Consider the following 219,383-nt stretch of genomic DNA (forward strand, 5'->3'; position numbering starts at 1 on the left):
CCAAAGTTCTTCGGATTCTTTGTAAACACCTGAAAAATAGTACTTATTCTTTAATTTATTTCTATCTCCCAACTCTTCTATACCTTCGTGAACATATACTAACTTAGGTACAGATTTATTTCCGTTTTGTAAGGAAACATGATCTTCATCTGCTTCTATATATAGACACTTTACTTCTCTCTTTTCTTCTACTTCATTTAAAATATCATTTTCTATTCTTTTCAGCTTTCTTATCTTATTCATTACTGTTTGATCACTTATTTTCAAGTTATCAACTGCTTCTTTTCCGCTTTTAGCATATGAAGTTTTAGCTGCTAAATCTACTAGTTTAGCTTCTAAGGAAGAGTCCATCCTTTGATGAGGGCTTATCCCTAACTTATCATCTACAAGATGACTATAACCTTTATCTCCTTTAGATTTATAATATGTCCTTTCGTATTTAACTTCACCAAACTTAGTCATTAATGTTTTGGGATTATCATTTTGTTCAACTACCCATTCTTTTTTCCGTTTTGAACTCTCTTTTATTACTTCATCTGCTGTTTCTATGACCCATTTGCAAAGCTTAATGCCTAACTTATCAAGTTCCTCCTTTAGAATTTCTACCAACTCTGAAATATCCTTATCAGATCTTAATATAATTTCTTTTAAAAATTCTTCTAATTTACCACTGACATTTTCACTAAAATCCTGTATAATAGTATCCATAAGAGACTCCCCTTTCTTGATTTGTATTTGTTGTAGTTAACAATATTTTATCAAAAAGGGAGTCTCTTTTCTATTTTTATTTTAAAATTGTCCTATAGTAATTTTACACTATGATTGGAGGTGGAATTATGTTAGAAGGGAAGAAAGTCGCAATTATTGGCGATCGTGATGGAATTCCAGCTCCTGCAATTCAAGAATGTATCGAAACAACTGGAGCCGAAGTTGTTTTTGGCTCTACGGAGTGTTTCGTCTGAACTGCAGCGGGAGCTATGGACTTGGAGAACCAAAAGAGGATTCAAAAACTTGCTGAAGAGCATGGAGAAGAAAATTTAGTAGTAATCTTAGGTGGCGCAGAGGCAGAAGCTTCTGGTTTAGCTGCTGAGACTGTTACTAATGGAGATCCTACTTTTGCCGGTCCATTAGCAGGGGTCCAGTTAGGACTCAGGGTTTATCACATTTTAGAGCCAGAAATCAAGTCTGAAGTTGATGAAGATGTTTATGAAGAACAGATTAGCATGATGGAAATGGTTCTAGAAGTAGATGAGATTGTCGATGAAGTTAAGTTATATCGTGATAAATATTGTAATTTTGATTAGAATGGAGTCATGTAGACAATAAATTGCCCTTAAGGGCAATAGTTGCCATAATCGCAAATGTTGCCCACAGGGGCTAATTAAGAGTTTTAAATTTATATTTTTGACTAGTAAGTGCAAAAAATCACATTCACAAAGTTTGATTTTATAGAAGATAAGGTAATGATACTAATAAGAGAAAGATGGACACAAAGAGAAAGGGGTGGAGTGCTAATGCGTTTAGAGATTGGAAATTTTCCCGTTGAAGATATAGTCTTCGGCGAAGAAACTAGTTATAACGATGGTTTACTTACTATTAATAAAGAAGAAGCCCTAGAAGTTGTAAAAGAAGATGAGCATATTACAGAAGCTGATTTAGTAATTGCTCGACCAGGTGAAGAGAAACGAATTGTTCCAGTTAAAGAAGCAATCGAACCTAGATATCGCCTTAATGGAGATGCTACTTTTCCTGGAGTAACAGGTAAGGTAGAGAGTGTTGGCGAAGGTAGAACAGTAGCCTTAAAAGGATGTAGTGTATTAGCTGTTGGTAAACACTGGGGTAGTTTTGGTGATGGATTAATCGATATGAGTGGTGAAGGCGCTAAGTATACTTACTTTTCTAAGTTAGTAAATGTCTGTTTAGTAGCAGATACAGATGAAGAGTTTGAAAGAGAAGAGCAACAGAAGAAGAATCATGCTATTAGATGGGCTGCCCATAGGTTAGCTGAATATTTAGGTGAAACAGTGAAAGATTTAGAGCTTAAGGAGGAAGAAGTCCTTGAATTAGAGCCGATTACTAAACGTTCGCAAGATGTAAATGACTTACCATCAGTTGTATATGTTATGCAGCCGCAATCCCAAATGGAAGAATTAGGATATAATGATTTAGTATATGGTTGGGATGCAAATAGAATGCTGCCAACTCTTATGCATCCTAACGAAGTATTAGATGGAGCAATAATTTCGGGTAGCTTTATGCCTTGCTCTTCTAAATGGTCGACGTATGACTTTCAGAATTGCCCTACGATTAAGAGGTTATATGCAGAACACGGCAAGACAATTAATTTCTTAGGTGTAATCATGTCCAATCTAAATGTAGCAATGGATCAGAAAGAGAGAGCAGCTATGTTTGTACAGCAGATAGCAAAATCATTAGGTGCAGATGCTGCTATTTTAGCTGAAGAAGGTTATGGTAATCCAGATGCTGACTTTATTGCTTGCTTTGCTGCCTTAGAAGATGCTGGTGTAAAGACAGTAGGGATGACTAACGAATGTACCGGTCGAGATGGACAGTCACAACCGTTAGTAACCTTAGATGAACGCGCTGATGCAATTGTTTCCTGTGGAAATGTGTCAACATTAATTAAATTGCCACCAATGGAAACCGTAATTGGTGAATTAGAGGCTTTGGCCCGTGATGGTTTATCAGGTGGTTGGGCTGATGATGAAAAATTAGGTCCTTCTGTAAAAGAGGATGGTTCAATTATTATGGAGAATAATTCAATGTTCTGTGGAGATCAAGTGCTTGGCTGGTCGCCTAAGACAATGAAGGAGTTTTAATTTAAATACTTAAGGAGGTGTACTAACTTATGAAGAAAGCAATTATATATATAAATCAATTTTTTGCAGGAATTGGTGGTGAGGAAGAAGCTGACCATCAACCTGAAATTAGAGAAGGTTTAGTTGGACCAGCAATGTTATTAAATCAATTATCAGATGCAGAAGTAACAGATACAATCATTTGTGGCGATAACTTTATGGGATCAAATGAAGAGGAAGCTGTAGAGAAAATATTAGGATTTTTAGAAGATAAAGAGTTTGATATCTTCTTTGCCGGACCAGCTTTCCAGGCTGGTAGATACGGAAATGCTTGTGGTGTTATCGGTAAAGCAGTAAAAGAAGCGTTTGATGTACCGGTTATTTCTTCAATGAATGAAGAGAATCCAGGTGTCGATATGTTTAAGAAAGATATCTATATCTTCCCTGGTGGAAAGAGTGCAGCTAAGATGAAAGATGATATGGCTAAGATGGCTGAACTTGGGAATAAGATATTAAATGGAGAAGGGCCACTTACTGCTGAAGAAGAAGGTTTCTTTACTCGTGGAATTAGACATCAAGTCTGGTTAGAAGATAGTAAACCAGCAGCTGATCGAGCAATAGAGATGTTACTTAAGAAAGTGAATGGTGAAGAGTTTAAATCTGAGCTACCTATACCTAAGATTGATAGAGTACCAATTGCTGAGCCAATTAAAGACTTAAGCGAGGCTACTATAGCTCTTGCTACTTCTGGTGGTATTGTACCGGTAGATAATCCAGATAAGATTCAGTCGGCATCTGCTACTAGATGGGGCAGATATAGTGTAGAAGGCTTGGATAATCTACCTAATAGAGAAGCTGGAGAGTTTAAGACTATTCATGCCGGTTATGATCCAGCGGCAGCTGATGCTAATCCTGATCGTGTTGTACCATTAGATGCTCTTAGAGCATATGAAGAGGAAGGACGAATTGGTAAAGTACACGAGTATTTCTATACAACAGTTGGAACAGGAACTACTGAAGCAGAAGCGGCTAGAATGGGTCAAGAAATGGTAGAGTATATGAAAGATGAAGGCGTAGATGCTGTAATTTTAACATCTACTTGAGGTACTTGTACTCGTTGCGGTGCAACGATCGTAAAAGAAATTGAAAGAGCCGGTATTCCGGTTGTACAGATGGCTAACTTAATACCAGTAGCGGAGACTGTTGGTGCTAATCGTATGGTTCCGACTATCTCTATTCCGTATCCTCTTGGAGACCCAGAAAGCTCTGAAGATGAACAATGGAAACTTCGTTATCATCGAGTTGGAGTTGCTTTAGAAGCACTTGAAACTGCTATTGATGAACAGACAGTATTTGAAGTTTAAATAATTAAGAATTCTGCCTCTCTTTGTTAATACTTAGGGGGGTAGAATTCTAAAAAAGGAGAGGATATGATGGAAGTAAAAAGGAAGAGTAAGAATCAGGTCTTTTATACTGCCTTAATAGTAGTCTTTGCCATTGTTGCTTGGGGCTTATTTATGCCAAAAAACTTTGAAAGTACTGCTAATAGTATATTTGATTTTTTAGTCGGTAATTTTGGCTGGTTCTACCTATTGTCAATGTCTTCTTTTGTAATCTTTTCAGTTTGGATTGCTTTCAGTAAATATGGTAAGATAAGGTTGGGGAAAGATGGTGAGGAGCCAGAATATAGCACGATCTCTTGGTTTGCTATGCTCTTTAGTGCTGGTATGGGAGTTGGGTTAGTATTCTGGGGAGTAGCTGAGCCTTTAAATCACTTTGTAAATCCCTTAGGTTTAGAAGGAGGCACATCAGCTGCTGCTGACTTTGCAATTAAGAAATCTTTCTTTCATTGGGGGTTACACCCATGGGCTAACTATGCAGTCTTTGCGTTAGCTTTAGCATATATGCAGTTTAGAAGAGATAAACCTGCTCTTGTTAGTAGTATCTTCATTCCGTTAATAGGTGAAGAAAGAGCCGCAGGAACGATAGGGAAACTTGTTGATATTCTTGCTATATTTGCAACGGTTGCTGGAGTTGCAACTTCCTTAGGAATGGCTACCTTACAGATGACTAGTGGGTTCAATTACTTATTTGGTGTGCCCGAGACTGACTTAGTAAGAATAATTATTATTGGGATTGTTACCGTCTTATTTATGCTTTCGGCAGTAACTGGATTAGATAAAGGGATTAAGATATTATCTAATGCTAACATTACCTTGGCGGGTATTTTAATGGTATTAGGATTAATTCTTGGCCCTACAGTATTGATCATTAATAACTTAACTAATGGAGTTGGGATGTACTTAAGCTCATTAGTAAGAGATAGCTTTAAGATTTCAAGTGATCCTTGGTATGGCTGGTGGACTATCTTCTATTGGGCTTGGTGGATTGCTTGGGCTCCATTTGTTGGAACTTTTATTGCCCGAATTTCGCGAGGTAGGACGATTAAAGAGTTTATTGGTGGAGTGCTTTTAGCACCTACTCTTGCTTCATTTATCTGGTTTGCTATCTTCGGGACATTAGGTATTAATACTGGTATGGATGTAGCATCTGAAGCTATCAAATCTACTTCAACCGCTTTCTTTGTGGTACTTGAAAACTATCCGATTGGAAATATCATATCATTCATTGCTGTAATCCTATTGTCAACATTCTTCGTGACATCAGCAGATTCAGCCACATTCGTTTTAGGGATGATGTCTTCTAACGGAGACTTAAATCCAACTACTAAACGAAAAGTAACGTGGGGCTTTATTCAATCTGGACTAGCTGTAACTTTAATGTTAGCTGGTGGTTTAGAAATGTTGCAGACTGCTTCGATTGCAGCGGCTTTTCCATTTGCTTTCGTAATGTTATTTGGGATGGTGTCATTAGTTAAAGCATTGAGACAGGATGTTAGGAAAGATAGTATAGGAAAGGCTTAGATGAGATGGAAATAAAATAGAACGCAAGTAGGGGACGAGGCTTCGTCTCCTACTGAATGGGCTAGTGGTAATCATGATTACCAAAACTCTTATTTAACCGATCATAAAAGGAGGGTGCTAAATGAGCAAAAAGTATGATGTTATTATTGTTGGCGGTGGGCCGGCTGGTTTGTCGGCGGCTGTTTATGCTTCTCGTTCTAAGTTAGATACTTTGCTATTAGAACAGAATCGTAAAGTTGGAGGTCAACCAACAACTTATGAAGAGATGGAGAACTATCCTGGAGTTCTTGATACTACTGCACCAGAATTAGTAAAGAATTTTAGAGAGCATGCAGAAAAGTTTGGAACTGAAATTGAACGTGGAGAAGTAAAAGATGTTAGCCTTGATGGAAGAATTAAGAGTGTAACAACTAAAGATGGCAAGGAGTATAGGGCTAAAAGCGTAATAATTGCTACTGGTGCTGAGCCAAGGAAGTTAGGTGTCAAAGGGGAAGCAGAGTTTAAAGGTAAAGGAGTTTCTTATTGTGCAACTTGTGATGCAGATTTCTTCGTTGACTTAGAAGTTGTAGTTGTTGGTAATGGGAACTCAGCTATTGAAGAAGCGATTTATTTGACTAAGTTTGCAAGTAAAGTAACTGTGATTGTTATTCATGAAGAAGGAGTTATGGATGCTGAGAAGATTTTGCAGGAAAGAGCTTATAGTAATGATAAGATCGAATTTGTTTGGAATTCAACTTTGGAAGAAGTTAAAGGTGAAGGATTAGTAGATACAGCAGTTCTTAAGAATATCAAGACTGGTGAAACCACTGACCTATCATGTGATGGAATCTTTATCTTCATTGGTAGAGTCCCTCGAATTGATTTTGTAGAAGAAGAGTTAGAACTAAATGAAAATGGATATATAGAAGTTAATAGTGAAAGGTTAGATACTAATATTTCAGGAGTTTATGCAGCAGGGGATGTTAGAGATAAATATTTACGGCAGGTTATAACTGCTGCTAGTGATGGAGCTGCAGCAGCTATGGCAGCGGGAGGTTATATTGAAGAAGAGGACTACTGGCAAGAGAACGTATTAGAAACAGAAGAGACAGTCTTAGTAGCATTTTGGAGTCCGACGAATGAAGAGAGCTTAGAAGTAATTAATAGATTGGAGAAGATAGGCTTAGATGCTAAGTTAGTGAAGATTGACACTTATAAGAATACATTAGTTTCCGAGCGTTATGACGTGAATGAAATTCCTACAGTTCTTAAGATTGAAGATGGTGAGGTTGTAGATAGAACTGTTAATCCTAAGTTAGAAGAGATTAATGAATTTATTTAATTTATAAAATTAAATGTAATAATAATCTATTTTAATAATCTAAAGGAGGCTAAAATTATGTTAGAAGTAAATAAAGAAAACTATGAAGAAGAAGTATTAAATGCTGAAGGTGTTGTTATGGTTGACTTTTGGGGAGAAGGCTGTGAACGTTGTTTAGAACTAATGCCTGATGTAGAAGCTTTTGCTGAGGAGTATGGTGATAAGATTAAGTTTGCTAAATTAAATATTAAAGGGAACCGACGATTAGCTATGAGTCAGCAGGTTATGGGATTACCATCGATGGTATTCTATGTTGATGGAGAAAAGAAATCACATTTAAGTGGAGATGAGTTGACAGCGGAAGAGATTGAAGAAGAGATTAAAAAATATCTTTAAAAAGAAGGTTTCTAATTAAAACGGAGGTGTAAAAATTGACTTCACCAGTTATTAAAGGTACTAGCTATGTTTTAGTTCATGCGACTAATAACCTATTACATCATGGTTCTACACAGGTTATGGAACGAGATAAAGATGCTAATAGTGAATATTTAAAGGAGTTACCTGATTTTTTAAGGAGTTATGAAGATGTAGTAGCTTATGGTCCAAACCAAGCTTATATTGGTAATATTTCTGTAGAAGAGTTAGAGGAAATGGACCAACCTTGGTATGAAAATTCTATTGCTGAGGCAGAACGTCTTAGTGACTGGGGAGAGATCATGCCTGAGGATGAGTTTTATGGTATGTTAAAGATAGTTGATGCTTTTGATTTAGTAAAATTAAGTGATGAATTTGCTAATAAAGTAAAAGAAAAGTTAGCGGGACATTCATTGTTGACAAAAGACCATATAGAAAAGATTATAGGTGTAGAAAGTGAAGTTATCAAAGAGACAGTAGATGAAGATACAGCTGAAGCACTCTTTTTAGATGATGAATTAGTAGGCTGTGTTAAGCAAGCTCATGACACAGATATTAATCTATCAGCTCATGTTATGTTAGAAAATTTAGTAGTTAAAGCATCTGGTGTACTTTCATTACTTCATTTAGGAAAACAAGATGGAGTTAACTTAGAAGAAGTAGATTATGTAATTGAAGTTTCAGAAGAAGCTTGTGGTGACATTAATCAGCGTGGTGGAGGTAACTTTGCCAAAGCTATTGCGGAAATAGCTGGTTGTGAGCAGGCTACTGGTTCTGATACTCGTAGTTTCTGTGCTGGCCCGACTCATGGTTTAATTAATGCTGCTGGCTTAGTGAAGTCAGGTATCTATGACAATGTAGTAGTAGTTGCAGGTGGTTCTACAGCTAAGTTAGGTATGAATGGGAAAGATCATGTAAATAAAGAGATGCCGGTATTAGAGGATTGTTTAGGTGGTTTTGCAGTCTTGATTAGTAAAGATGACGGGGTGAATCCAGTTATTCGTACAGATGCTATTGGTAGACATAAGGTAGCAACTGGTTCATCACCACAGGCGGTAATTAGTTCTTTAGTTACTGAACCTTTAGATGATATTGGTCTGCAGATTACTGATATTGATAAATATTCAGTAGAAATGCAGAATCCAGAGATTACTAAGCCGGCAGGTGCTGGAGATGTACCGGCTTCTAATTATAAGATGATTGCAGCCTTAGGTGTTAAGCGAGGCGACTTAGAGCGTAGTGATCTTATGAATTTTGTTGAAGAACATGGTATGCCTGGATTTGCACCAACCCAGGGGCATATTCCATCTGGCGTACCTTTCATTGGTCATGCTCGTCAAATGATGAATGCTGGTGAAATCGAAAAGGCTATGATTATTGGAAAAGGTAGTCTATTTTTAGGAAGAATGACTAATTTATTTGATGGTGTTTCTTTCATTATTGAACAGAATAAAGGAGCTAGTGAAGAGACAACGGCTGTCGGTGAAGATGAGATTAAGGGTGTAGTTGCTGAGGCTATGCGTAGCTTATCGCAAGCATTATTAGCTGAAGAAGAATAAGAAATGGCACATTATTAGGAGGTGAACAGATGACTACTGAAATTGCAAAGAAAAAAGTAGCTAAAGTATTTGACCAGATTGCCGATGCTCTTGAATCAGGGGTATACGGTGAAAAGACTAAGATAGGAATTACTACTTTAGGAAGTGAACATGGTGTAGAAGAAGTAATAAAAGGGGCAGAATTAGCAGCAAAACAGTCTGCAGACATTGAAGTAGTACTAATTGGTCCTAAAGTTGATACTGACCTCTCTCTTATTGCTGAAACAGACTGTGCTGAAACAGCTCATCAAAAGATGGAAGAATTACTACAAGTAGGAGATATTGATGCCTGTGTTACTAACCATTTTAATTTTCCAATTGGCGTTTCTACTGTAGGAAAAGTTATTACTCCAGGCAAAGGGGAAGAGTTAATTATAGCTACTTCTACTGGAACTTCAGCAACTGACCGGATTAGTGCTATGATAAAAAATGCTCTTTATGGTATTATTGCTGCTAAGGCTACTGGAGTTGAAGAGCCCACAATTGGAATATTAAATGTTGATGGTGCTCGACAAGTGGAGAAGGCTTTAAAAGAGTTAGATGAAAATGGTTATAAGATTAATTTTGCGGAATCGATTCGGTCAGATGGTGGTTGTGTCATGCGCGGGAATGATCTTTTAGTAGGCGCTGCTGATGTAATGGTAACTGACACTTTAACAGGAAACTTATTAATGAAATTGTTTTCTGCTTTTAATACTGGTGGAAGTTATGAAGCATTAGGTTATGGCTATGGTCCTGGAATTGGCGAAGATTATGACCAAATTATTAATATTATTTCTCGTGCTTCTGGAGCTCCTGTAATTGCGGGGGCTATAAGATATGCTGCTGATGCAGCCCAAGGAAAGATTATTAAGGTTACTACAGAGGAATTTAAAGCAGCAAGAGATGCTGGATTGGATGAAATAATAGCTAATATTGAAAGTAGTGATGTTGAAAAAACAGATAAAGAAGTCTCTCCACCGCCTGAAAAGACAGTAACAGAAGAAATATCAGGACTTGATATTTTGACATTGGATGATGCGATGCATACTTTATGGAAAGAAGGAATATATGCTGAAACAGGAATGGGTTGTACAGGGCCTGTTATCTTAATTGCTTCCGAAGATGAAGAAGAAGCAATTAGAATATTAGAAAAAAATAAATTTATCTAATAATGAATAATCAATAGAATGTTACAATTAATTACGTAATAATTTTAATCAATTAGTTATTAACTTCCCCTATAAGAAAGCGGTATCTCATTAATGAGATACCGCTTTCTGCTTAATTAACTTTAGCTCTTTCATTTACGACCATGCGAATATGTTTCATAGTTCTTTCTACTGCTTTTTCAGTTGAATAATCAATTCTATTATTAATCATCAAAGAAAGCATGCCTTGATAAATTAGTCTAATTAACTCATTAATTTCTTCTGCTTGTTCTTTTGTAAAATATCCAGTTTTAACACATGGCTCAATTAGAATTTCACATCTTTTAGAAAAATCAGATTCCATTAACATTGGAACTAAGTCTTGGGGAGGATCTCCTAAATCATCAGGGAATAGTGAATAATAATCTTTAATTAAATTTTCTGGTTTATCCCCAATATCAGCTGTAAAGATTGCATAATAAAGTTGTGGGTCATCAAAACAATATTCACAGAAGCATTGCCATACTGCTAAAAATTTCTCTAACGGACTATCGGCTTCTGCTATATATTCTGGTATTGCTTGGACATAATCACTAATGAATTTCATAGCAGCAAAAGAGATTAACTCGTTACAATTATCAAAATAGTTATAGATAGTAGCACTATTATAACCAGTAATTTTTGCAACTTCTCTGATTGTAACTCCTTCAATACCTTTTTGTTCAATAATTTGAGCAGTAGCATCAATAAAGAGCCTTAAGGTTCGCATCTTTTTAATATCTTCTTTGTTTACCTTAACCATTTTAAGCACTCTCCTTCATGTTATTTTATATCAAACTTCTCTTTGAAGTCAAGGCTTTCAGTTAGTTTTATTTATTTTATAACTTAATACAAACTAATTGTCTAAAATACCATTTATGCTATTAAATTAACATTTTTTTAAATTTTTACGATAAAAATGCAGGAGTTTTATATAATCATGTTTAATTAATAAACACGGTTATAAAATTATCATGAATAAAGGGCTGCTTATTTTAGGAATACTTTTTAAAGGATCTTTTAATGTAAAGATTCTTAATATTTTGAACTGGTTATATGAGGAGGTGGTGGAATCTCATTACAAGTTATTAATTGGTAAAACTTTAAAAATATAAAGGAGGATTAATACATGATAAATCGCAAATTTTTAGCTCAAGATATTTTGTCGGATGAGGACTTAAATAAGATTCATGAGGCAACTATGAATTTATTAGAAAAGACAGGGATAGAGGTTTTACATGAAGAAGCACGGGAAGTTTTTGCTGAGAATGGGGCGAGAGTAGAAGATACTCGGGTCTATTTATCTCGTGACATTGTAGAAGAATTTCTTGAAAAAGCTCCTTCTTCTTTTACTTTACATGCTAGAAATCCTGAGAATAATGTGACAATTGGTGAGAATAATTCAGTAGTAGTTCCTGGCTATGGAGCACCATTCGTAACTGATATCGATAGTGGCAGAAGAGATTCTAGTTTTGAAGACTATGTTAACTTTACTAAATTAGCTTCAAATAGTGAGAATATCGATATAGTTGGTGGAGTCTTAGTAGAGCCTAATGATGTATCCGATGAGTTGCGACATGCTAAAATGCTTTATACTGGTGCAAAGTATTCAGATAAATGTTTAATGGGAAGTGCATTAGGTAAGAAGAAAGCACGAGACTGTTTTAAAATGGCAAGTATGCTTTTTGGAGAAGATGAGATTATTGATGATAAAGCGCTAGTAATTACTTTAATTAACACTACAAGTCCACTAAAGTATGACTATCGAATGTTAGATTCTTTAATGGAACATGCCAAATATAATCAGGCGGTTGTTGTTGCTGCTTTGATAATGGCTGGTTCTACAGGTCCAATGACTTTAGCTGGAACTTTAACTTTACAGAATGCAGAAGTCTTGGCTGGAGTTATCCTTACTCAGATGGTAAATCCAGGAGCACCAGTAGTCTATGGAACAGCTTCTACGGTAATGGATATGAAGACTGCTAATTTAGCAGTAGGTAGTCCTCAATATGCAAAGATTATAGGCTCTATTGCTCAGTTAGCACGTTATTATGATATCCCTTCGCGAGCTGGAGGTTCAATTACGGATTCGCTTATAGCTGATGCTCAAGCCGGTTATGAGTCTATGTTAACTTTCATGTCTTCGGTTAATCATGGTATTAACTTTATCCTTCATTCAGCAGGCTTATTAGAAAATTACATGACTATGTCATATGAGAAATTCATTATTGATGATGAGATTCTTAGTATGGTAACTGATTATCAAGCAGGTATTGAAGTGAATGAGGAGACAATAGCTAAGGAAGTAATTGAAAATGTAGGGCATGGTGGTCATTATTTAGCAGATCCTCATACTATGAGTCATATGCGTGATTTTAGAGATCCAATCCTTAGTACTAGAGAAGCTTATACTTCTGAAGAGAATCTCGTGCCAGCAGTTAAACGAGCTAATGATAAGTGGAAGAATATTTTGAATGACTTTGAAGCACCGGAATTAGATTCAGAGATTGAGGAGAAGTTACTTAATTATATGGAAGAGTTATAATTTAAGAGGTTAAGGTTGAGGTTAAGGCTAAGGAAAACAACTAACGTAGTGACCTTTCGTAAGGATATGATTAATAATATTTTTATAAAAATCAGGAGGTAATATAGATGAGTAAATTTGAAGAGATAGCTGAAGCGGTAATTAGTGGTGAGGTTGAAAAAGTAGGAGAATTAGCACAGGATTTAGTAGATGAAGGTGTAAAACCAAGTGAGATTATTAAGGAAGGTTTAGTAGCAGGGATGGATGTTGTTGGTGCTAGATTTAAAGCTAATGAAATGTTTGTACCAGAAGTATTGATTTCTGCTAAGTCTATGCATGCTGGAATGGATGTAGTAAAGCCACTTTTAGCTGAAGGAGAGTCTTCATCAGCAGGAACGGTAGTGATAGGGACGGTAGAAGGTGACTTACATGATATCGGTAAGAATTTAGTAGCTATGATGTTAGAAGGGGCTGGTTTTGAGGTAGTAGATTTAGGAGTAGATTTATCAGCAGAAGAATTTGTAGATGCTGTTAAAGAACATAATCCAGAAGTGTTAGGACTATCGGCTCTATTGACTACTACTATGCCAGCTATGCAGAATACAATTGAAGCATTAGAAGAAGCAGGTGTGAGAGACCAAGTTAAAATCATGGTAGGAGGAGCTCCGGTGACCGAAGATTTTGCAAATGAAATTGGCGCTTATGCATATGCGTCAGATGGTAGTGCATCTACTGAATTAGCTCGTGAGTTTGTAGGAGCGTAGGATTAAGGTTAAGGTTTGTAATGGTTTTAATTGATAATTGTCAATCGTCAATTGAATTTTAAACTGATAGTGACAACTAATAAAGAGGGAGTGACGATAAGATGATCGTAATTGGTGAATTAATTAATACTAGTCGTGAGGAAGTAGAACCAGCAGTTAAAGAAAGAGATGTCGAGTTTATTCAGAACTTAGCTAAAGAACAGGAGGAAGCAGGAGCTGACTTTATTGATGTTAATTGTGGGACTTTAATTAAAGAGGAGCCAGAAGCATTAGAATGGTTGGTTAATACAGTACAAGAAGTTGTTGATGTACCATTGTGTATAGATAGTCCGAATCCGGAGGCCCTGGAAAGAGGCTTAGCAGCTCATGAAGGTAAAGCCTTGGTTAATTCAATTACTGCCGAAGGAGATAGATATGATGAGATTTTACCAATGCTTAAAGAACATGATGCGGCAGTAGTTGCTTTGGCTATGGATGATAGCGGTATGCCAAATAATGCTGATGATAGAGTTAGAGTAGCATCTAAATTAATTGATGATTTAACAGCCGATGGGATTGCTTTAGATGATATTTATGTTGACCCTATTATACAGCCTATAGGAACTGATGGTGAGATGGGACTACACATTTTGAATGCTATTGAAGAGATTGCTACTAAATACGAAGGTGTTCATATTACTTGTGGTTTAAGTAATATATCCCATGGATTACCTAAGCGTCAGCTATTGAATCAGGCTTACGTAGTTTTGGCTATGAGTCGTGGTTTAGATAGTGCAATTATGGATCCGTTAGATGATAAGATTATGTCTTTAGCTATAGCATCTGATACCTTATTAGGCAATGATCAATATTGTGCTAACTATATTAAAGCAGCGAAGAGTGAGCGATTAACTATTTAGATTAGATTTGAATTCTGGGGCATTCCCCCCTTAAGCCCCAGAATTTCATTAAATTATTATATAGTAGATGGCTACCATAATAAATCTGAAAATTTTAAAAATTATAAGGAGTGATATGCTAATGGCTAAAGTGAAGAAGAAGGAGACAGATCCAATTGTATTTTGGGTTTCAGTTGCAATCTCTGCTGCATTAGTCATATGGGGAATTCTTGCTACTGAAAGTTTTGGTAAGGCAGTAGATGCAGTATTTAATTTTTTAGTAGGTAAATTTGGTTGGTCTTATTTAGCTTTCGTTTCAATAGTATTAGGGTTAACTTTGGTAGTTGGACTTAGTAAGTTTGGTGAAATTAAGTTAGGTAAACCAGATGAAGAACCAGAATTTAGCACAGGGTCTTGGTTTGCAATGTTATTTAGTGCTGGAATGGGAATAGGCTTAGTATTCTGGGGGGTTGCTGAACCAATTACACATTATGCTAGTCCACCTTTTGGTGAAGGCGAAACGGTTAAATCAGCATTATTAGCTATTCGTTATGCTTTCTTCCATTGGGGTTTGCACCCCTGGGCTTTATTCTCACTATTTGGAATGATAATTGGTTATTTTGGTTTTAGAAGAGGCTTACCACAGTTACCTAGTTGTACTCTTTATCCGTTGATAGGGGAAAAAGGAGTAAAAGGTCCGATAGGTAAGGCATTTGATATTTTAGCTATCTTTGCTACTCTTTTTGGGATAGCAACTTCTCTAGGCTTAGGGGCACAACAGATTAATAGTGGTTTAAACTTCTTATTCAATATTCCGAATAATAACTTTGTAGCTATAATTATCATTGCGGTTATAACTATAATCTTTATTATAGCTACGGTGACGGGGCTAGAAAAGGGAATTAAGTTTGTAGGTAATATGAATGTCAATTTAAGTTTAGTTTTATTAGCAGTTATGATTATTATTGGTCCAACAGTCTTTATCTTCAAATATCTCACAGAGGGTTTGGGGCTATATTTACAGAATATTTTTGAAATGAGTTTCTTTACTAGTTCAGTAGGAGATAGTCAATGGCCAGGCTGGTGGACTATCTTTTATTGGGCTTGGTGGATCTCATGGACTCCGTTTGTAGGTGGATTTATTGCGCGTATTTCGCGAGGACGTACTATCCGTGAGTTTGTTGTGGCTACATTATTTGGACCTACTATTCTAAGCTTTATTTGGATAGCAACTATGGGTGGTTCTGCTATTTGGCTAGAACGATTTGGAGCAGGTGGAATTGTAGAACCGGTACAGGCTGATATAGCTTCGGCTTTCTTCGTTACCTTAGGTAAGTTTCCACTTGGAGGAATTACAAGTATTATAGCAACTATTCTAATTGGAACTTACTTTATTACTTCAGCTAATTCGGCTACTTTTGTAATGGGGATGTTAACTTCTTATGGAGATTTAGAGCCTTCAAGAAATGTTAAGATTACTTGGGGAGTCTTTGAAGGCTTAATTGCAGCTATATTATTATTAGCCGGTGGACTTTCAGCTTTACAGACAGCAGCAATTGCTTCGGCTTTTCCATTTATGATCTTTATGTGCTTCTCTATTTGGGCTTTTCTTAAGGTGTTACAAGAAGACCATAGAGCACTAGAAAATGGAGAGTTTATAGGAACTATAGATTTTAAATTTGAATAAATGATAAAAGCTTCTGGTTAATAGCCAGGAGTTTTTTGTTAAAGTTCATTAATAGTTGATAGTGAAGCCCAGAAAAGTACTTTCGAATTAGAAGCAGAGTTTATCGTAGGCTTGCGTCCCCCCTAATACATCAAGAATAAAGATGAAGAGGATTTAATATATATATATATAATAAGTAGTTAAATACAAGTAAAAAGGGGGAACAAGGTTGAAAAGAAGAATAACATTAATAGCTTTAATGTCAGTTTTAATGTTACTATTTGGAGGTCAAGCTCTAGCTGGTGAAATTAAATCTACAGGACATCCTTTGAATGGATGTTCAAGTTGCCACCTTCCTCATGGTGCTCATGGTGATAAACTTTGGACTTTTACTCCAAACCTACAGACTCAGAAAGGAACTAAACTGATCTCTATTAATGCCCTTTGTTATAGCTGCCATGATGGAACAATTACTAGTAAAGGGAAAGACTTTTTTGATAATCTAAAGACTACTCATCCTGTTGGCGTGAAAATACCTGACTACATGACAATTCCTGATGATTTTCCTCTCGATCACAAAGAACGAATGACTTGTGGAACCTGTCATAATCCTCATAATTCAGATGCTGAAAGTTACTTAAGAGTTTCAAATAAAACAGGGAAGTTGTGTGTGTCTTGTCATGTTAATCAAGGGGAATAAGAAATTAAATATTAGATTTAAATTATTGTATTCAAGGGGACTAAAGAGTTCTCTTGAAATTTTTTATTACTTGCTTATCATCTTTTGTTAAAACTTGAAATCACAATATAAATATTGTATGATATTGTTGAAAGATTGTAATTATATAAGATTAGAAACTAATGCTCAAATCTTTTAAATTATCAAAGGAGGATAAATTATGACCTTGATTCCCCAGTATAAGGTAAGTAAAGTATGGAGAGCTTTAAGTAAGCATTGTAAGGAAAAAGGATGTTTAGAAGAATGTAGTGAGCAATGTAACTTTAGAAAAGCTAAAGAATTTTTGCATCAATTTACAGAGAATGGACGGCAGGTTCATCAAGGTTTATATGATGTTAAATTTCAAAAGGAAACGAGAGAGTTTGATCAGGAAAAAGTAGAAGGATTTTTAAATCAAATAGAAGGCTTATGTCAGAAATGCGGAGAGGAAGAACATATTGAGCAATGCTTTATTAATCGTTCGCGCCAAGCTTTACAATTGATAATCTATGGGAAGACCCGTCCTTGTAATGAATAGAAAAAATCAAATAATACTTTATTTGGAAGTTTACTCATGTTACAATTAAAGGAGATAGATTACTACTTGAATAATGAGGTGGTATTGATTACTGAATTAAGAGGAAATTTATCCGGATTAAAAGAAAGAACTATTCAAGTTTTAGAAGATTTAAAGAGTAGTATATTTTCTAGTGGAGAGTTAGCTTCTTTTTCTTTTTTACAACAAATTATTAGTCAAGCTAAAGAAATTAATCGTAAAATAGCTATTTTGGTTAATAGAAGAGGAGAAGTATTACGTATAAAAGTAGGCGAATTAACAGAAGATTTTTTTCAGAATGTAGAAAGAAGAAAAAGTGATAAACGGCTAAGCGGTCTAAGGTGTATTTATCTTACTTTTAATCAAGAATTAGATAGACGAGCGGAAATCTTCTTAAAAGAATATAGATTAGATTTAGTGCTTCATATTTATTTAAATAACTTAAAAGAGAAAAATAAAGCAAAGGCCCATTATCCATCTGTAGAAGAAGGAAGTTTGATTTTAGGTAGTAAAGTGCAGGGACCTTTTACGGTTAATCAACTAATTAATATTGATTATATTGATGAGGTACAAGCTATTGAGAATCAATTAAAGGCTGAAGAGACAGTTGAGGTTTCAGAGGCAGCAGCTGAAAGAGCATTCTTGGTTGGACTTGATGGATTTAATAATAATGTTTCGCAACAGTTAGAACCTTTAAAAGAGCTAAATAATTTAGTAAAGACTGCTGGTATAAAGGTGGTTGGTAAGGAAGTTCAATATCGACAGCAGCCTGATAGTCGTTATTATATAGGATATGGTAAAGTTCAAGAATTGAAAAGTTTAAAGTATGAGTTAGACTTTAACGTGATTATTTTCAATGATGAATTAAGCCCTAGTCAACAAAGAAATTTAGAAGAAGAGCTAGATATTAAAGTTATTGATCGAACCCAGGTGATTTTAGATATCTTTGCTCAACATGCTAATACGAAAGAAGGCAAATTACAAGTTGAATTAGCACAGTTAAATTATTTACTGCCGCGATTAATAGGTAAAGGAGAGCAATTATCTAGATTAGCTGGTGGAATTGGGACTAGGGGTCCTGGAGAGAGTAAGTTAGAGATTGATAGGCGTCGCATTAGAAAACGGATTGATAATTTAGAGGCACAGATTGATCAAGTCCAGAAGACACGAGCAGTTCAGCGGTCTCGTCGTAACCTACCTATGATTTCATTAGTAGGTTATACTAATGCCGGAAAGTCTACATTATTAAATAGTTTAACAGATGTTAATACTCTAGCTAAAGATGAACTGTTTGCTACTTTAGATGCTAATACTTGTAAATTGAAACTGCCTATAGGTAGGAAAGTTTTGATCAGTGATACTGTAGGCTTTATTCGTAAGTTGCCTCACCAGTTAGTTGCTGCTTTTAGAGCTACTTTAGAAGAAATAAAAGAGTCTGATATTTTGCTGCATGTAGTTGATGTAAGTCAAGTAGATTATGAAGAAAAGATGGAAGCAGTACTAGACGTATTATCAGAGCTAAATGTATTAGATAAGCCAATGATTACTGTTTTAAATAAGATAGACTTAGTACAGAATAAAGAAAGGCTTAACTTAATTAAACAAGAAATTGATAATAGTTTAACAATATCCGCTGTTAATGAAGGAGGAATAGATAACTTAATAGCTAGAATTTCTGATTTAATCTTAGGCACAATGGTTGAAGTAGAAATTTTATTGCCTTATTCTGATGCAGGAGCTTTAGATCTTATCTTTCAGAACGGTAAAGTAGTAGAAGAGAAGTATAAAAATGATGGAATCTTCATCAGAGCCAAGATTAGCCAAGAGGTAGCTAACTTAGTTGATGAAGATTATATAATTTCTAAGGAAAGATTAATTTAATCATCATTTGCTGCGTTTATAAAACGATGCAAACTCTTTATCTAAATCATACTTAGAAGGGTTTAATAGATATTCGGTATTCCCCAAAAAGAGGTAGCCATCCTTATCTAGAGCATTACTCAATTTCTGAGTGATTTCATCTTTAATTTCTTTAGTAAAATAGATAAAGACATTACGACAGAGGATTAAGTCCCAACCACTGCCATAAGAATCTTTTAAAAGGTTATGTTGCTTAAAGTTGATTCTGCGTTTAATTTTAGGGTCTAGAATATATTTGTCGTCTTTTTTAGAGAAATATTTATTTACAATCTTACTATCTACTTTCTTTATTGAATTCTCATTGTAAATACCTTTTTTAGCTGTTCTTAATATTTCATTATCTATATCAGTGGCTTGAATTTCAAAGTTTCTAGGCTTAACATTTAGTTCATTAAGCATAATAGCTAATGTATAAGGTTCTGAACCATCTGAACAAGCTGCACTCCAAATTTTAATTTTCTTCTTTTTATTAATTAATTTAGGGAAGACTTCTTCTTGAAGATATTTGAAATTTTTAGGGTTACGAAAGAATTCAGAAGTATTAATAGTAAAGTGGCTTAGAAAAGCTTTTTTAAATTCTCGATCTGTCTTTAACATTTCTAAACAGTGGTCATAATCTTTAATATTATGTCTATCCATTAGACTATTAATTCTTCTTTTAACTCGTTTCATTTTATAACTACTGAGGTCAATATCAATATCCTTAGAAGCTTTATCTCTAAATTGATAAAAATCAAGTGTCATATATTTGCTCCTTTCTAACAAAAGTAAAATGCTGAAATATTAAATAAAAACAGTTAATAACCGTTTTTTTGTTATATTACAATAGTTCCGTTTAGACTATAAAAATCCTGCATTAAGTTATAAATTAAGATAAAAAAGATTTTAATTTATTTAAGCAGGGAATGCGAATGTAGATATATAAATAATAAGTGTCGCGTGTAATAAATGAAGATTAATCATATTGAAGTTTAATGTGAAGATATATTAAGGAGATGATTATAATTACTTTAAAGGTCTGTTCTTTAGCCAGTGGTAGTTCTGGAAATTCAATTTATATTGCATCAAATCAAAAACAGGTTTTGGTAGATGCAGGATTAAGCGGCAAGAAAATTTCTGAAAAATTATCGGAAATAAATGTAGTTGGTGATGAGATAGATGGAATATTAGTTACTCATGAGCATCAAGACCACATTAAAGGAGTTGGAATTCTTTCTCGGCGTTTTGATGTGCCTATTTATGCGACAGAAAAGACATGGACAGCAGCTGAAGAAAAGTTGGGAAAGATTAAACGTAAGAATAAATGTATAATTGATAAGGAAGGCATAGAGATAGGTGATTTGAGAATTGGTTGTTTTAGTACACCTCATGATGCTGTGGACCCAGTAGGTTTTACCTTTTATAGTAATGGGAAGAAAGCAGCAATTGCTACTGATATTGGCTATATGAGTGAAGAGATCCTTGATAACTTAACCGGAGCAGAATTAGTAGTCTTAGAGTCTAATCATGATTTGGAAATGTTGAAGGCGGGCCCATATCCTTGGCACCTGAAGAAGCGAATTATGGGAACAGAAGGTCATCTTTCTAATGATGATGCAGCTGCTACAGTAGTTGAACTAGTTAAGAATTCAGTTAAGCGTATATTATTAGCGCATCTTAGTAAAGATAATAATGTTCCTGAATTAGCACATTTAACGACCAAGAATATGGTAGTTGATGCTGGGATGAAGTTAGGTAAGGATTTTGAATTAGGTTTTGCTTATAGGGAAGAAGTAAGTCAATTATTCCAAGTAGGCTAATTAAAATGATTAGTAGAAGGGTGGAGATATAAGGTGAGCCCCTTTTTTAGTAAAAATAAGAGATATCATGATTCAGGTTGGTTTTCTTACTTTTTAGCGGCTTTAATAGGAGCAATTATTGGTGGATTATTAGTGACTTTCTTAGCACCGGGATTATTGGCTACTGAAAATAGTCAAAATTTAAGAGCTAAACCGCCAATGGAAGAGGTAAATGAGGGACCTTTTCAGGAAGAAGGAGAATCTAATGGACAGAGTTCTGTAATTAAAGTTGTAGAAGAAGTAGGGCCAGCTATAGTTAAGATTACTACTGTTAATCGTCAATTAACTTATGACTTCTTTTATGGTAGGCAAGAAAGAAGGGTAACCGGTGAAGGTTCAGGAGTTATCTTTGATAAAAAAGGATATATATTAACTAATAATCATGTAGTAGAAGGTGCAGATAAGATTAAGGTAGTCTTAACTAAAGTAAACCAGGAACAACGAGAATTTACTGGTAAAGTAGTGGGAAGGGATCCAATTACTGATTTAGCAGTAGTTAAAATTAAAGGGGAAGACTTACCGGTAGCGGAATTAGGTAGTTCGGAATCTTTAAAAGTAGGGCAACTAGTTATTGCGATTGGTAATCCATTTGGTTTTTCTAATACAGTAACTACCGGTGTAGTTAGTGCAATAGGAAGAAAATTAGAAATTCAAAAAGGAACTGAATTAACAGATATGATTCAGACCGATGCTGCTATTAATCCTGGCAATAGTGGAGGTGCCTTGTTAGATAGTCAAGGAAGAGTAATTGGAATTAATACAGCCATTATACGAGGCGCCCAAGGATTAGGATTTGCTATTCCTATTAATACTGCCCAGGAGATTGCTCAGGAATTAATTAAGAAGGGTAAAGTAGTTAGACCGTGGTTAGGAATCTATGGAGTTGACCTTGATGCTGGATTAGCTAAAGAATATGATCTGTCTAGAGATGAAGGAATCTTTATTGCTAAGGTTGTAGATGGTAGCCCAGTAGATAAAGCTGGTCTGCGTAGAGGAGATATAATTGCAGAAATTAATGGTGAAGGTATAAAATCTATGACTAATTTGCGTAATAAGTTAAAAGAATTTAAAGTTGGCCAAGAGGTAAAGGTGTCTTATTACCGCGGCAATAAATTAAAAGCTACTAAAATAAAATTAGGTTCTAGACCAGGAGTAAATAACAGATAGTTAAGAAGAGGCTAGCTAATTAGCTAGCCTTTAATTATGCACTGCCCTTCCATTTAAAGGCGCAAGGTTAGGCCAGCACTAGTTTATCGAAAACGTCGCACTGTCCTTTCATTATAAAAGCGTAAGGTCAGGCCAGCACTTGGCCATCGAGGCCGGCGTGGATTTGATTGTATTAATATTATTGTTAGAATTAGGAGGGAATGAGGGTGAAGGTAAATATAATAGCAGTTGGTAAAATAAAGAGTGATTATATTCAAAGAGGAATTAATGAGTTTAGTAAGAGGTTGAATAGATATACTGGCTTAAATATTATTGAAGTTAGTGATGAACGAATCGGTAGTAATCTTAGTCAAGCAGAGAAAGAACAGGTTAAGAAGAAAGAAGCTGAACGGATTAAAGATAAGATTAATAATTCTTCCTATACTATAGCACTAGACCCAAATGGTAAGCATATGACTTCGCCAGGTTTGGCTAAGTCTATTGGCAACCTACAAGTTCAAGGTTATAGTGAGATCGATTTTATAATCGGAGGAGCTTTGGGTTTGCACGCAGACATTAAGAAAGAGGCTAATTACATATTATCAATTTCTCATATGACATTTACGCATGAGATGAGTAGATTAATTATCCTAGAGCAGATATATCGTGGATTTAAGATTATGCGCGGGGAAGAATACCATAAATAATGTTATTTTAGAGCTATTATTACCATTGTTAAAGAAGAATCACATTCTTAATTGATATATATCACAGAGATTTACCTAGTTATTAAGCTATAATGTAAATAACAGAGTTGAGATAAAGAAAAATAAATAGTTAAGAATTATTAAAAATAATTAGGAGGTTATAAAGATGTTTAAGAAACTTTTTGGCAATGGTAATGATGAGAAGAAGCAGGAGCAGGTGGATATGAATATGTTCTGTTATCAGTGTGAGCAGACTCCATCAAAAGGATGTACTAAGATAGGAGTTTGTGGTAAGAATGAAGATATCGCAAGTTTACAGGACACAGTGATTTTTGGATTAAAAGGAGTTGCAGCTTATGCTAATCACGCTAGAGAATTAGGCTATACTGATCCAGAAGTTGATGCTATTATTCAAAAGGGACTTTATTCTACATTAACTAATGTTAACTTTAACTTACAGGAGCATGTTGAATTAGCATTAGAAGTAGGAGAAGCAACAGTTAAAGTTATGGACTTATTAGATAAAGCACATACTGAGAACTTAGGTGTTCCTAATCCAGTAGAAGTAGAACAGAATAAGATTGAAGGGAAATGTATCGTAGTTACTGGACACAACCTACATGCACTTAAAGAGTTATTAGAGCAAACTGAGGGTAAAGGAATTAATATCTATACTCATTCTGAAATGTTACCAGCGCATGGATATCCAGAATTAAACAAGTATGATCACTTGAAAGGAAATATCGGTAAGGCATGGTATGACCAACGTAAGCTATTTGAAGATTTCCCAGGAGCTATCTTAGCAACTACTAACTGTGTTATGCCGATTAAAGGTAGTTATTCAGATAGATTCTTCTCTTACGATGTAACTGGTTTAGAAGGAGTAGAAAAGATTGAGAATGATGACTTTACACCATTAATTGAAAAAGCATTAGAGCTACCAGCAGCAGACCAAGATTCTGACGAAAAACTACTAACAGGTTTCCACCACGAAACTGTATTAGGAATTGCACCAGAGATCGTGGAAGCAGTGAAAGAAGGTAAGATTAGACGATTCTTTGTAATTGCTGGTTGTGATGCACCGACTAAAGGTAGAGACTACTATCGAGAGTTAGCTACTTCTTTACCAGAGGACTGTGTATTATTAACAACTTCTTGTGGTAAATTCAGATTTAATGATATAGATTATGGAACTGTGCCAGGTACAGATATTCCACGCTATATTGACTTAGGACAGTGTAATAACTCCGGTTCTGCAGTAAAGATTGCAGTAGCGTTAGCAGAAGCATTCGATTGTGGAGTTAATGACTTACCACTAAGTATCGTATTATCTTGGTTCGAACAGAAAGCAGTAGCTATCTTATTAGGATTATTCAGTCTAGGAGTAAAAGATATTTATGTAGGACCTAGCGCACCAAACTTCTTAACTGGCAATGTAGTTGGAGTTTTACAAGAGAACTTTAATTTACAATTGACAGGTGACCCACAAGAAGATCTTAAAGATATGCTAGGCTAATTAAGTTAATAGATACCCCTCTATTAATAAACCATCCCCTTATTAACCAAAACTCCTCTGCTATTATAGCAGGGGAGTTTTGTGTTCTTATATTAGGAAACTATACTTAATTTCAAATTGCGGATAACTTTCTAGTCAATATTCCTCTGTAGCGACTCTTAAAACAGCCTGGAGCCATGGATGGCGGGAAGGCTGTTTTTGAGAGTGAATGGAGCAGGACGCGGAATGAGCGGCAAGCGGAAGAGGTATATTGACTTTGTTTACAATACTTCAGTAATAAAGGTTGTCTTTTCTTCTCCCAAATCGATAATCTTAGGATTCTCTAATCTTCTATTAACACTATTATAATAGACTCGAACAATTGGGCGCGGCCCTTTATTTTTACGAACATTAACAACAACACCTACTTCTTTATTTGACAATCGAACTAAAGAACCTAAAGGATAGACAGCTATATTATTAGTAAAGGCTTTAACTACATTTGAATCGAAGATAACGTCTCCAGTTCCATAAAAGTACTCAATAGCCTCATGAGGTGGGTAACTGTTATGACGAGTTAAAGTGTCATAAGTTTCACAAAGTGAGATGATGCGAGCTCCTAATGGTATTTCTTCTCCTTGCAACCCTTTTGGGAAACCACTACCGTTCCATTTTTCATGATGAAGACGGATTAATCTACATATTTTTCTTGAAACTCCAGCTTCTTTAGCTAAATAATAGCCATATGTAGGGTGCTCCTTCCACAGAGCATTATCGGGTTCTTCCGGTGCTTCTGGTTTAATTAAGAAAGGCATTTCCCCTAAACCTAGGTCATGTAACAGCGCTGCGGTGCCTATTCTAAATAGGTCTTTATCACTTAAGTTCATTGCTCCGGCCACTAATAACGAAAGCGCACAAGTAATGACAGAGTGTTTAAAGAAGAACTCATTATCTAATATCTTCATGCGAATAGAGAACTTTATTACTTCTTCACTTCTTAAGATCTTATCAGTAATTGCTCGTGCCTTTTTAGATACTTCAACCATTTGGTCAGAAGTATTTGCTTCTGGGTCATCAGGAGCTAGTCGTCTTATCTCTCTTTTAATTAAGTAGTTTAGTTCCTTAATAGTGGTTGTTTCAGGCTCTGTAAGCAATGTATATTGGCTAGCAATAGCGACTTCTTCTACCCCTAATTTTCTTATAGCGTTTATTCTTTTACTAGTCAATTTAACTCCTGACCTTAGAAGAACCCTGTCGTTTTTCTTTGCAATGACTGGTTCTACTAGGATCATGCCCGGTGTTAGATTTTCAGTTTTAATCTTTTCCATAGCCTTTCCTCCTCAACTCTTGATGGTACCTTGAGTATAAAATAGCGTTATGTAGATATATTTTGATAAAAATGTATTATTTCCCTGCATAAGATCAAAAAAATAGTAAAAATGTTATTTATCATATCCTAGTTAAGAATAATAAACAGAAGCAATGCTTTTTATTCAATTTTTCATTATTTAAAGGAAAATTAAGTTTTGAATTGAATATTTGTAATAAGTGGTTAATTTTATAAGGAGGAAGGACAGTGACTCAAAATCAAGATATAATCTTTGCTCTAGATATTGGAACAAGAACGGTAGTTGGTGTCGTTTTTGAAAAAAAAGAAGATAAATTAGTAATCTTAGATTCTGAGATAGTAGAGCATAAGAGCCGGTCAATGTTAGATGGACAGATTCATAATGTGGCTGAGGTAACTACACAGGTAAGAAAAATGAGAGAAAGCTTAGAAGAAAAATTAGATATTGAATTAGAAAAAGTAGCAATTGCAGCAGCAGGAAGAGCTTTGAAGACAGTAAAGGGTCAGTATGAGATTAAGTTTGAAAATAATAGAGAAATAACTGATGATGATGTGAAGACTTTAGAATTTACTGCTGTTCAAAAGGCTCAAGAAAAATTAGTTGCTAATACTCAAGAAGAAGTTCATGGCTATCATTTTGTAGGTTATAGTGTTATCAATAATAAATTAAACGGGATGAAGATTAAAGACTTAACTGGACAACGAGGTTCCAAGATAGAGATAGAATTAGTAGCTACTTTTTTACCGCGAGTTGTAGTCGACTCATTATTAATGGTGATTAGGCAAGCGGGATTAGAAGTAGAACACTTAACTTTAGAGCCGATTGCTGCTTCTAGCCTCTTAATTCCCCAACAGATGCATAATTTTAATTTAGCTTTAGTTGATATTGGAGCTGGTACTTCAGATATTGCAGTTACTAGAGAAGGAGCAATAATTGGTTATGCGATGGTGCCGGTTGCTGGGGATGAAATAACAGAAGCTATCTGCGATACATATATGCTAGATTATCATACTGCAGAAAAAATTAAGAGGAAGTTAGTAGAAGAAGAGAGTGTTGAGGTTAAAGATATTCTAGATCAGAGAGTAGAGATATCATCACAAAAGATTTTGCATAAGATTGAAGGTAAGATAGAAGAATTAGCAGAATTGATTGCAGAAGAGATTCTAAATTTAAATGAAGAAGACCCACAAGCAGTTATCTGTTTTGGAGGTGGTAGCTTAACACCATTATTAAGAGATGAATTGGCTAAAGCATTGGGGATGCCGGTTAATCGAATTGGAATTAAGAGTACTCAAGATACAGACCAGATTGAAGGTAGAATAGATGGACTATCTATTACTCAAGGTATAACGCCTTTAGGGATTGGGATGAGCAATTATAATAACTCAAATAGAGCTAACTTCTTAGATATCAAGGTCAATGGTGACTTGATTCATCTCTTTACTTTGTCTGAACCCAAAGTTTCAGATGCTCTATTAGCAGCTGAGATAGACCTTGAAAAGTTAGAACCGACACTAGGATTAGCGTTAACAATAGAGGTTAATGATAGAGTAAAAGTTATTCCTGGTCAAGCAGGGAGTTCAGGTAAGATTATGCTTAATGATGAGGAAGTGGAGTTAGATGATTATATAAAGAATGGGGATGAGATTGAAGTCCAATTTGGTGAAGAGAGTAGACCTGGAGTAGGAGTTATTGCTGATGTAGTGCCTAAATTAGAAAGCAAAGATATAATTGCTAATGGAGAAAAGGTGAGTTTAGAACCGAAGTATTATTTAGATGGAGAACTAGTAGATTTAGACGAGTCTCTTTATGACCGAGCACAGATTACTTATCAAGAGGTTAAAACAGTTATGGATGCTATTGAACAAGTTTGGAATATTCCTCAGCAAGAATTAAAGAGTGAGATAATTAATTATAAAGTTAATGGTAGGTCGAAGAGTATAAGTTTAAATAATTACAAAATTAAATTAAATGGAGAAGAGACTAATCTTAGCTCGGAGGTTGAGTCAGGGGATGAACTATATTTTGAATTCAAACCACAGTTTGAAGTAAAACCTATAACTGTGAAAGATATTTTAGAAGAAGTTGAAATTAAGACTGGAATGGATATTCTGATGAATGGTAGAGAATTGAAGGTGCCGATAGATGACTTTAAATTACTTAAAAATGGAGTAGAGGCCGATTTAGATGCGAAAGTAGTCTCTGGAGATGAAATTATTTATCAAATAGGAGAAGTAACGATTGAAGAAGTTTTGAATCATATTAATTATACGTTATCTGAAAGAAATAAAGAAAAGATAGTATTAAAAAAGAACAAGGTAGAGTCTAGTGTGAAGGAGTTAGTAGAAGATGGAGATAGAATTGATATCTATTTAAGAAACAAATCTACAGATATGCAGGAAAATTAATACATAAGTAGAATGTATAGTAATATAATATTAGTGGTGTTACGGGGAAATGGCTATTTTAGACAAAATATACTTAGGTTTTAAAAGGGATTAAAGGAGAAGTATAGAAATATAAAAATATAGAATTACAGCAAAGTTAAGGATATGTTTGTATATTCTTATAACTACAGAAAGGGGTTATGAAATTTATGGAAGAGTTGAAAAGAAGCAGCTTACTTAAGGGAGGCATTCTGGGAATTAGCCTTCTTATGATTATATTATTCTCTTCGTCTATAGTTTTAGCTGATGATGAGGCTCCGGTCAAACACTTATTTAACCTTAAAAAGACTGAAGATGGAACATTAAATTATCCAGCAGATGTTAAAGTTGCTCCTAATGGTGAAATTTTTGTTCTTGATACTGGGAATAATCAAATAGTAGTTTATGACCAAGAAGGTAACTATTTGCGTCAGTTTGGTGATGGTGGAGATGATGAAGGTGAAGTAGAATATCCTCTCTCCTTTGCTATTAATAAGAAGAATCAGATCTACATTGCTGATACTGAGAACCATCGGGTTGAGGTTTTAGATAAGAATGGCAACTATCTCTTTGAATTTGGCATAGAAGGAGAAGAAGGAGATAAAGAAGGACAGTTTAATCGACCTATTGGGATAACGATTGGTAATGATGGTTTAGTATATGTGTCAGACCTTAAAAATCATAGAATCCAGGTCTTTAATCAAAAAGGTGAGTTCATTACGATTATCGGTGAATTTGGTCGTAGAGATGGACAGTTTAAGTATCCGGTGGGCTTAATAACTGCCCCGGAGTCTAATGATTTATATGTAGTCGATACTTTAAACTTCAGGATTCAAATCTTTGAGGAGGACGGAAAAAAAGAATGGGAGTTTGATGATACATTCGGTCGAGTAGGAAATCGAGAAGGAAGCTTTGCCCGACCAAAAGATATAGCTATTGATGAAGAAGAACGTATCTATGTTACTGATAGTTTTCTAGGGTTAGTACAGGTGCTTGATGATGATGGAGAGTTCTTATTCAAGATTGGTGGCGAAACTAAGAAGCCTTTATTTAAACAGGCGTTAGGAATTTATATTGATGACAAGACTAATCGCTTGTATGTAGCTGATCGAGGAAATAATCAGATTCAAGTCTATAAAATTACAGATTTAAAATAATTTCTTAGAAAGGAGGGGAATAAGATTATGAAGAAGTGGATAGTAATTCTTACATTGAGTATGCTTTTGGCAATAATATTAGGGGGACAAGTTTTAGCTGCTCAGCCTAAGTCTATAGGTCATCCATTAAATGGTTGTTCAAGTTGCCACGTGCCTCACGGTGCTGGTGGAGATCGTTTATGGCCTTTTGCTCCTGAGCTACAGACACAGAAAGGAACTGAGTTATCATCGATTACTGCTCTGTGTTACAGTTGTCATGATGGTACTATTACTAATAAGGGTAAACATTTCTTTGAAAAAGATGGAAGTACACACCCGATTGGAATAAAACCATCTGAGAACGTTACTATTCCTGAAGGTTTTTCTCTTGGTGCAGACGGGAAAGTAACTTGTGCAACCTGCCATAATCCGCATAGCTCTAGTACAGAAAGTTATTTGCGGGTATCTAACAAGAATGGTAAATTATGTTTATCATGTCACCAGAATAAAGGTTAGACAGAAATGGTATAGAAAAAATAGTGATTAAAAGGGATTAGTAAGGCGATATATTTTATTTTGATAAGTATAATTATTTTGAGGAATAAGTGACTATTTTAACAAAGTAGTCACTCATTCCTCTTCTTTATTTTCACAAGACTAATTTTTGTTATTAAAGATACTTATATGGAGTTAAATGAATCTTATAGATAGATTAGCAAATAATTGCAGGAAATATCGAAAAAATGACGAATTTTATAAGTAAGTGGAAGAAAGGAGGGAGGAAAAATGAATAATAGCAATTTAGCTTTGCATATTGATAATGATTTACAGATTCCAATTGATATTTCTGATTATGGGCGCAAATGGTGCTTCATAATACTTACTTTAGGTCTGTTCTTAATTTTAAATGGAACTCAAACTACTGACATTTATTTCTGGTCATTACTTATAGTACTAGTAGCTATTCATTTTTTAGCTTATCATTTTATGCAGAGTTCAGCAGAAAATTTATTTTATCATAGTTTGTGGTATTTTTCATTTGTAGTAGATTTAGCTATTGTAGGACTCTTAATTACATATTCAGGTGGTTTAGAGAGTCTGTTTGTAATTGCTTATGGGATTTTGATGGTAAGTGTTGGGGTTGTTCGTCCTAGAATGAAAGAAGTAGTGTTGAGTAGTATCTTTTCTCATTTAGGTTATGTAGCTACACTTTTCTTATATTATGGTAGTTTTAATTTTTATACAACAGATACTTTTTGGACCCAATGCTTATTGATTGCTGGGATATTCATTAATACTGTTTTGATTACTCGTGTTATTCAACAGCAGCAACACAAATTAATTGAAGCAAAAGAAGAGGTTGAGGAATTGGCATATGATTTGAAAGAAGCTAATGATGAATTAGAAAGACTTTCGTATACTGATGAAGTAACACAGGTCTATAATCATCGTTATTTTTATGAAAGATTAGAAAAAGAAGTCAATCGTTCTGAGCGTTATAATTACCCTCTTTCTTTGTTGATGCTAGATGTAGATAATTTTAAAACTTATAATGATACTTTTGGGCACCCTGCTGGTGATAAAGTGTTAAGGCAGATTGGTGAAATTTTAAATAATAATGTTCGTAAACATGATGTAGTAGCAAGATATGGTGGAGATGAATTTTCTATTATCTTAATTGATACAGGCCAAGAAAAAGCTTTAAGTATTGCTGAGCGAATTAGAGAATCAATTGCACACTACAAATTTGAAGAGGAACATCAATTGAAGAGAAATCTAACAGTTTCAATTGGAGTTGCGATTTATCCCGAAAATGCTGATTCACTTAATGAACTTGTAGATAAGGCAGATCGGGCTCTATATGAGGTTAAGAGTCAAGGTAGAAATGATGTTAAGGCCTACTATTCGTTGCTTCAAGATTTAAAAGCAGAGATAGGAAGCAAAGAATCACAAGCTATGGAAGAGATAGAGTCTTTAATTTCTATTATAAATAATCGCGATTCGTATACTTATGCTCATGCAGAACGGGTAGGAAAGTTGGCAGCTACTTTAGGAGAGACACTTGGGCTATCAGATCAAGAGATTAAGTCTTTAAAGTATGCAGCATTCTTACATGACTTAGGGAAGATTGAAGTTGATGCTGAAATATTAAATAAGTCTGGCGATTTGAATGAAGAAGAGCAAGAAGCGATTCGAGAGATTCCGGTTCATAGTAAGCAGATAATTGAACAAGTAGATTTAAGAGAAGTAATCTCAACGGTACTATATCATCGCGAGAACTATGATGGGTCAGGTTATCCATATGGACTATCTCAGAATCAAATCCCGCTGTTAGCTAGAATCTTATCATTAGTAGATAGTTTTGATGCTATGCTTTCAGCTCGTCCTTATCGAGATCCATTAACTTTGGAGGAAGCCCGAGAAGAATTGATGCAAGCTAGTGGAAAACAGTTTGATCCGGAATTAGTCGATTCGTTTTTAAATTTAGTCTTTAAGGAAGGAGACTTATCTGACTATCGAAATAAGGTAGAGTGAATAAGGAGGTGATAGCATTGTTGCGATATTGCAAACAAAGATTACAAGAGATAATTAATCATCAATTTAATATAAGTTATTTACAGTTCAAATCGCTCTTTTTAGTGCTTAATCTTATGCTTTTTGTAGCTTTATTAGGGGAAGAGCTGCAGGCGGGAATTGTAAAAGGGTTATTGATAATATTAGGGTTAAATATTATAGTTGGGATTTATTACTACTTTAGTCAAGAAGAAGAGAATCAAGTGGCACAGGTGTTAGCAGCAATTTTGGATTTATCTTTTATTTCACTTTTAGTCTATCATTCTGGAGGGTTAGAAAGTCCGTTTTTGTTAGCATATATTATATTATTAGCACGGATAGGGATTAAGCGTCAAGAACTTTGGCAAGTAATTTTAATTGGATTAACAGGGCATTTGATTTATGTTATAACCTTATATTTGCATTATAATAGATTAGAATTTTATTTTACGATGAAGTTTTGGATTGAGTGTCTATTATTTGCCGGAGTACTTTTTGGATTAGTTATAGTAGTTAGAATGATAGATAGTCAGCGAAAAAGCTTAGAAAAGAGAAGTCAAAAATTACAGGAACGTTCTATTACCGATGTAGTAACAGGGTTATATAATTTTAGATATTTTCATCGTCGATTAGAAGAAGAGCTTAATTATGCTCAAGCAGGAAGTTATTCTTTAACTCTAATTATGATTGATCTAGATAATTTTAAAGAGTATAATCGTCATGTAGGTGCTGAACAAGGCGACCAAGCTCTATACCAGGTAGGACAAATATTGAAGCAAGTCACTAGAGATAATGATGTTGTGACTAGATTGAATAGTGATGAATTTGCTGTTATTATGATAGATGCTAGTAAAGAGCTAGCTAAGGAAACTTCAATTAAGATTAAGGATGCAATTCGCGAATATTCATTTGTTGGTGAGGAGGAGTTAGCTCAAGGGGTCTTAACTGCTTCATTGGGGTTAGCTACTTATTCAGATTATATAGAAACCCCACAAGAGTTAATTAATAATGCCGATGAAGCTTTATATAAAGTTAAGTTATCTCATAAGAATGGAATCCAAGTCTATAATTCTATGTTTGCTGAGTTGAAGAGAGAGTTAGAGGGGACTGATAGTAGTTTACTTAATACTTTGCGTACTTTATTAACGGTTGTTAATGCTCGCGATCGCTATACATACGGCCACTCTGAACGGGTAATGAAGTATGCTATGGCTATCGGTGAAGAGTTAGGGATAAGTACGGAGCTATTACGAATATTAAAGTATGCAGCTTTCTTACATGATGTCGGTAAAATAGAAGTTAGTCGTGATATATTGAATAAAAAGGGCAAGCTTAATAAGAGTGAATGGGATTTGATTAAGCAGCATACTATCTTTGGTGTCAATATAGTTGAACCTTTAGATGATTTAGACGAGATTGTGCCAGCAATTATGCATCACCATGAACGATATGATGGAACCGGTTATCCTTATGGACTAGAGGGAAAAGATATTCCTTTATTAGCTCGTATTTTAACGGTTGCAGATAGTTTTGATGCGATGACTAGCAATCGACCTTATCGTTCAGCTATGGGACAAGAAGAGGCAGTCAATGAACTAAAAGCTAATAAAGGAGGGCAGTTTGATCCTAAAATAGTAGACGCGTTTACTCAAGTAGTAGGTCAGGTCTTTAAAAAGAGTGAATTTCATGCTTCGTAATTAAAAGATTCATTTAGATAAATATATAAAGGGAAAAGTGGAAATTTATTGAATATATATAATATGATAGTTACAGAAATTTATTAATTTAAAGAGGGTGATTAACTTGAAGAAGTTTAAGTTACTATTATTAATGGGACTAGTAGTCGTAGTTGGTTTGGGTCTATTTTCACAATCTGTTATGGCTGGGGTTAATGGTTCTAAACGGTGTATGAATTGTCATCGAGAAGAGACAGTAAGTTGGAAAGAATCAGCACATGCGAATAAACAGATTAAGTGTTTATCATGTCATAAGCGGAATATGTCTTTGCGGAAGTCAAAGGAGAAGCTTTGTGTTCAATGCCATACTGCAGGAGATATTAAACCAGGGGAATCAATTGGAATGCCACAAAAAGAGATGAATGCTGGTGTTGGTGGTTTTGGAGTCGAAAAAGCAATGCCGGAGGGTATGTATTCAGTGGGAGTAACCTGTATCGATTGTCATATGCCTGATGGTAAGAGGCATACCTTCAAAATTGTAATGCCTAAGCAAGCTAAGGAAGGTAAGACTGATGCTTGTATCTCATGTCATACAATCTTCCAACCAGAAATTATGCAGAACGCAGTAGATGATTGGCAGAATAATACTATCAATTTGCTTGCGAAAGTTAAAAAGCTTTTAAAGAAGAAAGAAGAATTTAAAGACCATGAGCTATATAAAAAAGCAGAAATCAATTATCGCTTCGTTAAGAAAGATGGTAGTAAAGGGGCCCATAATCCTGATTATGCGCAGAAGTTATTAAGAATCTCTGTTAGGATGTTAGAAAGTCTTAGATGATGAGACTATAGAGGAGGGAAGGAAATGTATAGATATCGGTTGGGGAAGGGACTTTTATTAATTACATTAGTTTTGGGTCTAGTCTTTATAAATACAGGAGTAACCAAAGGAATAGATAAAGCTAAAATTGGTGATGTGAGCAAATGTCTTGAATGTCATGAGGAGGAAGCTGCTGAGTGGGAGAAAGGGCCTCATGCTAAGTCATTAGACCTCTTAAAAGGAATAGACAAGGTAAAGAAGGAGTGTTTATCCTGTCACTCTACTGATTATCAGTTAAGTAATAAGAAGAATGAATTAACAGTTAGTAAAGTTAAGTATGGAGTTAATTGCTTAAGCTGTCATAATGATGATCCAGAGATAGGAAAGTCAAGAGATAAGCATCTTGCTGACTATAAAAAATTGCGTCGTTCTGAAAAAGAGACTTGTGGAGAATGTCATAGTGCCCAACTAGCTAATGGAGTAGCTAAGCCAGGGCAAGAAGTTAATCATGCGCAACAGAATTTGTATTATGGTTTTGGTGGAATTAATGTAGAGGATCGCCCAGCTGAGATGGTTAGAGCGGGAGTAACATGTAGTAGCTGTCATATGCTCCCAAAAGAGAAAGGGGCAAAGAGAGCCCATACATTTAGATCGATACTTCCGGGAGAAGGAGAACCGAATTCCTGTATTAATAGTGGGTGTCATGCTAACTTCGGTAGCACTATGTTTGCAGGCATGTTAGAAATGAGAGTAATGGAAGTTGAGGATATGTTAGCAACTGTTAAAGAAAAATTAAAAGCCAAAAGAGATTATAAGAATACAGAAGCATACAAGGTAGCTAAAACTAATTACCTGATGGTTAAAGAAGATAAAAGTCAAGGACTACATAATCTCTATTATACTCGTAGTCTCTTATGGGAAGCAGAAGATCAACTAGATAGTATTAAGGTAAAAGAAGCTAAAAAAGAGGCAAGTCAGCAAGAATAAAAGTTCAATATAATGGGATAAAATGTAGAAAGAAGAAAGTCATAAAAAATTCACAAATTATGAAGGAGATCGGTTGGGTAGTGTAGAATATACTATATGAGACTAAATTAGTTATTAAATGAAGAAAATAACTTATAATTTGTGAGGGATAATACAAAATGTGAAACAAGTAAGAATTATTAAGGTGAAAAAAAGATTAAATATTATAATATTTAATATATATTTACGGAAGCGATGATTTATGGTCTGCAAATGGTCACTTAGACTGTAGGGAGCGAGTAGTGAACCCACCCAACTTTCTTACTTGTTTTTGTTATTCTTAAATGAGATTAGATGTTGGGTATTTTATTTTATAGTTTGCACTTTGGAGGGGAAATAAGATGGCCTTTAAAAGAAAGAAGCTGTTTTTAGCAATGATAACATTGTTAATATTATCACTAACATTGTCTATAACTGTACTATCTAAAGAAGCAACTGATAATAAAGGTGTCAAGAATGCTGATGAGAAAGTTAAAAAGGAGTCTAAGAAGATTGTAGGTTCGACTAAGTGTAAGCTATGTCATATTGGGAGGTACTTTTCATGGACAAAGACCACTCACTATCGTGGCTTTAGAAGTTCTAATCTGCCTTCGGACTTTAGTGAATGTGAAAGCTGTCATGGCGGTGGCTCTAAGCATGTTGATGCGTTAGGTAATGAGGATATTTTGGTTCCTAATACTTTTAAGGAAGCTAATCAATCTTGTGGAAAAGAGTGTCACTTTAATGTGCAGAAGTTAAGAAAAGGAATTCAGATCCCGATCGTTAATCCACAGGTTTGGAAGAATAGTAATCACGGACAGGCAAAGCTAAGTTGTGTTAAGTGTCATAGTCCACATAAGAATAAAGAGGATATTAATTTACAGGATAATGATTTCTGTCTTAATTGTCATAATGATGAAGGGCCAGGGACAGTTCTTTCTAAGATTGAAGAACATGAATCAGGAGAAGACTGTTTAACCTGCCACAATCCACATGGTGAATCGCTAAAGACTAATGAATTTACTAGAGAGTATATCCATTATCCAGTTGCTAAGAATAGATGTTTCGATTGTCATAGTACTCATATGGCATCTGGGGGACAATTAACTAAAAATCGTAATAACAAGCTCTGTTATGACTGCCATAATACTAAGAAGTATGTCTATCCAGACACTATCCATGCAGAAGCGGAAGGGATAGAAGGTGAGGGATTATGTATTAATTGCCATGAGCCACATAGTTCTAATTATAAGCCACTATTGAAACGAGAAGCAACGAAGATGTGTCGCTCATGTCATTATAATAAACGGCCACATCACTTTTTGGCTATAGCACAGACGAAAGGTAAGGTAGGGTGTATTGACTGTCATAATCCACATGGTGAAGCTAATAAGGCATTCTTAAAGATGAAGCCTGATAATATCTGTGCGAACTGTCATGATAAGTAAAGAATTAATATAAATTTTAAGATGGCTATAGATAGATAAATTATAAAGATGAGGGGTTGAATTATGATAAAAGCTATTTTAAATAGAAAAATATTGACCTATGGACTTATATTTAGTTTGGTATTAGTTAGTTTTATGATAGTGTTTAATTTAAAAGTGTTAGCGGAAGAAACTGACCAAAATTTAGATGAGTATCCGACAAAACATATAGAGAACATTGTCGGCGAGCGTGATGATAGAGGCTTTTTGATGAAATTGCTTTTTGGTCCTAAAACTACAGTTAGGCTGGATAAGCCATTTGGAGTTAGTGTAGATGATAAAACAGGAAAGATATATGTTGCTGATACAAATAATGCTTTTGTAATGGAATTTGAGTCTAATGGTTCATATTCAAATAGAATTGGAGAACATGAGTTGCAAAGTCCTATAGGTGTAGACGTTAGTGACGATAGAATTTTTGTTGCAGATGCTAAAGCAGGAAAAGTTTATATCTTTAATAAAGAAGGTAAATTTATCAAAGACTTTGGAGGTTATACTACAGAAAAGGTCACTTTTAAGAGACCAACAGGATTAGCAGTTGACAATAAGAGGCAACGTCTTTATGTGGCTGACACTGGTGCTCATAATATAAAGGTTTATGATTTAGATGGAAATTATATTGAAACAATAGGTAAAAGGGGAACAGAGGAAGGTGAATTTAATTTTCCTGTTAATATAGAAGTTGATAAGCAAGGTAAATTATATGTGGTTGATACAATTAATTATCGGATTCAGATCTTTGATGCTCAAGGGCAATTTATTCGTGAGTTTGGTGAAACAGGAATTACTTTAGGGGACTTACCTCGACCAAAGGGAGTTGCTGTTGATAAACAAGGAAGAATCTATGTAACTGATGCTTATTTACATTTAGTACAGGTGTTTAGTCCTAAAGGAACTCCTTTGTTCTTCTTTGGGAGGCCAGGGAAGAGTGATGGTAGGTTTGTATTACCAGCTGCCATAGATATTGGTGAGAATGGCAAGATTTATGTTGTTGATTCAGGGAATCACCGAGTTCAAGTATTAAAATTGAAGGAAGATAGAGGTAGTAATGAATAGAAATCAAATTGTTACTCAGGATTAACCTGAGTATTATAAACAAATAAAAATTTTATTAAGAAGGGGGTGAAAATAATGAGAAAAACAAGTGTTATTGTTGTAAGTATATTGGTGGTAGCTTTATTTACAATGCCAGCGTTTGCAGATATTCAAAATTCCGAGCATGATTTTACTGCTTCTTCTACTGCTACTCGGGAAAACACTGGTGGTTATACTGATTTAAAGGATAATACAACTACTACATGTAGTCCATGTCACGTGCCACATAATGCTAGTAAGAACACACTTTTATTCCAGACAAGTTATAACGACGCAGAAACTTTAACTGCATATAATACTGGGGATACATTTAGTGCAGAGACAAAGATGTGTATGAGCTGTCATGATGGTACTATTGCTATTAATACGAGCACTAAGGATTACATGACTGCTGATGGAACTAGTGGAGGAACCAAATTAGTTGAAAACTTAGGTACTAGTTTAACAAATGATCACCCAGTTGGCTCAAGTGTTACTTTACCTAGTTCTGCTAATACTAACTTTAACTCACCAAGTCTAGTGGATGCTCAACTAGGAGGTCAAGTTACTTGTGGTTCTTGTCATGACCCACATAATACAACAAATGGTTCATTCTTAGAAACAGCTAAGGACGGTTTGTGTTTAGATTGTCATAACAAGTAAATATATTAGATATAAGGGCTTTATTAAAGCCCTTATATCTAATACAACCTTAATTATATTATAAATTATTTTTTGAAAGAATGGTATGATAAATATCAGGATATTAGTTTGAATTATAGAAAGATTATGACTTGGAGTTATAGAGTTCATTAAATGAACTAAAAAGGGAGTAAACTTAATTATGATTATAAAGAGAAAACATGCAATTATATTAATATTAATATTAATTACTATGATTAATTTTATTAATTATGTACATGCTAATGGTTTAATTAACCCTAGTGGCAGATTGAAGTGGGTAAGTGAATATAATAAGAATAATAACGCAGAAGGAACTTTAGAGTTATATGGGGATTATGAATTTTCTTTTACAGGTTCCTTAGTAACAGCTGGGTTAGGCTCATATAATTTAGATTTTAATTATCGTGATTATTTAAAATCTCTTGCACTTCAACCGACTGTTACTACATATAATCTTAGTACAAATTTATTTCCACAAAGCCCTTTTTCGGTAGTACTTGGAGTAGGGAAGAGTGATACAGAATATAAAACTGATTCAATGCCTTCTCCAATCGATACCACTTCTAAACATTCAGCATTTTCTTTTTTTACTCCATTGCCTTATGGAATGCGTTTTAGTTATAGTCTAAATAACAGTCAGCAGTACGATTATCAGAGGGAAGAGATAAATAAAGAAGATCAGTATCACAGTTTTAGATTAAGTAAAAATATAGTCTTTGATAAGATTGTTAAAGTTGATTTAAGAACTAATTATAGAAAAAGCACAGAACAAAATCATATAAAGAATACTAAAAGTAATACTGATACTATGGAATTTCATATTAACAACTCTTTATTAAATACTCCTCTTTCATTGACAGATGTGGATATTAATTATAGAGTGGATGATGAAGAAGATAAAGAAGATAGATATTATGAACTAAAAACTATTTGGAAGCCATTAGATTATTTAACAACTAGAATTACGCATTCTCAGGATTTAAGTCAAGAGAAAGTCAATGGGAAGTTAAATACGATTAGTTTAATAGAGTCTACCGATATTAATTTTTCGGTACAACCATATACCATTTTGAGTTATGATGGAGGTCTGTCATATATAAATAATGAAGATAAAAAAGAAGTTGTAGAGACCTTAAGCGGGAATTTTGGAGTTCAGTTTTCTTATTGGGATAATGCACCAATTAATTTTAATCTTAGTCATAGTATAGAGAAAAATGAAACAAGTGGAAATTTAAAAGAAGAAGATACTTCAGTTAGTCTTAATTCTAATATTAAGGTGGGCAACCTTAACGTCAATCCTAGCTATAATTATACTAATATCAATACTAGTGGAGAAGGACAAGATAGTTCTAACCAACAGCTTGATTTAGGACTTAACTATGCACGTAATTTAACTAATAAACTATATTTAACAGGTAGTACTACTTTTCGTTCTGATTTAAATAGTTTCAAATACGATCCTAATTATGATATTAGACTTCGTTACTTGCCATGGAGTAGTTTAAAATTAATAGTTGGAACGAATGGTTATCAAAAAGAAGCGACAGACAGAGATGAGGAAGCAATAAATTATAAGCGCTATCATAGTACTATTAGTTATTCTATCAATAGAATGAATTTAGATTTCACTTCAAGTTATAAAGATGATTTAGAAAATAATGAGATAAAAAAAGAGTTAAATTTGAATGGGACTTATTATTTCCGTGCAGTTGAGTTAAACTTGAATACAGTTTGGGATGAAACTATTAATAAACAAACCAATTCTTCTCAAGAAAATTTTGAAGTAACTACTGCTATTATTCGTCGGTTTTAATAGTATATTCATAGAAATTTAATTAGTTAAAAAAAAGGGGGGGGAGGAAAATGAGGAATTATTTTAAGGATTTTGGACCATTAATATTAATATTAATATTAATAATTTATGCTCCAGCTTTGAATGCATTAAGCTTGAAGGGGACTCCCCATGACCTTTCTGGTAATGGACAGATGAATCGAATGTGTGGGTCATGTCATGTGCCTAGCTCTGGTAATTCAAAAAATAAATTGTTATCTCAAAATGCAAATCAAACAGGAACTCAGAGTCAGCAGATGTTAGGTTTATCTTCAACAATTTTTTGCGCTCAATGTCATGATGGAACTATATCCCTTCGGAATATAGGCGGTGACCAAGGCTCTTTTGGAAATAATGTCAATACAATTGGGAAAAAGGGGCAAGATATTAATACTGGTGGACATCCAGTGAATATTGGTTATCCACATAGTAAGACAGGTTTTAAATCTAGTCCCATTGAAAGATTAAAGCTATATGGACCTAATAATAACCAAGTTAAATGTATTACTTGCCATGACCCACATGAAGTTGGTGGGGCTAATTCTTTGAGGATAAAAAATAATATTTGTGTAGGGTGTCATGATAAATAATAGGAGGGGGAAATGTTGTACAAAAAATTAAACTATTTTAGTGAGAAGAATAAAATTAGCTCGTGCTTCATATTAATGATTATCGTAGCAATTGTTATTATTATTAACTCTACAGTATACTCTGCTGAAAACAAGCAGAATTTTCAACAATATTGGCCTTCAAAAGAATATGCTAAAATTAAATTTGTAACGAGCATCTCTAATGCTCAACAGTTAACCCCTAAACAAAAAGAAGGATTATGGGCAAAATTTATTGGTTTTATTTTTGGAGAAGAGGATAAGCAAGTTAAATTTCAGCGTCCTTTTGGTTTAAGTAGTTTTAATGAACAGTTGTATGTAGCAGACCCTGCTGCTCAAGCAGTATATAAGATAGATTTTACTAAAGATAGAATGGAAAAATTCTTGTATGAAAGTAAAGATTCATTTTTTGCAGGAGGAAAGAAGTATTTCAAAACGCCTATTGATGTAGTAGCTAATGATAAAAAAGTATTTGTTTCTGATTCTACTCAACAGGAAGTTTTGGTCTTTTCACAAGATGGTGAATTAATTAAGAGATTAGGAGCGCAAAAGTTAAAGCGCCCAACAGGATTAGGAATTAGTAGAAGGGGAAACAGGTTATATGTAGCAGACACAGTGATGAATAAAGTCTATGTTTATAATACTAATAATTATAAACTAATCAAGAGTTTTGGGCAACGTGGTGGAAAGCCGGGAGAACTTAATTTTCCTATTGATATTTTTGTTAAAGGTAAAAGAGTTTATATTAGTGATTCAATGAATTTTAGAGTGCAGATTTTTAATTTAGATGGTGACTTTATTTCTGAATTTGGTCATTTAGGAAATGGGACAGGCGACTTTGCTCGCCCTAAGGGGTTAGCGGTCGATAGTGATGGTCATATTTATGTGGTTGATGCCTTATTTGGAGCAGTGCAAATTTTTAATCCAAAAGGACAATTATTATTAGTCTTAGGTCAAGAAGGAAATGATTTGGGGCAATTTTGGTTACCGACAGGGATTTATATTGATGGCAAAGATAAGATTTATGTAGCTGATTCATATAATCATCGAGTGCAGACCTTTAAGTATTTAGGTGAATAATCATGTACCTTTTTGTTATTTATAGCAAGTATTATATGTAGGAAGAAGGAAATTATTGATTAATGTAGAATTATGTAAAAACAAGGTTATTAAAGGGTAATATTTTCTTCAATTATTTTGATATAAAGAGATTATTATTGAATTAATAATGATTGCGACTTAAGATTTTAAGCGGGAGGAGGGATTTAGATATGAAACTTGAAAAAAGTTTTATAATCTGTTTTTTAATAGGGTTAGTTATTGTATTTACTATTCCGGTTATGGCATTAGGAGGAAGTAAAGTAGAGAATACAGTACATAATTTATCTTCTAGTGGTCAAGGGGATATAACGTCTTCCGAAAATAGAGTATGTGTATTCTGTCACACACCGCATAATTCAAATCCGGCTAAGCCATTGTGGAATCATAGCTTATCAGGTTCTACATATACAGCTTATAATAGTACCACTTTAGATACTACTAGTACTTCTATGAAATCTTTAACAGGTACGACGACTAAGCTTTGTTTAAGTTGTCATGATGGTACGATAGCGATTGGTAACTTAGCAAATATGAATATTGCTATGAGTGATAATAGTGGGACAGAAGGACCAAAACTAAATAATGATAAGCTTATTTCTAGTGCTAATTTAGGAATTAATTTAGGCAATGATCATCCGGTGCTTTTTAAGCCAGATGGTAGTGACTTAGAAATAAATACAAGCTCTACTCTTTATGATTCCGGAGGTTATTTACAGTGTACTTCTTGTCATGAGCCGCATGATAATACTTATGGCAACTTTTTAGTGAAAGATAATACCAATGGTGCTTTATGTACTACATGTCATACTAAGAATGGATGGTCGTCAGGTAACGCTCACTATGATGTTGGTATGACCTGTCAAGATTGCCATACACCACATAATGCTAATGAGCCAGTAAGATTGAAAGCAGCTTCCGAAGAAAAGTTATGTTATCAGTGTCATGATGATACCGGTAGTCGTTATGGGGAATGGACTAGTGTTCCTGATATTGGTAGTGTAATAGATAATGCTAGTGGAGGTTCTGTCCATCCAATTGAAGACGCTAATTTATCTAATAGACATGATGCTTTAGAAAATAATACTGATGGAAAAGTTAGTTCAAGTAATAAGCATTCTGAGTGTTCAGATTGCCATGATCCGCATCAGGTTACAGCTAGTAATCCTTTAAATGGTGTACCAGGTGTTGATTTAAGTGGAACTGCAGTTAGTTCCATATCAAACAGCTATGAATTATGTTATAAATGTCATCAAGGAACTAATGGGTTACAGGATAGTACCAATTCTGTAAAATATGTCTTCGATAATAGAAATTATACCCACGGTAATGGAACGAATGTTGAACGCTGCAATAAATGTCATGGTGGTAATAGTGAAGATGTAACTGGAGAAGCAGTTCACGGTTCTAATGCACCGGGATTATTAACACAATCCCAGTTTGTTGATGTAGCTAATCCAGGTCAGAATGATCTCTGTGTAAGTTGTCATGAAAATGGTGGTAATGGACCACCGCAAATTTATTTCGTTGATGCAACAGGTTCACAACATAATACTAAGTGTACAGCTTGTCATGGTGATAGTGTTAACTATGGTAGTGGGATAAATGTAGGAAGTGAAACCGGAGTACCGCATGGTTCAAATGTAAGTCCATTATTAAAGAATACACAGCCGGCTTTATGTCTTGACTCTGGGTGCCATAGCAGTACAGACCAAAGTAACAGTGTAACTACTAGATACCCTAGTGGATATGATATTCCCAATAGTGGTCACCCGTATAATATTACTAATAATGGTAGTAATAATCCACAGGATGGTTCCGGTTATGGGAGTGCTTCAAAAAGGCCAATAACTAAGACCTCGGGCTGTCAATCTTGTCATACAGAGCCTGATGTGCCTAGTGATGCACCGCACGCTAGTGATAATTATGGTATATTAATGGTGGATATTAATAGTCAAGGGGTCTGTATTGAATGTCATGAACCACCAAGTGATAATGGAGTACACAGAGAACATGCTCATGAAAGTGCAGGTGACTGTTATTACTGTCACGTTAAAGGACCACATGATGATACAGGATATGGAGACCCATATAAATTAATTAAAGTAGATGGTACATATCTTGATTCATTTAACGATGCTACTATAGGCAGTACGGGTTCAGGAACAGGTGGGAGTAGTGGTTATAGGGAGAATGATTGTTCATCTTCATGGTCTGGTTCAGGAAACTGTGGTGGAGAACATTAATACAAGTGATTTAAGGCTAGAGAATTATTTCTCTGGCCTTTTCTTGATTTTTAAGGTTAATATTAGATGTCATATAAAATTCATATAAATTAACTTTCTATTTATTATATAAATTGATATAATTATGTTAGTTATTGAAGGTTTTATTACTTAAAGTTTAATATAAGGTGGTGGGTAGATGATAAAGCAAATAACTGATAAGGTTTGGAAACTTGCCAAATCAAGAAAACTAGCTATTTGGTTAATAATTATATTAACTTTAGCCTCTACTATTGGAATATTAGTACCACAGAAAAGATTAGATTCAAAGGAATATCAAGAATGGATGCTTAATAATCCTGGATTAATAAAGATAATTAATACGTTTAAGCTAAATCATTTATTCCATTCTCGTTGGTTTATCGGTTTAGGAATTCTCTTTTTAATTAATCTTACTGCTTGTACCATTGAACAGGTAAAATTGGCTATTAGGAGATGGAAAAACTTTGAGCAGTTAAATTTTGCAATTAAGGATCTAAATAAAACGAAGGAATATCAAGTTAATAGTAAATTAAGTGATACTAAATTAAAAATGGAAAATGTATTAAATAAAAAGAGATATAAATTGAATCTTAAAAACGATGGTTTAATTGCTACTAAATATAAATGGGGGTTATGGAGTAGTGTTATCTGTCATATTGGCTTAATTATAATTATTATTGCTGCTTTAAGTAGTATGATGTTTAAAATGTATGGATATGATCCGATTGCCGAAGGACAAGTATTTACAGAAAGACATGAAGATTATTTTTATATTGAAGAGGCTCCTTTCTTTAATGAAGATCATTTAGGTTTTAAAGCAACAGTGAAAGATCAGAGAATTATATATGATGGTAATAAGTTTGACAAACTCGAAACTGATTTGGCAATTATCAAGAATGGGCGGATGATAAAAGAGCAGACTGTTCATAAGGGACATCCTTTAATTTATAAAGGAGTCTATTTTTATTATGATAAGCATGGCTATGTTCCTCTATTTACCTTATTAAATAAAGATAAAGATCCAATTTATCGTTCTTTTACTTTTTTCGATACTATAGAAGGTAAGAATGGAGAAGAATTTAATATGGAGTATCAGTTTCCTCAGACTAATCTAAAGATTAAAGCGACCTTTTATCCTGACTTTGCTATTAAAGATGGTGAATATATTACAAAAACAGAGTTAATAAAGAATCCGGTTGTTGATTTAGAAGTATACAAAAGTGAGAAAAAGATTTATGATGGTTTGTTAAAACAAGACAAGCCAATTCAATTAGGAGATAAGACGCTGACTATGGGGGAAGTAAGAGGCTGGACTGGCTTTGTGATCTCACGTGATCCAGGAAACACACCAATTTTCATTGGTTTTATAGTTGCTTTAATTGGTATGATTATGATTTATTTGGTGAACCCACGAAGATTGAAAGTAGAGTTTGAAGAAGTAGAAAATGGCACTAAAATTTATATTTATGGTAAGCAAGATAAATATAAAGCAGATTTTGAATTAAAAATTAAGGGATTAGTTAAAGAATTATACACAGACTGCCACAGACAAGCCACAGACTAAAGATTAAAGAGGAATAGATTAGATAAAAACAATTATAAAAAATAAATATAATATAAATTTCGTGTTAAAGATTTTATGATCAGTTATATATTAAAGAGTTAGTTTAAAAATAATCAAATGCTTTTATCAAATAATAATTAGAATTGAAAAGTCTTGTGTATAGTCTTGTGTCGAATGAATTTAAATAGAGGTGATTAAAATTTTAAAGCTTGAAATAATCTTATTCTGGATAGCTGTTGGTTTTTATGCCATTAGTACGTTCATGTATGTTACAGCCTTAACATTCAAAAAAGAAAAGTTCTTTCCCAAAGCTACTCTTTTAGTAAAGATAGGTTTAGTTGTTCATTCTATTGCTTTAATTGCTCGCTGGATTGAAGTAGGCCATGGTCCTTATATGACTCCTTATGAAGTCTTATCCAGTAATGCTTGGATGTCAACTGTAGCTTTTCTTTTGCTACAATATAGAAATAAAAAATTAAGGGTGCTAGGAACATTTGTAATGCCGGCTGTCTTTATCATGGTAGGTATTGCTGTAATGTCTTCAGCAGAAGCAGGAAATGTACCAAGTAGCTTTTTACTTTATTGGTTGATAGTTCATGTTTTATTTGCTAAGTTAGCATATGGTTCTAGTATGATTTCTGGGGGTTTAGCTGGATTATACTTATACAAAGAGCGAAGTGATAGATTAAATAAGAGTAATTATCTATTAGATAAGTTGCCATCGATTGAACAATTAGATGTTCTAAGCTATAAGTTTGGAGCTTTTGCATTTATTATGTTAGGAGTTATGATAGCCTCCGGTGCTGTGTGGGCTAATAAAGCTTGGGGGCGTTACTGGGGCTGGGATCCGGTAGAGACATGGGCTTTTATTTCATGGTTGATCTATGCTTTATACCTCCACTTAAGGGTTATGATAGGTTGGCGTGGTAAGAAGGCAGCTTGGTTAGCGGTATTTTCTTTTCTAATGGTAGTCTTCTCTTATTTTGGGATTACATTTATTTACCCTACAGTTCATGAAAACTTAACTGTTTAAACAAGGAAATAGCAGGAATTATGTAGAAGATATTAATGATGAAATGAAATTTTGTAATTATAGGAGAGATAATATGGTAGAAAAGATACTGTTATTAACACCGCCTTATCATACTGAAATTATAGAGATTACTGGTAAGTGGCCACCCTCAAGTCTAGCATATTTGGCAGGAGAAATTAGAAAGGCTAATTTTGAAGTAGAAATATATGACATAATGACTAAGGATATAGGATTAGAAGAAATCAAAGGCTATATAGAAGAGTATTCACCGGATGTAGTAATGATTGGCGCCTTTACTGCTACGATTAATGCAGCGATAGATACTTTAGCTAAGGTAAAGGAAGTAGATAATCAGATAGTAACTTGTTTAGGTGGAGTTCATCCTACTTTCTGTTATGATGAAGTCTTAAACGAAAATCAAGAAGCGATTGATTATATAATTAGAGGAGAAGGAGAAATTACTGCTAGAGAGCTTGTGGTAGCTTTAAGAGATGGTGCAGATACTTCAGAAGTAAATGGACTAGCCTATTATCAAGATGAAGAGATTATAATTACTCCTAAACGAGAGTTGATTGCTGATTTAGACTCATTAGATCCAGCTTGGGATCTCTTTGATTGGGAAGAGTACTATTATAAAATTACCGAATCTAGATTAGCGGTTATTAGTTCATCCCGAGGTTGTGATCATACTTGCAGTTTTTGCTCACAGCATAAATTCTGGGAGGAGAAGTATCGGGCACGAAGCCCAGAGAACTTAGTAGAAGAAATAAAATATTTACAGCAAGAGTTTGGTGTAGAAATGTGTATGTTTGGTGATGAGTATCCTACCAAGGACCGAGAAAGGTGGGAGAGGATACTCAATTTATTAATTGAAAAGGACTTAGGCATGTATTTCACTATGGAAACAAGGGTTTCTGATATAATTCGGGATAAAGATATCTTAGATAAATATCGTGAAGCTGGTTTTGTCCATATTTATGTAGGAATAGAGTCTACTAAAGAAGAATTATTAGAGCAGTTTAATAAAGAGATTACTACTGATGAATCGAAAGAGGCATTAAGATTATTAAATGACGTAGGAATTATAACGGAATGTTCATTTATCTTAGGTGATATAAAGGAGACTAAGGAGTCGATTCAACATACAGTAGAGTTAGCTTTAGAATATAATCCTGATTTAGCTCACTTTTTATTATTAACACCGTGGCCTTATGCTGATATATATGATGAAGTGGCTGATTACGTAGTAGAAGAGGACTATTCTAAATATCATTTGGTTCATCCAATTATTGAACCAAATGATATGAGCAGAGATGAACTATTAGAAGAAGTGTATAACTGTTTTAAAACTTTTTATATGCAGAAAATGAAGGATTATTTACAGATGGAAGATTCTTTTAAGAAAAAATATATGATGCGCTCGATTAAAATATTATTAGAAGACTCGTTTTTGACGGAGAAATTAGGAGTGGCTAATATGTCTAAGATGATGAAAATGATGAATTTATAGAAGAAGCAGGTTAATTAAAATTAGCTTGTTTTTTTGTTGTTAAACATATTATCTTGGAAATATAAGGAGAAATATAATTTAATTTTAAAGTAAAAAGAAACAGCCACCATAAGGCCTCTGGACGCTTAGGCCGCTGGGTTCTAGGCTGTTTCTTTTGGTTATTTAATATGACAAGTAGTACAAAGTTGACTATTTGTGTTTGGTTTAATTAAGAATGGTTCATACTGTGGATCATGAACGTTATGGCAAGAAGTACATTCTAACTTACCATTACTTAGCATATCATCAGCAATTGTACCAGTTATTCCACTGGAAGCAGATGGGTCTCTTAATTCACCGTCAGCTGTAGCTAATGCGCTATCATAAGTGAATGATACTGGATGGTCATTACTCAAATCTTGACTTAAAAATGCTTCGGTTACTCCTAAATCTTTATTATTATGACAACTATTACAACTATCATTAGTTGTGTCAGTACTCATTCTTTTATGTTCACTTGCTTGTGTATAGTCTGCTGGTTTATTTAAAACAGAGTCAACAGCGATTGTACCATCATGACAACTTAAACAGAGTAAAGATTGAGTGCTAATTGAAGTAGTAGAACTATCTAAGGTATTACTATCATAAACTGTATAGGCATTAGCTGATGGTAAAGGACGATTCCACAAGGGACCATCAGAACTACTATTATGTGGAACATGACAATAAGCACAAGGAGATTTATAATCGTTGAATTTTACTCCAGCGTGTTTATATTGATTCCAACTAGCAGTTAAATCATGTTTAGAATTCTGAATTGTACCAGCTTGAACCGTAAAATTTATTGCTAATAATAATCCTATAACTATTACTAGTGTTTTAGGTTCCATTTTAACCATATAATTTCCCTCCTTTCTATTCAAATTAAATAGTTTGACTTGTTAGTAATTAAAGAGTCATATTGTTTAGTTTAGAGGTGATTAGTGTTAAAACATTAACTATGTATATTTCTATAAAATAAATTAGTTACCTTCGATGTTATAGCAAAAGAGGAAAAAAGATTATTTGTCATGACAAGTTACACATAAATTCTGCCCTTCTTTAATTAAGAAGTTACCATATTGCGGGTCATGGACATCATGACAAGAAGTACATTCCAATTGACCATTGCTTAACATATCATTTGCAATACTTCCACCTAGTCCGCTAGGAGCAGAAGGATCTTTCAAACCACCATCAGCAGTAGCTAAAGTGCTATCATATGTAAAAGAAACTGGATGGTCATTACTTAGGTCTTGTGAAAGAAAACTACCTAATTTACGACCAATTCCTCCATAATGGCAGTTACCACAGTTTTCAGAAGTTCGCTGAGCTCGCATGTGGTCTCCATAATTTGATATTTTTTCCCATGGAGAATTAAGTAGTGTGTCAACAGCGATTGTACCATCATGACAACTTAAACAGAGCAAAGACTTAGTATTAATTGAAGCAGTAGAACTGTCTAAGGTTTCACTATCATATAAGTTATAAGCATTAGCTGATGGTAAAGGGCGATTCCAAAGTGGTCCTCCATTTTGATTACTATTGTGGGGGATATGACAATAAACACACACTTGCTCATAGTCTTCAATAACAAAAAAGGTTTCTGAATGGGATCCTTTCTTACTTAAAGCTGATAAGTCATGTCTAGAACCTACAATTGTTCCAGCTTGACTTAAAGAACTAGTAGCAAGCATAAAAACCATTATAGTTAATATTAAGTATATACTTTTTTTGATTTTCATCATTTTACCTCCTTTCCATATTATGTGTTATGATAGTGATTATATCTATAAGAATAATTATGACCTTATACCTATAACATTATTTATAAAATAAGGTTAAAAATTACACATAATAAAATAAAAATACCCAACATTCTTTCAATATTAATGAGAAAGTTGGGTGGGTTCACTACTTGCTCCCTATAATCAAAGTGACCAAATTGCAGATTATAGTTCATCGCTTCCATGATTCAATATTTATTTTATAAAATAAATCACAAATTTAAAATACTAGTACTTACTTTGTAGAACTCATATGTAATTAATTCTATATTTTAAATAAAATACCTTCTTTATTATGAACTTTTTATGACTTTTATCATAGCTAAATTAAATATTAGTGCAAATATAATACATGTTATAATATTTATACTTCTTCTAAAGATAAATATTGTCTTTAGACAAGGGTTTCAATAATTATGCTGGAAATAATAAATATAGTGAATAGTTAATATATGATAAAGATAATGTACAGATTAAAATCAAGGATTAATTTACAAATGAAAGGAGTAAGCTAATGCCATCATTCTTAGAAATCGATAAAGAATTACATTTAACCGATTTAATAGATATTGAAATCTTACAACAGATTCAGGATAGATTTGCTGAGGCTACTGATTTAGCGGCTATTATTATCGATGACCAAGGTGAACCTGTAACTAAGCCAAGTAAGTTTTCTGACCTATGTAGCTTGATTCGTTCTACAGACAAAGGGAGAAGTGCTTGTTTTAAGTATTCGTTTCCTATTGATAAGCTAAAGGAAGATAAGAAGCTTTCGGTCTATCACTGTCATATGGGATTTATAGATCTCATAGCTCCTATTGTAGTAGCCGATGAATGTTTTGGAGCAGTAAAGTGTGGACAGATTCTGCCACAACAACCAGATCAAGAAATGATTAAGAAGGTTGAGACTAAGTTAAGTAAATTAGGTATTGAAGAAGCAGAAGTTGAAAACTTAATAGAAAAGATGAAGCAGATCCCTAAACCTAAGATTAATGCTGCGGCTGATTTGCTATACCTTTTAGCTAATTACATAGTAGAGATGGGAGCTACTACTTTAATTCAAAAGCAGTTACATTTTAAGAATTATCAATTAATGCAAGAGATTAATAGTCGTATGGAAGTAGAGAAGAATTTACAGCAAGCAGAGTTAAAAGCTTTACAATCACAGATGAATCCTCATTTTTTATTTAATAGTTTAAACATTATTGCTAGACTGGCTTATTTAGAAGGTGCAGATGAGACTAAAGATATGGTGCATGCTCTTTCTGATCTTCTTCGTTATAGTCTGCGAAAAGAAGAAATAGTGACTTTAAATGAAGAACTAAGTTATATTCAGGATTATATAAAGATTCAAAAGGCTAGGTTTGCAGAAAAGATTGAATTTATAATCGATGTTGATGAGGATCTATTAAAGTATAAGATTCCTTTTATGAGTCTACAGCCTTTAGTTGAAAATGCAATTATTCATGGTTTAGAGCCTCGAGGAGAGGAAGGAGTAATTAAGATCGTAAGTGATGAAGATGAAGATAGATTAATCATTAAGATTATTGATAATGGAGTTGGAATTCCAAAAGAGAAAATTAGAGAGATCATTGAAGCACGAGAAAGAAAAGTAACAGAGACACATACCTCAGGAGTAGGGATCAATAATGTTCATCAACGTTTGCGTCATTATTATGGTTCGAAATATGGAGTAGAGATTGATAGTACGCTTGGTGAAGGTACAGAGGTTAGAATCTATTTTCCAAAGTTAGAATTTGGGAGTGATGATGATGTATAAGGCATTAGTTGTTGATGATGAACAGTTAGAACGTAGGGTGATGAAGAAGATAATTACTGATGAAGTACAGGAAGTAAGATTAGTTGGGGAAGCGGAGAATGGGAATGAAGCACTAATAGTAGCTGAGGCTGAGAGACCAGATATTATACTAATGGATATTAAGATGCCAAAAGTAGATGGGCTAGAAGCAACCAAAGAGATAGCGAAGTTATACCCTAGTATTAAGATCATAATCATAACTGCTTATAATGAGTTTGACTATGCACAGCGAGCCTTGAAATACGGAGCAGTAGACTATCTATTAAAGCCGGTTAAACCAGAAAAGATTATTGAGGTCTTAGATGAATTGATAACTAAGATTGAAGAAGAAAGGCTTTATAACCAACTGGTAAAACAAGGTCATGATAATCTTGAGGAGAGTGCCCAATTTCATCAAAAAGTCTTTGCTAAGGAAAAGAAGTTATATGAATTAGTAAAAGAGGGAGAAGTTAAAGAAATCGGTTCTTTTGTTGACCAGCTGTTAGATGAGATTCAGCAGGATGATTATGAATTAGTCAAAGTTAAAATTAGAATTATTGAGTTTTTAGTTTCGTTATCTAGAACCATAAATCAAGAAGCAGAAATAGAGATCTGTCACTTTTACTTTGAAGAACTAATAAGTGAATCAGCAGAGATTAATTCTATGAATCAATTCGCTAGTTGGGTAAAAAATAAATTAAAGATAGTAGTCGATAAAGTAACGAAGGCTTATGATGAAATAGAAGATGATATAATTAAACAAGCTACTAATTATATTAATAGAAATTATGACCAAGACCTAACTTTAGAGAGAGTAGCTAAAGCTGTTCATCTTAACCCTTCCTATTTAAGTCATACTTTCAAAGAAGAAACCGGGAGCAACTTTACTGACTATTTAACAAAAATTAGATTAAAAAAAGCCCAGGAATTGCTTAAAACTTCTAAGTCTAAAATTACAGAAATTGCCCATCAAGTAGGTTATCAAAACTCTAACTATTTTAGTCAAGTATTCAAAAAAGAGTTTGGACTAACACCAACTCAATATAGGAAAGAGAAACGTAATTTTTAAGAGGCCCTTAAAATAGGGTCTCTTTTTTAATTACATACCATTTATTCTAGCCAACATATTTCCGAAACGACTCTTAAAAACAGTTTGGAGCCATGGAGGGCGGAAAACTGTTTTTCGACAGTGAGCGGAGCACGATGCGGAGCGAATGACAAGTGGAGGATATGTGTTGGCTTATCTTTATTCCTCCGAATAGTATATAAACCAAATGAATAGATAAAGTAGTAGGAGGTGGCAAACTCTATGATTCAAGGAGTAAAGACGAAAGAATTAAAAGTTATTCCTGATGAACGTGGTAGACTAATGGAGATGTTACGGGCAGATGATGATCTATATCAAGGATTTGGGCAGGTTTATATGACGACAGCTTACCCAGGGGTAGTTAAAGGCTGGCATTATCATAGAAAACAGACTGATAACTTTGTGGTAGTCAAAGGTATGATGAAGGTAGTCTTATATGATAATCGAGAGGATTCATCAACCTATGGAGAGGTTAATGAGTTCTTTTTAGGAGAGTATAATCAGAAGTTATTACAGATTCCACCGTATGTCTTTCATGGTTTTAAGTGTATTACTGAGGAAGAAGCGATAGTAGTGAATATTCCTACTGAGAAGTATAATTATGAAGAACCTGATGAATATCGAGTTGCTCCTCACGATAATGATATCCCTTATGATTGGAGGAGAGAAGATGGATAGAGGAATGACTCTTTTAGTTACCGGGGGAGCGGGGTTTATTGGGAGTAACTTTGTAAGATATATGTTGGAGCAATATCCAGACTATCAAATTATAAATTTAGATAAGCTGACTTATGCTGGTAATTTGGAAAACTTAAGAACAATAGATGATAATCCGAATTATAAATTTATCAAAGGAGATATTATTAATAGAGAGTTAGTTGAATATATTTTTGCTGAATACGAAGTTAATTATGTGATTAATTTTGCAGCCGAGTCACATGTTGACCGTAGTATTGAAGAACCTGATATATTCATTAAGACTAATATTATGGGTACGCAGGTGCTATTAGATATAGCTAAAAAGTATTGGTTAGATAAGTCTGAAATCCAAAACGAAAGATTACGTGCAACTAAATTTATACAGATCTCAACTGATGAAGTTTATGGTTCGTTAGGAGAGGAAGGTTACTTTACAGAAGATACACCTTTAGCTCCTAATAGTCCTTATTCTTCGAGTAAGACCGGAGCTGACTTAGTAGCTAGAGCTTATTATAAGACTTTTGGTTTACCAGTTAATATTACGAGGTGTTCTAACAATTATGGCCCATACCAATTTCCCGAAAAGCTAATTCCTTTCTTCTTAACTAATGCTTTATATGATAAGGAACTACCGCTTTATGGTGATGGCAAGAATGTGCGTGACTGGTTGCATGTAAAAGATCATTGTCGTGCTATAGATTTAGTCTTGCATGAAGCCCCAAGTGGGGAAATATATAATATTGGTGGTAATAACGAGATGACTAATCTAGAGATTACAGAAATAATCTTACAAGAATTAGATAAACCGACTTCTTTAATCAAATTTGTTGAAGATAGATTAGGACATGATAGAAGGTATGCGATAGATGCCAGTAAAATTAAGAAAGAGCTAGGCTGGGAGCCAGAATATACATTCAATGGAGGAATAGCAGAGACAATAGAGTGGTATTTGAATAATCAAGAGTGGTGGCAATCGCTTAAAAATAATTAATTTGTGATATGTGTCATAGTAATTTAATGCTAAATTAACTATAATTCGTTAAAAGAGCTAGTAAGGTGGTGTTATTAATGATAGAGAATAAAACAATTAAAGAGTATTTATCAGAATTAGGATCGAAGAACCCTACACCTGGCGGAGGAAGTACTGCAGCTTTAGTAGGTGTATTTAGTGCTACTTTAGGAGAAATGGTCTGTAATACTACATTGCGGAAGCGAGAGGATAAAGAAGTAGATGTATACTTAGAAGAATTAAAGAAACTACAAAATGAATTAAATAACCTAATTGAAGCGGATATGAATGCTTATCAAAAAGTAATAGCGGCTTATAAAGGAGGAAATAAAGAAGAGATTAATAAATCCTTAGTACATGCAACTAAGGTTCCTTTAGCGATCATGAATAAGTCAATAGAGGTGCTTAAAGTTTTAAATAACTTAGTGCAATTAATTAATTATACTGCTTTAGGAGAGATAGGTGTGGCTATTATGTTAGCTGAATCAGTATTAGAATCAGCCGGATTAATAGTTGAAATTAATCTGAGTAAATTTGTTAATGACCAATTTTATGAGAAAGGAAAAAAGCAAGTCAAAGAATATTTAATGCTAGGGAAGAGAATAAAGAAAAAAGCTATAGCCAAGTTATACCAATGTCAGCAAGAAGGGGAATGATAAGTTAAAATTATATTTTTTCATAAAGATGCCTTGACAAGGTAAAAAGAATATGCTAACATTATAGTGAGATTGATAAACAATATCAATTAAATATTTTTTATAGTTTCTTGATAATTATTATCAAGATAGGTGTGAAGGAGTTATTTTTTTACATACTAATGATAATGAATTTCATTACAATGTAGAGTTTTAAAAGGAGGAATTATATTGCTAAGTAGTAAGAAAAAGCTATTAATAGTGGTTTTGGCTATGCTGATTCTAACTGCTGGTTTTACGTTAACTAGTCATGCAGCTAATTCTTGGCATAATGTCGTTAATGACATTGAAGTCAAAATTAATGAAGGTTTGAGCCATTATTCTAATGGTGATGTTAAGGCCGCTAAGGAGAGTGTAACTGATGCTTACTTTGGGCCTTTCGAAGGAGAAGAGATGGAACAGGCAGTACAAAGGAATGTAGGTAGTCAGAATGCATTCAAAGTAGAGTATATGTTTACACAGATTAAGAAATTGATGGGGAAAGGTGCTCCTAAACAGGAAGTAGAACAGATGGCCACTATGCTTATTAAGGAATTAAAAGCATACGCCACGCAATTAGATAAAGTAGCACCTCGAGAAGAGACTAGTCCTTTTAGTCAATTTATTTATTCATTCATGATCATAGTTCGAGAAGGATTTGAAGCTATCTTAATTATAGGTGCTATAATTGCTTACTTAATTAAATCTGGTAATAAGGACAAAGTTAAGGCGGTATATGGTAGTACTGGATTAGCAGTTGTTGCTAGTATTATAACTGCTGTCTTATTACAGTTTGTCTTTAAGATTAGCGGTGTCGGTCAGGAGATATTAGAAGGAGTTACCATGTTATTGGCTATGGTAGTCTTATTCTCAGTTAGTTTCTGGTTAATCAGTAAAGTAGAGGCGAAAAAGTGGGAAGAGTATATTCAAGGTAAGGTGGAAGACTCCTTAACTACTGGTAACAGTTTTGCTTTATGGTCTGCTGTTTTCTTAGCAGTTTATAGAGAGGGAGCAGAAACAGTCCTTTTCTATCAAGCATTAATAGCAGATGCAAATAAAAGCAGTTATGGAATGATTGGACTAGGCTTTTTAGTAGGTTGCGTGGCTTTAGTAGCGATCTATCTAATCGTTAGGTATGGTAGTGTTAAGTTACCGTTAAAGCCATTCTTTATTGGGACAAGTACTCTATTATATTATTTAGCTTTCGTTTTTGCTGGACAAGGGGTTAGAGAATTACAAGAAGCAGGAGTTGTTGGATTAGGCAAAATTGAAGTGATACCAACTATTAGCTGGTTAGGAATCTATCCAACTTGGCAGACATTGAGTTTACAAGTAGTTTTGGTTTTAGCAGCAGTTATAGGTATAGGTTATCAGTTCTTAGGTGACAGTGGAGATGCACAAGTTAGTGCATAACTTAAAATTAAAATAAGAGTAAAAGGATTAAAAATTAGGAGGTATTTAAAAAATGAATTTAGGAAAGAAGAAAGTATTAATTACAACGATGATGATGGTAGTTTTATTGGCAGGGTTAGCAACAAATGCTTATGCATTTAAGGAGTATCCGATAGGAGAAGAAAAGATAATTAAACAGATGAAGATTGCAGCGGTATATTTTCAGTCAGTTCCAATGGAGCCGGAATCTAAAGCAGGAATAAGTGAGAATGATTCTGATATTCATATAGAAGCAGATATTCATGCTGTAATGAATAATCCTTATGGCTTTGGTTTTGGAGCATGGATTCCAAATTTAACTGTAGATTACAAGTTAGAAAACTTAGATACCGGTGAGGTAAAGGAAGGAAGCTTTATGCCGATGGTGGCTAGTGATGGGCCTCATTATGGAGCTAATGTAAAGATGATGGGAATTGGAAACTATAAGCTTACATATATTATCCATTCTCCAGCTAAGCAGGATTTCCTACAGCACGTAGATAACGAGACAGGCATTGATAAGCGATTTTGGAAGAAGCCTATTAAAGTTAGTTGGGACTTCACTTATACAGGTAATATATAAAGGATAATACTAACAATTAATCACTCTAGGTTAAAGGAAATATTTCCTTTAACCTAGAGATTTAGGCATTTAAGATTGGAGGGAAAGATATGTTAGAAATATTAGCTCTCACTTTAAAAGATGGATTAGAATTAGTTATTTTAAGTGGGATTTTATTTGGATTTATATATAAGACCAAACAGAAGCGGTTAAATCTATTTGGTTACTGGGCTTTAGTAATCGCTTTGCCGTTTAGTGCCTTGTTATCATATTCACTAATTAATCTTACTATTGAGAAAGAGATTGAAACGTTCTTTGCTTTTAGTGGTTTTATCTTAACTTTATTAATGATAGCTTGGGTTTGGTGGCAGAGTTTCAGTTATCAAAAAAGCTCTAATCAGCAGGAAGAGAAGTTAATTAGGAAGAGTTCAGTAGTATCTAAAATCTTAGTAGCAATCTTTGTTTTATATTTAGGAATTAAGTTTGAGACTAAATTAATCTTATTTCCAAAGCGAATTACAGTCAATACTATGTTAAGTACCGGTTTTAATACAGAGTTATTATTGAAATATTGTGGTGGCATTATAGGAATCATATTGGCAGTTAGTTTTGGCTTCGTATTAATTAAAGCCCATAAGAAAATGAATTTAAAACAGAGTAGAAACCTTGTTATTATACTTTATTTAGTTAGCTTAATCCGTCTTACTATTTTAGGACTATATGGTTTAATGTTAAAAGGGTTTATTTCTGCAACGCCGGAGTTCATTTCGGCTTTAGCGCCATTTTATAATAATGTTAATAGATTCTTCTATATATTCTTAGCAATTATTACAGTAGGGCTGATTATTATTGCATTTAAAAAAGAGGATAGACCTTCAAAAGGAGGTCTAAATCCAGCCCAATTAAGAAAGATTAAAGCACAGATTCGGAATAAGAACCGTTGGATTAGAACAAGTGTAGGAGTAATGGTCTTCTTTATAGCATTATTAGCACTAAACTATGTTTATGCAAATCGAACTGTACAACTAACTCCTGCGGTGGCGATCGAGCCAAAGAATGGAGAATTTACAATAGCCAAAGAAAAGCTAGCTGATGAGAAGTTGCATCGTTATTCATATCAGACTACCCAAGGGACAGTAATCGAATTCTTTTTAATTAAGAAGGCAGAAGATGCCTATGGGGTAGTCTATGATGCCTGTGAAATCTGCGGTGTTGCCGGTTACTATCAAAAAGATGATCAGGTCATCTGTAAAAATTGTGATGTAGTTATGAATAAGTTAACGATTGGTTTTCCAGGAGGGTGCAACCCGATTCCGTTAAAGTATACGACTACTAAAAAGAAGATTAAGATTAAAGTTAGTGATCTAATAGAACGAGAGAAGTTATTTGCTAATTAAAATATCACAACAGGAGGTGTTTAGATGTTCTTAAGAATAATTAGAAGGTCTTTGACTAGAGGCTTAAAGTCAAAACTATTAGCTATTGTTGCTATAGCCTTTGGAGCTTCATTGGCTACGGCAATGTTTAGTGTTTCTTTAGATATTGGAGATAAGATAAATAATGAATTAAAATCATATGGTTCAAATATTGTAGTAGAGCCAGAATCTGAATCTTTACCAGTAAAGGTTAACGGGGTTGATTTCAATCCAATTACACAGAATAAAGATTATATTCCAGAAAAGCATATTCCTAAGATCAAAATGATCTTTTGGCGACATAATATAGTAAACCTTGCACCTTACTTAGAGGCTAATGCTCAGTTGAGTGAAGACCAAAGAGTAGCAGTAGTAGGAACTTGGTTTGATCGCAAGATACGAATTCCTACAGGAGAGAAATTTAATTTTGGGGTTAAGCACCTTAAGTCTTGGTGGGAGATACAAGGTGATTGGATTAAGAATGGAGATAATAAAGCTTTAGCATTAGTAGGAAGGGAAGTAGCTGAAGCATCCAACTTAAAGCCTGGTGATGAACTTAATTTAGATTTTAATATTAATGGGCAGACAGTTAATAAGAAGGTAAAAGTAAAAGGTATAATTGATAGTGGAGGAAAAGAAGAAAGCAAGGTCTATCTACCGCTAAACCTTTTACAAGAGATAACTGGCTTAAAAGATAAGGTAGCAAAAGTTGAGGTGAGTGCCTTAACAACACCGGTCAATGATCTAGCTAGAAGAGCCCAGGAGAATCCCGATGCTTTAAGTGATGAAGAATTTGAGAAATGGTACTGTACTGCTTACGTCAGTTCAATTACTTACCAGATAGAAGAAGTAATTCCAGGTGTAGTAGCAAAAGAGGTAAGACAGATTGCACAATCTGAGGGAGTTATTTTAAATAAGATTAAATTATTAATGTTCTTAGTAACTTTAGCAGCTTTAATTAGTTCTGGATTAGGGATTTCAAGCATTATGACTACTAAAGTTTTAGAAAGAAGACAGGAGATTGGTTTATTAAAAGCAATCGGTTCTAGTAATTTAGGTGTGATCGCATTATTTGTAACAGAAATTAGTTTACTTGGTGTGCTAGGTGGTGTACTAGGTTACGGTTTAGGGATAGGTTTTGCTAGTTTAATTGGGCAACAAGTCTTTGGAACAGCAATTTCAGTTAAGTTATTAGTAATGCCGATTATTCTAGTTTTATCTATTATTGTAGCCTTATTAGGGAGTATTTCACCACTACGAATTGCTTTAAAACTAGAACCAGCAGAAGTATTACATGGTTAAAGAGGGGAGGGCGATTATGAAGAAGTTACAGATGTTTTTAAGAATGGTAGGGAAGGCATTTAAAGAACGAAAATCAAGAGTTGCAATTGCCTTCTTTGCTATTGTAGTAGGAGTAGGTATTATTGCTTCTCTGTTTAGTGTTTATTATGATATAAGCATTAAAATGAGTGAAGAGTTAAGGGTTTACGGAGCAAACTTAGTCTTGGCTCCTGATTTACAAGCAGCAAATAAAGAGATGAATATAGAACAGTTAGATAAGATAGTTAATAAGTTTGACAAAGATAAACTAGTAGGATATAGACCAAATCTATATGGGGTAGCGAAGGCTAAGGCTAAAGGGATTTTAGATGTTAAGAAGCCAGTAGTCTTAGTTGGTACTTGGTTTGATCAAGTGGACCAGGTTAATCCTTATTGGAAAGTAGAAGGAGAGTTATTAGCAAATAAATCAGTCGATGATGAAGTAGTAATAGGTAAAGAAGCAGCAAAGAAGTTAGGATATGATGTCGGTGATACGATTACCATTTCTGTTGAAGAGACCGGAAAAGAAGAAAAACTTATAATTAGTGGAATTATTACAACCGGTAATGAGGCAGATAGTCAAATTTTTGTTAATCTATCATTAGCACAAGAATTATTAGGTAAGCCGGACAAGATTAATATTGCTTATTTTAGTGTTTTAGGACAAAACTTAAGCTCTAAAGTAAAAAAGATTAACAAAACAGTAAATGGAATTGAATTAGAAACAATTAAAAAGATTGCTAGCTCAGAAGGTAAGGTTCTAAATAAGATTAAATCATTAATGTACTTAGTAGTTATGATTATACTTTTATCGACGCTATTATGTGTTTCGACAACTATGATGACTATAGTTACTGAGCGAAAAGAAGAGATCGGGCTTAAGAAAGCACTAGGTGCAGAGAATAGTAACATAATTACTGAGTTCTTAACTGAAGCTGCGATTTTAGGAGGTATTGGTGGTTTAGTCGGTTATGGATTAGGATTCTTAGGAGCACAAGCTATTGGACAGAGTGTATTTGACTCATACATATCATTTAGAATTATGATTGTGCCAGCGTCCTTCATTCTTGCAGTCTTAGTATCTTGTATTGCTTCTATTATCCCTGTAAGAATGGTAGTTGATATAGACCCAGCGGTTGTGTTAAAGGGAGAGTAAAGTACTAGTGGCTAAAAAAATAATTCTCGAGTATAATCAATTGATTATGTAAAACTCTTAAATAATGAGGAGGTAAAAGAAAATGGGATTAATCACATTAGAAAATGTTTCTAAAATATACGGTGAAGATGTTAAGGCGTTAGACAATATTAGTTTAGATATCAAAGAAGGAGAATGGGTTTCAATCATGGGACCTTCTGGATCAGGTAAAAGTACAATGCTAAATCTAATTGGATGTATGGACACTCCGAGTAAAGGTGTCGTCAAAATAGACGGAATAGATATTTCTGAATTAGATAAAAAAGAACTAACAAAGGTTCGAAGAGAGAAGATAGGTCTAGTCTTTCAGCAATTTCATTTAGTGCCTTACTTAACGGCGGTTGAAAATGTAATGGTAGCTCAATATTATCACAGCATGGCCGAGGAAGAAGAAGCAAGAAAGGCTTTAGAAAGAGTAGGCTTAGGGCATCGTGGTAATCATTTACCTAAAGAATTATCAGGAGGAGAACAGCAAAGGGTCTGTATTGCTAGAGCATTAATTAATTATCCTAAATTGATTTTAGCCGATGAGCCGACAGGAAACTTAGATAAAGAGAATGAAAATATAGTCCTAGATCTATTTAATGAACTACATGATCAAGGACATACGATTATGATGGTAACTCATGATCCTAAAGTTGGTCAACTAGCAGAACGACAGATTAATTTAGATCATGGTAAGTTAAAAGATACGCCACAAATAAGCAAAGAAAGAGGATTAGTAAGTTAAAATTATAGATATTTCATATTAGCTCTATGCCTATTGGGTATAGAGCTTCTTTATATCTAATATAATAGATTTATGCTTTTAGGAAGTTCCAGAATATAAGGTTAGGATTTGCTCCATAATATTATTATAATTGAAAGGTGACTTTAACTTAAAGGAGGTGTCAGAAAAATGAGTATAAATGAAAATATTAAATGTACAGTCAGCAACTGCACTTACTGGGATAATAAATACTGTACAGCTAGTGCCATAGAAGTTAATGTAGATGGTGGAGGGGCCCAAGCTTCTAATGAAGAAAAGACAAACTGTCATACTTTTGAATCTCGGTCTTGATAGATTCTTTAATCCCCTGCGTGCAGGGGATTTTTTACTTACTCCTTTTAAAGGAATATCTAGCTAGTTTAATGAGATAACCTTTATATTCAGAGCTAGGGAGAGGGTCAATTGTTTCAATAGCTTTTTGACTAAATTCTTGTGCTAAAGTTAGTGATGCGTCTAAGGCGCTTGAAGCATTTACTTGCGAAATTATATTTTGTACCTGTTGGTCACTAGGCTGGTCATTAAGAATTTCATTAAATTCTGCTTGCTTGGAGGTTGATAATGACTGGAAATAATGGATAAAAGGTAACGTAATAATTCCTCGCTGTAAATCATTCTGGGTAGTCTTACCTGTAGTTTCTGGTTTGTTTTTATAATCAAGAATATCATCTTGGATTTGAAAACTAATACCTAGATAATAACCATAAGTGGTCAATCTTTCTATTTTGTCCTCATCTAACCGACCAATTATAGCTCCAATTTTACAACTAGTAGCCAATAAGGAGCCAGTCTTTTTTTTAATGCAGAGCAAATATTCATCCTTACTTAAATTAGCTTTAAATCTATTTCGCTGTTGCTGCATTTCTCCTTCTACCATCTGTACAATTGTTCTAGCTAATATAGAAGTAATATTATTAGGTAGTCCATCCAAATAGCTCAAACTTTTAGCATACAAAAAATCACCAAATAAGATCGCTACATTTACGTCCCATTTTTGGTAAATAGTCGATTGGCCGCGGCGTAACTGAGCTTTATCAAGTATATCATCATGGACTAAGGTAGCCATATGAAGAATCTCTAAAGAAGCAGCGGCTTTAGTTAGCATTTCTTGACTCTCTCTATTCTCTAATTTACCAGATAATAAGGTTAATAATGGGCGTAGTAACTTACCTTTTTGGTGAGTAAAATAATCCTTAATTTCAGCTAAAAAAGGCTCCGAAGTTTCAAGGAGCTTTTGAAGATATTCATAAACACTTTTTAGTTCTGATTTTAGTTCTTTACTTAATTGCTTCATCATAATTACTTATTATCCTTTCTGATAGGGAATGATATAGGTATATTATTTAAATAAATTTTATAATTAGCTTTTTGAGCATAATTGATTGATGTTAGCCATTTAAAATGAAGCAGACTGGAATAAAGAAAAGCATGATTAAGGTTGTTTTCTGTTTGACCGTTAGGGAGTTTGGAAACAACCCATGCTTTTCTTTATGGAAGTCGTTGCGGAATTTGTAGGCGGTATCAATTAATTATGCTAAAATCGTGAATGTTTGAATAAGATGTACTATTACTATTTATCAGAATAGGGTTTTTTATTAAAAAAATAAAGCCTAAACAAAAGATTGTTAGGCTTTATTTAACAGTAATTAATTCTTCAGAAGTATGAGTTAATTTTTGTGGTTTATCTTCAGTTACCAAATATGTATTTTCAATACCGATAGCTCCTACATCAGGAACTAATAACTTAGGTTCTAAGGCAATAGCCATACCTGGTTCTAAATCAAAATTAAGGCCATCAGCTAAAAAAGGAAACTCGTTTAGTTCTAATCCAACTCCATGACCAACAAATCTTACTTTGTTATCGCCATAACCCATAAAGTATTCAGCAACTTCTAATTCTTCAGCTATTCTCTTGCCTTCTTCATAGATTTCCTTCCAGCTATGTTGAGGGATCAAATATTCACTGAGTCTATCTAGAAAATTCACCATCTTTTCATGAGTTTCTTGTAAGTAAGCACTAGGCTCTCCTAAGACTGCTAAGCGAGTCTGATCAACATGGTATCCTTGATAATTACTAACAAAATCGACAACTATCGGTTCGCCTTCAGTAATCTTTTTATGGGATGATCCAATCCCTATACTAGCATGTAGACCAGAACCACCACATAAAGCATCAGTTTTAATAGATATTTCTGCATTATCACCAACAACGCAGACTCCCATTGGGATTTCATTATTTAAGCCGCGCATTCTTACTAAGCCACTATGCCCTTGCTTACGAAGATGATTCTCAATAATAGCTGATAATTCCAATTCGCTCATTCCAGGTTGTAAATTCTCACTAATTACTTTAGGAATCGTACTTAAATGATTAGCAGCTCTCTTCATTAATTTAACTTCGTAATCTGACTTAATCATTCTTGATTGGCGAATTAAGGTTGTAATATTAACTAAATTATTGACTTCTAAAAGGCTTTGTAATTTAGTTGCTGTTTGATAAGGTAAGATATCTAGTTCTAAACCTAATTTCTTAGGAAAATTAATACCTTCTTTAGCTAAGACATCAGGAATTTCTCGTGAACTTTTAAATTCAACTACCTTCTCAATACCGGTTTCATTTTCAGCTCGTTCAATACCACGACGAACAAACAAAATAGGATCACCTGTCTGAGGAATAAAAAGATACTCTGCTTGAATAGTACCAGCAAAGTAATAAAGGTCAGCGTTCTGAATAATTACAGCTAGATCAATTCCCTTGTCAGTTAATTTTTCTTGTAAGCCTTCTTTCCTCTTGATTAACTCTTCTTTTGGAATTGTTTCCAATTTATCTCCTCCTTTTTTTGAGTCATAAGCATAATGAAATGTTTATGTGATATTAAATAGTATACCATAATTAGCAGAATATTAAAAATAATTATTAGTTATCTTTAAGTTTAACCCTATTATGATATAATAGGTAACAAAAGGAGGTTTTGGTATGCGGGATTATGCAGAATTAAGTGATAAGTTAGTGAATTGGATTAGAAAGCAAGTAAAAGATGCTGGTTGTAAAGGGGCAGTTGTTGGCTTAAGCGGTGGAATTGACTCAGCTGTAACAGCAGTTTTATGTAAGAAAGCGTTTCCTGATACTACTTTAGGTCTAATATTACCTTGTCATAGCAATTTAGAAGACGCAGTAGATGCTAAGCTAGTAGCAGAAAAGTTTGATATTGAATATAAAGTAGTAGATTTGGATGAAACTTTTGATGTTCTATTGTCAGAGCTTAGGGATACTCAAAATTCAAAAGGAAAGAATGAATTAGCAACTGCTAACATTAAGCCTAGATTAAGAATGACAGCTCTTTATTATTACTCAGCTTCTTTAAACCGATTGGTAGTAGGTACTGATAATCGTAGTGAATTAAAGATAGGTTACTTTACTAAACATGGTGATGGAGGAGTTGACATTGCTCCATTGGGCAACTTAGTTAAAACAGAAGTCAGAGAATTAGCAGCCTATTTAGGTATCCCAGAAAAGATAATTGAGCGTCCACCAACAGCAGGATTATGGGCTGATCAGACTGATGAAAAGGAATTAGGTATTACATATGAAGAGTTAGATCATTATATTTTAACCGGTGAAGCAGATTTAAAAGTAAAAGAAAAAATTGAAGAATTAGCTAAAAAAAATGCTCATAAATTAGGATATCCCCCAGTTCCAGAATTTTAATAAATTCACCATTTGAATAATACTACTCTTTAATCGGCAATAATATAACATAGCAGTGAATTAGATATCTATTATTTAGATTAATATCGGCTAAAAATTTAGCTTTCGTGCATAATCAATTGATTATGCACGAATCTTAGATGGCAATTATAATTGAAGTGATCAAAAATATAGGGGCTTACGACTTCTTATAAATATTAGATGTATTTAGCCGATAACATTCATTTATGATTAGGGAGTGTAATTATGTTAAGAGATGATAGAAATGAGCTAACTCAACCTTTAATAGATAATCAAGTACAAAAAGGTGATTCAGAACAAGGGGAAACTGATAGTTTAAGTGTTAATGAGTTAACTTTAGTAGGATTAGGTGCTATTATTGGTGCCGGTTTCTTTTTAGCTAGTAGTATATCGATTGTTAATGCTGGACCATCAGTGATTTTAGGGTTTTTACTTGGTGGCTTTCTTATGTGGCAGGTCTTTTCTGCTTTGGCAGAGATGTCAGTAGCTAATCCTACTAGTGGTTCGTTTCGTGTGTACGCTGAAGAAGCATTAGGACCTTATTTTGGCTATTTAAGCGGCTGGATGTATTGGACAGCAGGTGTGCTAGTTATGTCTAGTGAAGTAACAGCCTCAGCTATCTTTACTCAGTGGTGGTTGCCTAAGGTTCCCCTTTGGGTTTTTGCAATTGTTTATTCAGGGTTGATTGTTGCTGTTAATACGATGGGGGTTAAGAACTTTGGCAAGATAGAATCTTTCTTTTCTATAATTAAAATTATAGCTATAATCTTATTTGTAGTTTTAGGTTTATTAATTTTAGGGGGATTCTTTACTAAACCTAGCGGCAGCGGAATTCAGAATTACTATCAACATGGAGGTTTCTTTCCTAATGGTACTTTAGGTTTGTTTAGTTCGATGTTGATGATTTTACTTTCTTTTGGAGGAGTAGTAGTTACAGGAATGGCTGCTAGTGAGACTAGGGACCCAAGTGAAAGTATTCCTCGTGCTATTAGAAGGATAGTTTTAGGGCTTTTAGGCCTTTATGTGAGTGCTTTATTAGTTTTACTAGCATTAGTGCCTTGGAGTCAAATTAGTACAGAAGCTAGTCCGTTTACTATTGTATTTGAGCTAGTTAATTTTCCTTATGCAGGTTCGATTATGAATTTTGTAATCTTAACTGCTGCCTTATCGACTATGAATGCAGCAATGTATGCTGTGATTCGGGTTTTAGCTTCTTTAGCTGAAGCAGAAGAAGCTCCTTTATTTTTAAAGACTAGGAATGAAGACGGTGTTCCTATTTATGCTTTATTAGTAAGTAGTGCTGGATTAATAATAGCAATTATTATGTCTTTTTTGCTTCCAGATAAAGTATATGAGTATATAACTAGTGCTGCCGGTTTTATTATCTTCTTTAATTGGATTATAATCTTAGCTAGTCAGATTAAATACCGCCCTCTTTTAGAAGAAAACTTTTCTGATACTCTTAAGTTTAAAATGTGGGGGTATCCCTATTCAAGCTGGGGGACTATTATTTTAGTTGCTGCAATTTTGGTCTTTTCAAGCTTTAATCCTGACCAGTTAATAGGTTTAATCGGAGGTTTAATAATTATTTCTGTCTTATCTATCTTTTATTTTATAAGAAGTTACAATTAATTTATTAGTTAGATAAGATTTGTTGTCGTTGACAAGTGAATAGGAATAGATTATAATATTATTAAGAAGCATATAAAATTATAGAAAGGGTGGATTAAACCCTTTTTTTTGTTTTGGACTGATAATAATAATCATAATCATAAATGTGCTAAACGAGATGCTTGGGATGCAATGACTACGGATCGTTCTTATCGTCCTGCTTTATCATTAGAAGAAGCACTTAAAGAACTATGTAAGAATGCTGGGACTCAATTTGATTCAAAAATTATAACTCATTTAAAGCATTCTTCTTTTCAAGCTTTAACTCAGAAAGAGGTTTAAATTGGATTTTCTCCTTAGTTTTAAGTTCATAATTTAAACCAATAATGCGATCAAAATTAAATATATCTTCTTTGTTAGTAGAGTGATTAATCTTTAAGTATTCTAATTCGTTATCCTGATCCCTAAAGATTATAACTTTTTCTAAATTATTTCTAACTATCCTACCGCCACCTTCGATCGTAATTACTAATTCGTTTTTTGGTTTTTGTTGGACCTCAACTTCATTCAATTTATAACCTAATCCTAAGATTAATAACAAAACTGCAATAAAAATAATTAAATTAACTATATTCTTTTTCAATCGATCCACCTCCTAATGAATAATTCTAGGGATAAAGGTTATTTCCTCTTTTTGAAAGTTTAATTCCAAAATCTTGCTGTCAAATATTAAACCACTTTGCAGGAATTTGCTATCTTCATCTAGAAGATAAATTTAAAGCACAAGACAAAAAATTGAAGATTAATTATTTAGTTTTTAAAGGAAGTACATATCTTCTGGTTAAAAATAATTATAACGAATATCATGGGTTAAAGAATATAAAGGAGAGGGCTAGATTATTAAAAGGAAAATTTAATTTAAACTCAATTAAGGGAAAAGGAACAGAGATAAAAATAAAAATTCCTTATGAGGTGATAAGAGGTGTCAAAAGTTAAAATAATGTTAGTTGATGACCATGAGGTGGTGAGAGTAGGTTTAGCTGCCTTGTTAGAGCGAAAGGCTGAGTTTGAAATCGTTGCTCAAGCTAGTTCTGGGCAAGAAGCTGTCAAGAAGGCTGCTCAGCATGAACCTGATGTGATATTATTAGATATTAGAATGCCCTCAGGTAGTGGGATTGATGCTTGTCGTGAAATATGTGATAAACATCCTGATACTAAGGTTGTTATGTTGAGTTCATATACTGATGATGAAGTAATCGTTAAGTCAATCATGGCTGGTGCGTGTGGATATATATTAAAAGAGATTAATAGTCAAGAATTGATCAAAGCAGTAGAAGCAGTTAATAGAGGAGAATCACTTTTAGATCCTAAAATTACACAAAAAGTTTTGGAACATATGCGTAAATCTAATAATGAAGACGAGAAAGAAGATAAATTAACTGAGAGGGAAGAAGCAATTCTTGAATTCTTAGCTGAAGGTTTGACTAATCGAGAAATTGCTAAAAAGGTACATTTAGCAGAAAAGACGGTCAGGAATTATGTTAGTAAAATTTTGAAGAAGCTAGACTTAAATAATCGTGTGGAGGCCGCAACCTATATTACCAAGAAAAAGATGAGACAACAGAATAAATACTTAGAACTTTAAGCTAAATTACTAAGACAAATGGATTTCCATTTGTCTTTTCTTGTATTCAATCTAAATAGTAATCTTTGTTTTAGGAAATAATACATAAAAAGGAGTATTGATTATGCCAAAAGTAATCATGGTCTTTATTGATGGATTTGGTTTAGGGGAAAACTCATCAACAACTAATCCTTTGGTTACCGCAGAAACTCCAGGATTTAATTATATGTTAGGAGGAAATGATTTAATAGCTGACATAGGAAGGTGTGATTCTAAGCTTGCTTCACTTATTCCAACAGATGCTTCGCTAGGGGTAGAAGGCTTGCCTCAGAGTGCTACAGGACAGACTGCTATTTTAACTGGGGTTAATGCTTCTCAAAAGCTTGAAAGACACATTAGTGGTTTTCCTACGCCTACTTTAAAGGAAATTATTAAAGAGGAAAGTGTTTTTAAAAAGATAAGTAATTTAGGCCTTAAGCCGCACTTTATTAATACTTATACACGAGAATACTTCCAAAAACAAGTTGAATCTAAACGGTATGCAGCCACTACTTTAGCAGTAATGGCAGGGGGAATAGAATTTAATTATGTTGATAAAGAGTTGTTAGCCGGGAAATCGATTTATCATGATCTTAAACAAGAAGTTTTAATTGAGCGTGGTTTTAATCTTCCTTTAATTACTTCTCATGATTCAGCTATTAGATTGTATAATGTTATTGATAAATATGATTTTATTCTATTTGAATATTTCTTGTCTGATGTTGTGGGGCATAAGCAGGATTTAAAAGAAGCGATAAAGGTTGTTGAAGATTTAGATGAATTTATCTTTACTTTAATTAAGAGAATAAATTTAGAAGAAGTTTTATTAGTGATTACTAGTGACCATGGTAATATTGAAGATTTAAGTGTTAGAACTCATACTAAAAATTTAGTGCCTACTATTTTGGTCGGGGCTTATAAAGATCAAATTAAAGATAGAATTACAAGTCTGACTGATCTAACACCAGCAATAATTAGCTTATTTCAAAGTTGATGTAAAATAAATGTTAAAAATGCTAACATATACTTGACATACGTTAAAAAAGTTGCTAAACTATAGCTAACATATAATTAATATTAGGAGGCAATTAAAGTGACATTAAGAAAAGAAGAGATTCTCAAAGAAGCAGAGGAGAATGATGTTAAGTTCGTTAGACTACAATTTACTGATGTTTTAGGAATAACTAAGAACGTGGCAATTACAGTAGAGCAGTTAGAAGATGCATTAGATGGAGAGATTATGTTTGATGGTTCATCTATTGAAGGGTTTACTCGAATTCAAGAATCAGATATGTATTTAAAGCCTGATTATGACACCTTTACAATATTTCCATGGAGACCTACAGATGATGGTGCCGTAGCTCGATTAATTTGTGATGTATATGATGCTGATGGGAAGCCATTCTCTGGTGGACCTCGAAATATCTTAAAGAAGGTGATTGCTGAGGCTGAGGAATTAGGATATGAGATGTTTGCTGGTCCTGAACCGGAGTTTTTCTTATTTGAAACTGATGAAGATGGAGAACCTACTACTAAGACTAATGATAAAGGTGGATACTTTGACCTATCTCCAGTAGATTTAGGTCAGAATACTCGTCGTGATATTTCATTAGCATTAGATGAGATGGGTTTTGAAGTAGAAGCTTCTCACCATGAGGTAGCACCAGGACAGCATGAGATTGATTTTAAGTATGCTGACGCGTTAAAAACGGCAGATAATATAGCTACATTTAAGTTTGTAACTAAGGCAATTGCTAAAGAGCATGGCTTGCATGCTACTTTTATGCCAAAGCCGATCTTTGGTGAAAATGGCTCAGGAATGCATGTGAATCAATCATTATTTAAAGATGGTGAAAATGCATTTTATGATCCAGAAGATGAGCGGGGATTAAGTGAAATAGCCTATTATTACATTGGTGGTTTATTAAAGCATGCCAAAGCTATTGCAGCTATCACTAACCCAACAGTTAACTCTTATAAGCGATTAGTACCAGGTTATGAAGCTCCAGTTTATATCTCTTGGTCAGGTGCTAATAGAAGTGCGTTAGTGAGAATTCCTGCATCTAGAGGGGTAGGAACTAGAGTTGAGTTAAGAAATCCTGACCCAGCAGCTAATCCTTATTTAGCCATGGCTGTTATGTTGAAAGCAGGTTTAGACGGTATTAAGAATGAAATCGATCCAGGAGAAGAGGCCTTAAATAATATTTATGATATGACAGCAGCTGAAAGAAAAGAATCAGGAATTGAAAGTTTGCCTGGTGACCTAATGACAGCTATCCAGGAATTACAGAATAATGAACTTATTAAATCTGCTTTAGGAGAGCACACTTATAACCACTTTGTTAAGGCTAAGCAGATTGAATGGAATGTCTATAAGACACAAGTTCATCAGTGGGAATTAGATCAATATTTAGAAACATTCTAAATGAAAATAAGTTAAATAAATATTAATTTTTAAATTAATATAATCGAGGATTTAGCTTTATGCTGAATTCTCGATTTCTATTTTTATAGTAAACAATTTTTCTTGATATTAGCGTTTTCTATGCCTCCTGAAACACTAGAGTCACCATGCTTAAGGAGATTATAATTGACTATGAGTAGTAGTGTCTCATATAAATTATTAATCCTCTCTAGCAGGAAAATTGATAATTAATGCTGAAAAACATATTATATAGTTAAACAGTAATAATATACTAAATATATACTTAAAGTTACTTTTTTATGGTTCTATCAATTTGGTTGAGGAGGCATTAATAAAGATGTCAGTTAGAATTGGAATTCCTAAGACTCTATCCTATTATGTTTACTATCCGTTATGGGAAAAGTTCTTTACTGAGTTAGGAGCGGAAGTAGTAGTATCACAGAATACTTCACGACGAATAGTAGATGATGGGGTAAAGGAGACGGTGAATGATGCCTGTGTTCCTATTAAATTATTTCATGGTCATGTTTTAAATTTAAAAGATAAGGTTGACTATATATTTATTCCACGATTGGTTAGTGTTAATGGAGAGCAGATATATTGCCCTAAATTCTTAGGGTTACCGGATATGATCAAGAGTACGTTAAGGGGTTTACCAGAGGTTATTGCTCCTAAGATTGACCTTCGTAAAGGTAGGTTTGAGTTGTTAAAGATAGTCTATCAAGTTGGATCTATTTTAACTAAGAATCTTTTACAGATATATTCTGCTTTTAAAGAAGCAAAGAGTTATTTTGAAGATTTTAATAACTTATTAAAAGAAGGTTACACAGTAGAGGAATCACTAAAGTTATTAGAAGGTGAAGAAGTTAACGTTGATTTAGGGCAAGAAGAAAGCTCGTTGAAAGTGGCTGTTTTGGGATATCCGTATATAACTTATGATCCTTATATTTCTGTTAATATGATTCAGAAATTACGAGGACTAGGAGCTGAAGTTGTAACTACTGACATGCTTACTCATAGGCAGCTAGATAAGCAGAAGCCAAAACTAAAGAAAGATCTATTCTGGACTTTTAGTGGCGAAGTAGTTAAAGCTGGTTATCACTATTGTGAAACTGGTGAGATTGATGGTCTTATCCATGTCACTGCTTTTGGTTGTGGTCCAGATTTTATGGTAGATAAATTGTTAGAGTTAGCTGCTAAAGATAAAGAAGATATAGCTTTTATGACTTTGACTATCGATGAACATACTGGAGAGGCAGGCATTGTTACTAGGTTAGAAGCGTTCGTTGATATGTTAAATTTAAGGAGGAAGCACTAATGAAGGTAACCTTTCCGTATATGGGAACTTCTAATATTGTTTTTAAATCTATTATGGAAGAGTTGGGACATGAAGTAGTTGTTAAAAAGCCTAGCAAAAGAACTCTTAGTTTAGGGACTGAACATGCTCCAGAGTTTGCCTGTATTCCGTTTAAAATCTTATTAGGAACATACTTAGAGTCATTAGAAGAAGGAGCAGATTTAATCGTTACCTCTGGAGGGAGAGGGCCTTGCCGAGCTGGACATTATGCTCAATTACAAGAGAAGATTTTGCATAATTTAGGTTATGATTTTGAAATGGTAGTCTTTGAAGCATTGACAGATAGTTTTAAAGATTTCTTTAGTAACATAAGAAAAGTGGCTGGCTCAGAGCTATCTTGGTGGCAGATATTTAAACTTATAAAAAAAGAATGGTATAGATTGATGGTGCTAGATGATATAGAAAGGTTGACTCATAAGGTGCGGCCTCGGGAATTAAAAAAAGGCACTACTACTAATGTCTTTGCTGAAGCTCAAGAAATAGTGGCAGTTGCTAAAACAGAGGAAGAGATTAAAAAGGCTAAAGAGAAAAGTTTTGAGTTATTAAATGATGTACCACAGGACCCGAATTATGAACCACTAAAGATAGGTATTATCGGTGAGATTTATGTAGTCTTAGAACCATTTGCTAATTTAGAATTAGAGAAGACTTTAGGAGAGATGGGAGTAGAAGTTGATCGTTCAATCTATTTAACAGGTTGGACTAAAGATCATACTTTCTTTGTCCCTAAAAAGGATGGAGTAGAAGAAGCGGCAAAACCATACTTAGATCAGTTAGTAGGCGGGCATGGGCTAGATTCAGTAGGGAATACGGTGCTATATGCTCAAAATGGATTTGATGGAGTAATTCAATTGGCTCCTTTTACTTGTATTCCAGAAATTGTAGCTAAAAGTATCTTACCAGAGGTAAGTAAGGATTGGAATATCCCTTTTTTAACTATCTTTTTAGATGAAAAGACAGGAAAAGCTGGGGTGACAACTCGTCTAGAAGCATTTGTTGATTTAATAGCTAAAAAAAGAGATGAAGCGAGGGATAGGATTTCATGAATGGGTACTTAGGAATTGATGTTGGTTCAGTTAGTACTAATTTGGTTGTAATTAATTCTGAAGGGGAAGTATTAGAAAAGATATACCTTCGTACCAAAGGACAGCCGATCGATGTAGTACAGAGAGGGTTAAAAGAGTTAAAGCAGAGTCTGGCAGATGATATAGAAATTAAAGGTGTAGGTACTACTGGCAGTGGTCGTAATTTAACTAGTGTCGTGGTTGGTGCAGACACAGTAAAGAATGAAATTACGGCTCATGCGGTAGCTTCTTCACATATTGTGCCAGATGTAAGAACTGTTTTAGAAATTGGGGGACAAGATTCTAAAATTACAATTTTAAGGAATGGCATTGTCGTTGATTTTGCTATGAATACTGTCTGTGCAGCAGGAACCGGTTCATTTTTAGACCAGCAGGCTGCTAGATTAGGAATTCCGATAGAAGACTTTGGTAAGATGGCTCTTAAATCCAAGAATAAGGTGCGGATAGCAGGACGTTGTTCTGTCTTTGCTGAATCAGATATGATTCATAAACAGCAGATGGGTCATAATTTAGAGGATATTATTGCTGGTTTGTGCGAAGCATTAGTAAGGAATTACTTAAATAATGTTGGGCAAGGTAAAGATATATTAGCACCGGTTGTCTTCCAAGGAGGAGTAGCAGCTAATGAAGGGATTAAAGAAGCTTTCGCTGAGGCTTTAGAGACTGAAATCGTAGTCCCTGAACATCATGATGTAATGGGGGCGATTGGAGCAGCATTATTGGCTAAAGATAAGATAGTAAATGACGGAGAAGAGACCAGTTTTAAAGGGTGGAATGTAACAGAGATAGAATATACACCTTCTAGTTTCGAGTGCGAAGGCTGTGCTAACTTATGTGAGGTAATAGAGATTCGGATGGATGGTGAAATAGTTTCCCGTTGGGGGCATAGATGTAATAAATGGGATTTGGCTCAATAACATTTTGGTGATATTTGATTAATCTCCTAGTTAATTGTTAATAATAAGTTTGAAGTGAATTATTAACTAGGAGGAAGAAGTATGAAGGTGACCTTTCCCCAGATGGGGAGTTTAAATATTCCATTAGAAACTTTGCTACAGGGATTAAATATAGAGATAGTTTCACCGCCACCTTTGACTAAAAGAACTTTAAACCTGGGGGTTAAATATTCTCCAGAGTCAGCCTGTCTTCCGTTTAAATTAGTTTTAGGTAACTTTATTGAGGCATTAGAACTAGGAGCTGAAGCGATAATTATGGCTGGAGGGAACGGCCCTTGTCGTTTTGGCCATTTTGGAGAATTAGCTAATGATATTTTAACTGATCTTGGTTATGAATTTGAGTTGTATATTCTAGAACCACCAGTTAAATCAATTGTAGATATCTTTGTTAAATTATCGCCTAATTTCAACTGGGTACAGGTTATTAAATCTTTAAGGTTTGCTTGGAAGAAACTAATCTTAATTGAAGAGATTAAAAAGTATAGATTAAAGCACGGTGTCTTTCTTTCTAAAAACCAGATTAACAAGTTAGAGGATGAGTATCTACAATTAATTAGAGAAGCAAAAAATAAGGAAGAGTTAGCAAGTATAGACCATAATTATAAGAAAGAAATAGATGAATTTACTGATGGGCAACAAACTTCACTTTTAAAGGTTGGCTTAGTAGGGGATATCTATACAGTTTCTGAGCCTTTTGCTAATCTAAATGTATCTAAGCGACTTAATGAGTTAGGAGTGGCAATAGACCGAGCTGTATTCGTAAGTAAATGGGTCAAGGATAATTTGATCTGTGGTGCATTAAATATTTCTAGTAATCGTAAGGTAATTAAAGCAGCTAAAAGATATTTGCAAGAAGGAGTTGGAGGCTTGGGTCTAGAAACTGTAGGGGAGACAGTTCTTTATGGGGAACAAGGGTATGATGGAGTAATTCAACTAGCGCCTTTTGGTTGTATGCCAGAGATAGTTGCAAAAAGTTTGTTAACTGAGGTTGAACGTGATTTTGGGCTCCCAGTTTTAACTTTAACTTTAGATGAACATGCTAGTGCTACTGGGGTTCAAACCCGTCTAGAAGCTTTCGTTGATCTTTTAACACAAAAGAAAAATTTGAATAAGAAAACATTCCTGAATTAAGGGATGTTTTTATCTATTTAAGGTTATAAGAGGAGGAGACGATAAAATTGCAGATTAATCTAGTATTCTTTGTTCTATTAATTCTTGGGTTACTATCAAAAAATAATTCATTAATTATTTCCTCGCTACTTCTTTTTGGTATCCGGATATTTAAATTAGATGACTTACTACCTGTGATTGACCAGTATAGTGTTAAGGTAGGTATTATTTTAATTATGTTAGGTGTTTTGACGCCAGTGGCTACTGGAGATGTGGATTTATTACAGATTGTAGATACTATTAAGAGTCCGATCGGTTTAATTTCGGTTATAATGGGGGTTTTAGTAACACAATTTACTAGAGAAGGTTTAAGCTTAATGGACACAGCCCCAGAAGTGATTCCTAATTTAGTAGCTGGGATTATTGTGGGGATTGCTTTTTTTAGAGGTGTACCAAGTGGTCCTTTGATTGCTAGTGGAATTACAGCTTTTTTAATTAAAATATTTAGGAGCTTAGGTTAGGTGAAAAATTTCTTGCAAAAAGATACTGGAAGATGTATAATATAGTGATGTTGAGAGATAAGTGGAGGTCGATATCTTGCAATCAGTATTAGTAGAAGTAGAAAGTATTCAGATTGATGATGTAGGAAATAAAGAAGAGATTGCCTTTAGTACAAGTGGTCAGCTTTATAAAAAGAAATTAGGCTATTACTTACGGTACATAGAAAAATTAAGTGAAGAAGATGAAACTACTACTACTCTTAAGATTCAGGATATGGTAGTGACTTTAATTCGTGATGGTGGAGTGAGAATGAAACAAGAATTCGAGGCTGGAGAGAAAAGTTCTTTTAATTATAGTACTCCTTATGGAGATTTAAGCTTTGAATTAATAGTGAATAAAGTTGAAACAGAGGTTACCCCTAATAATGGGAATATTAAATTAGAGTATGATTTGCGAGATCAAGGGGAATTAATTAATAGAAATCAATTAACTATTAAGTACAAGGAGGATACTAATGGCTAATTTAGTTACTCAGGCTAAAGGGAAACTAGCTACAACTATTGAAAATGCTATTGATGATGCTATAGCAATGGAGGAATTAGATTTAGAAACAGTTCCTGAAATCATGTTAGAAGTTCCTCGCGAAGAAGAACATGGTGATTATGCTACGAATGTTGCTATGGTTTTGGCTGGACAAGCAAAGATGGCGCCGCGAGATATTGCACAGATTATAGTCAATAATTTAAAAGAAGCAGATTTGATTGATAAAGTTGAGGTGGCAGGCCCAGGCTTCATTAACTTTCATTTAAATAATAATTGGCTTTATCAGACTATTGAGCTGGCTTTGAATGAAGGTGAGGATTACGGAAAGAGTGATTTTGGGCAAGGTAAAAAAGTGCAGATAGAGTTTGTGAGTGCCAATCCAACCGGACCTTTACATGTAGGGCATAGTCGTGGAGCAATAGTAGGTGATGTATTAGGGAATATTATGTTAGAGGTAGGTTTTGATATTACTAAAGAGTATTACATAAATGATGCCGGCAACCAGATGGACTTATTAGGGAAGTCTGTTGCTTTACGTTACCAGCAATTAAATGGTGAGGAAGTTGAACTTCCAGAGAATGCTTATCATGGAGAGTATATCAAGAGGATTGCTAATGATATATTTGAAGAATATGGAGAAGATTATTTAGAAAGTGCTAAGCAGGGGGATTATGAGTTCTTTAGAGAATATGCTTATGAGGAATTATTAGCCAATATTAAACGAGACTTAGCTGAATTTGGAATCGAGTTTGATAATTGGTTTAGTGAAAGAAAATTGCATACAGAAGATAAGATAGAAGATGTAGTTAAAGAATTAAAGACTAATGATTATATCTATGAGCAAGAAGGAGCCTTGTGGTTTAAATCCACAGACTTTGGGGATGATAAAGACAGAGTTGTGATTAAAGCCGATGGGACGCCTACTTATTTAGCGGCTGATATTGCTTACCATAATAATAAGTATCAACGTGGTTTTGAAGAAGTTATAAATATTTGGGGAGCGGATCACCATGGCTATATAGCGCGAATGAAGGCGGTTGTAGAAGCATTAGGATATGATCGAGAGATGCTAAGAGTAATTATAGTGCAGATGGTGACATTATTAAGAGAGGGTCAACAGATTTCTATGTCAAAAAGAGCCGGCAATTTTGTTACTTTAAAGGATGTAGTAGAAGAAGTTGGTCGCGATGCAGCGAGATATTTCTATATTATGCGGAGTACAGACAGTCATTTAGATTTTGATTTGGAGTTGGCTAAAGAAGAATCAACAGAAAATCCGGTTTACTATATCCAATATGCTTATGCAAGGATCTGTAGTATTCTTGAACAATTAGAGACGAAGGAGATTGATGTTGATGATGTAGAAGAAGTTAATTTAGAAAAGTTAGCTACTGATGTAGAGTTAGATTTAATTCAAGAACTAGCTAAATATCCTGATGAATTAGAGAAGAGTGCAGAAAGTAGAGCTCCACATCATATGGCAAGGTATGCACACGAGTTGGCTGCAAAGTTTCATAGTTTTTATAATAAGTGCCGAGTATTAATTGATGACATAGAATTAATGCAGGCAAGGATAAAGTTAGTTTTGGCAACACAACAGGTTCTTTCTAATTTATTAAGAATTCTAGGAATTTCAGCACCAGAGAATATGTAAGGAGGTTCTTAACGTTGCGTGTAGTATTACTATCAGGATTGTCAGGGTTTATTTTAGGAAGTATATTTTCTATGTTAAATTTACCTATTCCTGCTCCTCCAAATCTAGCTGGTATTATGGGGGTTGTTGGCATTTATCTAGGCTATTTAGCATTTAATACTTTCTTTTAAATGAGTCATGCATCGACTAGGATTGTTAATAGGGGAATTGATCCCTAAATCTCCTAGTCTTTTCTCTTGGATTAAAATTTATAATTAAGACAAAATTATAGAGGAATAAAGCAATTAATATAGAAAATAGTACAGAGGGAGTGTTATTATGACAAAGTATATCTTCGTAACTGGAGGAGTTGTTTCTTCTTTAGGGAAGGGAATAACTGCTGCTTCATTAGGGCGATTACTTAAAGCTAGAGGACTAGAAATAAGTATACAAAAATTTGATCCTTATATAAATGTTGATCCAGGAACTATGAGTCCTTATCAACATGGTGAAGTATTTGTTACTGATGATGGGGCAGAGACGGATTTGGATTTAGGGCATTATGAAAGGTTTATTGATATTAATTTGACTAAGAATTGTAATGTAACTACAGGGCAGATTTATCAGTCAGTAATTACTAAAGAAAGACGAGGCGATTATTTAGGTGGTACAGTACAGGTAATACCACATATCACTAATGAAATTAAAGAAAGAGTTACTAGAGTAGGTAAAGAGAGTAATGCTGATGTAGTAATTACAGAGATCGGTGGAACCGTTGGCGATATTGAAGGGCTACCATTTATTGAAGCAATTAGGCAATTTAAAAGCGATTTAGGTGCTGAGAATGTAATGTATATCCATTGTACTTTGATACCTTACTTAGCAGCTGCTGGTGAATTAAAGACTAAGCCGACACAGCATAGTGTCAAAGAACTAAGAAGCATAGGTATTCAGCCGGATATAATTGTCTGTAGAGCTGACCGAGAGTTAACTGAATCTGTTAAGGATAAGATAGCCCTTTTCTGTGATATAGAAAAAGAGGCTGTCATTCAAGCGGTTGATGCTGAATGTATCTATGATGTGCCATTAATTGTAGAAGACCAAGGCTTAGCTAATATTACTATTGATAAGCTAAATTTAGAGGCAGAGAAGCCAGACTTGAAAGAGTGGCAACAAATAGTAGAAAAGATGAAGAACTTAAGTAAAGAAACGACGATTGCTATTGTAGGAAAATATATTGAATTACAGGATGCATATATTAGTATTGTAGAATCTTTAAAGCATGCTGGAATAGCTAGTGATACAGAAATTAATATTGAATGGGTCTATGCTGAAGACTTAGAAGAAAAAGGTGTTGCTGATTACTTAGAAGATGTTGATGGGATTTTAGTTCCTGGAGGTTTTGGGGACCGAGGAATTGAAGGTAAGATTAATGCTATTCGTTATGCTCGTACTAATGAGATTCCTTTCTTAGGTATCTGTTTGGGGATGCAGTGTGCTGTAGTTGAATTTGCAAGAAATGTTTGTGGATTCCAGGAGGCTAATAGTTCTGAATTTAATGATATTACTCCTGACCCTGTTATTGATATTCTACCAGAACAGAAGGATATTGAAGATAAAGGTGGTACCATGCGTTTAGGTACTTATCCATGTAAAGTAAAAGAAGGAACTTTAACAGATAAGGCTTATAATAATGAAATTATTTATGAGCGCCACAGACATCGTTATGAATTTAACAATCAGTATCGTAAATTATTCGAACAAGCAGGAATGGTATTTAGTGGAGTTTCCCCAGACGATAAATTAGTGGAAATTGTAGAGTTGACGGATCATCCTTGGTTCGTAGCAAGTCAATTCCATCCTGAGTTTAAATCTAGACCGAATCGTCCACATCCTTTATTTAAGGACTTTGTGAAGGCTGCTCTAAATTACTAATTAGAGGTGAAAAAAATGTCTAGAAAGATGATAGCTATAGTATTGGTCCAGGTCTTAATATTGATAGGGGGAATAGTTTGGTATTTGAATCGAACTACTAGTGAATACCAAGCTACTAACAGAACAGGCAAGCAGATATATGAAGATGCCTGTATATCTTGTCATCCAATAGAAGAATTTGATGGTCGAAGTATATCGGTTGAGTATACAAAGAGGTTAGTTAGAGACGGTAAAGGTGTTATGCCTAAATATTCTAACATTAAAGAACCGGAGTTAACTAAGTTAGGCGAATATGTTAATCAATTATAGTAAAAAATAGTACCTCTCCATGTATAATTTGGTTATTTATGGTAACGATATTAATATAACCAAATTAAATGGAGGGGTATTATTATGCGTTTAACAACTAGATATTTAACTTTATTTTTAATCTTAATATTTGCTTCGCAGTTTGTAATGGCAGGACAGAGTGGGGAATTGATTAAGGGGAAGATAGTAGCAGTTAATGTTCAACAAGGAGTTTTTTTGGTAAAGAGTGGAAATAACCTTAAAGAATATCGAGTGAATATAGACACTCGAATATTACGTAATGGAGCATCTGTCTCGTTATCATCTTTACGACCAGTTACTGTTCAAGATTTTCAACCGGCTTTAATTAGGTTAAATGAAAAAGGAGAAGTAATGGAAGTTAGAGTAGAATATGATGTCTTGCCGATACAAGTTAAGGATGTTAATTATGCTCAGTCACGAATAAAGTTACTGCTATTAAACTCGAATACATTATTAGAATTTAATTATAATTCTAAGATGAATTTAGTTCGAAATAGTCAACAAGTTATGCTTAAAAGTTTAAAAGTTGGGGACCAAGGCTTAGTAGTTTTAGGCTTGAATAATCAGATCGAAAAGGTTCAGGTTAGACATTATGAATACTAGATAATATTTCTAATACCCTAAAGGAATTTTTCGCTAGATAGAGAATAATATTAGGTAAAGGGGGTTAAGATAGATGATAATTGATCTTAAAGCAACTCTAGCTCTTAGGTGTCCAATTTGTGGTGAATTAGAAAGACATTCTTTTACTATATTTGATTTTTCTGGCCGTCAAAATTTAGAGATTAAATGTAAGTGTGGGTTTAATAAGTTAGTTATTGGAACTAATAACTATAAACAGTACTGGTTTCAGTTTCCTTGCATTATTTGTGAGGTAGAACATATAATTTTCTATGATAATCAAGAATTATGGTCTTCGCAGATAAAGGAGATTGCTTGTTTAGAGAATGAGGTTGAGTTAGGTTATTTAGGTTCGGAAGAAAAAGTAGAAGGATTAATTGAGGAAGAAGAGGAATATTTTGAATTTATGTTTGATGAGGTAGGTTTTGAAAACTACTTCAGTAGCCCTGAAATTATGTTATCAGCTTTAAATTTACTTCATGATATTGCAGAAACTGGTGGTCTTTCTTGTCAATGTGGAAATGATGATATTGATATCGATATGTTCCCAGGAAAAATCGAACTACTTTGTAACCATTGTGATGGATTAACTACAGTTAGTGCTGAAACAGAAGAAGATCTGACTTTCTTAAAAAACATTAAAAAAATTGAAATGCTTGAAGGAGTAGTGAGTGCTTTAGAGAAAAGAAATTAAATGTGTACATAATTAACATATATGAGTAACTTACATAGGGGGTTTTAATATGTCATTAGTGCCAATGAGTGATATTCTAGAAAAAGCAAATAAGGGAGGATATGCTGTTGGTGGCTTTAATATGAATAATCTAGAAGCTTTACAAGCAATTATTGAAGCTGCTGAAGAAGAAAATTCACCGGTGATTGTCCAGGCCAGCGAAGGCGCAATTCGTTATATTGATATGGAGTATGCAGTAGCTATGGCTAAAGCAGCTGGTGAGAAAGCTTCTGTTCCTGTAGCATTACACTTAGATCATGGTAGTAATTTTGAAAAGACTATTCAGTGTATTAGAAATGGTTTCTCTTCTGTAATGATTGATGGTTCTAAATTACCTTTTGAAGAGAATATTGATGTAACTAATAAGGTTATTGAAGCTGCTCATGCAGTAGGGGTTAGTGTCGAAGCAGAATTAGGAAAGATAGGTGGCACTGAGGATGACCATACAGTTGAAGATAAAGCTGCTACTATGACTGATCCTGATGAAGCAGTAGAATTCATAGAAAAGACAGATGTTGATGCTTTAGCAATTGCCATTGGAACGGCGCATGGAGTTTATAAAGGGGATCCAGAATTAGATTTTGATAGACTTAAGACTATTAATGAGAAAGTAGATATTCCGTTAGTTTTACATGGTGCTTCTGGAGTTCCAAATGACGACATTGCCAAAGCGATTGAGTTAGGAATTAATAAGATTAATGTTAATACAGCTTTTCAGCAAGCATTTACTGCTAAAATGAGAGAAGTTTTAGAAGATCCTGATGTTTATGACCCACGCAAGATTTGTGGTCCTGCAAGAGATGCAATGAAGGAGAAAGTAATCGAAAAGATTAGATTATTTGGTAGTAATGATAAAGCATAATATTAACTGTAACTGAGTAACCAGTAAAAATAACATGATTTTATTGAAAAGGTGCAGAATCTTATTCTGCTCCTTTTTCTATGTATTATGCAAGAATCTTAATTATGAAAGAAGAAAAATTAGCTATTATCGTTTGAAGTTGACTTTAAAAAGTAGTTAGTGATATAATAAACATGTTGTTAATTATTAGAGGGAGCCTGTTAGGAGGAGAATAGTTTTGACACAAGCTTGGATTATATTTATTATTTCTGCATTAGCGATTATAATAGCGGGAACAAAACTTTCTAAATATGGAGATGTAATAGCAATTGAGACCGGATTAGGTCAGGCTTTAGTTGGTAGCATATTAGTAGCAGGAGCTACCTCGCTACCAGAGGTGGTAACTAGTGCTACGGCTTCATTAATTAATGCTCCAGATATTGCGATCGGTAATGTTTATGGTAGTAATACTTTTAATATCATGATTTTGGCAGTGGCTGATTCATTAAAAGGGACTAGTCCTTTTCTTCTCAATGTTCAGTCTAAGCATATTCTATCGGCTTTATTAGGAATTCTATTATCTGCTATTGGTGCAATGGCTATTTTATCCGGTAACCTTTTAGGTAGTAGTGTTGAAGTTTTTGGGATTGGCATAGGAGCCTTAGCTATTGTAGTTACATATATTATAGGAGCTCGCTTGATCTTTCGTTATGAACGTAAGAATCCTGAATTAGAAGATGAAGAGGAAGCGGTTGTCGGAGATATGTCTTTAAAAGAAGCAGCGATGAAGTTTGCTATAGTAGCAGTAGTTATTATTGTGGCTGGAATTAAGTTGAGTCAGTCAGCGGATCAGATTGCTACTGCAACTGGAATGGAACAGACATTTATTGGTAGTACTTTAGTAGCGGCAGCTACTTCTCTACCTGAGATGGTAGCTTCTATTGGTGCCCTTAGAATTAATGCCTATGACATTGCAGTTGGGAATGTATTAGGAAGTAATATCTTTAATATGACAATTATCTTTGTGGCTGATATATTCTATCAACAAGGGTCGGTTTTAGCCAATGCTTCTTTAAATCATACGGTTACTGCCTTACTTGGTTTAATTCTAAGTTCTATTGTAGTTATCGGTCTCTTCTATCGTTCTAAGAAGACATTCTTTAATATTGGTTGGGACTCTTTTGCTAATATATTTGTTTATCTAGTAGGAGCATACTTATTATTTAATCTCGGAGTTAATTTTTAAGAGTTAGAATTTCAAGGGAGGCAGTTTGGTTGATGAATATTACTGAGTTAGAATCAAAGACGATTACGGAATTACATGAAGTGGCTAAAGATTTAGGAATTAATGGTTATACCCGTTTAAAGAAGAAGGAGTTAATCTTTGAAATTTTGAAGGTAGAAACAGAGAATGGAGGATTGATCTTTGCGGAAGGGGTTTTAGAGATTCTTCCTGATGGTTATGGTTTTTTGAGACCATCTAAGTATGTACCTAGTACAGATGATATCTATATTTCAGCTTCTCAAATTAGAAGATTTGATCTAAGGACTGGTGATGTAGTCTCTGGACAGGTACGAAGACCTAAAGAGAATGAACGTTATTTTGCATTATTAAGAATTGAGGCAGTTAATTATTCGGATCCAGAACTTGCTAAAGAAAGAGTTCACTTTGAAGATTTAACTCCTTTATATCCAGAAGAAAGAATTGCTTTAGAGAGCACCCCTAGTGATGTTTCGACACGTTTGATCGATGTAATAGCTCCTATAGGTAAAGGACAGCGTGGTTTAATTGTTGCTCCTCCGAAAGCAGGAAAGACGGTCTTGTTAAAGAAAGTAGCTAATAGTATTGTTAAGCAGTGTCCTGATGCAAAATTAATGATCTTGCTGATTGATGAGAGACCAGAAGAAGTTACTGACATGAAAAGGTCAGTTGATGCAGAGGTGATTAGTTCTACTTTTGATGAACCACCACAGAATCATATTAAAGTTTCAGAATTGGTCTTAAAGAAAGCAAAGAGGTTAGTAGAGCAGAAACGGGATGTAATCATTCTTTTAGATAGTATTACCCGTTTAGCTAGGGCTTATAATGTTAATGTTCCTTCTAGTGGTAGGACATTATCTGGTGGTCTAGACCCAACGGCTCTTCATAAACCAAAACGTTTCTTTGGAGCCGCAAGAAATATTGAAGAAGGAGGTAGCTTGACTATTTTAGCTACTTCGTTAATCGAAACTGGGAGTAGAATGGATGATGTAATCTACGAAGAGTTTAAAGGGACTGGGAATATGGAACTTCATTTAGATAGAAATTTAGCCGAAAAGCGTTTATTCCCTGCTATTGATGTTAAACGGTCTAGCACTAGAAAAGAAGAATTGCTATTAGAAGAAGCTGAATTAGAAACGATGTGGACTTTACGAAAAGAGATTAATGACCTATCTAAATCACAGATTATTACTTCTTTTATTAAACATATTAAGAATACTAAATCTAATAAGCAGATGTTAGAATCATTACGAAAGGCATTTGTAGAATAAATGGTTGAAATCGATTAATAACTATGTTATAATATAACAGTTGAAACTAGGTGTAATTAAGAAAGAGGTGACTTAAGATGAAAAAGGGAATACATCCAGAATATAATGAAGCAACGATCTTATGCGCTTGCGGAGAAGAATTCAAAACTAAGACAACAAAGGGCAACCTACGTGTAGAAGTTTGTTCTAATTGTCATCCATTCTATACAGGTAAGCAGAAGAAAGCCGCTAAGGGTGGACGAGTTGAAAGATTCAAGAAAAAATATGGTATTGAATAATCTTAAACGCAGGGCAATTTTGCTCTGCTGTTTTCTTTATTACTCTATTTTCTCTAAAGAAAAGAGGTGTGAGAATGTCAGATAAAGAGCATTGTAATCATAATCACCAATACGGCGGTCAAGCTGTAATCGAAGGTGTAATGATGCGTGGTGAAAAAGACTTAGCTATCGCTGTTAGAAAAGGCGAAGGCGATATTGTATTACGTAAAGAGAAGGTTAATTCTGTTACTGATAGATTTTCTATCTTAGGAAAGCCTTTTGTACGTGGTGTTGTTGCTCTTTTTGAATCTTTAATTATGGGTATGCAAGCATTAACTTTCTCTGCTAATCAAGTTGCGGAAGAGGAAGAAGAGGAATTAACTACTTTTGAAATGGTTACAACGATTGTAGTAGCTCTAGGTTTAGCAATTTTGTTATTCGTTATTTTACCAGCAACAGCTATTAAATTCATTCAACAATATATCGAATCTAACTTAGTATTAAATTTTATTGAAGGAATGATTAAGATATCGGTCTTCTTATTATATATCATAGGGATCTCACAATTGAAAGATATTAAACGAGTCTTTCAATACCATGGTGCTGAGCATAAAGTTATCTTTAATTATGAATCCGACCTACCTTTGAGTATTGAAAATGCTAAACAACATAGCCCGCTACATCCAAGGTGTGGAACTAATTTTTTATTAATTGTAATGGTAGTTAGTGTCTTAATCTTTTCATTCTTTGGTAGACCAGCATTTTTAAATCGAATCTTAATTCATATTGCCCTACTACCAATAGTAGCTGGAGTTTCATATGAAATTATTAAACAAGCAGGAAAGAAAGATGCTAATCCAATTATAAAACTAGTTGCAACCCCTGGACTTTGGTTACAGAAGTTAACTACAAGAGAACCAGATGACGAGCAGATAGAAGTAGCAATTAAGGCTTTAGAAGGGGTTTTAGAACAAGAAGACTAATTCTATCAAAGACTTATGAAAGTCGCCTATTAAAGGGCGGCTTTTTTAATAATGCAGAATAATTGAATTACTGTAAAAAAGATGATAGAATATATAGATAGTATGTGGTTGTACCATGTGGTATAAATAGCAAAATCAAAATGTGATGGAGGTTAATTATATGTTTGATTTAAAAGAAGCACTGGATGAAGTAGAAGTTAGATATGAAAAAGTAGGAAAAATGTTAAGTGATCCAGAAGTGATTAATGATCAAGATAAATTCCAGAAATTAGCTAAGGAGCATGCTGAACTGAAAGAGATAGTAGCTAAATATCGTGAATATAAGAAAGCATTAACAGGAATTGAAGAAGCAGAAGAATTATTAGAGATAAGTGATGATGAAGATACAATAGAATTAGCTAATATGGAGCTTGAAGAGTTAGAGCCTAAAAGGGAAAGGCTAGAAGAGAAGTTACCATTGATGCTAGTACCAAAGGACCCTAACGACGAAAAGAACGTAATTGTAGAGATTAGAGCTGGCGCTGGGGGAGACGAAGCAGCATTATTTGCAGGCGATCTATATAGAATGTATTCTCGTTATGCTGAAAATAATGGTTGGAAAGTAGAAACTATGAGTTCTAGTGCTGCTGGAGTAGGTGGATTGAAAGAGATTATCTTTAGTGTAGAAGGGGAAGGTGCATATAGTAGGCTTAAGTATGAAAGTGGAGTCCATCGAGTGCAGAGAGTACCATCTACTGAATCTAGTGGACGAATTCATACATCAACAGCTACTGTAGCCGTACTACCTGAAGCAGAGGACGTTGAAATAGAGATTAATCAGAATGATTTAACTATTGATACTTATCGTTCTAGTGGGCCTGGAGGGCAGAGTGTAAATACTACTGATTCAGCTGTTAGAATTACTCATGAACCAACAGGAATTGTAGTTTCTTGCCAAGATGAAAAGTCACAACATAAGAACAAGAGAAAAGCAATGCGGATTTTGAGATCTAGAGTTAAAGAGAAGATTGAAGCTGAGCAACAAGCTGAAGTTGATGAAGCACGAAAGACACAGATTGGTACTGGAGGTCGTAGTGAGCGAATTAGAACCTATAACTTCCCGCAAGGAAGAGTTACTGATCATAGAATTAATTTAACTATGCATCAATTAGATAGTATTCTTGATGGAGATATTGATGAAGTAATTGAAGAGTTAATAACAGCTGATCAAGCAGAAAAATTAAAGAAGATGCATTCCTAAGGAAGTGGGTGGAGTAGTTCGATGGAGAAGCTTGATATTAAAGAAATATTAAATAGAACTACGGAACATTTTAAAAAGTATGATATTGCTACTCCTAGATTAGATGCAGAGGTGCTTTTAGCTGATCTTATAGGTGTTGAGAGAATTCAGTTATATGTACAATTTAATAGACCTTTAACGAAAGAAGAAATAGATGAGTACAGAGAAAGAGTAATTAAACGTTCTAAAAGAGTACCGGTAGCTTATATAATTGGTCAACAAGAATTTATGTCGCTTGATTTTAAAGTTACTCAGGATGTATTAATTCCTAGGCCAGAGACTGAACATTTAGTCGAAAGAACTATTCAAGAAGTTAAAGAATCAGATAAAGAAGAACTGACAGTGCTAGACCTTTGTACTGGGAGTGGAGCAATTATTATCAGTTTAGTGAAGGAATTAATTAGTGGAATGGAGATTAAGGTTAGATATATTGCTGTAGATATTTCAGAAGAAGCTCTTAAGGTAGCTAAAGAGAATGCTAGATTACATGGTGTTTTAGATAAAATCGAGTTTATTAAAGGTGATCTTTTAGAACCGATTGTCAAAAAAGGTTTACAGATAGATATTTTAGTTTCTAATCCTCCTTATGTTCCTAACCAGGATTTAGATGAGTTGCAACCTGAATTGCAATATGAACCAGAGATTGCCTTAAAAGGTGGTCAAGATGGGTTAGATTTTTATAAGAGGATTATTACTGGGGCTCAAAAAGTAATTACTGATAGTGGTATAATTGCTTTAGAGATAGGGAATCAACAATTGCTAGGAGTAAAGGATTTATTAGTGAAGAATGATTTTAGTGATATAGAGATTATTGATGATTATTCAGAGGTTCCTAGGGTGATATTAGGCAAGAATAATAATGAAAGGAGTGACTAGTTATCGAGCTAAAAGATATTATGACTTCAGATGTAATTACTGTTGGGCCTGATGCTACTATGCGTGACGTAGCATATTTACTGGTAGAAGAAAGGATTAGTGCTGTACCAGTTGTAGATCCATATGAAGGTTTACTAGGGATGATTACTGAACGAGTTTTAATTGAAATGCCACTACCTAGTTGTTTAGAGCTGTTAGGAGATAATTTCTATCTTCCTGATGTAGAAGTTTATCGTAAAAAGTTATTAGAAGGTTTAAGTGAAAGTGTTTTAGATTATCTTACAAAAGCGTATACTTTTAGTTATGAAACACCAGTAACTCAGATTGCAGCAACTATGGTTAGCCAAAGGATAAGAGAAGCTATAATTATGGAAGAAGATAAAATTGTAGGAATAGTTAGTAAGTCAGATATAGTTAGGGCGATGTTGAATGTAAATGGTAGAAACAAGTATAATGATTAGGTGTTGTAGGAGTCTAGATAGCTTAATTTAGTCAGCATTATTTAGGTATGATATAGAGCTGGGGGCAGCTTGGTTACTGTTTTTCAGCTCTGAGATTAATTAAATTTAAGCGAAGAACTAAGCTAGAGATGGGTTAAGACTTTTATAGAGGTTGTTGATAACCTAGATAAAAGTATTAACCTTTTTAGCTATAATTTTTGAAAATAATAGGAGATGATATTAATGCAAGATGTAATTATAGCAATTGCAATCTTTGCTATAACATACTGGTTCATAATTACTGAAATTGTGCATAAGGCAACAGTTGCTTTATTAGGTGCAGTTTTGATGGCATTATTTAAAATTTTAACTCAGGAAGAAGCATTTTCTTATATAGATTTTAATACGATTGGCTTACTAATAGGAATGATGATTATTGTGGCTATTACTAAAAAAACAGGTCTCTTTCAATATTTAGCTATTAAAGCAGCTAAGTTGGCTGAGGGTGACCCATTAAGGATACTATTAAGTTTTGCATTTGTGACTGCTGTTTCGTCGGCTTTACTGGATAATGTAACGACGGTTCTTTTAATGGCACCGGTTACTCTATTAATTACTGATTCGCTAGAGATTGATCCTACGCCATTCTTAATTACGCAGATTTTAGCATCTAATATCGGTGGAACAGCGACAATGATAGGAGACCCGCCGAATATTATGATAGGCAGTGCAACAGATTTAGGTTTTGTAGATTTTGTTGTAAATTTGGCTCCAGTAGTAGTTGTGATTTTTGGAGTTATTATTTTGATTATTAAAAAGATGTATGCTAATCAATTAAAGGTTTCCAGTGAAGTAAAAGAAAGAATTAAAGATTTTGATGAGCATAAGGTATTACAAGATAAGAAATTATTAGTGAAATCGTTATTCATTTTAGGTTTAACAATTCTCGGTTTTGCTTTTCATCAATTCTTAGAATTAGAATCAGCTATAATAGCATTAGCAGGTGCTGCAATTCTATTATTTTTAAGTAATTTAGACCCCGAAAAGATATTAGAAGATGTCGAATGGCCTACTATCTTCTTCTTTGCTGCTTTATTTGTAATAGTAGGAGGTTTAGAAGAAGTAGGGGTTATTGAATGGGTAGCTCATAAAGTTTTAGGATTAACACAAGGAAACTTAGTATTAATGGCATTATTGATCTTGTGGGTTTCTGCTTTAGCATCTACAGTAATCGATAATATTCCTTTTGTTGCTACTATGATTCCATTAATTCAAGCATTATCTATTGCTGACCCCACTTTACAGATAGAACCTTTATGGTGGTCTTTGGCATTAGGTGCTTGTTTAGGAGGTAATGGTTCATTAGTAGGTGCTTCAGCTAATGTAGTAGTAGCCGGAATAGCTGCTAAGCATGATAATCCTATCTCTTTTAAAGAATATTTAAAAGTTGGCTTTCCATTAATGTTGATTATGATATTCATTTCTTCAATATATATATATTTGAGGTATTTAATGCAATGATTAAAGTATAAACGGGTTATTAGAGTACTTAATATTTTAAAAGGTCTATGATAAGTTCTATTTAGTTTGGTAATATTAAATAATAATAAAACCACTAATTTTTAAAAAAATTAGTGGTTTTTAAACTGAAATAAGAGAGGTTATTGAAGATAAATGAAAGTGATCAAAGGAACTAAGATATTTAAAGGAAGAGATAATAGCTCTATAATTGACTGTAGTAAAATTTTGAACAAAGGAGAATTAGTGGCCTTTCCCACAGAAACGGTCTATGGTTTAGGGGCTAATGCTTTAGATGAGGAAGCAGTAAGAAAGATATTTAAAGCTAAAGGAAGACCGGCAGATAACCCATTGATAGTACATATTGCTTCATTGAAACAGATAGAGGACTTAGTTTTAGAAGTGCCAGGGGATGTCAAACAGTTAAGTAATAAGTTTTGGCCAGGACCACTAACTTTAGTTCTGAAAAAGAAAGATATAATACCCGATATAACAACTGGTGGTTTAGATACAATAGCAATTAGAATGCCAGACCATGAAGTAGCTTTAAACTTATTGCGGACAAGCCAATTACCAATAGCGGCTCCTAGTGCTAATTTATCCGGTCGTCCTAGTCCAACTACTGCTCAACATGTTATCATGGATTTAGCCGGTAGAATTGATGCTGTCATTGATGGAGGAGCTACTGGAATTGGAGTAGAGTCAACGGTGCTTAGCTTAGTAGATGAGCAACCTACCTTATTGCGCCCGGGAGGCATAACCTATGAAGAGCTAGAGAGTCTTTTAGGTGAAGTTATAATCGATTCAGCAGTTAAAGCAGAGATGGCTGATGATGATCAATTAGCTCTTGCTCCTGGGATGAAGTATCAACACTATTCACCGGAAGCTAAGGTTATTCTAATAGAAGGAGAGAAAGATAGGATAGCTAAAAGAATAACCAAGTTAACGGATAAGTATTTATCTGAAGGGTTAGAGGTAGGAGTTATGGCTACTAAAGAGAATGTAGATTTTTATGATGATGGAAGAATTAAGGTAATGGGTAGTCGTAATAATTTGCACGAGATAAGCGCTAATATATTTAAGTTATTAAGAGAGTTCGATGAAATAGGTATAGATATCATTTTGGCAGAAGGATTGCCAACAGATGGTTTAGGCTTAGCAATTATGAATAGATTAAGAAAGGCAGCTGCATATCAGATAATTAATGTCTAATTGGTTATAGGGGGTGAATTATGAAACATAAGATTCTCTTTGTTTGCACAGGCAACACATGTCGCAGTAGTATGGCAGAATATATATTAAATGATTTAGTTGAAAATGAAAAGTATCAAGTCAAATCTGCAGGTCTTTCAGCAATGGAAGGTGATTCAGCAGCACCTCAGGCTGAACAGGTTATGGATGAAAAAGGGATAGATATGTCTGGACATCAGGCGCAAAGGTTAACAGAAGAGTTAGTAGATGAGGCCGATTTAATCTTAACTATGACTACACAACATAAGAGTTCAATCTTAAATATGTATCCTGATTGTAGAGGCAAGGTCTTTACGTTAAAAGAATTCGCTGAAGACGCAGATGAATTAGAAGGTTTAACTGAAGAGTTACAAGAAGTTTATAGTAGAATCAATAATAAGCGTGAAATCTTTTTAGATGAGAATGGTGCTAAAATTGAAAGGTTAAGAAAGAGACACCAGGAGTTAATGCAAGAGATAGGTGAAATTGAAGATGAATTAAATCGATTAGAGGAAGAGTTATCCAAAGAGATAGCTGAGGATAAGAAGGAATTAAAACGATTACAGAATGAAATGCAAAGTTTAAATGTTAGTGATCCTTTTGGACAGCCTATTTCTGTTTATCGCCAGTGTGCTAAGGAAATAGAGAAACATATTAAACTATCTCTTGACAAGATAGATGATTTTTAAAGTATAAAATTCAATTTGTGAGCAGGAGTATACTTAAAATTCAAGAATAAATATATGGAGGTGGCAAAAAATATGAAAGTGGCCTTAGGAAGTGATCATGGAGGGTACGAGATAAAAGAAGAGATAAAAGAGTATTTAGAAGAAGCAGAAGTAGAGTATAAAGATTTTGGGACGTTTTCTACAGATTCAGTGGACTATCCTGATATTGCTATACCAGTAGCTGAAGCAGTTTCTAAGAGGGAATATGATAGAGGTATCTTAGTCTGTGGGACTGGAATCGGGATGTCAATTACCGCTAATAAATTTAAAGGAGTTAGAGCAGCTTTATGCCATGACTTATTTTCGGCCAAAGCAACAAGAGCACATAACGATTCAAATGTTTTAACTATGGGAGAGAGAGTGGTTGGTAAAGGCCTAGCTTTAGAGATAGTTAAGGTGTGGTTAGGAACAGAGTTTGATGGTGGACGACACCAAAGAAGGATTAATAAAATTAAAGAACTTTAATAATATATGAGAAGTATAGTAGAAGAGTAGAGATTAAGGAGTGTTATTAATGAGCAAACTAAAGCAAATAGATCCTGAGATATCAAAAGTAATCAAACAAGAAGAAGAGAGACAGAGGGAGAAGATTGAATTAATAGCTTCGGAAAATTTTGTTAGTGAAGCGGTTTTAGAGGCTATGGGAACTGTCTTAACTAATAAGTATGCGGAAGGATATCCAGGTGCGAGGTATTATGGTGGATGTGAATATGTAGACGTTGCAGAAGAGCTTGCTATCGAACGAGCTAAGGAGCTATTTGGAGCTGATCATGCTAATGTACAGCCCCATGCAGGCTCACAGGCTAATGCTGCTGTTTATGCTGCTGTTTTGGATCACGGCGATACTGTCTTAGGTATGGACTTGACACATGGAGGACATTTAACCCATGGAAGTAAAGTTAACTTTTCTGGAAAACAATTTAATTTTATTTCTTATGGAGTTAGTAAAGAGACTGAAGCGTTAGATTATGATGAACTTTTAGATATTGCCAAGCAGTATCAACCTAAGCTAATCGTTGCAGGAGCTAGTGCGTATGCGAGAGAGTTAGACTTTGCTAAATTTAGGGAGATAGCAGATGCAGTAGATGCATATTTAATGGTAGACATAGCACATATAGCTGGCTTAATAGCAGCTGGATTACATTCTGATCCGGTTCCTTATGCTGAATTTGTGACTACCACAACTCATAAGACTTTACGAGGCCCGCGAGGTGGAATGATTCTTTGTAAAGAAGAGTTTGCAAAAGCTATTGATAAAGCAATCTTTCCTGGCTTACAAGGTGGTCCATTAATGCATGTGATTGCTGCTAAGGCAGTCGCTTTAAAAGAAGCCTTAGAACCAGAGTTCAAGGAATATCAAAAGCAGATTATTGATAATGCAAAAGTGTTAGCCGAAGGGATCAAAGCAGGAGGATATAGTTTAGTCTCTGGCGGTACTGATAATCACTTAATATTAATCAATTTAAAGGATAAAGATATTACCGGCTTAGCAGCAGAAGAAGCATTAGATGAGGTTGGAATTACTGTTAATAAGAATACAGTACCTTTTGAAACTCGAAGTCCTAAAGTAACTAGTGGAGTAAGAATTGGTACTCCAGCAGTTACAACTAGAGGAATGAAGGAACCAGAAATGAAGAAGATTGCTGAATTAATTACTAAGGTATTGAATAACATAAATAATGATGAAGTAAAAGAGGAAGTTAAAGAAGGCGTTAAAGAGTTAGTAAGTAGATTTCCTTTACATCAAAAATAATTCAAGGAGGCAGTTTACCGATGAGTGAAGTACATATTATTGATCATCCTTTAATTCAACATAAGTTAACTTATATTCGAGATAAGAGTACAGGTGCTAAGGAATTTAGAGAATTAGTAGAAGAGGTTTCAACTTTGATGGCTTATGAAGTAACTCGTCATTTACCGTTGAAAGATATTGAAATTGAGACACCAGTAATTAAGACTGACTCTAAAGTTATTGCTGGTAAGAAGTTAGGAATTGTACCTATTTTAAGAGCTGGCTTAGGAATGGTAGATGGAATTTTGAAATTAATTCCTGCTGCTAAGGTAGGTCACGTAGGCTTATATAGAGATCCAGAGACTTTAGAGCCGGTAGAATATTATTGTAAAATGCCAACAGATATAGAGAATAGAGAATTAATTGTAGTTGACCCGATGTTAGCTACCGGAGGTTCTGCCGAAGCAGGGATTCAATTTGTAAAGGATAGAGGTGCTAAGAAGATTAAATTTGTATGCTTAATAGCTGCCCCAGAGGGGATTGAAAGAATACAGAAAGCTCATCCTGACGTAGATATCTATACTGCTTCCGTGGATGAAAAATTAAATGATCATGCTTATATCGTTCCTGGACTAGGAGATGCTGGAGACCGGCTTTATGGAACCAAATAATGTAAAACGACCTGAGTTGGACGATAGGCCGAGTTGGAATGAATATTTTATGGAATTGACTTCAGTAGTAGCTAAGAGGTCTACTTGCCTGCGTAGAAATGTAGGAGCTATATTAGTAAAAGAGCGTAGAGTCTTAGCCACTGGTTATAATGGTGCTCCTAGCGGATTGGGACACTGTGCTGAAGTCGGTTGTATTAGAGAAACACATGAAGTTCCATCTGGAGAACGTCATGAATTATGCCGAGGATTGCATGCTGAACAGAATGCAATTATCCAGGCTGCATTACATGGTACTTCTATTGATGGGGCAATTTTGTATTGTACTCATCAGCCATGTGTTCTCTGCGCAAAAATGATTATTAATGCGGGAGTAAAGAGAATAGTATTTGCCGGTTCTTATCCTGATGAGTTATCAACTAATATGCTAAAAGAGGCAGGGGTTGAATTAACAGAGTTTAGCAAATGACATAAGATGGTAAGCTGCTATTGTTGACAATTGGCTTATAACTATATAGAATATGGAAAGACAGTAGCGGAATAGAAAGGATGATTTTAGATGCTTAAATATATTTTAGCTTTTGGAATTGCGGCATCGATAACTTATGTTTTAACCCCTGTAATTGAAAGGTTAGCTATACAAGTGGGAGCCGTTGATATTCCTAATGATCGGCGGGTTAATCGACATCCAGTGGCTAATCTAGGTGGGATAGCGATTTATTGTGGTTTTATAATAGCTGTTTTATTATTACTAGAACATGATCTTAAATTAGTAGGGATTATAATAAGTAGTACTTTAATGTTAATTGTTGGTTTAGTTGATGATCTTAAAGAAATTTCACCTAAAAGTAAGTTGTTATGGCAGATTATTGCTGCGTTAACTTTAGTTTCATTTGGAATTAGGATAGAGTTTATTACTAATCCATTAGGAGGAATGTTTTATTTAGGTGCACTAAGTATACCATTTACTATCTTTTGGTTAGTGGCAATTACAAATACAGTTAATTTAATTGATGGATTAGATGGTTTAGCAGCAGGTGTATCGACAATCGCCTCTTTAACCTTATTTATTGTGGCTATGCAAGAAGCAGAATTATTGGTTATGGCTTTAGCGATTACTATAGCAGGAGCATGCTTAGGTTTTTTGCAGTATAACTTTAATCCTGCTCAGATATTCATGGGAGATACTGGTTCTTTATTTTTAGGGTTCTTATTGGCTACGATTTCTACAGTAGGAGCTTTAAAGAGTGCTGCTACTATGACATTGGTGATTCCTATTTTGGCTTTAGGGGTTCCTATCTTTGATACTCTATTTGCTATTATTAGAAGACATCAAAATGGGAAGCCTATCTTCAAAGCTGACAAAGGTCATATTCACCATCGCTTATTAAAGTTAGGTCTGACGCATAAACAAGCAGTAATAGTAGTTTATTTAATCAGTCTTTCTTTAGGGTTAATAGCTATTGCTATTAATGGTGCCTCGGAGGTACAGACCCTATTTATCTTAATTACTATCATAACTATCTTGCTTTCTGGCTCCTATAAATTAGGAATCATTAACTTAGATATTGGTTCTACTAAAGAAGAATATAAGAAAGTTGGTTAACCTTTAGATAAGACCGACTAGTTTATTAATTAATAAACTAGTCGGTTTTATACATAGTTTTTTAAAGAAATCATATAATAGAGTAGTGGTGAGATGGTTATAAAAAGGTGGTGGCGAAAGATTAAGAAGGTTGCAGTTATATTTGGAACTAGACCAGAGGCGATTAAGATGGCACCGGTGATTAAAGAGTTAGAAGGGTCTCCAGGTTTAGATGTGTTTGTAATTGTAACTGCTCAGCATAGAGAGCTATTAGATCAGGTTTTAGATCTATTTACAATTACTCCTGATTATGATTTAGATATTATGGAAACCGAGCAGAGTTTAGAGCAGATTACTAGCAAAGTCATACAAGGTTTAGACCAAATTCTAAGCAATGAAAGGCCAGATATGATTTTAGTACATGGTGATACAACTACTACTTTTGCTAGTGCTTTAGCTGGGTATTATAAACAGATTCCGATCGGTCATGTAGAGGCGGGATTAAGAACTTATAATAAATATAATCCGTTTCCAGAAGAGATGAATAGACGTTTAAGTGGTGTTTTAGCAGGGCTTCATTTTGCACCAACAGAAGAAGCGAAGGGTAATCTATTACAAGAGAATGTAATGAAAGAGAAAATATTTGTAACCGGCAATACTGTAATCGATGCTCTATTACGAACGTTTGATAAGGATTATGAGTTTGTAGACCCATTAATAAAAGACGTAGATTTTAAAAATAAAGATATTATCTTACTAACTGCTCATCGAAGGGAGAACTTAGGCAAAGCTTTAACTGAGATCTGTGAGGCAGTCAAAAAGATTTTAATACAGAAGCCACAAGTAGAGATTATCTTTCCGATGCATCCTAACCCTAAGGTCCGTAGAACGGTAAGGAGGTTATTGGAAGAAGAATCGAGAATACATTTAATTGAACCTTTAGGATATAAGGAGTTTGTTAACCTAATGGGGAGGGTAGATATTATTTTAACTGATTCTGGTGGTATACAAGAGGAGGCACCATCTTTAGGTAAGCCAGTATTAGTCTTGCGAGAGAGGACAGAGCGACCTGAAGCGATAACTGCTGGGACTGTGCAGCTAGTAGGACATAGTCAAGAGACGATCATAAGCAAGAGCCTTGAATTATTAGAGGACGATAAGGTTTATAAGAGAATGGCTAAGAAGAAGAATCCTTACGGTGACGGTAAAGCATCTAAGAGAATAAGAGAAGCTTTAATTACATATTTTTTCTAATTAATTTTGTAATAAATTTAACAATATCCTTGCTTTTAATGGTCATTTTTGGTATTATTATAATTGGATTTGTATTATTTATTTATTTTTCATTGTAAGGAAAAAAATTCAATAAAAGAAAGATGGTTTGTCTATTTTTTGCACATAATATCGGGATATGTATGGATTTTGTACATGATTAATGAAGGAGAACCATCTTTTATGTAGAAATCTATTTATGGGTTTAAAGACTTAAGAGGCTTTATGATAAAGGAACTATGGTATTTTCACAATTGTCTGATAATTATAATTATGAAATATAGAAGTGGTGATCCAATTAAATGCTAAACAAAGAGGATGTTAAGAGTATTTTAAAGATGTTAAGCATGGTGTCTCAGTTAGGATTAATTATGGTAGCATCTATTGGAATTGGTTTTTTTATCGGACGTTTTATTGATGGCTTTTTGGACCTCAATTTTATATTTACTGCCATCTTCACTATATTAGGAGTAATTGCTGGATTTTGGAATATATATAAAAGTATTGATTTTATATTTAATAAGGAGTGACACTTGGTTGCAAAAGGAATTGAAAGAAACAGAAGTTGAAGTTCGTAATAATGTACTCAAAGTAGCAGGGTTAATTACTATCTGCTTAGCCTTAACTTTACGAACTGATTGGATATTAGGATACATATTTGGTACAAGCATTTCGTTACTAATGTTTAGGTTATTAGCAGTTACAGTAGATGGAGCAATAGAGAAGGGGTTTGATGGTGCTCGAGCTTTAGTCTTTAAAAGATATCTTATTCGCTATTTAATCTATGGTTTAGTGCTTTATGTAGCTTTGCACCGTAGTTATTTAAACTTCTTGGCTGTATTAATTGGCTTATTTATGGTTAAGTTTATCATATTAGGTGAAACTTTGTACAAAAAGTTTAAAGACTACTTAGATAGTTTAGTGGAGAAATGATAATAAAGGAGGTGAAGAAGAGTGGGACAAGGTCCACAGGAACTCTTTCAACTGTTTGGAATTCCAGTAACAGATACTGTTGTAGTCTCTTGGGCTATTATGTTAGTTCTCTGGATTTTTGCTATCTTTGCTAGTAAAAATATAGAGATGGTACCTAGCGGGGCGCAGAATGCAGCAGAATTATTTTTAGAAGCAATTTTAGATTTGATTGAGGGTATGATGCCTAACGAGGGGAAAAGGTTTTTGCCATTAATCGCAACCATAGCTTTATTTATAGGAATGGCTAATTTAGTAGGGATAATTCCAACTGTACCTAATCCAACCGCAGATTTAAATACAACTCTAGGAATTGCATTAATCGTCTTTGTAGCTACTCATTATTATGGTATAGAGAAGAAGGGTGTTGGAACTTACCTAAAAGAGTTTATAGAGCCTTCAATAGCATTGTTACCACTTAATATTATTGGAGAGTTAGCGAAGCCTATTTCATTGGCATTCCGTCTATTTGGTAATATGGCTGGTGGTGGTGTTATCTTAGGTATTATTGCTATGTTTGTACCGTGGGTAATTCCGGTTCCTTTAATGGCTTGGTTTGATGTCTTTGTTGGTGTTATTCAGGCGTTTATTTTCACTATGTTAGCTATAGCTTACATCTCAGTGGCTAGAGGTTAATATTTGAATTAGCTATAATGAGAGCCTTTATAATCAACTTAATAGGCTTTCTTAATAGATATACTTTTATCTTTGAAAGGAGGGGAAACCATGGCTTTAGATGCTAATACTGTAATTAGTGCTGCTTCAGCTTTAGGGGCAGGTATTGCTATGATTGCTGGTATTGGTTCTGGAATTGGTCAGGGTTACGCTGCTGGTAAGGCAACAGAAGCGGTAGCTAGACAGCCAGAAGCTCAAGGTGATATTACTAGAACTATGCTTTTAGGTCAGGCAGTTGCAGAGTCTACTGGTATTTATGCACTTGTTATTGCTCTTGTTTTAGTTTTTGCCAATCCGTTCCTTGGTTAAAGAAGAAGGGGCTGAAAGTTTTTTGAAATTTTAAGAAATCACGAGGGAAGGAAAGTAATTGTGCTTTTCTTTCCTTATATTTCCTTTCAGTTATCATGGTTATCTTTGTTTTAAAGAGGACAAGAGTTGATAATGAATATCTTTGAATTTCTGAATATATATTTTGGAAAGGAGGGGCTAAGAATATGGTAAGTATTGACTGGGGAATGTTTTGGGAAATAGTTAACTTCTTTATTTTGTTATTCTTATTAATTAAGTATCTTTATGGTCCTATTACTGAGGCGCTAGAAAAGCGAAAGAATAAGATTGAGAATACATTAACTGAAGCAGATAAGAAACGAGAGGAAGCAGAAGATTTAAAACAGAAGTATGAGAATGAATTAGCTAACGCTCGTCAAGAAGCACAAGCAATTATAAATAAAGCAAGACAGCAAGGTGAAGAGGAAAAGAAGGATATTATTAAGGAAGCAAATGAAGAAGCAAACAGAAAGCTAAAGCGAGCTGAAGAAGAGATTGTTCGCGCTAAGAAGCAAGCAGTTTCTGAACTTCGTGATGAAGTGGCAAGCGTTTCTATTTTAATTGCACAGAAGTTAATTGAAAAGTCTATTGATCAGCAAGCTCAACAGCAGATTGTAAGTGAATATATCGACAAATTAGATGGTGAGAAGATAGGTGAGGCTAAATGTTAAGTAATCAAGTAGCTAAAAAATATGGGCGAGCTTTATTTGAATTGGCTGTTGAGAAAGGGAAGTTACAAGATATCCAGACTGAATTGACTGAAGTTGTGGAAGCCATTAAAGAGCATGAAGAGTTAAATGATGTCATCTATCATCCACAAATTTCACGTGATAAGAAGAAGAGGTTGTTAGATGAACTCTTTGGTTCAGAAGTTTCTAAAATTTTGTTACACTTCCTTAAGCTTTTAATTGATAAGAGGCGGGAAAAGTTTTTAGAATCTATTTTAGAACGCTACATAGAGTTGGCGAATGAAGCAAATGAGATATTAGAAGTGGAAGTGAAGTCTGCCTTTACACTCTCTGCTACTAACAAGACTAGGCTAAAGAATAAGTTAGAACAGTTGACGGGGAAAGAAGTTAGATTAGAACCTAAGGTTGACTCTAATTTAATCGGTGGTTTAGTTCTTAAAATAGGAGATAAAGTGATCGATGGCAGTCTTTATAAGCATCTCCAGGTTATGAAAGATAATCTTAATAAAATAGAAGCAAGTAAGTTAGGGGTGAATTAATTCGATGAAGCTAAGACCGGAAGAAATTAGTTCCATCATTAAGCAGCAGATTGAAGGATATGAGAAGGATTTAAAGACAGTTAGTGTTGGTACTGTATTAAATGTTGGTGACGGTATTTCACAGATTCATGGATTAGAAGATGCCATGGCTGGAGAATTATTAAAGTTTTCTAGTGGAGTTTATGGAATGGCATTAAACTTAGAAGAAGATAGTATTGGTTGTGTAATTTTAGGTGACGAAACAGAGATTGAAGAGGGCGACACTGTTGAAAGAACAGGGGAGCTTGTAGACGTTCCAGTAGGTGAAAATTTAATAGGACGAGTAGTTAACGCTTTAGGTGAGCCGATTGATGGTAAAGGACCTATTGATACAGATAAGAAACGACCAGTAGAATCAGATGCACCAGGTATTATTGATAGAACACCGGTTAAGGTTCCGCTACAAACTGGATTAAAAGCGATTGACTCATTAGTACCGATTGGTCGTGGACAGCGGGAGTTAATTATCGGTGACCGTAAGACTGGTAAGACAGCAATCGGTATCGATACTATTATTAATCAGAAAGATAAAGACGTAATTTGTATCTATGTTGCGATTGGACAGAAAGCATCTACAGTAGCACAGGTAGTAAATAGGTTAGAAGATAACCAAGCTATGGAGAATACTATCGTAGTTGCTGCTAATGCTAGTGATCCAGCACCTTTACAGTATATCGCACCATATGCTGGTTGTGCAATGGGTGAAGAATTTATGCATAACGGCAAAGATGTATTAGTTATTTACGATGATTTATCTAAACATGCCGTTGCCTATCGTGAAATGTCACTATTATTAAGAAGACCACCAGGGCGAGAAGCTTATCCAGGTGATGTTTTCTACTTACATTCTAGATTATTAGAGAGAGCAGCGAAGTTGAATGATGATTTAGGTGGAGGTTCTTTAACAGCTTTACCTGTTATCGAAACTAAGGCTGGAGACGTTTCAGCTTATATTCCAACAAACGTTATTTCGATTACTGATGGTCAGATATACTTAGAGAGTGAATTGTTCTATTCTGGTGTAAGACCAGCGATTAACGTAGGTATCTCTGTATCTCGAGTTGGTGGAGATGCCCAGATAGGAGCAATGAAAGATGTAGCTGGTACATTACGTTTGGATTTATCTCAGTATCGTGAGTTAGAAGCTTTTGCACAGTTCGGTTCTGATTTAGATGAAGCAACTCAGCAGAAGTTAGCTCGTGGTGATAGAGTAGTTGAAGTTTTAACTCAGCCTGAGAATAGTCCAATGGAAGTAGAAGACCAGGTAATCAGTATTTATACTGTAACGAAAGGATATATGGATGATATTCCTGTAGATGATATTAATCGTTTTGAAGAAGAGCTATTAGGATTTGTTCATAGTAATTACTCTGAAATCCCAGAAACGATTGCTGATACAGGAGAGTTAGAGGAAGATGTTGAAGAGAAGTTGGTTTCTGCTATTGAAGAGTTTAAGAAGACCTTTGTAACTAATGATAAGACTAACGAGACTGCTTAAATATATGATATAGAGATTAATTTGATCTCCTAAAAAAGTGAGGTGATCATTATGCAAACCATGCGCGATATTAAGCGAAAGATTAATAGTGTTGAGAACACTAAAAAGATAACACGAGCTATGAAGCTAGTAGCGGCAGCTAAATTAAGAAAAGCTCAAGAAGGTGCAGAAGCTGCTAAACCTTTCTTCAAAAAGACTCGACAGGCCTTAATAGATGTTACGGGTAGAATAGAGGGAGATTTACATCCGCTCTTAGAAGAAAGAGAACAGGTGGAGAAGGTTGGTTATATAGTCATTACTGGTGACCGTGGCCTTTGTGGTCCTTATAATTCTAGAGTTTTAAGAGAGGTAGAAGAAGAAACAAATAACGAAGATAATATAGGTGTTATTGCCATTGGGAAGAAAGGGAGAAATTACTTTCGAAGAAATGGTGTAGAAATTGTTTCAGAATACCTTCATCTTGATGATAATCCTTCGGTTAGAAGAGCTAAGGATATAGCTGAAGAGATAATTGATTTTTATCAAGAGAATGTCTTTGACAAAGTATACTTAATCTATACTCAATTTAACACTGTGCTTGACCATGATGTTAAATCGATACAACTATTACCGGTTCAACCAGATGATATAGAAGAAGAGGGGCTACAGAGTGAGTATATTTATGAACCTTCACCTGGAAAAGTATTAGATGCGATTATACCTAAGTATATACGTAATATAATGTACAGTGCATTATTAGAAGCAAAAGCTAGTGAATTTGCTTCACGAATGACTGCTATGGATTCAGCAACTGAGAATGCTGAAGAGATAATTGATGATTTAACATTATCATTTAACCGCGCAAGACAGGCAGAGATTACACAGGAAATTTCTGAGATTGCTGCCGGTGCAGAAGCATTAGACTAAAGTTTGAAATGATACGAAGGAGGTATTAGAATGAGTGAGAATAAGGACCCAAATATTGGACGAATAGTCGAAGTTATTGGGCCAGTAGTGGAATGTGAGTTTGATTCTGAAGCGCTACCAAATGTTTATGATGCTGTTGAAATTATTGATGAAGATAGAGGCATAGATGTTACAGTAGAGATTATGCACCAGGTTGGTGATAGTAGAGTTAAAGGTGTAGCGATGTCTTCTACTGATGGTTTAGTACGAGGGATGGATGCTGTTAATACAGGAGAGCCAATCTCTATTCCTGTAGGTGAAGAATGCTTAGGGCGTATCTTCAATGTATTAGGAGATCCTATTGATGAACAAGGAGAGGTAGGTGCTAAGGAATATAGTCCAATTCATAAAGAAGCACCAAATTTTGATGAGCAGAGCCCTTCTGTAGAGGTCTTTGAAACAGGAATTAAGGTAGTTGACTTGTTAGCACCGTATGCTGAAGGTGGTAAGGTAGGTCTATTCGGTGGTGCTGGTGTAGGTAAGACAGTATTAATTATGGAGTTAATTAACCGAATTGCTACTGAGCACGGTGGTTATTCTGTATTTGCCGGTGTAGGTGAAAGAACTCGTGAAGGTAATGATTTATGGTTAGAAATGAAAGAATCAGGAGTATTAGATAAGGTTGCTCTAGCTTATGGTCAGATGAATGAGCCGCCTGGAGCACGGATGAGAGTAGGACTTACAGGTCTAACAATGGCGGAGCACTTCCGTGATGAGTTAGGACAGGACGTATTACTCTTTATCGATAATATTTTCCGATTTGTACAGGCAGGATCTGAGGTATCCGCTTTACTTGGTAGAATGCCTTCTGCGGTAGGTTATCAGCCAACATTAGCAACAGACGTAGGTGCCCTGCAGGAACGGATTACTTCTACTAATAAAGGTTCAATTACATCTGTTCAGGCTATTTACGTACCTGCAGATGACTTAACTGACCCGGCTCCAGCAACAACTTTTGCGCATTTAGATGCGACAACGGTATTGTCAAGAGCGCTTACTGAGAAAGGTATCTATCCAGCAGTTGACCCATTAGATTCCTCATCTACAATTCTTGAACCAGGTATTCTTGGTGACAAGCATTATGAGATTGCTCGTAGAGTACAGGAAACTTTACAGAGATACCAAGATTTACAAGATATTATTGCTATCTTAGGTATGGATGAATTATCACCTGAAGATAAGTTAACAGTAGAGAGAGCTCGTAAGATTGAAAGATTCTTATCACAGCCATTCTTTGTTGCAGAGCACTTTACTGGTGTGCCTGGAGAGTATGTACCGCTTGAAGAGAATATTAGAGGGTTTGAAGAAATCTTAGACGGTAAGCATGATGATATACCAGAGGAAGCCTTCTACATGGTAGGCGGTATAGACCAGGTATTAGAAAAGGCGAAGAAAATAAAAGGAAGTGAATAATAATGGCTAAAACTATCCAGCTTGACGTCGTAACTCCGGAGCGGGTTCTTTATAGTGAAGACGTCGATATGGTGATAGTTCCTGCTATAGATGGGGACTTAGGTGTCCTACCTAAACACGCTCCTTTAATTACAGGATTACAAGTTGGTTCAATAAGAATTAAAAATAATGGAGAAGAGTTAGAGATATCTACTAGTGGTGGTTTCGTTGAAGTGAAGCCAGACCAGGTAAATATCTTAGCTGATGCAGCAGAATTTCCTAGCGAAATTGATGTTGAACGAGCTAAACAAGCTAAAGAGAGAGCTAAGAAACGCTTGCAGCAAGGGGGGCCTAGTATTAATGAGGCCAGAGCTGAGGCAGCTTTAGAAAGAGCGATAAATAGAATTAAGGTAGCTAAAGGGGAGTAAGAGAGTATCTCTTACTCTTCTTTTTTTATCGCATAGGAAATTATACTTGATTTTAAATTACGGGTAACTTTGTTCTTGATTATGGTTGATGTTTAATCATGAAATTCGCTTAATTAGGAATAATATATCCTAGGGAGGAGATATTATTGTGTTCTAAGCAGAGGGATGTAGAAAGAGAGGCTACAATTAATCAGAATAAAAGTGAGTTAGAGCAGGTAGTTTCAGCAGGAGTTCATGGAGAGCCGGAGCTTAGAAAAGGAGAGAAGAGAAGATATTTAGGTGAGTTTAAAGAGAGGGTTATTAAATCTTTAACTTTTGAGCAGATTGCGGAACCAGGTGTTTATCCTGAAATTTTAGAAGCAATTAAGAATTCGGAAGCAAAAAAATTAATTATTCATCGTAAGGCTAATTTAGAAGCGGCTAAGAAGTATATTGAATTAGCACGTGAAAATGAACTTTCGTTTAAAAAATTAGATTCGCCAGAGCTTAAAGGAGATATTGGGTTAGTAGTAGTTAGTGACCACGCGGTTAATAGTGATCAAATTAAAGTAATAGATAAAGAGAAGAAATTTAAAGAATTAGGATTACCTGTTGAATTATTAGAGAGCATTGGTGACAAAATATGTAAAGATTGTTATGAAAAGATTACTGAAAAAGCCCCAGAGGAATTAATTAATTTTAAGAAGATAGACTGGTGGGAGGGATTATTTAACAACTCTTGTGCTTGTAAGCACTAAATTATTAATCATTTATCATTTTTAAGCAGGATATTTTATTATTATCACGAAGCTAAATAAAGGAGTAGTATTTAATTAGCTAACTAACGCTATACACATATATATAATTTAAATATAATTAAATTTTAAATAAGAATTACTAACAGGAGGCAATGAATTGATGAAGAAATTAGTAGTTCAAGGAACTGAACGATTACAAGGAAAGATTAATGTTAGTGGTGCTAAGAATGCAGCTTTGCCGATTATTGCTGCTTCTTTATTAGCCAAAGGAGATAGTGTACTTAAGGGAATTCCTGACTTAAGAGATGTAAATAACTTAGTTGATATCTTAAATGACTTAGGAGCGGAAGCTAGTTTTGCTAATAATATGATTCAGGTTCAGGCTGATTCGGTCAATAAGTATCAGACGGATGATGACCTAGCTAGGAAGCTGAGAGCTTCTTACTATACTTTAGGTGCGTTATTAGGAAGATATGGTGAAGCATGTACTGTATTACCTGGAGGTTGTGAGATTGGGAATCGACCTATTGACCTTCACTTAAAAGGGTTTTCCGCTTTAGGGGCAGACGTTGAGTTAGACCATGGGCTAGTAAAATTAAAAGCAGATAGGTTGACAGGGGCTAAGATATATCTTGATTACCCTAGTGTAGGAGCAACGATGAATATAATGTTAGCGGCGGTTCTAGCTGAAGGGCAGACAGTTATTGAGAATGTTGCTCGTGAACCAGAGATTATAGATTTAGCAAACTATCTTAATGTTATGGGCGCTAAGGTTAAGGGAGCTGGAACTGATATAATTAAGATTGAAGGTGTTAAAGAATTAATAGGTACTGACTATACAATTATTCCAGATCGGATTGAGGTTGGTACTTACATGATGGCAACAGCTGCAATTAGTGGTGAAGTAATAATAGAGAATGTCTTAGTAGAACATGTGCGTTCTTTAATTTCAAAATTGAAAGAGATGGGTATTGAAATAATTGAGGATGTTAATCGTGTTAAAGTAAAAGCTGATAAAGGATTATCTGGTGTGGATATTAAGACTATGCCTTATCCTGGCTTTCCAACCGATATGCAGTCGCAGTTTATGGTTCTATTAACTCAGGCTAGCGGTGAAAATGTAGTAATTGAGACTGTCTTCGAAAATCGGTTTGGACATGTTGATGAATTAAGAAGAATGGGAGCGCAAATAAAAGTCGATGGTAGAAGTGCAGTAGTTGCAAAGGCTTCTTTAGAAGGGACTCAGGTTGAAGCAACTGATTTAAGAGCAGGAGCAGCATTAATTATTGCTGGTCTAGCCGCTGAAGGAGAGACTGAGATTTATAATGTTTATCATATAGAGCGTGGTTATGAGGATGTTACTGAAAAATTAAGAGGAATCGGTGCTAAGATAGAGTTGAAGAGTTAATGTAACATTTTTATTTTTAAATCATAATATATATTAATGACCATCATCCATTATGGATGATGGTTTTTTGTATATACCTTCTTTGCATAGCATAAGGTTTAATAAGGCCTAGTTAGGAGGGAATTAAAATAAAGAAAGTAATAATTGCTATTTTGATCTTTAATTTAATAACTCTACTGGGGATTCCGACAGTTTTAATTAAAGGCTTGTCAGAACTAAGGAATAATAAACAGATTACTGTTAAAGTTAAAATATCGGAAGACCAGGTGCTTAATTTAAGTTTAGAAGAGTACCTGAAAGGAGTAGTAGCTGCAGAGATGCCTGCTAGTTTTAATTTAGAGGCACTTAAGGCACAAGCAGTAGCAGCAAGAACTTATGCTTTGAGAAGAGTGCAAGGAAGTGGTAGTCGAGTAATTAGAATTTCTGCTGATAGTAATATAGACCAAGCTTGGCTATCAAAATCAGAACTTTTGCAAAAATGGGGAAGTTTAAAGTATTGGCTTAAGATTAGCAAAGCAGTTGAAGAGACATCAGGAGTCTTCTTAACTTATGATGGACAAATAATTTTAGCAGCTTATCATTCTGCTAGTGGTGCGAGGACAGCGATGGCTAAGAATGTTTGGGGGAAGAATGTTCCGTATTTACAGGTTGTCAGTAGTCCTTATGAAGATAGCTCGCCTTATAATCACTATGAGATGAAGTATACTTTAGATGAATTTGCAGATAAGATAGGTTTAAAGTCGTGGGAAGAACGGAATAATTTAAAGAATAAGATTCAAATCATATCCCGAAGTAGGAGTGGAAGAGTTTTAAGTATTAGGATTGCTGATGAAATTTTAACTGGACGAGAGGTAAGAGATAGATTAAACTTAAAATCTACTAATTTTACTTATCAAATTAGTAATGATTATATTAAATTTATTACTAAAGGAAATGGTCATGGAGTAGGAATGAGTCAATACGGGGCTAATGGAATGGCAAGAGCAGGTTATGATTATTTAGAAATTCTCAAACATTATTATCCAGGTGCCAAGGTTAAAAGATTAGCTGATTAATAAAAAATAGAATTCAAGTAAATAAGTGTATATTTATCACACCTCTGGATATAATAGATTATGGAGGTGGGGTAAATGTCTAAAGATGATAAAAAATTCCCTTTTTTCATTAAAACTGATAAAGAAGATATTAAATTAAAGTTAAAAGAGAATATGCAGGATTTAGCAGATAAATTTTCATGGCAAAGATTTCTAACTAAGACCATAACTAATAAGAAATTTCTTATTTCAATGCTATTTATAATTATAGTTGGAGGTTTATATTTAGGCAACGTTTATGATTCAGGTTCTGATTCTACTTATCAAGAGAAGATTACTATTAACGAAACTATTCCTGCTCAAAATAATGCAGAGAAAGAACTAGAAGTTGAAAGAAATTCGACAAGTTTAGAAGGATCTAAAGTACAGACGGGAAGCGAAGTAACACAGAACAAAGCAGTTCAAAAGGTAACTGAAGAGGCAACTGAAAAAAGTCAGGAGGCAGTACAGCAAGCAAGTCCTCGACCACAATTTAATTTACCAATTAAAGGCACAGAAGTTAAACGACAATACGGATGGAGCAAGCATCCAGTCTTAGAAGATTGGCGTTATCATGAAGGTGTTGACTTTGCTGCTTCACCAACTACTCCAATCAGGGCAGTTGCTGCGGGTAAGGTAGAGGAGATAAAAGAAGATGATTATCTAGGGTTTGTCTTAATTTTAGAACATAATAATGGTTTTCAAAGTGTTTATGGACATGCTAGCAAGTATTATTTAGAAGAGGGTCAACAAGTGAAAGCAGGACAAGCTATCGGCGAAGTAGGAGATTCAGGTCTAGTTTTAGAGCCTACATTACATTTTGAGTTATGGAAAGGGAAAGAGCGACTGAATCCTAATGAATATTTAGATTTATAGATTAGTTGTAGTATAAATTATGTCTTAATTATGCTTGCAATCTAATGATTAAATTTGCTTAATTAACGAGTTAATCTTATAGAGCGATATATTCTGAGATTATATCTGAGGATATATCGTTTTTTGTATTACCAACTTCTTCTAGCCAAAAAACATATTTTGTTTATTATTGCATATATATTTAGCAAGGAGTAACAAGTAGGGGCTAGGAGGGACAGTTAATGAAAGATTATATTTATCAAAGAGTTTTAGAAGTGAGTGACTATATATATGAAACGAAGGCTACGGTTAGACAGGCTGCTAAGGTCTTTGGGGTGAGTAAGAGTACGATTCATAAAGATATTACTGAAAGGCTGAGTAAGATAGATGGACAGTTGGCTGATAGAGTTAAAGAGGTTTTAGAGTATAATAAGGCGGAGAGACATATTCGTGGTGGTGAGGCTACTAAAAGGAAGTATATGTCCGAGAATGATGCCGATTAGCGTGCTTTTTTTCACTTTTTAAACAGGAGTTTGGGTTTATATGTCGAATATATTGAATAAGTAAGGTGAAAAAAATTATAGAAAAAGATATAATGAGGAGGAATATCTAATTACTAAGTAGTAATAATTAACAAGTGAGGTGAAGCTATGTTAAGAGGGATGTATACTGCTGCTTCAGGAATGAATGCTGCTTTAAAACGTACTAATACAATTACTAACAATTTAGCTAATGCTAATACCACCGGTTATAAGAAAGATGAAGCAGTTAATAAGTCGTTTTCTGAAATGTTATTAAGACGCTTACCAGATGGGAAAGTGATTGGTGAAACAGGACAAGGTGTTAAAGTAGATGAAACTAGTACTGATTTTAGTGAAGGCGGACTACATAAGACAGATAATCCTTTAGATTGGGCAATTACTGGTGAAGGGTTCTTTACAGTTCAAACTCCTCAAGGAATTAGATACACTAGAAATGGTAATTTCACATTGAATCAGAATGGACAAGTAGTGACTCAGAATGGCAATTTAGTTTTAGGACAGGCGGGGCCATTAGAGGCTTTAGGTGAAGATGTACAATTGGATAATAGTAATAATTTAGTAGTTGATGGGCAGATTATTGACCAAATTCGGATAGTAACTTTTGCTCAAAATGATGGATTAGTTAAAGAAGGGAATAGCTTATATCGTGCTACTCCGGATGTAGGCAATCAGTTTATTGCTACTGGTGATATTGAGCAAGGCTATTTAGAATCAGCAAACGTTAATGTTGTTGAATCGATGACTAATATGATTGAGGCTACACGCCATTATGAGGCAAATCAGAGGATAGTAAAGACTTATGATAAGAGTTTAGAAAAGACAGTTAATTCTGTAGGTAGAGCTTAAAGAAGATAGATTTAAAGACTTAAGTTAAGGCTGGACTTTTAAAAAGAGGCCGAGAATCGTGGACTGAATGAAGCGATTCAGGATTAGGAAATGATTAAGAGAATAATAGAGGCATAGAGAGTGCATAAATAGGAGGTCATAATTGATATGATTAGATCATTATGGACGGCAGCAACCGGAATGAAGGCGCAACAGTTAAATATTGACACTATTTCCAATAATTTAGCGAACGTTAATACTAGTGGTTTTAAGAAGAGTCGGGTTAACTTTCAGGATTTGATGTATCAATCTTTACGAGCGGCAGGAACACCTAATAACCAAGGTTCACAGGTGCCAACAGGAATAGAGGTAGGGCATGGTGTAAGACCAGCAGCTACTCAGAAGCTCTTTTCACAAGGTAGCTTTAAAAAGACTGGAAACCCTTTAGATGTTGCTATTGAAGGCGATGGTTTCTTCCAAGTAATAAGACCAGATGGACGGATTGCATATACTCGTGATGGGTCATTAAAAAGAGATAATAATGGTCGTATAGTAACGTCGGATGGCTATCCGATTCAACCAGAAATCACTATTCCTGAAGATTCAGTTAAAGTGACGGTAACTGCTGAAGGAAACGTATTAGCTAAGCAAGCTAACGGTCAATTAGAAGAGCTTGGTCAGATTGAATTGGCACGTTTTTCGAATGCAGCAGGTTTAAAGAGCATTGGACGTAATCTATTTGTTCAAACCCCAGCTTCTGGCGAACCGATCGCAGGAGTACCGGCCGAAGATGGTTTTGGAACTTTAGCGCAAGGCTATTTAGAGATGTCAAATGTAAAAGTAGTAGAAGAGATGGTTAATATGATTGCAGCACAACGGGCTTATGAAATTAATTCTAAAGCAATTAAGGCTTCTGACCAAATGTTACAACAGGCTAATAACTTAAAAAGATAAAGTGAGTTGATCAATAATGAGGAAGTGGAGGCAGTTGCCATTAAATAGAGTGAAGGTAATGGGCCTGATTTTAGTCTTTGTATTGGTATGTAGTTCGGTGGCTGTAGGCAAGACCGAAGCAAAAGTTGAAATTGATTATAGAGTGAAGGCTAAGGGACGGAGTTTGCAGCTAGGTGATATAGCAACTATTAAAGGGAATAAACAGTTTAAACAAAGGTTAGCTACTATTAATTTAGGACAAGCTCCTCTTCCGGGTTATACTAGTGTCTTAAAACGAGAGTATATTCTTGCTTTGATACAGAACGCTGGTTTTAATCTTAGAGAAATTGATTATAAGATTCCTAAGCAGATTAGAGTTACTACTCCTTATCAACTTCTAGATAAAGAAGAGTTAGTTACAAAGGTTAGGGAGTATATACAGCAAAATTTAGACTTACCTCTTGAAGATGTTGAGGTTAAAGTTGGACGGCTTAATGGTCAGATTAAGGTGCCGACCGGTAAAGTTGATTTGAGAATAGGTCAGCTTTATAGTCGTGATTTGATCGGAAGCAGTATGATTCCGGTTGAAGTCTATGTTGATGGTAGACTGACCAAAAAAGAGTATATACAGGTTCAAGTTACAGCCTACGAGGAGGTACTAGTAGCAAAGGATTTAATTAAACGACATCAATCTATATCTAAAGCAGATTTCAAATTAGAGAGAATAGATATTTCTACTCTTTATGGATATGAACCATTTATTGATTTCGATTCTATCAAGAATTATAGAACTGAAAGAACAATTAATCCAGGGCAGGTATTAACTAGAAATTTATTAGAGATCCCTCCTTTAGTCAAACGAAGGAGACAGGTAAAGATTATCGCTGAAGTAGGTCAAGTTAAGGTTAGTACTAAAGGGATTGCTCTTGAGTCAGGTGTAAAAGGACAGATTATTAAAGTTGAGAATATGAGTAGCGGGCAGGAATTAATGGCTAAGGTATTAGCAAAGAATACCGTGAAGGTGATCTTATAAATTTTGAGGTGGAAAATATGAAAACTTTTTTGCAAAGAGGTTTGGTAGTAAGTTTGATATTATTATGTAGCTTGGTATTAGTTACTAATCCGTTATTCGCTACTTCGTTATATTCAGATGAAAATTCAATTTATACTGAAGCTAAAGCACGTGAAGTTGGTGATATCTTGACAGTCATTATTCGTGAACAATCAACAGCAACACAACAGGCAAATACTGATACAGCACAGAGTAATAATTTACAAGTAGGTCCTGGTGGTGGGCTATTAGACTTTATTAAGTTGATTCAGATGGATCAACAAGATAGTTCATCAGCTAGCGGAAGTACTACTCGAAGTGGCAATTTAAGTGCTCAGATGACGGTACAAGTTGAGAAAGTCTTGCCTAATGGAAACTTAAAGATCCATGGGACTAAAGAGATTACTATCAATAATGAAACCCAGAAGATTGAATTGTCAGGCATAGTAAGACCTGAAGATATCAGTGTACAGAATATAATCGATTCGACTAAGATAGCTAACGGCAGGATTAATTACAAAGGCAACGGAGCAATTGGTGATAAGCAACGGCCAGGTCTATTGACTAGACTATTAAATTGGATCTTTTAAAGAGGTGTACTTAATATGAAAGTTAATAAGAAGATAATTATAGTACTTATGGTTTTAATCTTAAATTCTATCTTTGCTCTGCCGGTTATTGCTAAAGGACAGCAATCGTTTCAAGACCCTTTAGTAAGGGTTAAAGATATTACTAGGATTCAAGGAGTAAGGATTAATCAACTGATAGGTTATGGGTTAGTAGTCGGTTTAAATGGTAGCGGCGATAGTAGTTCTGCACTAACAGCAAGGACTAAGGCCAATATGTTAAGAAGGTTCGGGATTGATCTAAGTCCTTCGCAAGCTCAGTCTGAAAATGTAGCCGCAGTGATGGTTACCGCTGAATTGCCTCCTTATAGTAGAAGTGGTGACCGAATAAACGTAACTGTTGCTTCGATTGGTGATGCAGATAGCCTGCAAGGGGGCACCTTGTTGATGACTCCTTTAACGGGACCTAATCAGCAAGAAGTCTATGCTATGGCACAAGGACCGCTTTCTATCGGCGGTTTTAATGCTAGTCAAGGCGGGAACTCTATTCGGAGGAATCATACTACGGTAGGTATGATTCCTAATGGTGCAATTATTGAAAAGAATGTTACGACAGATTTTAGTAGTGATGAAGGAGTAACTCTAATATTAGATAATCCTAATTTCATGACTGCTCAGAGGATTGCCAGTTCAATCAATCAACGGTATGGTTATAACTCTGCTGGTCATAACTTTGCGCAAGCAATAGACCCTGGAAGAGTAGAAGTCTCTATACCTAGTTATTATCAGGATAACCAAGTTAGTTTCGTAGCGCAATTAAATAGTTTACTTGTGAGACCTGATACAGAAGCTAAAGTAGTTATTAATGAAAGAACGGGGACTATAGTTATGGGACATAATGTACGGATTTCTACTGTTTCAGTAGCCCACGGTAACTTAACAGTTACTATTTCGTCACAAGAGAATATTTCACAACCACCACCGTTATCTGGTGGTGAGACTGCTAAAGAGAAAGAGACTAAAATTAAGGCTAAGGAAGAGAAGGATAGTTTATTAGTCATTCCTAAAGGTTCTAGTATTGCTGATGTTGTTAAGGCTTTAAACGGGGTAGGAGCTACTCCTCGTGATACTATAGCTATCTTACAGGCTATTAAAGAAGCAGGAGCATTGCATGCTAAGCTAGAAATTATGTAAAGTAGGCAGGTGATTTAAAATGAAGATTGCTAGTAATCAGCATTTAAATCTATTACAGGCTGAAGGTCAGATTCAGAAGGATAAACAACAGGTAAGTGAGTTTAAGGAGTTAGTCAATAACTTACAAGAGTCAAGTGCAGGTTTAGATAAAGTTACAGATTCTGATAAAGTCCAGGAAGCAAAGTTAAAAGAAGTAACCCAAAAATTTTCACAACTCTTCGTTAATTTGATGTTAAAAGAGATGCGCAAAACGGTTCCAAAGTCTAGTTATTTAGATGGAGGGTTACAAGAGGATATATTTAGAGAGCGGTTAGACCGCGAGTATGTTAAGGGAATTTCTAATTCAGGCCAACTAGATTTAGCGAAAAAACTTTATGAACAGTTAAGTAGAAAGAAATAATCAGATTTCGAGCATAATTAATATAGAAATTTTGGGTGTCAGCGATTAATTATGTAAGATTCTTAACGTGCAACCGCTTCAAGTAAGTTAGAAGATTATGTGTAATAGTTTGGAATAATTGATTTAGGGAATTAGTAATAATAATAGTGTGTAATAGTAGTATTTAAGGAAAGTGAAATGGTTTGTTAGGAAGGGAAGGGATTTAGTTGCGGAGAAGGTCGTTTTTCTTATTAGGTTTATTGATGTGCTTATTGATTATTACTTCAATAATGGTTAACGGACCAATATTGGCTAAAGAACAGGCTAATCAGCGTCAGATTATGCCGATCGAAGAAGTACAGAAAGGAATGGCTGGTATCGGTAAGACCGTGGTATCAGGTACGGAAGTTGAAGAGTTTAAAGTTAAAGTACTAGGAGTTTTAAAGAATAAAGGGATAAAGCGAGGTTTAATCCTTGTTAGAGTTAGCGGTGATTTAATTGAAGAGACTGGTGGAATAGCAGCAGGTATGAGCGGTAGTCCGGTATATATTAATAATAAGTTAATTGGTGCTATTGGTTATGGATGGCAGATGACTGACCACAAGGTAGGGTTAGTTACTCCTATTCAAGATATGCTTGATATTTGGAAGTTAGACCAAATAAGTAAGAAAGAAATAGCATATCTATCTGATCCATCAAAGCCGATTAAGGTAGCGGATAATAAAGTGGCTTATCCAGTTCAGGCGCCGTTATTGGTTAATGGTTTAGATGGGCAGGCGCTAAATTATCTAACAGATGAATTAGCTAGCTACAATTTAAAACCGATTAAGACCGGTGGTGTAATGCGGTCGAAAGAAAAAACTAGTAATAAATTAGTGCCTGGTAGTGCGATTGCAGTTCAATTAGTTAGAGGAGATATTGATGTTTCAGCTATTGGAACTTTAACGTATAAAGAAGGAAATCGTATTTTAGGATTTGGTCATCGTTTTATGGCGGCAGGAGATAGTAATTATTTCTTATCTTCAGCATATATTCATCAAATGATTAAGAATTTAGAGATGCCTTTTAAATTAGGAACGCCATCAGATTTAAAAGGTATCATTACCCAAGACCGTTCAGCAGGTATAGGTGGAAAGGTAGGAACTTTTCCTAAAGTAGTGCCTTTAAAAGTGACAGTCAATGATAAGGATTTAAATCGGACTCGAGAGATTACTGTTCAATTAATTAGGAACGAAGATTTAATTGGGTCTTTAGCAGGTTCAGTTGTATATCAGGCCATTAACCAAACTATTGACCGACGCGGTGGAGGAACTGCTCAAGTAAAGATGGAGATTATGGTTAATAATTTAGAAGAAAATATTATTCAACGAAAGAATATCTTTTATAGTAAGCAAGATGTAGCTTCGGTAGCACTAAATGACTTCTTACATGGTCTGACATTAATTAGCCAGAATCCTTTTCAAAAGCTTAATCTAGTCAACATTAATTTAGATATTAGTGTTAAAGAAGAACCACAGGTTGCTCTAATAGAGGAAGTTAACTTTTTACAGAAGAAAGTAAAACCAGGTGAAAAAGTTGATTTTGAAGTTAAGTTACGACCATATCGTGCGGAGCCTATAATCAAAAAGTATAGTTTTAAGATGCCAGAGGATATAGAATCTGGTGTGGCGAACATAACTTTAATTGGTGGGAGAGAAGCTAACTTTACGGCCCAACAAGAGGTAGAACCACAAGCGACCGAATATGGTTATGGTAAGAATGAGAACTTTAAAAATTTAGAAGAAGTAATAGACTCGTTTAAAGAACAGAAGATTAATAGTGATTTAGTAATCAAAATTATGCCGAATTATAAAGGGGAGGCAATTCCGGTTAATGGCGAAGGAGTACCACCAAAATCACAGCAGGATAGCCGGAACCATGCGAATGCACAGAAGAAAGGAAATCAAGAACAAGAAGTTAATCCGGAGTATGAAGAGTCTTTTGCAACTGATTATATTTTAGAAGGCAGTATAGATACAGAAATAGAGATTAAAGCTAAAGAAGATAACCAGAGTCAAAGTAAAACTTAAAAGAGATATAAAAACAAGTCCGGTTCGGGCTTGTTTTTTAATGATTCAATAGTTACTTACTAGTATAAATGTAAATAAATAACTGAAAAGAAGTGTTGCATATTTTGATGAGATATAATATTATAAGAGTAGTTTGAAGAAATCATGAGATTAAAACTGGAGGCTATAGAATGATACCAGTAGCCAAGAAATCTAAGTTCATAATACCTTTCTTTCTGTTAATTTTAATTATAGGCATCATTTTTTTCACTCTATCATCTGCTTGGGAAGAAGTTTCTAAAGGGATTAAGAGTGAGCTACTCTTAAAGATTGAGGAAAGATATGGTCAGCAGGTCAAATTAAAAGAGATTAAAATTGCAGGTTTGAATAAACTAATATTCAAAGAATTTAAATTAAATGAAGAAGATAATTATAATTTATCGATTGATAAGATTGAATTTTCTTATGATTTATTAGATTTAGTATTACAACGAACTGATATAATTAATAGCATTAGAAGGATTGAAGTAGTAAGTCCAAGGATTAAAGTTGATGGGATAAAGAACTACCAAGAAGATACTAAGGAAGGAGTAAGCTTAACTTCTCTTTCATTACCAAATGATTTAAAGATAGACCTATCTATTAATAATGGTATTTTAGTTAGTGAGATTACTGATAAAATCAAGACTGTTAATGATATTAATGGAGAATTGCAACTTAATCAAGGTAGATTACAGGGAAATTTACGAGCAGAGATTCCTGGTATTAAGAAGAATCAGATTAATATTGTTATGCATACTAACTTGAAAAGCTTTAATCTAGGTATTAACTTAAATGAATTTAATATAAATCTTCTGTCTAACAAGTTACAGAAATATTTACAAAGAACAGAAATCGAAGTAACCAAAGGCATTATTAATGGAAAGATTAATTTAGCAGGAGATTTAACGTCTGGTTTCAAATCGGACCTTAATTATGAGGCAAAATTAAGGTTACAACAAGGGGAATTTAAACTTAATAGATTTGCTGATGAAATTCAGGTTAAAGATAGTGAAATAATTATTAAGCCAGGAGTTATTTCCATTAAGAAGTTAGTAACTAATATTGGTAATTCTCAATTCAGATTAAATGGAGTGGTTAAGGATTGGCACGAACCTGAATTATACTTAAATTATGATAGCTCACAATTAGCTTTAAGTATATTGGAGCCTTGGTTGCCATCTGGATTAAATTTAAAAGGACAAGCAACTATTAATGGTGAATTAAGGGGGCCTATAAATAATCCGACAATAAAGACGGAGTTTATACTATCTAGTGGAAAAATCAACTCATATCAAGTTAAAGATATGCAATTTAAATTGAGTTATAAAGACGCTTTGATTAATATTAATGATTTAAAGGCTAAATTAGCTGAAGGGATGATTAATGGTCAAGGGACTATCAGTTGGGCTAAGTCTAATCAGGCTTTATATACGGCTTCGTTAGATTTAAAAGGAGTTAATCTAAAAGAATTAGAAGCTAATAAATTAAATTTAACTGGAAAATTAAACGGTAATCTAATAATTAGTGGTCAGAATGCTCTTGCTGATTTAAATCTTTTTGGCAGTGCGCAGATAAAAGACGGTAATTGGAAAGGTTATAAATTTAACGGTTTAAATAGTAATTTTTGGTTTAATGATCAACAATTAGTCTTCAGCGATTTAATTATGGAGACTAAAGATAGTAAATGGCAAGCTAGTGGCATGATCGATACTGATAAAAATTTAGATTTAGATATTTTAGCCGAGGATGTTACTCTCGCAAATTTACCAGGGTTACATAATTATCAGACCCTGCAGGGAGTAGCTAATTTACAAGGAAAGTTAAAAGGAAATTTAGACTCTCCTAAGTTTTCAGGAGATATTAAAATAGATAATTTAAGTTATAGAGGTAGAAGATTAAAAGAAGTAACAGGAGAAGTTAATTATAATGCAAAGACTATCGAGTTAAAAAATGTTATCTTAAAACATCAAGATTCAAAATATGAGTTAGAAGGAGATATAAGATTAGCAAATAAACCAGAATTTAACCTTGATTTAAGTACTAAGGGAGGAACTTCTAAAAGTTTATATAAATTAATTACTAATCAAAGGCTTATTGGAATTAATAGTAAATTAAATGGTAAGGTGAAGATAAGTGGGCAGTCTACTAATATCAAGGCAGAAGGACGTTTAGGGTTATTAGAAGGGCAGGTAAGAGATTTTGATTTAGAGTCTGGCTATTTGAAATTTATTTGGCAAGATAATGAATTACAGATAAAGCAGTTTGAACTAAATAGTTTTGAAACAGAAGTAACAGGATATGGAAAGATAAAGCAGAATGGTAATTTGAATTTTAAGCTAGTAGGTAAAGAGATAGATTTAGCCAAAGTAAATCTTCCTTATGAACAATTAAGGGATATAAGAGGCATGTTAGATTTCATGGGTCAACTTAAAGGCTCTGTTTCTAAACCTGAGTTAGTTGGAAGAATCAATTTGGAGCAGGTAGTAATAGTTGGACATGAATTCCAAAGTGTTGAAGGGAATATTGCGTATGATCAAAGTATAGTAAGCTTAAAGGAATTGAGAATCAATGAAGAGATGACAGAGTATGAATTAAATGGTGAGGTTGATATAGGTGAAAAAGAATTTTCTAACCTTAATATTAGGATGTTTGATGGAAGAGTAAAGGAATTAACAGAGTTTTTACCATTAAAGAATGCATATGAAATCCCTCATAACTTCTTTGGTACAGTAGAGATTGATGGTAAATTTATTGCTCCCCAAATTAAAGGACGTATTCTGTTAGAAGATATGGACCAAGACGGATACTTAATTATTAATGGGGACTATGATTTTAATACAGGAGCAGATTTACATTTGGATGCTAATAGGTTTTCTTTGGCTCCTTTTAATAAGTTTATTCCAATAGAAACGCAATTATTAGGAAGTCTACAGGCACAAGCAGATTTAAAAGGGAAATTAAGTAGTTTAAGGATTAATTCAGATATTAAGATTAAAGATGGTTATATTGGAAAGCAACATTATGATTCATTAAGAGGAAGTTGGGTTTTAGAAGAAGGTAGTCAAATAAAGTTGACTAAACCACTGAAACTTTCACTTAATGAAGAGAATTTAGTAATTATTAATGGTTATTTTCCTCTGTTATCTAAAAGTGCCCCGCTTTATATTGATGCTGACTTGAAGCAAGGTGATTTAAGTATATTATCATCTTGGTTAGAGGGGTATAGAGTAGTTAAGGGGCGAAGCAATTTATCGTTGACTGTCTTTGGAAGTAGAGAAGAGCCATACTTTACTGGTCAATTAGAAGTAGCGGCTGAGGAATTAAATGCAGCTAATCTATCAGCAAAAATTAATGATTTAAAAGGAAATTTAGATATTGAAGGGCAAAGTATAAATATTAGGCGATTGAATGGTCATTATGGAGGAGGTAGATTTAGGACTAGAGGAAAGATTGCACTTAATGATTGGAACTTTGGTAAGCTTAATATAAATTTTGATGGTAATGATATCCCTATTTCTCACGGCTCATGGCAAGGGGAGAATGATGCCAACTTGACAGTGACCGGAACTTTACAGCAACCATTAATAAGTGGTAATATATTAGCTCATGATACTAAGATATTAATACCATTTAAGTGGCCAACTGGTTCAGCAAGTTCTGATCCATTTATTAGACCTAAATTCGACCTAAGAATTACGCCTAATGAAGATGTGAAGGTTTATAATGATAATATAGATATTTTGGTTGAAGAAGGTGAATTACAACTAGTTACGACTGAAAACGGTTTAGAGTTAAATGGTAAGTTAAGGTCTAAGACAGGTAACTTTAACTATTATAATACAGATTTTGAATTACAATCAGGAGTAGCTAATTTTGATAACTACAAACGTTATATCCCAGAACTTAATTTAGTAGCTAAGACAGAAATAGTTAATTTGACTCAACAACAGAACGATAATTCTAATGAATTAACTAAAACTGACGAGGTTCAAATTACGCTGAAGTTAAATGGTCCTGCCAACCAGATGAATATTAATTTTGAATCTGATCCACCTTTAAGTCAAAAAGAGATCATTAATCTATTAGCTAGTCGAGGAGGCTTAGGCAGTCTTTTAAATGGGAATTATGAAGAGATAATTCAAGATGAGCTATGGAGAATGATTGAGACTGGAATTAGAGTTGAGTTATTCTCAAATATTGAAGAAACTTTAGAAGCTAAATGGAGCCTTGATGAGTTTAAGATTTATTCAGGCTTAGGAGATAATTGGAAGTTTAGAATGGGCAAATATTTAACAGATGAACTATTTGTTAAGTATAATCACGTCTTTAATGAAGAGGAAGAACGTTCAATTGGCTTTGAGTATCAGATGATCGACGGATTAAAGGATATTATTTTGGATGGCTCTATAAATAATCAGAATGAATATCAATTAGAGTTAGAAGCTAATTTTCCGTTTAATTAATTTTTGAATTAGAATAATAAGGAGGAGTCAACTTTGCGTAGAAGATTAAAGGTACTATCAGTATTAGTTAGTCTAATAATTTTAATAAGTACTAGCGGTTTGACTTTAGCAGCAACTAAAAAACCAGTAGAACAAGGTAATCTTATTACGGCTATTGAAGTAGCAGGGAATAATAGAATTCCTGCTAAAGAGATTTTAGATGTTGTTAGTACAAAGGTTGGAGAAGAAATTTCTAATAAAAAGTTACAAGATGACTTACAAGCAATATTCGATTTAGGCTACTTCTTTGATGTACAAGTTTCTTTTCAGAATTACAAGAATGGTGTTAAGTTAATCTTTGAGGTAGTAGAAAATCCTGTCTTAAATAAGATTAAATTTAAAGGCAATAAGGTTATAACTGATAAAAAGTTAGAGGAAATACTAAATTTGAAGACGGATGAAATGTTAAATACTAATCAGCTAAATAAAAAATTACGAGAAGTAGAGTCATATTATCAGGATAAAGGTTATATCTTAGCCTATGTAAAAGATATTTTAGTTAAGAATGATGGGACTTTAGTGGTTAGTATCGATGAAGGTACCTTAGCTGGCATTAAGATTAAAGGAAATAAGAAGACTAAGGATTTTGTTATCAAACGTAAGTTATCTTTACAAGTAGGTGATGTCTTTAATGTTAAACAGATGCAAGAGGATTTAAGGGCAGTTTATAATTTAGGGTTCTTTAAAGATATTAAACCTAAGTTAGAGAAGAAATCATCAAATAAGAATGATGTAGTCTTAACTATCGAAGTAGAAGAAGGAAAGACTGGTAACTTCGGTATAGGTGCTGGTTATAGTAGTGCTGATGGTTGGCTTGGTTATTTTGAAGTACAAGAGAAGAACCTAATGGGAAGAGCACAAAGACTTAGTTTTCGTTGGGAGTTTGGCGAAAAAGACACTTATGAGTTAAGTTTTTTTGAACCATGGGTCTTTGGTACAGAGACTTCATTTGGCTTTAGTATTTATGATCGTACGGATGAGAAGACAGGAACTTTTACTGATGAGAATAATAATGTCTCTGAAATTGATTATGAGGAACAAGAAAAAGGAGGTAGTATTACCGTAGGGCATCCATTAGGATTTGATATAGATGGATATCTAAAGTATGAATATGAAAATACAACTAAAGAAGCTTTGAATAGCGAAACAACTGCTGAAATTCCTGTGGAAGAACGGGAAGGTAGTACACGAAGCTTGACTTTCTCTGCAGTAAGAGATACAAGAGATAATATCTTTAACCCAACTGATGGGCGTAAGGACCGTTTTTCTGTTAAATATGCTGGGCAATCATTAGGCGGTGATTATGACTTTACTAAGTATCAGCTAGATTTAAGAGATTATACGCCGGATTTTTGGTTTGAAGATAATAGCTGGGCTTTTCGATTTAAGACAGGATTAAGTGAGGGAGAACTTCCAAATCATGAACTTTATCGAATAGGTGGTGCTCAATCTTTAAGAGGTTTTAAAGAGGATAAGTTTAGTGGTGATTCGATGGCATTAGCAAATATAGAGTATAGAATTCCAATAGCTGATAATTTTACTGGCGTTTTATTTACTGATGTTGGTGAGGCTTGGAAAGAAAGCGAAGGTCAAACTTTTGAAATGGATAATTTAAAGAAATCAGCAGGTTTAGGTGTCAGATTTAAGACACCGATTGGACAATTAAGGTTAGATTATGGTTTCCAAAAGAATGATTCTAGATTACACTTTAGTTTAGGACAGTCATTCTAAATATTAGCACGGGAAGGGGCTAAAATAATGTTAAAAATGAAAAGTTTAAAAGGAGTATTGGTTCTATCACTAGTTTTAATGATGGGAGTAGGTGCATTCGTTCTATTATCACCACAGGTGCAAGCAGAATCTAATGAGCAGCATAAGATTGCGTATGTAAATTTGCAGAAGATATTTAATAATCATCCAGAAAAACTTAAGGCTGAATCAAGATTTAATCAAGTAGTACAAACTTTACAACAGAATTTAAAGACAGAGTTAGAAGCTAAGCTTAAAGATGTATCAGGAGAAAAAAGACAACAATTAATTAATCAATATAAGCAAAGACTAAATAGAGAAGTTAATGAGCGGCAGCAAAAGTTAATTAAACCTGTCATGCAAAAGATTGATGCTACTATTAAAGAGGTAGCTGCTGAGCAAGGTGTAGATATTGTGGTAGAAAAAGGTGTCGTTATCTATGGTGGATATGACTTAACTCCTAAGGTTTTAGCTAAAGTTAAAGCAGAAACAGGAGACAAGACGAAGAATTAATTTAGCAGAATATGCATTAGGAAGTAGGTGGACTTAGAGTGCTAAAAAAGTCTTTAAGTAGATTATTCTTTATGTTCTTTTTGCTAATCTTATTGGTTCAGTTGGTAGGTTGTAGTAGTGATAGTTTAGCTGTTAATAAACCTGACCAAAATAATAAGACTAAGGTTATTAATAATGAGACAAAAGAGCCTAAGCAACAATTAGAAGATAAGTCTAATGACAGCAATCGAATAGGGGCAGTAGATTTAGAAGAAATTAGAGCTGCACATCCTGAAATTGCATCACTGATGAATTTGAACGAACGAATTAAAGAGATTAAGGTAAATTTAAAAGAACAGAGTGAACTTGCAAAATTAACTAAGAATAGTCAAAAAGATAATACTGAAAGTATGAATTACCAATTAGAAAGACGTTTAAAAATGATCAAGAAGAAGTATCAAGCACGAATAGATAAGAGAGTTGAAGAAGCAAAGAGCTCTCTATCAGCATATCAAGATAATATTAAACAAGAACTACAAAATAAAATTGAAAAGAAAAAAAGGGAGATCCAGAAGGATTTAGAGGCTAAAGTAACTCAGAAGAAGTTAGAACAGCAAGAGAATTTGAAAAAATATAGTAAGAAACTAAAGGATGAATACTATCTTAAGCTTTTAAATATAAGATTAAAATTACAGATGTTGCAATTATCTCCTAAAGAGAAGCAGGAGTATCAGGAGAAATTAAATAAATTAAAGAAAGAGCGGGCAGAGAAGCTAAAGACAAAACAAGCTGAATTAGAGAGTGAGTATAGGGACTTTGTCCTCAAACAGCAAAAGCAAGCTGATAAAGAATTTAAGAATTATCAACAAGAATTAACTAAAACTATGCAAAAGAAGGTTACGAAGAAGAAAGAGGCGGTTAACCAAGAATTACAAGATTATATTGCTAAACAGAAGAATCTTTTAGAAGCAGAAACTAAGGAAAAACGAACTAATTTAAAGAATAAATTTAAAGAGACGGTTATGGAGACTAGTAAGGAATTAAGTACCAACCTTGAGCAACGAAATAAAGAGTTATTAGATAATTTAAATGAATTAAAGAATGAACGTAGTAAACTACAAAGAAAGATCATGCAGGATATTAAAGAACAGATAGCTAAGATAGCAAAAGACAGAGGGTTAGAAACAGTTTTAGTTAACTATTATAGTAATTTATCAGCAATTGATATTACAAGTGAAGTAATCACTGGTTTGAAAAATTCGATAGAAGAATAGAGGGAGGTTGTTAGATGAGAGGTAATAGACTACTAAAATTACTTTTATTAAGTATAGTAATTTTAGTTCTGGTTGCTGGTTGTGCTTCCCAAGAGCTAAAAATAGCTGTTGTTGATATGAAGAAGGTAGTTGAGAATAGTAAACAGGTTCAGGTTTATCAAAAGAATCTGGATAAAGAATTGAATGCATTACAGGAAGAATATGCGGCTAAGTTAAAGAAGATAGAGGATGTACAGGTTTTAGAACAAAAACGCCAAGAGGCGTATGAAAAGAGTCAAAAGATAAAGAAGAAGATGGAGTCACAGCTTAAAGATACTATTAACGGAGCGATTGAAAAAGTAGTTAAGAAGCAGAAGGTAGATATAGTTTTACGCAAGTCTGATACGAAGTACGGAGGTATAGATATTACTGATAAAGTTATTAAAGAATTACAATAGACTACGTATTTCAGTAATAATTATTATAGTTGGGATTATTTTGAGGTATGATATCTTTAGTAAGCTTTTTAGGTATGGCATACTTAAAAAGCTTACTAAAATTTAGTTGTTTCTGTAGGGAGGGAAGAAGTTGGTTTTACAATTAAAGGAGTTAGCTCAATTAGTAGATGGTCAAATAGTAGGGGATGCAGACTTGGAAATATCTGGTGTGGGAGGAGTTAGCGATGTGCAAGATGGAGAGATAACCTTTGCTCAAAATGATGATTATTTAGCTAAAGCTGAAGCTAGTTTAGCAGAAACGGTTATAGTTTCAAAGGATATCTCAGAAGATATTGAATCTAAAAAGACATTATTAATAGTAGATAACCCTCGTTTAGCATTTGCTAAGATTGCACAAGAGTTTGCACCTCAATTATATGAGACTAATGAAGTTCATCCAACTGCTGTAATAGCTGATGATGTTCAATTGGGTGAAAGAGTTTCAATTGGACCTAATGTTACTATCGGGTCTGGTAGTCAGATAGCTGATGACGTTCGAATAGCTGCTGGGGTCTATATTGGAGAAGAAGTAGTTCTTGGAGCTGAAACTTTAATTCATCCTAATGTAGTAATTAATTATGATACAACGATTGGAAATAACGTTATTATTCAGGCAGGAGCTATATTAGGAAGTGATGGATACGGGTTTGAAAGTGATGCCACCGGGCATTGTAAAATTCCACAACTTGGTAATGTAATTATTGAAGATGAAGTGGAAATAGGAGCTAATGTTACTATAGACCGAGGAGCTACCGGGGCAACTATAGTGGGCAAAGGTACTAAAATTGATAACCTAGTACATATCGCCCATAATGTTCGAGTAGGCGAAAACTGTTTATTAATTGCACAAGTAGGGATTGCAGGTAGCGCTAAGATAGGAGATTGGGTTAGGTTAGCTGGGCAATCAGGAGTAGTAGGCCATTTAGAGGTAGGCAAGAATACTACTTTAGCTGCTAATAGTATTATTACGAATGATGTGCCTCCTAATTCTTTCTATTCTGGATATCCGGCACGCGAACATAAATCAGAAATGAGGATTAAAGCTGCAAGAAGAAAGTTACCAGATATGGTAAAAGAATTAAGAAGTTTAAGGAAGGAAGTAAAAGAATTAAAAGCACAATTAAGGGAGGAAGGAATTGATGAAGATAGATAAAAGAGTTGGATTCTCTATGTTATTGATTGGGTGTTTAGTGGTCGTTTTAGCTGGAAATGCTCTAGCTGCAACTGCATCGATGGGCGGTTATAGTGGTTTGATTCGTATTCCTACTACTGATATATTATCAACTAATAAAGCTACAGTTGGTTATCAGCGAGTTGATAATGGAGATAAGGTATTATTTAACTATGGAGTAGAAGATGCAATTGAATTGGGATTGACAGGTTATTGGTATGAAGCAGGTCAGATTGATGAAAGTGATTTGAATTTAAATGCTAAATTACGTTTTATGAATGAAACTTCAAATCAGCCAGCAGTAGCATTAGGTTTAATGGGTGAAGATTTATATGTAGTAGCGAGCCAAAATTTAAATTATAATGGAATTCGTGGTCACGTGGGAGTTGGAAATGGTGACTTGGATGGAGTATTTGCTGGTTTTAGTAAGACATTGAATCCAGTAACTATTTCTACTAGTAGTCAGAGTCAATTTCAAGTGCCGATAACTACATTAATGGCAGAGTATGCTGCTCAAGATTTTAATATAGGAGCAAGATTTAAATTTAACTCAAAAATTAACTTTAATATAGCACTAGAGGACCTTTCTGAACTATCCGCTGGTCTTAGTTTTAATAGCAAATTTTAAATAAATTGATTTAAAGCCATTCTAAGTGATACTTAGAATGGCTTTTTGCATATTAATAAATGGTATAACCACAAAAAGGTCACCTTTCGCGGCAGAATACATTTTTCGAAACATCTAAGGTTCGTATCCGCCAAAAATAAGGCTTCCTAATCTATAGGACGTCCTGTCCTGAGATTAGCTCACCACATCCTGTGGCTCGGCCATATTTTCGGCTACTACTCACCAAGATGTTGACCGAAAAATGTATAATTTACTCAATATGACCTTTTTGTGTTCTAATCATAAATTTATTTCAGCAGCTTGTTAACTTTATCTACCTATTAAATCCATTAATTACCTTCTCTATACTATTTACCAACATTGATGTAAATGTTATAATTGACAAGGATAGGAGGGAAAGTAATGCAGATTCTGAGAAACAGATTTCGGAAAGACCTTCTGGTTTGGTTAATTCTTGTAATTCTAATCGGTAGTGGCTTGGCCACAGCTATCGGCTATTTAGCAGATAGTTATTTTGGAGATACTGTTGATGGTCTGCTTGGGGGCTATGGAGAGTATGATTTCTTATTGACAATTAATCAGGAACTGAGAGATTCAGCATATAAGGAAGTTAAACAGATTATAAGTAATAGATTTCCTGGTTCAAAGCTAAAAGAGGGTGTAACTGTAGCGGGGAAAGCTAATTACTTTTTGAAGTTAGATGATAATTTTAGAAACCGTGCGGTTTTCTCACAGTTTGAAAAAGAGTTTGAGCAGGTGGTTGGTTTAGAGAATGTATCTTTAATTACTGAACCTAAGCTTTCACTGCGAGGAATGCTTGGTAATACAAATGAGATTTTAGGCGAGAAAGTTTCTGCATTAGAAGAAGTTAACTTTGTTTTGACTGCTGGGTCAGGGCTAGATGTTATCCTTAAACCTAATGCTAATCCGAAGAGGGTAGAGCGGAAGATTGAGGATATTTTAGATAAACACAAAGTTTTGCAGATAAGATTTCCTATAGAAAAAGAAGCACGAGAACTTACTGATTTAAATGCTGGTTTACGTCAGCAATTAGAAAAAGAGTTCTCTGGTCAAAACTTACAGAGTTTAAATGCAGGTCAACGTGAGAACTTAGATGACTTAATAAAGACTATGAATCAGATGAAGAAGTTCTTGTTAGAGTACGCTACAATAGTTCGTGTTAAAATTCCAGATGATTTAAAAATGAATAAGAGTCTGTCTTTGGCTATGGCAGGCGGAGACGTTCCGTTATCTATCGGTCAAAAGATTAGCTCTAAAACTATTTTATTGTCCTCTTTACAAAAAGAAGAAGGAGTATTGAAGGCGATTATAAGTAGAGGTGATGGAGCCCAAATTCTTAATCAAGATGTATATTTAATAGGTAGTTCTGGTAGAGTAATTAAAAAAATAGGAAAGTCGGAGGTTAAGCGACCTCGCTATCTATTAAAGAAAGCAGCTAATGAGACGGAAAAAGTGCTTCCGCAATTAAACTCTATTTTAACTAATACTGAAGAAGTTAATCAACGTCTATTACAATGGTTAACTAATTATGAAAAGGGCTTAGGCAAGATTCAGGGCTTACAGCAAAAACTTACTGAAGAACAAGGGAAGTTAAATAATTTTGTTCTTAGCAACCAGGAGGACTTAAAGGAATTATTGGAGATTGTAACACGGATTACAGATATTACTACTCGTTTAGAAGAGACCTTGAGTAAATTAGAGTTCTTACAGCAGGAATTACTAGGAATGAGTTCTAATTTTAAAGATTTTGAAAGGGATTTAGAGCGACAAATGGTATTTTTGACTTTAGCAGGTGTGGAAGATAAACGATTAACGAAGTTAAAAGACTCTATTCATACTATGCGTCAACAGATTACTGGGAATATGGATTCTATAATTAGTAAGATTAATCGTTATAATCCATTGTTAAATAAGTTTCGTTATTGGAATAATAATTTAGAGAAACTCAAGAAGGTACTACAAGTGAGTCAGTCTAAGAGTATACAACCAGAAAAGGTTGAGGAGTTATTAAATGTAGTGACAAGAGATATTAATAAGACGATTAATGGTTTAGATGAAGTAGAACGTACCAAATTAAAGGATAGATTAGCAAATCTTAAAGACAATTTGACGAAGTTGGAAGGATTGAACTTAACTTTGGTTAGTAAACAATTAGGTAGAATGCAACAGGCACTACCTAACCTTAAAGATGAAGAGATTACAGGAACTATAAAGTTATTAGATAAGTATTTAGCTGGTCAAGTACTACCAGGAGAAGCTATTTATTTCTTAGTTAATGATGATGTGAATAAACAAAAATTGCAAAAGGAAGTCAATAATTACTTTAATGATCAAAAAATAGATCAATTGTTCACTGAAGCAGGGATTATTAAGCCCAATATTCGTGGTGAACTCTTTAAAATCTTAGGAGAGGTAAGGGTAACTTTAACAGCTTTAATCGCTTTAATCTTTACTGCTTTAGTTCTATTAATCGACCAATCATTAGTGATGATTACTATGCAGCGTATGAATCAAGAGTCTGATAATAGATTAAGTAGATTTTTAAATTCTAGTTATCTATACGGTTTTTTACTAGGTGGATTGCTTTTGAGTGCTATATTCTATCTTTCTCAAGCTAAATTTCCGTATTTGAGTTTAGAGTATATCTTTATTATTGGTGGGCTATTGGGAGTTCTATCTGCTAATAAGGCTGTAGCTATCAATCCGATAGATGAGTCTGAAATCTTAGCGGGAGAAGCTCTTGGTCTAAATTATACAGAAATTATGCATGAAATTGTTATTCCTAATGGAAGACCTGGTTTTTTGACCTTGCTGAATAGAAAAGAAATGATATTTAGGTGATTGTTTACACTTGATATTTAGGAATGATGTGATATGCTAATGTTAGAAGTGCGTAATTTATACAAATCATATGAAAAGTTGCAGGTTTTAAAGGGAGTTAACTTTACTGCTCAAAGAGGAGAAACAGTAGTTATTATGGGGCCAAGTGGTTGTGGTAAGTCCACAACTATTCGCTGTATAAATCGTTTGACGGAACCGGATAAAGGTCAGATTATTTATAAAGAGCAAGACCTTCTAAAGTTAGAAAAAGAGGAGTTATTAAAAGTTAGGCAGGAGATTGGCTTTGTCTTCCAAAACTTTAATTTAATCAATAGATTAAATGTTTTTGACAATATTATGTTAGCGTTGTTAAAGCAAGACTTATCATTAGAAGAAAAAAGATTGCGAGTTGAGGAGAGTCTAAGACAAGTAAAACTAATGGATTTTGCCGAAAGCATACCTAAAGACTTAAGCGGAGGCCAAAAGCAGCGGGTAGGGATTGCAAGGAGTTTAGCTTTGCAACCTGATCTAATGTTATTGGATGAGCCTACTGCTGCTTTAGACCCAATTTTAGTGAAAGAAGTACTTGATGTTTTAGAAAAGGTAACAGCTAATCGAACTCGTACTCTCTTAATCGTAACTCATGAAATAGCTTTTGCATATAAAGTAGCAGATAGAATCTTATTAATGGATGATGGTAAGATAGTTGAAGCAGGAAGCCCTAAACAGATTTTTGAAACTCCAAACTCAGAGATTGGCAAAAAATATAAAGATTTATTCGAATATGAATAAAATTAGTAGAATAGTTGCAGGAAATCTAAAGTTTTTATGGAAATAGATAAAAGTTATGGAGTGGGAAGGGGGAAACAATGCGTTTGAATTCTGAATGGCAACATACATTAAAACAAGAGATTTCGTATAAAGGTATAGGCTTACACACTGGAGAGGAAGTAAATATTACTTGCAAGCCGCTTCCAGCTAATAGTGGGATAATCTTTAGAAGAGTTGATTTACCGTCAGGGCCAGAAGTAGAAGCAAAAGTAGAGAATGTAATAGCTACTAAGCGTTCTACTACTATAGGAAATGAAAATTGTGAGATAAATACTACAGAACATCTGTTAGCTGCCTTGAATGGTATAGGGGTTGATAACCTCCTAATTGAGATTGATGCTAATGAGGTTCCGGTTACTGATGGTAGTGCTAAGGTCTTTTTAAATCTTTTACAGAAAGCTGGGATTAAAAAGTTAGATGTTAAAAGGAAAGTTTATGAGGTGCGAGAAGCAATTTGGGCAAGAGAAGGAGATGCTTATTTAATCGCTCTGCCATTTTCGAATTTTAAAGTAAGTTATACTTTTGTTAGTGATCATGTAGCGATTGGAAATCAATTTAAAGAATTTATTATAGATAAGGAAGTTTTTGCTCATGAGATAGCTCCTAGTCGAACATTTGGCTTTGAAGCAGAAATAGAGGCTTTACAGCAACAAGGCTTAGCATTGGGAGGAAGCTTAGAGAATGCAGTCTTGATCGGCGAAGAAGAGGTAGTTAATGAGTTGCGTTTTGTAGATGAGATAGTTAGGCATAAGATCCTTGATATAATTGGTGATTTAGCCTTGATTGTCCCATTTAAGGGACATATTATTGCTGTTCGTTCTGGACATGCTCTTAATAGAAAATTGGCTGTCAAGATTCAAGAACATTTAATAGGTGGTAAGAATAATTAAAAAGCAAGGAGGATGAATTATGTTAGACATTAAGCAGATTAAAGAGGTTTTACCACATCGGTATCCTTTTCTTTTAGTAGATAGAATTTTGGAGTTTAAACCGAAGGAGAAGGTTGTAGGCTTAAAGAATGTGACTGTTAATGAAGAGTTCTTTAATGGACATTATCCGGAGCATCCAGTAATGCCGGGAGTTTTGATTGTAGAGGCTATGGCACAAGTAGGTGGCTTTGTTATGATGGATAGTGATGAAGTAAAAGATAAGGTGCCTTATTTTGCTGGGATAGATAAAGCTCGTTTTAGGAAGCCAGTAGTCCCAGGAGATCAGTTAATTATTGAAGCAGAAGTTTTGAAGTTGCGAGGTAAGATTGGTAAGATAGCGACTAAAGCATTAGTTGATGGTGAGGTTGTTGCTGAAGCTAAATTAATGTTTGCAGTTCAAGATAAATGATTATGATCTAATTAGAATATTGACTTAATATAGAGGAGGAAGAATAATGAAAAAGAAAAATCAGAAGAATAATGTTGTGCATATGGCGAATATTCATGATACGGCAGTGATTTCTTCTGGAGCAAAGATAGAAAAAGATGTTGAAATTGGGCCGTATGCAGTAATTGGTGAAAATGTGGAGATCGGTGAAGGAACGACAATAGGGCCTCATGTAGTAATAGATGGTTGGACGAAAATTGGTAAGAACAATAAATTCTTCACAGGAGCTTCTGTTGGCTTAGAACCTCAAGATTTGAAATTTGATGGAGAAGAAAGTTATTTAACTATTGGAGATAACAATACTATTCGCGAATATGCAACTATCCATCGTGGGACTGAAAATGGCGGTGGAGAGACTAGAGTCGGTAATAATAACTTAATCATGGCTTACTGTCATATTGCTCATGACTGTCAATTAGGTGATAATATAGTTATGTCTAATGCCGCTAACCTAGCGGGCCATGTATTAGTTGAAGATTCAGCGGTTATTACAGGTTTAACAGGAGTGCATCAGTTTGTGAGAATTGGGAAGATGGCGATGGTAGGTGCAAATTCTAAAGTAGTAAAAGATGTACCTCCATATATCTTAGTTGATGGCCGTCCAGCATCAGTAAATGGAATTAACGTAGTCGGTTTAAGAAGAAATGGTGTGACACCTGAATTAAGAAAAGAGATTAAGAGAGCATATAAGTATCTATACCGTTCTAATAATAATGTTTCACAGGCTATCGAGAAGATGGAGCAAGAGTTAGATAGTAGTCCTGAAATTGAACATTTCTTACGGTTCTTACGAAATGCACAACGAGGAATCTGTAGATAAAGTAATGTAGATTTGGGAGGATGACTATGAAAAGAGTTGGATTAATTGCTGGTAACGGGGATTTACCAATATATTTTGCTGAAGCTGCAAAGAATAAAGGAGTAGAAGTAGTAGCTATTAATATTACTGCACAGGCTCCGAGCGATAGATTAGAATCGATTGTTGATGAAAATTATGAGATTAGTGTTGGTGAATTAGACCGTATTATTAAGCGCTTACAGGCAAGTGAAGTACAAGAGCTAGTTATGGTAGGTAAAGTGAATAAAGATTTACTCTTTAATATAGATTTTGATAAGCGAATGCTAGCTTTATTAAATAGTCTTGAAGAGAAGAATGATGATGCAATCTTGCTAGCATTAGTTGAAGAATTGGAACAAGAAGGTATTGAGGTTAAAGAACAGACGACCTATATTGAAGAACTATTATCGCAGACTGGAGCTTTAAATCAAGTTGAACCAACGGAAGAAGAGTTGGCTGATATGAGATTTGGTTTTAAGATGGCTAAAGGTATCGGTGGCCTAGATATTGGGCAGACCGTAATTGTTAAAGAAGGAGCTGTAATAGCGGTTGAGGCTATTGAAGGGACTGATGAGACTATTCTCCGTAGCGGTCGATTGACTGATGGTGGAGTAGTAATGGCTAAAGTTAGTAAGCCTGAACAAGATTTTAGGTTTGATATACCGACTGTCGGTGTACAAACGATTAAGAATTTAATTGAAGTAAGAGCCAAAGGGCTTGTTATTGAAGCAGGAAAGACATTTGTAGTAAATCGAAAAGAAGTCTTTCGCTTGGCTAATGAAGCTGGGATTTCGATTGTAGCAATGTAGATTGGTTGATAGAATGAGGTGAAAGGATGGCTAAGGTATTAGTAGTAGCCGGTGAAGCATCTGGAGATATGCATGCTGCTCATGTTATTGAAGAGATGAAGAAGTTAGATTCTAATTTAGAGTTTATAGGAATCGGTGGACAACAGATGGCTGAGGTAGGAGTAGATATAATATTCGATCCTACGGAATTGAGTACAATTGGCTTTATAGAAGCCTTTAAACATCTACGTTTGATGTATCAGGTTTTAGATAAACTAGAGCAAGCGATTGATCGTGAAGATCCAGATGTGGCTTTATTGGTAGACTATTCGGGGTTTAATTTAAAAGTTGCAAAATTGACTAAGAAGAAAGGGGTGCCGACAGTTAATTACTTTGCTCCTTCAGCTTGGGTTTGGGGTAAATGGCGAGCTAAGAAGATGGCCAAACGTCAGGCGAGGATTGCTTCTGTCTTTCCTATGGAAGAGGAAGTTTATCGTGAAGCAGGAGCGGATGTAAATTTTGTAGGTCACCCTTTATTAGATATAGTTGAAACTGAATTAGACCGAAAAGAGGCAGCAGAAGAATTTGGGATTGATATAGATAGAGAGATTATTGGTCTTTTGCCGGGAAGTAGAGAGCAAGAGATTAAGAGTCTGTTACCACCAATGTTAGCAGCGGTAGAAAAGTTAAAAGCCAAAGAGCCTAAGCGACAATTTATCTTACCAGTAGCAGAGACTATTTCTAAGGGATTAATTGCGGAGATAATGGGTAATTATTCAGTAGATATTAAAGTTGTTACTGGAAATTCTTATGAAGTAATGGATTTATCCACATTAATTATTGTTGCTTCTGGCACGGCAACTTTAGAGGCGGCCTGTTTAGGTACGCCAATGGTAATTATTTATAAAACATCGTTATTAACCTGGTGGTTAGGAAGATTATTAGTTAAACTTCCCTACGTTGGCTTACCGAATATAATTATGGATAAGGAGATAGTTCCTGAACTATTACAAGATGAAGTTGATGCGGAGAGGATAGCTGCAGTTAGTTCAGAAATCTTAAATTCACCAGAATATTATAATCAAATTAAGGAAGATTTAGAATCAGTAGTAACTAAATTAGGAACTAGCGGTGCAACTAAGAAAGTGGCACAGATGGTTTTAGAAGTAGGAGGAGTGACTTAAGATTGGAATTAATGAAGAGAGTATTAAGTTATGTGAAACCTTATCGGAAGCGATTGGCAGCAGCGATCTTTTCTATGATTTTGCATTCATTCTTAACTATTTTATTTATTAAAGTATTTAAGGATTTAATTGATACCATGATTAATAATATTTCTAATACTGGTGAAGGTTTAGTCAAACTTAGTTGGGTAGCTGTAGGAATTATTGGTGTCTTCTTCTTTAAAGGAGTTGCCTATTATGGACAGAAGTATTTGACATCTTATGTAGCGCAGAAGGCGATTAGAGATATCAGAAATGAATTATATGATCATTTACAGAAGCTATCACTAAGTTTCTATGATGAAATGAAGACAGGGCAGATTATGTCACGGGTGACTAATGATGTAGGCAAACTACAGAGTGCTATAGTCTCCGGTGCGATTAGTCTATTTTATAAATCATTTACTTTAATTGGAGGGCTTGGTTATCTATTTTATCTGAGTTGGAAGTTAGCTTTAGCTGTAGTCTTAATCTTTCCGGCGGTAACTTATGTCTTTATTAAATTTAATAAAAGGATTCGTGAAGTAAGCCGTAGGGTACAGGCTAAGATAGCTGATATTACTGATGTTCTCCAGGAAACGATTACAGGAGTAAGAATTGTTAAAGCATTTGGACAGGAAGATTATGAATACGAAAAGTTTAGTCAAGAGAACCATGAGAACTTTCGAGCTACAATGAAGAATACTCAATTAAGTGCTAGTTTGACGCCGATTGTTGAGATATTAGCTTCATTCGCTTTTACTTTTGTCTTATGGTATGGTGGTTATGAAGTAATAAAAGGGAATATGACTCCCGGAGAGCTACTAGCGTTTTTTACTCTCTTGATTACTATTTCTGATCCTATTAAATCTTTAAGTAAATTAACTAGTACTATTCAACAGGCTTTAGCAGCAGCGGATAGAATCTTTGAGATTATGGACATAGATATCGAAATTAAAGAGAAAGAAGATGCAATTGAGCTTGAAGATGCTAAAGGGAAGGTCGAGTTTAAAGATGTCTATTTCAGTTATAATGAAGAAGAGGTAGTATTAAAAGGAATTAATCTAGTAGCTAATCCAGGTGATATAGTTGCCTTAGTTGGACCAAGTGGTGCTGGCAAGTCTACATTAGTCGACTTGATTCCTAGATTTTATGAACCACAAAGTGGTGACATATTATTGGACAATTACAATATAAAGGATTTGACGATTGCTTCTTTAAGAGATAAGATGGGAATAGTACCTCAAGAGACTATCTTGTTTGGGGGAAATATTAAAGAGAATATTGCTTATGGTTCTATAGATAGAAGTGAAGAGAAGGTTATTGCAGCGGCTAAAGCAGCTAATGCTCATGAATTTATTACTGAATTTCCGGCGGGATATGAAACTGAAATCGGTGAGCGAGGAGCCAGTCTATCTGGAGGGCAGCGACAGAGAATCGCTATAGCTCGGGCTATTTTGAAAGACCCTAAGATATTAATCTTAGATGAAGCTACCTCTGCTTTAGATACAGAATCAGAAGCATTAGTACAAGAGGCTTTAGAGAGATTAATGGAAGAAAGAACTACTTTTGTAATTGCGCATAGACTATCAACAGTTTTAAATGCAGATAAGATAGTTGTATTAGATGAAGGTGAAATAGTTGAGATAGGAACTCATGATGAACTATTAGAGAACGGTGGGCTTTATAGTCATTTATATGAGGTTCAATTTACAGAGTAGAATTTAGAGCTACCATAATTAATTAATATCAGCTGCAAATTCCGCAACGCCTTACGCAAGATTAAGCATGGGCTGTTTAAACTCCCTAACGGTCAGACAAAAACAGCCTTAATCATGCTTAATCTTACTCCAGGCTGCTCCATTTTAAAGGCTTAATATTAATTAATTATTACTAGCAATTAATGACTAATATAGTAGGGAAATATTAAAGGATGATATCGATGAAAAAACGACTTAAGACGTTTTTTATATATTTATTTTCATTAGCGTTAGTCTTAATAACTAATGCAACCTTACGATTAAAAGTAGTTGGTGAGGATAAGGTTAAGCAGTTAGAGTCGGAGGGCAAGAGTCTAATCTTTGTCTTCTGGCATGGCAAGATGTTGCTGCCGATCTATTATTTTCGGCAGCGCGGATATTATGGCTTGGCTAGTGAGAGTAATGACGGTGAGTATATAAGTAGGGTATTAAAGAAGCTAGGTTGGCAGGTGATTAGAGGGTCTACTTCGAGGGGAAGTGTTCGATCTTTATTAAAGCTGATTAAGGCTTTGAAGCGTGGCAATCAGGTGGCAATTACTCCGGATGGGCCGCAGGGTCCTCGTTATGAGGCGAAAGCGGGGACCGTTTATTTAGCTAAAAAGAGTGATAGTTTGATCATTCCCGTTGGTGTTGCTTTTGCTAAGAAGAAGGTGATCGGTAGTTGGGATAGATTTAATCTACCATACCCTTTTACTAAAGGAAGATTAGTTTTTGGCGATGGTATTGCTGTAGATAGTGATATTGACCAGGAAGGGATCGAAAGAAAGAGGGAAGAGGTTAATAAGGCATTAATTGCTGCTGACAATGAAGCAGAAGAATTACTAAACCAAAACTAATAGGATGGGTTAATTATGAATCAAAAATTAGAGAAGTATCTATTAAAAGTGATTCGGGGTCATAAACAGGGGTTTGTAGCTAAGGTTGTTCTACTCATCTGTACTCTATTAGCAAATATATACTATTTAGGGATTAAGATTAGAAGTAAATTTTATGATTGGGGAATTAAGCGGAGTGAGGAGTTGCCGTGTACTGTAATTAGTGTCGGTAATATTACGGTGGGTGGAACCGGTAAGACTCCCGTTACTCAGCTTTTAGCACGAAAATTTAAAGAACGAGGGTTAAGAGTGGCGATCTTAAATCGGGGCTATAAAGCAGATTTTGAAGATGAGATTGGTTTAGTTTCTGATGGTGAAAAGATATTTATGACACCAGAGGAAGCTGGTGATGAGGCTTTTATGATGGCACAGAGTTTACCAGAAGTGCCTGTGATTATTGGTAGTGACCGAGTAATTACTGGGCGCTATGCTTATGAAAAATTTGATACAGATATTCTTCTATTAGACGATGGTTTTCAGCATTGGCCGTTGGCTAGGGATGTAGATGTGGTAGTGGTTGATGCTACTAATCCTTTTGCTAATGGACGTCTAATACCACGTGGTACCTTACGAGAGCCATTATCTAGCTTGGAAAGAGCAGATATCTTCTTTTTAACCAAAGTAGATCAAGTTTCTAGAGGAAAAATTAATGATATTTGTGCTAAACTTAACGATCACAATCCGATGGCTCTTATCTTTGAGACTGCTCATAGCCCTACTTATTTAAGGACTTTAGGTGAAAATGTAGATTTAGATTCAGAGTTGGATTTAACTGGTAAACGAGTAATGGCTGTTTCTGGCATCGGTAATCCACAATCTTTTGAACAGACTTTAAGGGATTTAGGTGCTGATTTAGTCGATCAATTCAGGTTTCAAGACCATCATAAGTATCAAGATGAAGAGGTTATTGATATCTTTTCTAAGGCTGTAGAACAGAATGTGGAATTAATTGTGACTACGGAGAAGGATGCTGTTAGCATGTCACCGGAGTTGGTTGATAAGATTAAGGGACAAGCTATAGATTTTAAAGTATTAGGAATTACTGTTGATGTATTAACTGAGGAAGTTAGATTTGAAAAGTTATTATCGAAGATGGAGGGAGAAGGATGGAAAGCAAGAGAGTAGTAGGGATTATTCCGGCGCGATATGCTTCAACCCGTTTGCCAGGTAAACCACTGGTGGATATTCGTGGTAAGCCTATGGTCCAACATGTTTATGAAAGGACATCTAAAGCAGCGGTGTTGGATGAAGTGGTTGTAGCTACTGATGATGAAAGGATTAAAGAAGCAGTTCTTGATTTTGGAGGAGAAGTAGTAATGACTTCAAAGAATCATCAAACAGGGACAGATAGATTAGCAGAGGCGGCAAGGGATATTGAAGCAGATGTAATAGTTAATGTCCAAGGAGATGAGCCGTTAATTGCCCCTGAGATGATTGAAGAGGCTGTTAGACCATTGTTGAATAGTGAAGAAGTAGTTATGGGAACCTTGAAAAAAAGGATAAAAGATTTAACTGAATTAAAGAATTCAAATTTGGTTAAAGTAGTTACTGATCAGAATGATTATGCACTCTATTTTTCAAGGGCACCAATTCCTTTTTTGCGTGAAGATAGGGAAGGAATTGATTTTTATAAACATATTGGACTGTATGCTTACCAAAAAAAGTTTTTACTTGACTTTGCTCAGATGGAGAGTACTACATTAGAGCAGATGGAATCTTTAGAACAATTAAGGGCTTTAGAGAACGGATATCGGATTAAAGTAGTTGAGACTAAATATAGTTCTATTGGTGTAGATACTGAAGAAGATTTAGTAAAAGTAAGAGAGATGATGGAGGAGATACAGAATGGTTAAAGAGGTTGTGCTTAATGAAGAGGTTAAATTTGGAGGTCAGAATCGATTTGTTTTGATAGCGGGGCCGTGTGCTATTGAGAGTGAAGATAGATGTCTTAGAGTAGGTGAAGCTGTTAAGGAGATTGCAGAGCGATTAGAGATTCCGTATGTTTTTAAATCATCTTATGATAAGGCTAATCGTTCTTCTATAGAATCTTATCGTGGTCCAGGATTAGAGGATGGATTGAAGGTCTTAGAGAAGGTAAAGAGTGAGTTAGACCTACCTGTTTTATCTGATGTTCATACTGCTGAGCAAGCTAAAATAGCAGCTGAAGTGTTAGATGTAATTCAGATTCCAGCCTTTCTTTCACGACAGACCGATTTGGTGACTACTGTTGGTGAGACGGGAGTGGTAGTTAATGTGAAGAAAGGTCAGTTCTTAGCACCATGGGATATTGATAATGTAGTAGAAAAGATAGAAAGCACAGGTAATGAAAGAATCTTATTGACGGAACGTGGTGTTAGCTTTGGTTATAATAATTTAGTAGTTGATATGCGTTCTTTACCAAGAATGAGACAGACGGGATATCCTGTCGTCTTTGATGCTACTCATAGTGTCCAGTTACCTGGCGGTTCTGGTGATAAGTCTGCCGGAGAGCGAGAGTATGTACCTTATTTAACAAGAGCAGCTATGGGCGCAGGGATTGATGCTCTCTTTATGGAAGTGCATGACCAGCCAGAAGAAGCACTCTGTGATGGCCCAAATATGGTGAGAGTAGATGAATTAGAAGCTATCTTAAAGCAGGCAAAAGCAATAGATCAGATCGTTAAGGAGGGCTAGCTAATGAATGATAAGGAGATCAAAGCTCGTGCGCGAAGAGTTTTAGATATAGAAGCAGAAGCAATTACTAATTTAAGAGATTCAATTAATGGAACCTTTGCTGAGTTAGTAGAAGTAATCCTTGCTTGTTCTGGACGAGTAATTATGACCGGTATGGGAAAGTCAGGTTTGATTGCTAAGAAATTAGCTGCAACTCTTTCTAGTACTGGTACTCCTTCTTTCTTCTTACACCCTGGTGAGGCTATTCATGGCGATCTAGGAATGGTGACTGAGAAGGATATCGTTATTGCACTTTCTAATAGTGGTGAGACAAAAGAAGTAATTCAGATATTACCGATAATTAAACGGATTGGAGCAGAGATTATTGCCTTAACTGGTGGTGTGGATTCTACTTTAGCAGAGAATGCAGACTACTTCTTAGATACTAGTGTTGAACGAGAAGCCTGCCCCTTAGATTTGGCTCCAACGGCTAGTACTACAGCTACCTTAGCTTTAGGGGATGCTTTAGCAGTATCTCTTTTAGAAGCTAGAGGTTTTCAACCGGAAGACTTTGCTTTATATCACCCAGGTGGTAGTTTAGGTAAGAAATTATTACTAAAAGTAGAAGATGTTATGCATGTTCGTGAAAGAAATCCATTAGTTGAGCAAGATAAACCACTGAAAGAAGCTTTATTTACTATGACCTCTACTCAGATGGGTGCAGCTAATATTATAGATGAGAATGGTAAATTAATAGGCATCATTACAGATGGAGATGTCAGACGTCAGCTAGAAGAATCATCGGACCCATTAAGATTACCAACTAAAGAAGTTATGACTGCTGCCCCAACAACGATAACTGCGGATAAATTAGCAGTAGAGGCGGTAAAGATAATGCAGGATAAAGAGATTAGTGACCTGCCAGTAGTAGACAAAGACCACAAACCTCTAGGTATGGTTAACTTCCAAGACTTGCTTAAAGCAGGCGTATTTTAGATAGTTGACAGTGTACAGTTGATAGTTGACAGTTAACTACAATTGATGGATTATAGTTAGTTGAGGGTAAGGTGGTTTTGATGAGGAAGAATGACAGCATTGTTTATAAAAAGGCTTTTAAGTTTTCAGTTAGGATAGTTAAACTATATAGATATTTGCGTGATGAAAAGAAAGAGTATACACTTGCTAAACAGTTATTACGTTCTGGGACTAGTATTGGAGCTAATATTCGTGAAGGTTTAGAAGGGCAGTCGAAAAAAGATTTTATAGCCAAATTATCAATTTCTTTAAAAGAAGCGGCTGAAACGGAATATTGGTTAGAGTTATTGATAGCCTCTGATATTTTAGACAGACAAAAAGTTACTTTAATGTTAGAAGATATATCAGAATTGATCAAAATGTTAACTTCTATACTGAAAACTAGTAAGAGGAATACTTAGAAAATCAAAGATTATTTTGATTGTTATTTAACGTTTAAAATATTAGTTTATTTTTGGTTTAAAGGTTTTTCGGGCTTAACTATCAACTATCAACTATCAACTAGAAAGGGTGTTCATATGAAAAACGAACTAACAAATTTACAAAATATAAAGAGTAAGGCACAAAATATCAAACTATTCATCTCCGACGTTGATGGTGTGTTAACGGATGGGCGGATTATACTTGGGAGTGATGGCCAGGAGTTTAAGTCTTTTAACGTGCAAGATGGAAAAGGAATTAAGTTGGCTCAAGAAGCTGGTATCGAAGTGGCAATCATAACCGGTCGCGAGTCAGAGGCTGTTACGCAACGGGCGAAGGAGTTAGCGATTGAAGAGGTTCATCAAGGGATTGATGATAAAGTAGCTATCTTTAAAGAAGTACTAGCTAAATACAACTTAACTACAGAAGAGGTTGCCTATATCGGTGATGATTTAAATGATCTTCTATTCTTAAAAGAAGTGGGTTTAGCTTTGACTGTAGCAAACGGAGTAGCCGAAGTAAAAGAAGTAGCTGACTATATCACGGATAAGCACGGAGGCCAAGGAGCAGTACGAGAAGCATTAGAATTAATCCTAAAGTTACAAGGCGTATGGCAGCAACTGATTTAAAGCCTATAATTCGGAAGCTCTTTTCTGGGCTTCACTGTCTCGCCCAGCTTAAACTTCAAAGCTCCTTACAGGCAAACCATCCAGTCTATAAACCAAGACTGGCTGTGTAAACTCCTGACGTGAATAAATTCTGCCGCAGCCTATGGTATACTCTACTTTTAATTCGAAGGCTTTTTATTGGGCTTCACTGTCAACTGTCAACTATCAACTGAAAAACGGGGGTTGAATTGAATGAAGGATTTAATCGTATATCTACTATATCGCTGTTTAGAGTTTGTAGTAAACATAGTACCTGAATCGATTGCTTATAAAGTTGGTAAAGCGTTTGGTAATTTAGCTTATATTCTACTTCCTGATCGCCGTCGGATAGCGGTTCAAAATCTACAGTTGGCTTTAAATGTCGATAAAGAGCAGGCTATAGCGTTGACAAAGTCTAATTTCGAACACTTAGGTAAGTTATTAATCGAATTTTTACGTTTTCCGCAGTTAAGTTCGGATAATATAGATGAGTTAGTTGAGGTCGAAGGGGTAGAGTATTTATTGGAAGCTCAGCAGCGTGAAGAAGGTTTTGTTATCTTTTCTGGTCATTTCGGTAATTGGGAGTTGTTAGGAGCTGCTTTAGCTTTGAAAGGATTTCCGGTTAATGCTTTAGCTAGGGATCAGAATAATGAATTAATCAATGAACATATCATAAGTAATAGATTATCGACAGGAATTAATATCTTTGCTGACCGCGGTATGGTTGTTAGGAAGGCTTATCAGGCTTTGAAAAAAGGTGAAGGTCTTTTTGTATTAGGTGACCAAAAAGAAAGAGATGCAGAGGATTTTGTTGAATTTTTTGGTTTAGAAGTAGGTGTGAAATTAGGAACGGTTAATTTGGCGGCTCGGACTAATTCGAACATTATTCCAATGTATATTGCTCGTAAAAGTGAAGGTAAGCATAAAATTATTGTTAAAGAACCGCTAGAAGTAGAGAAGAATATTACCCGTGAGGCTAAACGACAGGTTATGGAAGAATTATATACAACCTTAGAAGAAGTGATCAGAGAGTATCCTGACCAATGGCTCTGGGCACATAAACGTTGGCAGTTATCGTTTGATTATAAATAACTTTGATGAGGAGGGGAGTTAGTGAAGCGTAAATGGATAGTAATAGTTATTATATTATTGATTAGCAGTGGAATGTATTATGGCTTGATGGATGATAAGGATACGAATAATAATTCTATTCAATCCTCTCCCCAGAAGAATAAAGAGCAAGAGTTAACTGATGAAGAAGTTCCGCAGTCTAAGGTAAATGATGCTTTATTGAAGGTTTATAACTTAGATAAAACTACTAGTTTAAGACTAAAAGCTGAAGAGATGATTCAACCTAGCCAACAGAATAAATTTCAACTAAAGAATGTTATGGTGGAAGTCTATCAGGGTCAGGGTAATAATAAAGTATTACAGGCGACTTTAACGGCTAAGAGTGGTCTTTATTTTCCTAAGGACGGAAGATTAAAGTTCTTTAGTCCTCTAAGTATCAGTAATGAAGAAATTAAAGTTCAGGCTGATACTTTGAGTTGGAATCAAAGAGAGAATCGTTGGTTGGGAAGGGGTAATATAGTTATTATTCATAAAGTTAAAGGGGTTAAGCTAAGTGGAGAAGAATTTACTAGTTTTGTTGATTTGGATAAATTAGAAGTTAAAGGTAATGTTAGACTAAAGAGAATAGCTCGGAAGGAAGGTGTAAGCGGTGAAGCGGCGAATAAGTAGTGGATTAGTTATATTAGTTATTACTCTTCTATTAGTGAATTTAGGTTCGATATCGTTATTAAATGCTAAAGAAACTCCTAAAGAGAAATTCGAAATATTAGCTAATGAGATGGTTTTAGATAAGGATACCTTAATTGCTAAAGGGGAAGTCAAGATAACTACAGAACAAGGTAAGATGACAGGTGATAGATTCAAAGCTGACAATCTAAAAGGCAAAGGACTATTGACTGGTAATCCTTTATTAATCAATGAAGGTTGGAAGGTAAGTGGCAACAGATTTGAGATTAATTTTGATAAAGAAGAGGTATTTGTTCCACAAAATGCTCATATAGAGTCAGAAACTTTGGTTGCTGATGCTAAGCACTTACTTCTGTTAGGTAAGAAGGAAGAAGTAATCTTGACTGGAGAAGTTACAGTTATTAATCAAGAACGTAAATTGACCGGAGACAAGGTAGTAATTGACTTAAAGACAGAGAAGATAAGGTCAATGGGAAGAAGTAGATTAACTCTTCCTGGAGATGAGTTAAATTCAGGAGCTGAAGAGTAATGACTATTAGAGCAGAAAATTTAGTAAAGACGTATAATAAAGTAGATGTAGTAAAAGAGGTTAATTTTAAGGTCGATCCTGGTGAGATAGTAGGAATTTTAGGGCCTAATGGGGCCGGGAAGACGACTACTTTTTATATGGTTGTTGGTATAGTGAAGCCTAATCAAGGTAGTATTTATCTTGATCAAGAGAATATTACTAATCTGTCGATGCATAAGAGAGCTAGGTTAGGTATTGGATACTTGGCTCAAGAGGCCTCTGTCTTTAGAAAATTAACTGTAGAAGAAAATATCTTAGCAATTTTAGAGATGATTGACCGCGAAGAGGATGATGAAGAGATATTGAACTCTTTATTAGATGAATTTAATATCCAAAATATTCGCAAGCAGAAAGGATATACTCTTTCTGGTGGTGAGCGAAGGCGAGTGGAGATTGCTCGTGCTTTGGCAACTGACCCAGATTATATATTATTAGATGAGCCGTTTGCTGGGGTAGATCCGATAGCGGTCAGTGATATTCAAGATATAGTTTCGTATTTGAAGGATAAGGGGCTAGGGGTATTAATTACTGACCATAGTGTACGAGAAACTTTAGAGATTACAGATCGTGCTTATATTATGCATGAAGGAAAGATACTCTTATCTGGAACAGCAGACGAGGTAGCCAATAGTGAAATAGCTAAAGAATTCTACTTAGGTGATAAGTTCCGAATGTGAGGTGATTAGATGAAGATAATAGATAGATATATATTAAAAGAATTAATGGGACCATTTCTGTTTGGAGTCTTTGCTTTTACAAGTATCTTTATTGGGACTGATATCCTCTTTGAATTAGCAGGATTAATGATAGATTGGGGAGTTTCTATGGGGACCGCTGGTAAGCTATTTCTTTTAAGTCTACCAGAGGTGGTTGTCTTAACTTTTCCTATGGCAATGTTATTAGCCACTTTATTATCTTTAGGAAGATTGTCGGGAGATAGTGAAGTAGTTGCTCTAAAGGCTGGTGGAGTTAGTTTTATTCGGTTAGTAATTCCTGTTTTAGTGGTAGCGCTTTTGATCAGTGGTTTAACTATATTCTTAAATGAAACTCTGGTTCCTACAAGTAAGGATAGTTATCGCCAAATAGTTTGGGATATTAAACACCGTGAAAAGATGCCTACTACGCAGAAGAACTTACGGATGACTCCTATCGATAAGAAGACAGGGAAGGTAGATTATATCTTTTATGCTTATCGATTTGATGGTTCGGATTTGACTATGGATGATGTCACCTTACAGGATTATAGTAATGGAAAGTTAGTACAGGTTATTGAAGCTAAGAAGGCGCGCTGGACAGATGAACAGTGGCAGTTTATAGATGGGACTATCTATGATGTTAATTCTAAGGGATTAGTGCCTAGTATGAAGTTTAATAAGTATTTTGTTAAAAAATTAAAGAGAACGCCTAGCGAAGTAAGTAGAGCCCAGAAAGATCCAGATGAAATGAGCTTAAAGGAGTTATCGAAACGAATAAAGATAAGGGAAGAGGAAGGTAGAAAGACTGCTTCGTTAAAAGTATTATATTATCAACGTTATGCAATTCCGTTTTCCTGCTTTATATTTGCTTTAATAGGAGCACCATTAGGAGTACAACCTAATCGTTCTGGAGCTTCGATCGGCTTAGGTTTAAGTATTGTTATTATCTTTATATATTATACTTTTATGACTATTGGCTCTACTTTAGGTCAGGCAGGAACGTTGTCGCCTATCTTAGGAGCTTGGTTACAGAATATAGTATTTGCCATAGTAGGAATAGGTTTAATGATTAAGTCAGCACGGTAGTAATAAGGATAAGGCAGCTAACCAATAGGAGGTGAGAGTTATGTATGGGGCGGTATTAATTATTGTTCTAATATTTATTAGTGGTTTAATTGCTTATATCGGTGACTTAATTGGAATGAAGGTAGGCCGTAAGCGTTTATCTCTCTTTGGGTTACGCCCTAAATATACATCAATTCTAGTAACTATCTTAACCGGAATATTAATTGCTACGACAACGATTACTCTCTTGTTGGTTACTTCCCGCGGAGTAAGGATAGCTCTCTTTAATATGCAGGCAATGGTTGCTGAATTAAATACTTTAACCCAGAAGGTTGCTGTAAAAGATAATAGATTAAAGGATATGAAGAATGAGATTAAATCTAAGAGTGAAGAACTGACTTCGTTAAAAGAACAGAAGAAAGATATAGAAGAACAATTACAGAAAACGATCGATGAATATCAGGTTGCTGAAAAGAAGTTAAAAGAATCTGAAGTAGAATTAAAGGAATTAACGAAGACTAAGCAAAAATTAAAGAATAAAGTTAATAGCTTAGGTCAAGAAGTCGATGTTTTAGAAAGTAAGATTAAAGATTTAACAGGCCAAAAGAAAGTCTTAGAAAATCGAGTTAATAATCTATCTTATAGTCTTAAATTTGTAGGACAGAAGTATTTAGATTCGATGACTGGGGATATAGTATACCAGAAGGGTGAAATGATTCATTCCGAAGTGATAGAAGCAGGAGCTTCCGATAAGGTAATAGTAAGGAGATTAGATGAATTTATTGGTAATGCCAATCGCAAGGCAATCAAGAAAGGAATTGAAAATCAAAAATCTAACCGAGTAATTAAGATGTATGAGGAAGATTTATTTAGGGTAGCTAAGGCTTTACGTCAAAAGAGTACAAGAATGGTAGTAAGACTGGTTGCTCAAAAGAATACTCTACAGGATGAGGAGGTAGTAGCTAAATTTAGTCTATATGAGGATTATCAAGTATACCATAAGAACCAGTTAATAGCTAAAAAACAGATTAATAATGTAGAATCCCTAAAAGAGTTAGAAAAAGAGTTAGAGACTTTCTTAACTAAGGTTAATAATCAAGCAATTAAAGACGGATTAATTCCAAATTCACAAGGACAAGTAGGTAGTCTAAACTTTAGTCGTTTCTACTCCTTATTTAATAAGTTACAACGACTAGAGAAACCTGTACAAGTCAAAGTAGTAGCTAAAGAAGATATTTGGCGTAGTGATTCATTGACATCTAATATTGAATTCATAGTTCGGTCTTTAGCGAGGTGAAATGATTGATTATAGGAATAGACCCCGGAAGAGATAAATGTGGCTTGGTACTAGTTAAAGAAGAGAACCAGATAGTTGTACAGACAGTAGTTGAGACTAATGATCTAATTAATAGGATTAAAGAATTAGATAATGACTATAATATAGATAGGATCATTATTGGAGATGGAACTTTATCGTCAGAAATAGTAGAACGTATTAGAATCAATTATAATAGCGAGGTAAAGATTGAAGTGATAGATGAAACAGGGTCTACTTTAGAGGCAAGAGAGTTATATTGGCAGGAGAATCCGCCTAAGAATTGGCGTAGGTTGATACCAATTTCTTTTCAAACTCCACCGCGACCAATCGATGACTATGCAGCCCTTGTTTTAGTCAAGAGGTTTTTAGCTAAAAGCAAGGAATAGATGCTATTTATTTTTTAAAATAAAAGGATTTTAATTGTGAATGTAGAAATTAAATATTGAATAAAGATTTAGCAAGGAGGGTGAATTTATGAGGAAGATAGCTTTATTACTGACATTAATTATGGTATTTACTGTTACTTTACCGGCTTTAGCAGCTAATCCTTTTACTGATGTTCCACTAGGACATTGGGCATACGATGCGATCGCTAAAGTAGCAGAGTTAGGAATCATGGAAGGTACACCGCAAGGAGATTTTAACGGTCAGGCTCCAATGACCCGTTATCAAATGGCTAAAACTACGGCAGCTATTGTAGATTTATTAGAAGAAAAGAATGCGCAACTAAAAGCTGAGCAGAAGAAAGAAGTTCAACAGATAGTAGATGCTTTAAAGGCTGAATTTAATGAAGAATTAAAGCTAGTTAAAGCAGATGTAAATCAGAATAAAGAAGATATCAAGGACCTTAAGGGTAAAGTAGATTTTAATAAAAAACTTAGTATTGTGGCTATTGTTCTGTCTTTAGTGGCGGTAGCTTCTAATTAACCTTTATAAGTACATATTATTATATCAATCCTCTGTAGATTAATTTCTGCAGAGGTTTTTTTATTGTATAGGAAATTATATTTTTGATAGATTGTGGATAACTTCTAGTCAATATACCTCTGTAGCGACTCTTAAAAATAATCCGAAGCCATGGATGGCTGAAGGGTTAGTTTTTGAGAGTGAATGGAGCAGGAGGCGGAATGAACGGCAAGCGGAAGAGGTATATTGACGTTGCTATAGCTAACTATATTTTTAACAGGTTATGAATAACATATTCCACCAGTACTACCATTAGGCACGCAGCTATCATAATTTTACTAAGAGGATTTAAGAAAGGTGGGTTGAATAAGTGTAATAGAGTTTAAAAATTGATCAAAGAATTGACTATTTGCAACTGTAAATTTGACGAAGCTATTTTACCATTTTTTACTTAAATTTTTTTGCAGGAATATGTCGAATTAAGTAGAATTAATAAAATAGATAAGTAAATAAAAGTTAATAAAACACATTTAAAGACAACGAGTTACATAAATTGTAACTTAAAGTTTATTGATGCAAAAGATTAATTAATAAGTTAATAAGGTTTCATTCTTGGGCTAGGTTAGTAAAGGCGGAAAGGAGGTGCCCCCGCAAGCCGGTTGACCACTATGCTTAGGAATGGCTATTTCGAAATATTTTAGTCTGATTACAGTAAATATATATCAGCAGGGAACTAAGAAATGAGGAAACACGGCCACTCATATTCAACTGTTACCCCTGATTATGTGAGACTGTAGAAAGCTAGAATAGAGTAGGTAGAGCAATAGATAAAATAACAACAAACTAATTATCAAAAGAAAGAATAATCTAGGGGGAATAATAAAAAATGAAGAAGAAACTATCAATTGTATTGGCTATAGTAATGTTATTTGCATTGACTGCTCCAGTAATGGCGAATCCGTTTAAGGATGTACCAGCTAACCATTGGGCTTATGATGCAATTAAGAAGGCAAGTGAAATGGGCATTGTAACTGGTTATGAAGATGGAACTTTTAAAGGAGATAAGAAGTTAACTAGATATGAAATGGCAGTAGCTACTGCTAGAATTGCTTCTCAAATTGAAGATGAGGATGTACAAGCAAAGTTAACTGCAAAGCAAGTTGCAGAGGTAGAAAAGACTGTTAAAGCTTTAAATTCTGAATTTAATAAAGAGCTAAGTGCTTTAGAAAAGAGAGTTAATGCTTTAGAAGCTAAAGGACTTAATGTAAAGATTGATGGTGAAGCAACTACTATTTTCACTGAAACTAATGTAGAAGGAAATCCTGATTTTGGGACTGCAAATATTGAAGATGGTCAGTATTGGGACGATTGGGATGACACTTTAGATGACGATGCTCCAGCTCAAAAGGAGTTTAGACAAGAGTTTGACTTCAACATTAATACGATTGTTGATGAAGATACTACAGTTAGTTTAATCTTAGACACAATTGCTGATGACTTTACAAATCCAGTTGCTTGGGATGGTTCTACTCCTGGCGAAGATGCACCACAGTTTAAGTTAGACGATGCATTATTAGCAATTGAAGATGGAAATTATGGATTAAAAGTTGGTGACTTTGAAGATTATCACGTAACTAATTACTTCTATGATGATGAAGATGTAGAAGGAGTAGAGGTAAATGCTAATGTACTTGGAACTGATTTCTTAGTATTTAGAGGAAAAGATGATGACACTGCTGGCAATGACATTAAAGCTATTAAAGCAAGTAGAAATATTGCGGGTATCGATTTAGCAGGACAATATTTAAAAGCTAATGATGAAGGAGTCTATGGTGTAACTGCTAAGACTGACTTAGTTCCTGGCGTTAGTTCTCAGGTTAAGTATCTAGCTAAGGATAATAGCCAAGATAAGAACTATTTAGTGGATGGTGAAGCTTCTACTAAGTTTGCAGGAATCAATCTTACTGCTGGTTACAAAGAGGTAGGAGTAAACTTTGATGGCTATAATGACTTCAAAGGTGACGATGACATTTATGATGCTGGTGAAGACTACGAACCAGGTATTAAAGGATACAGAGTTGCAGGAGATATGGATGTACTTCCTGGTTTAAACGTATTCGCTAATGTAGAAGATGAAGAATTAGCTACTAATAATGATAACATTATCACTACAGAAGCTGGAGCTAAGTATGCTCTAACTAATAACACAGACGTTTCTGCTAGTTATGAAGCAGTTGATTCTGATAATGGTAACGATGTAGATACTATTAATACTGGTTTAGAAGGTAACTACTTCGGTGGTAAGTTAGCTACTGTTGTAGATTATGAATTAGAAGACGAGAAAGCAGGCGAAGAGACTAATACTTTAGATATCAGAAATAAGATTGCTGTTTCTGATACTGTAAAGTTAACTGCTGATGCTCAGTATGAAACTAAAGAAGCAGCTACAACTGATACAGAAAGAATTTACTATGCTGTAGGTGCTGACCACAAATTAACTGAGAATACTTCTTTTGGAGTTAACTACCGAGTAGTAGACTTCAATGATAATGCAACTTCAGCTAATGACTATAAAGCTGAGTCTATTAATGGAGAGTTCAAAGTTAGCTTCTAAATAGACTAATCAATAAGTAATATTATCTAAACCCCTAGGTTCTTTACCTAGGGGTTTTTTCTATCAAAATGCAGGTATTTAGCTTCTTATGTAGAAGATATACATATAATAGTAGTCTTGCATAATTAATTGTTGACGCCCAAAAATTCCGCGACGGCTTCCGTAAAGAAGAGCATGGGCTATTTTCAAACTTCCTTTGGTCGAACAGAAAATAGCCTTAATCATGCTCTTCTTTACTCCAGCCTGCTCCATTTTTAAGTGGCTTACATCAATTAATTATGCTTGAAATATAGTTATGAAATTTGTTTATAATATAAATTATTCAGAACGAAAGGAGGGATGGAAGGTCATTTTAGGTGACCAAAAGTTATGAAAAAATATTATTTTTTAATAGCGTTTATGACATTTTTATTAATTTCATTCTCTATTTGGGCACAAGTACCTAATTTTGATTCTTCATCCCTCTTTCAGGCTAATCTAGAGCAGGAGTTATTAATGGAGTATCAAGATATAGAACCGGGCTTAAAGATGTCGGATGAATGGAGACTTTGGATTAATGAATTAGCCAATCAACAGGAGTTAATTGAAGGACAGATAGGCTCTTTAAATAGTATGAATTTAACTAAGAATAATTTTTTAGGCAATGCAAAGTTTGTTAAAGGAATCACATTTGTCACAACTGAACCAAATAGTGGTAGAGGAGATAGCAATGATAGAAGAACGAAACTAATAAAGAGTCAGGAAAGTGGGATGAAGTTAGCAATCTTTCCTGGGGGATTAAGAAGAGTTAAAGAGCATAGTGGAGGTAGCGATAAGAATACAGATGGACGTAGAGTTTTTGACTTAAAGCAGAATTTAAACTTAAAGCAAAACGGATCGATTAATAACTTCAATCTACAGGGACTTAGTTCAAAGCGATTAATGACCCCTTTAACTATGAAGGATAGCATAAATAAGATTGATGTTGATGATAGAGAAGAAGCAGGGTTAGGCTATCAGTTATCGGATGATTCTTCGTTCTTTATTCATTACTTAAATGAAGGAGAAAGGATGGACCCGGAGCTACTTCCAGTTGCTGTGGGACTAGAATATAATAATGAGTCAGGTAAGATTACTACCCAATATGAGTTTGAAAAGTCAGATGAGAAAGAAGTTAATTCAGCAGGAATTGAGTTAGGGATCAGTGATGTTGCTAAGCTAAGGGCTATTTATACTATGATAGATAAATCAAACAAGAGTGAGGAGAGTAATATTCAAGATGGAACAGCTACTACAACGGCTAATGGAACAGAGGAGGTTTCTGATTTAGAATCTGAACTATTAAATTTAGGATTAGATATCTATGTAGATGAGAATGCTAGTATTAAATTAGGTTATCAGTTAGCAAATGAGAATCAAAAAGAACTTAAGGATAAGACTTTATTAGAGAAATTAAAGCCACATGCTGCTGAAATCAAATTAGAATTTAAGTTTTAGGAGGCATCATATATGAAACGAAGAATAAGTGTCTGTTTAGTTATAGTATTACTTTTAGTGTCAGTTAGTTCTAATCTTGTAGCCAAAGAGGTCCAGCCAACTTTTTCTTTACAGAAGTTATCTAAAGTAGAGAGCGTGCTTTATGGCAAGAAGAATGATGGAGCTCTTCTAACTAGGGTAAAGAAATTAGAGAAAGAGTTATATGGCAGGAAGATGTCTGGCTCTCTAATTGAAAGAGCTAATCGGATTACTAATTTAGTTTTAGAGAATCAACCGAATCGACCATCATTATTATTTACTATTAATGCTTTGGAGTGGGCTCTAAAACAGCAGATTAGTAAAGGGCCAATCATAAACAGGATTAATGAAGTAGAGAAACTATTATTAGGTCAAGAACAGTCAGGGTCAATTTCAAGTAGGCTAGGAAAGTTAATTAATTATAGCTTGCCAGATGGGAAGATAAAGGTTGCAAAGGTAGAGGTGCCGAATCATACTTTAGTTAAGATAGAGTTTTTAGAAAGGTTAAGTTCTGAAAAATTACAGGATAAAGAGCAGATTACTTATAGAGTGGCTGATGATCTTTTAGTTAATGGTAAATTGATACTACCTGTAGGTACGAAAGGGATAGCTACGGTGACCAAGGTTGAAAAGGCTGGTTTCTTTGGTCAGGATGCTAAGATAAAGCTAGATTTTAATAGTATAAGCTTTCTTGATAATACAGAGATGGAGCTTGACTTAGCAGAGAAGTCTCTAGCTGAAAATGCTGAGAATAAGTCTATGAAGTATGCTGTAGGGGCTAGTATCTTGAGCACAGCAGTATTAGGACCGGCTGGAGTCGTAACAGGTTTCTTTATTAAAGGTGAGGAAGAAGTAATTAAACCTAATCAGAGTTTCTTTGTAGAGACTGCAAGACCAGAGACTGTTTTAGGAATTCCGGTTCAAATAGGGACTATAGTTAGTAAAGATTAATTAATGGTTTAACCACAAAAAGGTCATCTTTTTTGTGTTCTAATCATTAATGAGGTTATCAAAATACCTAATTAGCAATTAATTGCTAATTAGGTATTTTAATTTATACTAAAATAAGGAGAAATTACTTAAAGGAAGTTGGAGGTTTTTTATAGAATTTAAGAGGGTAGTAGGTTTTTTTGTAGATTAGGAAGAGGTGTATTAAGTGATAAGAAAGGTAGCGGTATTAAGCTTAATATTAATTTTTATGGTTATCATTCCAGTTGGAGCGAAAGAGTCACCTTATAGCATTGAAGCTAATAATTTAGTCTTGGACCGAGCGGAGAATATGGTTAGGGCTAAAGGAAAGGTTAAGGTTGATTTTAAAGATACTACTATTATAGCTGATGAATTAGAGATTGATATGGAGACGAAAGATGTCTTAGCAATAGGCAATGTTATCCTTATTAAGAAGAAGGAAGCGAAGAAGAATGAAAGATTAAATGGTGAGAGATTAACTTATAATTACGAGAGCAAGAAAGGTGAACTTCTAAAAGCGAAAGGGACAATGGGGAAGAAGAAGTTTGCTGGTCAAGAGATAAAGATAGTAGATGATGATCTTAAGTTAAAGAGGGCTAAGCTTACTTCTTGTAAGAATCCAGAAGCACATTATGAGTTGATAGCTAGAGAAGCGACTATCTATCCAGGTGAAGAGTTAATTGCTAAGGACGTAGAGGTTTGGTTAGGTGGTTATCATGTTATGACCTATCCTCGTTATAGAACTTCTTTAAAGACTAATGATTTGACACCACTGCCAAGTTTTGGGTATAATACTGATGATGGTTTCTATATGCAGTTTAATTATCAACATTATGTTAACTCAAAGTTAGAAGGAGATATTAGACTGAAAGCAACTTCGAAGGCTACAGATGAGGTAGCTCTAGATTACAAATATGATTTGACCGATGATCTAAAGCTAAGTCCTATGCTTACGTATGATCGTGCTGAAGGGTGGGATAGCAGGTTAAAACTTAACGGTACTACAGGGTCTTTATTAGATGAAACTAAAGTTAACTGGCAGTTAGAGAGTGGCTATGGTCATAATGAAGACGGAGGTCAAGAAGCGAATCGTAGTGATGTGAGATTGAGACTATGGAAGAATAATTATAGATTAACCCCAACTACTCGTTTGGGGTTAGGAACTGATATACGCAAGGCAGATTATAGTTCAGGTGAAGAGTATAAGACTTATGAGTTTAATTTTGACTTAAATAAGCAATCTCCAGTGTTAGCTGATCTTAGATTCGATTTTGATTATGTTAAAGATATAGGTCAACCACCGGGTCCATATGATTTTGAAGATTTAGATGAAGATAAAGATGGAGATTATGAGGGCTGGAGACATTATTATAGGTTGATTTTTAACGGCCATCCATTTAGATTGAGTGATAAACAAATCTTTGATTGGCAAGTAAGGGGACATCAATTTAATTATGAAAATGGAGATAAATACAAATATTATGACTATAATGGTATCTATAAATATTCATTGACTAATACTACTACTGCAAGGTTGGGTTATGATTATCGTGAAGTCTCCGGAGAGGCTCCTTTAAGAGATGATAGGGTAGGTACTAAAGAGAATATGGTACTTGGACTAGGTTATAGAAATCGTTTCGACCAAGGAGCACATTTAAATATAACTGGTGATCTAAAGTATGGCTTAGATGACCAGCAATATGATAGTATTAGAGTAAAATTAGAGTATAGAACGCCTACAAAGAATAATGCCTATTGGCAGATAAGTAGTGATTTAGATTATGATTTAATTAATAATGAATTAATTGATGAAAGTGGAAAAGATCAACATTTAGCAATTAAGCGAGTATACGATTGTATGGAAGTTGGAGTTAGCGTGGACTTTATAGAAGAGACAGGGAAGCTAAACTTTAACTTAAAATATTAAGTAAATGAGGGGTAAGGATGGTTTGGTATCTATTGTATGACTTAGTATTAATAGGAGCATTTATATTATTTCTACCAGTTTTGATCTATAAGATGATCTTTAAAGGTAAGTATAGAGTGGGGCTAAAGGAGAGGTTAGGTTATCTGCCGGAAAGTCTTCATTATTTACGAGATGAAGACTTAATTTGGATTCATGCTGTTTCAGTAGGAGAGACAGTAGCCGCTAGTTCAGTGGTTACTGAGATTAAGGAGCACTTTCCGGAGCATAAGATTCTCTTTTCGACGGTTACGGATACCGGTCAGGAGATGGCAGATAAGATAGTTGAAGAAGCTGATGAGATTATCTACTTTCCGTTAGACTTTTCGTGGGTGATAAAGCGAGTCTTGAAACTGCTTAAACCGGAGTTAATAGTCATTACCGAGACGGAGCTATGGCCTAATCTAATTAGGTATGCTAAGGAGTTAGGCAGCAAAGTAATGCTAGTGAATGGTAGAATTAGTGATGATAGTGCGAAAAAGTATAAATATTTAGGGCCAATTATGAAGGATATGTTAGCTAATATCGACTTTTTAAGTATGCAGTCTGAACAGGATGTGAAATATATCACTGAGTTAGGAGCAGATGAAGAGAAGGTAGTTAATAATGGCAACACTAAGTTTGACCAGACCTATGCTGAGCCTGATTCGGAGGCGGAGGAAAAAATCTATGATGAATTTAAGATAGATCCTAATCAGCCTGTTTTAGTAATTGGTAGTACTCATCCTAATGAGGAGGAGCAATTAATTCCTGTTTATAAAGAGTTGAAAGCAGAGTTTGAAGATTTAGTTATGATCTTAGCACCGCGGCATATTAAGCGGGTTGATGAAATAGAGGATCTGTATCAAAAAGCGGGGATTGATTTAGTTCGTAGGACTGAAATTGAAACGAGAAATCCTGAAGAGGAGTCGGTGATTCTGCTAAATACAATCGGCGAGTTGGCTCAAATATATGGCATAGCTGATTTGGTATTTATCGGCGGTAGCTTAATTAAAAAAGGTGGTCATAATATCTTAGAACCTGCTGCTCATGGTAAGCTGGTCTTCTTTGGATCGCATATGTTTAATTTTAAAGAGAGTACAAGCTTGGTCTTAGAGCATGAGGTAGGAATTCAGGTTAGTGATGTAGAAGAACTAAAAGAGAAGATGCTGTATTATTTAAGTAACGAAGATGAATTAGAGGCTAAGAGTAGACAAGCTTTAGAGATGATTGAGAGTAATAAAGGAGCTTCGGCAAGAAATGCTGAATTAGTAGAACGACTAGTTGGAGAGATGCGAAGAAAAGGGGTTTAGGGGTGAAGGTTATTGGTCTATTTCCTTTATAATTTAGTGACTCACATTTTTACTTTAGTTCTTTTACCTATATATTTGTTGAAAGCTATCTTTAGAAAGAAGTATAGAAGAGCAATTAGAGATAGGTTAGGATTTTTGTCTGCTGAATTTTATGAGGCAGTAGTAGGTAAAAAGGTAGTTTGGATTCATGCTGCTTCGATTGGGGAAGTGAATATAGCAAAGAGATTAATTAACGAGTTAAGAGAAGAAAATTTAGATTTGAAGTTTGTTCTTTCAACTAGCACACATTCTGGTCGACAGATGGCCAAGAATAAGTTAGATGAAGAAGTTGAAGTTATTCTATTACCGATGGATCTCTTTTGGATTATTGGGCCGGTCTTAGCTAAAGTAAAACCGGAATTGAGTATAATAGTTGAACCGGATTTATGGCCTAACTTCGTTTATTTTGCTAAAAAATATGGAGAAAAAGTAATGATGGTTAATACTTGGATTGGTAAGAAGAGTATTGGCCAGTATTTATGGCTGCCTGGTTTATTGCCGGCTATGTTGAAGAGATTAGATAAATGTACTGTCCAAACGGAAACAGACTTAGAGAAGATAGAGAAATACTGTAGTAATGAATTTGACGAGGATAAATATAAAATAACAGGAAATATTAAGTTCGATCAGTTAGAGATAGATTTACAAGAATCAGATTACGATCAATTGTTAGAGAAATATCATCTTAAATCAGAGACACCTCTCTTTATAGCAGGGAGCACTCATCCAGGCGAGGAAGAGATAATATTAAAAAGTTATCAAGAATTAAAGGAAGAATTTGATGACTTAATCTTGTTAATAGCACCAAGGCATATTGAACGAGCCGCTGACATTGTTAATCTCTGTCAGGATTATGGGTTTGTGACCGTTAAAAAGACTGAATTAGTTAATAAGAGTAGTCGTGAAGCAGAGGTCATAATTTTAGATACGATTGGTGAATTAACTAAAGTATATGTCTTAGGAAGTATCGTCTTTATTGGTGGAACTTTGATTGATCAGGGAGGACATAATCTTTTAGAACCAGCTGCTCAGGGTAATCCAGTTCTATTTGGACCACATAATTATAATTGTCAAGAGAGTGCGGAATTACTAGAGCAAGAAGGGGTTGGTTTTAAGGTGAAGTCACAAACTGAATTAGTTGCGAAGGCTAAATCTTTGCTAGCTGATAAGGACCATTTAACAAGGGTAGGAGAGAATGCTAAAAGATTAATTATAGCTAATCAAGGAGCAATAAAGGAGAATATTAATTTGATTTCTGAGTTTTTAATTAAAGGTGGAGAGTGATTTAGGTTGAAAATCTTGATAGTGAGATTAAGTTCAATAGGGGATGTCTTAATGACTACTCCTGTAATAAGAATATTGAGAGAGAGATATCCTAATTCTTATTTAGCTTATTTAGTAGAGGCTAAGTCAAAAGATATGGTAACAGGAAATCCAGATTTAAATGAAGTTATCTTATTTAATAAGGATAAGTTTAAGAATCTACGCAGAGAGGAAGGAATAGTCTCTGCTCTTAAGTCTTTATCTCCTCTTATTAGTAAGCTAAAGGGAAAAGAGTTTGATTTAGTTATAGACCTACATGGTGTCTTTCGAAGTGGAATATTATCGTATTTGACCAGGGCTAGGAAGAGAATTGGGATTGATAAGCAGTTGGTCTCTTTATTATATACAGATAAGATAAAGGAAAATTTAGAGTTACATGCTGTAGATGAATACTTGAGCTTATTAGAACTGATAGAAGTAGACCCTGCTGAATACGAAAAGGAATTCATGATAGCTAGTTCTAAGAAAGATGAAGATTATATTAAACGCTTAGTAGAAAAATATAAGATTCAGAATGATGAATTATTAATAGCATTTAATCCGGCGACAAGTAGAGAGGATAAGGAGTGGTCGGAAGATAAGTTTGCTCAGGTTGGAGATTGGATTAATGATAATCTGCAAGCAAGGGTTTTGGTCTTAGGTGCCCCAGTAGATAAGGATAAAGTCAAAAGAATTATTAATAAAATGGAGACGAAAGCAATTAATCTAGCCGGGAAGACTACTTTAAAAGAGTTAAGTTGTTTATTAAAGAGAATAGATTTATTAGTAACTGGAGATACCGGACCTATGCATATGGGAGTGGCTGTAGGGACTCCTTTGATTGCTTTATTTGGACCGACCAGACCTGCTCGCTATGGTCCATATCAAGGGCAGAACTTAGTGATTAAGAGTCCAAGTGATGATATTGACCAGATTAAAGTAGAAACTGTGATTGAATATATTAATAAGCTGATAAGTTAGGCTAGGAAACCACAGGAGGACTGAAGATGTCGGACAATATTTTATTCTTTGTGTACAATAGCCACCAAGAAGAGTATTTTAATTTTTTAGCACAGAATTTAGGTGAGAAGTATAATACATATTTATTGAAAGAAGCAGATCTTTTGCGACGAGGAGTTACGAAGTTTGGTGGAACTGATTATTTAAGTAAAGATAAAATTGAAGATTTGATGAATTTTACCTATTTGCGATTTAAGGCTAAATTTAAAGGGAAGAATCTATTGCATAAGGTTTATAAGAAGTTTTTACATGTCAAAGCTAAGTTATGGGAAAGGTTTTTAACAGATTTTTATAATGAGCATGATATTGATTTAGTAATAGTTTGGAATGGTACTAATTTGGCGCCAGCTTTAGTTACTAGATTGGCTAAAGAATTTAGTATAAAGGCTCTCTATTTTGAAAGTGGTCAATTTCCTAATACATTAGAGATTGATTCACAAGGAGTTAATGCGGTTAGTTCTTTATCTAATAAAGAGAAAGAATTCTTTATGAAAGAAGAGCCTTCTCAAGAAGCTATAGCTCAAATACATGGTATAGAGATTGAAACTCGTGACCTAAGAATGGACCGTTTAACAAATGTAGTAAAGAAGAGGCAGGTTCAGAAACAAGCAGAGATTGATTTGCCAAACGACTTTCTCTTTTTACCTTTTCAAGTTTATACCGATACACAGGTTTTAATTAATTCACCTAATATAGATAATATGTATGAATTAGTTGATATCTGCTATGGGGCATTAGAAAAATTCAACCAGCGTAATAATAAAGATTATTGGTTGGTAGTCAAAGAACATCCTTCAGATTTTGGACGGATTGATTATTCTGATTTAAAGAAGAAATATGAAGATAAGAATATTATCTTTGTTACAGATTATGATGTGGCTGATCTTATAGAAGCTAGTCAATTGGTGATTACTATAAATTCTAGTGTAGGCATTGAAGCTTTATTAAAGTATAAACCAGTAATTACTTTAGGAAAGGCTAATTATAATGTAGAAGGTGTGGTCAATCATGTTTCTAAATTAAATCAATTGCCACAACAAATTGCTGAATCAATCTTTGATGAAGTTGATTATGAGATGATCGATAAATTTTTATACTATTTTAGATATAAGTACTTAGTTAATGGGAATAAAGAAGAGCCTAACCAAGAGAATAATCATGCTGTATTAGAGCGAATAAAAAAGGAATTAGATGGTGAGTACTATGAAGCAAAGTAGAATAGAAAAAATCTTAATCCTTGATTTTTTGGCTATTGGAGACTTAGTATTTATTACCCCTTTACTTAAGACTTTAAGTAAGAACTATCCGGATGCAGAAATAGAGATTAGTATTCAGAAGCAGTTAGTCGATATTTTAAGGTATAATCCTCATATAGACCGAATCATTCCTTTTGATAAGAAAGGGGATCATAGTTCATTATCGGGTTATTTAAGCTATATTAAGGAGTTACGGGCTGTAAATGCTGACCTAACTATTACCCTGCAAGATAATCCTAGATTAGCCTTATTAGCGAAGTTAAGTGGAGCGCCGCGGCGGATTGGTTTTGCTCGTCATTGGAGTAGAAAGTTTTTTTATACTGACCCTGTTTATCCAAATGACAAACAACATCGGGTAAATTATTATTTAGATATTGCTCGGGCTTTACCCGAAGTGAAAGATATATATGATGAAGGATTAGAGATGTATGTAAATGAACGAGAGAAAGAGGAAATAAAAGATTTTTTAGCTAAGTTAGGTGTTGAGTCTAACGATAGAGTGATAGGGTTAAATATTGGTGGTAATTGGCCGACAAAACGTTGGCCACGAGAAAAGTTTGCTCAGTTGGGAGACGCGTTGGTACAACAAGGATACAAGGTTATAATTTTAGGAGGTCCTGGAGATGTAGAAGACGCAGAATTAATTAGGCAGAAGATGAAAGAAGAAGTACTAATTGCGGCAGGTAAGACTACTTTATTACAATTAGCTGCTTTAGAGGCTGAACTGGATGTAGTAATCAGTGGTGATACAGGACCGATGCATATGGCAGTAGCTATGGGGGCTAAGGTAGTAGCTCTATTTGGTCCTACAGAAACGTGGCGTTATCGTCCGTATGGTGATGAACATCAAGTAATCACTCTGGATTTGGACTGTCAACCTTGTCATGAGAAAGAGTGTAGTGAGCGCGAATGGGAATGTATGAAAGAACTGGATGTGGGTGAAGTTTTAGAAAATGTTGAAGAGATGGTGGAGGAAATAAATGATGAATAACATATATGATAAAATATTAATTATGAATTATTTAGCGATAGGTGACCTAGTTTTTTCAACTCCATTAATAAGAGTTTTAAAAGAAAGTTATCCACAGGCAGAAATTCATATGAGTATTTGGGACAAGACTGCAAATATAATTAAAAGTTCTCCTTATATTGATAAGTTTATTTACTTTAGTAAAGAGGGACCGCCTAGAAGTTTAGATAGATATAAAGGGTATTTTAAATATATTAAAAAAATTAGAAAAGAGAAATATGACTTAGTAATTGGATTACAAGATAATAAAAATATTGCTTTATTTAGTTGGTTAAGTGGTGCTAAGAAAAGGATAGGGTTTGCTAGAAAAAAGAGAGGAAAATTTTATACAGATTATTTTTCGCCTAAAAGACAGATGCACAATGTAGATTATTATTTACAAGTAGCAAAAATTTTAAATTTAAATACTAATCTACATAAAGGGTTAGAAGTTTGTATAAATGAAACTCAAAAAAGGTTTGCGAATCAATTTTTATTGAAGCATAAGGTTGGTCATGGAGATAATAAGTTGATAGGATTGAATGTTGGAGCTAGATTTGAAGTTAAGTGTTGGCCGATTCAAAAGTTCGTTGAATTAGGAAATAAATTAGTAGATGAATTAGGAGTTAATATTATTTTTTTGGGGGGACCTAAAGAGGAAGATAGAAGCTATAAATAAATATATAAAGAATGATAAAAAGATGATAAACGCAGTAGGTAAGACTTCAATTTTAGAATTAGCTGCTTTATTGGAACGATGTGACCTGTTAATTACTAATGATACTGGACCTATGCATATTAGTGTTGGGATAGGGACTTCGGTTGTTGCTTTATTTGGACCGTCTGACCATGAAGTTTTTGGTCCTTATGGCAAAGAACATAAAGTAATTCAAAAGCAAGAATTAGATTGTGTTCCTTGTGGAAATCACACTGCTAGAAATCATGAATGTGATAGGAATCATGAGTGTATGAAAGAGATTACAGTTAAGGAAGTATTAAGAGCAATAGAAGAAAGGTTATAACTTAGGAGTTGATTTAGTGAAGAACAAAAGTTTAAATATACTCCAAATTAGTGCGGCGAAATTTTATGGAGGCGGAGAAGTACATCTTTATCATTTGACAGAGAGGTTAATAGAACGTGGACATAACTTAACAGTGGTAGTTAAGGATAGGATAGTTAAGAACTTTAAAAATTTAGATACTGACTTAAGAAGTTTACCATTAAAGAATGTGTTAGACTTATTCTCTTTATATAACTTAGTGAAAATTATTAAAGAAAAGGAAATAGATATTATACACTGCCATACTGGTATTGATTATTGGTTAGGTGCTATGGCTAAAGGGATAGCTAAAAGAGGAAAAGTAATAGCTACTAGGCATAGTCTATCTTCTTTAGGAGATACTTTTGCACACAAAAGATTATATATGAATATTGATAAGTTTATTGCAGTTTCTAATAGGGTTAAAGAAAAGATTATTGATCCGGATGTCATTCTTGAGTCAAAAGTAGAAGTGGTATATAATGGTGTTGATATTAATAGGTTTAATCCGGAATTAATTGATAGTAAAAGTGTAAAAGAAGAGTTTGAGATAAAAGATGATGAATTAATTGTTGGAACAGTAGGCCGTTTAGGGGGGAATAAGAATCAAGAGTTATTGATTAAAGCAGCAGCTGAAGTTGATAATAAAAAATTAAAGGTTAAATATTTAATTGTAGGTGATGATGTAACGAATGACAAGCACTATGAGCGTAAACTTAAAGAGTTGATTACAAATTTAGATTTAAAAGATAGAGTGGTTTTAACAGGTTTTAGAAGTGATATACCCCAATTGATGAAGGCGTTTGATGTTATGGTTTTTCCAACTAAAAAAGAAGCATTTGGAATAGTTGCTATTGAAGCGATGGCAATGAGCAAACCAGTAATTGCTAGTGCAGTTGGTGGGTTAAAAGAGATTGTTACTGATGAAACTACTGGATTATTATTCTCTGTAGATGATAAAGAAGAATTAGTTAAAGCTATGGTGACTTTGCTTAGCAAGCCTGAATTAAGGGAAAGAATAGGATATAAAGGGTGCCAGCGAGTTATGAATAATTTTACATTAAGTAATATGGTTGGGGAAATAGAAAATATATATTTAAAATTGATATAGAAAGATGGTGGTGTTATTATTGTTTGAGAATAAATTAATCTGTTTTGGGTTGATTTTATATGCTTTAATGATAGCAATATCTACTGCTGGTTCAAATATTGGATTGGGATTAGTTTTTATTGGTTTAGTAATTAAATTAATTAAGGAAAGAGAAGGATTAAAATATTTAAAAACAGGCATGGAATTATCTATATTATTATATTTATTGGCAAATTTAATCTCTATTCTTTTTTCTCACAATATGAATATAAGTTGGCAGGCATTTGGGGAAGTAATAATTCCTGTTTTAATTTATTATATGATATTTAATAGTGTTACAAGATTGGAATTAGTCAAAAAGATATTTATCTTTTTTATACTATCAATTAGTATTGCCTCCATTTATAGTATTTATCAACATTATTTTTTGGAAATTGAAAGGGCAAGTGGATTTTTCTTAACATTAACCTATGGGAGTATAATGGTTCTAATCTTACCTTTATTAATAACTTTTAATTTTAATGATTTATCTATGAAGAATAGATTATTATCGTTAATTACTTTAGGTATAACTAGTTTGAGTCTAATCTTTACCAATACACGCGGGACTTGGTTAGCTATATTAGGAGGAGTTGCTTTTTTAAGTATATTTAAGAATAAGAAGTTAATTATCTGGTTTATGGTACTAGTTATTTTGGCATTAGCTTTAATCCCTTCTTTTTATCAACGAGCTTCTACTATTATTGATTTAGATAATAGTTCTAATAAAGAAAGGTTACTAATGTGGAAGAGTGCTTTTAATATGTTTCGTGATTATCCTTTAACTGGGGTAGGTTTAGGGATGTTTTCAGAATTGTATCCTAAGAAATATATGCTGCCAGAAGCTAGAGTGAAAAAACGGCATTATGCACATAATATTGTAATGAATATTTTAGCTGAGACAGGAATAATAGGTTTAGGTGCATTTACATTCTTAGTTTCTTATATATTCAAAGTTGGTTTTGAATTGTTGAGAAATTTAGAAGATAAATATTGGATTAATGCTATTTTAGGTCTGTTAGCCGGGATATTAGCTTTCTTAATTCACGGTCTAACCTTTTATAATTTAGGTGATTCGGAGACTGCAAAATTATTTTGGGTCATAATCGCCTTATTAATGGTCATTTATAGAGAAAAACAAAATAAGCAATCAAAGGTCGTAGCCTAGTGATAGGTTACGACTTTTTTCTTTTATAAAAAGAGACTTTAGATTAATATTTATGACTATCTTAGAATATATTAGAACATGATAGTCAAATTTTTGAAGTTGATTTAAACGAAGAATAATTCATTGCATTAATTTGGAAGGAATTTACATCAAAGACAGTGAATATATATATTGAATGTATGTAATATTATGGAATTTAATACGTGGTTTTAATATTGATTATCCGTCTTAATTAAGTGATTGAAAGGAGGTGAAATTCGAAGATTGGTCGCGAATATTAAGAGGATAATTTTAATAAACATAACTAGGTCTATTATTCAGAATGTAGTTAAGTGAGGAAACAAGGAAACTCACTTATCTGGATAATAGTTCAACTAAAAATTAAGATAAAGACAATCAAGGGGGAAATAGAATGAAGAAGTTTTCGCTTATACTAACGATTGCTTTAGTCGTAGCATTAGCTCTGCCAGCTATGGCTGCAACTAAAGTAACTTTTAACGGTAATTTAGAGATGGAGAATCAATATGTTGACCCGAATACCGATCCTAACGTAGGGACTGTAGGTAAGTCATTAAGTAGCACATATGGAGATTTAGATCTGTACTTAAATGCTAAGATTAACGATAAAGTAAGTGCCTTTACTGAATTAGACTATAGTCTGCAGTTTGACGATTCTTCTGATGCTGCTGGTCTTGAAGGTAGAGTTGATCAGATGTGGATTAACGTAGAGGATGCTTTTGGTCCTTTAGCTTTAAGAGTTGGTCGTATGAATGAAGCAGCTGCTAATAATTTGCTCTATGATATTGAAGAGGGTGCTAATGAATTTGTTAGATTGGCTTATACAGCAGATAACATTTCGGCTAAATCTGGATATAGCGGTGAAGGTAAGGATGTATTCTTTGCAGAAGGTACAGTAACAAATTTAGGCTTGATTGATGGCGTAACATTGAACTATATCGATTACAATGCTGGTTATCAAGGTTACACAGTAAAATTAGATAAAAAGCATAGCTTTGGAGAGGCATCAGTCTTATTTGGAAATGTAGATGCGAAAATAAATGATAGTGCTAATGTATTAGATGTTAATTTTGTAACTGATCAGTTATTCCCAGGTATCACTACTTCCTTAGAATATGCAACTGCTGAAAAAGGATTTGTTGCAGACCAGGCTGTACTTGACCAAGATGACTCTGTATTTGTTGATACTGCAGCTGCGCTCTATAGAAACGATAAGGTAGAGGTAATTAAGCCAGGTATCAATTTTGACTTAACAGATAAGTTAAATATTGATTTTGCTTATGCTATGTATGATGCTGACAAATCAACTGATGAAGATGAATATTTGGATTTAGTTGCTAGCTATGACCTAGCTGAGAATACTTATATAGATGTTGAGTATGAAAACCATAATTACGACGGTTGGCAAGAGGATGAAGAGAAAATTACTACTACTTTAGGCGTCGATTTTTAACTAAATTGAATTAGAAGCCCCCTCTGAATATTCAGAGGGGGTTATTTATATTTAATGCATTCAATATTTTTATTTTTCAAAATAATTTTAGTAATTAAGCAGGAATTTATAAAGGAATCTCTAATTATATGTTTAGTAGAGGATAATTAATGCATTGAATGATAAATAATGCATCAAAGGATAATGAATAAAATAATATTTGATATATAAGATAATTGATGTATATGTGTGTTTTGTAATATTAGCTATTGATTATCTATCTTAATCAACGCGGTTGAAAGGAGGTGAAACCCAACAGGTTGGCCGTAAGATTAAGAGGATAGTTTCAATAAACCTAAATTGATCTATTATCTAAAGACGTAATTGAGTAAGGAAACAAGGAAACTTACTCTTGACTGTTTAGTTTAGATAATAGATAAACAAAAACAAAACTAATACTAAAAACAATCAAGGGGGAAATAAAATGAAGAAGTTTTCAATTGTATTGACTTTGGCTTTAGTTGTAGCTTTAGCTGTTCCAGCTATGGCAGCACCTAAGCTAGCTATTAATGGTAACTTAGAAATGGAGAATTCAACTGTAGACAAGGGTGGTCCGACTTTAAGTAGCACATATGGAGACTTAGACCTATATTTAAATGCAAAGATTAACGATAAGGTAAGTGCTTTTACTGAGTTAGACTATGATACGTTCTTTGTAGATAATGTAAACGATACAGGCGAACATCAAGGTAGAGTTGACCAGATGTGGATTAATGTAGAAGATGCTTTCGGTCCATTAGCTTTAAGAGTAGGTAGAATGGACGAGGCTGCTGCTAGTAACTTATTATATGACATTGAAGACAAGGCTAATGAATTTGTTAGATTTGCTTACAATGAAAATAATGTTTCTGGTAAAGTAGCATATAACTTAGATAACAACGATTCTAAAAAAGTATTACTTGCTGAGGGTAAAGTTACAGACTTAGGTTTAGTTGACGGAGTAACAGTAAACTATTTCGATGCTAATACTTTAGACTATGAAGGTTATACTTTAAAGGCTACTAAGCAGCACAGCTTTGGTACAGGCTCTATTGTATTTGGTGAAGCTGACAATGGTCCTATTAGTGGTGCTCAAGTACTTGACGTTGACTTTACAACTAAGACGTTATTCCCAGGCGTAACTGCTGGTTTAGAATATGGAACTGTTGATAAAGGATTCGTTCTTAATAATGATACAGCTATTCAAGATGACTCTGTATTTAATGATGTTAATGCTGACTATGAACCTATCTATTCTGCAGATGATGTACAAGTTATTAAGCCAAGCGTAAGCTTTGACTTAACTGATAAGTTAGGTGTATACTTCGGTTATGCTATGTATGAAGGCGACAAAAGTAATGCTAAGCAAGATTATTTAGACCTTGTTGCTAGCTATGACTTAGCTCCAGATACTTACTTAGATGTTGAGTATGAGAACTTCAGTAATGATTGGACTGGAGCACCTGACGATGAGTCAGCTTTAACTACTACTTTAGGTGTTAACTTTTAATTAAAGTTAGATTAATTAAAGTTAAATAACGCTATAAAACTCCTTCGGGAATTATCCCGGAGGAGTTTTTTTATGTAAAAATAATATTTTTTGCAGGAATAGCAACTAAAGTTGTAGAATAATGATTTTGTCGAAAAAAGTAGTTTTATAAAAAACAAATGATTTAATGCAAAAATTCAAATCTTGGTTTGCACGATGTAAATTACCTATTTAATCCATTTATTGAATTATCTTTTTATTTAATCAAGCAGGGATTCGCAAAAAAATGTCTAAATATGTAGTATAGAATAAAAATTATCTGACGATTGTAACATATTTTTTATTGAGTGATTGATTCTTTTTTACTAGCTATTGATTATCTATCTTAATTAAAGCGGTTGAAAGGAGGTGAAACCCACAGGTTGGCCGTAAGATTAAGAGGATAGTTTCAATAAACCTAAATTGAATCTATTATCTAAAAATTTAATTGAGTAAGGAAACAAGGAAACTTACTCTTGACTGTTTGGCTTAGATAATAGATAAACCAAAACAAAACTAATACTAAAAACAATCAAGGGGGAAGTACAGTGAAAAAACTTTCTATCGTAATAATGATCGCTTTAGTTGTAGCACTAGCTGTTCCAGCTATGGCAGCAACAACGAATAATTTAAAGGCTAATGGACATTTTGAGATTGAAAATGACAAGGTAAAAGATGGTAATAGTGCAACTACAGGTGAATTCGATTTATTCTTAAATGCGAAGCCTGCTGACAATGTGAATTTCTATTCTGAGCTTGATTACACTTACGACTTTGCTAATGGTGCAGGAGCAGGTAACCCTGAAAATCTTGACGTTTATGAGATGTGGGTTAACATAGATAACGCATTCGGACCAGTTAGTTTAAAAGCAGGTAGAATGTACGAAACTGCTCCAGATGGTATATTATATGAATTTGACTCTGATGATTTCGCTAGATTAGCTTATGCAAATGGTGGTGTTTCAGCTAAGTTTGGACATAACTTAGATACTGATAACCAAGGCAAAGTAGTATTTGCTCAAGGTAGCGTTAAAGACTTAGGTTTAGCTGATGAAGTAACAGTAAACTATGTTGATGATAATGATGCTAACTATGATGGTTATACTGTAAAAGCTACTAAGCATCATAACTTCGGAACTGGAACTATTCTTTTCGGAGATGCTAATGATGCACAATTAATCGACTTAGGCTTCTCAACTAAACAATTACTTCCAGGCGCTACTGCTTCTTTAGAGTATGCAAATGTTGAAGAAGGATTTGCTCGTGCAACAGCTCAAGACTCTGTATTAACTGATACTGCTCTTACAACAACAGCTGGTGCTGGTGATGTAACTATGATCAAGCCAGGCGTTAACTTCAACATTACTAATAAGTTAAACGCTTATGCTTCTTATGCTATGTATAGCTCTGACAATGCTGGTGACCATGACTATTTAGATACTGGTGTTGTTTATAGCATGGCTAATAACACTAGCTTAGAAGTAGAACTTGAAGACAACAGCTATGATAATGCTGCTGATAGCACAACTATCACTACTACTTTAGGCGTTGACTTTTAATTAAATAAAGACTAATGAACTGCACCCCTCTGGATAATTCCAGAGGGGTTTTTATTTGCTTTAGATTGTGAATTTAATAATAAAATAGAGAAATTAACAGGAAATTAAAGAATAATAGTGAAATACATAATGGTATATTAAAAATAATAGTCTAAATTTCAAATAAATAGTTGAAGGATAGGAGTGTTAATAAATGAAACATTTAGTAACCGGAGCAGCTGGTTTTATTGGTTCTAACTTAGTCGAGGGGTTATTAGCTAGAGGAGAGCAGGTGGTCGGTGTTGACTGTTTTACTGACTATTATGCGCGAGAATTAAAGGAGAAGAATTTAGAAAAGATAATAGAAGCGGATAACTTCGAGTTTATTGAAGCAGACTTATTGGAGCTTGATTTGGTTGACTTATTAGCGAGAGTAGACTATGTGTATCATCAAGCAGCACAAGCAGGAGTGAGAGCTAGCTGGGGACAGAGCTTTGATATTTATACTGATAATAATATTAGAGTTACGCAACAGTTATTAGAAGCAGCTAAAGAATCTGAGATTAAAAAGTTCGTTTATGCATCTTCTTCTTCAGTTTATGGGGATACTGATAATTTACCGATGCAAGAGACCAATCGGTTGCAGCCGGTTTCTCCTTATGGTGTATCCAAATTAGCAGCAGAGAATTTATGTTATCTATATTGGAAAAACTTTGGGGTGCCGACTATATCTTTACGGTACTTTACTGTTTTTGGGGAAAGACAACGACCAGATATGGCTTTTCATATTTTTATTAAAGCTATCTTAACCGGTAAACAGATTACTATCTTTGGTGATGGGACACAGTCAAGAAACTTCACTTATGTCGGCGATGTAGTACAAGCTAATATCTTAGCAGCAGAGAGTGATGAGAAAGGAACTATCTTTAATGTGGGCGGTGCTGGCGAACGGGTGACTCTAAATCGGACAATTAATATTATGGAAGAGATTATCGGTAAAGAGGCAGAGAAAGAATACCAGGCGGTAGCCAAAGGAGATGTTAAGCATACTGAAGCAGATGAGACTAAGATTAGAGAAAAACTAGGATATAAACCTAAAGTAGGTTTACAGACCGGTTTGGAAAGAGAAATAGCTTGGTTACGACAGATTTATCTATAAAATTTTTAGGTGGAGTCTTCTTAGCTGTTTTAGATAAATTTCTGGTATTTGGAGGGTCTTAAAATTATGAAGAAACGAGTGTTAATTATTGAGGATGAAAAGAAGATTGCTCGCTTTCTCGAATTAGAACTGACCTATGAAGGATATAATACTGAGGTCGTTTACAATGGTCAAGAAGGATTAAAAAAAGCCCAAGAGAGTAATTACGATATTATTTTATTAGATATTATGTTGCCAGAATTAAACGGTATGGAAGTCTGTCGTCAGATTAGGCAGAACTCTAGTGTGCCGATTATTATGGTGACCGCTAAAGATGAAGTAACAGATAAAGTGTTCGGTTTGGATAGCGGTGCTGATGATTATTTGACTAAACCATTTGCTATTGAAGAGTTATTGGCACGAATGAGAGCTAATCTTAGAAAGAAAAAGAATGACGCAGAACAAAAAGATGAATTAAAATTTAGTGATTTAGTTATGGATGTTAATACCAGAGAAGTGTGGCGTAGTGGAGAAAAGATAAAGCTAACCAAACGGGAATATGATTTGTTGAAATATTTATTGATTAATCAACGAGTTGTACTGAGTAGAGAACAGATTAGTCGAAAAGTATGGGGTTATGATTTCGAAGGGAATACTAATATAGTCGATGTTTATATTAGATATCTAAGGAGTAAAATAGATGATCCTTACGATACTAAGTTAATCCATACTGTTCGTGGAGTAGGTTATGTTTTAAAGGAGGAGAGTTAATGTTTACCTTCTTACATAGATTTAAAAAGATATCATGGCGGTTGACGCTGATTTATGCGATTATCTTCTTAATGGTCTTAATGCTATTAAATTTGATTATTCAAAACGGGGTAGAGTATTTATTGTTAAAAGATGTTCATCAAGAGTTTAGACATATAGGCCAACAGATTTCTAAGGAATTAACGCAAGAGCTTAAGGAAAATCAAACCGACATAACCAAATTGGACTTAGTAGAAGATTTTAGGATTTTTTCTACCAATTTAGCAGCCAAAGTAACGGATGCTGATGGTGATTTAATTGATGTTTCTAAAGAATTGGAGAATATTGAATTGCCACAAGGAGTTAAACCGAATCAATTCACTGAATTTAGTACCAAAGGGAAAGAATTTTTATATCTTAAAAAATTAGTGCAATATCAAGGTCAGCACTTAATTCAATTAGAAATGGTAAGAGATATAACTTCCTTAGAAAGAACCGAGGATATTTTGGGATTTATTATTTTGATTACTACTATGTTAGGTGCGGTCTTTTCAATATTGAGTGGGTTGTTTATGACCCGGCAGATTTTAGCGCCGATCGAAAGTATTATAGAAACGGTAAATAAAATCAGTATCGGAAATTTACAAGACCGTTTGAAAGTTAGAGATGTAGACGATGAATTAAGTCGTTTAGCTAAGACATTTAATCAGATGTTATCTAGACTAGAAGAAGCAGTTAAGAGACAAAGAAGATTTATAGGTGATGCTTCACATGAATTACGTACTCCGATATCTGTCATTCAAGGATATATTAATTTATTAGATAGATGGGGAGCGGAAGATAAAGAAGTTTTAGAGGAAGCAATTACCGCTATTAAGGATGAAACTGAAAACATGTCTGAGCTAATCGAAAAGTTACTCCTAATTGCTAAAGGAGAAGAAAGACAGCATATAGAAAAACAAGAGATTGCTTGGGAGCGATTAATGAGTGAAGTGGCGCAGGAGTCTAGATTGAGAGCACCTGAATTGAAAATAAAGGTCGTGAAAAACCCAAGTATCAATTTAAAAGGAGATCGTAATTTACTTAAGCAGATGTTAAGGATTTTTTTAGATAATAGTATTAAATATACGCCAGATGATGGGAAGATTACTTTAAGTACTGTAGACAAAGGTGAAAATATAGAAATTAGAGTTAAAGATAGCGGTATTGGAATAGCTAAAAAAGATCTTGCTAATATCTTTGATAGGTTTTATCGGGTAGATGAAGCTAGAAGTAAGAGACAAGGTGGTCATGGTTTAGGTTTAGCAATTGCTCAAGAGATTGTCAAGGTGCATCAAGGAGAGATAGACATCAAGAGTAAGCCAGGAGTAGGAACTATAGTAATAGTTAAGTTACCCAAACAATAATCCTCAAAAGGGGTTGTTGTTTTTTATTTTCTAATCAAATTTTAATCTTTTTTTAATAGCTAACTAATGTTAGACCGTTAGAATATAGATGGGATAGTTTAGAACGAGAAAATTTAAGGAGAGAATGGAGATGCAGTCTAGTCTATTACTATCAAAAAGAAGTATCATTTATATTCTAATCTTAGTTTTAGCTTGTGGGATTTTATATTTGCCCTCCACGGTCAATCGAGATTTACATGGAAAAGAAGAATTAAAATACGTGGAAGTTGCGCGTGAGATGGCAGCAGGTGGAACGTGGTTAGTACCTCATTTTGGTGGCGAATTTTATGCTGATAAACCACCGGTCTATTTTTGGATTTTGAACCTCAGTAAGCTGATTTTTGGTACTTATTCAACTTTAGCGATGGCCTTGCCGAGTATATTGGCTAGTATTATCATTGTTTTATTAACCTTTTGGTTAGGCTGTAAGTTACTGAATGAAAAGTACGCTTTTTTAGCCGGGTTGATATTAATGACCAGCTTATTATTCTTTGGATTATCAATAATTGTTAGAATGGATTTATTGATGGAAATCTTTATTATGGCTACTTTAATTTCTTTTTATTTTGGTTATAGCAGTTATAAAGGGAGCAGGGCTAAGAAAAAATATTATTTTTTGCTCTATCTATTTATGGGATTAGCTACGACGATTAAAGGACCGGCGGGATTTTTGGTTCCGTTAGTAGTGATTCCGACATTTCTATTAGTAGAAAAAAATTTAGCCGAATTAAAAGAGATGGAGTTAAAAAAAGGCTTGGGGCTTTTTTTAGGAGTAGTTTTGTTATGGATAGTACCGGCTCTCATTAGCGGAGGGAAAGATTACGCTTATCAATTATTAGTAGTGCAAACTTTTGGACGAGCTCTTAATTCATTTGCGCATGCTCGGCCGTTTTATTACTATTTAATGACGTATCCGGTGACATTTTTGCCGTGGACTTTCTTCTTAATTAGTAGTTTTATTTATTTGATTAAAAATAGGGGTACTTTAAGATGGGAGGTTAAATTTTTATTAGTCTGGTTTTGGTTACCGTTTATTTTATTTTCCTTAATTAGTGGTAAATTAGTAATTTATCTATTACCTATTTATCCAGCGGCTGTTTTGTTAGTAGCTCATCTATTTAAAGAGATTATTTCCGGTAAAGCTAGCAAGAAATTCATAGTCGTTCCGGCTCTTTTAACATTGGTTATGTTAGGCGGGGGCGGGTTAGCCTTACCACAATCAGTATCAGGAATTACTTTGAGTTCTGGATTGAGACCAGCGATTATTTCTTTTTTGGTGATTGGTTTAATCGGATTGATTATTTTATTAAAAAAGCGGTATTATTTAGTTCCGTGTATGATTGTTTTAATGTTGGGAATTTTCATCTTGAACTTTTCAATAACTACTGTTCCAGCTTTAAGTCAAGATTATACTATGAAACCGTTAGCTATTAAATTAAAGGAATTTAAAACACAAAAAAAGGTAACGAACTTAGTTGCCTATCGATATAATGAAGTGGATGCTTTAGCAGTTTATACTAATGTTTTTGTTAAAGAGATTAATAATCAGCAGGCAATGATAGATTATTTTCACCAAAAAGATAAAGTATTGGCAGTGATCCAACAGGACCAATGGCCTAAATTAAAGAAAAGATTACCTAGCGGAATTAGTCGAATATATTCGTCTAATGGATATTTGTTAATCTATTATCAAACAGAATCTGATAGTAATTGAAAGTTATTGATTAAAGGTGGATAGCAGGATTTTTAAAAGGAGTATTGAAATAATAATGGTGTGGTTTGGAAAAGGAGGAAATCAATGATGAAAGAATATGAAGTAGAATTATCAGTAGTTTCTCCAGTTTATAACGAATACGATAATTTAATTCCGCTAACCGATCGAATTAGAGAGGTTCTTGAAGATGAGATAGATTCTTTTGAAATTGTGTATGTTGATGATGGGAGTACTGATGGAAGTAGTGAACTTTTAGATGAATTAGCTGCTAGATATGAGGAAGTTAAGGTATATCATTTTACAGAAAATAACGGACAGACAGCTGCTTTTGCTGCGGCGTTTGAGAAGGCTACTGGCCGTTTAGTGGCAACTTTAGATGCTGATTTGCAGGTTGATCCAGCTGATATTCTTAAACTCTTACCACGCAGTGAAGACCATGATGTAGTCTGTGGAATTAGAGAAGATCGACAGGATACTTGGGTTAAAAAACTTTCTTCAAAGATTGCTAATGGAGTTAGAAATAGATTAACTCATGAAGATATAGTAGATACTGGTTGTCCTTTGAAGTTATTTAAACAGGAAGTTGTCAAGGAGTACTATTTATTTGAGGGAATGCATCGTTTCTTCCCTACTTTAGCTAAGTTGAATGGTTATAAAGTAGCAGAGGTGCCGGTTAATCATTTTTCTCGGAGACATGGTGAATCAAAATACGGAATCAATAATAGATTGTGGAAAGGATTAATTGATACTTTGGCTGTGAGATGGATGCAAAAACGAAATATAGACTACACAATTAAGGAGGAGACCGAATAATGGCAATAGGTTGGGTGATTGTAGGTTTTATCGGACAGGCTATGTTCTCATTAAGGTTTATAATCCAATGGTTAGCTTCAGAAAAAGCCAAACAAAGTGTAATTCCTACTGCTTTTTGGTACTTCAGTATCTTAGGGAGTTTAACCTTATTAACTTATGCTATTCATCGGCGGGACCCGGTCTTTATAGTGGGGCAAGCGACTGGTTCTTTCATTTATTTAAGAAACTTGACCTTAATTAAGAAGAATAAAGGGGAAACAGTAACTGATCAGGAATTAGAATAAGAATCTAAATAAAAAGAGGTGAAAAAGTAGGATGGAGTTAAGTCTATCTAAACGGAGTCTTATTTATATTTTATTATTAGTTATATTCTGTGGTATTCTATATTTACCATCTACAGTTAACCGAGATTTGCATTATAGAGATGAATTGCGATATGTAGAGGTTGCGCGTGAAATGGCAGCTGCTGGAACGTGGTTAGTTCCTCATTTTGGGGGTGAGTTTTATTCCGATAAACCACCGTTCTATTTTTGGGTGTTAAATTTGAGCAAATCTATCTTTGGAAGATATTCAACGTTAGCTATGGTGTTACCAAGTATAATGGCCGCAATAATTATAGTTTTATTAACATCGCATTTCGGCAAGGTGATTTTAGGGGAGAAATATTCCCTACTGCCAGGGTTAATATTGGCTACTACGTTACTATTTTCGGGGTTAGCGATCTTTGTTCGGATGGATTTGTTAATGGCGATCTTCATTATCGGAGCTTTGCTTTCATTTTATATGGGCTATCAGACGAAGGATGACGACCGAATAAAAGGGAGATACTACCTTTTAGTCTATTTATTAATGGGAATTGCGACCGCTATTAAAGGACCAGCTGGTTTTTTGGTCCCGTTAGTGGTGATTCCGGGTTTTATTATATTAGATGGCAATTTGGCTGAGTTTAAACGACTTAAGTTAGGTAAAGGTTTGGGAGTCTTCTTAGGTGTTATCTTGCTTTGGTTGGTTCCGGCAGTGATTAGTGGCGGGAAGGAGTATGCTTATCAGTTATTAGTGGTGCAAACTTTTGGACGAGCAGTCAATTCTTTTGCTCATAATAAACCGTTTTATTATTATTTAATGACGTTACCGGCGACAACCTTTCCATGGTCACCGCTTTTGATTTCTAGTTTTATTTACTTTATTAAGCAGAGAAAAGAGATTACAACTGATGTTAAGTTTCTGTTGGCTTGGTTTTGGCTGCCTTTAATTCTCTTTTCGTTATTTAGTGGTAAGCTAGTCTTTTATTTATTACCGATTTATCCGGCAGCTGCTCTTTTAGTAGCTTATTTGTGTCAGAAGGTAATTAAAGGAGAGGCAAATAGTAAATTTTTGAGTATACCAGTAGTGTTGACGATTTGTGCTTTTATTGCAATTGGGGCAGCAATACCAAAGTCGGCCGAAGGAATAGCTCTGCGAGCTTTGATGAATCCAGCTCGAATTTCTTTTATGATTTTAGGAATATTTGGTCTGTTTTTAATCTTTAAGAAGAAGTATTATTGGACGCCATACTTGATTAGTCTTTTGGTCTTGATTTTTATCTTTAATTTCTCCGTAGCGGTAGTACCGTTGGCAAGTAAAGGATATACTAAAAGACCGATTGCTAATAAGTTGAAACAGTTTCGAGAAGAAAAGGGAGTTAAGAATATCGTTGGTTTTAATTATGGAGAACCAGAATCTCTAGCTGTTTATACCGGTTTTTTGATTCATGATATCAATAGTAAAACAAAATTAGTTAATTATTTTCAACAAAGAAATGAGGCATTAGCTATAATGGACCAAAGTGCTTGGCAACAGGTCCATAAAGTGTTACCGATGGGAGCTAAGAAAGTTTATTCATCGAATGATTACACACTCATTTATTATGAAGGTCAAGACAAGTAAGAATTAAGATAGGTAATTAGTTAGTATTGTTTGACAAATAAAGATGATTATGGTATATTAATAAAGGATCCGTTGTGGAGCCTTTATTTTTATTTATATATGTAAAAAAATGTAATGTGTCGCTTTATAGAAAATATGATTGCCTAGGGGGGAATTATGGTGCGTAGGGTAAGTTTAGTGTTAGGTATTTTAATCTTGATGGTCTTGATTAATTCAGTAGGAATATGGGCTAATGATTATAAATTAAGTGTTGATGACCAGCTTTTTATTTCTGTCTGGGGGCATCCAGACCTGCAGCGGCAAACAGTAGTGGGGCCAGATGGTAAAATAAACTTTCCGCTAGTAGGAGAGATTAAAGCAATAGGATTGACAGTGAAAGAACTGACTAAGGTGCTTGATACTAGATTGCGTCAGTATATTAAATTACAGGAAGCGCAAGTTAATGTAGCTTTAGAGAAGTATCAAAGGTTTAGAGTCACAGTATTAGGTGAAGTTAATAGACCGGGTACATATCAACTGCAAAAAGGGAAGCGAATATTAGATGCTATTTCTTTTGCAGGTGGAGTTAATCAATTAGCTGATTTGGCACATGTAAAATTAACACGAAATAATAAGTCCTTACTAATAGAGTTGGAGTCATTATTAAATGGGGATAATACTTTGCAAAATTATAAATTAGAAGATGGAGATGTTTTATATATCCCCGAGGATACTATTGAGGTTACGGTTTTAGGGGAAGTAAGAAAAGCAGGCAAATATAAGTTGAAGCGAGGAGTGCATTTAAGTGACTTGATCGCTCAAGCCGGAGGATTGACCGATAGAGCTAGCAATAAAGCTAAATATATTTCCGGAAAGAGAACTGAAAGTTTAGAGTTAGCCAAGATATTTAATAAAAAGTCTAATAATCCTAATTTAAAAAATGGAGACACGGTCTATATTCCGAAGACAAAGTATGATTGGCAACGATTTTTCTTCTTTGTAGGTGGGTTGAATTCATTGAAAGATCTTTTGAATTAAATAAATACTATCGGGCAAACAAGATTGATATCTAAGATGTTTGCATAATCAATTGATACCGCCTACGAATTCCGCTACGACTTCCTTAAAGATAAGCATGAGCTGTTTTAAACTCCCTACGGTCAAACAAAAACAGCTTATTTATGCTTATCTTTACTCCAGTCTGCTTCATTCTAAATGGCTAACATCAATTGATTATGCTTGAAAACTAGTCTTTAGAATTGATATTACTATTAAAATTAGGAGGAAGATCATGGAGCGATTAGAGGATGAGATGATAGAGATTGATTTAAGAGAATATTTTAATATAATCTGGCGACAGAAATGGTTAATTATCGGTATCTGCATATTGGCAGTTGTAATTAGTTATGTGGTAAGTATGCAGATGCAGCGAGTTTATCAGACTTCTACTCTAGTAATGATTAAAGAGGACCAGGGAGTTCAGAATTTATTTGATGAGAAATTATCTTTGTTAACAGGGCAGACTGATAAGGTTGCTACTTATACACAGTTGTTAAAGAGTAGGCGGATTATTGAGAAGGTTATTAAGGAATTAGATTTAAGAGAAGAAGAGACAGGAGAACTGATCGAACCTAAAGCATTAAGAGACCGAATTAGTATTGCTGGGAATGCTGAAGATAATCTGATTAATATTACTGTGAATTATCCGGACCCAGTAACGGCGAAGAAAATAGCTAATACGTTAGTTGCTAAATTTAAAGAAGTAAACCAGCGGATAAATCAAACGGACTTACAAGGAGCAGCTGATTTTATCACTAAGCAATTAGCTACTGTCAAAGAGCAGTTGGCTAACGCTGAGGACAAGCTATTGGCTTATAAAGAAAAGAGGGGCGTTGTATTACCGACTGAACAGGCAAAAGTAACCTTAGATAAGTTGACCGAACTGGAGACATTAGCGGCTAAAACGGACGTGGAGTTAAAAGAGTATCAAGCTGGATTGCAAGAAGTAAAAAGGAGCTTGACTGGACAGAATAAGGAGATAGTCTCAACCAAGACGATCACTAAGAATCCGATAGTTGAAAATTATCAGACTAAGTTAGCCGAATTAAAGGTTCGTTTAGCAAGCCAAAAAGAGATATATACAGATAGACATCCTAAGATAATAGCATTGAAAAGACAGATAGATGAGGTTCAGCAACGATTGAAGGCGGCGGTCAAAGAGGTAATCGGTGCTAGGACAAAGACGATTAATCCGCTCTATCAATCTTTACAAGGTAAAGTTATCGATTTGCAGACTAAGATTATAACGGTGCAAGCGAAACAAGGGCTTTATAAAGAACAGATCGATAAATTAGACGAGCAGTTAAGTTCACTACCTAAGAAGGAATTGCAGTTAACACGATTGGAACGTAAAAGTAGGGTAACTGAAAGGATATATACGATGTTAATGGAAAAAAACGAAGAAGTTCAGATTCAAAAGGCGATGCAGACATCAGATTTAGTAGTGATTGACTCAGCGATAGTTAAAGGGATACCGATTAAGCCAAATATAAAGTTAAATATAGTGATCGCAACATTTTTAGCAGTCTTTGTTGGTATTGGCTTAGTCTTTGTATTAGAGTATTTCGATGATACGGTTAAGAGTGAGGAAGATATTGAAAGGTTAACTGGACTACCAGTATTGGGTACAATTCCTGACTTAGAACAGATCGATCATACACGGGGATATGGAAGGGGTGGAGATATTGAATAGGAAAGAAGAAATTAGAGATGATGAATTAATAACTAAATATAATCCAAAATCACCAGCAGCAGAAGCCTATCGAAGCTTACGGACTAATATTTCTTTTTTAAGTCCTGACCAACCGTTAAAAACGATAGTCTTGACAAGTAGTAATCCCGGAGAAGGCAAGTCATTAACGGTAGCTAATTTAGCGATTTCAATAGCACAGACCGGTAAGAGGGTAATTATTATTGATGCTGATTTGCGAAAACCTACCCAGTATCGATTCTTTAGGATGACTAATCATACTGGGTTGAGTAAAATTTTAACCGATAAAATAGAATTTGATGAAGGTTTGCGAACGACTAAAATAAAAGGTGTACAGTTAATTAGTAGTGGACCGATTCCACCTAATCCGGCGGAATTAATCGGTTCAGCTAAGATGAAGGAAGTAATTAAAACAGCGAGAGCAAAGGCAGATCTGGTTTTAATTGATACACCACCAGTTATTGCTGTAACTGATACTACCGTCTTAGCAGATAAAGTGGATGGCTTTGTATTAGTAGTAGCTGCACAGATGACATCTAAGGAAGTGTTGATTAAGGCAAGAGAGACTTTAGATAAAGTGCGAGCTAATGTGATCGGTACGGTGCTTAATAGAGATACTATATATTATGGGAATGAAAAGTATTATGATTATTACTACTATGGAGAGAGGGTTAATGCATAAAGATAGAATATAAATGCATAAAGATAATAATGAGGTGATAAATAATGATCGACCTGCATACTCATATCTTGCCTGGGGTAGACGATGGAGTAAAGAGTTATCAAGAAGCACTAATGGTAATTAAGGAGGCAGAACGGCAAGGAATTAAAAAGATGGTAGCTACCCCACATGACGACTATCAATCGAATATGAAAAAGATTAAAGAGAAAGTCGCTAAGTTACAAGCAATGATTAATAAGGAAGGGTTAGATGTACAAGTCTTGATCGGTGCTGAGACTTATTTGACTCCAGAATTAAGAGAACGGGCGGCAAAAGGGTTAGTAAATACGATTAATGATAGTCGTTATCTATTATTAGAACTACCTTTTGGACATCTTCCAAACTATATAGATGATGTTTTTTATGATTTACAAGTGTTGGGATATATCCCGATCATTTGTCATCCAGAGCGATATAGATGGGTCAGGGAGGAACCTAATTATCTCTATAATTGGGTCAAGCAGGGGATCTGTTTTCAACTAAATGCAGGAAGTTTGTTGGGGCAATTTGGCTCAAAGGTGCAAGAAACGGCAGAAATTTTAGTTAAGCATAATTTAGTACAATTGATAGGTAGCGATGTCCATTCTATTGATAACAGAGGTATATGTTTAGAGCAAGGGGTAAAAAGACTAAAAGGATTGGTAGGCAATGACGTAAAGTTTTATCTACAGAATGCAGGATTAGTGATTAATGATGAAGAAGTAGAGTGTGTTGCCCCGAAGTATTATAAGAAGACGGTTAAGGTATTCGATAACTTTTTTGTTAATAAGTTAAAGACTGCACTTGGTTGGAGATAGTTATTATAACGTGTTGTGCTATTTTATGAAAATAGGAAGGAAATTGGAATTTAATATTGAAATAGATAAGTGAGTGTGATAAAAAGCACAATAATATTTTAAGATGTGATAGTGGTTACATTTTTATTGATTAAGAGTTGGTAGAATGGAATTATGATATAGATATATATAATAGGTGGAGTATTATCTTACGAGGGGTGAACAATAGATGGCTGAATTAGAATCTAAAGTCATTAATTCAAGGGTTAGTAGAGCAGCATTTGAACGAAAACGCAGTCAGGATCTAGGTTATCAGTTTTATTTAGCTAATAAACGATTAATAGATATAGTAAGTTCGATAATTGGTTTGATATTAACTCTACCCATAATGATCATGACGGCAATAGCGATTAAATTAGAGAGTCCAGGACCGGTTATCTTTAAACAGAAGAGAGTCGGATTGAATGGCAAAAAATTTACGATCTATAAATTCAGGTCGATGGTAGCGAACGCTGAAGCTGAGACAGGTCCAGTCTGGGCTCAAAAGAATGATATGCGGGTAACTGAGGTAGGTAAGTTTATTCGCAAGACTCGGATAGATGAGTTACCTCAGTTTGTGAATATATTGAAAGGTGAGATGTCATTAGTAGGCCCTCGTCCAGAACGAGCAGTCTTTATCGAAGAGTTTAGTAAGGATTATCCACATTTTGAGGATAGATTGTTAGTAAAACCAGGAGTTACTGGTTTAGCACAAGTAACTGGCGGCTATGAATTAACTCCGCATCAGAAAGCTAGATTGGACTTACTTTACATACGGAGACAAGGATTGTGGTTGGATATAAAGGTCTTGCTACAGACTGTGCGAGTTGTTATTTTTGGTGATGGCGCTAGATAGTTGACAGTTGATAGTTGATAGTTGACAGTTAAAGTCAAAGTCAAGGTCAAGACCATTAAAAGCGGTTTGACACAGACTGACACAAGACGGACACAGACTAAAGACAAAAGATTATAGAGTTAGTTGGTAGATTATCGTTTGGTTTGAAGGTGAGTATGATATAATATATTTAAAATATGATATGTTTTTGATTGTGAGGTTTAATATTTATGAATGCTATTCCTTTTAATGAGGGGATAGAAATATGAATCGTCGTTATTTAGCTTTAATAGGAAGAATTGAAGAAGAACTTTCGGAATTAGAGATTAATGAATTTATTCAATTTATGGAGCAAGAGGATAAGGAGGAGAATTAATCTATGGATCATTTGGATAAGTTAGAGAATAGAGCAATTCATATTTTAAGAGAGGCTTATAGTGAGTTTAAGAATTTAAGTATGTTATGGTCGATTGGCAAGGATAGTACGGTTATGTTATGGTTAGCTAGGAAGGATTTCTTTGGTCATGTGCCGATTCCTTTGGTGCATATCGATACTGATTATAAGATTCCGGAGATGATTGAGCATCGTGATAGATTAGCTCGAGAATGGAAGTTAGATATGATTTATGGTCAGAATAAGAAGGCTTTGGAAGAGGAACAGACTTTTCCTGATGGAAATACGACTAGAATAGAATGCTGCCAAAAATTAAAGACGGCAGGACTAAAGAATACATTAAATGGGAGTTGGCCTCGCTATCGAATGAATCATAATACTGGTGAGTATGAAATTGATAAGAATACTGAGCCGTATACTGGGGTTATCGTTGGTGTAAGAGCTGACGAGGAAGGTACGCGGTCTAAGGAGCGATACTTCTCGCCACGTGATAGAAATAATGATTGGGATATCGGTGACCAGCCACCGGAGTTTTGGAGTCAGTATAAGACTGATTTTGCGCCAGGGACTCACGTTCGGATTCATCCGTTGTTGGATTGGACGGAGTTGAATATTTGGGAGTATATTGAACGAGAGAATATTCCGATGGTTTCGCTTTACTTTGATCAAGGTGATGGAACTAGATATAGGTCATTAGGCTGTGGTCCTTGTACTAATCCTGTCGAATCGACAGCTAGTAATCCAGCGGAGATAATTGAAGAGTTGAAGACTGGGAAGTTTTCTAATATTGCTGAGAGAGCAGGTCGTGAGCAGGATAAGGAAGACGGTGGAGGTTTAGAAGAGTTGCGTAAAGAAGGTTATATGTAAGGCTGAGGTTGAGGCTAAGATTGAGATTAAGAAATTAATTAAATAGAAAATAGATTATCGTTTGTTTTGAGAGTGAGTATGATATAATAATATATAGGGAGTAGTATTCGGAAGGTGGGGTGTGATGTATGACCGCAAGCAATCTAAAAGAGATTTTGGCTCAGGGAGAGAATTCTTCAATAGAATTTAAATCAGCTGAAGTAAGACCATATTCTCTAGCAAAAGAGATGGTTGCTTTGTCAAATTCATTTGGAGGAATAATATTAATAGGTGTAGATGATGATGGGCAAGTAGAAGGAATAGATGATGAATTTAACTATGAAGAATGGATAATGAATATTGCGAGGAATAATGTTATCCCTGAGATAAATTTAGAGATTGAAAAAAGAGAAATAGATCATAAGAGGATAATATTAATAGATATTCCTAAGGGAAAAACTAAGCCTTACCAGACGAATAAAAATGAGTTTTTAGTTAGAGTAGGTTCTACAAATAGAAATGCATCACAACAAGAATTGCTTAGATTATTTCAGAAGTCAGGCTTCTTTCATTTTGATAGCACGGGAGTAGATGGTACTTCTTTAAAGGATATTAATTTAACTAAAGTAGATGAATATTTTTCTAGATATGATATTGAATTTATAAATGAGAGTGAAGAGGATAAAGTAAGATTATTGCGAAATACCGATATATTAACAGAAGAAAATAAAGCAACTGTTGGTGGGTTGCTTATTTTTGGGATCAATCCGCAGAGATATCTTTTAAATGCTTCAATTTCTTTTGCTAGATTTAAAGGGAAAGAAATGGGGGCGCAGTTGATTGATAAAAAAGTAATAGACGGAAATTTAGATATTCAAATAGATACTACATTTTCACTGATAAAGAATAATATAATAAATTCATCTGATATAGTTGAGACCAAAAGAGTAGCTAAGAATGAAACTTATCCAGATAAGGTATTTAGAGAGTTAATTGTAAATGCCTGTGTGCATAGAGATTATTCAATTTTTGGTTCTAGGATAAGGATATTATTCTTTGATGATAGAATTGAGTTTATAAATCCAGGCAGATTGCCTAATACTGTAACGATAGATAAATTAAAAGCAGGAGTTTCGTATGCCATCAATCCTGTAATTGTTAAATTTATGGAGAACATGAGGTATGTTGATAAATTAGGGCGAGGTTTGCCTATGGTTTATCAGGAGGCAAAGAAGAGAGAGAAGAAGGTTCTTTTTGAGGAGATAGGGGAAGAGTTTAAGGTTACGCTGTATTTATAATAGTTGACGGTTTACAGTTGATAGTTGACAGTGAAGCCCAGGAATACAGGTTAAGGCTGAATACTAAACAGAGGAGAGTAGTCGATGACTGATATAGTAGATAATCAAAAGGATGATTTAAATATAGTTATTGCTGGTCATGTTGATCATGGGAAGAGTACGATTATTGGTAGATTATTGGCTGATACTGATTCTTTACCGGAGGGTAAGTTAGAGCAGGTAAAGGAGACTTGCCGGCGTAATTCTAAGCCGTTTGAGTATGCTTTTCTATTAGATGCATTAAAGGATGAACAATCACAGGGAATTACTATTGATTCGGCGCGGTGTTTTTTTGAGACTGATATGAGACAGTATATTATTATTGATGCGCCGGGACATATTGAGTTTTTAAAGAATATGGTGACTGGGGCAGCTAGAGCTGAAGCTGCTTTATTGGTGATTGATGCTAATGAAGGTGTACAGGAAAATTCTAGACGTCACGGCTATATGTTATCAATGTTAGGGATTAAACAGGTGACGGTATTAGTTAATAAGATGGATTTAGTTGATTATGAGCAAGAGGTATTTGAGGAGATAGTTGAGGAGTATACTCAATTTTTAAAGCAGATAGATATTGAACCGGAGTCTTTTGTGCCAGTTAGTGGGATGGAAGGAGATAATATAGCTAGTTTATCGGATAGAACTCCTTGGTATGAAGAGGAAACTGTCTTAGAAGTATTAGATAGCTTTAAAGCAGAGGAGTTACCAGCGGATAAGCCGTTTAGAATGCCGGTACAGGATGTTTATAAGTTTACTAAAGGCGGAGATGATCGAAGAATTGTTGCTGGAAAGATAGAAGCTGGTCAAGTGAATGTCGGGGATGAAGTTGTCTTCTATCCATCAGGGAAACGAAGTAAAGTTAAATCTATCGAAGCTTTTAGTGCAGCATCACCAGAGAGTATTGGGGTAGGTTATTCGACAGGCTTTACGTTAGAGGAACAGATATATGTGACTCGTGGAGAAATGGCAACTAGAGCAGATGAACCTCGACCGGAAGCAACTTCTCGGATAAGAGCTAATCTCTTTTGGCTAGGTAAGAAGCCGATGGAGAAGAAGAAGAACTACTATTTAAAACTGGGTACAGCGAAAGTAAGAGCTAAAATAGAAAAGATAGAACGAGTAATTGATGCTTCGGACTTAAATCAAGACGAAGCTAAAGACAAGATTGAAAGACATGATGTAGCTGAATGTGTATTGAAATTAGAAAAAGCTATAGCTTTTGATTTAGCTAGTGAGATAGCAGAAACCAGTCGATTTGTAGTTGTAGATGAGTATGAAATAGCTGGTGGAGGTATAATTCAGGAAGCTTTAGAAGATGAACAGAGCTGGGTAAGAGAGAAAGTTATGCTTAGGAATTATAAATGGGAAAAGAGCCATATTACTAATGATGAACGAGCTGAGAAGTATAATCAGAAGTCAACTCTAGTCTTAATTACAGGTGAAGAAGATGTGGGTAAGAAGCCGACAGCTAAGGCTTTAGAGAAGAGATTATTTAACGATGGAAAGATTGTTTACTTCTTAGGAATCGGTAATCTATTATATGGTGTGGATGCTGATATTAAAGGTGAGAATAATCATCGAGAAGAGCATTTGAGAAGACTAGCAGAAGTATCACATATCATGCTTGATGCTGGGGCGATATTAGCTGTTACAGCTATAGAGTTGACACAGGAAGACTTGGAGCTAATTAAGACAACGGTTAATCCAGAGAAGATAGAGACTGTTTGGTTAGGTGAGAATGTGACTACGGATATCTCATACGACCTGCATATTCCGAAGTTTGAAACGGCGGAGAAATCAGCTAATCGGATTAAGAGTTTACTACAAGAACGTGGGATTATATTTAGGGTTTAATTAGTTGACAGGGAATAATAGTTGACAGTTAAGACATAAAGAGTTTTTGAGGGTTTAGTGTTAAACCCAAACATTATTTTAGTTTATAATAGGGAGTGAGAGGTATGAGTGCAAATGTTTATCAAGAGAAGGATTTAGATATAGAAGCATACCTTGAAGATGTTAAAGAACGTACAGTACAAAGTATAGATTTAAATAGGATTATTCTTTTTGGTTCCTATGCTAGAGGAGATTATAATGATAATAGTGATGTGGATTTGCTTTTTATAGTAAATAATGATAGTGGTTCACTGAGGGAAATTAGACATAAGATAGATAGTTTATTACAAGATAGAATTGTTCCGACTGATATTCTAGTATATACTGAGGATAAGCTTAAAGAAAAGGAAAATATAATAGGCACCCTTCCTTATACCATTAAAGAGGAAGGAGAAGTTATTTATGACAAACAAAGAAAAAATTAATACATTAGTAAAGGAATGGATGAAGAAAGCTAAAGAAGACTTAATAACTGCAGAAACTCTTGTAGAGGCTCCAACAAATAGGTTGCCATTCTTGACATCTACTATTGGTTTTCATAGTCAACAGTGTGTGGAGAAGAGTTTGAAAGCTTTCTTGATTTATAAGCAAATAGAATTTAGAAGAAGTCATGATATTAAATATTTACTTAATTTGTGTAAAGAAGAGACTGATAAATTTGAAGTAATTCGAAATGATAGTAGTTTATTAAATGATTATGCAGTCGAAGCAAGATATCCAGGAGATTGTGAAGAATTTACTACTAAAGAATCTATAAAGGCAGTAAATGTAGCAAGGAGAGTTTTAAATTTATTAGAGGAAGTAATACCTGAAGTGACAGAGTAAGGTTGAGGTTTAGGTTAAGGCTGAGGACAAAGAGTTTTGAGGGTTTAGAGTTTTTCCTCAACCTTAACCTCAGCCTTGACCTCAACTTCAATCTGTAACCAAAGGAGGAAAAGTATGAGTTTAAATAACTTGGACCTTAATGATTCTCAAAGAAAGGCTTTGTATCAATTAAAGAAAAGGATAAATAATAAGTATTCTATAGTAGAAACTTTAGTATTTGGTTCGGTAGCTCGGAATGAAGCTGAAATAGGGTCTGATTTGGATGTTTTGGTTTTAACAAACAAGGGAATGAGCCATAAAGAAAAGCATGAAATATATGCATTGGTTACAGAAGTGAATTTAGAATATAATACCAATTTAAGTGTTTTAATTGTTGATAAAGTTGGTTGGGAAAGTGGACTTTATTCTGTCTTACCAATTAAAGATGAGATTAAACGTGATGGAGTGCGATTTTGATGGATTATAATAAAAAAGAGTTAGCTAAATATTGGATGAAAAAATCGAAAAGAAGTCTAGAAGCTGCCCAGCATGAATTTGAATGTAAAAATCATGATTTTTGTGCTAATCGTTTATATTATTCAGCTTTTTACGCTGTCAGTGCTGTGTTAATACTGAAGGGGCAAACGTATAAAAAACATAGTGCTGTAAGAGCAGCATTGCATAGAGACTTTGTTAAAGAAGGCCTTATTCCTATAGAGTATGGTGCTTTATATGATGCATTATTACAAGATAGAGAAGAAGCAGATTATGTAGCTTTTGTAGAGTTTGATCCAGAAATACTTGAAGAAGAAATTAAGCAAGTAGAGGAGTTTATTAAGGAGTTTGAGAAACTGTTTACTTCGTTAATTAAATCTGAATGATATTAAGGCTAAGGTTAAAGAGTTTTTGAGGGTTTAGAGTTTTTCCTCTGACAATTGACAGTTTACAGTGAAAACCAGTAGAAAACTTTGGATTAAAAGCAGAAGACTATCATAGATTTGCAACCAGCCTTGATTTGTAGGCTGGGCGAGAAAGTTAAGACCTTAAAACATTAAAACACTAAAAATCAGATATATTATATAGGTTAAAGGTAGAAATTAAACAGAAATAGGAAAGAGGAATTTGAGTTTTTATAAAGAATTATGTGGAATGAGGTTTATTAAAAAATTGGAATAAAATATACAGATATATTATAAAATTATAATTAAATTTAAGTTGTAAGTTATGTGAAACAGTTAAGACTATCAGAGAGTTCTTGAAATAAAGGCTTTATAAAAGACGAGATTGAATATCAAGAGAGAAAAATCTAAAGAAAAAGCTGATAATGACAGTAATGAATTAACTGTCAACTGCTAGAAGGAGTTGGTGAATGATATAATGGATAAAAAGAAATCTAAGACTTCATTAGAAGGTTTTAAGGAAGATGCTCCTGAACCTCAAGGAAGAATAGAAGATAAAGGACAAGTTGATAATGACAACAATGAACAAACTGTCTTAATCAGCCTAAAAGGCAAGGCTGATTATGAGTTTATGATAAGTTTACTGCCTTTTAATTTGGGATCTTCTACTTATCTCCACTGTCAACCGTCAACTGTCAACTCGAATAAAGGCTCAAATAACATTATGTGGCACAAAGGTAAGGTCACATATGAAGATAGATGCAAGAACCTAGGCCAACGCGGAGTCGTCGTTTGGTTCACCGGTCTTTCTGGTTCTGGGAAATCTACGATAGCTGTGGAAGTAGAAAAAGAATTACTTAAGCAAGGTAAGGCTGTTTATAGATTAGATGGAGATAATGTCCGGCATGGTTTGAACTCTGACCTTGGCTTTGCTAAGGAAGATCGAGATGAGAATATTAGACGGATTGCGGAAGTAGCTGCTTTATTTAAAGATGCAGGTTTAATAACGTTAGCTTCTTTTATCTCGCCTTTTCAGAAGATGCGTGATTTTGCGAGAGAAAGAGCAGGAGAAGATAGTTTTATTGAAGTATATGTGAAAGCGGATGTGGAGACTTGTGCTGAACGTGATCCGAAGGGATTATATGAGAAGGCTAAGCAAGGAGAGATAGAGAATTTTACTGGTATTTCGTCACCGTATGAGGAACCGGATGATGCTGATGTGGTGATAGATACTGCTGAGTTGACGGTGGAGGAATCGGTGGAAAAAGTTTTAGAAGCAATTGACAATTAAAAACTTAGGTTAAGATTAAGGCTAAGGTTTAGCGTTTTTCCTTAACCTTAGCTTTAGCCTTAATCTCAAATTAACAGGGGGGGGTTAAAGTGTTGAAAGATGGCTTGAAGGGACTTCCGATTGGGATAGATGATTTTAAAGATTTGAGAGAGAACAATGGTTATTTTGTTGATAAGAGTCTGTTTATCAAAGAGATTATAGATGATATTTCTAAAGTTAAACTAATTACTCGCCCCCGTAGATTTGGTAAGACGTTGAACTTGTCAATGTTGCGTTATTTCTTTGAAGATGGAGAAGAAGATAATAGTGAACTTTTTCAGGATTTAGAGATCTGGCAGCAAGGAGAGGAATATAGATCTGAACAAGGGAAGTATCCGGTGGTTAATCTGACTTTTAAAGATGTTAAGTTTGCCAATTTTGATTTATGTTATCAAAAGTTAATTATACAGATTAGTAATGAGTATAAAAAACATGATTATTTATTAGAGTCAGATAAAATAAGGGATATTGATAAAAAAATATATAATTCAATTATTAGTGAAAAAGCAAGTTATGTTAGGTTTGCTTCTAGTTTAGAATTTTTAACAAAGCTATTAGCAGAATATCATGACGAGAATGTTATTGTCTTAATAGATGAGTATGATACTCCGATTAATGCTGGATATTTAAATGATTATTATGAAGATATTATAGATTTTATGAGAGCCTTTTTAGCTGGTGGTTTGAAAGGTAATAGGTATTTAAAGACAGCAGTAATTACTGGTATATATAGAGTAGCGAAAGAGAGTATCTTTTCTGGTTTTAATAATTTGGAAGTATGTTCAGTTATAGATAATATTTTTACTGAGGAATTTGGTTTTATAGAAAAGGAAGTTAAGGACTTACTTGCTTATTATAATCAAGAAGAGAGTATAGATGAGATTAGAGATTGGTATAATGGATATATTTTTGGGGATGAGACGGTTATTTATAATCCCTGGTCTATTTTAAACTATTTAAAGTATGGGAACTTAAAGCCTTATTGGGTGAATACCAGTAGTAATAGTATTATTAGACAGATGTTGGGCAAGACTGGAAAAAGCTTTAAAGAAAAATTACAGCTTTTGTTGAGTGGCAAAGAGATAGAGGATGTTAGAATTAATACTGATACTAATTTCCGTGATATTCAGGATAGATCAGTTATTAATGAAAGTGTGCTCTGGAATTTGTTATTGGTGAGTGGTTATCTAAAGCCAGTTGGTCTTCACTATAACAGCTTTGGAGATGCTATTTGTGATTTAAAGATACCTAATAAAGAAATAAGAAAATTATATAGAGATATAATTATGGATTGGTTTGAAGAAGGTGAAGTTGGTACAGAACAGATAAGAGAGATGTTAGAGGATTTGGTGAATGGAGATATTGATGACTTTGCAGAAAAGTTTAGTTATCTTGTTCGTAGGACTTTTAGTTATTTTGATGTAGGCTATAATGCAGCGGAGAACTTCTACCATGCTTTTATCCTAGGCTTGTTAGTTAATCTCCAGAAGAAGTATAGGATAAAGTCGAATGCAGAATCCGGAGATGGTAGACCGGATGTGTTAATTATCCCTGAGGATAAGAGTAAGAGAGGGGTAGTTATTGAGTTTAAGGTAGCTAAGAGTAGCGAGGAAGAGGTTATGACTAAGACGGCTGAGGAAGCTTTAGCTCAGATAGAGAAGACTAATTATGAGGATGAGCTTCTTTTTAGTGGAATAGATGAGGTGCTAAAGGTAGCGGTTGTGCTTTGTGGGAAGAAGGTTTTGGTAGTTGACAGGGAGTAATAGTTGACAGTTGACAATTTACAGTTGACAGTTAAAATCGTTTAAAGAGTTTTCGAGTTAAAGCAGTTTATACTTGAAGGTTTTAAAGAAGACGCTCTTGAATATCGAGAAAGAACAAAGAATAAGAAAAAGTAAACACTTCCAATAATGAATTAACTGTCAACTGTCAACTGTAAACTGATAAAAGTTGGAGGTAATTATTGATGAGCAATAAGTTAAGACGAATATTGAAAAGTGTTACTTGGCGAATAACAGCTACTACTACAACAATTTTAATAGTTTATTTTTTAACCGGAGAGTTTAAATTGGCTGGTTCAGCAGCTTTAATGGAAGTATTGTTAAAGACAACTATTTATTACTTACATGAAACTGTTTGGGATAAGGTTGAGGTGGCGGAAAAGAACACTAATATAGAGAAAGTTAATTGTAATAATTAGCTAGTACTTTCGTTTGAAAGGCATTTAAATATAAATTATTAATTTGGTAAATTTTAAAAGCGTTTATAAAGTTAGGATTGAGGGGAGAAATTATGAGTAATAAAGTAAGCAAATTACGAAAAGAAATATTAGAAAAAGTTAAAGAATTGCATAAATTACAAGAAAAGAATAGTGAGGATTTTAAGCCTGGTAAAGATGTAATTCCTTTTGCTCGTCGTGTTTATGATGAGAAAGAAATGATGTCCTTAGTTGATTCAGCCTTAGATTTTTGGTTAACGGCTGGTAGATATGCTGAAGAGTTTGAAGAAAAATTTGCAGATTATTTTGGTCTTAAAAGTTGTTCTTTAGTTAATTCGGGTTCATCAGCAAATCTAATAGCTTTGACGGCTTTTACATCACCTAAATTAGGTGATAAAAGACTTAAACCTGGTGATGAAGTAATAACAGTAGCTGCTGGGTTTCCTACTACAGTAAATCCTATAATTCAAAATGGTTTAATCCCTGTCTTTGTTGATGTTAATTTAGGTACGTATAATGTTAATATAGAACAATTAAGACAAGCTATTTCTTCGAAGACGAAAGCAATTATGTTGGCTCATACCTTAGGTAATCCATTTAATCTTGAGGCAGTAATGGAAATTGCTAAAGAACATGATTTATATGTTATCGAAGATTGTTGTGATGCTGTTGGTTCAACGTATAATGATGAATTAGTAGGAACATTTGGGGATGCTGCTACAGTAAGCTTTTATCCTGCTCATCATATGACGATGGGAGAAGGAGGAGCTGTATTAGTTGATTCAACAAAGTTAGAGAGAATAGTACGTTCTTTTAGAGATTGGGGACGTGATTGTTATTGTGAACCAGGACAGGATAATACCTGTGGATATAGATTTGAACGACAAATGGGGACTTTACCTTATGGATATGATCATAAATATATATATTCTCATATAGGATATAATTTAAAAGTTTTAGATTTACAACCAGCTATAGGAATCGAGCAATTAAAGAAGTTACCTTCATTTATTAAAAAGCGGAAGGAAAACTTTAAGAAATTAAAGGATGGACTTAAAGATTATGAAGATTATTTAATTTTACCAGAGGCAACTAAAAATTCTGATCCTTCTTGGTTTGGATTTCCGATAACGGTACGAAAAGATTCAGGGATTAATCGTGCTGATTTAGTTAATCATTTAGAAGAGAATAAGATCATGACTAGAATGCTGTTTGCTGGTAATATTACTAGACAACCAGCTTATCAAAATGTTAAATATAGAGTAGTTGGTAATCTAGAAAATACAGATTATATCATGAATAATACCTTCTTTATTGGAGTTTATCCAGGTATTGACCAAGAGAAGAGGGATTATATACTTCAAGTTTTTGCAGATTACTTCAGTAAGTTATAATTAATAAGTGTATAGGAGGAGTTTATAGTGAAGGCTGTAATCTTAGCAGGAGGATTTGGAACAAGATTAGGAAACAGGACAAACTTAATACCTAAGCCTATGGTTAAAATAGGGACTAAGCCTATTCTATGGCATATAATGAAGACGTACGCTCACTATGGAATTAATGAATTTGTTATTTGCTTAGGATATAAAGGTGATGTAATCAAGGACTACTTTTTACATTATGAAGCTAGGAATAATGATTTTACTATTGGATTAGGTAGCTCTAACTTAGAATTTCATAATGGACATGGTGAAGAGGATTGGAAAGTAACTTTAGTAGACACTGGACTTAATACTTTAAAAGGTGGAAGGATTAAAAGGATTGAGGAGTACTTAGATGATGATATAAACTTATTAACTTATGGTGATGGAGTAGCAGACGTAAACATAGATGATTTAATTGAATTTCATAAATCACATGGTAAAATGGTTACTATTACTGGGGTGCATCCACCGGCAAGGTTTGGAGAGTTAATAGAAGAAGATAACGTAGTAAAATCTTTTGAAGAGAAACCTCAAACTTCCCAAGGGTTAATTAATGGTGGTTATATGGTTTTTAATAAAGAATTATTAAGTTACTTAAGACCAGACGAGGATTGTGATTTTGAAATAGGTCCTTTAGAGAGTTTATCAAAAGAAGGAAAGGTTATGGTTTATAAACATAAAGGCAACTGGGAATGTATGGATCATGAGAGAGATGTAAAGCATTTAAATACACTATGGAATAATAATAATGCTTTTTGGAAGGTATGGGAATAGAAATGGATAAGATATTTAATGGAGTTTTTAAGGATAAAAATGTATTAGTTACTGGTCATACTGGATTTAAAGGTTCTTGGCTAATAACTTGGTTAAATGAATTAGGAGCTAATGTAATAGGTTATGCCCTTGATCCCTATAGAGAAAAAGATAATTTTGTAGTAACTAACCTAAGTAGTAAAATAACTGATATTAGAGGCGATGTACGAGATTTTGATAAACTATTATCAGTATTTGAAGAATATAAACCAGAAATAGTATTTCACTTAGCTGCTCAACCATTAGTAAGGTTATCTTATGAAGAGCCAAGAGAGACTTATGAGACAAATGTAATGGGAACAGTTAACCTTTTAGAAGCATCTAAGCAGGTAGAGTCAGTAAGAGTAGTAGTGAATGTTACTAGTGATAAATGTTATGAAAATAAAGAAATGATTTGGGGATATAGAGAAAATGATCCCATGGGAGGATATGACCCTTATAGTTCAAGTAAGGGTTGTGCTGAACTAGTAACTTCTGCTTATAGAAGATCATTTTTTAATCCACAAGATTTAGACAAACATGGAGTAGCTTTAGCTTCTGTAAGAGCAGGAAATGTTATCGGTGGAGGAGATTGGGCTAAGGATAGATTGATGACCGATTGTATAACTGCATTACAGGCAAGAAAGAAAATAAAGATTCGTAGTCCACAAGCAATACGACCTTGGCAGCATGTCTTAGAGCCATTGAGTGGTTATTTATTATTAGCGTCAAAGTTATATGAAGAACCTAAAAAATATATAGGTGGATGGAATTTTGGCCCAGAAGAAAGCTCTATAGTAACTGTAGGAGAATTAGTAGAGAAGCTTATAGATTGTTGGGGTTCAGGAGATTGGATAGATACTTCATCCAATGATGAACCGCATGAGGCTGAACTATTAAAGCTTGATATAAGTAAAGCAAGATATTATTTGAATTGGAGTCCAAGATTAGATGTTGAAGAGATGTTAGAATTGACTGTTGATTGGTATAAGAATTATCAAGATAATAATGTGTATGAATTGTGTGTAAAGCAAATTAAAAACTTCATTAAAAAAGGTTGATAATAAATGGAATTAATAAAGACGAAGTTACAGGGAGTATATATTATACAGAATCCAGTTTTCAGTGATAATAGAGGAGTTTTCTCTAAAATATATCATGAAGATATTTTTGAAAAAAATGGATTGTGTACTGATTTTAAAGAGAGCTATTATTCTGTTTCTAAAAAGAATGTAATACGAGGAATGCATTTTCAATTACCACCTTATGATCATGAAAAACTTGTATATGTGCCAAAGGGAGAAGTATTAGATGTGGTATTAGATTTAAGGACAAACTCTGATACATTCGGAGATTATATAGCTATAGAACTATCAGCAACAAATAAAAAATCGATTTATATACCTAAAGGTTTAGCACATGGTTTTAAGTCTTTAAAAGATAACACAATTACAGTTTATAATGTTTCAACAGTTTATAGTAGTGATTATGATACTGGAATTAGTTGGAACTCTTTTGGCATGGATTGGGGATTAGAAGAACCAATAGTTTCAAAAAGAGACCAAGAATTCATAAGTCTTGATAAGTTTGATAGTCCATTTTAAGAAGGAGAGTTAACTATGGAAAGGGTAGTAGTTACTGGAGGAACAGGATTTGTAGGTTCAAATTTAAGTAGAAGGTTAGTTAAAGAAGGATATAAGGTTCATATTATAAGTAGAAAAAGTTCTACTTATGAAAATATAGAAGATATATTAAATGAAGTAGAGATATTTGAGTATGATAATCAAATACAGAATTTAATTGATTACTTTAATAATATAAATGCAGAAGTAGTATTTCATTTAGCTTCTTTGTTTATTGCCGAGCATGAGGCAGAAGATATAGATGGATTAATAGATAGTAATTTGAAGTTTGGAACACATATTTTAGAAGCAATGGCTAAATCAAATGTTAAAAGAATCATAAATACAGGTACATCATGGCAACATTATAAGAATGAAGAATATAATCCTGTATGTTTATATGCTGCAACTAAAGAGGCTTTTGAAAAACTTTTAGAGTATTATGTTAAAGCATTAGATTTTAAAGCGGTAACGTTAAAATTATTTGACACTTATGGAGAGAATGATAGGCGTTCTAAACTTATTAATTTGTTAAGCAAGTTTGCTAAAGAAAAGAAAGTTTTGAAAATGTCACCTGGTGAACAAAAGTTAGATTTAGTTCATATTGAAGATGTAGTTGAAGCATTTATTTGTGCATATGAATTATTCGAAAAAGAGAACTTTGAACATGAAAAATATGGAGTTAGCTCTGGACGTGAAATTAAGTTAAAAGATTTGATAGGTTTATATGAAGAAATAACAGGATATGAAATTAAAGTTGAATGGGGAGGAAGACCTTACAGGAAAAGGGAAGTAATGGAATTATGGAGTGATTTTGAAACCTTGCCCAGTTGGAACTCGAAAATCTCATTAGAAGAAGGATTAAAGAGGATGGCGAAGAATGGAAATAAAGATAAATAATAAAGATGTAGTCTGGAGTTATTTTTCTCAGATATTTCAATTTAGCGCAGGAATATTTCTATTACCAGTTATACTAAGGAAACTACCAAGTGAAGAACTAGCTATATGGTATGTATTCTTATCTATTTCAAGTTTAGTTAATTTATTGGATTTTGGTTTTCGGCAAACTATAATGCGAAATGTTAGTTATGTTTTCAGTGGAGCTAATAAATTAGTAAAGACGGGTATAAATAAAGAACAAAAATTATCTAACGAAGTTAATTATAACTTATTATATTCTGTAATAAAAACAGCGAAAAGGATTTATAAGGTTATTGCTATTTTAGCATTTTTATTATTAATTACTATAGGAACATGGTATATAAAGGATATTTCAACAAATATAAATAATCAAAACAACATATTAATAGCGTGGATTATTTATGTATTATCTGCAGTTTTTAATTTTTATTTCTATTATTATACGCCATTATTATTAGGTAGAGGTTTTATAAAAGAATCCCACAAGACGATTGTTTTTTCAAAATTGTTTTATATAATATTTAGTTTTGTTGGGTTGACGTTAAACTATGGTTTGATAGCAGTTGCTGTCGGTAATTTGTTAGGCAGTTTAGTTAATAGAGTTACTTCTTATAACTATTTTTACACAAATGATATTAAAAGTAAATTTGAAAAGATAACTAAGATGAAGCAATCTAAGAGCACACTAAAACTTTTTAAAATTTTATGGAATAATTCTTATAAATTAGGATTAGTTTCAGTAGGGTCATTTTTTATATTACGAGCTAATACTTTATTAGCTTCAAAATTTTTAAATTTAGAGATAGTTGCTCAATATGGATTATCATTACAATTATTAAACGTTTTAAAAAGGAGTTCTTCTACTTTATTTAATACTTATATTCCCTTATTTAATCAATATAGGGTTAAAGATAATGTGTCAACTTTGAAGAAGTGGTTTGGTACTAGCTTAATAATAGGATGGGGGACTTATTTAGTAGGGACGGTAGTTATAGTTTTTTTAGGTGATAAAGTACTAAATTTAATTGGAAGTGAGACGCAGTTGTTACCAATAAAATATTTATTTTTCTTAGCAGTTATATTATTCTTAGAGTTGAATCATAGTATTTCTGCTACGTTAATAACAACAAAAAATGAGGTTCCATTTGTTAAATCAGCTTTATTATCTGGATTTGGAATAGCTATATGTTCCTTTATGCTTTTAAAGTTTACTTCTTTTGGAATCTTAGGTATTCTTACTTCGCAATTTATTGTGCAGTTATCTTATAATAATTGGAAATGGCCATTAGAGATTTTAAAGGATTTAAAGACAAACTATAAAGAATTATTTATTTTAGGATTCAAATTTAGTTTACAAAAAGTTAAAACGATAATTTGAATTTGATTAAGTGGAGGAGTATTTATGCCTAAAGATTATTTTGCTTATGTAGATAATTTTAAAAAGTATAAAGATATAGAATCAAAGATGGTTTTAGGTAATGCAGGTCGTGGTAATTGTAAATTTACTATAGCAATCCCAACTTTTAAGAGACCTAAATTATTAGAAAAATCTTTACAAAGTGCAGTAAATCAAAAAAATATTGATGATTACGAGATTATAATTATTGATAATGATCCAAGTGGGGTTTTAACTCAAGAAATAGTAAAAAAACATTTAAAAGATAACGTTTATTACTTTAAAAATGAAAAAAACATAGGTATGTTTGGAAATTGGAATAGATGTATTGAACTTGCAAAGGGTGAATATATTACAATACTTAATGATGACGATTGGTTGAGTGACGATTATTTGATTGAATGTGTTAATTATTTAGATGATGATATTGATGGATTATATTTTAGAAATAATATTATTGATTTAAGAGGAAATAAGAATAAATCAAAAGCAAAGTATGAGATAATTAAAAAAGTATTGAATTTCTTTTCTAAAGAAAAAAAGAGATTATCTCTTTTTGACTTTTTTTTAGGTAACCAAAGTGCTGGGACATTAGGTGTTTTAATGAAAACAGATTATTTAAAAAAATTAGGTGGTTATAATCCTAAATATTTTCCTTCAAGTGATTATGTATTACATGCTAATTATTGTTATAATTTTAACGTATATTTTATTAATAAAAAATTAAATTATTATCGCATTTTAGCAAATGAGAGTGCAAAACAAGAAACCTTAAGAAAATGGGAAGTCATAGACTATAATATAAGAAAATATTTAATAAGAAATATTAATATGAACAAACAAATTCTTGATTTTTTGAATGAATTAATTCAAGAAAACAGAATTCAAGGAATGGTGGATCAATGGGGGTATCGAACTAATTTAAAAAGCCAATATAGATTTATTAAAAGAGTATATAATAAAATTATAGCTGTTAAATATTATCTTAATTTATAATACTGGAAACAAATAATAAAAATAAAATTTATCGTAAACATAAGATAAAAAAGCATCCTCCGAAGATTAGCTAAAAAAGAAACAGTAGATAATTTAAATCAACTTTAAAAGATGGATTTTAAGTATGATTATATAGCTGATATGGACTAATTGGATTGTCAACGATTATTAATTATGAATATGGAAGTGATTTATGTATGAATCAAAAATGGAAAAGGGATATTCTAGTATATAGTGTTTTATATGTGTTATTATATATAATTTCCTTGAGTCAATTTTCCTATGAGTTTTTTTTAGTTTTATTTTTTAGTTTAATTATATATGGACTTTTAAAACATAAAATAGTTGAATTATTTTTACCATTTATGGTATTGCAATTAGTTTTTCCAAGTCTTAATTCAAAAGAAAAGTTATTTAATTGGTTTACGATGAATGTTTTCGGTGTGTCTCCTATTCATATTTTAACTATAGTTATATTTTTGAGATTTATTTTTGTTACAATTAAAAGTAAAAAGATTATTGTTAACAATCTAATGATTTTTGTAATAGTTCTTTTAATATTTCAAGTAAGTATTGGCATTTTTAATATTAAAATCTTTTTTTATAGATATTTAGTAGATATTTTAATGTTATTTACAACTATAGTGTATTATGGGTATGTATTAAGTCAGACTGAAGATAATATTTTAAAAATTTACGAACAACTTACATTATTTCCTTATGCCATTGTATGGGGAGGATTATTTACTCATTATTTTTTTAATGCTCCTTTATATATAACCATTGCCCCTTATGTAGCAGGAGTATTAATTTTAAATTCATTCATGAGAACGACTTACTTTGGAAGGAAATTTAAAAAATTTTCGATTTTTACGTTATTTGTTTATTTAATTAATAAGATATTCAATCAAATAGGATCTATGATGATTATAATTATAATAATGCTTTTAATTATTATAATTATAAAAAAGTTATTAGAATTAATTTCATTTAAAAAGATAGACTTTATAAGTTTATTTATGATTATTTTAATTTTATTTGTAGGATCAAGTTTGACATATAACTTAATTAATGAAGGGAACGTAGTTTTAAAAATGAAAGTAGAACAAATCACTTCTATTTTCAAGTTTAATCCTTATAATATGAGACATTCAACTGCGGTAAGATTTTTGGAATTCATGAATACTTATGCTGATATGTTAAATAATAATAAATTGTTATTATTATTTGGGAAAGGAGCAGGTGGTTATTTTTCAGATACTTATTATCCTTTTCCTTATTTTGGGCAAGATGATTATTCTAATACTCAAATCATTTTAAGAAAGTTTCATACTCCACATAATTCTATAAATTATATTTTTTTAAAAAATGGTTTCTTAGGATTATTATTCATAACAGTTGTTATTTTTAAATGTTTTAGAGGATTATTATCTAACAATTCAAATGATTATTATATATCTTTGGTACTTATGTTGATTATTTCGACTATTATGGGCTTTGGTATAAAGGTATCTATAGTATTAGGTTTATTTTTAGGGTTATTTGCAAAAAGAAAGATTATAGTTGTGGACCAGTTATAATTAATTATCATATATGTTAACTTAACCCTATATGTTAGGATAGTTGTCGTAAGGAATAAAATTTGTGTATAATAAAGTAACGACAATAAATCCTAAGGAGAATTAATATGCCAAAAAAAGTTTATCCCAAAGAATTAAAAGAATCTGTTTTTAAAAGACTTGCTCCACCAAATGCTGAGAAAGTATCTGATCTAGCAAAAGAATTAGATATACCTAAGAATACTCTTTACTCTTGGAGAGCTAAAGTTCTTAATGAAAGCTCTGCTACCAGTAAAAGAGCAAGTAAATGGACTTCTAAAGATAAATTTCAGGCTGTCTTAGAAACTGCCAGTCTTTCTGAATTGGAAACTTCTAAATACTGCCGAGAAAAAGGAATTCATCTTAAAGAATTAAAAAGCTGGGCTAAGCAATGTCAAAATGCTAATGATAATAAACTAGAAGATCCAAAAGAACTTAAAGATAATCTAAAAAATGAACAACAGAAAAATAAAGAACTCCAAAAAGAACTAAGATATAAGGAAAATGCGATTTGGGGGGACCCTAATGATGACTGATCAGTGATTCAGATCGCATAAAAGCAGTAAGGCTGATCAATAAAGCAAGAGAAAATGGTGCAAGGTTAAAGCCAGCCTGTAGAGAGCTTGGAATTAGCTCTCGCACATACCAAAGGTGGACTAAAAATGGTGGTATCAGAAAAGATCAAAGACCACTGATTAAAAGAAAACCACCTAAAAACAAATTAACAAAACTAGAAAGAGAAAAAATTATTAAAATTGCCAATAGTAAAGAATATGCAGATTTACCACCGTCAAAAATTGTACCTAAATTAGCTGATAAGGGTAAATATATTGCTTCGGAATCAACTTTTTACAGAGTATTAGCTGAAGAAAAACTAAATACCCATAGGAGTAAATCTAAGGAACCAGTAAAAAGAGAAGTACCAACTCATATAGCTACTGCTCCCAATCAAGTTTGGACCTGGGATGTAACCTGGCTTAATGCTTTTATTAAAGGTAAATTCTTTAAGCTCTATATGATTATTGATATGTTTAGCAGACTAATAATTGCTCATGAAGTCTGGGAAACAGAAAATGCTGAGTACTCTAAAAGATTAATTAAAAAAGCAACTCTTTTCCAAGGCAGCTAAAAAAGATAAACCATTGGTATTACATTCTGACAATGGTAGCCCTATGAAATCAGCAACATTTATAGCAACACTCGAAAAACTAGGAGTTCAAAGTTCATTTTCAAGACCAAGAGTAAGTAACGATAATCCCTATTCTGAATCACTATTTAAAACAATGAAGTATAGACCTGTTTATCCTAACAAAGGCTTTAAGAACCTGACAGAAGCTAGAGAATGGATTTCTAAGTTTGTTCACTGGTATAATCATGAACATTTACATAGTGGAATTAATTATAAACTTTAAGAGATCTAAAGTACAGAGTTAATTCATAAAAAACAATGAATTTATAATGTTTTTGTAGAGTAAGTTATTGTTTCATATTTTAATATAAGTTGGTGATTTTATGAAAATACTTTTTATAGATTTATTATGTCCTTCTGGACATAAAGATATTAATAAATACTTACTAGATATATTAAATGAGTTAAATAATATACAGGGAGTCGACTTAGTTACTAAAAAGGATTACTTGGTAAATGTCAGTAGTGTTATAACCAATAAAATTTTTATTCCAGAAAAGTACTTTAATTATAAGGGTAAATTTGATTATAGACTAAAAAATTTTTTAAAAATAAGATGGTTAATTCAAAATATTGATATTAGTTATTATGATGTGGTATTAGTAAGTAGCTATGAAACTATATCTTTTTCTCTAGCTTGGAGAAAGAATGTTACTACTAGAACTTTAGTATTTAATCACAATAACGTGGATGAATTGACAAGTATGGTTAAAAAATTCTTTTTTAAAAATATCTACAATAATGTAGAGCATATTGTTTATGAAGAATTTATTAAGGACTATTTATATTCATTAGGTGTATCTAATAAAATTTGGATCAATCATCATCCACTTGATTTTTCAAAATTAAATATAATTGAAAAGCATTCTAACAATGAGGAATTTTTAGTTTTAGCTCCTAGTAGTAGTAATGATGATGATATTATAAAAAAATTAATTCAGAATCCTAAGCGCAAGAAATTACTAAATGACAAAATTAAACTAATTGTTAAGTCTGAAAATATTGATTTTAAGGATGAACAATTAACAGTTCGAAGTGACCGAATAGCATATCAAGATTACATTGATGAACTGTATAGTGCAGATATTATTACATTATTTTTTAATAAAAATTTTAGGTATAGAGTAAGTGGTGTTTTTTTTGATAGTCTTGTGTTTAAAAAGAAAATATTATCTTATAGTAATGTATTTACAAACTATTATTTAAATAAGTATCCAGAATTAGGTGATGAATTTGATAATATAAATCAATTTTTAAATTTAATAAATAAATATTTTACGAATCAAAACCAATATAAAAGCAATATTTTTGAGAATATTATTGGAGATTATAGTAAAAGCAATATTAAACAAGAAATTATTAATATACTGTTTAATGATTAAGTATTAAGTATAAAAATTATAGGATTTAAAGGAAATTAAAAAGATTTTTGGTTTGTAATAAATCACATCATAGAAGGAGGCAATTGAAATTAAGAAACTATTATATATAACTAACTTTTATCCAATTGATCCGAGAAGTCAAAAAATCGCTGATTCTTTAGAAAAAGTATTAGATAATAAAGTTGCAATTAAATATTTAGCTTGGGATAGAAAAAATATAAAAAATAAACAAGATACAAGCAATGAGGGAAAATATTTTATTTACAGTGATAACACAGGTTATGGGAATAAATTTAGTAAATTATTAGGATTATTTAATTATTATAAATATAGTAAGAAAGTTATTAAAGATTATAATCCAGATTATATTATTGCGTATAACTGGGATATGTTGATTTTATCAAAATTGATTAAATCAACTGATTCTAAAGTTATTTATGATATACCAGACCTTCCTGCCTCTACAAGTCAGTTTATATTTAAAAGTTTGAAAAAGCTAGAAGAGATATTTATTTCATCCGGAGATATTTTATTACTTGCATCTAGATTCTTTAAAGATAAATATCAAGACGTTGAATGTAAAAAGATAGTTATAGACAATAAACCTCAAAAGAAAATACTAAATAATAAAGGAAAGTTCAAGTTTAAAAGTGAAAGGCTAAAAATTTCATTTATAGGTACTATAAGATATTATGAAATTTATAAAAATTTAATAGATGCAGTTAAGGGAAAGGAAGTGGAATTATTATTTTTTGGATGGGGACCAGATAAAGAAAGGCTAGAGAAATATTCTTTAGGTCTAGATAATGTTCATTTTTTTGGTAGATATCAATATGAAGATATATCTAAATTCTATAAAGTGTCTGATGTCGTATGGGCTGCTTATCCTAGTAAAGATATTAATGTCAGATATGCAACTAGTAATAAATTTTTTGAGTCTTTAGTTTTTAGAAAACCGTGTGTGTTTTCAAAAAATACTAAATTAGGACAGCATGTAGATGAAAATAGGATAGGTTTATTAGTAAATCCATATTCTGTAGATGATATTTCGGTTCTAATAGATAACTTAATTAAAGGAAAATTAAATTTAGAACTTATTCTAAATAATATAAGACAAATAAAACTACAAGATTTATTTTGGGAAAGAGAAGAAGATAAATTAAAGGCTTTGTTTGAAAATATGGACTAATTAACCTATTTAGAAGCGATTATTTTAGGAGGAATAGTAGATGTCAAACTTAAAAGTAATGACAATCTTCGGTACTAGACCGGAAGCAATTAAAATGGCTCCAGTAATTAAGAAACTTGAACAAGAAGAAAGAATAGATTCCATTGTGACTGTTACTGCTCAGCATCGTGAAATGTTAGACCAAGTATTAAGTTTATTTAAGATTAAACCCAATTATGATCTTAATATTATGCAATCAGTTCAATCTCTTACTGATGTGACAATTAATATATTAGAAGGTTTGAAAAGAATAATTATTAAAGAAAAGCCTAATATAGTTTTAGTTCATGGTGATACTTCTACTACTTTCGTCAGTGCACTAGCATCTTTTTATCGAAAAATAAAAATTGGGCATGTAGAAGCAGGGCTTAGAACATATAATAAATATTCTCCTTATCCAGAGGAGATAAACCGTAGTTTGACAGGGGTATTAGCTGATTTTCATTTCGCTCCTACTAAAATATCTAAAAATAATCTTTTAGCAGAGAATATTCCTAAAGATGAAATTTTTGTAACAGGAAATACTGTAATAGACGCTTTGTTAGGAGTTGTTGATGAAAGTTATGAATTTGACGTACCTGAATTAAAAAAAATCGATTTTAATAATAAAAAAGTTATTCTTTTGACTTCTCATCGTAGAGAAAACTTAGGTCAACCAATGAGAAATATTTTTGAAAGTGTAAATGAAATAGTAAAAAGTAATAAAGATGTAGAGATTGTATTTCCAGTTCATTTAAATCCTAAAATAAGACAGCTTGTTAATGATACTTTAAAGGATGTAGAACGCATTCATTTAGTTGAACCACTTGATTATAAACCATTTGTTAACCTGATGTCTAGGTCATATTTAGTTATGACAGATTCTGGAGGGATTCAAGAAGAAGCTCCTAGTCTTGGTAAACCTGTATTAGTTTTGAGAAACACAACGGAGAGACCAGAAGCAGTAAAAGCAGGGACAGTAAAATTAATCGGAACTGATAAGAATATGATAGTATCTGTAGTTAATAAATTATTAAATAATAATAAAGAATATGAAAAAATGGCTAATGCAGTTAATCCTTATGGGGATGGTAAAGCTAGTAGAAGAATAATAAGGATATTATTATCTAAATTTGGATATCAAAATTAGAATGCACTATATAAGAATATGAGCTTGCCCCTCTAAATTTGGACAAAATTTAATTAGATTTATTAAACATAGAATTTCATTAAATTTCTCGCTTATGCAGCAAATTAAACTCTTGAAATCAAGTTATTAATAATATTTTTATGATAGACTGCTGGTGGTATTTTACCAACAGATGAATGTGGTCTTCTGTTATTGTATCTATCAATAAATTTATCAATTGATTTTTTGCAATGGGTAATATCAGAATAATGGTTACGATAAATTTCAGAGCGTTTAAGTGTACCATGAAAACTTTCTATATGAGCATTTTCTTCAGGTGTATTTACTGTAGTCCTCTCATGAAGTATATCAAGCTCTTTAAGTTTTCTCTGAAATTCTCTGCTTCTAAACTGTGTTCCATTATCAGTTCTTAATGTTAAATTTTCAGTATTTCTATTGTTTGTAGCTTGTTCTAAAGCTTTAAGGGCTTCTTTAGTACGGCATCTTAGACTTTCATGATGGCCAACTATTTCTCTAGTATAAACATCAATTATGTCAAACATATATACCCATTCTCCACTTTTATCTATGTACATCTGGACCATATCCATTTCCCATAGTTGATCAGGTCCAGTTAGTTCATGTTTCTGTTTTAATTGATAATTTTTAGGCTTTGGTACTATCTGATCTTGCAGGAGATCTAAGACATTCATAATGCGGTAAATCCACTTATGATTAACTTTGAGCTCTTTCTCATAATTTAAGTAGTTAGTTACCATTCTGTAGCCTAAATGAGGAAACTCATTACAGTATTCTTTTACCAGTGAAACTACTTTATGCTCTGGTATTAAACTTCCATCTTTATCATAGGCATGATGACCTGTATAGAGTTTATTTTCATTATTATTTTCCTGATTATCATTACAGTTTTGACGGTAATAATAGGTGCTTCTGGCTATATTAAAAGTTCTACATAGTTCAGAGATGGTATAATCTGTTTTTAAACTATTTATTATTTTAATTTTATCGTCTTTATTTAATCCTGCCAGGGCTTTTTTTTAAGGATTTCCATCTGTACTTTTTGTTGACCAATAATTTTTTGCATCTGCTGGATTTGCTCGTCTTTTTCTTTTAATTTAGCTTCTTGTTCGGTAGGAGATTCACCACTAAGTTTACTCATCCCTCCATCTAAAAAATCCTTTTTCCAGACATAGATGGAGTGGCGACTGACATCATATTCTTCAACTAGATCAGATATATTTTCACCTTTAAGAACACGAAGTACAATTTCCATTTTAAGTTCAGGATCATAAGATTTTGGCATTTGCTTTTACCCCCTATAATTATTATAAAATGTTAAGTTGGTGTTTGTCCAACATTTTTAGGGGGCGTAACAAATATAGTTATATTAATTTTAAATAAATTGACAATAAATATGGGGTGAAATAGATGTTATTTATGGTTTTATTCTTGGTTAGTCTAATTTTTATTTTTTATACATATATGGGGTATCCCTTAATTTTAATAATATATTCAAAGATTTTTAATCAAGTAACACAAAAAAAGGACGTCATTGATTACTTTCCAAAAGTTTCTTTAGTAATAGCGGCTTATAATGAAGAGAAAGTAATAGAAGAAAAAATAAATAACTGTTTAGAATTAGAATATCCTAATGATAAACTTGAAATTTTAATAGGTTCGGATGGTTCAACGGATAGAACAAATGAAATTATAAAAAAATATGCTGGTGACCTAATTCAATTTTATAATATTACTGACCGTGGTGGCAAAACTAACGTTTTAAATACATTAGTTCCCAAAGCTAAAGGAGAGATAATAGTATTTTCTGATGCTAATACTCTATATGAAGTAAACGCGCTAAAGGAGATAGTCCAACCTTTTGTTTCATCGGAAGTAGGGGGAGTCTGTGGAAATTTAAAATTTATAAATCCTAATAATAATGTTGGAGGGAAAGGCGAAGGTGTTTATTGGAAGTATGAAAAATTATTAAAAAGGATTGAAAGTAAAATTCATTCTGTTATTGGTGCTAATGGGGGGATATATGCTATAAGAAAGAAGTTATTTCGTTTTATACCTACTAATACAATTATAGATGACTTTGTTATTTCAATGACAGTAATTAAACAAGGATATAGATTATTATATGAAGATAAAGCTATAGCGTATGAAGATACTAGTTTAAGTTTATCAGATGAATTTAAAAGAAAAATTAGAATTGGAGCAGGAGATTATCAATCTATAAAAATATTAAAATCATTATTATGGTTTGAAGACTTAAAAGTTTCTTTTGCCTTTTGGTCACATAGAATTTTTCGTTGGCTAATTCCTTTTTGCTTGATAATTTTATTTATCAGCAACATTTTTTTATTAGATATGAACTTTTTTCAAGTTATGTTTATTATTAAAATAGTTGGATATTTATTAGCTCTTCTAGGATATTATTTAGACAAGAATGGGTTAAGATTAGGTAAACTCTATATTCCTTATTATTTTGTGTCAATGAATTTGGCTTTATTTTTAGGTTTTATAAGATTTTTAACAAATAAACAGAGTGTAACTTGGGATAAAGTTGAAAGAAATGATTAAAAAACTTCAATTTAATAAAGTTATATTTTTAGAATATTTTATTCATCAAGAGATGAATATTTAAAATGTATAAGGGGGAATAAAAATTGTGAAAAGATTATTTGATGTTATATTATCATCTATATTATTAATTGTTTTATTACCAATCTTAATTTTAATAGCAATTCTAATTAGATTAGAATCAAAGGGGAATCCTATCTTTGTTCAAAGAAGGCCAGGTCAATATAACAAAGCTTTTACTATCTATAAATATAGGACTATGCGGATTGACACTCCTGATATTCCTACTAATGATTTTAATGATCGTGATAAATATATAACTAAAGTAGGTAAATTTTTACGAATAACTAGCTTAGATGAGTTGCCGCAGTTAATTAATATTTTAAAAGGAGATATGAGTTTTGTAGGTCCTAGACCTCCTCTCTTCTCTCAGAAACAATTAATCAAAAATAGAAAAGAATCTGGTGTTAATAAAATAAAGCCTGGGATTACAGGTTGGGCCCAGATAAATGGAAGAGATAATATAGATGATCAACAAAAGTTTAAATATGACCTGTATTATTTGAAAAATTACTCTTTTTGGTTAGATCTAAAGATTATTTTTCTTACTATTTTAAAGGTAATTAAAAGTGATGATATAATTGAAAACGAGGGAAACAATCTAAAATTGTAGGCTTAATAATATTAACTTTATAAAGGAGATTAGACTATTGTCTAAATTAAAAAATCTTGATAACAAAAATATATTAATCACTGGGGCTAATGGATGTATAGGTTATGAATTAGTAAGGAAATTAATTAATACTAATAATAGATTACTCTTATTAGATAGAGCATTTGATAATTTAATTCGATTTAAAGATAGAGATAACATTAAATTATTAAAATTAGATATAACAGACCAAGAAGAATTATTTAATATAGATAAGGAAATAGATATCATAATCCATTTAGCAGCAAAGGTTCATACTAAACCTAAAAATAAAGAAGAAGTATATGAGTTTTATTTAATTAATACTCAAGGGACTAAGAATTTATTTGAGCTTGGTTTAAGAAAGAAAATTGAACATTTTATTTTTAGTAGTACTATATCTGTTTATGGTCCGGAAACTAATGAAATAGTTGATGAAACAGCCAGGGTAAACCCTCAAACTGCATATGCTAAAAGTAAATACCAAGCTGAAGAAATTGGTTTAAAATTATATCAAAATAAAAATTTCCCTATTACTATTTTAAGATTAGCTACTATATATGGTAATCAGGACCGTGGTAATTACAAAAAGTTAATAGACTTTGCTAAACGGGGATACTTACCTTTTATAGGTGATGGTGATTACTGTAAACCAATAATTCATGTAAAAGATGTTGCTAACATTATGTTGAAAATTATCAATAACTCTGCCACGTATGGAGAAGTATATCTTGTATCTGAAAAAAATTATACTTATAAAGCAATAGTAAATAACATTAGTGATGTTTTTGCAATTAACATTAAAAAAATTAGAATTCCAGGCGCATTAATTAGCCTTTTTAAGAAGCTTAATTTAAATATATCTCCTATTAACAAATTAATTACTTTATCAAATAATTTTAATGTCAATAATAACAAGATAAAGACTGAGTTGAATATTGACTTAGACTATAATTTTAAAGAAGGATTAAAAGATTCTTATGAGTATTATAAATAATAGATCTACTTTATTAGGGAAGAGGTGATAAATTTGATCGACTTACTATTAAAATTATACAAAAAACCAAGATTAATATTTATTGATCTATTATTAATCAACTTAGCTCTAATTTTTGGTTTTATCCTAAGGTTCGACGGTAGCTGGCTAAGTCAATTTAGTTATTCTTATTCAATTATTCTATCCATAATTGGTATGATAATCTTATATTTTTCTGGTTTATATAAAAAGATGTGGCGTTATGCTAGTATTAATGAATTAAAATCTATTATTAAGATAGTAGCATTAATTAATTTGTCATTTACTCTTTATATCTTTTTAGCTCAAATAAGTTTTTCTCGCAGTGTTGTGGTTATTAGTGGTGTATTAGATCTTTTCTTCTTGGGGGGATTAAGGTTTATCCTTCGGTTAATAAAAGACCATTTAGAATATGAAAGATGTAATGATGCTGAAACAAGAGTTCTAATTGTAGGTGCCGGAGATGCAGCAGAGATTCTAATTCGTGAAGTATATAAGCATCCGGAGTTAGGAAAGTGTATAGTAGGTTTAGTAGATGATGACCCAGAGAAGATAGGTTTAGAAATTCACGGTAAGAAAGTATTAGGTGACCGTTACGATATTCCTGATATTATAGACAAGCATAATGTTTCCGAAGTAATTATAGCTATTCCTTCAACTTCTGGTGAGGCAATCGAGAATATCTATGATTTGAGTAATCAAAAGGGAGTAGAAATTAAGATAGTTCCTGGATTAGATGAAATTATCAATGGTGGATTTAATCTTAATCAAATTCGAGAAGTTAAAGTTGAAGACTTATTAAGAAGAGATCAGGTTGATTTAAATACTGATGATATCTCTTCATATCTACAAGATAAGACAGTTCTAGTTACCGGTGGTGGAGGCTCTATCGGTTCTGAATTATGTCGGCAAATCATTCGCTTTAACCCTAAACAATTAATTATCTTTGATATTTCTGAAAATAACACCTATTTTATTGAGTTAGAATTAAAAGGTAATTATAATAATGCAGAAATCATACCGATAATTGGTAGTATAAGGGATAAGCAGAAATTAAGACAGACCTTTGCTCAATATCAACCAGATGTTGTCTTTCATGCTGCTGCGCATAAACATGTTCCATTAATGGAGTATAATCCTGAGGAAGCAATTAAGAATAATGTACTAGGGACTAAAAAGGTTGCAGAAACGGCAGATGAGTTTAATGTAAAACGATTCGTTTTAGTCTCAACTGATAAAGCAGTTAATCCAACTAATGTCATGGGAGCAACTAAGCGAACTGCTGAAATGATACTACAAGCTATAAATAATAAGAGCAAGACTAAATTTATGGCTGTGAGATTTGGTAATGTCCTAGGTAGTAAAGGTAGCGTTATTCCATTATTTAAAAAGCAGATTGCTCAGGGCGGACCTGTGACAGTAACCCATGAAGAAGTCGAAAGATACTTTATGACTATTCCAGAAGCAGCGCAATTAGTTATCCAAGCTGGTTCTTTAGGGAAAGGTGGAGAAGTCTTTGTTCTAGATATGGGAGAATCTGTAAAGATTATCGATTTAGCAAAAGATTTAATTAAACTTTCAGGTTTAGAAATAGGTCAAGATATTGATATAGAGATTATAGGCTTACGACCAGGTGAAAAACTATATGAGGAATTATTATATGATGGTGAAAATAGTATATCTACAGACCATGAAAGAATCTTCATAACTAATTTGGAATCAGTTAATCAGGAGAACTTATATGATAGTTTAAATCAATTAGAAAGATTAATTAAAATCAGTGATTCATCAGCGATAGTAACCGCTTTAGTAAAATTAGTGGGAACATATAAGCCTAATCGAGATAATATGGATGAAATAGTTGAAGCTAAGAATCAGACTGCTGCTGTTGTTAACGATTAAAGAACAGGAGGTTCTAAAAGACTTGTGTAAAAAATACTTTGTCAGTGATCTACATATCGGTGATGGTAGTCGAACCGATGATTTTATTTATAAAGATATCTTTATGGACTTTCTAGATCAAATAATCGCCGAAGAAGATAGTCAATTAATCATCGTCGGTGACTTTTTAGAACTATGGCAGGCTGACTTAGAGAAGATTCTATTCTATCATAGTGACTTATTCGCTAAGCTATTTAGATTAGCTGAGACAGATAGAGTGATCTATGTCTATGGCAATCATGACTACCTTCCTTTTTCTCGTTTTAAAGGAAGCTATTTTGGTAATATAAAAGTATTAGAGCAATATATAGACCAAGAGAACGGCATCTGGGCTTTACATGGTCATCAGTTTAATGAGTTTAATGATATCGAGCAGGCTAAAGATAGGATTAGCGGTTCCATTGGTCAGAAGATTGCCGAAGTAGTAGGCTTTTTAGAAAGACACCTAGACGAAGATATAGATATAGAATTAGCTAAAATGATTCCTTTTTTCCGAACTTTAAAAGCTAAAGTAAATATGTTAAAGCGAATCGTAAGATGCTTCGTTGATAAAGTCTTCTTTACCAAAGAAGATGACTTTACTAAGGAAGTAATAAGGATTCAAAGCCAGACCATACCCCAGGATAAGAATTATCAAGGGGCTTGGGCTCAATACCAACAAGCAGTCTTTAGTGGGTTAGAAGAAAAAGGGTTAAAATACGGTATCATCGGTCACACTCATCAAGAAGATTTGATCAGTGATAATGGAGGGAAACTATATACCAACCTAGGTTCCTGGACTAATCCTAACCAAGATCCTTATTATGCTCTTTTTGAGCAAGGTGAGATGAAATTGGTTAATGCTAAAGAAGAAAAGATAAGCATATTAGTGTGACTATTGATCTTTATACAAAGCCGAGACGAACATTTGTTTGATAAAATTTCCTATTTATGATAAAATATAATTAAATAGGTTTAAGTATTGGCAGGAGATACTTAATTTCGTTTATAATTAGCGTTATTTAAATCATACGGATGACTATCAATAGTTATTATGAAATAGAACAGAATTAGCTAAATCAAGGGAGAGATACTAACATGAGTATTGAATTAATTGTTGGTCAAAAAAAGAAAATCGGTCATAATGAATATTATGATTATGACTTTAATATAAGTTTAGATGATGAAGATAAAATTGATGAATTAGCTAATTCTATAAAAAAGTGTTATACTAGCATTGATTCTTTATTAGAACACCTTCCTACAAATGGTCCACTTAAAACTAATTTTATAAAAGAATTAATTAATAATAGGATCCCTTATTGGGAAGAAGGGAAGAAAGCAGGCTTTCAGGTAGTTAGATCAGAATTTGGTGAAGTTATTGCTCAATTGACAATGAAGAAATATTTTAATACGGATATTCATTTAAGCAGATTGTCAACTAAAGAAAAACCTTTATTGGCTACTAGAGGTATCGATCTATTAGGAGTAGAAATGAAAGATGAAGATCCTATTTTAGTCTTAGGCGAAGTAAAAGTCTCTAAAGATACGAATAATCCACCGGGGGTTGTACATAAAGCTGGGGATAAGGGTTGTCTTGAAAATAAGATACCATATCTCCTTTCAAGTAAAAAAGAGATTAATGAAGAGTTGGCTTATTATATAGAACATGCTCCAGAAGAAGTTAAGGAGATATATGTTGACTTAGCCGCTCGTTTTATGCTAGAACCTGATAACCTGATAATTGTAGGAGTTCCGTTTTTATTACGCGATGCTGAACTTTTCCATATGGATGATGTGGGGGATTTGTTAGAGCATGAAAGCTCAGCTACAAGAAAGGTAAGGTTTGTAATTATTCGAATTAAAGAAGATGTTAATAAATTATCAAAATATGTTTATGATAAAGCAAGAGGAGGGTGATTGTTATGGATTCTAAACAGAAGATTATTAAGGCAAGTAATACATATTATAAAAATTTTAATGAACAATTCACCCGTAAATTACTTTCTCTTAACAGTTATATAGATGAAGATGAAAGTAATGATGCTTTAAATTACTCTCGCTTAATTCATGCTCTTTATAACATAAGTGATGAAAATAATAAGGATGAGGTTAATTTATCATACTTTTTAAAATTTGCTATTTATTATTTAAAGGGAAAACAAAGTGATAATCTATTATCATATTATGAGCAACTAGTTTCAATTACAACTTTAGGTCTTCTAAATCAGAGAATAAATGATATTCGTTTGCTTTTAGAAGAAGAAGAATTGACTGATATAGATTATGATAAATATAATTGGGTAGAGATATTATACATAGAGACTATGAGATTATATCTTTTAATTGTGCGCCAAGGTAAGGGGTTTAAAGATATTGATACTGTAAATGAAAATATAAATAGATTAATTGAGATACAAGAAGAAAAAGAAGAAGTAATGGTTAAAGCAGGTTTCTTATCTCAACGAGAAATGGGTCAACTTGTAATTCTATATAATACGATAGCTGCTCTAAATGATGTTAATCAATATCTAGAGAAAGGACACCCAGCCCAGATTAATGTTAAGTTAGATCGATATTTTGATAATATTAAAGAAGGATTCAGTAGTGGAGTAGATGCTAGATTTCAATATTCTATTGAAAACATCATTAAAGGATTGGAGATAACTATAAAAAATAGTATCTGGAAACAGTTAAAAACCGGTACCAGGATGGATGAATTTGTTGAGGAAATGGTGGCTAGGGGTAATGAAAAACCTATATTTCAACTTTTGCCTTCGCAAGTGGATGCTTTTCAAGGTGGAATTGACAGACCTTTAACTTCTGCAATCGTTATCCAGATGCATACTAGTGCTGGAAAAAGTTTATTAGCTCATTTTTTAATAGCTCAAACATTAGAAATGAATAGTGAGGGGCAAATAGCTTATGTTGTGCCTACCAGAGCATTAGTTCATCAATCCTTATATGATTTAAGGAATACATTTATAAATTTGGATTATAACATTGAAGCTACTATTCCTGCTTATGAAATAGATAAAGTTGAGGAAGAGTTACTCGATGAAAGAATAGATATTTTAGTTACGACACCTGAAAAACTTAACTTATTAGTTCGTTCAAATCATCCTTCTGTAAAAGAACTTTCTTTTGTTATTGTCGATGAGGCTCATAATATATCTGATAATAATCGCGGACCAGCTCTTGAATTTCTCCTGGCAACATTAAAAAGGAAGAATGAATATATTCGTACTCTTTTATTGACTCCTTTTATTAAAGATGATAGTAATCGAGAACTAATTGCTCACTGGTTAGGAGGGGATAGAGGTCTTCCTGTATATAGCAAATGGAGACCTACCCGTCAAATTATTAGTCTCTTAAAACGATATAAACCTGAAGGAAGTAGATATTATAAATTTAGTTTGGAAACAATTATACCTGATCATATGGATGAATTCACCGATTACCCCGAGTTTGAAGAAGAGATAACGTTCCCAACACCAAAACCTTCAAGCTTAAAATCGATGGCTACAGCTATGGCTAAGCGTTTTATAAGTAAAGGAGCAGTTCTAATTCTAGCTGAATCTCCTTTCCATGCAGAAAATCAAGCCAAAGACTTAGCTGATTCTATTGATGACGAGGTGGGTTTAAGTGAAGATTTAAAATTGTTAATTAAATTTGCAAGAGAAGAATTAGGAGAGAAACATACTCTATTAGATTGTTTAAGGAAAAGAGTTGCATTTCATCATAGTGGTTTATCCGAAGAAATAAAGATTTTACTTGAAAAATTGATTGTTAACGGGGATATTGATTACATTGTAGGAACTACAACTTTGGCTCAAGGAATGAATTTCCCAATTTCGACTGTAATCTTTCGAACGATTTATTTTCCTCGTCCATTCGGTGAGAATGTACAAATGGAACCAGAGGTGTTTTGGAATATTGCTGGAAGAGCAGGTAGGGTTTTTAAGGATTATGCTGGGAGAATAATATTCTTGGCTAATGGAGAAGAAAGAGAAAACGAGATTAAAGATTTTTTACAGAAACGAGGAGAAGGTATAAATTCTGCTATTTTTGAAACGATTAAAAATATTGATGAATTTTCGTTACAATTTGATAGAGAATTAGTAATGGATAATCAGGCGTTATCACAATTATTACAGTTTATATCAGGTACATTAAATCTTATTAGTGAAAATGGTGAAATCTCTGAAAATGTGGAGCAAGTAATTGATGAAGTTTTAAGGTTAAGTTTAGCATATCGACAGTTATCGGATAAAGGAGAAGCTGAAAGAAAGAAATTATTAAATATTGCTCAAAAATATTTAGCTTATTTACAAAGAAAAGATAACTGGAAGGGGGTAGCTACCCTTGTAGACCAAACAGGTTTTAGTTCTATGACAGTAGACTACCTTATGGCTCAAAAGAGAAATTTACCTAACTTTGCAGAAATTAATTTGAAAGATGTAATTTCTGAATCTGAGCAGATGACAAATTTAATTAAAATCCTTGGTGGAATACCTGAAATTAATCTAGGAGCTGGTACAGAAGGTTCTTTTAATCCTGGGTTAGTTGCTGCAGTTACACAGGCATGGATCAATGGTATCTCTTTGACAAAAATATATGATGATTTATTAGCTGGAATTCATGATGACATTCGTAAAAGTATAAAATACATTTATCAAACTATTACTGGGAAGGTTTCTTGGGGAATGGGAGCTATGCAATCTATCTCTTTATCAGGTGAAAGGGAAGATGTTGATGAAGTATTAAACCTGCCTAGTATGATTTATTATGGAGTACCAAATGATATTGGAGTAGCTTTAAGAATGGCTGGAGTACCAAGGACTCTAGCTGTGCAGATTAGTCAAAATTTAACTGGTGATGAATTTTCTATTAAAGAGAATAAGCTTTCTGGAACAAGACAATGGTTACAAGATTTATCTCTGGAAAAGTGGAATAGATATGCTCAAAATTCTAATCTTAACGGCAAAGAATGGAAGAGAATCTGGGAGCTAATTGAGGCTTAAAGAATAATATCAAACAGGCTAAAGAAAGGATAAACAGTTTTATCCAGTATCAGAATTATATATTAACTTTACAATTTAATATATAATAGAGCCAAAGATGGGATAATCCCACAAGAAGGCAGGTGAGAATATGTCCGAAGAAAAAATTGTAACTAAGGTTGATGATAAAGGTAGGATTACAATTCCTAAAAAAGTTAGAAAATCTTCTGGCATAGATAAAGGAGAAGTATTATTTATAGACGTAGAACTTGGGCAGTTAAAATTAACTCGAGCAGTAGAAGACCCTATAGTTAAGCTTAAAGAGTATACTGAAAAAGAATATGAAAATGGAAAGACAAAAAACTTAAGACAGTATGCTAAAGAAAAGGGTATGGATTTAGATGACTAAATACTCAATAGAAATAACTAAGTCTGTAGAAAAGGATTTAGATAGTTTAAAGCACTTAAGAGATAAAGCAGTTGAGAAAATATTAAGTTTAGAGAATGCTCCTAGAAAGAAAAGTTCTGCTTTAAAAGGATTATGTTCATACAAATTTAACCTTTCAGGAGCAGGGTCTTTTAGAACTATTTATTTTATTAAAGAAGAGGACAAGGTTTATTAGTCATTATAGCTTCTAGAGAAAATATCTATCTAGAAGCAGACAGAAGATATAAATTATTAAAAAAGCAAGATTTATTTTAAATATTTATCCTATAACATTGAACCACTCAGTGTTATGGGATTTTTAGTCTAAGAGTTGATTCACAACACGTATAATGATATAATAATATACTTGACATCCTCCCCGCCCGTTCGTGAAACTCACGAACGAGGATTCCTTAAAGAAACTTACGAGGTTGTCGAATGATTAGAGGACAATCTATTTCTAGTAGTCCAATATGACTTCGACTTTAGGCTGTGCCATCAGCCTTCTTGAGATAGCCGACTATATATTTTAATAGTATAACCCTAGCAATAAATGCTAATATAGGCACTCAAGCACTTAATCTATTACCAATTAAGCAGATTGTTGTTCTAAATATTTATTTGCTATATTTCTACTTGCATTTAAATCAGCGTGGATATTATTACCACACACACAAGAATATAAATTAGCTTTACGATTTGATTTCTTAACTTCACCACATTTAGAACAACTCTGGGATGTATATTTAGGATTAATATATTCCACTTTAATCCCAGTTAATTTAGCTTTATACTCAATAAATTGTTGAAGTTGATAGAAAGTCCAGCTATGAAGGTTTCTATCTGCTCTATTAAGACTTTGAGCAGTATTACGGATATTCTCTAGATTCTCCATAATTATAGTGCCAACTTGCTCTTGCACAGCAAGATTAATAAGTTGTTTACTAATTTTATGGTTTAAATCTCTCATCCATCTCTGCTCTTTGTCATTAATATTCTTAATAGCTTTAATCTTTTTAGATTTACCTAACTTTCTTCTTAATGAACGATATTTTTTACGAATGAAACCTGCTTCT

At 33.8% G+C, this 219,383-nt stretch carries 206 protein-coding genes, 1 pseudogene and 1 riboswitch; of the genes and pseudogenes, 195 read left to right on the plus strand and 12 right to left on the minus strand.

Annotation, left to right across the window (positions count from 1 at the left end; genetic code table 11):
• The coding region (locus BM077_RS01565; protein ID WP_177188337.1) for a UPF0236 family transposase-like protein at window positions 1-708 on the minus strand (708 nt) is incomplete at its 3' end.
• A gap of 128 nt (window positions 709-836) precedes the next feature.
• Between BM077_RS01565 and grdA the strand changes: the two genes are divergently transcribed.
• From grdA to grdD, 8 genes are all read left to right on the plus strand, one after another.
• Window positions 837-1,304: a glycine/sarcosine/betaine reductase complex selenoprotein A gene (gene grdA / locus BM077_RS01570; RefSeq protein WP_090095108.1), complete on the plus strand. Its 468-nt coding sequence runs from the start codon at window positions 837-839 to the stop codon at window positions 1,302-1,304.
• 210 nt (window positions 1,305-1,514) lie between these two features.
• On the plus strand, window positions 1,515-2,840 hold the full coding sequence (locus tag BM077_RS01575) for a glycine/sarcosine/betaine reductase component B subunit (protein WP_089747999.1): 1,326 nt from the start codon (window positions 1,515-1,517) through the stop codon (window positions 2,838-2,840).
• A gap of 29 nt (window positions 2,841-2,869) precedes the next feature.
• The gene (gene grdH / locus BM077_RS01580; protein WP_089747997.1) at window positions 2,870-4,183 is read left to right on the plus strand and encodes a betaine reductase selenoprotein B; all 1,314 of its coding nucleotides are present in this window, start codon (window positions 2,870-2,872) and stop codon (window positions 4,181-4,183) included.
• 66 nt (window positions 4,184-4,249) lie between these two features.
• A complete protein-coding gene (locus BM077_RS01585; RefSeq protein WP_089747995.1) occupies window positions 4,250-5,743 on the plus strand; it encodes a glycine betaine uptake BCCT transporter in 1,494 nt (497 codons plus the stop codon).
• 121 nt (window positions 5,744-5,864) lie between these two features.
• Window positions 5,865-7,064: a thioredoxin-disulfide reductase gene (gene trxB / locus BM077_RS01590; protein ID WP_089747994.1), complete on the plus strand. Its 1,200-nt coding sequence runs from the start codon at window positions 5,865-5,867 to the stop codon at window positions 7,062-7,064.
• A gap of 57 nt (window positions 7,065-7,121) precedes the next feature.
• A complete protein-coding gene (gene trxA, locus BM077_RS01595) occupies window positions 7,122-7,439 on the plus strand; it encodes a thioredoxin TrxA (protein WP_078811149.1) in 318 nt (105 codons plus the stop codon).
• A 35-nt stretch (window positions 7,440-7,474) separates the two neighbouring features.
• Window positions 7,475-9,016, plus strand: a complete 1,542-nt coding sequence (gene grdC, locus BM077_RS01600) for a glycine/sarcosine/betaine reductase complex component C subunit beta (protein ID WP_089747992.1) — start codon at window positions 7,475-7,477, stop codon at window positions 9,014-9,016.
• 29 nt (window positions 9,017-9,045) lie between these two features.
• A complete protein-coding gene (gene grdD, locus BM077_RS01605) occupies window positions 9,046-10,206 on the plus strand; it encodes a glycine/sarcosine/betaine reductase complex component C subunit alpha (protein WP_090003388.1) in 1,161 nt (386 codons plus the stop codon).
• A 112-nt stretch (window positions 10,207-10,318) separates the two neighbouring features.
• On the opposite strand, the gene BM077_RS01610 is transcribed toward grdD, so the two are convergent.
• A complete protein-coding gene (locus BM077_RS01610) occupies window positions 10,319-10,987 on the minus strand; it encodes a TetR/AcrR family transcriptional regulator (RefSeq protein WP_089747988.1) in 669 nt (222 codons plus the stop codon).
• A gap of 366 nt (window positions 10,988-11,353) precedes the next feature.
• Here BM077_RS01610 and BM077_RS01615 point away from each other — a divergent pair, with 366 nt between their 5' ends.
• The 7 genes from BM077_RS01615 to hflX all read left to right on the plus strand — a co-directional run bounded on the left by BM077_RS01615 (window position 11,354) and on the right by hflX (window position 19,211).
• A complete protein-coding gene (locus tag BM077_RS01615; protein WP_089747986.1) occupies window positions 11,354-12,769 on the plus strand; it encodes a trimethylamine methyltransferase family protein in 1,416 nt (471 codons plus the stop codon).
• Between the two features lie 107 nt (window positions 12,770-12,876).
• On the plus strand, window positions 12,877-13,512 hold the full coding sequence (locus BM077_RS01620) for a corrinoid protein (protein WP_090095110.1): 636 nt from the start codon (window positions 12,877-12,879) through the stop codon (window positions 13,510-13,512).
• Window positions 13,513-13,613: 101 nt separating this feature from the next.
• Window positions 13,614-14,411, plus strand: coding sequence for a methyltetrahydrofolate cobalamin methyltransferase (locus BM077_RS01625; protein WP_089747982.1), 798 nt, complete (start codon window positions 13,614-13,616; stop codon window positions 14,409-14,411).
• A 121-nt stretch (window positions 14,412-14,532) separates the two neighbouring features.
• Window positions 14,533-16,077, plus strand: a complete 1,545-nt coding sequence (locus BM077_RS01630) for a glycine betaine uptake BCCT transporter (RefSeq protein ID WP_176941603.1) — start codon at window positions 14,533-14,535, stop codon at window positions 16,075-16,077.
• Window positions 16,078-16,285: 208 nt separating this feature from the next.
• A complete protein-coding gene (locus tag BM077_RS01635; protein ID WP_089747979.1) occupies window positions 16,286-16,756 on the plus strand; it encodes a cytochrome c3 family protein in 471 nt (156 codons plus the stop codon).
• Window positions 16,757-16,955: 199 nt separating this feature from the next.
• Window positions 16,956-17,312: a hypothetical protein gene (locus BM077_RS01640; protein ID WP_089747977.1), complete on the plus strand. Its 357-nt coding sequence runs from the start codon at window positions 16,956-16,958 to the stop codon at window positions 17,310-17,312.
• Window positions 17,313-17,348: 36 nt separating this feature from the next.
• A complete protein-coding gene (gene hflX, locus BM077_RS01645) occupies window positions 17,349-19,211 on the plus strand; it encodes a GTPase HflX (protein WP_089747975.1) in 1,863 nt (620 codons plus the stop codon).
• A 3-nt stretch (window positions 19,212-19,214) separates the two neighbouring features.
• Here hflX and BM077_RS01650 read toward each other — a convergent pair whose 3' ends face one another.
• Entirely contained in the window at window positions 19,215-19,994 is a 780-nt protein-coding gene (locus BM077_RS01650) for a CheR family methyltransferase (protein WP_089747973.1), read from the minus strand.
• A gap of 251 nt (window positions 19,995-20,245) precedes the next feature.
• Here BM077_RS01650 and BM077_RS01655 point away from each other — a divergent pair, with 251 nt between their 5' ends.
• From BM077_RS01655 to hcp, 4 genes are all read left to right on the plus strand, one after another.
• Window positions 20,246-21,049: an MBL fold metallo-hydrolase gene (locus BM077_RS01655; protein WP_089747971.1), complete on the plus strand. Its 804-nt coding sequence runs from the start codon at window positions 20,246-20,248 to the stop codon at window positions 21,047-21,049.
• Window positions 21,050-21,082: 33 nt separating this feature from the next.
• The gene (locus BM077_RS01660; protein WP_089747969.1) at window positions 21,083-22,255 is read left to right on the plus strand and encodes a S1C family serine protease; all 1,173 of its coding nucleotides are present in this window, start codon (window positions 21,083-21,085) and stop codon (window positions 22,253-22,255) included.
• 206 nt (window positions 22,256-22,461) lie between these two features.
• Entirely contained in the window at window positions 22,462-22,941 is a 480-nt protein-coding gene (gene rlmH, locus BM077_RS01665) for a 23S rRNA (pseudouridine(1915)-N(3))-methyltransferase RlmH (RefSeq protein WP_089747966.1), read from the plus strand.
• Window positions 22,942-23,170: 229 nt separating this feature from the next.
• Window positions 23,171-24,457, plus strand: a complete 1,287-nt coding sequence (gene hcp, locus BM077_RS01670) for a hydroxylamine reductase (protein WP_089748038.1) — start codon at window positions 23,171-23,173, stop codon at window positions 24,455-24,457.
• A 260-nt stretch (window positions 24,458-24,717) separates the two neighbouring features.
• On the opposite strand, the gene BM077_RS01675 is transcribed toward hcp, so the two are convergent.
• Window positions 24,718-25,764, minus strand: coding sequence for an HD-GYP domain-containing protein (locus BM077_RS01675; protein WP_090003389.1), 1,047 nt, complete (start codon window positions 25,762-25,764; stop codon window positions 24,718-24,720).
• A gap of 248 nt (window positions 25,765-26,012) precedes the next feature.
• On the opposite strand from BM077_RS01675, the gene BM077_RS01680 reads away from it, so the two are divergent.
• The 17 genes from BM077_RS01680 to BM077_RS01760 all read left to right on the plus strand — a co-directional run bounded on the left by BM077_RS01680 (window position 26,013) and on the right by BM077_RS01760 (window position 48,554).
• Window positions 26,013-28,193 carry a cell division protein FtsA gene (locus tag BM077_RS01680; protein WP_089747963.1) on the plus strand — a complete coding sequence of 727 codons (2,181 nt, stop codon included), beginning with the start codon at window positions 26,013-26,015 and terminating at the stop codon, window positions 28,191-28,193.
• Window positions 28,194-28,381: 188 nt separating this feature from the next.
• The gene (locus BM077_RS01685; RefSeq protein ID WP_176941601.1) at window positions 28,382-29,368 is read left to right on the plus strand and encodes an NHL repeat-containing protein; all 987 of its coding nucleotides are present in this window, start codon (window positions 28,382-28,384) and stop codon (window positions 29,366-29,368) included.
• A gap of 27 nt (window positions 29,369-29,395) precedes the next feature.
• A complete protein-coding gene (locus BM077_RS01690) occupies window positions 29,396-29,863 on the plus strand; it encodes a cytochrome c3 family protein (RefSeq protein WP_089748035.1) in 468 nt (155 codons plus the stop codon).
• 270 nt (window positions 29,864-30,133) lie between these two features.
• Window positions 30,134-31,882, plus strand: a complete 1,749-nt coding sequence (locus BM077_RS01695; protein ID WP_089747959.1) for a bifunctional diguanylate cyclase/phosphohydrolase — start codon at window positions 30,134-30,136, stop codon at window positions 31,880-31,882.
• Window positions 31,883-31,899: 17 nt separating this feature from the next.
• A complete protein-coding gene (locus BM077_RS01700; RefSeq protein WP_089747957.1) occupies window positions 31,900-33,597 on the plus strand; it encodes a bifunctional diguanylate cyclase/phosphohydrolase in 1,698 nt (565 codons plus the stop codon).
• A 106-nt stretch (window positions 33,598-33,703) separates the two neighbouring features.
• Window positions 33,704-34,414, plus strand: a complete 711-nt coding sequence (locus BM077_RS01705; RefSeq protein WP_089747955.1) for an ammonia-forming cytochrome c nitrite reductase subunit c552 — start codon at window positions 33,704-33,706, stop codon at window positions 34,412-34,414.
• 24 nt (window positions 34,415-34,438) lie between these two features.
• Window positions 34,439-35,380, plus strand: a complete 942-nt coding sequence (locus BM077_RS01710; RefSeq protein ID WP_089747953.1) for a multiheme c-type cytochrome — start codon at window positions 34,439-34,441, stop codon at window positions 35,378-35,380.
• Window positions 35,381-35,760: 380 nt separating this feature from the next.
• Entirely contained in the window at window positions 35,761-36,846 is a 1,086-nt protein-coding gene (locus tag BM077_RS01715) for a cytochrome c3 family protein (protein ID WP_089747951.1), read from the plus strand.
• Window positions 36,847-36,909: 63 nt separating this feature from the next.
• On the plus strand, window positions 36,910-37,941 hold the full coding sequence (locus tag BM077_RS01720; protein ID WP_089747949.1) for a 6-bladed beta-propeller: 1,032 nt from the start codon (window positions 36,910-36,912) through the stop codon (window positions 37,939-37,941).
• Between the two features lie 75 nt (window positions 37,942-38,016).
• Window positions 38,017-38,622, plus strand: coding sequence for a cytochrome c3 family protein (locus tag BM077_RS01725; protein WP_089748034.1), 606 nt, complete (start codon window positions 38,017-38,019; stop codon window positions 38,620-38,622).
• 181 nt (window positions 38,623-38,803) lie between these two features.
• Window positions 38,804-40,456, plus strand: coding sequence for a hypothetical protein (locus tag BM077_RS01730; protein ID WP_089747947.1), 1,653 nt, complete (start codon window positions 38,804-38,806; stop codon window positions 40,454-40,456).
• A gap of 50 nt (window positions 40,457-40,506) precedes the next feature.
• Window positions 40,507-41,064, plus strand: a complete 558-nt coding sequence (locus BM077_RS01735; RefSeq protein WP_089747944.1) for a cytochrome c3 family protein — start codon at window positions 40,507-40,509, stop codon at window positions 41,062-41,064.
• Window positions 41,065-41,079: 15 nt separating this feature from the next.
• Complete coding sequence (locus tag BM077_RS01740; protein WP_176941600.1) at window positions 41,080-42,162, plus strand: 6-bladed beta-propeller; 1,083 nt, start codon at window positions 41,080-41,082, stop codon at window positions 42,160-42,162.
• A 191-nt stretch (window positions 42,163-42,353) separates the two neighbouring features.
• Window positions 42,354-44,426: a cytochrome c3 family protein gene (locus BM077_RS01745; RefSeq protein WP_089747942.1), complete on the plus strand. Its 2,073-nt coding sequence runs from the start codon at window positions 42,354-42,356 to the stop codon at window positions 44,424-44,426.
• Between the two features lie 178 nt (window positions 44,427-44,604).
• A complete protein-coding gene (locus BM077_RS01750) occupies window positions 44,605-46,011 on the plus strand; it encodes a cytochrome c biogenesis ResB family protein (protein WP_089747940.1) in 1,407 nt (468 codons plus the stop codon).
• 190 nt (window positions 46,012-46,201) lie between these two features.
• Window positions 46,202-47,044: a c-type cytochrome biogenesis protein CcsB gene (gene ccsB, locus BM077_RS01755; protein ID WP_218124630.1), complete on the plus strand. Its 843-nt coding sequence runs from the start codon at window positions 46,202-46,204 to the stop codon at window positions 47,042-47,044.
• A gap of 73 nt (window positions 47,045-47,117) precedes the next feature.
• On the plus strand, window positions 47,118-48,554 hold the full coding sequence (locus BM077_RS01760) for a B12-binding domain-containing radical SAM protein (RefSeq protein WP_089747938.1): 1,437 nt from the start codon (window positions 47,118-47,120) through the stop codon (window positions 48,552-48,554).
• 158 nt (window positions 48,555-48,712) lie between these two features.
• Here the strand turns inward: BM077_RS01760 and BM077_RS01765 are convergent, their stop codons facing one another.
• Both BM077_RS01765 and BM077_RS01770 read right to left on the minus strand, forming a co-directional pair.
• Entirely contained in the window at window positions 48,713-49,432 is a 720-nt protein-coding gene (locus tag BM077_RS01765) for a cytochrome c3 family protein (protein ID WP_218124629.1), read from the minus strand.
• Between the two features lie 162 nt (window positions 49,433-49,594).
• Complete coding sequence (locus BM077_RS01770; RefSeq protein WP_177175528.1) at window positions 49,595-50,317, minus strand: cytochrome c3 family protein; 723 nt, start codon at window positions 50,315-50,317, stop codon at window positions 49,595-49,597.
• Window positions 50,318-50,466: 149 nt separating this feature from the next.
• A riboswitch (cyclic di-GMP riboswitch) is annotated at window positions 50,467-50,551 on the minus strand.
• 322 nt (window positions 50,552-50,873) lie between these two features.
• Here BM077_RS01770 and BM077_RS01775 point away from each other — a divergent pair.
• The 12 genes from BM077_RS01775 to BM077_RS01830 all read left to right on the plus strand — a co-directional run bounded on the left by BM077_RS01775 (window position 50,874) and on the right by BM077_RS01830 (window position 62,609).
• Entirely contained in the window at window positions 50,874-52,139 is a 1,266-nt protein-coding gene (locus BM077_RS01775) for a sensor histidine kinase (protein ID WP_089747932.1), read from the plus strand.
• Window positions 52,132-53,226: a response regulator transcription factor gene (locus tag BM077_RS01780; RefSeq protein ID WP_176941598.1), complete on the plus strand. Its 1,095-nt coding sequence runs from the start codon at window positions 52,132-52,134 to the stop codon at window positions 53,224-53,226. The genes BM077_RS01775 and BM077_RS01780 overlap by 8 nt, the downstream gene beginning before the upstream one ends.
• A 240-nt stretch (window positions 53,227-53,466) precedes the next feature.
• Entirely contained in the window at window positions 53,467-53,922 is a 456-nt protein-coding gene (locus BM077_RS01785) for a dTDP-4-dehydrorhamnose 3,5-epimerase family protein (protein WP_089747929.1), read from the plus strand.
• 4 nt (window positions 53,923-53,926) lie between these two features.
• Window positions 53,927-54,934 carry a dTDP-glucose 4,6-dehydratase gene (gene rfbB / locus BM077_RS01790; RefSeq protein ID WP_089748025.1) on the plus strand — a complete coding sequence of 336 codons (1,008 nt, stop codon included), beginning with the start codon at window positions 53,927-53,929 and terminating at the stop codon, window positions 54,932-54,934.
• Between the two features lie 77 nt (window positions 54,935-55,011).
• Entirely contained in the window at window positions 55,012-55,608 is a 597-nt protein-coding gene (locus BM077_RS01795) for a cyclodeaminase/cyclohydrolase family protein (RefSeq protein WP_089747927.1), read from the plus strand.
• A gap of 210 nt (window positions 55,609-55,818) precedes the next feature.
• Window positions 55,819-57,039, plus strand: coding sequence for an FTR1 family iron permease (locus BM077_RS01800; protein ID WP_255361532.1), 1,221 nt, complete (start codon window positions 55,819-55,821; stop codon window positions 57,037-57,039).
• A 52-nt stretch (window positions 57,040-57,091) separates the two neighbouring features.
• Window positions 57,092-57,640, plus strand: a complete 549-nt coding sequence (locus BM077_RS01805) for an iron transporter (protein WP_089747925.1) — start codon at window positions 57,092-57,094, stop codon at window positions 57,638-57,640.
• Between the two features lie 89 nt (window positions 57,641-57,729).
• On the plus strand, window positions 57,730-59,016 hold the full coding sequence (locus BM077_RS01810) for a Fe-S-containing protein (RefSeq protein WP_089747923.1): 1,287 nt from the start codon (window positions 57,730-57,732) through the stop codon (window positions 59,014-59,016).
• A 24-nt stretch (window positions 59,017-59,040) separates the two neighbouring features.
• Window positions 59,041-60,336, plus strand: coding sequence for an ABC transporter permease (locus tag BM077_RS01815; protein WP_089747922.1), 1,296 nt, complete (start codon window positions 59,041-59,043; stop codon window positions 60,334-60,336).
• 16 nt (window positions 60,337-60,352) lie between these two features.
• Window positions 60,353-61,510 carry an ABC transporter permease gene (locus BM077_RS01820; RefSeq protein ID WP_089747920.1) on the plus strand — a complete coding sequence of 386 codons (1,158 nt, stop codon included), beginning with the start codon at window positions 60,353-60,355 and terminating at the stop codon, window positions 61,508-61,510.
• 82 nt (window positions 61,511-61,592) lie between these two features.
• Window positions 61,593-62,279: an ABC transporter ATP-binding protein gene (locus tag BM077_RS01825; protein WP_089747918.1), complete on the plus strand. Its 687-nt coding sequence runs from the start codon at window positions 61,593-61,595 to the stop codon at window positions 62,277-62,279.
• A 168-nt stretch (window positions 62,280-62,447) separates the two neighbouring features.
• Window positions 62,448-62,609 (plus strand): DUF1540 domain-containing protein, encoded by a 162-nt coding sequence (locus BM077_RS01830; protein ID WP_218124628.1) that lies wholly within the window; start codon window positions 62,448-62,450, stop codon window positions 62,607-62,609.
• Between the two features lie 34 nt (window positions 62,610-62,643).
• Here BM077_RS01830 and BM077_RS01835 read toward each other — a convergent pair whose 3' ends face one another.
• The gene (locus tag BM077_RS01835) at window positions 62,644-63,612 is read right to left on the minus strand and encodes a polyprenyl synthetase family protein (RefSeq protein ID WP_089747916.1); all 969 of its coding nucleotides are present in this window, start codon (window positions 63,610-63,612) and stop codon (window positions 62,644-62,646) included.
• A gap of 335 nt (window positions 63,613-63,947) precedes the next feature.
• Window positions 63,948-65,138 carry a M24 family metallopeptidase gene (locus BM077_RS01840; RefSeq protein ID WP_089747915.1) on the minus strand — a complete coding sequence of 397 codons (1,191 nt, stop codon included), beginning with the start codon at window positions 65,136-65,138 and terminating at the stop codon, window positions 63,948-63,950.
• Window positions 65,139-65,292: 154 nt separating this feature from the next.
• Between BM077_RS01840 and nadE the strand changes: the two genes are divergently transcribed.
• The 3 genes from nadE (at window position 65,293) to BM077_RS13665 (ending at window position 67,998) form a co-directional block, all read left to right on the plus strand.
• Complete coding sequence (gene nadE, locus BM077_RS01845) at window positions 65,293-66,024, plus strand: NAD(+) synthase (protein ID WP_089747913.1); 732 nt, start codon at window positions 65,293-65,295, stop codon at window positions 66,022-66,024.
• Between the two features lie 246 nt (window positions 66,025-66,270).
• Window positions 66,271-67,677 carry an amino acid permease gene (locus tag BM077_RS01850; RefSeq protein WP_089747912.1) on the plus strand — a complete coding sequence of 469 codons (1,407 nt, stop codon included), beginning with the start codon at window positions 66,271-66,273 and terminating at the stop codon, window positions 67,675-67,677.
• 108 nt (window positions 67,678-67,785) lie between these two features.
• A complete protein-coding gene (locus tag BM077_RS13665) occupies window positions 67,786-67,998 on the plus strand; it encodes an HD-GYP domain-containing protein (protein WP_089747910.1) in 213 nt (70 codons plus the stop codon).
• Here BM077_RS13665 and BM077_RS01860 read toward each other — a convergent pair.
• Complete coding sequence (locus BM077_RS01860; RefSeq protein ID WP_089747908.1) at window positions 67,943-68,299, minus strand: hypothetical protein; 357 nt, start codon at window positions 68,297-68,299, stop codon at window positions 67,943-67,945. The genes BM077_RS13665 and BM077_RS01860 overlap by 56 nt on opposite strands.
• Window positions 68,300-68,638: 339 nt before the next feature.
• On the opposite strand from BM077_RS01860, the gene BM077_RS01870 reads away from it, so the two are divergent.
• The 135 genes and pseudogenes from BM077_RS01870 to wecB (BM077_RS02545) all read left to right on the plus strand — a co-directional run bounded on the left by BM077_RS01870 (window position 68,639) and on the right by wecB (BM077_RS02545) (window position 206,665).
• The gene (locus BM077_RS01870; protein ID WP_218124627.1) at window positions 68,639-69,301 is read left to right on the plus strand and encodes a response regulator; all 663 of its coding nucleotides are present in this window, start codon (window positions 68,639-68,641) and stop codon (window positions 69,299-69,301) included.
• 103 nt (window positions 69,302-69,404) lie between these two features.
• Window positions 69,405-70,313 carry an alkaline phosphatase family protein gene (locus BM077_RS01875; protein ID WP_089747904.1) on the plus strand — a complete coding sequence of 303 codons (909 nt, stop codon included), beginning with the start codon at window positions 69,405-69,407 and terminating at the stop codon, window positions 70,311-70,313.
• Window positions 70,314-70,412: 99 nt separating this feature from the next.
• The gene (gene glnA / locus BM077_RS01880; RefSeq protein WP_089747902.1) at window positions 70,413-71,744 is read left to right on the plus strand and encodes a type I glutamate--ammonia ligase; all 1,332 of its coding nucleotides are present in this window, start codon (window positions 70,413-70,415) and stop codon (window positions 71,742-71,744) included.
• 337 nt (window positions 71,745-72,081) lie between these two features.
• The gene (locus tag BM077_RS01885) at window positions 72,082-73,062 is read left to right on the plus strand and encodes an acyl-CoA dehydratase activase-related protein (protein WP_089747900.1); all 981 of its coding nucleotides are present in this window, start codon (window positions 72,082-72,084) and stop codon (window positions 73,060-73,062) included.
• Window positions 73,062-74,147, plus strand: coding sequence for a CoA protein activase (locus BM077_RS01890; protein ID WP_089747898.1), 1,086 nt, complete (start codon window positions 73,062-73,064; stop codon window positions 74,145-74,147). The genes BM077_RS01885 and BM077_RS01890 overlap by 1 nt, the downstream gene beginning before the upstream one ends.
• A complete protein-coding gene (locus BM077_RS01895; protein WP_090003392.1) occupies window positions 74,144-75,103 on the plus strand; it encodes an acyl-CoA dehydratase activase in 960 nt (319 codons plus the stop codon). The genes BM077_RS01890 and BM077_RS01895 overlap by 4 nt, the downstream gene beginning before the upstream one ends.
• A gap of 81 nt (window positions 75,104-75,184) precedes the next feature.
• Complete coding sequence (locus BM077_RS01900; protein ID WP_089747895.1) at window positions 75,185-76,273, plus strand: hypothetical protein; 1,089 nt, start codon at window positions 75,185-75,187, stop codon at window positions 76,271-76,273.
• Window positions 76,274-76,320: 47 nt separating this feature from the next.
• Complete coding sequence (locus tag BM077_RS01905; protein ID WP_089747893.1) at window positions 76,321-76,773, plus strand: DUF441 domain-containing protein; 453 nt, start codon at window positions 76,321-76,323, stop codon at window positions 76,771-76,773.
• A 76-nt stretch (window positions 76,774-76,849) separates the two neighbouring features.
• A complete protein-coding gene (locus BM077_RS01910) occupies window positions 76,850-77,275 on the plus strand; it encodes a YwiB family protein (protein ID WP_176941597.1) in 426 nt (141 codons plus the stop codon).
• Entirely contained in the window at window positions 77,268-78,950 is a 1,683-nt protein-coding gene (argS, locus tag BM077_RS01915; RefSeq protein WP_089747888.1) for an arginine--tRNA ligase, read from the plus strand. The genes BM077_RS01910 and argS overlap by 8 nt, the downstream gene beginning before the upstream one ends.
• 14 nt (window positions 78,951-78,964) lie before the next feature.
• The gene (locus BM077_RS01920) at window positions 78,965-79,120 is read left to right on the plus strand and encodes a XapX domain-containing protein (RefSeq protein WP_089747886.1); all 156 of its coding nucleotides are present in this window, start codon (window positions 78,965-78,967) and stop codon (window positions 79,118-79,120) included.
• Between the two features lie 148 nt (window positions 79,121-79,268).
• Entirely contained in the window at window positions 79,269-80,864 is a 1,596-nt protein-coding gene (locus BM077_RS01925) for a CTP synthase (RefSeq protein ID WP_089747884.1), read from the plus strand.
• A gap of 15 nt (window positions 80,865-80,879) precedes the next feature.
• Entirely contained in the window at window positions 80,880-81,173 is a 294-nt protein-coding gene (locus BM077_RS01930; RefSeq protein WP_089747882.1) for a c-type cytochrome, read from the plus strand.
• Between the two features lie 84 nt (window positions 81,174-81,257).
• Window positions 81,258-81,797: a hypothetical protein gene (locus tag BM077_RS01935; protein ID WP_089747880.1), complete on the plus strand. Its 540-nt coding sequence runs from the start codon at window positions 81,258-81,260 to the stop codon at window positions 81,795-81,797.
• Window positions 81,798-81,870: 73 nt separating this feature from the next.
• A complete protein-coding gene (locus tag BM077_RS01940) occupies window positions 81,871-82,509 on the plus strand; it encodes a hypothetical protein (RefSeq protein WP_089747879.1) in 639 nt (212 codons plus the stop codon).
• A 49-nt stretch (window positions 82,510-82,558) separates the two neighbouring features.
• The gene (locus tag BM077_RS01945; RefSeq protein WP_089747877.1) at window positions 82,559-83,410 is read left to right on the plus strand and encodes a class II fructose-1,6-bisphosphate aldolase; all 852 of its coding nucleotides are present in this window, start codon (window positions 82,559-82,561) and stop codon (window positions 83,408-83,410) included.
• A gap of 217 nt (window positions 83,411-83,627) precedes the next feature.
• Entirely contained in the window at window positions 83,628-84,635 is a 1,008-nt protein-coding gene (locus tag BM077_RS01950) for a sodium:calcium antiporter (RefSeq protein ID WP_089747876.1), read from the plus strand.
• Window positions 84,636-84,667: 32 nt separating this feature from the next.
• Window positions 84,668-85,921: a transcription termination factor Rho gene (gene rho, locus BM077_RS01955; RefSeq protein ID WP_089747874.1), complete on the plus strand. Its 1,254-nt coding sequence runs from the start codon at window positions 84,668-84,670 to the stop codon at window positions 85,919-85,921.
• Window positions 85,922-85,998: 77 nt separating this feature from the next.
• Window positions 85,999-86,199, plus strand: coding sequence for a 50S ribosomal protein L31 (rpmE, locus tag BM077_RS01960; RefSeq protein ID WP_089747872.1), 201 nt, complete (start codon window positions 85,999-86,001; stop codon window positions 86,197-86,199).
• A 74-nt stretch (window positions 86,200-86,273) separates the two neighbouring features.
• Window positions 86,274-87,161 (plus strand): DUF1385 domain-containing protein, encoded by an 888-nt coding sequence (locus BM077_RS01965; RefSeq protein WP_089747870.1) that lies wholly within the window; start codon window positions 86,274-86,276, stop codon window positions 87,159-87,161.
• 160 nt (window positions 87,162-87,321) lie between these two features.
• Entirely contained in the window at window positions 87,322-88,401 is a 1,080-nt protein-coding gene (gene prfA, locus BM077_RS01970; RefSeq protein ID WP_089747868.1) for a peptide chain release factor 1, read from the plus strand.
• Between the two features lie 21 nt (window positions 88,402-88,422).
• Window positions 88,423-89,316 carry a peptide chain release factor N(5)-glutamine methyltransferase gene (gene prmC, locus BM077_RS01975; RefSeq protein WP_089747866.1) on the plus strand — a complete coding sequence of 298 codons (894 nt, stop codon included), beginning with the start codon at window positions 88,423-88,425 and terminating at the stop codon, window positions 89,314-89,316.
• A gap of 20 nt (window positions 89,317-89,336) precedes the next feature.
• A complete protein-coding gene (locus BM077_RS01980; protein WP_089747864.1) occupies window positions 89,337-89,777 on the plus strand; it encodes a CBS domain-containing protein in 441 nt (146 codons plus the stop codon).
• Between the two features lie 213 nt (window positions 89,778-89,990).
• Entirely contained in the window at window positions 89,991-91,277 is a 1,287-nt protein-coding gene (locus BM077_RS01985) for an ArsB/NhaD family transporter (RefSeq protein WP_089747862.1), read from the plus strand.
• Between the two features lie 153 nt (window positions 91,278-91,430).
• On the plus strand, window positions 91,431-92,486 hold the full coding sequence (locus tag BM077_RS01990; RefSeq protein ID WP_089747859.1) for an L-threonylcarbamoyladenylate synthase: 1,056 nt from the start codon (window positions 91,431-91,433) through the stop codon (window positions 92,484-92,486).
• Window positions 92,487-92,506: 20 nt separating this feature from the next.
• Complete coding sequence (locus BM077_RS01995) at window positions 92,507-93,193, plus strand: low molecular weight protein arginine phosphatase (protein ID WP_089747857.1); 687 nt, start codon at window positions 92,507-92,509, stop codon at window positions 93,191-93,193.
• Between the two features lie 72 nt (window positions 93,194-93,265).
• Window positions 93,266-93,697 carry a ribose 5-phosphate isomerase B gene (gene rpiB / locus BM077_RS02000; RefSeq protein WP_089747855.1) on the plus strand — a complete coding sequence of 144 codons (432 nt, stop codon included), beginning with the start codon at window positions 93,266-93,268 and terminating at the stop codon, window positions 93,695-93,697.
• Between the two features lie 49 nt (window positions 93,698-93,746).
• On the plus strand, window positions 93,747-94,985 hold the full coding sequence (gene glyA / locus BM077_RS02005) for a serine hydroxymethyltransferase (RefSeq protein WP_089747854.1): 1,239 nt from the start codon (window positions 93,747-93,749) through the stop codon (window positions 94,983-94,985).
• 20 nt (window positions 94,986-95,005) lie between these two features.
• Window positions 95,006-95,635, plus strand: coding sequence for a uracil phosphoribosyltransferase (upp, locus tag BM077_RS02010; RefSeq protein ID WP_089747852.1), 630 nt, complete (start codon window positions 95,006-95,008; stop codon window positions 95,633-95,635).
• Window positions 95,622-96,101, plus strand: coding sequence for a deoxycytidylate deaminase (locus tag BM077_RS02015; RefSeq protein ID WP_218124626.1), 480 nt, complete (start codon window positions 95,622-95,624; stop codon window positions 96,099-96,101). Before upp ends, BM077_RS02015 begins: the two co-directional genes overlap by 14 nt.
• Window positions 96,102-96,191: 90 nt before the next feature.
• Complete coding sequence (locus tag BM077_RS02020; protein WP_089747849.1) at window positions 96,192-97,238, plus strand: glycosyltransferase family 4 protein; 1,047 nt, start codon at window positions 96,192-96,194, stop codon at window positions 97,236-97,238.
• Between the two features lie 93 nt (window positions 97,239-97,331).
• Window positions 97,332-98,471 (plus strand): non-hydrolyzing UDP-N-acetylglucosamine 2-epimerase, encoded by a 1,140-nt coding sequence (gene wecB / locus BM077_RS02025; RefSeq protein WP_176941596.1) that lies wholly within the window; start codon window positions 97,332-97,334, stop codon window positions 98,469-98,471.
• 320 nt (window positions 98,472-98,791) lie between these two features.
• Complete coding sequence (locus tag BM077_RS02030; protein WP_089747847.1) at window positions 98,792-99,019, plus strand: AtpZ/AtpI family protein; 228 nt, start codon at window positions 98,792-98,794, stop codon at window positions 99,017-99,019.
• Between the two features lie 7 nt (window positions 99,020-99,026).
• Window positions 99,027-99,422 (plus strand): ATP synthase subunit I, encoded by a 396-nt coding sequence (locus BM077_RS02035; RefSeq protein WP_176941595.1) that lies wholly within the window; start codon window positions 99,027-99,029, stop codon window positions 99,420-99,422.
• A 21-nt stretch (window positions 99,423-99,443) separates the two neighbouring features.
• Window positions 99,444-100,094, plus strand: coding sequence for a F0F1 ATP synthase subunit A (gene atpB, locus BM077_RS02040; RefSeq protein ID WP_089747843.1), 651 nt, complete (start codon window positions 99,444-99,446; stop codon window positions 100,092-100,094).
• A gap of 90 nt (window positions 100,095-100,184) precedes the next feature.
• Window positions 100,185-100,442, plus strand: coding sequence for an ATP synthase F0 subunit C (gene atpE, locus BM077_RS02045; protein WP_078809467.1), 258 nt, complete (start codon window positions 100,185-100,187; stop codon window positions 100,440-100,442).
• A 185-nt stretch (window positions 100,443-100,627) separates the two neighbouring features.
• On the plus strand, window positions 100,628-101,131 hold the full coding sequence (atpF, locus tag BM077_RS02050; RefSeq protein WP_089747842.1) for a F0F1 ATP synthase subunit B: 504 nt from the start codon (window positions 100,628-100,630) through the stop codon (window positions 101,129-101,131).
• Window positions 101,125-101,688, plus strand: a complete 564-nt coding sequence (locus tag BM077_RS02055; RefSeq protein WP_089747840.1) for a F0F1 ATP synthase subunit delta — start codon at window positions 101,125-101,127, stop codon at window positions 101,686-101,688. The genes atpF and BM077_RS02055 overlap by 7 nt, the downstream gene beginning before the upstream one ends.
• A gap of 4 nt (window positions 101,689-101,692) precedes the next feature.
• The gene (gene atpA, locus BM077_RS02060) at window positions 101,693-103,225 is read left to right on the plus strand and encodes a F0F1 ATP synthase subunit alpha (protein WP_089747837.1); all 1,533 of its coding nucleotides are present in this window, start codon (window positions 101,693-101,695) and stop codon (window positions 103,223-103,225) included.
• 51 nt (window positions 103,226-103,276) lie between these two features.
• Complete coding sequence (gene atpG, locus BM077_RS02065) at window positions 103,277-104,131, plus strand: ATP synthase F1 subunit gamma (protein WP_089747835.1); 855 nt, start codon at window positions 103,277-103,279, stop codon at window positions 104,129-104,131.
• 30 nt (window positions 104,132-104,161) lie between these two features.
• Complete coding sequence (gene atpD, locus BM077_RS02070; protein ID WP_089747833.1) at window positions 104,162-105,583, plus strand: F0F1 ATP synthase subunit beta; 1,422 nt, start codon at window positions 104,162-104,164, stop codon at window positions 105,581-105,583.
• A 2-nt stretch (window positions 105,584-105,585) separates the two neighbouring features.
• The gene (locus BM077_RS02075) at window positions 105,586-105,990 is read left to right on the plus strand and encodes a F0F1 ATP synthase subunit epsilon (RefSeq protein ID WP_089747830.1); all 405 of its coding nucleotides are present in this window, start codon (window positions 105,586-105,588) and stop codon (window positions 105,988-105,990) included.
• 146 nt (window positions 105,991-106,136) lie between these two features.
• Window positions 106,137-106,727, plus strand: a complete 591-nt coding sequence (locus BM077_RS02080; protein ID WP_089747828.1) for a YueI family protein — start codon at window positions 106,137-106,139, stop codon at window positions 106,725-106,727.
• 160 nt (window positions 106,728-106,887) lie between these two features.
• Complete coding sequence (locus BM077_RS02085; protein ID WP_089747826.1) at window positions 106,888-108,135, plus strand: UDP-N-acetylglucosamine 1-carboxyvinyltransferase; 1,248 nt, start codon at window positions 106,888-106,890, stop codon at window positions 108,133-108,135.
• 152 nt (window positions 108,136-108,287) lie between these two features.
• Window positions 108,288-109,190: a stage II sporulation protein D gene (gene spoIID, locus BM077_RS02090; protein WP_255361529.1), complete on the plus strand. Its 903-nt coding sequence runs from the start codon at window positions 108,288-108,290 to the stop codon at window positions 109,188-109,190.
• A gap of 75 nt (window positions 109,191-109,265) precedes the next feature.
• Window positions 109,266-110,084: a M23 family metallopeptidase gene (locus tag BM077_RS02095; protein ID WP_089747823.1), complete on the plus strand. Its 819-nt coding sequence runs from the start codon at window positions 109,266-109,268 to the stop codon at window positions 110,082-110,084.
• A gap of 221 nt (window positions 110,085-110,305) precedes the next feature.
• Complete coding sequence (spoIIID, locus tag BM077_RS02100; RefSeq protein WP_089747821.1) at window positions 110,306-110,566, plus strand: sporulation transcriptional regulator SpoIIID; 261 nt, start codon at window positions 110,306-110,308, stop codon at window positions 110,564-110,566.
• A gap of 147 nt (window positions 110,567-110,713) precedes the next feature.
• Window positions 110,714-111,451: a flagellar basal-body rod protein FlgF gene (flgF, locus tag BM077_RS02105; protein WP_089747819.1), complete on the plus strand. Its 738-nt coding sequence runs from the start codon at window positions 110,714-110,716 to the stop codon at window positions 111,449-111,451.
• Window positions 111,452-111,598: 147 nt separating this feature from the next.
• Window positions 111,599-112,384: a flagellar basal-body rod protein FlgG gene (flgG, locus tag BM077_RS02110; protein ID WP_089747816.1), complete on the plus strand. Its 786-nt coding sequence runs from the start codon at window positions 111,599-111,601 to the stop codon at window positions 112,382-112,384.
• A gap of 34 nt (window positions 112,385-112,418) precedes the next feature.
• Window positions 112,419-113,396, plus strand: coding sequence for a flagellar basal body P-ring formation chaperone FlgA (gene flgA / locus BM077_RS02115; RefSeq protein ID WP_176941594.1), 978 nt, complete (start codon window positions 112,419-112,421; stop codon window positions 113,394-113,396).
• A 17-nt stretch (window positions 113,397-113,413) separates the two neighbouring features.
• On the plus strand, window positions 113,414-114,004 hold the full coding sequence (locus BM077_RS02120) for a flagellar basal body L-ring protein FlgH (protein ID WP_089747811.1): 591 nt from the start codon (window positions 113,414-113,416) through the stop codon (window positions 114,002-114,004).
• Window positions 114,005-114,019: 15 nt separating this feature from the next.
• Window positions 114,020-115,174 carry a flagellar basal body P-ring protein FlgI gene (locus BM077_RS02125; RefSeq protein WP_089747809.1) on the plus strand — a complete coding sequence of 385 codons (1,155 nt, stop codon included), beginning with the start codon at window positions 114,020-114,022 and terminating at the stop codon, window positions 115,172-115,174.
• 19 nt (window positions 115,175-115,193) lie between these two features.
• Window positions 115,194-115,574 carry a rod-binding protein gene (locus tag BM077_RS02130; RefSeq protein ID WP_089747807.1) on the plus strand — a complete coding sequence of 127 codons (381 nt, stop codon included), beginning with the start codon at window positions 115,194-115,196 and terminating at the stop codon, window positions 115,572-115,574.
• Window positions 115,575-115,780: 206 nt separating this feature from the next.
• Window positions 115,781-117,622 carry a SpoIVB peptidase S55 domain-containing protein gene (locus tag BM077_RS02135; protein ID WP_089747805.1) on the plus strand — a complete coding sequence of 614 codons (1,842 nt, stop codon included), beginning with the start codon at window positions 115,781-115,783 and terminating at the stop codon, window positions 117,620-117,622.
• A gap of 170 nt (window positions 117,623-117,792) precedes the next feature.
• Window positions 117,793-122,106, plus strand: a complete 4,314-nt coding sequence (locus tag BM077_RS02140; RefSeq protein ID WP_090095112.1) for a translocation/assembly module TamB domain-containing protein — start codon at window positions 117,793-117,795, stop codon at window positions 122,104-122,106.
• 33 nt (window positions 122,107-122,139) lie between these two features.
• A complete protein-coding gene (locus BM077_RS02145) occupies window positions 122,140-123,876 on the plus strand; it encodes a BamA/OMP85 family outer membrane protein (protein ID WP_089747800.1) in 1,737 nt (578 codons plus the stop codon).
• 27 nt (window positions 123,877-123,903) lie between these two features.
• Window positions 123,904-124,407 carry an OmpH/Skp family outer membrane protein gene (locus BM077_RS02150; protein ID WP_089747799.1) on the plus strand — a complete coding sequence of 168 codons (504 nt, stop codon included), beginning with the start codon at window positions 123,904-123,906 and terminating at the stop codon, window positions 124,405-124,407.
• A 38-nt stretch (window positions 124,408-124,445) separates the two neighbouring features.
• On the plus strand, window positions 124,446-125,660 hold the full coding sequence (locus tag BM077_RS02155; protein WP_089747797.1) for a hypothetical protein: 1,215 nt from the start codon (window positions 124,446-124,448) through the stop codon (window positions 125,658-125,660).
• Between the two features lie 14 nt (window positions 125,661-125,674).
• Entirely contained in the window at window positions 125,675-126,097 is a 423-nt protein-coding gene (locus tag BM077_RS02160; RefSeq protein ID WP_089747796.1) for an OmpH/Skp family outer membrane protein, read from the plus strand.
• 130 nt (window positions 126,098-126,227) lie between these two features.
• A complete protein-coding gene (gene lpxD / locus BM077_RS02165; protein ID WP_089747795.1) occupies window positions 126,228-127,289 on the plus strand; it encodes a UDP-3-O-(3-hydroxymyristoyl)glucosamine N-acyltransferase in 1,062 nt (353 codons plus the stop codon).
• Window positions 127,276-127,935, plus strand: a complete 660-nt coding sequence (locus BM077_RS02170; protein ID WP_089747793.1) for a YjbH domain-containing protein — start codon at window positions 127,276-127,278, stop codon at window positions 127,933-127,935. The genes lpxD and BM077_RS02170 overlap by 14 nt, the downstream gene beginning before the upstream one ends.
• Before the next feature lie 402 nt (window positions 127,936-128,337).
• Window positions 128,338-130,797 carry a hypothetical protein gene (locus tag BM077_RS02175; RefSeq protein ID WP_089747790.1) on the plus strand — a complete coding sequence of 820 codons (2,460 nt, stop codon included), beginning with the start codon at window positions 128,338-128,340 and terminating at the stop codon, window positions 130,795-130,797.
• Between the two features lie 39 nt (window positions 130,798-130,836).
• Window positions 130,837-131,568 carry an amino acid ABC transporter ATP-binding protein gene (locus BM077_RS02180; protein WP_089748014.1) on the plus strand — a complete coding sequence of 244 codons (732 nt, stop codon included), beginning with the start codon at window positions 130,837-130,839 and terminating at the stop codon, window positions 131,566-131,568.
• A 77-nt stretch (window positions 131,569-131,645) separates the two neighbouring features.
• Window positions 131,646-132,497 carry a UDP-3-O-acyl-N-acetylglucosamine deacetylase gene (gene lpxC / locus BM077_RS02185; RefSeq protein WP_089747789.1) on the plus strand — a complete coding sequence of 284 codons (852 nt, stop codon included), beginning with the start codon at window positions 131,646-131,648 and terminating at the stop codon, window positions 132,495-132,497.
• A gap of 19 nt (window positions 132,498-132,516) precedes the next feature.
• Window positions 132,517-132,945 (plus strand): 3-hydroxyacyl-ACP dehydratase FabZ, encoded by a 429-nt coding sequence (gene fabZ / locus BM077_RS02190; protein WP_089747787.1) that lies wholly within the window; start codon window positions 132,517-132,519, stop codon window positions 132,943-132,945.
• 46 nt (window positions 132,946-132,991) lie between these two features.
• Window positions 132,992-133,804: an acyl-ACP--UDP-N-acetylglucosamine O-acyltransferase gene (lpxA, locus tag BM077_RS02195; RefSeq protein WP_089747784.1), complete on the plus strand. Its 813-nt coding sequence runs from the start codon at window positions 132,992-132,994 to the stop codon at window positions 133,802-133,804.
• A gap of 26 nt (window positions 133,805-133,830) precedes the next feature.
• A complete protein-coding gene (locus tag BM077_RS02200) occupies window positions 133,831-134,631 on the plus strand; it encodes an LpxI family protein (protein ID WP_089747782.1) in 801 nt (266 codons plus the stop codon).
• Between the two features lie 26 nt (window positions 134,632-134,657).
• Window positions 134,658-135,794 (plus strand): lipid-A-disaccharide synthase, encoded by a 1,137-nt coding sequence (gene lpxB, locus BM077_RS02205; RefSeq protein WP_089747780.1) that lies wholly within the window; start codon window positions 134,658-134,660, stop codon window positions 135,792-135,794.
• A gap of 2 nt (window positions 135,795-135,796) precedes the next feature.
• Window positions 135,797-137,533, plus strand: a complete 1,737-nt coding sequence (gene msbA, locus BM077_RS02210; protein WP_176941593.1) for a lipid A export permease/ATP-binding protein MsbA — start codon at window positions 135,797-135,799, stop codon at window positions 137,531-137,533.
• A gap of 221 nt (window positions 137,534-137,754) precedes the next feature.
• Entirely contained in the window at window positions 137,755-138,408 is a 654-nt protein-coding gene (locus tag BM077_RS02215) for a lysophospholipid acyltransferase family protein (protein ID WP_089747779.1), read from the plus strand.
• Between the two features lie 15 nt (window positions 138,409-138,423).
• Window positions 138,424-139,572 carry a tetraacyldisaccharide 4'-kinase gene (lpxK, locus tag BM077_RS02220; RefSeq protein ID WP_089747777.1) on the plus strand — a complete coding sequence of 383 codons (1,149 nt, stop codon included), beginning with the start codon at window positions 138,424-138,426 and terminating at the stop codon, window positions 139,570-139,572.
• On the plus strand, window positions 139,554-140,300 hold the full coding sequence (gene kdsB / locus BM077_RS02225; RefSeq protein ID WP_089747776.1) for a 3-deoxy-manno-octulosonate cytidylyltransferase: 747 nt from the start codon (window positions 139,554-139,556) through the stop codon (window positions 140,298-140,300). The genes lpxK and kdsB overlap by 19 nt, the downstream gene beginning before the upstream one ends.
• Window positions 140,293-141,120 carry a 3-deoxy-8-phosphooctulonate synthase gene (gene kdsA, locus BM077_RS02230; protein WP_089747773.1) on the plus strand — a complete coding sequence of 276 codons (828 nt, stop codon included), beginning with the start codon at window positions 140,293-140,295 and terminating at the stop codon, window positions 141,118-141,120. The genes kdsB and kdsA overlap by 8 nt, the downstream gene beginning before the upstream one ends.
• Before the next feature lie 3 nt (window positions 141,121-141,123).
• A complete protein-coding gene (locus BM077_RS02235) occupies window positions 141,124-142,095 on the plus strand; it encodes a KpsF/GutQ family sugar-phosphate isomerase (protein ID WP_089747771.1) in 972 nt (323 codons plus the stop codon).
• 80 nt (window positions 142,096-142,175) lie between these two features.
• Window positions 142,176-142,535, plus strand: a complete 360-nt coding sequence (locus BM077_RS02240; RefSeq protein WP_089747769.1) for a four helix bundle protein — start codon at window positions 142,176-142,178, stop codon at window positions 142,533-142,535.
• A 117-nt stretch (window positions 142,536-142,652) separates the two neighbouring features.
• Complete coding sequence (locus BM077_RS02245) at window positions 142,653-143,183, plus strand: KdsC family phosphatase (protein ID WP_089747767.1); 531 nt, start codon at window positions 142,653-142,655, stop codon at window positions 143,181-143,183.
• Window positions 143,184-143,414: 231 nt separating this feature from the next.
• A complete protein-coding gene (locus tag BM077_RS02250; RefSeq protein ID WP_089747765.1) occupies window positions 143,415-144,293 on the plus strand; it encodes a lysophospholipid acyltransferase family protein in 879 nt (292 codons plus the stop codon).
• Window positions 144,294-144,314: 21 nt separating this feature from the next.
• Window positions 144,315-144,941, plus strand: coding sequence for an LPS export ABC transporter periplasmic protein LptC (gene lptC / locus BM077_RS02255; RefSeq protein ID WP_089747764.1), 627 nt, complete (start codon window positions 144,315-144,317; stop codon window positions 144,939-144,941).
• A complete protein-coding gene (locus BM077_RS02260; RefSeq protein WP_089747762.1) occupies window positions 144,922-145,488 on the plus strand; it encodes an LptA/OstA family protein in 567 nt (188 codons plus the stop codon). The genes lptC and BM077_RS02260 overlap by 20 nt, the downstream gene beginning before the upstream one ends.
• Window positions 145,488-146,204 (plus strand): LPS export ABC transporter ATP-binding protein, encoded by a 717-nt coding sequence (gene lptB / locus BM077_RS02265; RefSeq protein WP_089747760.1) that lies wholly within the window; start codon window positions 145,488-145,490, stop codon window positions 146,202-146,204. The genes BM077_RS02260 and lptB overlap by 1 nt, the downstream gene beginning before the upstream one ends.
• Window positions 146,205-146,213: 9 nt before the next feature.
• On the plus strand, window positions 146,214-147,308 hold the full coding sequence (locus BM077_RS02270; protein WP_089747758.1) for an LptF/LptG family permease: 1,095 nt from the start codon (window positions 146,214-146,216) through the stop codon (window positions 147,306-147,308).
• Between the two features lie 40 nt (window positions 147,309-147,348).
• Window positions 147,349-148,584, plus strand: coding sequence for a DUF3084 domain-containing protein (locus BM077_RS02275; protein ID WP_089747756.1), 1,236 nt, complete (start codon window positions 147,349-147,351; stop codon window positions 148,582-148,584).
• A gap of 5 nt (window positions 148,585-148,589) precedes the next feature.
• Window positions 148,590-148,991: a pre-16S rRNA-processing nuclease YqgF gene (locus tag BM077_RS02280; protein WP_089747754.1), complete on the plus strand. Its 402-nt coding sequence runs from the start codon at window positions 148,590-148,592 to the stop codon at window positions 148,989-148,991.
• Window positions 148,992-149,079: 88 nt separating this feature from the next.
• On the plus strand, window positions 149,080-149,532 hold the full coding sequence (locus tag BM077_RS02285) for an S-layer homology domain-containing protein (RefSeq protein WP_089747752.1): 453 nt from the start codon (window positions 149,080-149,082) through the stop codon (window positions 149,530-149,532).
• 865 nt (window positions 149,533-150,397) lie between these two features.
• Entirely contained in the window at window positions 150,398-152,125 is a 1,728-nt protein-coding gene (locus tag BM077_RS02290) for an S-layer homology domain-containing protein (RefSeq protein WP_089747751.1), read from the plus strand.
• Window positions 152,126-152,494: 369 nt separating this feature from the next.
• Window positions 152,495-153,601 (plus strand): hypothetical protein, encoded by a 1,107-nt coding sequence (locus BM077_RS02295; RefSeq protein ID WP_089747750.1) that lies wholly within the window; start codon window positions 152,495-152,497, stop codon window positions 153,599-153,601.
• A 12-nt stretch (window positions 153,602-153,613) separates the two neighbouring features.
• On the plus strand, window positions 153,614-154,570 hold the full coding sequence (locus tag BM077_RS02300) for a hypothetical protein (protein WP_089747748.1): 957 nt from the start codon (window positions 153,614-153,616) through the stop codon (window positions 154,568-154,570).
• Between the two features lie 205 nt (window positions 154,571-154,775).
• Complete coding sequence (locus tag BM077_RS02305) at window positions 154,776-156,515, plus strand: LptA/OstA family protein (protein WP_089747745.1); 1,740 nt, start codon at window positions 154,776-154,778, stop codon at window positions 156,513-156,515.
• 17 nt (window positions 156,516-156,532) lie between these two features.
• Window positions 156,533-157,843 carry a 3-deoxy-D-manno-octulosonic acid transferase gene (locus tag BM077_RS02310; protein ID WP_089747742.1) on the plus strand — a complete coding sequence of 437 codons (1,311 nt, stop codon included), beginning with the start codon at window positions 156,533-156,535 and terminating at the stop codon, window positions 157,841-157,843.
• Between the two features lie 12 nt (window positions 157,844-157,855).
• On the plus strand, window positions 157,856-159,166 hold the full coding sequence (locus tag BM077_RS02315) for a 3-deoxy-D-manno-octulosonic acid transferase (protein ID WP_089747740.1): 1,311 nt from the start codon (window positions 157,856-157,858) through the stop codon (window positions 159,164-159,166).
• Between the two features lie 51 nt (window positions 159,167-159,217).
• A complete protein-coding gene (locus BM077_RS02320) occupies window positions 159,218-160,165 on the plus strand; it encodes a glycosyltransferase family 9 protein (protein ID WP_089747735.1) in 948 nt (315 codons plus the stop codon).
• A gap of 26 nt (window positions 160,166-160,191) precedes the next feature.
• Window positions 160,192-161,421, plus strand: coding sequence for a capsular polysaccharide export protein, LipB/KpsS family (locus BM077_RS02325; protein ID WP_089747732.1), 1,230 nt, complete (start codon window positions 160,192-160,194; stop codon window positions 161,419-161,421).
• Window positions 161,408-162,451: a lipopolysaccharide heptosyltransferase II gene (gene waaF, locus BM077_RS02330; RefSeq protein ID WP_176941592.1), complete on the plus strand. Its 1,044-nt coding sequence runs from the start codon at window positions 161,408-161,410 to the stop codon at window positions 162,449-162,451. The genes BM077_RS02325 and waaF overlap by 14 nt, the downstream gene beginning before the upstream one ends.
• A gap of 109 nt (window positions 162,452-162,560) precedes the next feature.
• Window positions 162,561-163,491, plus strand: a pseudogene (locus tag BM077_RS13950) (glycosyltransferase family 9 protein).
• Window positions 163,492-163,507: 16 nt separating this feature from the next.
• Window positions 163,508-164,620: a glycosyltransferase family 4 protein gene (locus BM077_RS02345; RefSeq protein ID WP_089747724.1), complete on the plus strand. Its 1,113-nt coding sequence runs from the start codon at window positions 163,508-163,510 to the stop codon at window positions 164,618-164,620.
• Between the two features lie 19 nt (window positions 164,621-164,639).
• Entirely contained in the window at window positions 164,640-165,806 is a 1,167-nt protein-coding gene (locus tag BM077_RS02350; protein WP_176941590.1) for an O-antigen ligase family protein, read from the plus strand.
• A 412-nt stretch (window positions 165,807-166,218) separates the two neighbouring features.
• The gene (locus BM077_RS02355) at window positions 166,219-167,277 is read left to right on the plus strand and encodes a porin (RefSeq protein WP_089747721.1); all 1,059 of its coding nucleotides are present in this window, start codon (window positions 166,219-166,221) and stop codon (window positions 167,275-167,277) included.
• 463 nt (window positions 167,278-167,740) lie between these two features.
• Entirely contained in the window at window positions 167,741-168,805 is a 1,065-nt protein-coding gene (locus BM077_RS02360; RefSeq protein ID WP_089747719.1) for a porin, read from the plus strand.
• A 566-nt stretch (window positions 168,806-169,371) separates the two neighbouring features.
• Window positions 169,372-170,382: a hypothetical protein gene (locus tag BM077_RS02365; protein WP_089747717.1), complete on the plus strand. Its 1,011-nt coding sequence runs from the start codon at window positions 169,372-169,374 to the stop codon at window positions 170,380-170,382.
• Between the two features lie 193 nt (window positions 170,383-170,575).
• The gene (locus tag BM077_RS02370) at window positions 170,576-171,520 is read left to right on the plus strand and encodes an NAD-dependent epimerase/dehydratase family protein (protein WP_089747715.1); all 945 of its coding nucleotides are present in this window, start codon (window positions 170,576-170,578) and stop codon (window positions 171,518-171,520) included.
• Window positions 171,521-171,586: 66 nt separating this feature from the next.
• Window positions 171,587-172,270, plus strand: a complete 684-nt coding sequence (locus tag BM077_RS02375; protein ID WP_089747713.1) for a response regulator transcription factor — start codon at window positions 171,587-171,589, stop codon at window positions 172,268-172,270.
• Entirely contained in the window at window positions 172,270-173,655 is a 1,386-nt protein-coding gene (locus tag BM077_RS02380) for a sensor histidine kinase (RefSeq protein WP_089747711.1), read from the plus strand. The genes BM077_RS02375 and BM077_RS02380 overlap by 1 nt, the downstream gene beginning before the upstream one ends.
• 130 nt (window positions 173,656-173,785) lie before the next feature.
• Window positions 173,786-175,408, plus strand: coding sequence for an ArnT family glycosyltransferase (locus BM077_RS02385; RefSeq protein WP_176941589.1), 1,623 nt, complete (start codon window positions 173,786-173,788; stop codon window positions 175,406-175,408).
• Between the two features lie 87 nt (window positions 175,409-175,495).
• Window positions 175,496-176,221: a glycosyltransferase family 2 protein gene (locus BM077_RS02390; RefSeq protein ID WP_090095114.1), complete on the plus strand. Its 726-nt coding sequence runs from the start codon at window positions 175,496-175,498 to the stop codon at window positions 176,219-176,221.
• Window positions 176,221-176,505, plus strand: coding sequence for a lipid-A-disaccharide synthase N-terminal domain-containing protein (locus BM077_RS02395; protein WP_089747708.1), 285 nt, complete (start codon window positions 176,221-176,223; stop codon window positions 176,503-176,505). The genes BM077_RS02390 and BM077_RS02395 overlap by 1 nt, the downstream gene beginning before the upstream one ends.
• 31 nt (window positions 176,506-176,536) lie before the next feature.
• Window positions 176,537-178,147, plus strand: coding sequence for an ArnT family glycosyltransferase (locus BM077_RS02400; RefSeq protein ID WP_089747706.1), 1,611 nt, complete (start codon window positions 176,537-176,539; stop codon window positions 178,145-178,147).
• A gap of 159 nt (window positions 178,148-178,306) precedes the next feature.
• Entirely contained in the window at window positions 178,307-179,164 is an 858-nt protein-coding gene (locus tag BM077_RS02405) for an SLBB domain-containing protein (protein ID WP_176941588.1), read from the plus strand.
• A gap of 253 nt (window positions 179,165-179,417) precedes the next feature.
• Window positions 179,418-180,878, plus strand: coding sequence for a GumC family protein (locus tag BM077_RS02410; protein WP_089747702.1), 1,461 nt, complete (start codon window positions 179,418-179,420; stop codon window positions 180,876-180,878).
• Window positions 180,871-181,578 (plus strand): CpsD/CapB family tyrosine-protein kinase, encoded by a 708-nt coding sequence (locus tag BM077_RS02415; RefSeq protein WP_255361526.1) that lies wholly within the window; start codon window positions 180,871-180,873, stop codon window positions 181,576-181,578. Before BM077_RS02410 ends, BM077_RS02415 begins: the two co-directional genes overlap by 8 nt.
• A 44-nt stretch (window positions 181,579-181,622) precedes the next feature.
• Window positions 181,623-182,414 carry a tyrosine-protein phosphatase gene (locus BM077_RS02420; RefSeq protein ID WP_089747698.1) on the plus strand — a complete coding sequence of 264 codons (792 nt, stop codon included), beginning with the start codon at window positions 181,623-181,625 and terminating at the stop codon, window positions 182,412-182,414.
• Between the two features lie 208 nt (window positions 182,415-182,622).
• On the plus strand, window positions 182,623-183,288 hold the full coding sequence (locus BM077_RS02425; protein WP_089747696.1) for a sugar transferase: 666 nt from the start codon (window positions 182,623-182,625) through the stop codon (window positions 183,286-183,288).
• Between the two features lie 358 nt (window positions 183,289-183,646).
• Window positions 183,647-184,528 (plus strand): sulfate adenylyltransferase subunit CysD, encoded by an 882-nt coding sequence (gene cysD / locus BM077_RS02430; protein WP_090095116.1) that lies wholly within the window; start codon window positions 183,647-183,649, stop codon window positions 184,526-184,528.
• Window positions 184,529-184,656: 128 nt separating this feature from the next.
• Window positions 184,657-185,805 carry an RNA-binding domain-containing protein gene (locus BM077_RS02435; protein WP_089747692.1) on the plus strand — a complete coding sequence of 383 codons (1,149 nt, stop codon included), beginning with the start codon at window positions 184,657-184,659 and terminating at the stop codon, window positions 185,803-185,805.
• Window positions 185,806-185,889: 84 nt separating this feature from the next.
• Window positions 185,890-187,698, plus strand: coding sequence for a GTP-binding protein (locus BM077_RS02440; protein ID WP_089747690.1), 1,809 nt, complete (start codon window positions 185,890-185,892; stop codon window positions 187,696-187,698).
• Window positions 187,699-187,802: 104 nt separating this feature from the next.
• On the plus strand, window positions 187,803-188,162 hold the full coding sequence (locus tag BM077_RS02445) for a nucleotidyltransferase domain-containing protein (RefSeq protein ID WP_089747688.1): 360 nt from the start codon (window positions 187,803-187,805) through the stop codon (window positions 188,160-188,162).
• The gene (locus BM077_RS02450; RefSeq protein WP_089747686.1) at window positions 188,140-188,562 is read left to right on the plus strand and encodes a HEPN domain-containing protein; all 423 of its coding nucleotides are present in this window, start codon (window positions 188,140-188,142) and stop codon (window positions 188,560-188,562) included. The genes BM077_RS02445 and BM077_RS02450 overlap by 23 nt, the downstream gene beginning before the upstream one ends.
• A 114-nt stretch (window positions 188,563-188,676) precedes the next feature.
• The gene (locus BM077_RS02455; protein ID WP_089747684.1) at window positions 188,677-189,018 is read left to right on the plus strand and encodes a nucleotidyltransferase domain-containing protein; all 342 of its coding nucleotides are present in this window, start codon (window positions 188,677-188,679) and stop codon (window positions 189,016-189,018) included.
• Window positions 189,018-189,422 carry a HEPN domain-containing protein gene (locus BM077_RS02460; RefSeq protein WP_089747682.1) on the plus strand — a complete coding sequence of 135 codons (405 nt, stop codon included), beginning with the start codon at window positions 189,018-189,020 and terminating at the stop codon, window positions 189,420-189,422. The genes BM077_RS02455 and BM077_RS02460 overlap by 1 nt, the downstream gene beginning before the upstream one ends.
• Before the next feature lie 739 nt (window positions 189,423-190,161).
• Window positions 190,162-190,731: an adenylyl-sulfate kinase gene (gene cysC / locus BM077_RS02465; protein ID WP_445082256.1), complete on the plus strand. Its 570-nt coding sequence runs from the start codon at window positions 190,162-190,164 to the stop codon at window positions 190,729-190,731.
• 89 nt (window positions 190,732-190,820) lie between these two features.
• Window positions 190,821-192,533, plus strand: a complete 1,713-nt coding sequence (locus BM077_RS02470; protein WP_089747680.1) for an AAA family ATPase — start codon at window positions 190,821-190,823, stop codon at window positions 192,531-192,533.
• A gap of 203 nt (window positions 192,534-192,736) precedes the next feature.
• Complete coding sequence (locus BM077_RS02475) at window positions 192,737-192,970, plus strand: DUF2061 domain-containing protein (RefSeq protein WP_089747678.1); 234 nt, start codon at window positions 192,737-192,739, stop codon at window positions 192,968-192,970.
• Window positions 192,971-193,062: 92 nt separating this feature from the next.
• Window positions 193,063-194,382 (plus strand): lipopolysaccharide biosynthesis protein RfbH, encoded by a 1,320-nt coding sequence (rfbH, locus tag BM077_RS02480; RefSeq protein ID WP_090003400.1) that lies wholly within the window; start codon window positions 193,063-193,065, stop codon window positions 194,380-194,382.
• 27 nt (window positions 194,383-194,409) lie between these two features.
• A complete protein-coding gene (rfbF, locus tag BM077_RS02485) occupies window positions 194,410-195,186 on the plus strand; it encodes a glucose-1-phosphate cytidylyltransferase (protein WP_089747674.1) in 777 nt (258 codons plus the stop codon).
• A 2-nt stretch (window positions 195,187-195,188) separates the two neighbouring features.
• Window positions 195,189-196,265 (plus strand): CDP-glucose 4,6-dehydratase, encoded by a 1,077-nt coding sequence (rfbG, locus tag BM077_RS02490; RefSeq protein ID WP_218124632.1) that lies wholly within the window; start codon window positions 195,189-195,191, stop codon window positions 196,263-196,265.
• A 6-nt stretch (window positions 196,266-196,271) separates the two neighbouring features.
• Window positions 196,272-196,808: a dTDP-4-dehydrorhamnose 3,5-epimerase gene (gene rfbC / locus BM077_RS02495; protein ID WP_089747672.1), complete on the plus strand. Its 537-nt coding sequence runs from the start codon at window positions 196,272-196,274 to the stop codon at window positions 196,806-196,808.
• Window positions 196,809-196,823: 15 nt separating this feature from the next.
• Window positions 196,824-197,726 (plus strand): NAD-dependent epimerase/dehydratase family protein, encoded by a 903-nt coding sequence (locus BM077_RS02500; RefSeq protein WP_089747670.1) that lies wholly within the window; start codon window positions 196,824-196,826, stop codon window positions 197,724-197,726.
• Entirely contained in the window at window positions 197,707-199,125 is a 1,419-nt protein-coding gene (gene wzx, locus BM077_RS02505) for an O-unit flippase-like protein (RefSeq protein ID WP_089747668.1), read from the plus strand. The genes BM077_RS02500 and wzx overlap by 20 nt, the downstream gene beginning before the upstream one ends.
• Before the next feature lie 24 nt (window positions 199,126-199,149).
• Window positions 199,150-200,139, plus strand: a complete 990-nt coding sequence (locus BM077_RS02510) for a glycosyltransferase family 2 protein (protein WP_089747666.1) — start codon at window positions 199,150-199,152, stop codon at window positions 200,137-200,139.
• A 197-nt stretch (window positions 200,140-200,336) separates the two neighbouring features.
• Window positions 200,337-201,719: a hypothetical protein gene (locus tag BM077_RS02515; RefSeq protein WP_089747664.1), complete on the plus strand. Its 1,383-nt coding sequence runs from the start codon at window positions 200,337-200,339 to the stop codon at window positions 201,717-201,719.
• Window positions 201,720-201,826: 107 nt separating this feature from the next.
• Window positions 201,827-202,273: a transposase gene (locus tag BM077_RS02520; protein WP_089747661.1), complete on the plus strand. Its 447-nt coding sequence runs from the start codon at window positions 201,827-201,829 to the stop codon at window positions 202,271-202,273.
• A gap of 92 nt (window positions 202,274-202,365) precedes the next feature.
• Window positions 202,366-202,866: a helix-turn-helix domain-containing protein gene (locus BM077_RS14160; RefSeq protein WP_445082257.1), complete on the plus strand. Its 501-nt coding sequence runs from the start codon at window positions 202,366-202,368 to the stop codon at window positions 202,864-202,866.
• Window positions 202,867-202,909: 43 nt separating this feature from the next.
• On the plus strand, window positions 202,910-203,149 hold the full coding sequence (locus tag BM077_RS14165; protein ID WP_089747659.1) for an integrase core domain-containing protein: 240 nt from the start codon (window positions 202,910-202,912) through the stop codon (window positions 203,147-203,149).
• A 100-nt stretch (window positions 203,150-203,249) separates the two neighbouring features.
• Window positions 203,250-204,308: a hypothetical protein gene (locus tag BM077_RS02535; RefSeq protein WP_089747657.1), complete on the plus strand. Its 1,059-nt coding sequence runs from the start codon at window positions 203,250-203,252 to the stop codon at window positions 204,306-204,308.
• Between the two features lie 388 nt (window positions 204,309-204,696).
• Entirely contained in the window at window positions 204,697-205,497 is an 801-nt protein-coding gene (locus BM077_RS02540; protein ID WP_089747655.1) for a glycosyltransferase, read from the plus strand.
• Window positions 205,498-205,537: 40 nt separating this feature from the next.
• Window positions 205,538-206,665 carry a non-hydrolyzing UDP-N-acetylglucosamine 2-epimerase gene (gene wecB / locus BM077_RS02545; protein ID WP_089747653.1) on the plus strand — a complete coding sequence of 376 codons (1,128 nt, stop codon included), beginning with the start codon at window positions 205,538-205,540 and terminating at the stop codon, window positions 206,663-206,665.
• A 104-nt stretch (window positions 206,666-206,769) separates the two neighbouring features.
• Here wecB (BM077_RS02545) and BM077_RS02550 read toward each other — a convergent pair whose 3' ends face one another.
• Together BM077_RS02550 and BM077_RS02555 are read right to left on the minus strand one after the other, a co-directional pair.
• On the minus strand, window positions 206,770-207,693 hold the full coding sequence (locus tag BM077_RS02550; RefSeq protein WP_143018601.1) for an IS3 family transposase: 924 nt from the start codon (window positions 207,691-207,693) through the stop codon (window positions 206,770-206,772).
• Window positions 207,681-207,968 (minus strand): transposase, encoded by a 288-nt coding sequence (locus BM077_RS02555; RefSeq protein ID WP_089747649.1) that lies wholly within the window; start codon window positions 207,966-207,968, stop codon window positions 207,681-207,683. Before BM077_RS02555 ends, BM077_RS02550 begins: the two co-directional genes overlap by 13 nt.
• 125 nt (window positions 207,969-208,093) lie before the next feature.
• Here BM077_RS02555 and BM077_RS02560 point away from each other — a divergent pair, with 125 nt between their 5' ends.
• The 9 genes from BM077_RS02560 (at window position 208,094) to BM077_RS02600 (ending at window position 218,503) form a co-directional block, all read left to right on the plus strand.
• A complete protein-coding gene (locus BM077_RS02560; protein ID WP_090095118.1) occupies window positions 208,094-209,251 on the plus strand; it encodes a glycosyltransferase family 2 protein in 1,158 nt (385 codons plus the stop codon).
• Window positions 209,252-209,339: 88 nt separating this feature from the next.
• A complete protein-coding gene (locus BM077_RS02565) occupies window positions 209,340-209,924 on the plus strand; it encodes a sugar transferase (protein ID WP_089747646.1) in 585 nt (194 codons plus the stop codon).
• Window positions 209,925-209,961: 37 nt separating this feature from the next.
• On the plus strand, window positions 209,962-210,939 hold the full coding sequence (locus BM077_RS02570) for an NAD-dependent epimerase/dehydratase family protein (RefSeq protein WP_176941586.1): 978 nt from the start codon (window positions 209,962-209,964) through the stop codon (window positions 210,937-210,939).
• 33 nt (window positions 210,940-210,972) lie between these two features.
• Window positions 210,973-212,859, plus strand: coding sequence for a polysaccharide biosynthesis protein (locus BM077_RS02575; RefSeq protein ID WP_089747642.1), 1,887 nt, complete (start codon window positions 210,973-210,975; stop codon window positions 212,857-212,859).
• Window positions 212,860-212,881: 22 nt separating this feature from the next.
• Entirely contained in the window at window positions 212,882-213,772 is an 891-nt protein-coding gene (locus BM077_RS02580; RefSeq protein ID WP_176941585.1) for a UDP-2,3-diacylglucosamine diphosphatase, read from the plus strand.
• 203 nt (window positions 213,773-213,975) lie between these two features.
• On the plus strand, window positions 213,976-214,797 hold the full coding sequence (locus tag BM077_RS02585; protein ID WP_089747638.1) for a Hachiman antiphage defense system protein HamA: 822 nt from the start codon (window positions 213,976-213,978) through the stop codon (window positions 214,795-214,797).
• A gap of 5 nt (window positions 214,798-214,802) precedes the next feature.
• Complete coding sequence (locus BM077_RS02590) at window positions 214,803-217,901, plus strand: DEAD/DEAH box helicase (RefSeq protein ID WP_089747636.1); 3,099 nt, start codon at window positions 214,803-214,805, stop codon at window positions 217,899-217,901.
• A gap of 130 nt (window positions 217,902-218,031) precedes the next feature.
• Entirely contained in the window at window positions 218,032-218,289 is a 258-nt protein-coding gene (locus BM077_RS02595) for an AbrB/MazE/SpoVT family DNA-binding domain-containing protein (protein WP_089747634.1), read from the plus strand.
• Window positions 218,282-218,503: a type II toxin-antitoxin system RelE family toxin gene (locus tag BM077_RS02600; protein WP_089747632.1), complete on the plus strand. Its 222-nt coding sequence runs from the start codon at window positions 218,282-218,284 to the stop codon at window positions 218,501-218,503. Before BM077_RS02595 ends, BM077_RS02600 begins: the two co-directional genes overlap by 8 nt.
• Window positions 218,504-218,899: 396 nt before the next feature.
• Here the strand turns inward: BM077_RS02600 and BM077_RS02605 are convergent.
• A partial coding sequence (locus tag BM077_RS02605) for an RNA-guided endonuclease InsQ/TnpB family protein (protein WP_143078995.1) occupies window positions 218,900-219,383 on the minus strand: 484 nt, incomplete at its 5' end.

It is taken from the genome of Candidatus Frackibacter sp. WG13 (assembly GCF_900114655.1).
Taxonomy (GTDB): domain Bacteria; phylum Bacillota; class Halanaerobiia; order Halobacteroidales; family Acetohalobiaceae; genus Frackibacter.

Coding starts and splice junctions, on each gene's coding strand:
- BM077_RS01575 (WP_089747999.1), top strand. CDS start 1,515: ATGCGTTTAGAGATTGGAAATTTTCCCGTTGAAGATATAGTCTTCGGC.
- BM077_RS01585 (WP_089747995.1), top strand. CDS start 4,250: ATGATGGAAGTAAAAAGGAAGAGTAAGAATCAGGTCTTTTATACTGCC.
- trxB (WP_089747994.1), top strand. CDS start 5,865: ATGAGCAAAAAGTATGATGTTATTATTGTTGGCGGTGGGCCGGCTGGT.
- trxA (WP_078811149.1), top strand. CDS start 7,122: ATGTTAGAAGTAAATAAAGAAAACTATGAAGAAGAAGTATTAAATGCT.
- grdD (WP_090003388.1), top strand. CDS start 9,046: ATGACTACTGAAATTGCAAAGAAAAAAGTAGCTAAAGTATTTGACCAG.
- BM077_RS01610 (WP_089747988.1), bottom strand. CDS start 10,987: ATGGTTAAGGTAAACAAAGAAGATATTAAAAAGATGCGAACCTTAAGG.
- BM077_RS01615 (WP_089747986.1), top strand. CDS start 11,354: ATGATAAATCGCAAATTTTTAGCTCAAGATATTTTGTCGGATGAGGAC.
- BM077_RS01620 (WP_090095110.1), top strand. CDS start 12,877: ATGAGTAAATTTGAAGAGATAGCTGAAGCGGTAATTAGTGGTGAGGTT.
- BM077_RS01625 (WP_089747982.1), top strand. CDS start 13,614: ATGATCGTAATTGGTGAATTAATTAATACTAGTCGTGAGGAAGTAGAA.
- BM077_RS01630 (WP_176941603.1), top strand. CDS start 14,533: ATGGCTAAAGTGAAGAAGAAGGAGACAGATCCAATTGTATTTTGGGTT.
- BM077_RS01640 (WP_089747977.1), top strand. CDS start 16,956: ATGACCTTGATTCCCCAGTATAAGGTAAGTAAAGTATGGAGAGCTTTA.
- hflX (WP_089747975.1), top strand. CDS start 17,349: ATGTTACAATTAAAGGAGATAGATTACTACTTGAATAATGAGGTGGTA.
- BM077_RS01650 (WP_089747973.1), bottom strand. CDS start 19,994: ATGACACTTGATTTTTATCAATTTAGAGATAAAGCTTCTAAGGATATT.
- BM077_RS01655 (WP_089747971.1), top strand. CDS start 20,246: ATGATTATAATTACTTTAAAGGTCTGTTCTTTAGCCAGTGGTAGTTCT.
- hcp (WP_089748038.1), top strand. CDS start 23,171: ATGTTCTGTTATCAGTGTGAGCAGACTCCATCAAAAGGATGTACTAAG.
- BM077_RS01675 (WP_090003389.1), bottom strand. CDS start 25,764: ATGGAAAAGATTAAAACTGAAAATCTAACACCGGGCATGATCCTAGTA.
- BM077_RS01685 (WP_176941601.1), top strand. CDS start 28,382: ATGGAAGAGTTGAAAAGAAGCAGCTTACTTAAGGGAGGCATTCTGGGA.
- BM077_RS01690 (WP_089748035.1), top strand. CDS start 29,396: ATGAAGAAGTGGATAGTAATTCTTACATTGAGTATGCTTTTGGCAATA.
- BM077_RS01695 (WP_089747959.1), top strand. CDS start 30,134: ATGAATAATAGCAATTTAGCTTTGCATATTGATAATGATTTACAGATT.
- BM077_RS01710 (WP_089747953.1), top strand. CDS start 34,439: ATGTATAGATATCGGTTGGGGAAGGGACTTTTATTAATTACATTAGTT.
- BM077_RS01715 (WP_089747951.1), top strand. CDS start 35,761: ATGGCCTTTAAAAGAAAGAAGCTGTTTTTAGCAATGATAACATTGTTA.
- BM077_RS01720 (WP_089747949.1), top strand. CDS start 36,910: ATGATAAAAGCTATTTTAAATAGAAAAATATTGACCTATGGACTTATA.
- BM077_RS01725 (WP_089748034.1), top strand. CDS start 38,017: ATGAGAAAAACAAGTGTTATTGTTGTAAGTATATTGGTGGTAGCTTTA.
- BM077_RS01730 (WP_089747947.1), top strand. CDS start 38,804: ATGATTATAAAGAGAAAACATGCAATTATATTAATATTAATATTAATT.
- BM077_RS01735 (WP_089747944.1), top strand. CDS start 40,507: ATGAGGAATTATTTTAAGGATTTTGGACCATTAATATTAATATTAATA.
- BM077_RS01745 (WP_089747942.1), top strand. CDS start 42,354: ATGAAACTTGAAAAAAGTTTTATAATCTGTTTTTTAATAGGGTTAGTT.
- BM077_RS01750 (WP_089747940.1), top strand. CDS start 44,605: ATGATAAAGCAAATAACTGATAAGGTTTGGAAACTTGCCAAATCAAGA.
- BM077_RS01760 (WP_089747938.1), top strand. CDS start 47,118: ATGGTAGAAAAGATACTGTTATTAACACCGCCTTATCATACTGAAATT.
- BM077_RS01765 (WP_218124629.1), bottom strand. CDS start 49,432: ATGGTTAAAATGGAACCTAAAACACTAGTAATAGTTATAGGATTATTA.
- BM077_RS01770 (WP_177175528.1), bottom strand. CDS start 50,317: ATGAAAATCAAAAAAAGTATATACTTAATATTAACTATAATGGTTTTT.
- BM077_RS01775 (WP_089747932.1), top strand. CDS start 50,874: ATGCCATCATTCTTAGAAATCGATAAAGAATTACATTTAACCGATTTA.
- BM077_RS01780 (WP_176941598.1), top strand. CDS start 52,132: ATGTATAAGGCATTAGTTGTTGATGATGAACAGTTAGAACGTAGGGTG.
- BM077_RS01785 (WP_089747929.1), top strand. CDS start 53,467: ATGATTCAAGGAGTAAAGACGAAAGAATTAAAAGTTATTCCTGATGAA.
- rfbB (WP_089748025.1), top strand. CDS start 53,927: ATGACTCTTTTAGTTACCGGGGGAGCGGGGTTTATTGGGAGTAACTTT.
- BM077_RS01795 (WP_089747927.1), top strand. CDS start 55,012: ATGATAGAGAATAAAACAATTAAAGAGTATTTATCAGAATTAGGATCG.
- BM077_RS01805 (WP_089747925.1), top strand. CDS start 57,092: ATGAATTTAGGAAAGAAGAAAGTATTAATTACAACGATGATGATGGTA.
- BM077_RS01810 (WP_089747923.1), top strand. CDS start 57,730: ATGTTAGAAATATTAGCTCTCACTTTAAAAGATGGATTAGAATTAGTT.
- BM077_RS01815 (WP_089747922.1), top strand. CDS start 59,041: ATGTTCTTAAGAATAATTAGAAGGTCTTTGACTAGAGGCTTAAAGTCA.
- BM077_RS01820 (WP_089747920.1), top strand. CDS start 60,353: ATGAAGAAGTTACAGATGTTTTTAAGAATGGTAGGGAAGGCATTTAAA.
- BM077_RS01825 (WP_089747918.1), top strand. CDS start 61,593: ATGGGATTAATCACATTAGAAAATGTTTCTAAAATATACGGTGAAGAT.
- BM077_RS01830 (WP_218124628.1), top strand. CDS start 62,448: ATGAGTATAAATGAAAATATTAAATGTACAGTCAGCAACTGCACTTAC.
- BM077_RS01835 (WP_089747916.1), bottom strand. CDS start 63,612: ATGATGAAGCAATTAAGTAAAGAACTAAAATCAGAACTAAAAAGTGTT.
- nadE (WP_089747913.1), top strand. CDS start 65,293: ATGCGGGATTATGCAGAATTAAGTGATAAGTTAGTGAATTGGATTAGA.
- BM077_RS01850 (WP_089747912.1), top strand. CDS start 66,271: ATGTTAAGAGATGATAGAAATGAGCTAACTCAACCTTTAATAGATAAT.
- BM077_RS01875 (WP_089747904.1), top strand. CDS start 69,405: ATGCCAAAAGTAATCATGGTCTTTATTGATGGATTTGGTTTAGGGGAA.
- BM077_RS01885 (WP_089747900.1), top strand. CDS start 72,082: ATGTCAGTTAGAATTGGAATTCCTAAGACTCTATCCTATTATGTTTAC.
- BM077_RS01890 (WP_089747898.1), top strand. CDS start 73,062: ATGAAGGTAACCTTTCCGTATATGGGAACTTCTAATATTGTTTTTAAA.
- BM077_RS01895 (WP_090003392.1), top strand. CDS start 74,144: ATGAATGGGTACTTAGGAATTGATGTTGGTTCAGTTAGTACTAATTTG.
- BM077_RS01900 (WP_089747895.1), top strand. CDS start 75,185: ATGAAGGTGACCTTTCCCCAGATGGGGAGTTTAAATATTCCATTAGAA.
- argS (WP_089747888.1), top strand. CDS start 77,268: ATGGCTAATTTAGTTACTCAGGCTAAAGGGAAACTAGCTACAACTATT.
- BM077_RS01925 (WP_089747884.1), top strand. CDS start 79,269: ATGACAAAGTATATCTTCGTAACTGGAGGAGTTGTTTCTTCTTTAGGG.
- BM077_RS01930 (WP_089747882.1), top strand. CDS start 80,880: ATGTCTAGAAAGATGATAGCTATAGTATTGGTCCAGGTCTTAATATTG.
- BM077_RS01935 (WP_089747880.1), top strand. CDS start 81,258: ATGCGTTTAACAACTAGATATTTAACTTTATTTTTAATCTTAATATTT.
- BM077_RS01940 (WP_089747879.1), top strand. CDS start 81,871: ATGATAATTGATCTTAAAGCAACTCTAGCTCTTAGGTGTCCAATTTGT.
- BM077_RS01945 (WP_089747877.1), top strand. CDS start 82,559: ATGTCATTAGTGCCAATGAGTGATATTCTAGAAAAAGCAAATAAGGGA.
- rho (WP_089747874.1), top strand. CDS start 84,668: ATGAATATTACTGAGTTAGAATCAAAGACGATTACGGAATTACATGAA.
- rpmE (WP_089747872.1), top strand. CDS start 85,999: ATGAAAAAGGGAATACATCCAGAATATAATGAAGCAACGATCTTATGC.
- BM077_RS01965 (WP_089747870.1), top strand. CDS start 86,274: ATGTCAGATAAAGAGCATTGTAATCATAATCACCAATACGGCGGTCAA.
- prfA (WP_089747868.1), top strand. CDS start 87,322: ATGTTTGATTTAAAAGAAGCACTGGATGAAGTAGAAGTTAGATATGAA.
- prmC (WP_089747866.1), top strand. CDS start 88,423: ATGGAGAAGCTTGATATTAAAGAAATATTAAATAGAACTACGGAACAT.
- BM077_RS01980 (WP_089747864.1), top strand. CDS start 89,337: ATGACTTCAGATGTAATTACTGTTGGGCCTGATGCTACTATGCGTGAC.
- BM077_RS01985 (WP_089747862.1), top strand. CDS start 89,991: ATGATATTAATGCAAGATGTAATTATAGCAATTGCAATCTTTGCTATA.
- BM077_RS01990 (WP_089747859.1), top strand. CDS start 91,431: ATGAAAGTGATCAAAGGAACTAAGATATTTAAAGGAAGAGATAATAGC.
- BM077_RS01995 (WP_089747857.1), top strand. CDS start 92,507: ATGAAACATAAGATTCTCTTTGTTTGCACAGGCAACACATGTCGCAGT.
- rpiB (WP_089747855.1), top strand. CDS start 93,266: ATGAAAGTGGCCTTAGGAAGTGATCATGGAGGGTACGAGATAAAAGAA.
- glyA (WP_089747854.1), top strand. CDS start 93,747: ATGAGCAAACTAAAGCAAATAGATCCTGAGATATCAAAAGTAATCAAA.
- upp (WP_089747852.1), top strand. CDS start 95,006: ATGAGTGAAGTACATATTATTGATCATCCTTTAATTCAACATAAGTTA.
- BM077_RS02015 (WP_218124626.1), top strand. CDS start 95,622: ATGGAACCAAATAATGTAAAACGACCTGAGTTGGACGATAGGCCGAGT.
- BM077_RS02020 (WP_089747849.1), top strand. CDS start 96,192: ATGCTTAAATATATTTTAGCTTTTGGAATTGCGGCATCGATAACTTAT.
- wecB (WP_176941596.1), top strand. CDS start 97,332: ATGGTTATAAAAAGGTGGTGGCGAAAGATTAAGAAGGTTGCAGTTATA.
- BM077_RS02030 (WP_089747847.1), top strand. CDS start 98,792: ATGCTAAACAAAGAGGATGTTAAGAGTATTTTAAAGATGTTAAGCATG.
- atpE (WP_078809467.1), top strand. CDS start 100,185: ATGGCTTTAGATGCTAATACTGTAATTAGTGCTGCTTCAGCTTTAGGG.
- atpF (WP_089747842.1), top strand. CDS start 100,628: ATGGTAAGTATTGACTGGGGAATGTTTTGGGAAATAGTTAACTTCTTT.
- BM077_RS02055 (WP_089747840.1), top strand. CDS start 101,125: ATGTTAAGTAATCAAGTAGCTAAAAAATATGGGCGAGCTTTATTTGAA.
- atpA (WP_089747837.1), top strand. CDS start 101,693: ATGAAGCTAAGACCGGAAGAAATTAGTTCCATCATTAAGCAGCAGATT.
- atpG (WP_089747835.1), top strand. CDS start 103,277: ATGCAAACCATGCGCGATATTAAGCGAAAGATTAATAGTGTTGAGAAC.
- atpD (WP_089747833.1), top strand. CDS start 104,162: ATGAGTGAGAATAAGGACCCAAATATTGGACGAATAGTCGAAGTTATT.
- BM077_RS02075 (WP_089747830.1), top strand. CDS start 105,586: ATGGCTAAAACTATCCAGCTTGACGTCGTAACTCCGGAGCGGGTTCTT.
- BM077_RS02085 (WP_089747826.1), top strand. CDS start 106,888: ATGAAGAAATTAGTAGTTCAAGGAACTGAACGATTACAAGGAAAGATT.
- BM077_RS02095 (WP_089747823.1), top strand. CDS start 109,266: ATGTCTAAAGATGATAAAAAATTCCCTTTTTTCATTAAAACTGATAAA.
- spoIIID (WP_089747821.1), top strand. CDS start 110,306: ATGAAAGATTATATTTATCAAAGAGTTTTAGAAGTGAGTGACTATATA.
- flgF (WP_089747819.1), top strand. CDS start 110,714: ATGTTAAGAGGGATGTATACTGCTGCTTCAGGAATGAATGCTGCTTTA.
- flgG (WP_089747816.1), top strand. CDS start 111,599: ATGATTAGATCATTATGGACGGCAGCAACCGGAATGAAGGCGCAACAG.
- BM077_RS02120 (WP_089747811.1), top strand. CDS start 113,414: ATGAAAACTTTTTTGCAAAGAGGTTTGGTAGTAAGTTTGATATTATTA.
- BM077_RS02125 (WP_089747809.1), top strand. CDS start 114,020: ATGAAAGTTAATAAGAAGATAATTATAGTACTTATGGTTTTAATCTTA.
- BM077_RS02130 (WP_089747807.1), top strand. CDS start 115,194: ATGAAGATTGCTAGTAATCAGCATTTAAATCTATTACAGGCTGAAGGT.
- BM077_RS02140 (WP_090095112.1), top strand. CDS start 117,793: ATGATACCAGTAGCCAAGAAATCTAAGTTCATAATACCTTTCTTTCTG.
- BM077_RS02150 (WP_089747799.1), top strand. CDS start 123,904: ATGTTAAAAATGAAAAGTTTAAAAGGAGTATTGGTTCTATCACTAGTT.
- BM077_RS02160 (WP_089747796.1), top strand. CDS start 125,675: ATGAGAGGTAATAGACTACTAAAATTACTTTTATTAAGTATAGTAATT.
- BM077_RS02170 (WP_089747793.1), top strand. CDS start 127,276: ATGAAGATAGATAAAAGAGTTGGATTCTCTATGTTATTGATTGGGTGT.
- BM077_RS02175 (WP_089747790.1), top strand. CDS start 128,338: ATGCAGATTCTGAGAAACAGATTTCGGAAAGACCTTCTGGTTTGGTTA.
- BM077_RS02180 (WP_089748014.1), top strand. CDS start 130,837: ATGTTAGAAGTGCGTAATTTATACAAATCATATGAAAAGTTGCAGGTT.
- lpxC (WP_089747789.1), top strand. CDS start 131,646: ATGCGTTTGAATTCTGAATGGCAACATACATTAAAACAAGAGATTTCG.
- fabZ (WP_089747787.1), top strand. CDS start 132,517: ATGTTAGACATTAAGCAGATTAAAGAGGTTTTACCACATCGGTATCCT.
- lpxA (WP_089747784.1), top strand. CDS start 132,992: ATGAAAAAGAAAAATCAGAAGAATAATGTTGTGCATATGGCGAATATT.
- BM077_RS02200 (WP_089747782.1), top strand. CDS start 133,831: ATGAAAAGAGTTGGATTAATTGCTGGTAACGGGGATTTACCAATATAT.
- lpxB (WP_089747780.1), top strand. CDS start 134,658: ATGGCTAAGGTATTAGTAGTAGCCGGTGAAGCATCTGGAGATATGCAT.
- BM077_RS02215 (WP_089747779.1), top strand. CDS start 137,755: ATGAAAAAACGACTTAAGACGTTTTTTATATATTTATTTTCATTAGCG.
- lpxK (WP_089747777.1), top strand. CDS start 138,424: ATGAATCAAAAATTAGAGAAGTATCTATTAAAAGTGATTCGGGGTCAT.
- kdsB (WP_089747776.1), top strand. CDS start 139,554: ATGGAAAGCAAGAGAGTAGTAGGGATTATTCCGGCGCGATATGCTTCA.
- kdsA (WP_089747773.1), top strand. CDS start 140,293: ATGGTTAAAGAGGTTGTGCTTAATGAAGAGGTTAAATTTGGAGGTCAG.
- BM077_RS02235 (WP_089747771.1), top strand. CDS start 141,124: ATGAATGATAAGGAGATCAAAGCTCGTGCGCGAAGAGTTTTAGATATA.
- BM077_RS02240 (WP_089747769.1), top strand. CDS start 142,176: ATGAGGAAGAATGACAGCATTGTTTATAAAAAGGCTTTTAAGTTTTCA.
- BM077_RS02245 (WP_089747767.1), top strand. CDS start 142,653: ATGAAAAACGAACTAACAAATTTACAAAATATAAAGAGTAAGGCACAA.
- BM077_RS02250 (WP_089747765.1), top strand. CDS start 143,415: ATGAAGGATTTAATCGTATATCTACTATATCGCTGTTTAGAGTTTGTA.
- lptB (WP_089747760.1), top strand. CDS start 145,488: ATGACTATTAGAGCAGAAAATTTAGTAAAGACGTATAATAAAGTAGAT.
- BM077_RS02270 (WP_089747758.1), top strand. CDS start 146,214: ATGAAGATAATAGATAGATATATATTAAAAGAATTAATGGGACCATTT.
- BM077_RS02275 (WP_089747756.1), top strand. CDS start 147,349: ATGTATGGGGCGGTATTAATTATTGTTCTAATATTTATTAGTGGTTTA.
- BM077_RS02285 (WP_089747752.1), top strand. CDS start 149,080: ATGAGGAAGATAGCTTTATTACTGACATTAATTATGGTATTTACTGTT.
- BM077_RS02290 (WP_089747751.1), top strand. CDS start 150,398: ATGAAGAAGAAACTATCAATTGTATTGGCTATAGTAATGTTATTTGCA.
- BM077_RS02295 (WP_089747750.1), top strand. CDS start 152,495: ATGAAAAAATATTATTTTTTAATAGCGTTTATGACATTTTTATTAATT.
- BM077_RS02300 (WP_089747748.1), top strand. CDS start 153,614: ATGAAACGAAGAATAAGTGTCTGTTTAGTTATAGTATTACTTTTAGTG.
- BM077_RS02310 (WP_089747742.1), top strand. CDS start 156,533: ATGGTTTGGTATCTATTGTATGACTTAGTATTAATAGGAGCATTTATA.
- BM077_RS02320 (WP_089747735.1), top strand. CDS start 159,218: ATGACTACTCCTGTAATAAGAATATTGAGAGAGAGATATCCTAATTCT.
- BM077_RS02325 (WP_089747732.1), top strand. CDS start 160,192: ATGTCGGACAATATTTTATTCTTTGTGTACAATAGCCACCAAGAAGAG.
- waaF (WP_176941592.1), top strand. CDS start 161,408: ATGAAGCAAAGTAGAATAGAAAAAATCTTAATCCTTGATTTTTTGGCT.
- BM077_RS02355 (WP_089747721.1), top strand. CDS start 166,219: ATGAAGAAGTTTTCGCTTATACTAACGATTGCTTTAGTCGTAGCATTA.
- BM077_RS02360 (WP_089747719.1), top strand. CDS start 167,741: ATGAAGAAGTTTTCAATTGTATTGACTTTGGCTTTAGTTGTAGCTTTA.
- BM077_RS02370 (WP_089747715.1), top strand. CDS start 170,576: ATGAAACATTTAGTAACCGGAGCAGCTGGTTTTATTGGTTCTAACTTA.
- BM077_RS02375 (WP_089747713.1), top strand. CDS start 171,587: ATGAAGAAACGAGTGTTAATTATTGAGGATGAAAAGAAGATTGCTCGC.
- BM077_RS02380 (WP_089747711.1), top strand. CDS start 172,270: ATGTTTACCTTCTTACATAGATTTAAAAAGATATCATGGCGGTTGACG.
- BM077_RS02385 (WP_176941589.1), top strand. CDS start 173,786: ATGCAGTCTAGTCTATTACTATCAAAAAGAAGTATCATTTATATTCTA.
- BM077_RS02390 (WP_090095114.1), top strand. CDS start 175,496: ATGAAAGAATATGAAGTAGAATTATCAGTAGTTTCTCCAGTTTATAAC.
- BM077_RS02395 (WP_089747708.1), top strand. CDS start 176,221: ATGGCAATAGGTTGGGTGATTGTAGGTTTTATCGGACAGGCTATGTTC.
- BM077_RS02400 (WP_089747706.1), top strand. CDS start 176,537: ATGGAGTTAAGTCTATCTAAACGGAGTCTTATTTATATTTTATTATTA.
- BM077_RS02410 (WP_089747702.1), top strand. CDS start 179,418: ATGGAGCGATTAGAGGATGAGATGATAGAGATTGATTTAAGAGAATAT.
- BM077_RS02420 (WP_089747698.1), top strand. CDS start 181,623: ATGATCGACCTGCATACTCATATCTTGCCTGGGGTAGACGATGGAGTA.
- BM077_RS02425 (WP_089747696.1), top strand. CDS start 182,623: ATGGCTGAATTAGAATCTAAAGTCATTAATTCAAGGGTTAGTAGAGCA.
- cysD (WP_090095116.1), top strand. CDS start 183,647: ATGGATCATTTGGATAAGTTAGAGAATAGAGCAATTCATATTTTAAGA.
- BM077_RS02435 (WP_089747692.1), top strand. CDS start 184,657: ATGACCGCAAGCAATCTAAAAGAGATTTTGGCTCAGGGAGAGAATTCT.
- BM077_RS02440 (WP_089747690.1), top strand. CDS start 185,890: ATGACTGATATAGTAGATAATCAAAAGGATGATTTAAATATAGTTATT.
- BM077_RS02445 (WP_089747688.1), top strand. CDS start 187,803: ATGAGTGCAAATGTTTATCAAGAGAAGGATTTAGATATAGAAGCATAC.
- BM077_RS02450 (WP_089747686.1), top strand. CDS start 188,140: ATGACAAACAAAGAAAAAATTAATACATTAGTAAAGGAATGGATGAAG.
- BM077_RS02455 (WP_089747684.1), top strand. CDS start 188,677: ATGAGTTTAAATAACTTGGACCTTAATGATTCTCAAAGAAAGGCTTTG.
- BM077_RS02460 (WP_089747682.1), top strand. CDS start 189,018: ATGGATTATAATAAAAAAGAGTTAGCTAAATATTGGATGAAAAAATCG.
- BM077_RS02475 (WP_089747678.1), top strand. CDS start 192,737: ATGAGCAATAAGTTAAGACGAATATTGAAAAGTGTTACTTGGCGAATA.
- rfbH (WP_090003400.1), top strand. CDS start 193,063: ATGAGTAATAAAGTAAGCAAATTACGAAAAGAAATATTAGAAAAAGTT.
- rfbG (WP_218124632.1), top strand. CDS start 195,189: ATGGATAAGATATTTAATGGAGTTTTTAAGGATAAAAATGTATTAGTT.
- rfbC (WP_089747672.1), top strand. CDS start 196,272: ATGGAATTAATAAAGACGAAGTTACAGGGAGTATATATTATACAGAAT.
- BM077_RS02500 (WP_089747670.1), top strand. CDS start 196,824: ATGGAAAGGGTAGTAGTTACTGGAGGAACAGGATTTGTAGGTTCAAAT.
- wzx (WP_089747668.1), top strand. CDS start 197,707: ATGGAAATAAAGATAAATAATAAAGATGTAGTCTGGAGTTATTTTTCT.
- BM077_RS02510 (WP_089747666.1), top strand. CDS start 199,150: ATGCCTAAAGATTATTTTGCTTATGTAGATAATTTTAAAAAGTATAAA.
- BM077_RS02515 (WP_089747664.1), top strand. CDS start 200,337: ATGAATCAAAAATGGAAAAGGGATATTCTAGTATATAGTGTTTTATAT.
- BM077_RS02520 (WP_089747661.1), top strand. CDS start 201,827: ATGCCAAAAAAAGTTTATCCCAAAGAATTAAAAGAATCTGTTTTTAAA.
- BM077_RS14165 (WP_089747659.1), top strand. CDS start 202,910: ATGAAATCAGCAACATTTATAGCAACACTCGAAAAACTAGGAGTTCAA.
- BM077_RS02535 (WP_089747657.1), top strand. CDS start 203,250: ATGAAAATACTTTTTATAGATTTATTATGTCCTTCTGGACATAAAGAT.
- BM077_RS02540 (WP_089747655.1), top strand. CDS start 204,697: ATGTTGATTTTATCAAAATTGATTAAATCAACTGATTCTAAAGTTATT.
- wecB (WP_089747653.1), top strand. CDS start 205,538: ATGTCAAACTTAAAAGTAATGACAATCTTCGGTACTAGACCGGAAGCA.
- BM077_RS02555 (WP_089747649.1), bottom strand. CDS start 207,968: ATGCCAAAATCTTATGATCCTGAACTTAAAATGGAAATTGTACTTCGT.
- BM077_RS02560 (WP_090095118.1), top strand. CDS start 208,094: ATGTTATTTATGGTTTTATTCTTGGTTAGTCTAATTTTTATTTTTTAT.
- BM077_RS02585 (WP_089747638.1), top strand. CDS start 213,976: ATGAGTATTGAATTAATTGTTGGTCAAAAAAAGAAAATCGGTCATAAT.
- BM077_RS02590 (WP_089747636.1), top strand. CDS start 214,803: ATGGATTCTAAACAGAAGATTATTAAGGCAAGTAATACATATTATAAA.
- BM077_RS02595 (WP_089747634.1), top strand. CDS start 218,032: ATGTCCGAAGAAAAAATTGTAACTAAGGTTGATGATAAAGGTAGGATT.
- BM077_RS02600 (WP_089747632.1), top strand. CDS start 218,282: ATGACTAAATACTCAATAGAAATAACTAAGTCTGTAGAAAAGGATTTA.